The 172,594-nt window shown below is 56.7% G+C and carries 159 protein-coding genes and 5 pseudogenes; 105 read left to right on the forward strand and 59 right to left on the reverse strand.

Features of this window, described 5'->3' with window-relative positions:
* From E4662_RS21450 to E4662_RS21530, 17 genes are all read right to left on the reverse strand, one after another.
* On the reverse strand, positions 1–285 hold a 285-nt coding region (locus E4662_RS21450), incomplete at its 3' end, for a 2-oxoglutarate and iron-dependent oxygenase domain-containing protein (protein ID WP_240705281.1).
* 21 nt (positions 286–306) lie between these two features.
* Entirely contained in the window at positions 307–1,674 is a 1,368-nt protein-coding gene (locus E4662_RS21455; protein ID WP_136443692.1) for an ATP-binding protein, read from the reverse strand.
* Positions 1,675–1,913: 239 nt separating this feature from the next.
* Complete coding sequence (locus E4662_RS21460; protein WP_136443693.1) at positions 1,914–2,642, reverse strand: DUF736 family protein; 729 nt, start codon at positions 2,640–2,642, stop codon at positions 1,914–1,916.
* 124 nt (positions 2,643–2,766) lie between these two features.
* The gene (locus E4662_RS21465) at positions 2,767–3,072 is read right to left on the reverse strand and encodes a hypothetical protein (protein WP_136443694.1); all 306 of its coding nucleotides are present in this window, start codon (positions 3,070–3,072) and stop codon (positions 2,767–2,769) included.
* Positions 3,073–3,086: 14 nt separating this feature from the next.
* Positions 3,087–7,361, reverse strand: a complete 4,275-nt coding sequence (locus tag E4662_RS21470; RefSeq protein WP_136443695.1) for a strawberry notch-like NTP hydrolase domain-containing protein — start codon at positions 7,359–7,361, stop codon at positions 3,087–3,089.
* 106 nt (positions 7,362–7,467) lie between these two features.
* Positions 7,468–7,743, reverse strand: a complete 276-nt coding sequence (locus tag E4662_RS21475; RefSeq protein WP_136443696.1) for a type II toxin-antitoxin system RelE/ParE family toxin — start codon at positions 7,741–7,743, stop codon at positions 7,468–7,470.
* On the reverse strand, positions 7,730–8,029 hold the full coding sequence (locus E4662_RS21480; protein WP_044353023.1) for a type II toxin-antitoxin system RelB/DinJ family antitoxin: 300 nt from the start codon (positions 8,027–8,029) through the stop codon (positions 7,730–7,732). Before E4662_RS21480 ends, E4662_RS21475 begins: the two co-directional genes overlap by 14 nt.
* Before the next feature lie 104 nt (positions 8,030–8,133).
* On the reverse strand, positions 8,134–8,790 hold the full coding sequence (locus tag E4662_RS21485; protein WP_136443697.1) for a DUF6927 domain-containing protein: 657 nt from the start codon (positions 8,788–8,790) through the stop codon (positions 8,134–8,136).
* Positions 8,790–9,383 carry a regulator gene (locus E4662_RS21490; RefSeq protein ID WP_136443698.1) on the reverse strand — a complete coding sequence of 198 codons (594 nt, stop codon included), beginning with the start codon at positions 9,381–9,383 and terminating at the stop codon, positions 8,790–8,792. The genes E4662_RS21485 and E4662_RS21490 overlap by 1 nt, the downstream gene beginning before the upstream one ends.
* 74 nt (positions 9,384–9,457) lie before the next feature.
* Positions 9,458–11,440: a ParB/RepB/Spo0J family partition protein gene (locus tag E4662_RS21495; RefSeq protein ID WP_136443699.1), complete on the reverse strand. Its 1,983-nt coding sequence runs from the start codon at positions 11,438–11,440 to the stop codon at positions 9,458–9,460.
* Between the two features lie 157 nt (positions 11,441–11,597).
* On the reverse strand, positions 11,598–11,987 hold the full coding sequence (locus E4662_RS21500; protein ID WP_136443700.1) for a DUF3768 domain-containing protein: 390 nt from the start codon (positions 11,985–11,987) through the stop codon (positions 11,598–11,600).
* A 70-nt stretch (positions 11,988–12,057) separates the two neighbouring features.
* Complete coding sequence (locus E4662_RS21505) at positions 12,058–12,996, reverse strand: ArdC family protein (protein ID WP_136443701.1); 939 nt, start codon at positions 12,994–12,996, stop codon at positions 12,058–12,060.
* Positions 12,997–13,350: 354 nt separating this feature from the next.
* Entirely contained in the window at positions 13,351–14,445 is a 1,095-nt protein-coding gene (locus tag E4662_RS21510) for a Fic family protein (RefSeq protein ID WP_136443702.1), read from the reverse strand.
* A gap of 144 nt (positions 14,446–14,589) precedes the next feature.
* Entirely contained in the window at positions 14,590–15,885 is a 1,296-nt protein-coding gene (gene repC, locus E4662_RS21515) for a plasmid replication protein RepC (protein ID WP_136443703.1), read from the reverse strand.
* 272 nt (positions 15,886–16,157) lie between these two features.
* On the reverse strand, positions 16,158–17,099 hold the full coding sequence (repB, locus tag E4662_RS21520) for a plasmid partitioning protein RepB (protein WP_240705282.1): 942 nt from the start codon (positions 17,097–17,099) through the stop codon (positions 16,158–16,160).
* 32 nt (positions 17,100–17,131) lie between these two features.
* The gene (repA, locus tag E4662_RS21525) at positions 17,132–18,313 is read right to left on the reverse strand and encodes a plasmid partitioning protein RepA (protein WP_136443705.1); all 1,182 of its coding nucleotides are present in this window, start codon (positions 18,311–18,313) and stop codon (positions 17,132–17,134) included.
* A 1,224-nt stretch (positions 18,314–19,537) separates the two neighbouring features.
* Positions 19,538–20,431: a recombinase family protein gene (locus E4662_RS21530; RefSeq protein ID WP_136443706.1), complete on the reverse strand. Its 894-nt coding sequence runs from the start codon at positions 20,429–20,431 to the stop codon at positions 19,538–19,540.
* A 225-nt stretch (positions 20,432–20,656) separates the two neighbouring features.
* Between E4662_RS21530 and E4662_RS21535 the strand changes: the two genes are divergently transcribed.
* The 4 genes from E4662_RS21535 to E4662_RS21550 all read left to right on the forward strand — a co-directional run bounded on the left by E4662_RS21535 (position 20,657) and on the right by E4662_RS21550 (position 26,659).
* Complete coding sequence (locus E4662_RS21535; protein WP_136443707.1) at positions 20,657–21,727, forward strand: helix-turn-helix domain-containing protein; 1,071 nt, start codon at positions 20,657–20,659, stop codon at positions 21,725–21,727.
* A gap of 290 nt (positions 21,728–22,017) precedes the next feature.
* Positions 22,018–24,423: a GcvT family protein gene (locus E4662_RS21540; RefSeq protein WP_136443708.1), complete on the forward strand. Its 2,406-nt coding sequence runs from the start codon at positions 22,018–22,020 to the stop codon at positions 24,421–24,423.
* Between the two features lie 8 nt (positions 24,424–24,431).
* Complete coding sequence (locus E4662_RS21545; RefSeq protein WP_136443826.1) at positions 24,432–25,985, forward strand: trimethylamine methyltransferase family protein; 1,554 nt, start codon at positions 24,432–24,434, stop codon at positions 25,983–25,985.
* Positions 25,985–26,659: a TetR/AcrR family transcriptional regulator gene (locus tag E4662_RS21550; RefSeq protein WP_136443709.1), complete on the forward strand. Its 675-nt coding sequence runs from the start codon at positions 25,985–25,987 to the stop codon at positions 26,657–26,659. The genes E4662_RS21545 and E4662_RS21550 overlap by 1 nt, the downstream gene beginning before the upstream one ends.
* Positions 26,660–26,767: 108 nt before the next feature.
* On the opposite strand, the pseudogene E4662_RS21555 reads toward E4662_RS21550, so the two are convergent.
* A pseudogene (locus tag E4662_RS21555) lies at positions 26,768–26,989 on the reverse strand (integrase core domain-containing protein); the annotation flags it as partial.
* On the opposite strand from E4662_RS21555, the pseudogene E4662_RS21560 reads away from it, so the two are divergent.
* The 3 genes and pseudogenes from E4662_RS21560 to E4662_RS21570 all read left to right on the forward strand — a co-directional run.
* Positions 26,986–28,029 (forward strand): annotated as a pseudogene (locus tag E4662_RS21560) (IS110 family RNA-guided transposase); the annotation flags it as partial. The pseudogenes E4662_RS21555 and E4662_RS21560 sit on opposite strands and share 4 nt — an antisense overlap.
* A 258-nt stretch (positions 28,030–28,287) precedes the next feature.
* Positions 28,288–28,578 (forward strand): annotated as a pseudogene (locus E4662_RS21565) (integrase core domain-containing protein); the annotation flags it as partial.
* Positions 28,579–28,998: 420 nt separating this feature from the next.
* Positions 28,999–29,670 (forward strand): GntR family transcriptional regulator, encoded by a 672-nt coding sequence (locus E4662_RS21570; protein ID WP_136443710.1) that lies wholly within the window; start codon positions 28,999–29,001, stop codon positions 29,668–29,670.
* A gap of 27 nt (positions 29,671–29,697) precedes the next feature.
* Here E4662_RS21570 and E4662_RS21575 read toward each other — a convergent pair whose 3' ends face one another.
* Positions 29,698–31,194: an aldehyde dehydrogenase gene (locus E4662_RS21575; RefSeq protein ID WP_136443711.1), complete on the reverse strand. Its 1,497-nt coding sequence runs from the start codon at positions 31,192–31,194 to the stop codon at positions 29,698–29,700.
* A 70-nt stretch (positions 31,195–31,264) separates the two neighbouring features.
* Between E4662_RS21575 and E4662_RS21580 the strand changes: the two genes are divergently transcribed.
* The 9 genes from E4662_RS21580 to E4662_RS21620 all read left to right on the forward strand — a co-directional run bounded on the left by E4662_RS21580 (position 31,265) and on the right by E4662_RS21620 (position 41,606).
* Positions 31,265–32,881: a GMC family oxidoreductase gene (locus E4662_RS21580; protein ID WP_206080331.1), complete on the forward strand. Its 1,617-nt coding sequence runs from the start codon at positions 31,265–31,267 to the stop codon at positions 32,879–32,881.
* A gap of 48 nt (positions 32,882–32,929) precedes the next feature.
* Positions 32,930–33,814, forward strand: a complete 885-nt coding sequence (locus E4662_RS21585; protein ID WP_136443712.1) for a transketolase — start codon at positions 32,930–32,932, stop codon at positions 33,812–33,814.
* A gap of 2 nt (positions 33,815–33,816) precedes the next feature.
* On the forward strand, positions 33,817–34,812 hold the full coding sequence (locus E4662_RS21590; RefSeq protein ID WP_136443713.1) for a transketolase family protein: 996 nt from the start codon (positions 33,817–33,819) through the stop codon (positions 34,810–34,812).
* Positions 34,813–34,838: 26 nt separating this feature from the next.
* Positions 34,839–36,083, forward strand: coding sequence for a sugar ABC transporter substrate-binding protein (locus E4662_RS21595; RefSeq protein ID WP_136443714.1), 1,245 nt, complete (start codon positions 34,839–34,841; stop codon positions 36,081–36,083).
* Between the two features lie 62 nt (positions 36,084–36,145).
* Positions 36,146–37,633 carry a sugar ABC transporter ATP-binding protein gene (locus tag E4662_RS21600; RefSeq protein ID WP_136443715.1) on the forward strand — a complete coding sequence of 496 codons (1,488 nt, stop codon included), beginning with the start codon at positions 36,146–36,148 and terminating at the stop codon, positions 37,631–37,633.
* On the forward strand, positions 37,633–38,628 hold the full coding sequence (locus tag E4662_RS21605) for an ABC transporter permease (RefSeq protein ID WP_136443716.1): 996 nt from the start codon (positions 37,633–37,635) through the stop codon (positions 38,626–38,628). The genes E4662_RS21600 and E4662_RS21605 overlap by 1 nt, the downstream gene beginning before the upstream one ends.
* A 30-nt stretch (positions 38,629–38,658) precedes the next feature.
* On the forward strand, positions 38,659–39,123 hold the full coding sequence (locus E4662_RS21610) for a cupin domain-containing protein (RefSeq protein ID WP_136443717.1): 465 nt from the start codon (positions 38,659–38,661) through the stop codon (positions 39,121–39,123).
* A gap of 42 nt (positions 39,124–39,165) precedes the next feature.
* Entirely contained in the window at positions 39,166–40,620 is a 1,455-nt protein-coding gene (locus tag E4662_RS21615; RefSeq protein ID WP_136443718.1) for an NAD-dependent succinate-semialdehyde dehydrogenase, read from the forward strand.
* The gene (locus E4662_RS21620; protein WP_206080333.1) at positions 40,617–41,606 is read left to right on the forward strand and encodes a zinc-binding dehydrogenase; all 990 of its coding nucleotides are present in this window, start codon (positions 40,617–40,619) and stop codon (positions 41,604–41,606) included. Before E4662_RS21615 ends, E4662_RS21620 begins: the two co-directional genes overlap by 4 nt.
* Before the next feature lie 16 nt (positions 41,607–41,622).
* Here E4662_RS21620 and E4662_RS21625 read toward each other — a convergent pair whose 3' ends face one another.
* Positions 41,623–42,711: a glycerol dehydrogenase gene (locus E4662_RS21625; RefSeq protein WP_136443719.1), complete on the reverse strand. Its 1,089-nt coding sequence runs from the start codon at positions 42,709–42,711 to the stop codon at positions 41,623–41,625.
* Between the two features lie 71 nt (positions 42,712–42,782).
* On the opposite strand from E4662_RS21625, the gene E4662_RS21630 reads away from it, so the two are divergent.
* The 3 genes from E4662_RS21630 to E4662_RS21640 are packed head-to-tail and all read left to right on the forward strand — an operon-like array spanning position 42,783 to position 44,887.
* Entirely contained in the window at positions 42,783–43,568 is a 786-nt protein-coding gene (locus E4662_RS21630) for a shikimate dehydrogenase family protein (protein WP_206080335.1), read from the forward strand.
* A 9-nt stretch (positions 43,569–43,577) separates the two neighbouring features.
* Entirely contained in the window at positions 43,578–44,267 is a 690-nt protein-coding gene (locus E4662_RS21635) for an SDR family NAD(P)-dependent oxidoreductase (RefSeq protein ID WP_206080336.1), read from the forward strand.
* Positions 44,264–44,887, forward strand: a complete 624-nt coding sequence (locus E4662_RS21640; RefSeq protein ID WP_136443722.1) for an HAD family hydrolase — start codon at positions 44,264–44,266, stop codon at positions 44,885–44,887. Before E4662_RS21635 ends, E4662_RS21640 begins: the two co-directional genes overlap by 4 nt.
* A gap of 406 nt (positions 44,888–45,293) precedes the next feature.
* Here E4662_RS21640 and E4662_RS21645 read toward each other — a convergent pair whose 3' ends face one another.
* Positions 45,294–46,208 (reverse strand): LysR family transcriptional regulator, encoded by a 915-nt coding sequence (locus tag E4662_RS21645; protein WP_136443723.1) that lies wholly within the window; start codon positions 46,206–46,208, stop codon positions 45,294–45,296.
* 460 nt (positions 46,209–46,668) lie between these two features.
* Here E4662_RS21645 and E4662_RS21650 point away from each other — a divergent pair, with 460 nt between their 5' ends.
* From E4662_RS21650 to E4662_RS21770, 25 genes are all read left to right on the forward strand, one after another.
* On the forward strand, positions 46,669–47,736 hold the full coding sequence (locus E4662_RS21650) for an SDR family oxidoreductase (RefSeq protein ID WP_136443724.1): 1,068 nt from the start codon (positions 46,669–46,671) through the stop codon (positions 47,734–47,736).
* 26 nt (positions 47,737–47,762) lie between these two features.
* Positions 47,763–48,557, forward strand: a complete 795-nt coding sequence (locus E4662_RS21655; RefSeq protein ID WP_136443725.1) for an SDR family NAD(P)-dependent oxidoreductase — start codon at positions 47,763–47,765, stop codon at positions 48,555–48,557.
* A gap of 654 nt (positions 48,558–49,211) precedes the next feature.
* Positions 49,212–49,994 carry an SDR family NAD(P)-dependent oxidoreductase gene (locus tag E4662_RS21660; RefSeq protein ID WP_136443726.1) on the forward strand — a complete coding sequence of 261 codons (783 nt, stop codon included), beginning with the start codon at positions 49,212–49,214 and terminating at the stop codon, positions 49,992–49,994.
* A 435-nt stretch (positions 49,995–50,429) separates the two neighbouring features.
* Positions 50,430–51,575: an ABC transporter ATP-binding protein gene (locus tag E4662_RS21665; RefSeq protein WP_136443727.1), complete on the forward strand. Its 1,146-nt coding sequence runs from the start codon at positions 50,430–50,432 to the stop codon at positions 51,573–51,575.
* 50 nt (positions 51,576–51,625) lie between these two features.
* Positions 51,626–53,047: an extracellular solute-binding protein gene (locus tag E4662_RS21670; RefSeq protein WP_136443728.1), complete on the forward strand. Its 1,422-nt coding sequence runs from the start codon at positions 51,626–51,628 to the stop codon at positions 53,045–53,047.
* Between the two features lie 155 nt (positions 53,048–53,202).
* Positions 53,203–54,141, forward strand: coding sequence for a carbohydrate ABC transporter permease (locus tag E4662_RS21675; RefSeq protein WP_206080337.1), 939 nt, complete (start codon positions 53,203–53,205; stop codon positions 54,139–54,141).
* 11 nt (positions 54,142–54,152) lie between these two features.
* Positions 54,153–55,013, forward strand: a complete 861-nt coding sequence (locus tag E4662_RS21680; protein ID WP_136443730.1) for a carbohydrate ABC transporter permease — start codon at positions 54,153–54,155, stop codon at positions 55,011–55,013.
* A gap of 45 nt (positions 55,014–55,058) precedes the next feature.
* Positions 55,059–56,204 carry an ABC transporter ATP-binding protein gene (locus tag E4662_RS21685; protein WP_136443731.1) on the forward strand — a complete coding sequence of 382 codons (1,146 nt, stop codon included), beginning with the start codon at positions 55,059–55,061 and terminating at the stop codon, positions 56,202–56,204.
* Between the two features lie 3 nt (positions 56,205–56,207).
* Entirely contained in the window at positions 56,208–56,450 is a 243-nt protein-coding gene (locus tag E4662_RS21690; RefSeq protein ID WP_136443732.1) for a hypothetical protein, read from the forward strand.
* Between the two features lie 8 nt (positions 56,451–56,458).
* Positions 56,459–57,427, forward strand: coding sequence for an ABC transporter ATP-binding protein (locus tag E4662_RS21695; protein ID WP_136443829.1), 969 nt, complete (start codon positions 56,459–56,461; stop codon positions 57,425–57,427).
* Between the two features lie 6 nt (positions 57,428–57,433).
* Positions 57,434–58,222, forward strand: coding sequence for an SDR family NAD(P)-dependent oxidoreductase (locus E4662_RS21700; RefSeq protein WP_136443733.1), 789 nt, complete (start codon positions 57,434–57,436; stop codon positions 58,220–58,222).
* A gap of 13 nt (positions 58,223–58,235) precedes the next feature.
* A complete protein-coding gene (locus E4662_RS21705) occupies positions 58,236–59,096 on the forward strand; it encodes an ABC transporter permease (protein WP_168798045.1) in 861 nt (286 codons plus the stop codon).
* On the forward strand, positions 59,093–60,361 hold the full coding sequence (locus E4662_RS21710; protein ID WP_136443735.1) for a hypothetical protein: 1,269 nt from the start codon (positions 59,093–59,095) through the stop codon (positions 60,359–60,361). Before E4662_RS21705 ends, E4662_RS21710 begins: the two co-directional genes overlap by 4 nt.
* Before the next feature lie 243 nt (positions 60,362–60,604).
* Positions 60,605–61,249, forward strand: a complete 645-nt coding sequence (locus tag E4662_RS21715; RefSeq protein ID WP_136443736.1) for a bifunctional 4-hydroxy-2-oxoglutarate aldolase/2-dehydro-3-deoxy-phosphogluconate aldolase — start codon at positions 60,605–60,607, stop codon at positions 61,247–61,249.
* A gap of 40 nt (positions 61,250–61,289) precedes the next feature.
* On the forward strand, positions 61,290–62,120 hold the full coding sequence (locus E4662_RS21720) for an SDR family oxidoreductase (protein WP_136443737.1): 831 nt from the start codon (positions 61,290–61,292) through the stop codon (positions 62,118–62,120).
* Between the two features lie 4 nt (positions 62,121–62,124).
* The gene (locus E4662_RS21725) at positions 62,125–63,180 is read left to right on the forward strand and encodes a zinc-dependent dehydrogenase (protein WP_136443738.1); all 1,056 of its coding nucleotides are present in this window, start codon (positions 62,125–62,127) and stop codon (positions 63,178–63,180) included.
* The gene (locus tag E4662_RS21730) at positions 63,180–64,232 is read left to right on the forward strand and encodes a galactitol-1-phosphate 5-dehydrogenase (RefSeq protein ID WP_136443739.1); all 1,053 of its coding nucleotides are present in this window, start codon (positions 63,180–63,182) and stop codon (positions 64,230–64,232) included. The genes E4662_RS21725 and E4662_RS21730 overlap by 1 nt, the downstream gene beginning before the upstream one ends.
* 24 nt (positions 64,233–64,256) lie before the next feature.
* On the forward strand, positions 64,257–65,750 hold the full coding sequence (gene glpK, locus E4662_RS21735) for a glycerol kinase GlpK (RefSeq protein ID WP_136443740.1): 1,494 nt from the start codon (positions 64,257–64,259) through the stop codon (positions 65,748–65,750).
* A gap of 7 nt (positions 65,751–65,757) precedes the next feature.
* Positions 65,758–66,705, forward strand: coding sequence for a shikimate dehydrogenase (locus E4662_RS21740; RefSeq protein ID WP_136443741.1), 948 nt, complete (start codon positions 65,758–65,760; stop codon positions 66,703–66,705).
* A gap of 15 nt (positions 66,706–66,720) precedes the next feature.
* Positions 66,721–67,296 carry a glucose-6-phosphate isomerase family protein gene (locus tag E4662_RS21745; protein ID WP_136443742.1) on the forward strand — a complete coding sequence of 192 codons (576 nt, stop codon included), beginning with the start codon at positions 66,721–66,723 and terminating at the stop codon, positions 67,294–67,296.
* A gap of 12 nt (positions 67,297–67,308) precedes the next feature.
* Positions 67,309–68,232, forward strand: coding sequence for a phosphoglycerate dehydrogenase (locus E4662_RS21750; protein ID WP_136443743.1), 924 nt, complete (start codon positions 67,309–67,311; stop codon positions 68,230–68,232).
* On the forward strand, positions 68,229–69,530 hold the full coding sequence (locus E4662_RS21755; RefSeq protein WP_136443744.1) for an arsenate reductase/protein-tyrosine-phosphatase family protein: 1,302 nt from the start codon (positions 68,229–68,231) through the stop codon (positions 69,528–69,530). The genes E4662_RS21750 and E4662_RS21755 overlap by 4 nt, the downstream gene beginning before the upstream one ends.
* A 20-nt stretch (positions 69,531–69,550) precedes the next feature.
* A complete protein-coding gene (locus tag E4662_RS21760; protein ID WP_136443745.1) occupies positions 69,551–70,426 on the forward strand; it encodes a sugar phosphate isomerase/epimerase family protein in 876 nt (291 codons plus the stop codon).
* A 45-nt stretch (positions 70,427–70,471) separates the two neighbouring features.
* Positions 70,472–71,851, forward strand: a complete 1,380-nt coding sequence (locus E4662_RS21765; RefSeq protein WP_136443746.1) for an FGGY-family carbohydrate kinase — start codon at positions 70,472–70,474, stop codon at positions 71,849–71,851.
* 9 nt (positions 71,852–71,860) lie between these two features.
* Positions 71,861–72,775 (forward strand): sugar phosphate isomerase/epimerase family protein, encoded by a 915-nt coding sequence (locus tag E4662_RS21770; RefSeq protein WP_136443747.1) that lies wholly within the window; start codon positions 71,861–71,863, stop codon positions 72,773–72,775.
* Positions 72,776–72,796: 21 nt separating this feature from the next.
* On the opposite strand, the gene E4662_RS21775 is transcribed toward E4662_RS21770, so the two are convergent.
* Complete coding sequence (locus tag E4662_RS21775; RefSeq protein WP_136443748.1) at positions 72,797–73,429, reverse strand: HAD family hydrolase; 633 nt, start codon at positions 73,427–73,429, stop codon at positions 72,797–72,799.
* Between the two features lie 156 nt (positions 73,430–73,585).
* On the opposite strand from E4662_RS21775, the gene E4662_RS21780 reads away from it, so the two are divergent.
* The 11 genes from E4662_RS21780 (at position 73,586) to E4662_RS21825 (ending at position 84,497) form a co-directional block, all read left to right on the forward strand.
* The gene (locus E4662_RS21780; protein ID WP_136443749.1) at positions 73,586–74,488 is read left to right on the forward strand and encodes a MurR/RpiR family transcriptional regulator; all 903 of its coding nucleotides are present in this window, start codon (positions 73,586–73,588) and stop codon (positions 74,486–74,488) included.
* Between the two features lie 352 nt (positions 74,489–74,840).
* Entirely contained in the window at positions 74,841–75,011 is a 171-nt protein-coding gene (locus tag E4662_RS24165; RefSeq protein ID WP_168798046.1) for a hypothetical protein, read from the forward strand.
* 385 nt (positions 75,012–75,396) lie between these two features.
* A complete protein-coding gene (locus E4662_RS21785; RefSeq protein WP_168798047.1) occupies positions 75,397–76,392 on the forward strand; it encodes a LacI family DNA-binding transcriptional regulator in 996 nt (331 codons plus the stop codon).
* Between the two features lie 80 nt (positions 76,393–76,472).
* Positions 76,473–78,128, forward strand: a complete 1,656-nt coding sequence (locus tag E4662_RS21790; RefSeq protein ID WP_476703883.1) for a GMC family oxidoreductase — start codon at positions 76,473–76,475, stop codon at positions 78,126–78,128.
* A gap of 39 nt (positions 78,129–78,167) precedes the next feature.
* Positions 78,168–78,686, forward strand: a complete 519-nt coding sequence (locus E4662_RS21795; protein ID WP_136443752.1) for a VOC family protein — start codon at positions 78,168–78,170, stop codon at positions 78,684–78,686.
* An 89-nt stretch (positions 78,687–78,775) separates the two neighbouring features.
* A complete protein-coding gene (locus E4662_RS21800) occupies positions 78,776–80,182 on the forward strand; it encodes an ABC transporter substrate-binding protein (protein ID WP_136443753.1) in 1,407 nt (468 codons plus the stop codon).
* 79 nt (positions 80,183–80,261) lie between these two features.
* On the forward strand, positions 80,262–81,146 hold the full coding sequence (locus tag E4662_RS21805; protein WP_136443754.1) for a carbohydrate ABC transporter permease: 885 nt from the start codon (positions 80,262–80,264) through the stop codon (positions 81,144–81,146).
* A 9-nt stretch (positions 81,147–81,155) separates the two neighbouring features.
* Positions 81,156–81,977 carry a carbohydrate ABC transporter permease gene (locus tag E4662_RS21810; RefSeq protein WP_136443755.1) on the forward strand — a complete coding sequence of 274 codons (822 nt, stop codon included), beginning with the start codon at positions 81,156–81,158 and terminating at the stop codon, positions 81,975–81,977.
* Positions 81,978–81,987: 10 nt separating this feature from the next.
* The gene (locus E4662_RS21815) at positions 81,988–83,061 is read left to right on the forward strand and encodes an ABC transporter ATP-binding protein (RefSeq protein ID WP_136443756.1); all 1,074 of its coding nucleotides are present in this window, start codon (positions 81,988–81,990) and stop codon (positions 83,059–83,061) included.
* Between the two features lie 12 nt (positions 83,062–83,073).
* On the forward strand, positions 83,074–84,069 hold the full coding sequence (locus E4662_RS21820) for a zinc-binding dehydrogenase (RefSeq protein WP_136443757.1): 996 nt from the start codon (positions 83,074–83,076) through the stop codon (positions 84,067–84,069).
* Positions 84,066–84,497, forward strand: coding sequence for a GlcG/HbpS family heme-binding protein (locus E4662_RS21825; RefSeq protein ID WP_136443758.1), 432 nt, complete (start codon positions 84,066–84,068; stop codon positions 84,495–84,497). The genes E4662_RS21820 and E4662_RS21825 overlap by 4 nt, the downstream gene beginning before the upstream one ends.
* Before the next feature lie 3 nt (positions 84,498–84,500).
* Here E4662_RS21825 and E4662_RS21830 read toward each other — a convergent pair whose 3' ends face one another.
* Positions 84,501–85,412, reverse strand: coding sequence for a TetR/AcrR family transcriptional regulator (locus E4662_RS21830; protein WP_240705284.1), 912 nt, complete (start codon positions 85,410–85,412; stop codon positions 84,501–84,503).
* Here E4662_RS21830 and E4662_RS21835 point away from each other — a divergent pair.
* From E4662_RS21835 to E4662_RS21865, 7 genes are all read left to right on the forward strand, one after another.
* On the forward strand, positions 85,399–86,511 hold the full coding sequence (locus tag E4662_RS21835; protein ID WP_136443759.1) for a sugar ABC transporter substrate-binding protein: 1,113 nt from the start codon (positions 85,399–85,401) through the stop codon (positions 86,509–86,511). The two genes, E4662_RS21830 and E4662_RS21835, sit on opposite strands and share 14 nt — an antisense overlap.
* A 95-nt stretch (positions 86,512–86,606) precedes the next feature.
* The gene (locus E4662_RS21840; RefSeq protein WP_240705285.1) at positions 86,607–87,605 is read left to right on the forward strand and encodes an ABC transporter permease; all 999 of its coding nucleotides are present in this window, start codon (positions 86,607–86,609) and stop codon (positions 87,603–87,605) included.
* Positions 87,606–87,615: 10 nt separating this feature from the next.
* A complete protein-coding gene (locus tag E4662_RS21845; RefSeq protein WP_136443760.1) occupies positions 87,616–89,121 on the forward strand; it encodes a sugar ABC transporter ATP-binding protein in 1,506 nt (501 codons plus the stop codon).
* Positions 89,122–89,132: 11 nt separating this feature from the next.
* The gene (locus tag E4662_RS21850) at positions 89,133–90,074 is read left to right on the forward strand and encodes an ABC transporter permease (protein WP_136443761.1); all 942 of its coding nucleotides are present in this window, start codon (positions 89,133–89,135) and stop codon (positions 90,072–90,074) included.
* Positions 90,071–91,099 carry a zinc-dependent alcohol dehydrogenase gene (locus E4662_RS21855; protein ID WP_136443762.1) on the forward strand — a complete coding sequence of 343 codons (1,029 nt, stop codon included), beginning with the start codon at positions 90,071–90,073 and terminating at the stop codon, positions 91,097–91,099. The genes E4662_RS21850 and E4662_RS21855 overlap by 4 nt, the downstream gene beginning before the upstream one ends.
* A 98-nt stretch (positions 91,100–91,197) precedes the next feature.
* Positions 91,198–92,700 (forward strand): aldehyde dehydrogenase family protein, encoded by a 1,503-nt coding sequence (locus E4662_RS21860; RefSeq protein WP_136443763.1) that lies wholly within the window; start codon positions 91,198–91,200, stop codon positions 92,698–92,700.
* Positions 92,701–92,709: 9 nt separating this feature from the next.
* On the forward strand, positions 92,710–94,314 hold the full coding sequence (locus E4662_RS21865) for a GMC family oxidoreductase (protein ID WP_136443764.1): 1,605 nt from the start codon (positions 92,710–92,712) through the stop codon (positions 94,312–94,314).
* Between the two features lie 55 nt (positions 94,315–94,369).
* On the opposite strand, the gene E4662_RS21870 is transcribed toward E4662_RS21865, so the two are convergent.
* On the reverse strand, positions 94,370–95,188 hold the full coding sequence (locus tag E4662_RS21870; protein ID WP_136443765.1) for an aldo/keto reductase: 819 nt from the start codon (positions 95,186–95,188) through the stop codon (positions 94,370–94,372).
* 123 nt (positions 95,189–95,311) lie between these two features.
* On the opposite strand from E4662_RS21870, the gene E4662_RS21875 reads away from it, so the two are divergent.
* The 5 genes from E4662_RS21875 (at position 95,312) to E4662_RS21895 (ending at position 99,544) form a co-directional block, all read left to right on the forward strand.
* A complete protein-coding gene (locus tag E4662_RS21875) occupies positions 95,312–96,892 on the forward strand; it encodes an acyl CoA:acetate/3-ketoacid CoA transferase (RefSeq protein WP_136443766.1) in 1,581 nt (526 codons plus the stop codon).
* Complete coding sequence (locus tag E4662_RS21880; protein WP_136443767.1) at positions 96,889–97,677, forward strand: enoyl-CoA hydratase/isomerase family protein; 789 nt, start codon at positions 96,889–96,891, stop codon at positions 97,675–97,677. The genes E4662_RS21875 and E4662_RS21880 overlap by 4 nt, the downstream gene beginning before the upstream one ends.
* Positions 97,674–97,985 (forward strand): Dabb family protein, encoded by a 312-nt coding sequence (locus E4662_RS21885; RefSeq protein ID WP_136443768.1) that lies wholly within the window; start codon positions 97,674–97,676, stop codon positions 97,983–97,985. The genes E4662_RS21880 and E4662_RS21885 overlap by 4 nt, the downstream gene beginning before the upstream one ends.
* Positions 97,985–99,283 (forward strand): glycerate kinase type-2 family protein, encoded by a 1,299-nt coding sequence (locus E4662_RS21890; protein ID WP_136443769.1) that lies wholly within the window; start codon positions 97,985–97,987, stop codon positions 99,281–99,283. The genes E4662_RS21885 and E4662_RS21890 overlap by 1 nt, the downstream gene beginning before the upstream one ends.
* A 69-nt stretch (positions 99,284–99,352) precedes the next feature.
* Positions 99,353–99,544, forward strand: coding sequence for a hypothetical protein (locus E4662_RS21895; RefSeq protein ID WP_136443770.1), 192 nt, complete (start codon positions 99,353–99,355; stop codon positions 99,542–99,544).
* A gap of 38 nt (positions 99,545–99,582) precedes the next feature.
* Here the strand turns inward: E4662_RS21895 and E4662_RS21900 are convergent, their stop codons facing one another.
* Together E4662_RS21900 and E4662_RS21905 are read right to left on the reverse strand one after the other, a co-directional pair.
* Positions 99,583–100,038, reverse strand: coding sequence for a MaoC family dehydratase (locus E4662_RS21900; protein ID WP_240705286.1), 456 nt, complete (start codon positions 100,036–100,038; stop codon positions 99,583–99,585).
* The gene (locus E4662_RS21905) at positions 100,035–101,048 is read right to left on the reverse strand and encodes an aldo/keto reductase (protein ID WP_136443771.1); all 1,014 of its coding nucleotides are present in this window, start codon (positions 101,046–101,048) and stop codon (positions 100,035–100,037) included. Before E4662_RS21905 ends, E4662_RS21900 begins: the two co-directional genes overlap by 4 nt.
* Before the next feature lie 127 nt (positions 101,049–101,175).
* Between E4662_RS21905 and E4662_RS21910 the strand changes: the two genes are divergently transcribed.
* Genes E4662_RS21910 through E4662_RS21925 form a run of 4 tightly spaced genes read left to right on the forward strand, consistent with a single transcriptional unit; the run spans position 101,176 to position 105,112 of the window.
* Entirely contained in the window at positions 101,176–102,321 is a 1,146-nt protein-coding gene (locus tag E4662_RS21910; RefSeq protein ID WP_136443772.1) for an acyl-CoA dehydrogenase family protein, read from the forward strand.
* On the forward strand, positions 102,318–103,088 hold the full coding sequence (locus tag E4662_RS21915) for a 3-ketoacyl-ACP reductase (protein ID WP_240705287.1): 771 nt from the start codon (positions 102,318–102,320) through the stop codon (positions 103,086–103,088). Before E4662_RS21910 ends, E4662_RS21915 begins: the two co-directional genes overlap by 4 nt.
* A gap of 11 nt (positions 103,089–103,099) precedes the next feature.
* Positions 103,100–104,248 (forward strand): dihydrodipicolinate synthase family protein, encoded by a 1,149-nt coding sequence (locus E4662_RS21920; RefSeq protein ID WP_136443773.1) that lies wholly within the window; start codon positions 103,100–103,102, stop codon positions 104,246–104,248.
* A 3-nt stretch (positions 104,249–104,251) separates the two neighbouring features.
* A complete protein-coding gene (locus E4662_RS21925; RefSeq protein WP_136443774.1) occupies positions 104,252–105,112 on the forward strand; it encodes a sugar phosphate isomerase/epimerase family protein in 861 nt (286 codons plus the stop codon).
* A 31-nt stretch (positions 105,113–105,143) separates the two neighbouring features.
* Here E4662_RS21925 and E4662_RS21930 read toward each other — a convergent pair whose 3' ends face one another.
* From E4662_RS21930 to E4662_RS21960, 7 genes are all read right to left on the reverse strand, one after another.
* Complete coding sequence (locus E4662_RS21930; RefSeq protein WP_136443775.1) at positions 105,144–106,073, reverse strand: LysR family transcriptional regulator; 930 nt, start codon at positions 106,071–106,073, stop codon at positions 105,144–105,146.
* Between the two features lie 134 nt (positions 106,074–106,207).
* Positions 106,208–106,519, reverse strand: coding sequence for a Dabb family protein (locus tag E4662_RS21935; RefSeq protein ID WP_136443776.1), 312 nt, complete (start codon positions 106,517–106,519; stop codon positions 106,208–106,210).
* 65 nt (positions 106,520–106,584) lie between these two features.
* The gene (locus E4662_RS21940; RefSeq protein WP_136443777.1) at positions 106,585–108,093 is read right to left on the reverse strand and encodes a sulfatase; all 1,509 of its coding nucleotides are present in this window, start codon (positions 108,091–108,093) and stop codon (positions 106,585–106,587) included.
* A 16-nt stretch (positions 108,094–108,109) separates the two neighbouring features.
* Positions 108,110–109,732, reverse strand: a complete 1,623-nt coding sequence (locus tag E4662_RS21945; RefSeq protein ID WP_136443778.1) for an arylsulfatase — start codon at positions 109,730–109,732, stop codon at positions 108,110–108,112.
* A complete protein-coding gene (locus E4662_RS21950; protein ID WP_136443779.1) occupies positions 109,729–111,255 on the reverse strand; it encodes a tripartite tricarboxylate transporter permease in 1,527 nt (508 codons plus the stop codon). Before E4662_RS21950 ends, E4662_RS21945 begins: the two co-directional genes overlap by 4 nt.
* 9 nt (positions 111,256–111,264) lie before the next feature.
* On the reverse strand, positions 111,265–111,756 hold the full coding sequence (locus E4662_RS21955; protein ID WP_136443780.1) for a tripartite tricarboxylate transporter TctB family protein: 492 nt from the start codon (positions 111,754–111,756) through the stop codon (positions 111,265–111,267).
* A gap of 92 nt (positions 111,757–111,848) precedes the next feature.
* Entirely contained in the window at positions 111,849–112,856 is a 1,008-nt protein-coding gene (locus tag E4662_RS21960; RefSeq protein ID WP_136443781.1) for a Bug family tripartite tricarboxylate transporter substrate binding protein, read from the reverse strand.
* Between the two features lie 385 nt (positions 112,857–113,241).
* On the opposite strand from E4662_RS21960, the pseudogene E4662_RS21965 reads away from it, so the two are divergent.
* From E4662_RS21965 to E4662_RS21990, 6 genes and pseudogenes are all read left to right on the forward strand, one after another.
* Positions 113,242–113,771, forward strand: a pseudogene (locus E4662_RS21965) (transposase); the annotation flags it as partial.
* Positions 113,772–113,974: 203 nt separating this feature from the next.
* Positions 113,975–114,733, forward strand: coding sequence for an electron transfer flavoprotein subunit beta/FixA family protein (locus E4662_RS21970; protein WP_136443782.1), 759 nt, complete (start codon positions 113,975–113,977; stop codon positions 114,731–114,733).
* Complete coding sequence (locus E4662_RS21975; protein ID WP_136443783.1) at positions 114,733–115,656, forward strand: electron transfer flavoprotein subunit alpha/FixB family protein; 924 nt, start codon at positions 114,733–114,735, stop codon at positions 115,654–115,656. Before E4662_RS21970 ends, E4662_RS21975 begins: the two co-directional genes overlap by 1 nt.
* A gap of 12 nt (positions 115,657–115,668) precedes the next feature.
* Entirely contained in the window at positions 115,669–118,194 is a 2,526-nt protein-coding gene (locus tag E4662_RS21980) for a phosphoenolpyruvate carboxylase (protein ID WP_136443784.1), read from the forward strand.
* 166 nt (positions 118,195–118,360) lie between these two features.
* Positions 118,361–118,594: a hypothetical protein gene (locus E4662_RS21985; RefSeq protein ID WP_136443785.1), complete on the forward strand. Its 234-nt coding sequence runs from the start codon at positions 118,361–118,363 to the stop codon at positions 118,592–118,594.
* A gap of 101 nt (positions 118,595–118,695) precedes the next feature.
* Positions 118,696–119,445, forward strand: coding sequence for a hypothetical protein (locus tag E4662_RS21990; protein WP_206080338.1), 750 nt, complete (start codon positions 118,696–118,698; stop codon positions 119,443–119,445).
* Between the two features lie 21 nt (positions 119,446–119,466).
* Here the strand turns inward: E4662_RS21990 and E4662_RS21995 are convergent, their stop codons facing one another.
* A complete protein-coding gene (locus tag E4662_RS21995; protein WP_136443786.1) occupies positions 119,467–119,724 on the reverse strand; it encodes a helix-turn-helix domain-containing protein in 258 nt (85 codons plus the stop codon).
* A gap of 73 nt (positions 119,725–119,797) precedes the next feature.
* Here E4662_RS21995 and E4662_RS24485 point away from each other — a divergent pair, with 73 nt between their 5' ends.
* From E4662_RS24485 to E4662_RS22035, 9 genes and pseudogenes are all read left to right on the forward strand, one after another.
* On the forward strand, positions 119,798–120,196 hold the full coding sequence (locus E4662_RS24485) for a hypothetical protein (RefSeq protein WP_206080339.1): 399 nt from the start codon (positions 119,798–119,800) through the stop codon (positions 120,194–120,196).
* A 148-nt stretch (positions 120,197–120,344) separates the two neighbouring features.
* On the forward strand, positions 120,345–120,698 hold the full coding sequence (locus E4662_RS22005) for a hypothetical protein (RefSeq protein WP_067927679.1): 354 nt from the start codon (positions 120,345–120,347) through the stop codon (positions 120,696–120,698).
* A gap of 43 nt (positions 120,699–120,741) precedes the next feature.
* Entirely contained in the window at positions 120,742–121,356 is a 615-nt protein-coding gene (locus tag E4662_RS22010; RefSeq protein ID WP_136443788.1) for a lytic transglycosylase domain-containing protein, read from the forward strand.
* Positions 121,353–121,646, forward strand: coding sequence for a TrbC/VirB2 family protein (locus E4662_RS22015; RefSeq protein WP_136443789.1), 294 nt, complete (start codon positions 121,353–121,355; stop codon positions 121,644–121,646). Before E4662_RS22010 ends, E4662_RS22015 begins: the two co-directional genes overlap by 4 nt.
* Positions 121,639–121,917, forward strand: coding sequence for a VirB3 family type IV secretion system protein (locus tag E4662_RS22020; RefSeq protein WP_136443790.1), 279 nt, complete (start codon positions 121,639–121,641; stop codon positions 121,915–121,917). The genes E4662_RS22015 and E4662_RS22020 overlap by 8 nt, the downstream gene beginning before the upstream one ends.
* Positions 121,907–124,282 carry a VirB4 family type IV secretion/conjugal transfer ATPase gene (locus tag E4662_RS22025; protein ID WP_136443791.1) on the forward strand — a complete coding sequence of 792 codons (2,376 nt, stop codon included), beginning with the start codon at positions 121,907–121,909 and terminating at the stop codon, positions 124,280–124,282. The genes E4662_RS22020 and E4662_RS22025 overlap by 11 nt, the downstream gene beginning before the upstream one ends.
* The gene (locus E4662_RS24170) at positions 124,279–124,446 is read left to right on the forward strand and encodes a hypothetical protein (protein WP_168798048.1); all 168 of its coding nucleotides are present in this window, start codon (positions 124,279–124,281) and stop codon (positions 124,444–124,446) included. Before E4662_RS22025 ends, E4662_RS24170 begins: the two co-directional genes overlap by 4 nt.
* Before the next feature lie 55 nt (positions 124,447–124,501).
* Positions 124,502–125,440: pseudogene (locus tag E4662_RS22030) on the forward strand (lytic transglycosylase domain-containing protein); the annotation flags it as partial.
* 387 nt (positions 125,441–125,827) lie between these two features.
* On the forward strand, positions 125,828–126,907 hold the full coding sequence (locus E4662_RS22035; protein ID WP_136443792.1) for a TrbL/VirB6 family protein: 1,080 nt from the start codon (positions 125,828–125,830) through the stop codon (positions 126,905–126,907).
* A gap of 561 nt (positions 126,908–127,468) precedes the next feature.
* On the opposite strand, the gene E4662_RS22045 is transcribed toward E4662_RS22035, so the two are convergent.
* The 8 genes from E4662_RS22045 to E4662_RS22070 form a co-directional block, all read right to left on the reverse strand.
* Positions 127,469–127,690, reverse strand: coding sequence for a helix-turn-helix domain-containing protein (locus E4662_RS22045; RefSeq protein ID WP_136443793.1), 222 nt, complete (start codon positions 127,688–127,690; stop codon positions 127,469–127,471).
* Positions 127,691–127,815: 125 nt separating this feature from the next.
* Positions 127,816–128,034 carry a helix-turn-helix domain-containing protein gene (locus tag E4662_RS22050; RefSeq protein ID WP_206080340.1) on the reverse strand — a complete coding sequence of 73 codons (219 nt, stop codon included), beginning with the start codon at positions 128,032–128,034 and terminating at the stop codon, positions 127,816–127,818.
* Between the two features lie 114 nt (positions 128,035–128,148).
* Positions 128,149–128,502 carry a hypothetical protein gene (locus tag E4662_RS24370; protein ID WP_240705288.1) on the reverse strand — a complete coding sequence of 118 codons (354 nt, stop codon included), beginning with the start codon at positions 128,500–128,502 and terminating at the stop codon, positions 128,149–128,151.
* A gap of 43 nt (positions 128,503–128,545) precedes the next feature.
* Positions 128,546–129,016: a MobA/MobL family protein gene (locus E4662_RS24375; RefSeq protein WP_240705296.1), complete on the reverse strand. Its 471-nt coding sequence runs from the start codon at positions 129,014–129,016 to the stop codon at positions 128,546–128,548.
* Positions 129,017–129,176: 160 nt separating this feature from the next.
* The gene (locus E4662_RS24380) at positions 129,177–129,683 is read right to left on the reverse strand and encodes a MobA/MobL family protein (RefSeq protein WP_338113519.1); all 507 of its coding nucleotides are present in this window, start codon (positions 129,681–129,683) and stop codon (positions 129,177–129,179) included.
* A 119-nt stretch (positions 129,684–129,802) separates the two neighbouring features.
* Entirely contained in the window at positions 129,803–130,792 is a 990-nt protein-coding gene (locus E4662_RS22060) for a nuclear transport factor 2 family protein (protein WP_136443836.1), read from the reverse strand.
* A gap of 818 nt (positions 130,793–131,610) precedes the next feature.
* Entirely contained in the window at positions 131,611–133,575 is a 1,965-nt protein-coding gene (locus tag E4662_RS22065) for a PI-PLC domain-containing protein (protein WP_136443795.1), read from the reverse strand.
* Between the two features lie 780 nt (positions 133,576–134,355).
* Entirely contained in the window at positions 134,356–135,279 is a 924-nt protein-coding gene (locus E4662_RS22070) for a LysR substrate-binding domain-containing protein (protein WP_136443796.1), read from the reverse strand.
* 107 nt (positions 135,280–135,386) lie between these two features.
* Between E4662_RS22070 and E4662_RS22075 the strand changes: the two genes are divergently transcribed.
* The 11 genes from E4662_RS22075 (at position 135,387) to E4662_RS22125 (ending at position 146,207) form a co-directional block, all read left to right on the forward strand.
* Positions 135,387–135,662, forward strand: coding sequence for a hypothetical protein (locus E4662_RS22075; RefSeq protein WP_136443797.1), 276 nt, complete (start codon positions 135,387–135,389; stop codon positions 135,660–135,662).
* A 692-nt stretch (positions 135,663–136,354) separates the two neighbouring features.
* A complete protein-coding gene (locus E4662_RS22080) occupies positions 136,355–138,094 on the forward strand; it encodes an ABC transporter substrate-binding protein (RefSeq protein ID WP_136443798.1) in 1,740 nt (579 codons plus the stop codon).
* 81 nt (positions 138,095–138,175) lie between these two features.
* On the forward strand, positions 138,176–139,225 hold the full coding sequence (locus E4662_RS22085) for an ABC transporter ATP-binding protein (RefSeq protein WP_136443799.1): 1,050 nt from the start codon (positions 138,176–138,178) through the stop codon (positions 139,223–139,225).
* 1 nt (position 139,226) lies between these two features.
* Complete coding sequence (locus tag E4662_RS22090) at positions 139,227–140,303, forward strand: ABC transporter ATP-binding protein (protein WP_136443800.1); 1,077 nt, start codon at positions 139,227–139,229, stop codon at positions 140,301–140,303.
* Complete coding sequence (locus E4662_RS22095; RefSeq protein ID WP_136443801.1) at positions 140,300–141,163, forward strand: carbohydrate ABC transporter permease; 864 nt, start codon at positions 140,300–140,302, stop codon at positions 141,161–141,163. Before E4662_RS22090 ends, E4662_RS22095 begins: the two co-directional genes overlap by 4 nt.
* Complete coding sequence (locus tag E4662_RS22100) at positions 141,160–141,957, forward strand: carbohydrate ABC transporter permease (protein ID WP_136443802.1); 798 nt, start codon at positions 141,160–141,162, stop codon at positions 141,955–141,957. The genes E4662_RS22095 and E4662_RS22100 overlap by 4 nt, the downstream gene beginning before the upstream one ends.
* An 8-nt stretch (positions 141,958–141,965) precedes the next feature.
* Complete coding sequence (locus tag E4662_RS22105) at positions 141,966–142,367, forward strand: DUF2160 domain-containing protein (RefSeq protein ID WP_136443803.1); 402 nt, start codon at positions 141,966–141,968, stop codon at positions 142,365–142,367.
* A gap of 66 nt (positions 142,368–142,433) precedes the next feature.
* Entirely contained in the window at positions 142,434–142,829 is a 396-nt protein-coding gene (locus E4662_RS22110; RefSeq protein WP_136443804.1) for a BlaI/MecI/CopY family transcriptional regulator, read from the forward strand.
* On the forward strand, positions 142,816–143,913 hold the full coding sequence (locus E4662_RS22115) for a M56 family metallopeptidase (RefSeq protein WP_136443805.1): 1,098 nt from the start codon (positions 142,816–142,818) through the stop codon (positions 143,911–143,913). The genes E4662_RS22110 and E4662_RS22115 overlap by 14 nt, the downstream gene beginning before the upstream one ends.
* A 355-nt stretch (positions 143,914–144,268) precedes the next feature.
* Positions 144,269–144,901: a tyrosine-type recombinase/integrase gene (locus E4662_RS22120; RefSeq protein WP_136443806.1), complete on the forward strand. Its 633-nt coding sequence runs from the start codon at positions 144,269–144,271 to the stop codon at positions 144,899–144,901.
* Between the two features lie 283 nt (positions 144,902–145,184).
* Complete coding sequence (locus tag E4662_RS22125) at positions 145,185–146,207, forward strand: hypothetical protein (protein ID WP_136443807.1); 1,023 nt, start codon at positions 145,185–145,187, stop codon at positions 146,205–146,207.
* Positions 146,208–146,501: 294 nt separating this feature from the next.
* Here the strand turns inward: E4662_RS22125 and E4662_RS22130 are convergent, their stop codons facing one another.
* The 3 genes from E4662_RS22130 to E4662_RS22140 are packed head-to-tail and all read right to left on the reverse strand — an operon-like array spanning position 146,502 to position 151,167.
* Entirely contained in the window at positions 146,502–146,900 is a 399-nt protein-coding gene (locus E4662_RS22130; protein WP_136443808.1) for a hypothetical protein, read from the reverse strand.
* A 1-nt stretch (position 146,901) separates the two neighbouring features.
* Positions 146,902–147,948, reverse strand: coding sequence for a hypothetical protein (locus tag E4662_RS22135; RefSeq protein WP_136443809.1), 1,047 nt, complete (start codon positions 147,946–147,948; stop codon positions 146,902–146,904).
* Positions 147,949–147,951: 3 nt separating this feature from the next.
* A complete protein-coding gene (locus E4662_RS22140; RefSeq protein WP_136443810.1) occupies positions 147,952–151,167 on the reverse strand; it encodes a hypothetical protein in 3,216 nt (1,071 codons plus the stop codon).
* 456 nt (positions 151,168–151,623) lie between these two features.
* On the opposite strand from E4662_RS22140, the gene E4662_RS22145 reads away from it, so the two are divergent.
* Complete coding sequence (locus E4662_RS22145; RefSeq protein ID WP_136443811.1) at positions 151,624–152,256, forward strand: tyrosine-type recombinase/integrase; 633 nt, start codon at positions 151,624–151,626, stop codon at positions 152,254–152,256.
* A gap of 126 nt (positions 152,257–152,382) precedes the next feature.
* On the opposite strand, the gene E4662_RS22150 is transcribed toward E4662_RS22145, so the two are convergent.
* The 4 genes from E4662_RS22150 to E4662_RS22160 all read right to left on the reverse strand — a co-directional run bounded on the left by E4662_RS22150 (position 152,383) and on the right by E4662_RS22160 (position 155,978).
* A complete protein-coding gene (locus E4662_RS22150) occupies positions 152,383–153,021 on the reverse strand; it encodes a pentapeptide repeat-containing protein (RefSeq protein WP_136443812.1) in 639 nt (212 codons plus the stop codon).
* A gap of 347 nt (positions 153,022–153,368) precedes the next feature.
* Positions 153,369–154,034, reverse strand: a complete 666-nt coding sequence (locus E4662_RS24385; protein WP_240705290.1) for a hypothetical protein — start codon at positions 154,032–154,034, stop codon at positions 153,369–153,371.
* Complete coding sequence (locus tag E4662_RS22155) at positions 154,034–155,764, reverse strand: hypothetical protein (protein ID WP_240705291.1); 1,731 nt, start codon at positions 155,762–155,764, stop codon at positions 154,034–154,036. Before E4662_RS22155 ends, E4662_RS24385 begins: the two co-directional genes overlap by 1 nt.
* A complete protein-coding gene (locus E4662_RS22160) occupies positions 155,757–155,978 on the reverse strand; it encodes a hypothetical protein (RefSeq protein ID WP_136443813.1) in 222 nt (73 codons plus the stop codon). Before E4662_RS22160 ends, E4662_RS22155 begins: the two co-directional genes overlap by 8 nt.
* A gap of 28 nt (positions 155,979–156,006) precedes the next feature.
* Between E4662_RS22160 and E4662_RS22165 the strand changes: the two genes are divergently transcribed.
* The 5 genes from E4662_RS22165 to E4662_RS22185 all read left to right on the forward strand — a co-directional run bounded on the left by E4662_RS22165 (position 156,007) and on the right by E4662_RS22185 (position 159,986).
* Positions 156,007–156,450, forward strand: a complete 444-nt coding sequence (locus tag E4662_RS22165; RefSeq protein ID WP_136443814.1) for a GIY-YIG nuclease family protein — start codon at positions 156,007–156,009, stop codon at positions 156,448–156,450.
* Between the two features lie 200 nt (positions 156,451–156,650).
* Entirely contained in the window at positions 156,651–157,889 is a 1,239-nt protein-coding gene (locus tag E4662_RS22170) for a radical SAM protein (protein ID WP_240705292.1), read from the forward strand.
* Positions 157,889–158,470: a 3'-5' exonuclease gene (locus E4662_RS22175; RefSeq protein WP_136443815.1), complete on the forward strand. Its 582-nt coding sequence runs from the start codon at positions 157,889–157,891 to the stop codon at positions 158,468–158,470. The genes E4662_RS22170 and E4662_RS22175 overlap by 1 nt, the downstream gene beginning before the upstream one ends.
* Complete coding sequence (locus E4662_RS22180) at positions 158,467–159,039, forward strand: AAA family ATPase (RefSeq protein WP_240705293.1); 573 nt, start codon at positions 158,467–158,469, stop codon at positions 159,037–159,039. The genes E4662_RS22175 and E4662_RS22180 overlap by 4 nt, the downstream gene beginning before the upstream one ends.
* Positions 159,036–159,986: an aldo/keto reductase gene (locus tag E4662_RS22185; protein WP_136443816.1), complete on the forward strand. Its 951-nt coding sequence runs from the start codon at positions 159,036–159,038 to the stop codon at positions 159,984–159,986. Before E4662_RS22180 ends, E4662_RS22185 begins: the two co-directional genes overlap by 4 nt.
* Positions 159,987–159,993: 7 nt before the next feature.
* Here E4662_RS22185 and E4662_RS22190 read toward each other — a convergent pair whose 3' ends face one another.
* The 6 genes from E4662_RS22190 to E4662_RS24175 form a co-directional block, all read right to left on the reverse strand.
* Positions 159,994–161,187, reverse strand: a complete 1,194-nt coding sequence (locus tag E4662_RS22190) for a phospholipase D-like domain-containing protein (RefSeq protein WP_168798049.1) — start codon at positions 161,185–161,187, stop codon at positions 159,994–159,996.
* Positions 161,188–161,407: 220 nt separating this feature from the next.
* Complete coding sequence (locus tag E4662_RS22195; RefSeq protein WP_136443839.1) at positions 161,408–163,408, reverse strand: type IV secretory system conjugative DNA transfer family protein; 2,001 nt, start codon at positions 163,406–163,408, stop codon at positions 161,408–161,410.
* An 8-nt stretch (positions 163,409–163,416) separates the two neighbouring features.
* The gene (locus E4662_RS22200; protein WP_136443818.1) at positions 163,417–165,729 is read right to left on the reverse strand and encodes a relaxase/mobilization nuclease domain-containing protein; all 2,313 of its coding nucleotides are present in this window, start codon (positions 165,727–165,729) and stop codon (positions 163,417–163,419) included.
* Positions 165,716–166,309 carry a transposase gene (locus E4662_RS22205; protein ID WP_136443819.1) on the reverse strand — a complete coding sequence of 198 codons (594 nt, stop codon included), beginning with the start codon at positions 166,307–166,309 and terminating at the stop codon, positions 165,716–165,718. Before E4662_RS22205 ends, E4662_RS22200 begins: the two co-directional genes overlap by 14 nt.
* 563 nt (positions 166,310–166,872) lie before the next feature.
* On the reverse strand, positions 166,873–167,079 hold the full coding sequence (locus E4662_RS22210) for a hypothetical protein (RefSeq protein ID WP_007120662.1): 207 nt from the start codon (positions 167,077–167,079) through the stop codon (positions 166,873–166,875).
* A 199-nt stretch (positions 167,080–167,278) separates the two neighbouring features.
* Entirely contained in the window at positions 167,279–167,446 is a 168-nt protein-coding gene (locus tag E4662_RS24175) for a hypothetical protein (protein ID WP_168798050.1), read from the reverse strand.
* A 313-nt stretch (positions 167,447–167,759) separates the two neighbouring features.
* Between E4662_RS24175 and E4662_RS22215 the strand changes: the two genes are divergently transcribed.
* Positions 167,760–168,005 (forward strand): type II toxin-antitoxin system ParD family antitoxin, encoded by a 246-nt coding sequence (locus tag E4662_RS22215; RefSeq protein WP_136443820.1) that lies wholly within the window; start codon positions 167,760–167,762, stop codon positions 168,003–168,005.
* Positions 167,992–168,312 carry a type II toxin-antitoxin system RelE/ParE family toxin gene (locus E4662_RS22220; protein ID WP_136443821.1) on the forward strand — a complete coding sequence of 107 codons (321 nt, stop codon included), beginning with the start codon at positions 167,992–167,994 and terminating at the stop codon, positions 168,310–168,312. The genes E4662_RS22215 and E4662_RS22220 overlap by 14 nt, the downstream gene beginning before the upstream one ends.
* Before the next feature lie 42 nt (positions 168,313–168,354).
* On the opposite strand, the gene E4662_RS22225 is transcribed toward E4662_RS22220, so the two are convergent.
* The 4 genes from E4662_RS22225 to E4662_RS22240 all read right to left on the reverse strand — a co-directional run.
* Positions 168,355–169,362, reverse strand: coding sequence for a nucleotidyltransferase family protein (locus E4662_RS22225; RefSeq protein ID WP_240705294.1), 1,008 nt, complete (start codon positions 169,360–169,362; stop codon positions 168,355–168,357).
* Positions 169,363–169,494: 132 nt separating this feature from the next.
* Positions 169,495–170,424, reverse strand: coding sequence for a DUF2493 domain-containing protein (locus E4662_RS22230; protein ID WP_136443823.1), 930 nt, complete (start codon positions 170,422–170,424; stop codon positions 169,495–169,497).
* 600 nt (positions 170,425–171,024) lie between these two features.
* Complete coding sequence (locus E4662_RS22235) at positions 171,025–171,678, reverse strand: LysE family translocator (protein WP_136443824.1); 654 nt, start codon at positions 171,676–171,678, stop codon at positions 171,025–171,027.
* 3 nt (positions 171,679–171,681) lie between these two features.
* Positions 171,682–172,594 (reverse strand): 2OG-Fe(II) oxygenase family protein (locus E4662_RS22240; RefSeq protein WP_136443825.1); only part of this gene is annotated, 913 nt, incomplete at its 5' end.

The raw sequence follows: 172,594 nt of genomic DNA on the forward strand, positions 1-172,594 counted from the left end.
GCCCCGGTGATTGCTGCTGAGACCAATATAGTACTGGCGCTTGATTGACTCCGGCAGAGCAAAAAACCGCTCCGCCATCTGATAGGTCCTTTCGACGAGGCTCAGATCTATGCCATGCCCGATGATCCTGAAAAAACCCACCGTGCGCGCCGCAAGCCCTATCTCGTCAGCGATGGCTTTGAGCCTGTGCCTGCTTCCGGTGCTGATACCGCTAATGTCAATCAGCGGAAGGCCTTCGATGCCCTCAGAACACGCCCCTCTCTGTTTCGCAATCAAAGCGCCCACAAGCGACAATTCCTTCAGCTATCAACTTTCAGGTGACCGTTCGGACCCATATGGTGCCGCCGGAAAATAAAGCTCGAAACGCGATCCTTGCCCGACTTCGCTTTGCACGGCGATCGTGCCACCAGATTGGCGCATAACGCCAAGAACCATCGACAGGCCCAAACCCGTGCCCTCGCCAACGCCTTTTGTGGTGAAAAACGGATCGAATATCTGCGGCAACTGCTCCCGGCAAATTCCCATTCCCTGGTCGGAAACGGTTAGTTTCACATAGCGTCCCGGCAGAAGCTCGGAAGGGAAGTGCTGGCCTTCAGGGAGCGTGTGGAAACTGTTTTCGGTAGCGACTTTTAGCGTTCCCCCGTCTGGCATCGCCTCGATGCCGTTCAAGGCGAGGGCGAGAAGCATATTCTCAACCGCGGCCGGATCGGCTGTAACCAACCACAGATCATTCGCCAAATGCCGCTCAACCGGCCGGGACAAAGAATGCTCACAATCTTCTCCAAAGGCCGAAACGAGCCCATTCAAATCCAGGATTTCAGGCGTCAAACGAGTTCGTTGCGCAAAAGCGAGCATATCGCGGATCAGCTGCGCTCCCCGCGATGAGGCCGTTTTCGCGTCTTGCAACGTATCAAGCGATCCAGCATCTGACGTGTCGAGCGTCAACAAATCGATGTTTCCCGAGATCACCGTCAGCAGGTTGTTGAATTCATGCGCGAACCGACCTGTGAGCCGCCCAATTGCTTCTTGTTTGCGCGATTCATACAGCTTGGCTTCAAGAGCTTTCCTCGTGCTCGTTTCCTGAGTCAGCTGAGTGTGCGCAACGACAAGGTCTTTATACCGCGCCTGCGACCGTTCCGTCTCAGCAAGCAACTCGAGCTTGGCGCTGGTCATGGCTGCAACGGTGCTGAATATTTCCAGCTCTGGTTCTCCGAACGCCTCAACATCTGGGTGTTCACTGTCGATCACACCCATCACGCGCCCCCCGCAAATCAACGGTACACAGATTTCTGACCGCGCGGGCTCAGTGTCGGGGATGTAGTTTTCATCTCCTACAAGATCATCCACGATGATCGGGTGTCGGTTAAGCGCAACCTGTCCGGTGATGCCACTGCCGAAGGGGATGACCAATGGGTTTATGATGTTTCGACCATAGGGGTTTTTCTCTCCCCAAGCTGCGACCTGCTTCAGCTCACTTTGCGCCTCGTCGGCTTGGTATATCACGCAGTCCACGAAACCAAGTTTGCCAACAACGTTTTGTGCGACATACCAGAACAGATCCTCGACACACGGAATCGACATCAGATCGACTGCGAAAGTGTTGAGGGTCCGAAGCATTTGCGCTTCGCTGGCCCGGTTTCTCCGGCGAAGGCTCGATGAGACAGGCTTGAGCATGTTTCATTTCCCTGAACTTGTTACCGATTCCACCTTAGGTTGTTGAACGCGTCAGGTACAGCCTACGATCCAGAGTTTTTCCGATAGGTCTTGCACGAAAGATCGGTAAAGCCAGATGCGCTGCAAAAACGCATCCCCAAAGAACGTTGAGTGCCTTTGTTGACACCGCCGTAGCAAAAAGGGGAACCGTGCATTCACGGCTCCCCTTTCGGATCAGTTTCTCTCGCTCCGACCGCCCATCAAGCGACCAGCGACAGCCCCGATCCTGCTTCTTTCGGCTGCTCACCACTATCGATGAACGGAATGATCGAGAAGGTCTGCCCGCCGCGCTGTTCTTCGTTCTGCACGGCGTTGACACGCAGGTCCCCATCGGGCGTGTTGATCAGCAGCGACAGGTAGTCATTGCCCGTACGGCTGCTCTTCGACATCCAAGCCGAGCCGACACGGATCGGCGTGCCACGAGGCGAGCTGACCTCGATCCGGTAATCGGGATGGGTCTCCTCGGACTTGAACTCGTTCTCGATCAGCATGAAGTCGAGGTCGAACATCATGTTGGCAATGTAGCCCGCGAAGGCATTGTCGGCGTCCATCGCGGTGAGCTCACCCGAGATCGAGCCGGATTTCATGACGCCGTTGGAGACCAGCGGGATGATCTCGAATTCGCCACTCTGGGCCGCCCGCGCTTCTTTCGTCTGCACCGCGTTGACGCGGAACGGGCCGGGACCAACATCGATCTGCATCGAGATGTAGGGGTTGCCGCTGGTATAGCCGGTCCCATTCCAGGCCGTGCCAATGCGGACCTTGCGGCCCGACTTGTTGACCGCGGTCACGTCGAAATCCGGGCTGCGTTCCGACGTCTTGGGGCGAGTTTCAAGCTGGATGGCGATGTCAAAGCGCGTCGAATGAATCATGCCGCTGTACTCGGCGGCTGCGGTCTCGACATTGCGGGTGAGGGTTCCTGCGAACATAGGATAGGTCCTTTTCGATTGGCCGGTGACTGACGTCCTTGCCAGAGCATCCGGGATTGCTTTCTCGACCCCTCATGGGATCGCAAATCAGAAAGCCTGCTTTCCTTTCAGCCCCTCCCGCGGGTCAGAGCATCCGTCCGAGTGGTTGTGCCGCCTCTCCGCCGGACGCAACGCCCCTTCGCTGCTCGTCAGGTTTCGAGTTGCCTCGCCAGTCGGGACCGTTGCAATCCTCCAATTTCGCGATGAAGAACTCAGCCTCATCCCCGTTCAACCTTTGCCCGCTCCGGTCGGTCAGGCCGATGGTGCTTCCGTTCGGCAGAAACGTGATCAGGTATTGGCCGAGGGTATCCTTGTGCACGCGGTACCCAGTGTTGGCCCAATGAACCGTCTGATCTGCATCCAAAGCGGCTTTGATCTCTTCGAGTGTCATGATCACCTCTTTGCCTATTCTGCCGCCACCCGGGCCGAGTTCTGCCCGGCGTCCGTCCCCGTTCCAACAATCCGGGCGAGAATGCCCGCCGTATCGACACCCTCCCCATGCGGCAGGAACACCCGCAGCTGGAAGGCAATGATTTCGGTGAAGCGGCCGAGAGCCCTGAGGCTGTCGATCATGCCCCGATCCGCACCAGAGAACTCAAGGCGCATCTCGCCTGCGACCCGGCGACGGGTCAGCGTGAGACCCCGGCCCAGATCGACCGGCGCGGTGGTGCCGAGGGCGGCGGTCAGCATCTCCTGCGGCGTTTGCGGGTCGGAGACGAGGAAGCGGGCGCGCAAGGCCGCTGCCCCTTCCTCGCTCAGCGTGCGCCCGATCATGGCGGTCGCCCCGTCTGGCGTCACACGGTAGATACGCTCATTGGTGGTCGGAATGTCCTTCCAGATCGGCAGCAAGAGGCCGGTCAGCAGGTAGAGCTTGGTCGTGGTGGTTTTCGGCAGGGACGCAGCCTCGGCATCCCAAAGCCGTGCGAACTCCGGCTTGCCGATCTCTTCCCAGGCCGAGGACTCGAAGCGCATCTCCTCGAGGTAGCTCGACCCGTTGGGCCGCACCGACTTGCGCATCAGCGTGACGATATCCTGGTCATACATCTGCATGGGGCGCGCCGAGATGAGCCCCGCGCGACCCGAAGCGCGATTGACCATGGGCAGCTTGTCGGGATTGCGCGAGAGGGCGTCATCCGCCGACAGCACATGGACTGGGTCGGTCACCTCGAGCCCGATGATCCGCGTCACGGCACCGGATTTTGGGCAGGTCCAGAGATCCTCGGTCGAGACCTGCTCGATTTTCTCGCCCCGCAGGGTTTCGACGCCGAGATCGATCGTGCCCGCCGCGCGCGCCCGTTCCGTCTGATAGGCGATCCTCGCCATGAACTCGGCAAAGAGTGCGTTCTGCATGTGGATAGGCAGCGCCAGCACCCGGTTGAGAAACCGCTGGATCGGCGGCAGCTCCTCAAGCAGCACCCCGTCCTTGTCGATCAGCCGCAGGGCTGTCCAGTCGGTGAAACTCTCGTAGCTCATTGCTTCGGCGCGCCCGGCGGCAAGATCAGCGAAATACCCGCGCAGCGCCGCCCGCGCGATCGGGCTTTCCAGATTATCCTCCTCGCGGAACATGCCTTGGGAGCCGGTTTCGCGCTGACCCTTGGTCAAGGCCCCCAGCTGGTCGAGGCGCTTGGCGATCGTCGAGGTGAAGCGCTTCTCGCCATGCACATCGGAGGTGCAGACCCGGAAGAAGGGCGCGCTGACCTGGGCCGACCGATGCGTGCGACCAAGCCCCTGGATGGCCGCATCGGCGCGCCAGCCGGGCTCCAGAAGGTAGTGTCGGCGTCGTTTCTGGTTCTTTGCTGTCTGCGCCGTGTGATAGGACCGGCCTGTCCCGCCCGCATCAGAGAAGATCAGGATATCCTTCTCGCCGTCCATGAAGGCTTGGGTCTCGGAGGAATTGCTGCTGGGGCTGCGCTTTTCGATGAAGAGATGACCATCCTCGGCCTTTAGAGGTCGGATCGACCGGCCCGTGACTTCGGCCACGGCCTCGTCGCCAAAGGCCCAGAGGATCTGATCCAGCGCCGAGGGGATCGGCGCCAGCGTCATCAACTCGATCATGGCCGCGTCGCGCAGAGCAAAGGCCTCACGCGAGACAACCAGCGCACCGGTCTCATCGCGCAAGGGTTCCGCCACCATATTGCCGTCGATCTCCACGAGCTTTTGCGCATGGATCGGAAAGGCTTGTTCGAGATAGCCCAGAACATAGTCGCGCGGCGTCAAGGCACCCTCGACGAGCTCGTCTTCCGCTTCCATCGTTTCAAGCCGACGTTTCAGCAGGCTCTCGCCTGTCGAGACAACCTGGATGACGCACGCGTGGCCCGCTGCCAGATCGTCCTCGATGGCGCGGATGATGGTTGGGGCTTTCATGCCCATCAGGAGATGATTGAAGAAGCGCTGCTTCGTGCTCTCGAAGCGAGATTTGGCCGAAGCGCGTGCGGCCGAGGCATTGGTCTCCCCCGAGGCATCGTTGACACCGGTCGCCGTCAGCGCCGCCTCGAGATTGTGGTGAATGGTGCGGAAGGCACCCGCATAGGCGTCGTAGATCTCGATCTGGGCCGGGGTGAGCGCGTGTTCGAGCACGTCATACTCCACACCATCGAAGCTGAGGGCACGGGCCGTGTAGAGCCCGAGCGTCTTGAGATCGCGCGCGACCACCTCCATGGCGGCAACGCCGCCCGCCTCCATCGCCGACACAAAACTCTCGCGGCTCGGGAAGGGATATTCGGGTCCCTGCCCCCAGAGACCGAGACGCGCGGCATAGGCGAGGTTGTGCACGCTCGTGGCCCCCGTCGCCGAGATGTAGAAGACGCGTGCACGTGGCGCAGCCCGTTGCAACCGGAGGCCAGCAAGGCCCTGCTGGGAGGGTTTGACCCCCCTGCCCTGCTCGGACCCGGCCGCATTCTGCATGGCATGGGCCTCGTCGAAAGCCAGCACGCCTTCAAAGTCTTCGCCCATCCAGGCGAGGATCTGGCTCAGCCGCGTGGTGCCGCATTTGCCCGCCGAACGCAGCGTGGCGTAGGTGACAAAAAGGATACCGTCGCCCATCGGGATCGGCTGGTCCGGTTTCCATTTGGAGAGCGGCTGGATGTCGGCGGGAGAGCCGCCGAGATCGGTCCAGTCGCGGATGGCATCCTCGATCAGCGTGGCGGATTTGGAGACCCAGATCGCCTTCCTGCGCCCGGCCAGCCAGTTCACCAGAATGAGCCCGGCGCATTCGCGCCCCTTGCCGCAGCCGGTGCCGTCACCGAGGAAATACCCGAGGCGATAGGCACGTGCATCCGGGTCATCATCGGAGCGCGTCAGCTTGGTCTGGTCGTCATCGATCGTAAACCGCCCCGGCAGGTCGCGCCCATGAGCTTCATGCGCCATGATGACGGTCTCGAGCTGCGCCTCGGAGAGATATCCCTCCTCGATCAGCTTGGCGGGCAGGCGCAAGTCATCACAGCCCGTATTTGAGGGCATGGGCGGGGCAACCGAGGCCATGGCGATGCTTTCAACGAGCGGCGTGGGATGTTCCTGCGCACCCGCAATCTCGATCCGCTGCGGACGGTAGCGCGCATAGATGTCCGAGACGGGCCTGTTGTCGCGCGGGGTCTGAAAGCTTGTGAAGCTGAGCGGGAGGACGGCATTGGCCCGGGGATTGGAAGCGGCGGCAGGCGCGGCGCAGCGCTTGCGCGCGACAGATGCTGGAACGATCGACCGAACATGAGGCATCGCTGCTGCCCGTTGAGCGGCGCGCATCTCTGGCCGGGTTGCGGCCACGGCGTCAACATATGAAAGAGCTTCATCCAGATCGCACACACTAGCGCGGATCATCTCGCCATCCTCCGACACCTTGTCGAAGACCATCAGCTGGGTTTCCACAGAGGTGCCGAGTTTGCGATAGACCTGTCCCGGCATCGTCAACGCCAGTCGCGGCGTCAGGAGGCCGCAGGCGCGGGACCAATGCGCGGCATCGCGTTCGGGCGTGAACCCCGGCGGCAAGATCGCCACCAGCCGCCCGCCGGGTGCCAGGCGCTTGGCAGCCGCGATGAGATGCTTGGCGGCGATGTGTTTGTCCCGGGAGCGATCGACTGAGGAGGCGAAGGGCGGGTTCATCACCACGACGTCGGGCAGAACCATGGTCTGCAGTAGATCATCGATATGCTCCCCGTCATGGCCTGTGACCTCGCCGCCGAAGAGCGCCCGCAAGAGGCGCTGGCGAAAGGGGTCGATTTCATTGAGAACAAGCGTGGCACCGGCCCGGGCGGCGAAAGCGGCCAAGGCACCGGTGCCAGCCGAGGGCTCCAGCACGGTCTCGCCCTTGCGAATGGCTGCCGCCCGCACGGCCAAGGCGGAAAACGGCAGTGGCGTGGAAAACTGCTGCAGCCGGATCTGCTGCTCTGACCGGCGGGTTTCCGTCAGCAGCCGTGAGGCAAGCAGCTTTACAGCAGCGATGCCACCTGCCGCGTCTGCCCCACGCAGCAGCACCTGGACGGCCGCGGCCTGCATCAGGTCGTAGGCCATCCGCCAGTCCCATGCGCCGCTGGCATCGCTGCCAAGACACGTCTCGCGCATGATGCGCGCGAGCGCTGAGCAGCGCAGGGGTTGGTGGTCGATCTCCGCGCCGATTTGCGCCAGCGCAGAGGCGAGATCAGCGTCGGAGATTGAAAAAGTCGGGTTCGCCGTTTTGGGCTTGGTCATGGGGATCTCCTTTGGATCAGGGTCTGAGTTCCAAAGGACAAAAAGCCCGCTCTACACTTTGAAGGCGTAGAGCGGGCAATTTCTTAGTGGGGGGCCTGCACCCCGATCATGGCCACTGCTGCGCGGCATGAAGAACGCGCAAAATGGTCACCATCTCAGGGCTTTCAGCATAAACCACGATGTAGTTCGGCCGAACAACCATCTCCCTAGTCCCATCGACACGGCCCGCACGATACATCTGAGGGTGTTCTGGAAGCAGGGACGTCTTGTGTTCAATCTCGTCTTTGAGAACTTGAGCGGCATCCGGGTTGTCGTGAGAGATGTAGTCAATGATTGCCAGCAAGTCGGCGATGGCCGTCGCTTTCCATTCAAGATTTGGCAAGGCGCTTCCCGTCAATCAATGCCTGAGCGTCTTGCATCGCCTTGGCATGGGGCGTTGTGGGCCTTGGATCGTCTAGCGCTTCCTGTACCTTCGCCCGGAACCAGGCGTCATAGGCATCCGGATCAGCGGTCAATCCGGCAGGCAAGCCGCCTTCTGCGGCCACGCGGGTCAGAAGAATACGCACCGCGTCGGAGAGCGTCAGACCGACGCCCGCAAGTGCGTCCGAAGCCTGTGCTTTCAGCTGATCGTCAACACGGACATGAAGCATGGATGTTTGGGCAGGCATGGATGGTCCTCCAGTTGATGGGAGTGATGTATCTCATTTGAGATACGATTTCAAGTCGGCAGTATGTGCGCGCGTGGTCCCGTGGTGTTGTCTCAGCGGGAAACTCAGCCACCCTGCCCCGCGAGATACTCCGCCAGCACCTGGCTAGCAGCACCTTTCGCGGAGCTGAGCAGCTCCGAGCCGGAAAGCGTCACTTTCGACAGGCGTACGAGCCCGCCGGTTTCCTCGATGCGGTAGCAGCGGCGTTTTTGCCGCCCGCGTCTGTAGTGCGTCGCGGTGACGATCTGGCAGGTGCTGCCATCGGTGAGCGTCACCGGTTTTGCGAGCTTGATCTTGTCGCCTTCCTCGTAGTTCAGGATCGAAGCCCATTCCCGGCAGCGCTGGCGCCAGTCCCGGGCGTAGCTGTCCGGGTCTTTCAGGTCGGAGAGAAGTTCGATCAGCGCAAGGGGCGCGCGCGACGCGTTCGGGCCAGCGCTTTCCTCCATATCCTTGTAGCCCCAACACCCATCGTCGTAGGCGGTGAGGAAGACGGCGGCGAAAGTGATCGAGCCGTCAGGATCGGTGACATAGGTCGCGTCCTCGACAGGGGTGCCATCGCGATTGGTAACCCTAGCCGCCGCATACCAGGTGGAGCCGACCTTGCGGGCCTTGACCAGGTCCGTTTTGCGCGTGTCGCCCTCAAAGGTGCAAAGCCGGGTGATCTCTGCTTTCTCATCCGCGTAGGATTTGACGCGGCCGTCGGTGTAGAAGAGCCAACCCATTACGCCGCCCTCCGGTCATCGATTTCCATCAATGCATCGAGCGGCACGCGGTAGGGCTGCATTGCGTCGAAATCCTCGCAATTGCCGCAGTTCTGCACGATCGCGAAGGTGTCGCAGGCATCCTTGAGGATGACCCGGAAGGTGCCGCCAAGACCCGAAGGCACCTCGTAGGTTCCGCCGATGAGATAGTCCGAGGCCCGGCGCACGAAGACGCGGACGCTGTCGCCATCGGTGGCGAGCCGGATGGCCCCCTGCCCCCGGTCGATGAGCACCTGCACATCGTCGAGGATGTCGGTGTAGAACTGGCCGGTCAGATCGCGAAACGCCATGCGGCGTTGCGCCATCCAGTCGGTGTCCCGAAACGGGTTCATGCCGTCGGCAAAGGCAAAGGAGGGATCGGCCTGCTCGGTGGTGACGATGCGGGTGGTCGTGCCGTCGATCCCGTTTGACCGCAGATGCACGCCATTGCCGAAGATGAGGATCAGGGCGGGCCTGTCCACCGGTCCGTTCCAGTTGGGCAGGAAGGTTTTGCAGGCGCGCGCATGTGCGATCTGCGCCGCAACAGCGGAGGCAGAGAACTTGAGAATAGCCATAGGGATGTCTTTCCGTTGGGTGTGGGAGGGTCGACCCGCGCGGGCGAAATGCTTCGCGCGGGTCGCGTGAGGAGTCAGGCCGCTTGAGCGATCTCGCTGTCAGCCTCCGGAGATTCCGCGGCGGGCTCCGCCTCATCACAGGCAACACCGGCGGTCTGCATCATGGGCGGACACCAGGCGGCCACGGCAGCGCGCTGCGCGTCGGTGAGCGTGGCGAAGGGCTCGGCGAAGAGCTTGTCGCAGAAGGCGACGATCTCCTTCTTGCTCGACGAGGCCAGGGTCACAGCCTCCTGGGCGAGACCCAGATCCTCGCCGAGGATTTTCAATAGCCAGGCCTTCTTGAAGCGGTTGAAGAGCGCCGCGTTCGGCGTCCAGTGGGCGCGAATGTCGGGCATGATCTCGATCTCGAAATCATGCATCAGGCTGTCGCGCCGAGGATCCCGCGCGAAGCAGCACTGCGTGGTGCTGGCCGTGGCATAGGCCACGAGCCTTGCCTTCTCGCCTGCCTCCAGCGCGCGAAACGCCGCGAACTGATCGGCGGGCGGGCGGGTGTCATCGAGCCACGACAGATCAAGCGCATCATGCGCCGCCGCCACCTGCTCGAGCGAGGTCTCGTCGATCTCGTCCATCTTGGCGTGGCTGCGGTATTCCTTGCGGGCCTCGATCTTGATCGCCTGCGTGACACTCATGCCGCTGGCCAGAACATCGTTCACCAGCTTGAAGAGCGTCAGATCAAGCGTGGCCTCGGGATGCAGCGCCATCGCGGCGCCAAGAGCCATGGCCCGCTCGGTTTTGAGATCCTCGGCCAGCGAGGCTGGGTAGGTGATTTCTCCAGCGTCAGGGGCCTCCTGCCCGGTCGGGCTAGCCGAGGAGCCGCGCGCGCCCTCCGCTTTCACGCTGTCCTTCGGACGGACGAAGCCAACATGGAGCGTGATCTGCCCACCCTGCCATGACGCAATCACACCTGCGCGGGCGAGGTCCTCGGCGCTATAGGCCTCCTGCAGATCGCGGGCTTCCTCCTCCAGAGCGTCCACGCGGTCGTAGAGCGCCGTGTAGGCGTCCTCCTCGAGCCCCTCATCCTCCATTTCGAGCTGCAGTTTCTCGAGCTCGGCGGTGATCTCATCCACGCGCTTCTGGGCAGCCTCATCCGGCTCGATCGGGCCGGGATAGACGCGGCCGTAATCAGCCATCGCTGCGTAATCATAGCGCACCATCGCATCCGCCCAGGCAAAGCCAAGTTTTGCGCGGGCCTCTTCGGCGGCGGCCCCAAGCTTCTCGAGCAGGATGGTCTCGACCAGCGCGGCGTCTTCCAGCACCGAATGCTCTTCCAGCAGGTCGGCCGCGATCGCTCCGCCGCGGGCCTCATAGTCCTCGCGCACGAAGGCCCCGATATCGTCGCTGACCTGCACGCCTCGAGACTTCAGCGCCTGTCGAACGGTATAGGCCTGCAGATAGCCGCCGTCCTTGGTGAGTGCCTCATAGACCTCGCGCTGAACCTCCTGGCTCGGGTGCTCGGCGAAGGCTTTCATCGTGTCGAGCGTGATCGTCTTGGCCCGGGCCGCGGCGCGGATCTCGGGGTGGATCAGACCGTAGCGCAACCGGCCTTTCACGGCCGCCACCGTGGTGCCGAAGGTCTTGGCGATCGTCTCGGGCGTCTGGCCGTCGACTTCCATCATCCGGGCGAAAGCCTCGAACTCGTCGATGGCGTTCATCGGCGCTTGGGTGATGTTCTCGGCGAGCGACAGGGCTGTGGTCACGTCACAGTCCTCCGGCACGAGGCGGCAGTCGACCTTGGTCTTCGCCGTGAACCCCTTGGCGGCCTTGTCTGCGACCAGCTCGCTCAGCGCGGCATGACGGCGGCCACCGGCAAGTACGGCATATTTGCCGTCGAGCTTCTGGACGAGGAGCGGCTGGAGCAGCCCCAGAACGGCGATGCTGGCCTTCAGATGCGCGATGTTCTCGGAGTCATAGGTTTCCGGGGAGTTGCTGCGCACGTTGGCGGGGTGAGCTGTCAGATCGCCGATGGCGACGGAGACGGGCTTGAAACTTGCAGTCATGGGATATCCTTCTCGATGGATTTGGAGCGGCCCGCGCATTCAGATGCGCGGCCAATCCCCGGCTTCGGGGATCAAACGGACAAAAGGCCCACTCTCCCTTTGAAGGGTCAGCGGGCCTTCCGTGTCAGAGGTGTAGGACTTGAGGCTCCCCCCTGCCCTACCAGTCCCGCGCCATCATGATGGTCAGTACGCGCATCGTTGTTGCAGGGTTGTTCGGGGTCTCGGCCCCGTAGCGGAAATCGGAATCCGCTTCGTACAAATCCAGTTTCCAGAACACGGTTTCGCCGCGGACCGTGACCGCCCCGAAATCGTGCCAGCCGTCCGGGTCATTCTCGGGCTCGAACGTCTCGAACATGCCGGTGGCTTTCACCGCCTCGGCCATGAAGCCGTCACCGGCCTCCATGAGCGAATGGGTCACATGCATCCGGCCCTGGATAGGCTGCTCGGGCGGCACCCCGAGGCACGCGAACTTGCGGAAGGCGTCGTTCTGCGCGGCGATCACCGAAGAGTCCGGGCGGTCTGTCAGAGGTTGTGCTGCGTTGGTCATGGGTCTGTCCTTTGAGAAGTTTGAAACACCCTTCCCAAAGCCTGCTTTCCCTTTGCCGACACACATCCCCTCAAGCGGCCTGGTCGACCTCCCCTGCCCTGCCCGCCTCTGATCGCGCGATAAGGTAATCACAGGCGCGCTGCGCATCAGCCGCGTGCTTGAAAATCGCCTGCTTGTCCGAGCGCAGCACCCGCAGCCAGTTGTAGAGGTAAGCGGCATTCATCTCGAGTGTATGGGCTGTAAAGCCGAGCGTCTGGCCAAGGAACACCGAGGTCAGCTCGGCGACGATTTCTTCGCGGGCATAGGCCGTGTTGCCGTAGCGTGACAAACCGTAGTCCCGGTTCAGCCGATGGCGCGCCTTGGTGGCATGGGCGAGCTCATGCGCCCAGACCCCGTAAAAGTTCCGCGGGTTCTCGAACCGCGCGATCGACGGCATGAATACCTTGTCCACGGGCGGCAAATAATAAGCTTCCGTCCCCGTGAAGACGGTCGTGATGTCGATGGTCTCGAAAAACGCCTGCATATGCGGGATGGGCTCGGACGGCGGATGCTCGGGCGCGGGCTCCGGGTCGGGGTAGAAACTGTCGGGCAGGCCATCGATCTGGCAGGCATTGAACACGCGGTAGGATTTCTGGAAGCGGAAGATGCGGGCTTCCTCGGAGCGATCATCGTCTTCGCTTCGGTCGTCCTCGCCGCCCGCGTCTTTCCGGCTTTGACCGTAATAAACGACGACAGAGGACTTCTCGCCCTTGCGGACCTTTGCGTCCAAGGCATTGGCCTGCGGCAGCGTCATCCAGAAGGGTGAGCTGTGGCCCGCCATCACGGTGCGCATCGTCAGCAGGAAGTTGTTGACCCCCTGATAGGGTTCACCGCCCACGCGCAGAGGGCGGGAGCTGCCACCTGCCGTCCAGGGCTTGCGCCAAGGCAGCACGCCGCGCTCGATGATGCGGATGATTTCGTTGGTGATGAACTCGGAGGCATCGAATTTGGGCGTGCGGGAGCGGGCCATGGCTGGCGTCCTTTCGTGTGTTGGTGAGAAAGACGGACCGGAACCCGGCCCGGACCCATCTGAGGGACCCCAAGGCCCTCATCCGTCAGTCACAAAACCCGAAGGACACTTTCCCTTTCCAACAGCCCGTAGGCACAGGCCGAGGACTTCCGAGGCCGTCGGAACCGCGGTTCATCTTCATTGCACTCAGCACCTCAAGATCGGCAACGCACATCGGCAAAGAAGTGTTCAAGTCTGCTAATTATCACGCTTTATCAATGCTTTAGATTTATTCACAGACCGGCAAGCCTCACCGTTGCTTGGCTGATACTTGCTTGGAGTCGGCGTCTGGGGCTTCGCCTGTGATAAGCCTCTTTACGTCGCTGTCAGGGAATAGCTGGTGCTACGTCCACCAGCGTCGTCTTTCTCAAGAGCTCCCAAGTCGATTAGATCGAGGATGTCGCGATATGCCGTGTCTTGCGAACACTTCTCGATCTTCGCATATTTCGATGTCGTAAGCTTTCCTTCGAACCCATCCAAGAGGCGATTGAGCATGTCCCGTTGGCGGTCGTTTATGTTGGCCGCTCCGTATTGCTCCCAGAACCGCGCCTTCTGGAACACGGTCTCTAGGATGATCTCTGCACCATCGAATGCGCGATCCAGGCAATCCAGGAACCAAACGAGCCAAGCCGTGATATCGAGTCCCCCTTTCTGGGTCGTCTCGAGAATGTCGTAGTAAGCGTTCCGCACCTGCCGGATCTGGGTCGACATGCTGTAGAACCGCTGCGCACTGAGCTCAGAACGCGCCAAGGCCATATCCGCGATCGCGCGCGCAATGCGGCCGTTGCCATCATCGAAGGGGTGGATCGTAACGAACCACAGATGCGCGATGGCGGCATGGATTACTGGGTCCGTGTCGGGGGACTGATTGAACCAGGACAGAAACCGAGTCATTTCAGCGTAGAGCCGCGCGGCTTCCGGCGCTTCGAAATGCACGCGTTCGCGGCCATGGGGCCCTGACACAACCTCCATGGGCCCGTTACGCCAATTGCCCACTGTGATCCGGGTCATTCCGCTTCGCCCGGTTGGAAAGAGGGCCGCATGCCAACCGAACAGACGCTCAGCATCCAGTGGCTGGTCATACGCTTGGGTCGCGTCCAGCATCATCTCGACGACACCATCAACATGGCGATCAGACGGGATCAATCCGCCAATTTCGAGACCCAACCGTTTTGCGATTGACGAACGAACCTGATCCTTGTCGAGTGTCTCCCCTTCGATCTCGCTGCTCTTGACAACATCACTGGTGAGAGTTCGCAGCATTGCCTCATTGCGAAGATCAAAGCCAAGACCTTCCATGCGACCCAAGAGCTTGCCTTGACGGTGACGGACCGCGGCAAGTTGTGAAGACAGCTTGGCCTTATCCCAAGTAAACTGCGGCCAATCAGGGATTTCGTGGATGTAGGTCATATTTTACGCATTCCTTGCGGAGATTATACTGCACAATCTCCGCAAGACAATAGCAACCACCGCAGAAGATGCGGAGAATACTGGCGGCAATCTCCGCATACCCCACCTAGAACTCTGAACGTAAGACAACTGGTTCCCTTCCCATCACGCCGCCTGTCCGCTCAACCGGCCATAGAAACTACGCTCGAGATGCAGCTCCCCTGCCCCAGCCTTCTCGACCATACCCCGCAGATACCCGCCCGGAGACGCCACTTCGCCGGCGCAATGCTTGTCGAACGTGAGAACCAGCGCCGCAGTTGCGACTTGGGCCCCGAGACGGTCCTGAGCGAGGTTCCAGGCGTGCTCAGAGACGCCGATCATCGGCCTGAGCTGCCCGACAACGCGGTGAAGATCGCCCCAATCCTTCAGATACCCGCCCATGTTGCGTGCCCAGGACGCGAATTCAGGACAAGCTTGCATCACAGTCGGCAAATCAAGCGCTGCACCACGTTTCTTACGTGTTTCAGCTACCCAATCTTCTAGTTCCCTATCCACCCTCTCTTCCGGCGGCGCATTTGGCACCACGCCCGCCGCGTTCTCTGTTTCTGAGGACTTACAGATTACAGGATTAAGTTGATTTGTAATTAGTATATGAGGATCAGAATTGACCTCCCTGGGGTCCATTTCTTGAGTCTTTTGAAGACTTTGTTCAGTGGTTGCGAGCGTGTTTTCCACAACTTCATCCGCTCGAACTGCCTTGAGATAGGTCGTCTCGACACGCTCCTGAAGTTCCCTGAACCATTCTAGGAGCCGCGCAAGCGCCTCAGAGGCCGTGTTCCGGCGTGGCAAGCGGTCCAGAAGATCCTCAAAGAGGCTTGAGAGCTGTGTCCAGGGGCCACTCAGAGCGCCCCCTTGGGCCGCTTCGATCCTCGCGCGGATCATTCGGCGCGCAACTGTGATCTGGCGCTTCAGACGCTGGCAGAGTTCACGTTCAGCCTGCAGTTCAGCATGTAGCCGCTCAAACTCTTCGGCGCGAGCCGACAGCGGCGACAAATCAAAGCCGTAGGCCTCGATGATACGACCGTCAGCGTCCCTGTGGCCCCAACGTTTGCCGTTGGGACTGTCCTTGAAGGCAATCACGCCGATCTCGCCCAGACGCCGCGCATGGCGCTTCAGTGCAGAGAGCGAGAAGCCTGTGTGCTCCATCAGATAGGCGTTGGACGCCCAGACGATCGGACGCTGTCCCTCCTCCCAGTCCTGGGCCTGTGTGAAGGCTCCAAGTGTGTCGAGAAGCAGCATGTCGCCGGCCTTGAGGCCGATATGAGCGCCAACACGCTTCACGGCTACGAATGCTTGGGTTTTGGGCACGGCTGCTCTTTCACCAACTTGTGCGTGCTGTTCAGCGACCGCGAGTCCTGCCGTCGCTTTGCGCCACCCCGAGGATTGGTTGATATTGGACATACCTCTACCGTTCTGAGGCATGCCTGTCCCAGTCGCTCCATGCGGAGCATCATTGAATTTTGTCATTTTTTAGCTAGGCACAGAAAACCTATTCGCCCGAAGACGTTTTTCGTTGTTTTGCGATTCGCGGGCTGCTAGGATTGTAGTGTCAAAACAAATCGCGCCTTGTGCGCAGCAGCCCTCGGGACTTCGGTTTCGAGGGTTTTTCTTTTGTGCCGTCCTCCTTTCTGCTCAGTGCCTCCGTCTTGACGGTTAACAGTTGTTAACCGCCGCTATCCTTCGTGGCTCTCTGATTGGAACCGATCGAAGGAGTCTTGAATGAGCTGGTCCAGATTCTGATCCAGCCAATTCGCGAAACTTGTGTTCTCTCCTACCCGCTTTACGGTCACTGAGAGTCCCGATTTTCCACTCTTGATCTGCACACCGGGAACCGGCGAGCGCTCTTCGACAGATCGCTCTTGCTTACCTCGCTTGCCAATCTCCTTGAGGACTACGTCCAGGCGCCCGTCGGAATCAAGGACACCAGATTGACCAAGCACATCCAATACACGCTCCTCCGAAAGTTGGTCCTTCTCGAACGCTGTAGCGAGGGTCGTCCATTTGGGGCGCCCTGCGCCCGAGGCCGCGCCGATGGCTTCACCGACCGCCACGGGCACAAGCCGATTGATACGTTCAAGCTGCGAAAGAGTGTTCTTACTGATCGCCAAAGCTTGGCATGCCTCCGCCCGGGAGTATCCTTGCTCCAAGATCGCCTGTGCGAACCGAACACGTTCATAGTAGCTCAGCTCTGTACGGCTGGCATTCTCGAGCCCCTTCGCCATTAAAGCATCGGTATCATCGAGCGTGCGGATCAGAGCCCGCACCGGCATCCCTAGATGGCGGCACGCAAGTATGCGTCGCTGGCCATAGATGACTTCAAAATGACCGTCACGATCCTTTGATGGACGCAGAAGCACTGGAACTTGCTGTCCAGACTCAGCGATGCTTGTGGCGAGATCCTGAATGGATTCATCTGGCGCGTCACTGTTAACAGCTGTTAACTCGATATCCAGCCGATCCTTCGGACCCCAGGCGAGGATCAAGTTGGTGTCGATTTCCTGAATGCCCCCGAGGCCCGCGCGGACCGAACCGATAGTTCCCTTCGGCAAGGTCCGATGGGCCCTGTCGGACGCACCCTCCTTTGACGCCTCGCTTGCCGCAGTGATCGCAGCCATGATACCGGTCTTATTCTTCCCCATTGCCATGACTAACGCCCCCATGCCTGTTGAAGCATACCTGCGATCTCCGCACCTACTGCATCCATGCTGTTCTTTGCCCGATCGTAGGTCGACCGCGTCATCTCGGATCGTGCAACCTCATAGATCGACATCTTGAGCATCGACGCGTCGCCAATTGCCGTACTGCGCAGTCCGGTCGCTCCAACGACACGATCTTGGAAAAGGGCGCGCATCAAGCTCACAATCTGCTGACTGGGAATGTCGCTCGGATCGTCCCGCGTAATGAGAAAAGAGAAGAAATCATGATCGAGCTTGACGCCCGTGTCCTCGATCACCCCGAGATAAGCAGATGTCATCTCAACAAACTGCTGTGTAGAGGCAAGGTCGAGCATGCTTGGCGTCATCGGCACGATGACAGAGGTCGCGGCATAAAGGCCGGTCAGAGTCAAAAACCCCAGAGCTGGCGGGCTGTCGATCACCACTACATCGTAGTCGCTCTCAACGGACTGGATCGCTAGACTGAGCTTCTCAAAGAACGCGACACCGCGCCCCGCATTGACCGCTGTTTCAGTCTCAAATTCGCTCAGCACAAGGCGGGCAGGGGCCAAATGCAAGCCAGGGAAATAGGTTTCCACGACAGCTTCTGACATCGGCACTGGATCGTCATAACGCAGTGCGTCGTAGATTGACGCGCCTTCGAACTCCAGTTCCGTTTGAATCCCGCAAAAGCCCGTGAGGCTCCCTTGTGGGTCCAAGTCAATCGCCAACACCCGGTAGCCACTCAAAGCAAGGTAGTGACACAGATGGATCGCAGAGGTGGACTTAGCAGATCCACCTTTGAAGTTCATCAGCTGAATGACCTGAAGCTTGTCACCCTCGCGACGCCCGGGAAGATACTTACCCGGCTTTCGAGAGCTTGCCTCCAAGAAATGGCGCGCTTGCAGGATCTCTTCCCCGGAATAAAAGCGCCGTCCGTTCTTGATGACTTTAGGCTCAGGCAACGACCCATCGCTATGGCACTTGCGCAAGAATTGACCGGTCACACCGAGTAGGTCAGCAGTCTCTGTTGCGCTGAATAGTCTCAATTTTTTGCGCTGATCGGGCGCATAGGCTTGTTGAAGATGCGTCGTGAGCGCCGTGTGTAGACGCGCGGCCATCTGGCTTGTAAGCTCGGATTGGGACGCCGCTTCGATGGGTGCCGTCTGAAACATAGTTGCAATTTCTCTGCTCGAACGCGCTTATTTGCGCAACTTGACTCTAATGGCCGTGATTCACCCTGTTAAGTCAAGGATTTTATCCACAAATTGTGCTGTTGAACCAAAGCGCTACTAGGGAAGCCACATACCTTCCCGAGTTAACAGCTGTTAACAGCACGCACAAACTTGCGGTTCACGAGCCAATCTGGCGCTGACTGGATGTTGCTAGCGCCTAGTTTCTCAACGGTGTCTTGACCGAAAATCCGGCTGGCAAGAGATACAGCGAACTCAGGCCGGATCGGACAACGCACCGACAAACCTACGGCAAATCCAAGGCCCAATTGGGACGACATTCAAAGTTACATTGATACTTGGGTTCCGGGCCCAAACGATCAGGTCAAACGCACTGCATGAGCATAGAAGGTCAAGACCCTGTCGCATGAGGCCTCAATGATCTCCAGCAGGGTAGGGGGCATCGCGGCTGTTCGCGTCGAGGGAATAGTATCCAGCACAAAGCACAGCGTAGACAGGACCAATTCAACCACGCCTCACCGAACCGCGAGACCTATCCGATGAGACCAAATTATAGAAGGAGGAGGTGCGATCCGTGACATTCTAGGTTCCAGAGATTGTTCAGTGACCATAAGTTCAACACTCAAAAAAGCCGATGCTCTCACTCGACGGCTTCGAGGAACACTGGAAAGCAACCGCTAACCACGTTCTTGCTTCAGCACAACCTATGGCTCCCGTCACCGATTCTCTGAGGGCAGATTGCGCCCAGTTTTGTTGTTCAAATAGTCTGCATAGAATGATCGATAGCAGATACTTTTCGTAGATTCAGGTTCAGGAACAGTCGTCGAAAAATTCTAGGGCAGTGACCTCGATCATGTTCCCGGTCTTGGCTAAATCGATTGTCAGGTACTGGAGACAGGTGGAAACCGTTGGGAGCGCACCGTAGCTTTACTCGACGCCAACCCGGGTTCGTGCCCGGTCGAGGATTTGCCGGTTTAAACGCAATGGGTAGGTTGCGCCCCAGCAGAGACATGTCATCTTTCAGCCAATAGTACTACGTTTGTGTCTAGCTCACTGATCGCCGGGTGCCAGCATTGACGAGCGGGAAAATGCACGACGGAATGCGTGTAGAACGTCGGTTGCGCATCGTGAACCCATTCTCCTGCCCACAAAGTGCGCTGCAACAGTGCAATCGTTCCGCGGCGTGGAAGATTTACAAGGTTGTTATTAATGCGCGGACCTCAGCAACCCCAGCTTTTCAGCACGCTCCAGCAGCATTTTGACCGAAGACGGCTGCCAGCTGGTGCGGCCTCGAGGGGTGCGCTCGCGCATCGACTCAAGCTGGTCGCAGATTGCCTGAAGAGTGATGTCTGGGTCCGCGCCCTTGATGCCGGCCACTATAGCGGGCAGGCGATCGTCGGTTTCGCGGCGGCCAGCGCGGGCTAGGACCTCAGAAGGCAGAAACCCGTCCCGGACGTAGGCTTTCACAGCACGGAGCAAACGGCTTTGTGTCCAGTGACGGTCGTGGGGCAGGGGGCCATTGATGATCCGTAGCACATCTTCCCAGGCCATGTCGGGGCGCAGGCGTCGCACGTGTGGCACCCATTCCTGCGCGGTTTCGTTCAGGCGCTCCATGTAGCCGTCCTGTCGTGCCAGCCGCACCTTGCGCAGCGCGGCGGGGTCTTTGGTGCGAAGCCCAGGATTGCCACCAACGCGCCCTTTGGCGCGCGCAGAGGCAAGTCCGGCCTTTGTGCGCTCACGTATCAGCGCGCGCTCGAACTCGGCAGCGGCGCCCAGAACCTGCAATGTGAATTTTCCTTGAGGGGAGGCGGTGTCGATTGGATCCTGCAGCGAGCGGAAGAAAGCTCCCTTGGCCTCCAGGCGCTCGATCACCTCCAGCAAGTGCGACAGAGACCGCGCAAGCCGGTCGATCCGCACAACGACCAGCGTGTCGCCGGTCTGGACACGCTCGAGAACACGCGCAAGCACCGGCCGCGCGCGATTGCCGCCAGAGGCGTGCTCTTCAAAAATCTCGACGCATCCCGCGGTTTGCAGGGCTTCAGACTGGGGCAGGGGGGTCTGATCCTCGGTTGAGACGCGCGCATAGCCTATCAGGGGCATGAAATCGGGCCGTTTGCAATTTTAGGTATCGCTATTAAATGATCGTTTGTAAACGGATGCAACTTAGTGTTCTCTCGTCGTGCTGGTGCACAATCACTTGGTTTACTAGCGCTGAGCGTGATCTGAGAGATTCCACCTGCAGTAGCGCGTGCGTGCTACGTAAAGAGCGCAGGCAGCGACGACAAAACGCTTGGGTAATGTGCAAAAGTCTAATATTTTGCACATATGAAGTCGCAAGCCTCTACTTTGACTGATGATTACGACGACCCCCTCATCACCATTGAGGAGGATGAAGCGGCGCACGAAGACGATCTCTGGTTTCTGCCGGGATCATTCGAAGAAGAACCGGATGGTTTACCTCCCGGGCCGCGTGCGGAACCGCTCGAAACTGCTGTCATCGATGACTGGGCAATGGCAGAAGCCGTCCACGCTGCGCAACTGGCAAGAGTGGCTGGACGCCTGGGAGCTCTGGACGACAGACTGCTGCGCGGCCCGGAAGGCTGGCGGCACAGGCTGGCTCTGATCGAGGCGGCGGATCTTAGCTGGCTCAACGGGGATCGGATGAGTTCTGATCGTCTGGCGCTCTGGATATCGATGCGGCTGTCAGGTGCACAAGATGACTCAAATGCACTGGCGAGAATTGGATGGGCTGTTCGACGCCTGACAAGCGGTCCTGGACCGATGGGCGATCTAGCCGCTTTCCTGGATCGCCGCGATCCTGAGTACGTCGACGGCAGTTCCGAGCGCTTCGAGGATCGCGCAGGTGGATGGCTGGACGTGATGGCAGCCGCAGCCGATCTCCACCCGGTCACACGGGCGTGCATGGGCTTTCATCTCTGGAGGCTGGCGGGCCTCGGACAGAACGGCGACCAGATGGAAGCCGCAGTCACCGCGTCCAGGATCGGGGCAAGTGACGGAAGCGGCGCAGTCTTCGCACCGCTTGCGATGGGTGGGGCAGGGGGGCTGCGTGTTTCGGGCGTGCCAGCAGACCGCTTGGGCCGCTGGCTGGATGGCATGAGCAGCGCGATTTTTAAGGCGATGCGCACACTTGACGACATTGAAGCCTGGACCAAACAGGCAGAGACCGCCATGGCGCATTTGTCTGGCCGCACGCCAACCGCCTTGTGCAAGGTGTTCACCGAGTGGCCTTTGGTCTCTGCCCCAATGGCCGCGGCCATGACAGACGCCAGCCGCGCCGCCGTTCAGCGCAATCTGGCCTGGATGGAGGCACAAGGTTTGATCCGCGAAGTGACAGGGCAGGGCCGGTTCAGGATGTGGACGATCCGAGAAAGATGATCTGTCGCGAGGCGTGAGAAGATGGCCTATTGCATGTTTGTCTGGCACTGAGCCTTTGTGGATCATCGCAAACCCGTCTTGGCACATTGATGCCGTCGGGGGCGGTCACACCCTCAAAGCCATTGTGATCCGCAGACTTTCCCGGCCAGGCTGTCGAGCGCCGAGGTGAACAAGCTGGCAATGCTTCGCTCTAGACACTCATGTCCATTGCGCCTAACCTGCAATAGACATCGGTGTCCAGAGGCGAGACCTGTGACAGTCTTTGATTTACCTGATTGGGAGAGGCCGAGATGAAATCTCATTACCGTGCAGTGGTGATTGGTGGCGGCGTCGTCGGCGCCTCGGTTCTTTATCACTTGGCAAAATTTGGCTGGAAAGACGTTTGCTTGATCGAACGTAGCGTGCTGACAGCCGGGTCCAGTTGGCACGCGGCAGGTGGGTTTCATGCGCTGAACGCCGACCCTAACATTGCCGGTTTGCAGGCCTACACGATCGACCTTTTGTCAGAGATTGAACAGGAATCGGGCCAGTCCGTTGGCATGCATATGACCGGCGGCATGACCCTTGCCGGTACACCTGATCGCTTGGAATGGTTGCAATCCGCTTACCGCACCTTCCAATCCATCGGCATCAACGACGTGCATCTGATCACCCCAGAAGAGGCGAAAGAGCACTGCCCGATTATGTCCACACACGGTATCCTTGGCGGTATGTATGCCGAGCGTGAGGGTTACATCGACACAACCGGCACCGTTCACGCCTATGCAGGTGCGGCCAAGAAACACGGTGCAGAGGTGATCGAGCACAACCGCGTGCTTGAGCTGAACCAAACCGCTGATGGTTGGGAAGTTGTAACCGAAAAGGGCACCATCCATACCGAACACGTGGTCAACGCCGCTGGCCTGTGGGCCAAGCAGGTCGGCCGTATGGCAGGGATCGAGCTGCCGGTCTCGCCACTCAACCACCACTACCTGATCTCTGACACCATCCCAGCCGTGGCCGAACTGGATAAAGAGCTTCCCCTGACTGTGGACCTGGAAGGGTTCACTTACATGCGGCAGGATCAGAAAGGTATCTTGCTGGGGATCTACGAAGTAGACCATCAGCACTGGATGATGGACGGCGCGCCATGGGACTATGGGTTCGAGCTGCAGAACGAAGACCCTGACCGGATCGAGAAAGAGCTAATTCTTGGCTTTGAACGTTTCCCCGATCTGCAAAACGTCGGCGTGAAAACATGGGTCAATGGCGCCTTCACATTCGCCCCTGATGGGAACCCCTTGGTTGGTCCTGTGCGCGGCAAGCCCGGCTATTGGTGTGCCTGTGCCGTCATGGCTGGCTTCCTGCAGGGTGGCGGTGTCGGCAAATCGCTGGCTGAATGGATGATCCATGGTGAGCCCGAGGCCGATGTGTTTGGCATGGATGTGGCTCGCTTTGGAGAATTTGCCGAAAACAAAGAATACATCAAACAGACAACCGGCCAGTTCTACACCCGTCGCTTTGTCATGACCTATCCGAATGAGCAGCTGCCAGCGGGTCGTCCGCTGAAAATGGCGCCCGCCTATTCTGATATGAGCGAAGCAGGTGCTGTTTGGGGGGCAAGCTGGGATTTGGAGGTGCCGCTCTATTTCGCACCGAAAGGCTTTGAAGAGACCCCAACACTGAAACGTTCGAACGCCTTTGATCTGGTCGGGGAGGAATGCAAAGCCGTGCGTGAAAACGTGGGCCTTCTGGATATCTCGGCCTTTTCGCGATACGAGGTCTCAGGTCCAAATGCAGAAAGCTGGCTGAACAAAATCATGGCCAGCGCCCTGCCTAAACCGGGCCGTGCGAAACTTGCGCCAATGCTGGGCGAAGATGGCCGAATGAAAGGTGACCTGACCGTCTTTAATTGGGGCGATGGCACCTGTTGGATCATGGGCAGCTACTATTTGCGTGAATGGCACATGCGTTGGTTCGAAGATCACATGGACGACGGTGTGACAGTCCGCGATCTGGGTGAAGAAATGGTCGGCTTCTCACTTGCCGGTCCAAATTCACGCAAGGTCATCGAAAAGCTGACAGATGGCCCAGTCGGTGATCTGACATTCATGGGTTGCGGCAAGTTTGACATTGGCTTGGTCCGCGCACGCGTTGCCCGCATATCTGTTGCGGGTGAATTGGGATATGAGATCAACTGCCGCTACGGCGATCACATCACTTTGCGCAAGCTGCTGCTTGAGGCTGGTGCAGAATTTGGCATCCGTGAATATGGCTTTAACGCGCTGCTTTCGCTGCGGCTTGAGAAAAGCTTTGGTATCTGGTCGGCGGAATTCACCCAAGGCTACACCGCTGCGCAAACCGGCATGGACCGTTGGATCGACTGGGACAAAGGTGACTATGTCGGGCGCGAGGCCGCATTGGCCGAACGCGATGGCAATGGTCCAAAGCAAATGGTCGTCACACTTGAAGTTGACAGCGACGATGCCGACGCCAGCGGATACGAGCCTGTTTGGAAAGATGGCAAGCTTGTCGGCTTTGTGACGTCTGGCGGCTACGGCTACACCGTGGGCAAATCCCTCGCGATGGCGATGGTTGATGTTGACCAGATCGCCGAAGGCAACGAATTGCAGGTGCATATTGTTGGCGCCGAGAAAAGCGCGCGCGTCATTGCGGCCTCTCCTTACGATCCAACCGCCCAAGCGATGAGAGGGTAATCATGGTTATGGCACCCGAAGGCAGGACGCGCGGTGGACGTCGCGGGCGCAGGTCAGCGGTCGACACCAGTGCCGCTCCCAAGCGTGACGTGAATTATCGCCAGCTGCGCAATCCATTCCCTGTGATGGATGTGTTTTCCACCGATGAAATCGCGAACATGCACGAAACTGCGCTCCGCACGTTGGAAGAGCTGGGGATGAAGGTGCTAAACGCTGAGGCGCGGGGTTATTTCGCCAAGGGCGGTGCCCGCGTCGATGAAAGCACCGAAATGGTCTACATCGGCCGTGACATGGTGGTAGAAGCGCTGAGAACAGCACCGAAGTCCATCAACTGCCGCGCCGGCGCGCGCCATCGCGGTTTGGTGCTGGAGCTTGGGACGATTGCCTTCCAGCCAGGGGCCGGGGCGCCACATGCCACCGATCTGGAACGAGGCCGTCGCCCCGGATCTGCACGCGATTACCGCGAATACACGCAGCTTGCGCATCACTTTGACGTCTTTCAAATGATGTCCCCTTCGGTCGAACCTCAGGACGTAGAAACGCATGTCCGCCACTACTTTACCACCGAAGCGCAGCTGACCCTGACGGATAAATTCCCGTTCCTTTTTTCGCGCGGCACGCCGCAGGCAATGGATAATTTCGAAATGCTGCGGGATTTCCGGGGCCTGTCGGATGAAGAGTTTATGGCCAACCCCCATGCCTATACGATCATCAACACCAACAGCCCCCGCACGCTTGATCTGCCGATGGCACAGGGCCTGATCGACTTTGCAAAGAACGGCCAGATGAGCATCGTGACCCCGTTCACGCTGATGGGCGCTATGGCACCAATCACTGTGGCAGGCGCCATCACGCTTAGCCATGCCGAGGCTTTGGCCGCGATTGCATTGGTGCAATTGGTCAAGCCCGGCGCACCGATCTGCTATGGCACCTTCACGTCGAACGTCGACATGAAGTCAGGCGCGCCTGCCTTTGGCACACCAACGCATTTCCAGGCTTCATTGGCTGCAGGCCAGCTGGCGCGTCTTATCGGCCTGCCGTGGCGCTCGGCCGCTGGGTCGGCGTCCAACATCAACGATGTGCAGGCCGCCAACGAAAACCAGTTTGGCCTTTGGGGCTGTCTGATGGCGGGCGCGTCGGTGATCATCCACTCTGCCGGGTGGCTGGAAGGGGGGCTTAGCGTCTCTTACGAAAAATTGGTCACTGATGCCGAAGTCCTGAACATGGTAGCCGAGCTTTGCGCAGGCCGCGCTGCAAGCGCTGATGAGATTGGCTTTGACAACGCGCTACTGCATGTCGAACCCTCTGGTCATTTCTTTGCCTCACCGCAAACGATGGAGCGTTACAATACCGAGTTCTATGAACCCATTGTGCATGACTATGCCAACTTCGGAACATGGACAGAACGTGGTGCTAAAGACGCCAACACCCGTGCCACCGCCGTCTGGAAAGGCATTCTTGAGGCCGACCAACGCCCCAAAGTTTCTGGTGATCGGGTCGAGGCATTGCAAGCATTCATCGCCAAACGCACAGCCGAGGGTGGTGCCCCGCCAGAAAGCTGATGGCAGAGCGCACCGCACCCAAGCTTGTCCGCGAAGACCCTGACCGGGAACCTCTTGTCGGGAACATCAAGGTCACACGCGAGGATTGGTTGAACCTTGCCCGCGATGTTTTGGTTCATGACGGCGTGGCAGAGCTGAAAATTCTGTCACTGGCCGAACGTCTGGATGTGTCGCGGTCCAGTTTCTATTGGTATTTCAAAAGCAAAAGCGACCTGCAGGAATCGCTTTTGGATGAATGGGAAAACCGAAACACCGGCCAAATCCTTGCACAGTGCAGGCTGCCTTCGCGCACAATCGCGGAAGCGGTTTCAAACTTCTTCCGGTGCTTTGTGGATTCTGACGGGTTTGATTCAGGTCTGGATTTTGCGATGCGTGAATGGTCGCGGCGCAACGCCAATGTCCGCGCCCGCATCGACAAAGCGGATGCTACGCGCCTTGAGGCGGTGACTCAGCTTTTCCTGCGCCATGGCTATCCAGAGGAAGAGGCTGACATCCGCGCCCGTGTGATTTATTTCCAGCAGATCGGTTACCACGCGCTGGAGCTGCGCGAGAGTCTTGAAACGCGCCTCAGCCGGGTCGCGGGGTTCCTACGTGCCTTTACTGGGCAGGAACCCGATGATCAGACGATGGATGAATTTTTGACCTACGCCCGCCTGAAAGGGCCCAAATCATGAGCCGCGATTCCGCATATACATTGTTCCGCGAAGGGCTGTGAGGCGGCAAAGGGTGGTGCTGTGCTACCGGAAGTGTCCCCGCTCGGGGCTAGATCTTTCGTCCTTTGATCACACAGACGGGCTGGATGCGCCTGGCAATTTCATGAGCGCTGCTGGAACCTTGTTCCCAATGGCGCTGTGCGGTCTTTCTTCGTTGTAGTCTCGGAGCCAAGCCTCCAACTTTTCGGCGGTATCTTCAAGGCCCATGAACCAATGAGCGTTCAGGCATTCAGATCGGAGTTCGCTGTTGAACGCCTCAATGTAGGCATTGTCGGTCGGCTTTCCCGGCCTTTGAGGCCACGGGCAATTATCACCGCGCGCTCGCCTACCGGCTTGGGGACGCCGGTTTCGATGTGAAGTTGGTGTCTTCGGTCGCATTGGCCCGTACCCGTGAGGCCTTGAACAACAGTTGGGACAAGAACGACCCAAAGGATGCGCAGGTCATCCTGCACATGCTGCAGATCGGGAACGAACAGTTCAATCACGATCCACTGTTGTGCGGCACAAACGATCTTCAGGAATTGTCCAAAACGCACGACATCGTCTCCTGCTCGAAAACCGAGTTTAGGTATCGCACCCTGACTCACTATCTGCCGCTATACTGGCCCGAGGCAGAACGCTTCCATTGCAGCTCGCGCAGTGACTGGTTCTTTGCCTTTCTCGAACGCGATCTTTCAGCGCATTTTATCTCTGTCATGGACCACAAGGTATTCATTGCTGATGCCTGGGTAATAGTCGGCCGCAAAGCCTCGAAAGAACGTTTGCTTACAGATATTTATCAGACCGCCAAATACTCAGTGGGCCCGACAATTGCGAAGGACTCTGACGCTGCCAGGATGTTCCGCCTGGTCTTGAGTGAAGGGCGTAGTCTGATTGCTCAGCGTAACGAGATCGAGGACCGCGCCGTTGAACTGCTCAAGACTAACGACGACTATCAGCTGCTGACATCTATCCCGGGGATCGGGCCGATCAATGCGCTGACCATCCTGGCGGAGGCTGGCGATTTGCGCCGCTTTCAGCATCACCGCCAATTCCTGAAGTTCTGTGACATGGACCTGGCAACCGCCCAGTCCGGGAAATTCCGCGGCCAGACCAAGTTGTCCAAATATGGAAACGCCCGACTGCGCCGCACACTCTGGATGGCGGGTCAGGTACCCATCATGCAAAAGACTAACAGCTTCCGCGACAAATTCGAACGTTAAATCGCAAAAGATCGCCAAAACACCCATTTGCGCCGGAAGGCGTATACCGCAATCGCAGCCAAAATGGCCCGCACTGTGCACGGGATCATCAAACGTGGCGAACCTTATCGTCCCTTCTTTGAGGGATGATCGACAGCAGAAGGACCTTTGTCTGTAAGGGCCGTATAGGCGAGCACTCGACCTCGTAGATAATGTTCAGGCCTTCTGCTCAACGACCTGAAGATCTCGTCTTAAGGACGGTGAGAGCCGCAAAAGAGTACTCTGTGTTTGTTATGGGAGAGACCTGTTGTTGACCAAAACGCCAAACTGACACAAGTTCAAACGTGCTGGAACGCTTCAGCATGACAATGATCTGATGCTAACTCAACGTCATTGCGAAGGTGTTACGGAACCGAGTTCACCAGCATGGCCATACTGCGATGGGTGCAGGAAACCAGGATCGGCTGGCATTACATCGCGCCGGGAAAGCCAACCCAGAACGCGCTCATCGAAAGCTTCAACGGCAAGCTGCGCGACGAATGCTTGAATGAAACGCTCTTCCGCTCACTGGTCGAGGCCCGTGAAACGCTGGAAGCATGGCAAGAGGACTACAACAAACAAAGACCGCATTCGGCGTTGGGAAACCTGACGCCAACTGAATTTGCACAAAGAACGATGATGGACAAATTGGCCGCGTAGGGCCATCAAACCAACCCTAAGGACTCTCCGTGAGGTGGAGGAAACTTAGGGCTCGGGTCAAGCCGCACAGGCAAGTGAAGTGTTTCCAGTCGGCTGTCGGCATTTATGGTGTTTTCGGCTTAGAGCGCTGTCGGGAAGTCGCACGAAGTGTCAACCAGCCGAAACCAAAAGACTGATCCAGTCACGCGAAGGGGCAGGGCGACGGCCTCCGGGTTCGAGCCCGATATCTCGCCGCGCTTCAATTGCCTCGTCAGCGAGTAATGAACTCGCTCTTGGCAGCTAAGGGATGATTTTCTTTCTCTCCGTTCAAGTCACTCAGCATACCAGAAAAATGTCGAACAAGTTTGCGCCGCCGGACGTAGGCCCCAGTTGAAGATTTCTTCTAATTCATATATCATATAGTAAATAGAGGTAGATGAAATGTCCATTTTGAAACAGATACCAAAACAAAGTCTGTCCGACCGCGTCTACATGGACCTTCGAACGGCGTTAATGGATGGCCAATTTGAACCTGGCGACAGGCTCAAGATCTCGGCACTGTCCGAAGAGTTAGGTGTGTCCTTGACGCCAGTTCGCGAGGCTCTGTTTCGGCTGGTCAGCGAACAGGCCCTGACCATGAAAACGGCAACCGCGATTCACGTACCGGTTCTGGACGCGGAGGATCTGCTGCAAGTCAAATTAATTCGGCTTTCGCTGGAAGGGGACGCAGCGGCGGCGGCGGCGGCCAAAGCTCCGCCAAAACTTTTGCGTGACCTGAGGGCATTGCAAGATGACTTTCTGGACGTAGTGGCCACCGACGCCAAACGGGCGTCCCAGTTGAACCGGCAGTTCCATTTCCAACTGGCAGAGGCGTCAGGTTGGGACATCGTGATGCACACCATTGCTAGCATGTGGGCAATGATCGGCCCAGTCCTGAACGAGTTCCACCGAACCGTGCCGACACGCGAATTGTCTGGAGAACACCGGCACGAGGCTGTTCTTGCCGCTTTGGAAGCCAAAGATCCGGAGGCAGCTCGGCAGGCTATCCGCCATGACATTGAATGGGGAGATAGAATTATCGACTGGTTGTCCAAACGCCAGGTGGCGGAATAGGGCCGCGCTGCCGCGGCCCAGTCCTTTTTACAGCTCCATCCAAGTGGATTTGAGTTCGGTGTATTTGTCCAGCGCATGAGCTGAACGATCCCGACCATTGCCCGATTGCTTATACCCACCAAACGGCATGGTGATGTCGCCGCCGTCAAAGCAGTTGACCCAAACGCTGCCGGATCTCAGTTTGCGTGACACTTGATGCGCTTTTGAAAGGTCTTTCGTCCATACTGACGCAGCAAGGCCAAACTGGCTGTCATTCGCCGTTCGCACCGCTTCATCAACGTCTGTGACGTCAATGACAGACAGGACAGGTCCGAAAATTTCTTCTTGCGCGATGCGCATGTCGTTGCGGACACCTTCGAAAATGGTGGGTTCGATATAATAGCCACCGATATTCAGGTTTGCCCGATTGCCGCCAGTAGTAATTTCGGCGCCTTCGTTCTCTCCGATTTTGATGTAGTCGAGGACGCGGTTCATCTGATTTTCATCAACCATGGCACCCATTTTGGTATCTGGGTTCAAGGGATCGCCGGCAGAGATCTTGGACGCAGCTGCACGCACCTCGGACATGAATTCGTTTCGAATACCATTCTCTACAATAAGTCGAGACGGCGCGACGCAGACTTCGCCCTGATTGAAGAACATGCTGTTTGTTACAGTCTCTGCGGCCTCACCGATGTCCTTGCAATCATTGAATACAATAAAAGGAGTCTTGCCACCGCATTCCAGCCAGACCCGCTTCATGTTGGACTGGCCAGAGTATTGAAGAAACTTTTTGCCAATCTCGCCGGATCCGGTGAAGACCAGCGCATCGATGTCCATGTGCATTCCGATGGATTGGCCCGCGGTTGGGCCAAACCCCGGCAACACGTTGAAAACACCGTCGGGCACGCCGGCTTCGGCGGCCAACTCTGCAATCCGCAGCGCAGTAAGCGGGGACTGTTCGGCCGGCTTCAGAATGACCGAATTGCCAGCCGCAAGGGCCGGGGCGACCTTCCACATCGACATCAACATGGGGAAATTCCACGGTGTCACGGCTCCAACCACACCGATAGCTTCTCGGGTAATCATGCCAAGTGAGTTCGGTCCCGAAGGCGCAATTTCATCATAAACCTTGTCGCACCATTCTGCATACCATTGCAGGCACTCATACACCGCGCCGACATCAAAACCGGTGCTTTCGGCAATCGGTTTGCCCATATCTATAGTCTCAAGGACGGCGAGCTCGGCTGCGTTGTCTGCAAAGGCTTGAGCAAACCGCAACATGACTTTCTTGCGTTCCTTTGGCTCCATATCTGACCAGGTTCCGGCTTCGAAGACTTTTCGCGCCGCCCCAACGGCGAGATCAACATCCGGCGAATCGCACGAGGCAACTTGATTGAGAACTTTACCGTCACGCGGAGAAACGTTGTCAAAGGTTTCTCCGCTCACGGCGTCGACAAAGTTCCCATTAATGAACGCCTTTCCAATGAGATGCGTTGTATCGAGCACCGCATCAACCTCTTTTCTCGTTTTGAAATCAAGCATGTTTGCCTCCGTTTCAGAATGTTGTTGTCAGCCTGTAATAAATATCATATATGATGTTTAAGCAAGCAAATTGATTGCCGCTGGGAGGACGAGAATGCCTGATTATATCGTTGTAGGTGGAGGATCAGCCGGATGTACGGTCGCGGGTCGACTGGCCAGCGAAGGCGCCGGTTCTGTTCTACTGTTGGAGGCAGGCCCCAAAGACACACATCCGTTGATCCATATCCCGGCAGGATTTGTGAAACTGCTTGGTGGCAAATACCTTACTGATTACAAAACCGAACCGCAGTCGCATTTGAATGGCGCAACCCCGTCTCTTCCTCAGGGGAACGTGCTCGGTGGCGGCGGTTCGGTGAATGCGGCGATCTATATTCGGGGGCAGAAGGCCGACTACGATGGCTGGGCGGAGGCCGGAGCGGACGGCTGGGCTTACAAGGATGTGTTGCCCTATTTTAAACGAGCGGAAGACAACAACCGACTGGCCGATGAGTTTCATGGGGTCGGCGGCCCGCTTGGGGTGTCTGACACTGGGAACGTGGACGAACTTACGCGCGCTTTCATCAAGTCCTGTCAGCAGATGGGGGAACCCTTCACAGCCGATTTCAATGGCGTGCGGCAGCGAGGCGTAGGGATCAATCAGACGACGACTCGCAACAGACGGCGCTGTTCCGCCGCCGTAGCTTACCTGCCGCAGGGCAGGGCGTCTGGAGCGTTGGCCGTGCAAACAGGCGTGTTTGTGTCACGGATTATTATTGAGAACGATCGTGCTGTCGGGGTCGAGGTTCTAAACGGCAATGACCGCAAGATCATCCGAGCCGACAAGGAGGTCATTATCGCTTCGGGCGCGTTGCAAACGCCCAAGCTTTTGATGCTGTCCGGCATTGGCCCCGAAGCGGAGTTGGCGCGACACGGGATCACGATGACGCACAAGCTGGAGGGCGTGGGCCAAAATCTGCAGGATCACTTTGAAGCTGGAGCGATCCGCTATTGCACAGGGCGGTACGGCTATTACGGGCAGGATACAGGGTTCAATGCGATTAAGAACGGGTTGCAGTACTTGCTGTTCAGATCAGGGCCGGTGGCATCAAACGTGTCAGAGGCATGCTGCTTTCTGAACGTGGACAACCCGGATGATGAGCCAAACGTGCAACTACACTTTCTGCCGATCGTCTTTATGGAGAACGCGGATGCCAAGGATCTGAAAGCCGCAGGTGCCACGGTGAACCCCTGTGTCTTGCGACCCAAAAGCCGGGGTGAAGTTACATTGCGGTCGGGAAACCCTCGTGATCTGCCAAGGGTTGACCCAAACTTTTTCTCTGATCCCGATGACATCCGGCTTTCGGTGGCCGGGTTGCGCAAGGCGCAGGAAATTCTGGCTCAGGACGCTTTCAAGCCTTACGTCCAAGCCCGTGAAGCCTTCCCGGCTAAGACCGATGAAGCGGAACTGGTCGCCTATTGGAAGAAGCACGGCAAGACTGTCTATCACCCTGTAGGCACCTGCCGGATGGGGCGCGACGAAATGGCCGTCGTTGACCCGGAATTGCGTGTCCATGGAATCGCGGGTCTGCGAGTTGTCGACAATTCCGTCATGCCCAACCTTGTATCAGGGAACACCAATGCGGCGGCGATCATGATTGGCGAGAAAGCCTCTGACCTGATTATGCGCCGGAACTCATTTGCTGCGTAACATACGCATGTCTCTCGAAATCATATATGATATAATACGGACGAAACGATGCTAGATAATCCGAAAACGAACCAAGCGCCGTGGGAGAGTTTTCGCCCCACTGACGATGAAATTGACCACCTGCGCGACCGCGCGAAATTCATTCGATTGGAAACCATTCGGTTGATCGAAATTGCAAAGGTGGGGCACTACACGTCCGTGTTTTCGGCCGCTGAAGCCTTCGCCGCTTTGCATTACGACGTAATGTCGATCAACAAGGCGGACCCTAAAGACCCTAAGCGGGACCGGTTTCTGATGGGCAAAGGTCACGCGGCGGTGGGTCTGTTCCCGATCTATGAAGAATTGGGCTGGATCACTAAGGATGTGTTGGACGGATATACCCGTCTGGGCAATCCGCTTGGTGATCACCCCGATATGCGCAAGGTGCCGGGCGTCGATTTTTCTTCAGGCTCAATTGGGCACGCCTTGTCCGCTGGTGTTGGCATGGCCATGGGCGGACGGCTTGATGATCTGGATTTCACCACTTTCGTGATGACCGGTGACGGCGAAATGCAAGAAGGCCAGGTATGGGAAGCCGCTTTGTCGGCGGCGCATCACCGCTTGCGAAATCTGGTATGTATCGTGGATAGGAACGGGTTCCAGTTGGACGGTTCTGTCGACGATGTCATTGGAATCGAGCCTCTGGATGAGAAGTGGCGTGCATTTGGCTGGGATGTTCAGGTTGTGGACGGCCACAACGTGTCCGACCTGACGGCAGCGCTCCGCTGGGCCAAGGCGGACACAGAGCGGACAAAACCACTCTGCATTATTGCCAGGACCCTCAAGGGCAAGGGCGTTTCATACATGGAAACCGAGCCGGGCTGGCATCTGGGCTATCTCACGCCCGCTGATGCGGCGCGCGCGGTTCAAGAGATCGAAGAGCGGGTGATCTGATCATGACTTATGTGGCTGAAATCAAAGAAGAGGGTTCCTGGCAATATCGCGCATTGAATGCGGTGACACCGGGTCTGTCATACCTGTCAAATGCGCTGATAGAGTTGCGCGAAGCCGGACATCCGGTAGTCGCCGGATCGGCGGACCTGCAATACTCGAACGGGCTGAATCTCTTCGCTGAGAAATACCCCGAACGCTACATCCAGTTTGGCATTTCTGAGCAAAACATGGTCACGGCGGCTGCCGGGCTTGCGACCACTGGGCAGATGCCCTTTGTTGCGACGTTCGCCAGCTTCGTCGGTTTGCTTGCTTGTGAACAAATCCGTATGGACGTGGCCTATTGCGCGCAGCCTGTGCGCCTGATCGGGCACCACACGGGCATTTCGCTGGGGTTCTATGGCACGTCGCATCACGCGACCGAAGACATCTCGACCATGCGGGCGATTGCTGATCTGACGGTCGTCTCGCCTGCGGATGGCCCACAACTCGCTGCTGCCATCAGGGCGAGCGTGGATTGGCCGGAGCCGATCTATTTCCGAATTGGTCGAGGCCGCGAGCCGAATGTCTACGAGGACGGCTCTCCTTTCGAATTTGGCAAGGCGATCGTCCACGGTATTGGTGATGACCTGACCATTATTGCATGTGGTTTGCCGGTGCACCCTTCACTCGAAGCTGCCAAGGCTTTGGCTGCTGATGGTTTAGATGTGGGTGTCATCGATATGGCAACCGTCAAGCCGATTGACCGTGACGCCATTCTTAAAGCTGCGGCCAAATCCAAGCGCCTGATGACGGCGGAAGAGCACAACGTGATCGGTGGTCTGGGTGCTGCAGTGGCCGAGGTACTCGCAGATGAAGGCGCGGGTGTGAAGCTTTATCGCCATGGCATCCGCGATGAGTACGCACTGATCGCTCCGCCGACCCATCTCTACCGTCACTACAAACTCGATACTGACGGGATCTCCGAAATCGCCAAAGCACTGATTGCCGGCGATCTCTAACTTAGCTGCATAAAGGGAGGACTGAAATGCAGGTTTTGAAAACAATCCAAGCCGTTTTGTTGGGAGCGACGCTTCTGGCCGGAACGGCGATGGCCGAGGAAGGCCACGAAATATACTCCTTGATGCCGAATACGGCGCTGTCGGGTGTCATCGACCCGAACATGTCGTCACGATCCGACATTGAAAAAGCGCTGCCGATCTCTGCTGGAGACGATGGCAAACTGACCATCGGCTGGTCCGAGATGACGCTTGGCAACCCTTGGTTTGTTGCGGTCATTGAGGGTGCTCAGGCGACTGCAGAAAAATACGGATACGACCTGCAGGTACAAGTGAACGACTTTGATGTGGCCAAGCAAAGCGCTCAAGTCGACAACTTCATCACGCTGGGTGTTGACGTGATCGTCATTGATCCAGTCGACGTGTTGGGCGCTGTTGCGGATGTGGAACGCGCCGTAGAGGCTGGCATTCCGGTCATTGCTATCGGGACCGCACCTGATGCCGCAGCCCCAATCGTTTCGACTGTCACCGCAAATCCTTATGGAAACGGCTTTGAGGCAGGCAAATATATCGTTGCAAATTGGGAAGCTGAGACCCCAATCAACGCGGCGATGATTGTCGGCCTGATGGGCAACTCCACATCCGAGAGCCGCTTGAACGGTATGGTCTCTGGTATCGTAGCGGGTCGTTCTGAGCAATTGGGCCTTGGCATGAGCAAAGAAGATGCAATGCTCAAAGGGTTCAACCTGTTCCAGGAAGTGAAATCGAACGGCTCGATGACCTGGGAGGAAGGAAACTTCAACGTCTTGGCATGGGGCGCTGGAGGTTGGACCGAAGAAGGCGGCTTGACTGCAGCGGAAGATATCCTGACGGCACAGGGCGACAACCTGAACCTGATCCTCGCCGAAAACGACTTTATGGGCATCGGCGCATTGAATGCGTTGGACAATGTTGGCCGCAACGGGACTATCCCCGTGGCTTGCGCGGCTGACGGGTTTGCTGTGTCTCTGGGTCTGATCGCGGACGGAGAAATGATGACCACCGGGCCAAACTCCGGGACCGCAACAGGTATTGGTGCGATTGAGCTGATTCACCAACTGGTCGAAGGCAAGCTCGATGGGACCAATTTGCCGCTGGCATCCTACTATCCATCGGGCGTGATTTCGATCGAAAACGTGGCGGATTACATTGATGAAGACAAATCCAACCCGTTTTTCCGCTTTGAAATTCCCGCATTCCTGAGCGTGGACGAGCTGAAAGCGACGCTGAACTAAGCTCTGAGGGCTCGCGCGAAGACGAACGCGCGGCCCCTTTCATCCAAAGAGGGGAGGACGCGATGGCACAGGTCGAGATGGTCGGCATCGCAAAGCATTTCGGAGGTGTGAAAGCGCTGCGAAATGTTTCGTTTGCAGCTGAGGCCGGTGAAATCCATGCGCTGATGGGGGAAAATGGCGCCGGGAAATCCACCCTGATGAAGACGCTATCAGGCGCCTATTTGCGCGACGCAGGCGAAATCAAACTGAAGGGCCAGGTAACGGACATCCAGTCCCCGCGTCAGGCGCTCGATATGGGTGTAACCGTGATCTACCAGGAGCTGGTGATCGCTCCGCATTTGAGCGTTGCCGAGAATATTTTCATTGATCATCTGTCGACCGGCGGGTTCTTCGTCAAGCGCAGCCATATCGAGGCTGAGGCGCGCAAAGTTTTGGCAGAGATCGGATTTACCGACATTGACGTTAGCCGCCCCGCCGGAGAGTTGTCGATCGCCTACCAACAGGTGGTTGAAATCTGCAAAGCGCTGACCCGGAATTCTTCGGTTTTGGTTTTGGATGAACCGACGGCGGTTTTGACCAGCCATGAAACCGAGAAGCTCTTCGAGCTTTTGTTCCAGCTGCGCGACAAGGGGGTGTGCATTATCTATGTCTCCCACCGGCTGGAAGAGATTTTCCACATTTGTACCCGTGCGACGATCCTAAAGGATGGCGAGACGGTGGGTACTGTCAATATCGCGGACATCACTCAACACGACTTGATCAATATGATGGTTGGCCGAGAATTGAGCGATCTTTTTCCGGATCGCAGCGTCGAAATCGGTGCACCGGTGCTCGAGGTCGAGGGGCTGAATGCGGGTGTGATGGTTCAGGATGTCGGGTTCACACTGTACGCGGGCGAGGTGTTGGGTTTTGCTGGCTTGGTCGGTGCAGGCCGGACGGAGACAATGCGGGCGATCTTTGGGGCAGATGCGCGTGAGAGCGGCCGCATAGTTTTGAAAGGGCGCGAAATCTCGCCGAGTTCTCCAAAGGAGGCGATCCGAGACGGCATCGGCTTGCTGCCCGAAGATCGCAAAGCACAAGGCGTCTTGCTGGAAATGTCTGTCCGGGTGAACGGTGCGTTGCGGCCTGACAGCCCATATGAGAGCAAGGTCGGCCTAATCGACAGGGCAGCCGAGGGCCGGGGCATTCAGGCGCTAGTTGAGCAGCTTGCGGTCAAAACGGCCTCGATCGAGAGCAACGTTGGCGATTTGTCGGGTGGCAACCAGCAGAAGGTTGCACTGATGAAATGGGTCGACATGGGGTCAGACGTTTTGATCGTGGATGAACCCACCCGCGGCGTCGATGTGGGCGCCAAAATTGAAATCTACAATGTCATCAATGATCTGGCGGCTAAGGGCGTCGGTGTAATCGTGGTCTCTTCCGAAATGACAGAGCTGATCGGTGTTTGTGACCGAGTTCTGGTGATGCGCGAAGGCCACATCGCCGGAGAGCTCACAGGCGATGACATACGTGAAGACAAAATGATCGCACTCGCGATGGGGTTGAACTGATGGAAAACAAAACACTTGGGCAAAAAGCCTCTTACATCTTCTTTGAATACAACGCTTTGGTGATGCTGGTTGTGTTGGTCGTTGCGTCCAGCTTTCTGTCGGAAGCTTTCCTGAGCACGCAGAACATCACCAACCTGCTGCGGCAACTGATCCCGCTGCTGTTGGTGAGCATTGGCATGCTATTGGTGATCCTGACGGGCGGGATCGATTTGGCCGTCGGGTCTGTCGCTGCGGTGGGCGGTGTTGTGCTGGTTATGGTGATGAATGGGAATGCCGATGGCGGTGCTTTCTGGTTGATCCTTTCGGTTCTGGCTGCTGCCGGGGGCGGGGCTTTGCTGGGAGCGGTCACCGGTGCCTTTGTGGCCTTCTTTCGCATGGCGCCCTTTGTTGCGTCGCTGGCATTGATGACGATTGCACGCGGGATAGCCTATATCATCTCGAACGGTCAGCCGCAGCGGTTTGACCGCGAGCAGGAGGCGGCGCTGATCCTGCGCACCTTCGGCAGCAAATCCGCACCGATCATCGACCTGGCCTGGCCCATCGTTTTTGGCGCGTTGGTCATCGCGTTTTTCTATGTGTTGATGCGCTACACCGCTTACGGGCGGCTGACAGTGGCAACTGGTTCAAACGAAACCGCGATCCGGCTCGCCGGGATCCCCGTGGCGCGCTACAAGCTTCTGGCCTATGCCGCCTGCGGTGCGCTGAGTGCCATTGCCGGCGTTGTCGTGGCATCGCGTTCGGGTGTCGCCACACCTGCATCCGGCGTGGCGCTGGAGCTCGATGCGATCGCGGCTTGCGTCATCGGTGGTGCGCTTTTGTCAGGGGGCAAGGGTACGGTGGTGAACACCGTCATCGGTGTTCTTGTGCTGGGCTTGATTGGCAACATCATGAACTTGCTCTCCGTGCCTGCCTACCCGCAACAGGTAATCAAGGGCGCGATCATCATCCTGGCCGTGCTGCTGCAAGGTGTCGGACGCAAGGATGCACGGGTTTGATTTCCTAGAATAACCAACTGAGAGGAAAATATGAAAAAGCTTATCAAAACTGCGGCCATCGCGGCCTGCGGTCTCTGGCTGGCTGCGTCGGCGCAAGCGCGCAACGTGATCATCGAGAACGGTCCTGACGGCCACCCCGTCGTGATCTCGGAGGCGAACATCTCCATGACTGAGATCCCTGATATCGGGGGTCTGCCGAACGACCGCTTCTTTTACGGTACCATCGGTGAAATCCCCACTGGCGTGAACGTGCGCTTTGGCCGGGTGGAAGCCTACGGACGCATCGCCGAGCATGAGGGCAACAGCAACTACGTGCTTTATGTGCTCAAAGGCACAGGATCTCTGGTCAACACCGATGGCGAAGGCAACGAGGTTTCTCGGTTTGAGTTCAAACCCGGTGATGTGATCACCTTCCGGCCCTACACCATGCACTACTGGGAAGTCGGGCCCGAGGCCTGGGAATTCTTGGGCGTCGAGCAAGCCGCAGCACAATAAAAACAACTTGGGGGGCAAGCGCCCCCCATCCTCATTCTGGACATGATCATGCACCTCTCAGATTCTTCCTTATTTGTATCCACCTGCAAAATCGGTGAGACCGCAGTTTCAGGGTTCGGCCTGCCGGTTAGCAATCCTGCGACAGGTGAAATACTCGCGGAGGTTCCGAAGTTCGGGGCGGTCGAAGCACAAAAGGCTGTGGGAGCCGCCGCTTTTGCGATGCCGGATTGGGCGGCGAAAACGGCCGCCGAACGTGGAATGCTGCTGCATCGGCTCGCCAATGTCATTGACGCAAACTCTGAAGACTTGGCGCAGCTTTTGACGGCGGAACAAGGCAAGCCACTCGCCGAAGCGCGCGGCGAGGTTGGAATGTCGGCCGGTTATGTGCGCTGGTTCGCAGAAGAGGCACGGCGGGTCTACGGCGATGTCATTCCGTCCCCCTGGCCTGGCCGCAAATTGCTGGTAACCAAGGAACCAATCGGTGTGGTCGGCGCGATTACGCCGTGGAATTTCCCGTCATCTATGATCGCACGCAAGCTGGGTCCGGCCCTCGCGGCTGGTTGCACAATCGTCATCAAACCCGCCTCACAAACCCCGCTTTCGGGGTTGGTTTGGGCTCGGCTGGCCGAGATGGCCGGCATCCCCGATGGTGTTGTTAACGTGATCACAGGTCGGGCGGGAGAAATCGCAGATGTCTTCTGTGAACACCCCGCCATCAAGAAAATCACCTTTACTGGTTCCACCGAGATTGGGCGGCAGTTGAACGAAGCGGCCGCGCGCAATCTTAAGAAAGTCACCATGGAACTTGGCGGGAATGCGCCGTTCGTCGTGTTTGACGATGCGGATCTGGAAGCAGCCGTACAAGGCGCGTTGGCCTCAAAGTTCCGGAATTCCGGCCAAACATGCGTCTGCACGAACCGGGTGCTGGTTCAGACGGGAATCTATGATGATTTCGTTGACGCTTTTGCTCGGGCCGTGTCCGCCATGAAGGTAGGGGCCGGCACCGAGGTTGGAGTAGAGCAGGGGCCGCTTATTGACCTCGGCGCCGTAGAGAAGGTCGAGGCGCATATTTCAAATGCAACGTCTCTGGGCGGCAAAGTTGTTTCCGGGGGTTCGCGTTCCGAACTGGGTGGGTCGTTCTTTGAACCGACTGTTATTGCGCATGCGACACCTGAAATGGACGTCGCGCGTGAGGAGACGTTTGGCCCGTTGGCTCCCGTTTTCAAATTCGAGACCGAAGTCGAAGCGCTCAACATGGCGAACGACACCGAATACGGGTTGGCCGCTTATGTCTATACCCGCGACATCGGCCGGGCGATGCGTATGTCTGAGCAGCTTGAATACGGGATTGTCGGTGTGAACGAGGGTATTGTTACAACCGAGGTCGCGCCCTTCGGTGGCGTGAAAGACAGCGGTATGGGCCGCGAAGGGTCGTTCCATGGGATCGAGGATTACCTGAGTATAAAATACACCTGTCTTGGAGGGCTGGGAACATGAGCGAGACAATGAAAGCTTGGGTGCATGATTTTACTGGCGGTCCAGACGTTCTGGCGTTCAGGGATGTGGCGAAGCCGTTGCCAGGTGCACGGGACGTGCTGGTTCAGAACCGGGCAATTGGTCTGAACCCGGTCGATTGGAAATTCGTCGAGTGGGGCCACCCGGATTGGGACTGGCCGCATGTTCCGGGTGTTGACGGCGCAGGGATTGTGACGGCGGTGGGATCCGATGTTACGCATATCTCGGTGGGCGCGCGTGTCGCTTACCACAACGATCTCGTGCGCCCGGGCAGTTTTGCCGAATTCACCGCGATCCCGGCACGCGCGGCCTTGCCCTTGCCAGATGGGTTGACCTTTTCCGCTGCCGCCGCGCTGCCCTGCCCCTGGCTAACCGCTTGGCAAGCGATCGAAAAACTGCCGTGTAGTCAGGGCATGGTCGCCTTGATGACCGGCGCAAGCGGCGCCGTGGGGGGAGCATTGCTGCAACTGGCTGTGGAGCGTGGGTTTGTCGTGCATGCGATTGCGTCGGAGAGGGAGCACAAACGCGTGCTTGGTCTTGGCGCTGCCAGTGTGACTGAGTACAGATCGGTGGACTGGATTGCGCCCTTGAAGGAGCGGTTCGCAGCCCAGCCATTGGATGTTGTATTTGACATGGTCAGCGGTGATCACGCTGCGTCTCTGACCCCTTTGCTGGGGGCCAATGGGCATCTGGTCTGTATCCAGGACCGTCAGGAAACCGCGCCGTTGCCCGCGTTCACGACGACAATTTCTTGCCACGAAGTGGGCCTGAATGCGTTGCATGGACACGGGCATGACCGGCATTGGGGTGCAATGATGACCGCAGGGGCCCAGATCGCACAGGGGTTCCAGACGGGAAGGTATGATCCGCAGATCCTTGAGGTCTCCGATTTCGGGGATCTTCCCGGCGCTTTGCAGCGCTTGAAGGATGGCCCCAATCCGGGGAACCGGGTTGTGATGTTGAGCTAACGCTGGATTGGCGCCCTTACAAAAGGGCGCCTTCCAGATCGGGTGCGCTATTCATCATTGCGGCAATCAACTCTTCCTGCGACACCACGCGTTCGAAGTTCGCCATATGCGGCGCGTCCAAAATCGCCTGCGCCGCCTGCGCCCATTCTGCACCTGACGGCATATCCTGCGTCAGGTCGGTCAGGTGGCGGGGCAGGCCAATCTTGGCGAGCCATTCAAAGAGATCCGCGTGCTCATTGCTGGATGTGGCCTCCAGTTTCAACTGTACCATGAGTCCGTAGGAAATTAGAAAGCCGTGCGGTGCCGATCCGAGTCCGGAGAGTTGCGGTAGGCCGCGTGTCAAGGCATGGGCCACGGACAGACCGCCGTTTTCGAAACCCAGGCCTGCCATGAGAACGGTCGCTTCGACGACACGCTCGAAGGCCGGTGTCGGAATGCCGGTGCCAGCCGCGGCGATTGCGGCCTCGGCGTCGTTTCGCAAAGTTTGATAACACCGCTCGGCCAGGGCAAGCGCGGATTGTGTCGGCTGGTGGCCAAACATGTTCCGTCCGCCTGCGCGGGCGCACTGTCTAGCTTCAAAATGCTTGGCGATCGCATCGCCAATCCCGAACAGAAGCAAATGTCCCGGCGCTTGTGCAAGGATATTCGTATCGACGATGACACTGTCAGGGTTACGGTCGATGTGAAACACGCCTGCCATCCGGTGGTTGTCGTCATAAAGCACGTAGTTTTTTGAGGTCGGCGAGTCGGTGGACGCGGCGGTTGGCGCGGTGACGAAGGGAAGGCCAAGTCTGTGCGCAACGGCCTTGCCCGCATCAACCCCTTTGCCGCCCCCGGCAGCAATCACAAAATCCGGTAGCGCACCGCCAGCCTGTTGGCTCAGGCTGGCCACATTTTCAGCAGTCAATTCGCCCTCAAACCCGAAGGCGGCCAATTCAGCGGATCGCGTGGCAAGCGAGGCCCGCACACGATCCTGCAGCAGACCCAAAACATGCACATCCGAGATCAGAACCGCGCGGTCGCCTAGAATGCGGGTCAACTCCCCAATCTCATCCAAGAGACCAGGACCCTGGTAATATCTTTGCGGGCTGCCAAAAATGTTCATTTGGTCTCTCCATTTCTGAGGTTGAACTATATGATATATGATATTATAGTTTTTGCAACGGAGGATCAGTGGTGATTTCAGGAAAAACAAAAACTGTCGTTCATCTGGCGCATCCGGCTGATCATTTGCGCACGCCCGGCTTCTTCAATGCACGCGCAAAGGAGCTGGGGCATGACATTGTGCTGGTACCTTGGGATGTGGCGCCTGAAGATCTGGGCAAAACTTGGCAGATGCTGCGCAAAACCAACAATCTTGCCGGGGTGGTCGTGACGATTCCGCACAAGGAGACGGTGGCCGGCCTGTGTGACACGTTGGAAGACGAGGCCATCGCGTTGGATGTGTGCAATGTGGCGCGCAGGATGCCGGACGGCCGCTTTCACGGGGCGATGTTTGACGGTGTCGGGCTGACCGAAGGGCTGATCAGTCAGGGGCATGACATATCCGGCAAACATGCGCTTCTTGTCGGGGCAGGGGGTGCGGCGACCGCCATTGCCCACGCGCTGGCGGGTCGAGGGGTGGCGAGTTTACGTCTGGCGAATCGCACCCATGCCAAGGCCGAGGCGCTGGCCGCCAGCGTTGCAGCGCGCTTTCCGGATCTGGATGTGCAGGCGGCCGCGGCGGATGCTACGGGCAGTGATCTGATTGTAAATGGCACTTCCTTGGGAATGCACGCGGGGGAACCGCTTCCAGTGCCCATGAACACCATTCAGGAAAATGCGGTTGTGGCAGAGGTTGTCATGCAGCCGGACGAAACGGAACTGCTGCGTCAGGCGCGGGATCGGGGCGCGATGATTCACAAAGGTGTGCATATGATCCGAAGCCAGATCGATCTCTTGATTGAGCATTTAACGGGATAGGAGATGACAATGGCAACTTGCGTAATCACAGGTGGCGGAACCGGCATTGGCGCGGCTACGGCCAATGCGATGCACGCAGCGGGGCAGGACGTAATTGCTCTTGGTCTGGACCAATCCGACGAACTGACAGAGGCGGTGCCATTTGTCAGGATGGACCTGTCCGACACAGCGGCGGTGCAGACCTTTTTCGCGGACCTCGACGGGGTTTCCGCCTTGGTCAACTGTGCGGGTATTCTGCGGCAGCAGAGGGAATGGGAAACTGAACATTTCTCGACTGTTCTGGATATCAACCTGACGGCTGTTCTGGCCTGTTGCACCGCCGCGCGACCGGCTCTGACGCGGTCGGGAGGGGCGATTGTCAACATTGCGTCGATGTGGAGCTTTTTTGGTTCGCCAGGTTCGCCCGGTTATGCCGCCAGCAAAGCAGGGATTGTCGCCCTGACCCGCTCGCTGGCAACGGCCTGGGCGCAAGATGGAATTCGCGCCAATGCGGTTGCGCCCGGCTGGATTGCAACCCGTATGGCAGAAAATGCTCGTATGGATCTGGAAAGATCCGCTAAGATCAATGCTAGGATTCCCATGGGCCGCTGGGGTGAGCCGTCGGATGTGGCTAAGGTGATCTGCTTTCTGGCCAGCTCGGAAGCGCGCTATGTCACAGGCGCTGTCTTGCCGATTGATGGCGGATACTCCATCGCATGACCGTTTTGTTCGACCTTGATGGCACCTTGCTGGATACAAAACCTGCTGTGATCGGCGCGTATTGCCGGGCCATTGAGGCCATCGAAGGACATGTGATCAATCCGGATGGCGAACACCAACAGGAATTGATGCGCAGGCGTCCGGCGGAGTATTTCGCCCAGCATTATCCAACTCGCGCAGATATGCTGACCAATGCTTATCAAGCAGGCTATCGATCAGATCTTGCTCAGCCCTATTCGCATGTTGAAGCCTTGTTGACTGAGCTGTCCCAATTCTGTGCGATCGGGATCGTGTCCAACAAAGGGCGTTCGCGGATTCTGGGTGACCTGGCACACTGCGGAATCGACTCAACTCTCTTTTCCGTCATTATTGGGGCTGACGACACGCCCGAGCGGAAGCCCCATCCCGCGCCGCTTTTGAAGGGGTTGTTGGAGTGTGGTGCTGCGGCTGGTCAAGCGGCCTACGTGGGCGACGGTCCGCACGATGTGGTGGCCGCAAAGGCGGCAGGTATGCGGGCTGTGGCAGTGAGCTGGGGGTACTATTCTGTTGCGCAATTGCGGGCCGAAGGGCCTGACCACATCACGCAGACGGTTCCAGATCTGCGTGCCCTTTTCTTCTGACCAGTAGGCGGCTGAGCCGCTTTTCCAAGTTCATTCAGAAACCTGGTAGATTGACCGGATGAAATCCGGCGACCAGCGACTGAGTTTGTGGCCGGCATCGACCCGATTGAGGCCGAGCAGGGTTACGGTTCCAATTCTCGCAGCGGGTAAGGGTTCTTCAGCATCCATATCGCCACTGACGTCACCGGTCACGCTGGCATCGATGAGCTTGACTTAGCGATCCTGTTCATCGAACAGCACGCCTTAGAGATACTGGCGATGGCGGACTATCGCTATGTGCTCAAGAATGGCGAGATTACAGTGCGGGGCACGAGCAAAGTGCTGCTCGGGAGCGACTACCTGAAACGCTCCATCTCGATTTGTGAACCCAAGCAGGTCAGCGTCTTAGAAAAAGGGGGGCGGGGGATCACCGTGTCAACTCAGCACTTGCCGGCAGGTTTTTGGTGAGAAAATCAATGAACGCGCGAATTCTGAGCGGTACGTGACTCTGGGAGGAATAAATTGCGCTCATGGGTTCAGTGTCGCCCGGGTTGAACTCTTCAAGGATCGGTACCAATCGTCCTTGCGCCACGTCATCTGCGATGTGAAATGCGGAGTTTCGTGTGATCCCTGCGCCTCTGAGGGCAAAATCACGCAAGGCCTCTCCATTGTTGAAATAGAGATTGCCTGAAAGCTCCAGCGCATAGGTCGACACGCCGTCGGACTTCAGAAACGGCCAGGTGCTAAACCGTTTGCGCCCGGCAAGGCCAAGACAATTGTGGTTCAGCAAGTCTTCGGGCGTTTGGGGGCTACCATAACGCGCCAGATAGTCGGGGGAGGCGACGATGTGCCGGGTGGAAGACATCAACCGCCGCGCCATCATGGAACTGTCGGTCAGATCGCCGCTGCGTATAGCCACATCAGTGCGCTCAAAAATCAGATCCACCTGATCGTCCTGATAGTCGAATTCGAGCTTGAGGTCAGGGAACGTTTCCAAAAACTCGGGGATCAAGGGTGCGATTTTGTGGATGGCAAAAGGCACGTTGCTGCTGACTCTCAATACGCCGCTGACATGCCCTTTGCCTTCGACGATCTCTGCCTCGGATCGTTTTACTTGCGCCAGAATTTCTTGTGCTCTGAGGTAGTACGCCTCACCTTCGGCTGTTAGCCGCAGTCTCCGTGTTGAGCGGATCGCCAGCGGCAGACCCAGGCGATGCTCCAGCCGCGCGATAATCTTGCTAACGGCCGACGGGGACAGACCTAAGGCTTTGCCAGCATTTGTGAAATTCTGCATGTCAACCACACAGACGAACACTTCCATCTCGGAGAATCGGCCCAGCATGGCGTCCCTATTAATGAAAATTTGTCATTAAACTTATGAATGATAGCCTGTTTTTTGTCGAGAACCTGAGCCGTAAGATCTTTGGAAACACACCGAATACGAGCGTGAGTATGCAAAATGGATCTTGGGATTGACGGAAAATCGCCGTTATCACCGGTGGGGTCAGTGGTATCGAGCGCGCCTTGCACCGATTGCTTTGACGGAGTCGGTTCCAAGGTATTTCGAAGGGCTTGCCAAAGATCCGGGGCGTCCAACGTACGGAATTATTCAATGACTCTCACGTCGGTAATGCGACCCGTAAGATCATAGATCCGGCCGGCACGGGCGTGGCGTTGTCCAATTGGTGACCATCACCGCAATGAATGATGCGTCGCGCGGAATGGAAGGCTGGGCGACCCGGTCGAACCTCTGATCCGCCGCGTCAGGGTGCATCATCAAAAAACACATTAGGAGATACGAGATGTATCAGAAGCGAGCGCTTGTCGTTGGCGCAACGGGCATTGTTGGGCTGAACGTTGCCGAACACCTCAGAGATCAAGGCGGATGGGAGATCCACGGCCTTTCTCGCCGTCCGGTATTGGGGGCCTCCTGGATGCGGTCGCATCAAGTTGATCTGCTGGATCGCAAAGCCGCTCTGGCGGCGCTGCAAGATCTTTCACCAACGCACATCTACTACTGCACCTGGACGCTGGGTCAGAACGAGGACGAAAATATCAGGTTGAACGGCGATATGCTGCGCACCGTTCTGGACGCCTTCAAGGACAAAGACTGCGTTGAGCATGTCTCAGTAGTCACCGGCGCAAAGCATTACCTTGGACCGTTTGAGGATTACGGCAAGATCGAGCCCGTGACGCCTTTCGTGGAAAGCACCCCGCGGCTGAAAAAGAAGAATTTTTATTACGAGTTGGAAGACATGGTCATGGGTTACGCCGCTCGCCATGGGTTTGACTGGTCTGTGCATCGGGCGCACACGATCATCGGATATGCTGTGGGCAATCTGATGAATATAGGCGCCACTCTTGCCACTTACGCCTCCGTTTGCAAGGCAACCGGGCAGCCGATCATCTTCCCCGGGTCAGCAACCGCCTGGAACGGACTGAACGACATCACCGATGCGCGCATTCTGGCGAAACAAATCGTTTGGGCCTCGACCGAACCAAATGCACGCAATGAGGCGTTTAATTCGGTGAATGGGGATGTGTTCCGCTGGAAACAACTCTGGGCAAAGATCGCTGACTACTTTGAAGTCGAAGTGGGCGAGTATCCGGGAGATTTCAACTCGCTTGAAGCGCGTATGGCGGACCTTGGCCCTGCCTGGGACAGGGTGGTCGAGGCGAACAACCTCCAGCGCAATACGCTGGATCGGTTGGCTTCTGCGTGGCACACGGATCTGGACCTAGGACGTCCGATGGAATGCGTGCATTCAACATCGAAGGCCCGCGCGCTTGGTTTTGATGCTTATCAGGACAGCGCGCAGAGCTTCATCGACGTTTTCGACCGCATGCGGGCCGAGCGGATTATTCCATGAACGCGATTGACGAAGGAGAGCACCAGATGACTCAGGACCTGAAAGGTAAGGTTGCCATTGTCACCGGCGCCAGTTCTGGCATCGGGCTGGAAGCGGCCAAGCATTTTCTGGCCGTCGGAACGCGGGTTGTAGGCGCGGCGCTGGATATGGGTCGTTTCGAAGAGATCGGCGGCGCGGATACCTGCGCCATCGAGGTCGATTTGACCACGCCGGAAGCGGCCACGCAGGTTGTAAGAAGCGCGATCAGTGCCTTTGGGCACGTGGACATTCTTTTTAACTGTGCGGGGGCCGCCCCAGGGCGTGAAAGCTTTGCCGATGTTACGGACAAGATGTGGCAGGACACCTTTGATCTGAATGTAATGGGATATGTGCGCATGGCCCGCGCAGTGCTGCCCGCCATGCTGGATCAGGGCAAAGGCGCGATGATCCATTGCGGGTCCGAGGCCGGGTTCATGCCGCATCCGCTCTTGCCCGATTACAACGTTTCCAAGGCGGCGGTGCACATGCTGTCCAAAGTGTTGTCCCGAGAGTTCACATCGCGCGGGATCCGGTCGAATGTGGTCGCGCCGGCGCACGTGCGGACTGAGCTTTGGGACGTGCCTGGTGGGTTCCTGGAGTCGCTGGCCGATCAATACAATGTGCCGCGCGGTGATCACGACGCGACTGTCGCTGCATTTTTGGCGGACCGTAAGATCCCGGCAGGCCGTTTGGGCTGTCCCTCTGACGTAGCCAAAGCGGTGTTGTTTCTGGCGTCGGATCAATCGGAGTTCATCTCGGGCGACATCGTGAACATCGACGGCGGCGTTGTGCCAACTGTTTGACCGAGTTGAGGGAGAACACCAAGATAATTTCAGACCATGACACACTAGTTGTCGGGCTGGACTAGAGCGATGCGCATTGGAAAGAACTGTTCGACAATGCGATGACTGCACCGGTCGGACAGGATATGCGTTCGGGTTTCGATGCGGTACCGGTCAGACGTAAAGCCCTCAAACCGGGCGAGAATGCCGCGTTTTTTTGCGGCATGTGTTGAACTCGTTTTTGGTTCGCGATCAATGCTGGATGGCTACTCTCACGGTAGCGCCAACAGGCTTACCGTCCACTGGACGTTTTCTCGATCTTCCTCTGCAATCCGATTGAAGGCTATGTTGTCTGGGCCAAACCGAAGGCGTCCGCATGGAGCCTGTTCGGCGCCGTGGCAACCTCGTCCGAACTATGGTGGGCGCGCTGATGAGCGTGCCCATCAACAGAGGCATAAGCCCCAAGAAAAACAGTCCGCATTTGTTGCAATTCGGGCAGGGGGGCTCTGTTTTTCCCTGCGGTAGTTATGGATTTCCGTGGAAACAAGCGCGACAAAAAGGTTCATGCCGTGTCCGTTCTTCAGCAAGGATATTCTACAAGGAAATAAATTTCCTTTCAAATACGAACGCATCAAAGTAAATACTATTTAGGTATCAGCTGAGATGGGAAAAAACATGGATTTTGGAGTTGCAGGCAAGACTGCCGTCATTACTGGTGGTGCGACCGGCATCGGTCGTGCCATTGCAGAGACCTTTCACGAAGAGGGGGCCACCGTCATCATCAATGGCCGCAACCGGGACAAGCTGAATAAGGCCTGCGCTGAAATCGGGCCCAACGCGCACGGGGTGGTCGCCGATTTGCTGACATCGGAAGGTGCCACCGCACTTGCCGACTATGCGGCCAACCTGGGGTCGGTTTCTTTTCTGGTCAACAATATCGGCATCTTCGATGTGAACGATTTTTTTGAGGTCAGCGATGAGCGTTGGATGGATTACTTCCAGCACAATCTGATGACAGCCATCCGCATTACGCGACCGATCCTGCAAGGCATGCTTGAACGCAATGACGGCAGCGTCGTATTCATTTCAAGCGAGGCGGCGGTTCGCTCGATTGGCAACATGGTGCCTTATTCGACCACGAAGACGGCGATGCTTGGCTTGTCGCGTAGCCTCGCCGAACTGACACGCGGCACCAATGTGCGTGTCAATTCCTATATGCCGGGTACAACCGCGACAGAATCGGTCATGGGTTATTTCGAAGGGCTGGCCAAGGATCAGGGCAGCAGCGTCGACGAGGCGCTGACCGGATTTTACAACGAGGTCCAACCCGGCAACCTCGTGCGGCGCCTGATTGATCCGTCGATGCATGGGCGCGGCGTGATCCAGCTTGCAACAAATGAAGCCATGAACGGCGTGACGCACCGTGCGGATGGCGGAACGATTCGCTCGATTTTCTGAGCCAAAAAAAATTATTTTTTGCGCGCGCTGCTGGAAGTTCTGGTTGCGCGCATTCTTTTTTGGGGGGCTGAAGAAGTAAATAATCTCATAATTTCAGTTGCTTGTATTTGGTTCGGGCGTGGTTTCAGGCACACGAAATTTGGCCACAATGACAATCAAAAGAAATTCCTTTCATAAATATTGATTGATAGCGAATTATTTTTTATTGTGCTTCAAGAGAGTTCCGCGCTTCTGCGGCCGGCGCACTTCAGACCGGGACGGGCCATGGGCCGGCCGCCATAAACTGAAGCGTCGCGCACCCAGGCTTTGCGTAGGAACAGAGGGAGTGAGGCGAAGCCGTAGTGCAAGACGGGCATGTCGGCCAAGTGGAAGCACAGCGGGTCTTCGCGGGCAATGGCCGTTCAAGGCGACGCCAAAAGGAAAGGGAATTGCCGGATGGCGCATCTCAAGCTCAATGAGATCACAAAGACCTTCAAGAACGGAACCGAAGCTGTTCGCGGCATTTCATTCGATGTGGCGGATCGTGAGGCCGTGTTTCTTCTTGGCCCATCCGGGGCGGGCAAGACCACGACGCTGCGGCTTGTGGCCGGGCTTGAGGATCTCGACCATGGTCAGATCAGCATCGGCTCGGTGGATCGCTCGCGGGCAGTGCCGCGTGACCGCAATGTCGCCATGGTCTATGACAAGCACTCGCTGTTCCCGCATCTTTCGGTGCGCGAAAACATGGCCTATCCTCTCCGCATCCGCAAAATGGACGACGCTGAGATGATGCGCCGCATCCATTCAGTGTCCGAAGTACTGCAGATTGAGGCGCAGCTCGACAAGATGCCGGGGCAACTCTCCGGTGGCCAGCAGCAGCGGGTGGCGATTGGTCGGGCGCTTGTGCGTGACGCCGATGTGTTCCTGCTGGACGAGCCGATTTCGCATCTCGATGCCCAGCTGCGCGCCCGGATGCGGGTCGAATTCAAGCGTCTTCAGCGCGATTTCAACGCCACCATGTTGTATGTGTCGCACGACCAGCTGGAAGCCATGACCATGGCCGACCGCATCGTGCTGATCAACAAGGGCCGGATCGAGCAAATCGACGAGCCTCAGGCGATGTTCGACCGACCGCAGACGCTTTTTGCCGCCACTTTCATAGGCGAGCCGGTGATGAATTCCCTGCCGGTGCGGCTGGTGGAGCGTGACGGCGACCATTGGTTCGAAATCGGCACCTCGCTCGTGCCGGTGGAAAGCGGCTGGATCAATTCGGCGGCGGAGAAGCTAAACGGAACTGGTGAATTCACCCTCGGCGTACGTCCGCAGCACCTCGAGTTGGCCGATGCAACCCAACATGGTGAAAGCATTGTGCATGGCGTGATCTATGCGGTCGAAACGCTGGGTTCTCGTGTGGTTTTTGATATCGAGATCGGCGCTGAAACGGTGCGGGTCATGACTAGCGTCGACGAAGCGCGCAGTTTTCCCAGTCGAATCGGATCTCCCATCGCGATCCGCATGAGCTCTGAATTTTTCTACCTGTTCGACAACCGTGATGGCCGGACGCTTTTGCAGGCGCCGTTCACCGCAAAAAGCACGCACTGACGCCCGGCCTGCGCCGGCCCGTCACAGATTCCAAAACGGAGGAGGACTTCATGTCAATCATCACGAAATACGGATTTGCCGCGACAATCGCCGCAAGTTTCGTATCGGTCACGCCGGTTATGGCGCAGACCGAATATCAAAAGAAATTCGAGGGCGTTGAACTCAACGTCATGAACCCGGCGTTCCCGCAGTTCGCGGCGCTGTGGAAATTCCTGCCGGAGTTCGAAGAGCAATACGGCATCAAGATCAATGTCGACGAGATCCCGTTTGACCAGCTGCGACAGAAATCTCTGGTGGAGATGCAGCAGGGCACAGGCCGTGTTGACGTGTTCGCTGTCGACGTGATGTGGCTGGCTGAATATGCCGCTGCCGGGTTCTTGGCGCCGGTGAAGCAATATGTCGACAACCCTGAACTGACCGCTGAGGGTTATGACATCGACGACTTTCTGCCGCGGGTACTGTCCGGCACGGGCGTCTACAATGACACGCTCTACACCATTCCGATCGGTGCGGGGCCTGTTGGAACCACCTTCCGCGGGGACGTGGCCGAAGCGGCGGGTTTCACCCTGCCAGAGAAATTCGACGACAGCTTTACCACCGAGTACATGTATGAAGCTGCGTCGAAGGTGCATAACCCCGAAAACGGCATGATCGGCTTTGCCAATGTTCCGGGCCGCTGGTTCTGGGGTGTGACCTATCTTCCGTATCTCTATGCCTTCCAGACCCCGGAAACCAAGGGTGATGAATACGTTGGCGAAGACTGGAAGATCACCATCAACAACCAGCACACCATCGACTCGATCGATTACTACGTCAGCCTGAAAGACTTCATGCCCGCCGACAGCGCCAATTGGGGTATCGGTGAAGCGACACAGCTCTATCAATCCGGCGGTGCCTTTGGTGTCTGGAATTACCAGGACTTCATCACCGGCTTCTTTGAAGATGGCGGCAATGCCACCATCAACGGCAAGAACAAGCACCTTCACACACCGGCCGGTCCGCATGGCGTCATCGACCCCTGGTTCGGCTCTTGGGGCATGGGTATCTCGGTCGATACTGAGAAGAAAGAAGCAGCATGGACCTTCATCCAATGGCTGACTTCCAAGGCGATCCAGGAACGTGCCATCGAGTTCGGCGCTGGTCCGTCGCGTCACTCGACCTACAAATCTGAAACCGTGGCCGAAATCGCGCCCTGGTGGACCGATACCTATGAATTCATGCTGACCGAAACCAACCCGGACGAGCGTATCCGTACGCCTGAATGGGCCGAGATTTCGGACATCATGGGTGAAGAAGGCAACCGTGTATGGATTGGCGAAATCGACGCAGCCGAAGCTGCCGCCAACATGGAAAAGAAGATGACCAACGTCATGCGCCGTGGTGGTTACTTCATCCCGGGCCGCACCGACCTGCCCAAGCAGCTCTGGCGTGATCTGACCTACTACGATCGTCTGCCGTCCGAGTGGAACTGATCTGAGAACTACGGTCCGGGTGACGTTTTCGCCCGGACCATCCCTCCACGCATCTTCTTCGACTTGGGCTGCCGGGGCAGCGCAACTCCGAGATGACGCGGCACGCTGTCGGTCAATTGAACTCAGAAAGGGAGGCGGAAATGGTGGAGGTTTCAATGGCCAGCGCTCCAGCGGAACGCAAATCATTCTGGTCCAAGTTAGGACCTTCGAACAAAAAAGTCTTTCCCTGGGTGCTGATGGCCCCCACGCTGATCATTCTGGTCGGCATCGGGATCTACCCGTTTCTGTACGCGCTGAATATCGCCAGTCAGAACATCATCCTGTCGAAGCCCTATATTCCGCGCTTCGACGTCGGTCTCTATCAGTATCAACTGCTGATGCATGACCCTGAGTTCTGGAAAGCGCTGCGCGTCACGCTGCTTTTCACCATCGAGGCGGTGTTCATCGAATTCTGGCTGGGACTTGGTCTGGCCCTGCTCTTCCAGCGCTCGATCCGCGGTGCCAGCGTGATGCGGATTTTCATCCTAATTCCGATGATCCTACCGCCTTTGGTGGCTGCCCTGATCTGGCGCTACATGTTCTTCCCCGGTGCCGGTCTGGTGACTCATTACGTGGGGGGATTGTCGGAATGGCTGGGCTTCGGCCAGATCCCGTTCCTGTCGGACCCGACGCTGGCCCTGCAGACGCTGATCTTTGTCGATGTCTGGGAATGGACACCGTTCATGTTCCTGATGCTGTCGGCAGGCCTCGCTTCGATCCCGCGCCAGCCCTATGAGGCGGCAGAGATCGACGGTGCCTCGGCCTGGCGTGTGTTCTGGACCATCACCATGCCGCTTTTGCGTCCGGCGATCCTGATTGCGGTGGTGATCCGTACCATGGATGCGTTCCGGACTTTCGAGCTGATCGTAGTGATGACCCGCGGCGGCCCCGGCAATGCCACCACTACACTGAACGTGCTTTTGACCAAAACCGGACTGGAATTCTTTGACGCCTCGAAAGCAGCTGCGCTGTCGCTGCTGATGATGATGGTGATTATCGTGATGAGCTTTGTCTTCATCCGGGTGTTCCGTTCGAAAACCGAAGTCGCTGAATAAGGGAGGCAACGATGAGTTTTCAGGACCTTTACAAGATCGAGTCCCCCGCGGCTCCGCACAAACCCAAGAACTGGTGGGTTTATGTGATCATCCTTCTGGTGTGTTTCGTGAACTTCATGCCCTATCTCTGGATCGTCATGACCGGGCTGATGGATCGGGAGGCGGCCACCGCCTCGACGCCGACCTGGTTTTTCAAACCGACCTTTGAGGCCTTCCATTTCCTGATCGTGGAAAAGGGGATCATGTACAATTTCATGAACTCCACCATTGTGGCTGTGGCTTCGACCTTCTTCTCAGTGGTGATCGGCATGTTCTGCGCCTATGCGCTGGCGCGTTATGATTTCACCGGCCGCGATGACGTGTCGTTCTGGGTGCTGACCAATAGGATGATGCCGCCGGTAGCGATCCTGCTGCCGATTTTCATCACCTTCCAAACGCTGAAGCTTTTGGACACTCGGCTGGGATTGATTATCCTGTATACCGCCATGCAGCTGCCTTTTGTGGTCTGGATGCTGACCGGGTATTTCCGTGACATCCCAAAGCGGTACGAGGAAAGCGCCATGGTGGACGGCGATACCTGGTTTCAGGCGTTCCGCAAAGTGACCCTTCCGCTTATGATGCCCTCGATCACCGCCACATCGATCTTTGTCATGATCCTGAGCTGGAACGAGTTCGCCTTTGCGACCTTTCTGACCTCGATCGAGGCCAAGACCATGCCGCCGTCGATCATGGCTTATTCCATCGGTGCCAGCATCCAGTGGAACATCCTTGGCGCTGCCGTGATCCTGATTACCGCTCCGCTTGTTCTCTTCGTGCTTATCATGCAGCGCCAGTTGATCAGCGGTCTCAGCCAGGGGGTCGTGAAGGAATGACCCCGGCGCTTCCCCAACACACGACTACAAAACTGGAGAGGGCCCATGGCTGAGATCCGCATTGACAATCTGCTCAAGAAATTTGGCGAGTTCGTGGCTGTCGAGGACGTCAACATCACGGTCGAAGATGGCGAGTTCGTCTTCCTCCTGGGCCCCTCGGGCTGCGGCAAGACCACAACGCTGCGCATGCTGGCCGGGCTGGAAATGCCCACCGACGGGCGCATCTCGATCGGCAGCCGCAACGTGACCTTCCTGCGCCCGCGCTATCGCAATGTGGGCATGGTGTTCCAAGATTACGGGCTTTACCGCCACATGACGGTGTTTGGAAACATTGCCTATCCATTGAAGGTGCGCGGCATGCCCAAGGCTGATATCGAGGCCAAGGTTACCGATGTCGCCAAGACCATGCAGATCACGGAGGTGCTGCAGCGCAAGCCTGACCAGTTGTCAGGCGGTCAACTGCAGCGGGTGGCGATTGCCCGGATGCTGGTGCGCGATGCCGATGTCTTCCTGATGGACGAGCCGATGTCGCACCTCGATGCGCAGCTGCGCGGCCATATGCGGGCCGAACTGCGGCACCTGCAAAAAGAGATCGGCGTGACCACGCTGTTTGTGACCCACGACCAGCTCGAAGCCATGACCATGGCCGACCGCATCATCGTGATGAAAGACGGCCAGATGCTGCAATTCGCCACCCCGCGCGAGATCTTTGAACGCCCGGCCACCGAATTTGTCGCCACCTTTGTGGGTGAGCCACAGATGAATGTCTTCGACTGCAGGATTAGGCGGTCCGACTCCGGGTATTTTGCGTCTTGCGACGGCTTCGACGTGCCACTTGATACGGCCTGGGTCGACACGAGTGGCGGTGCTGCGCTTTTGGACAGGACCTTGCGTCTGGGCGTGCGCCCTGAGCATATTTCGGTGAGCGAAACTCAAGACGCAAAGCACCCGATCAAAGCCAAGCTTTTTGCCTTTGAGCCCACCGGCGCGGAAAACCTCTATGTCATGGATTGCGGAGGCGTTCAGCTGACCACCCGCACTTCAACCAATGAGACCGCGCATTTCGACAAGACCGAAGGGACAGATTACGCCATCGGGTTCGATCCCGGCTGGCTCTATCTCTTTGACAGCAATACCGGGAAAACGCTGGCCTTCGGGTCGCAAAGCGACACCGGCAATACGGAGGCCTAAACCATGCGCTCTTGGGTTGTACTTCTCGTCATTCTTGGCTTCCTCTTGGGCGGCTGCACGGTTTTGACCGGGGACATGTCGCATTGGCCGTCGTCGCTGGCTGCGGTGCTGTTCCTGATCCCGGCGAAATGGGCCAATGACCGATTGCAGATTCTCGCCTGGCCGATGGAATTCCTGCTGGCCTCTGGCGTGACCATGATCGTCTTCAGCCTGATCCGGCTGTATTTCACCCCGCTGCCGTACTGATCATGAACATGGTCAGCGATATCGCGCCGGTTCTGCGAACCTTTGGCCTGAAAAAGAGCTTTTCGGGCCAAGTAGCCGTGGACGGTGTGGATATCGAGGTGGGGCGCGGCGATATCGTCGGTTTTCTCGGGTCAAATGGCGCGGGCAAGACCACGGTGCTCAGCATGATTGCCGGGCTTCAGTTTTCCGATGCTGGCACGATCGAGCTCTTTGGCGACAAAGATGGCGCCGCCAAGCGGGAGATCCGCGCCCGCGTCGGGTTCTTGCAGGAGAAGCCCCGCATCTACCCCGAGATGTCGGCGCGTGCCTACCTAAGCTTTTTTGCCGAGCTTTATGGGGTAGCGCGGCGCCGGGATCGGGTCGAGGCATTGTTGTCAATGGTCAAGCTGACCGAGGCTGCCGATCGCCCGCTTGGCACCTATTCCCGCGGAATGCAGCAACGGGCCTGTCTGGCGCGGACCCTGTTGCATGATCCGGAGTTCCTCGTTCTTGATGAGCCGACGCTGGGGCTTGATCCAGTCGGGCTCGCCGAAATGCGAGCGATTTTTCAAGACTTGAACACCCGCGGCGTAACGCTTCTGTTTTCTTCGCACCAACTAGCCGAAATGGAGAAAATCTGTGACCGCGTGATCCTGATGCAAAGCGGCCGCATTGTTGCGGCGGGCCGCCCGCGGGCGTTGTTGCCGGGGGGCGACGGCGCGGCGTCAGTTTCTGTGGAGCTGTTTGAAGACGCCAGCGAGTGTCGCTCTCGGATCGCAGCTCTTCCTGGCGTGACCCGAGCCGATCTTGACTCGCAAGGGCGGCTGGCCCTGTCGATGACACCGCCGGTCCAAGGCGAACTGCGTGATTTGCGTGCACGGGTGTCGCGGCTGCTCACCAGCACCGGGTTCACCGTTTTGAACATCACTTCAGGCGATGCTTCGCTCGAAGAGCTGTTCCTGCAACTGACAACAAAGAAAAACGATATCAAAGGGTAGGATAAAATGGATCTGCATCTGAAGGGAAGAACATGCCTTGTGACCGCCTCAACCGGCGGGCTGGGCTATGCCATTGCCAAATCGCTTGCCGGGGAAGGCGCGCATGTGGTGATCAATGGCCGCAGTCAGGACAAGGTCGACGCCACCATTGCGCGGCTTCAAGGCGCGCAGGCTGATGCAGAAGTGAGCGGCGTTGTCGGCAATTCCGCCGATGCCGAAGGCTGTGAGGCGCTGATCGCAGCACTGCCTGAAGTCGATGCGCTGATCCTTAACCTCGGCATCTACGAGGCGGTTGACATCTATGAGGCGGGTGATGATCGCTGGCAGGAACTCATCGAAGTGAATGTCATGAGCGGCGTGCGTCTGGCGCGGCATTACCTGCCAAAGATGCTGAAGCGCAACGAAGGCCGGGTGATCTTCATGGCCAGCGAAAGCGGCATCAACCCGGCGCCGGAAATGCCAGCCTATAGCGCCACCAAGACCATGCAACTCTCGGTGGCAAGAAACTTTGCCGAGACCACCAAAAGCACCAACGTCACGGTCAATTCTGTACTTCCAGGACCCTGCAGCACAGAAGGCGTCGCCGATCTGATTGCAGGGCTCTATCCGGGCGTCGAGACCGAAGAGGCGCAGAAACGCTTTGTGGCGGATGTTCGTCCGACATCGCTGATCCAGCGCCTGACCCGCCCCGAAGAAATCGCGGACTTCGTTACCTACCTGACCAGTGATCGCGCCGCGATGATCAATGGTGCCGCGCTCAAGATCGACGGCGGGCTCATAAGGACTGTGGTGTAGACAGGTCATGAAGATGGACAGCAGAATCGACGTGGCACATTCCGTGCGCTCCAAGGGGCTTCCCGGCCCGGTCTCTGTCTGTCTGATCCTTTGTCGACAACAGGTCCTCAGCCGTCTCGGCTCAATCTGGATCTATGTTTTGGCAACTGTGATTTGCTTGATTGCGGCCGTTTTTGGCGGTGGGTTCCTGCGTGCGTTCGAAACCGAGACCGTGCTGGTGACGTCTGACCCGCTGATCGGGCTGAACACGGTGGTGTTGGCGTTTCTAGCACTGGTCTTTGGCTTGCGCCTGTCCACGGCAATGGCCTGGGAGCGTGAGCATCGCACTCTGGAGGTACTATTGGTCGGGCCCGCCGGCCATGGCGCGATCCTGACAGCCAAGTTCGTGTCGGAGCTGGTGGTTCTGATCGGGATGCTTCTGGCCTACAGCGCCTATCTGGTGTTAGCCGCCCCGTTGGGCGCGGGCACGATCGGGGTGGCCGATCTCTCCGGCGTTTGGTTGGGCGCGGTATTCGTTCTTCCGATGCTGGGATTTGGGCTTTTGGTGTCCAACTTTTTTGCCTCGGTCCGCGCGGCAGTGGTCTGTTACCTGATCGTTGCGGTGGCCCTGATAGGGGTGAGCGCTGTTACGCAAGGGCTGCGCGTGCTGCCTCCGCAAGAGCTGAGCCTGTCCCTACTTTATCTCCGCTCTGGTCTCGTGACCGCGCATGAGGTGCTGCAGCATGTCTCACCAGTTGCCTATCTAAGCGATCTTTTCACAAACGCTATCAGCGTCTCGGTTCTTTCGCTGGCGCGTGGACTGGCGGCCATTGCCCTCGGGCTGGCCCTGCTGGGACTTTCGATTTTCATCAGCAAACGGCGGGGGTCACAATGAAGCGGATGCTGGCACGCCTTGTCCTGATTGGCGCAACGCTGGCCGCGAGCCCCGGCCACGCGCTGGAACCCGAACGGCGCGAGGTCATCGTGACTCATAACCGCGTCTGGGACGGCGACAAGTATCACGAAAATTTCGTGCCCTCCGATCAAGGCGAGATGCTGCTCTTGGCGGGGCAGGACAATGCGGTCTCTTTTGTGCGGACGCAGGAGTATTACTGGCCTCTGTCGCGGCAGAAGTACGTGGCCTTTGAACGCCAGCGTGTGGAAATCGATGGTGTTCTGCGCGTCACCCGCGATGGCGCCCTCGTGGTAGAGGTCGCACTCGCGCCGTTTGTGATCGTCTACCCTGAAGGCGCGGTGAATGGAAATGCACATCTGGTTTGGGGTGAGGCTGCGCTCGAGGAGTTTGAACAGTATAGACAGGCTGAGCGGGATTTTGTCATTGCCTTTACTGCCTCGCAACGAGAACAGACCCGATACAATCAGGCGCTGCTCAAGGCCGGGGCAGCACGTGTTGCCGGAGGCGATATACAAAAAGTCGAGGCCCCGCCGCCGCCGCCTGAGCCGAGCTTGAAGCTGGTGACGGAGCCTAGGCGCGCTTATCGAATTGCACTACAGCCGGGACGGTACGAGGCCGTTGTTTTGCAAGGTGGCGAAGAGATCCCCGGCACGGAACGCACCTTGCGCATTCTCGCTGATGGCGGTCGCAATGGCGTGGTGGCCGGGATCGTGCCGGAAGAGCGCTGGACCCGGCCGCTGCCAGCGAACTCGGCAACCGATCGGATCTATACGGTTCCCGGCACTGTGTTCTATGCGACTCTGGCCGAGGCAAGCCGCTTTGATGAGGCCGACTATGTGGCGCTGACCCGACCCCAGGCCGAAGGTGTGGCAGGTCGGGATATGTGGGTCAAACGGCGGCAGGTCGAAAGTGCGGAAATGGCGCTTGAGTGGACGGGGCAGAGCGCGGTTGTCGAGTCCACAATGGATGCGCTCAAGGTCGAGCAGACCCAAGGATCAGAGTTCGGGTATGTGGTACGCACCGCTTCTGAGAGCGAAACACCCGACCTGCGCGCCTTTGAAGTCCGCGTTCCCGAGAACACGGAAGTGACCCGTGCAACAGTTGTGTTGACGGCAGAGGGTGCGGGAGCGATTCGGCGTCATGTGGTTGTGGTGCATCCACGCAATGGGGTGCAAAGCTGGGGGTTGGCGCTTGCGCCGTTTGTCTTTGGGTTGATGCTGATTTGGCGTCGCCGACGCACGTGAAACCGCGATGAATCTGTGAAGATGAAATTCAATTTCATTCCCAGGGGCCTCTTCTATACGGCGATCCAGCGGGAAAAAGCCTCTCAAGATCAATGAAATAAATGCTTATTCGGGATTTCTCCCAACAGGGACCCTAAAATTTCTTTCGGCCCCCTTCGTTTAGTACAAAATTCATTTCTTTTTACTGTTGCCTAAAATCAAATTTATTTTTATCCTCACTTTAACACGAAGAAAGGGATTCTCATGACTGCCCAGCACCAAGACGTGGTGAAGCGGAAAATCGCGCAGGCGCGCCTTCTGCCGGTTGTTGTGCTCGACAGCGCAGCTCAGGCTTTGCCACTGGCCGATGCGCTAGCCGAAGGCGGATTGCCCGTGGCGGAAGTGACCTTCCGCACTGACGCGGCAGCTGAGTCGATCAAGGCGATCGCCCAAGCGCGCCCCGATATGGTTGTTGGCGCAGGCACGGTACTGAGCGCCGATCACGTGGCGCGGGCGGTTGAGGCCGGAGCGCAATTCCTGGTTTCGCCCGGGTTCAACCCGGCGGTGGTAGCTGCCGCACAAGAGGCCGGCATCCCGATCGTGCCGGGCGTGAACAGCCCGACCAATGTTGAGGCGGCCATGGCCATGGGGCTCAAGCTTTTGAAATTCTTCCCGGCTGAGGTCAGCGGCGGCATCCCTATGCTGAAATCGTTGAGTGGCCCCTACGGCAATGTGTCCTTCATCCCTACCGGCGGCATCGGGCCGAAGAACCTCAATGACTATCTCGCCCTGTCCAATGTTCTGGCCTGTGGCGGATCCTGGATGGTCGACCGCAAAACGGTGGCCGCTGGACAATTTGACGAAATCACACGGCTGACCCGGGCGGCTGTTGCCCTGGCGGCCAAATAATCCCGATCGCCCGTCCGGGTGACAAACGAAGGAGTAGGAAATGCCTGCAAACGGTTCGAAATATAACATGTCGCTGGACGGTCAGGTTGCCATCGTCACAGGAGCGGCCTCGGGGATCGGTGAAGAAGTCTGCCGCGTCTATGCCGCCAATGGTTGCAAGGTCGCGATGGTCGATTTCGATAAGGAGCGCCTCGATCGGATCGCCGGAGAAATCGCGGCTGACGGAGGGGAAATCCTGTCGATCTTTGCCGACGTGACCGAAGAAGAAACCGTGCGCGCATTCTTCAAGCAAGTGCACGACAAATGGGGCCGCATCGATGTGGTGGTAAACTCTGCCGGCCGTGACAGCCTTGCGCCTCCGCTGGACAAGGTGACACTGGAAGAGTGGACCAAGACAATCGAACCCAACCTGACAGCTGTGTTCCTGTGCTGCCGCGAAGCGTTCATCTACATGGAACCGCAAGGCGGTGGCCGGATTATCAATATGGGGTCGTCCTCGACCCGCGTTGCGTCGGGCCCGGGGCACAGCCCCTACCGCGCTTCCAAGCACGGAATGATTGGCTTTTCCAAAAACATCCTACTGGACGGCCTGCCAAAGAATATCGGCGTCACCGTGTTGAACCCCAGCCACGTGAAAACACCGATGACCGAGATTATCGACAAGGGTATCTATGACGGAGATCTGGAAGCCTACGTGGATGGCTGGCTCGACGAGAAAGAGCTGAAAGAGGGTATTCATGCCTCTTGTATCGATGTGGAAAACGTCGGCTGGCTGGCGCTCTACGTGGCCACCCGGACCCCGGATGTGACCATCCCGACCATCTCGCTGTATCCGACTCACAAGGCTCACCGCTACGGTATGGAGGTCTGAGCCCGTGAAAGCCGCTGTCTTCAAAGGCCCGGGTAATCTTACGCTGGATGAGCGGGACATTCCCGCCATCCGGGATGAGGAAGTGCTGGTCAAGGTGCATGCCGCCGCGATCTGTGGCACGGACCTGAAAATTCACCGGGGCGGACACTTCCGCGTCGGTGAGGGCGATACGGTCGTGCTGGGCCATGAACTGGCCGGCGAGATCGTCAAGGTCGGCAGCCATGTCTCCGGCTGGTCGGTGGGGCAGCGGGTCTCCGTTGTGCCCAATATCGGCTGTGGCAAATGTGACATGTGCCGTCGGGGGCTTAATAACATGTGCCCCGACTACGATGCCTTTGGCATCAATGTCGACGGCGGCTTTCAGCAATATATGGTGGTGACGGCAGCGGCGCTATACGGCGGCAACCTGTTCGAGATCCCCAAAACGATGGATTACGAGGCCGCCACTCTGGTCGAGCCGCTGTCCTGCTGTTTCAACGGCTGGAAAGACCTGCATGTGACACCCGAAGACCGGGTGCTGGTGCTGGGCACCGGGCCGATTGCCGGGTTCTTCCTGCAACTTGCCAAGGCCTATGGTGCCAAGCAGGTGATCGTTGTCGGCCGCCGCGACAGCCGGCTCGAAGAGATTGCCGGTCTGGGTGCCACCGACACGGTGAATTCGTGCAAGGTTGACGTGGTCGATGAGATCATGCGCCTGACCGGTGGGGCCGGTGTCGATGTGGCACTGACCTGTGCGCCCGCGCCCGAATTGCAGGTTCAGGCCATGGCCTTGCTCGCCCGCTATGGACGAATGAACTTTTTCTCGGGACTTAACAAAGGCACGATAGTCGAGATCGACACCAATAAGGTCCATTACTGGGGTCTCAAGCTCCTCGGGTCTACCGGATCGAGCATCGAAGATTACGCCCGCTCGCTGCGGCTGGTCGAAAGCGGTCAGATCGATGTGACCCAGGTGGTGACCCATCGTTTTGCCATGAACAGGGCGGTTGACGCCTTTGATCACGCGCTGGCCGGCAAGGGGATGAAGACCCTTGTGCTACCACAAGAGGAGGCTGCTTGATGAAAGCCGCTGTATTGCACGCCCCCGCCGACCTCCGGGTCGAGGAAATTCCGGTGCCTGAGGCGCTGGAGGACAACGAAGTTCTGGTCAAGGTTGTGGCCTGCGGCATCTGCGGGTCTGATATTGGCCGGATCATGGTCAATGGCACCTATTCTTTTCCCACCGTGCCCGGGCATGAATTTGCCGGTGTCGTGGAAAAGGTCGGCGCCAATGTGTCCCATGTTGCCCCAGGCGATCGCGCCGCGATTGCGCCCCTGGTGCCCTGTTTCGACTGCCCCGAATGTGAAGCGGGCCGTTATTCGCTGTGTGACGATTACAGCTTTCTGGGCTCGCGCACCGACGGCGCATTTGCCGAGTTCGTGCGCGCGCCCGCGGCCAATGTAATGAAAGTGCCCGATGAGGTCTCGCTTGAGGTCGCGGCCACCATCGAACCGGCGGCAATCATCCTGCACGGCATCCACAAGGTTGATCTGAGTTTGGGCGACGCGGTCGCCGTAGTCGGCTGTGGGGCGCTGGGATATTTCGCGCTGCAATTTGCCAAGCTTTCCGGCGCACAGCCGCTCATTGCCATCGACGTGGATGAAGACAAGCTGGAATTGGCGCGTCAGGTCGGCGCCGATGTCTGCATCAACCCAATGAAGGAAGACGTGCTGGAGGCGGTCAAGGCGGCCACCGGCGGACGCGGCGTGGCGCTGTCGATCGAATGCGCGGGCAACGAGCCCGGCCGCAACAGCTCGATCGAAGTAGCGGCCAAGCAGGGCAAGGTTCTGCTGTATGGCACCGCCTATGGCGACGTGACCTTCCCGCACGCGCTGTTCGAAAAGATTGTGCGGCAGGAATTGGAAGTAATTGGGTCGTGGAACTCTTATTCGACGCCGTTCCCCGGCAAGGAGTGGTTCGATATCATCGAATTGCTGCGCGCGGGCCGTCTTCAGGTCGAACCGCTTATCACCCATCGCGCCAGCCTCGAGGAGCTTCCGGACATCATGCCGAAGCTGAAGGACCGCAGCTTTGGTCCCTATGCCAAGATCCTCGTCAAGCCTAACGGCTGAACCAAAGAGAAACGGGAGGGAAACATGAGCGATACATATGTTCTTGCGCTGGATGAAGGCACGTCGAGTGCTCGCGCCATCGTCTTTGACACACGCGGCCAGGATGTCGCCATTGGGCAGCAGGAATTTGCGCAGATTTATCCCAAACCCGGGCTGGTCGAACATGATGCCGAAGAGATTTGGGATACGCAGCTGAAAGTGGCGCGCGAGGCGATTGCAAAGGCGGGTATCGAAGCCAGCCAGATCGCGGCCATTGGCATCACCAATCAGCGCGAAACCGCGGTGATCTGGGACCGAGCCACCGGCAAACCGATCCACAATGCGCTGGTCTGGCAGGACCGACGCACCACAGGCGCCTGTGACGATCTGCGGGCGCGGGGGTTGGAGCCTTATGTGTCGGAAAACACCGGTCTGGTGATCGACGCCTATTTCTCGGGTACCAAAATCGCCTGGATGCTGGACAATGTGCCGGGTGCGCGTGCTCGGGCCGAAAAGGGCGAACTGGCCTTTGGCACCATCGACAGCTGGCTGATCTGGAATCTGACGGGGGGCGAGGTGCACGTTACCGATGTGACCAATGCTTCGCGGACGCTTCTCTTTAACATCCGCAAGGTGGACTGGGACGACAAGCTGCTGGAGGAGATCGGCGTTCCGCGCGCAATCCTTCCCGAGGTCCGCAATTCTTCGGAAGTCTACGGCACCTCCGATCCTGCGCTCTTTGGCGCCGAGATCCCTGTGGCCGCCGCCGTGGGCGACCAGCATGGCGCGCTGTTCGGGCAAGCCTGTTTTGAAAAAGGCCAGGCGAAATGCACCTATGGCACCGGCGGCGCGCTGATGGTCAATACCGGCAAAGAGTTCGTTTCGCCGGGGCAGGGGCTGATCTCCACCATCGCCATCGGCATCGACGGCAAGGTGCAATATGCCACCGAAGGCACGCTGTTCAATTGCGGTACCGTTATACAATGGCTGCGCGATGAGTTGCAGATCATTCAGAAAAGCTCAGATGCGCAATGCACCACCGAGGACACCAACGGTGTCTATCTGGTGCCCGCCTTTACCGGCATGTCCGCACCGCTCTGGAACCAGCATGCGCGCGGCACAATTGTAGGCCTGACCCGGGGTGCCAACCGCGAACATCTGATCCGCGCCGCGCTGGAAAGCATGGCTTATCAGGTCAATGACATCATTGTCGCGATCAAGGAACTGTCGGGTCTGGACCTCTCTGGTCTCAAGGTCGATGGGGGAGCCTGTCTAAATGGTTTTGTCATGCAATTTCAGGCCGATATTTCGGATCTGCCTCTGATGCGCCCGACGGTGATCGAATCCAGCGCCCGAGGCGCAGCCTTCCTCGCCGGACTTGCCACCGGTGTCTGGGAAAACCGCGAAGCGCTGGCCAATTCATTTGAACTGGAAACCGAATTCAAACCCCAGATGGACCGCGCCCGCGCCGACAAACTTTACGCTGGCTGGACCAAAGCCGTCACACGCGCCCTCGATTGGGCCGAAGAAGAGGACTAACCATACCATGGCCTATACGCCAGCCGCCCAACGCACGATGTATTTTGTCGGTGTCACCACCGGCAAATCCTCGATCATGAAAGTGTTCCCGGCCTGGGCCGATCACCTCGGTCTGGATGCGGTCATGCGCGGGATCGATTTCCCTCCCAATTCCGATCCCGCGCAGTACCGCGCAGCGGTATCGTTCCTGAAGAACGATCCGCTGTCGCTGGGTGGTCTGGTAACAACCCATAAGGTCAATCTTCTGAAAGCCTCCAAGGATCTTTTCGAAGACCTCGACCCCTATGCTCAGACGCTGCATGAGATAAGTTCGATCTCCAAACGCGGTGACCGTCTGGTGGGACACGCCAAAGACCCGATTTCCGCCGGTGCCGCGTTCGAGGCGATTGTGCCCGAAGACCATTGGGACGCAACAGGCGGTGAGCTGTTGCTCCTGGGTTCGGGCGGCTCATCGCTGGCGTTGACGCTTTACCTGCACAACAAGAAACGTGACGGCGGCGATGTGCCGGGACGCATTGTCGTTACCGCACGCCGTGACGCCAGCCTGGACGAAATGCGCCAAGTCCATGCCGACATAGGCTTTGGCATTGAGATTGACTATCGTCTTGCGCCGACCCCGGAAGAGGCCGACAGAGTTGTCTCTGCACTTCCCGCCCATTCCATGGTGGTCAATGCCACCGGTCTAGGCAAAGACGGCCCCGGATCGCCGACCTCGGATGCAGTGGTCTTTCCCAACAACGCCCTGGTCTGGGAATTCAACTATCGCGGCGATTTGGTTTTTCTCGATCAGGCCAATGCCCAGTCCAAATCCCGCAACCTGACCGTCGTGGACGGCTGGGTCTATTTCATTCACGGCTGGACGCGTGTCATCGCCGAGGTCTTCGACATCGACATCCCGATGTCGGGCCCAGCCTTCGACAAACTCAGCCAAATCGCAAAAGACGCAACCTCCTGAACAGGACTTGAAAAGATGAACGACATGACCCCGACACTGGTTGATTTCAACACCGTTACTGGTGCTTCGAACACAGCCGAGCCGATTGCCCGCCCGCTGTCCACGCTCCAGGGCTATTTCGCGGATGATGCCGCTTTTGAAGCCGCTGTCACCGAAGACGATGCCATGGTTTACGAATATTTCGACATGGGTGTGCCGGAAACCAGCGGCAACGTCGCCTATGGTACCACCCGTATTCGTCCCGGCAAGATCGGTGACGAATACTTCATGACCAAAGGCCATTTCCACACTGTTCTGGATACTGCCGAGGTCTACTACTGCCTCTCCGGTCACGGCGGCATGATGATGGAAACCCCTGAAGGCAAGGTCGAATGGCGTGAGATGAAACAGGGCGATGCGGTCTATGTGCCAGGTCGTTGGGCGCACCGCTCGATCAACGTCTCGAACAGCGAAGACTTTGTGATGTTCTTTGCCTTCCCGGGCCACGCCGGTCACGACTATGGCACCATTGAAACCAAGGGCTTCCGCAAGCTTTTGGTGGATCGCGACGGCACGCCGACTCTGGTCGACAACCCGCGCTGGGGTGGCTGAGGAGACAAAGCCATGCAGGGTAAAATCGCGATCACGCCGCGCTCGCTGTCACAGGCGGGCCACCCGGCGCTGTCAAATCTGACCGATGCGGGTTTTGAACTCGTCTACCCCAATCCGGGAAAAACTCCGTCCGAGACCGACCTGCTTGACGTGATCCCCGATTGCGTCGGCTGGCTGGCCGGGGTCGAACCGATCAGCCGCAAGGTTCTGGATGCAGCAGGCGGCCTGCGTGTTATCAGCCGCAACGGCTCGGGCGTGGACAACATCAATTTAGCCGATGCCGAGGCACGCGGGATCAAGGTGGAGCGCATCATTGGTGCCAATGCGCGCAGCGTAGCGGAACTGGCTGTGGCGCTCTTGATGGCCGCGACGCGGCACATTCCATGGTCCGACGCGCATCTGCGCTCAGGCGACTGGCAACGCCGTGTGGGATTTGAGCTCAAGGGACGCACTCTGGGCGTGGTGGGCTGTGGCGCCATTGGCCGTCAGGTCAGTGAAATGGCGCTGGGGCTTGGGATGAATGTCATCGGCTATGATCCCTTTCCCAACAACGATTTCGCACCTGCGGGTTTTCGTTTTGGAGCTCTTGATGACATCTGGCGGAGCGCAGATGCGGTGACCTTTCACTGCCCTCCGTCCGACACTCCGATCCTGGATTCAGGCGTTATCGAGGCTTTGCAGCCGGGCACGATTATTGTGAATACCGCGCGTGCCGGTCTAATCGACGACATTGCCATGCTCGACGGGCTGAAATCCGGTCAGGTTGGCTGTCTGGCAACGGACGTCTTTCACTCCGAGCCGCCGGAAATGACGCCGCTTTTGGCCCATGACCGGGTGATACTGATGCCTCATGCTGGCGGTCTCACCGCGGAAAGTGTGGAGCGTGCGACTCGCGGAGCGGTCGACAACATCCTGAAAGTCCTGGAGCAGAAATGACACTCTTGCATCACAGCGCAACGGGTTTCGACAAGATTGCTCCGGCGGGCGGCAGCGCCTCAATCCGTTGGTTGGGTCAAGCCGGGTTTATAATCGATATCAACGGAACCCGAATCGTTATCGATCCTTATCTGTCAGATTCACTGGCTGAGAAATATCGTGGCAAGCCGTTTCCCCACATCCGCATGATGCCGGTACCAATTGCGCCGTCTGAATTGCGCGATGTGGATTGGGTGCTCTGCACTCATGGCCATAGCGACCATATGGATCCAGGCACCTTGCCCGCGCTTCTGGCGGCCAATCCGGGGGCGCGGGTGCTGGCGCCGGTGGCGGAACGCGACAAGGCGATCAGCCGGGGTGTCCCGGTCGATCGTCTAACTCTGATCGACGCCGGACAACGCCGAACCCTAGGCGGTTTCGAGGTCATCGCAACGGCGTCTGCCCATGAGGAACTGGCCCGCGATCATCTGGGTCGGCACTACTTCCTGGGCTATGTGATTGCAGCTGGTGGTCTCAACATCTGGCATTCCGGCGATACCATTCCCTATTCGGGACTGGCCGAGACGCTGGCCGCGCTGGATATCGACTTGGCGCTTCTGCCGATCAATGGCCGGGACGAGATACGGGCCGACAACGGCGTGCCTGGCAATCTGACCGTGACCGAGGCCGTAAAGCTGACTGAACACATGGGTGCGCAGGCCATGCTGGGCCATCACTTTGGCATGTTCAACTTCAACACGGCCGATACCGAGACCGCCACCCGCGAAATTGCTCGGCTTGCGTCCCGCGCCAATGTCGCACTGGCGGACATAACGCGCGAATATCGGCTACAGCCTCGCGCCGAAGCCTCCCAGCGAGTGCTGGCGGTCTGCCGCGGCAATATCTGTCGGTCTCCCACTGCCGAGGGGCTGCTGCGCAAATACCTAGATACCAGCACTTTTAGCATCGACAGCGCCGCCATCAAAGATTGGAACATCGGACGCCACCCCGACCCACGCAGCATCAAGGCTGCTGCCGACAGGGGGCTCGACATTTCTGGCATTACCGCACGCCAAGTTTCGCGTAAGGATTTCGACCAGTTCGACATTATCCTCGGAATGGACGGCTACAACATCGAAGCCCTGCACGAGTTGCGCCCGGCCGGTAGTCGAGCGCGGGTTAGCCATCTGGGCGCGTTTTTGACCACGGGTGAGGTGATCGACATCCCCGATCCTTATGACGATGGCCCCGAGGCCTTTGCCACGGTCTACGACATGATCGACCGCGCTGCACAAAATCTGGCGCATTTGATTGCCTGACACCAAAACAGGAGGATGAAATGAACAAACTTGGGGTGCACGCATTGGTCTTTTCGGACACCTGGAATGCCGAGAGCGCCAAGATCGCCTGTGACAACGCTGCGCGGATCGGGTTCGACCTCATCGAGGTTCTGGTCTTCGATCCCGCGGCTTTGGATGTGGAAATGACCCGCCGGGCAGCCAAGGATGCCGGGGTGGAACTGCGGCTCGGCATGGCTCTGGGTCCGGGCAGTGATCTATCCAGTCTTGAGCAGGAAGTGCATGCCGCCGGAAAACGCGACGTGATCCGCTGTCTTGAGATCGCCAGCGAGCTGGAAACCCCCGGCGTCAGTGGCATCACCTATGCGGCTTTCAACGCCTATGACGCCCCTCACAATGACGCGCAATATGAACAAGTGGTCGAGGCCTTCTCGGGGTTGGATGAAAAGGCCGGGGAGTTGGGTGTGCGCTTGGGGATTGAGCCGGTCAATCGCTATGAAAGCTACATGATCCAGACACTGGACCAGGGTGCCAAGTTGATCGCCGACAGCGGCACCAAAAACACCTTCCTTCATATGGACACCTTCCACATGAATATCGAAGAGGGTGACTTGGCCGATACCATCGCGCGCAACGGCACTCTCTTGGGTTATGCTCATCTCGCCGAAAACGACCGCGGCATTCTTGGCGCTGGCAGTTTTGATTTCACCGCTTATTTCCGGGCATTGGCGCAAGCGGGTTATGAAGGAGACTTCACGGTAGAGAGCTTCTCTCCTGCGGTTCTGGGCAAGGACATCGTTGGGGCGATCGGGCTTTGGCGCACGCCGTGGACTTCTTCCAACGCGGCGGCGAAATCGGCACTGAATTTCATGCGCAATCAGGTCGAAAAGGCCCGGGAATCCGTCATCGTCTGGTAGGGATTTCTCGCGCACAAAGTTGAATGAAAACGTGAGGGGGCCACCATGTCTAAGACCGGAATCGCTGTCATTGATGTTGGCGCAACCAACAGCAAGGTAATCCTGTTCGACGACGCGTTGAATGAGATTGACAGCCGCAAAGTGCCAACGGTTCACATGGGCGGCCCGCCCTATACGCATCTTGATGATGCTTCGTTGATGGCATTTGCCACCGATGCGCTGGTTGAGTTGGACCGGAAACTGCCGATCGACACGATCTCGATCAGCGCCTTTGGAGCTACAGTTGCCTGTCTGGACGGGCAGGGGCAGTTGACCACGCCGGTCATGGATTATCTGGCCGAAGCGCCAGCAGAGCTGGACGCGGAATTCGCCAAGATCACGCCCCCGTTCTCGGAAGTGTTTTCCAACACCTCTCCCTGTGCTTTGACAATCGGCAAACAGCTGTTCTGGCTGGAAACACTGTACCCCGACGCCTTTGCCCGGACCGAGACGATCCTGCCGTGGAGCGCATATATCGGCTATCGGCTTGGCGGGCGTCCGGCGATGGAAATCTCGAACCTTGGAGTGTTCACCCATCTCTTGGACGTAAAATCCTCGGCATATTCAAGCCTCGTGACCTCCCGCGGTTGGGACAAGAAGTTCCCTGAGATCCTGCCCGCGTGGCAGGTGATAGGTCAGTACAAACCAGAGGGGTTCCGGGGCAGGGGGGATATCCTCTGCGGGATCCATGACAGCAACGCCAATTGGCTGCGCTATCTGTCCGGGCATGAAGGCTCGTTTACGCTTTTGTCGACCGGAACTTTCGTGATCGGGTTCGACAGCGATACCGAGCTGGACGATCTGAACCCTGACACGGACGTGTTCTCCTTCACGGACATCTTTGCCAAGCCAGTGGCATGTTCCCGGTTCTATGGCGGCTATGAGTTTGAAAAGGTGCTCGACGGCGTTGCGCCCACCAAGGCCAGTGCCGAAGGGATCGCCGCGATCATCGCGGGCGGCGTCTTCGCACTGCCAGCGTTTTCGGATACCGGCGGGCCGATTGCCGATCGTGGTAACAGGGGCCAGATCATCGGGGATTTCACCGAAGGCGAAGTGGCGCGCGCCTCGCTCGCTACGCTGTATGCCGCGCTTATGATCAATGAGCTTCTCGACACGCTGGGTTCGACCTCTGACATCATCATCGACGGGCCTTTTGCGCAGAACACGCTGGTTGCCGGGATCATCGGGCAATTGCGCCCCGGTCAGAAGATACTCGCCTCGGAACTGCGCGACGGTACTGCCATGGGGGCCGCAATCCTTGGGCAGATGAAAGGCGGCGGCACTGTGCCCAGCCTGCCGATCCCGATGAAACCTTGTGCCGCATCCGCTTTTGACGGGCTGTCCCAATACCGGGACTCCTGGCACGCCCATATCGCTTCGGAGTAGCCCAACCTCATGACCCTTTTTCTCTCTCTCAGCTGCAATCCTCTCTTGAACCGCATCGCCAATCCGGCCGATCTGGTAGAAACCTGTGCGCGCGATATCGGCATCAAGCGGATCCAGATGACCAATGAAGTTATCAACCCGTCTTGGCCTGCGAACACTATCAAGCGGCTGACCGATGAGTTCACCAAATCCGCGGCAGCCAATGATCTGCGCGCGACGTCTGTGATGACCAGCGGGTACACCCGGATCAACAACATGGGCCACCCGGATCCTGACGTTCGGCAATGGACCTTTGATTGGATGGCTCGACTGGGAGAGATCGCGGCGGACGTCGGTGCTGACAGCGTGGGCTCGCAATTCGCGATCTTGACCTGGCAGGATTACGATGACCCAGCGCGGCGCGAGGTGCTGATCGAGGCGGCGCTGGATGGCTGGGAGCAGGTTTGGGAACGCTGCGACAGGGCTGGGCTGAAATACATCTATTGGGAAACCATGTCGGTTGGGCGTGAGTTCGGTCACACCATCGCCTCGGCCCATGAACTGAACCAAAAGATCAAGGCGCGAGGCCTGCCATTCAAGCTGTTGCTCGATGTCGATCATGGTGATCTGCAAAGCGAAAATCCTGACGACACAGATCCTTACAAATGGATTGAAGCGCTGGCTGTGGACAGCCCGATCATCCACATCAAGCAGAGCCACGCGGTCAACAAAAGCGGTCACAACCCCTTTATCGAACCGTTCAATTCCGAAGGCCGGATCCATGCCGCTGAGCTGGTGCCCGCATTGGAAGCGCACGGGCCTTGCGATATGGAAGTGTGCTTGGAGTTGTCGTTCCGCGAGCGGGAGCCGACTGATTCTCGCGCGCATGTTGTCGATGCACTGCGCCGCTCGGTTGACTACTGGCGGCCGCACATCCAGATCTGAGACCGCAAGAGAACGCTAGGCTTAAAGCCCACAAATCACCGCTATTTCCCTGAAGGATTTAAGACGCGACGCACCTTCGGGTAGTTGAGCAGGGGTGTTTGGGACCAGAAACGTCGTCATGCCGGCCGCGAGGCCTGCTTTGGCACCGGCTTCGCTGTCTTCGAGTACAATGCAGTCGCCCGGTGCCACCTCCAGAAGCCAGGCCGCCCGCAAATAGGGCTCTGGATCGGGTTTGCCATTGCGCACGTCGTTGCGACTCACGCTGATCTGGCGGGCGTTGTTAAGCCCCAAATGGCCCAGATTAGCTTCCACAGTTAGTCGGTCGGAATTTGACACCACCGCCTGTTTCACTCCGGTCGACTGCAAGTCCTGCCAAAGGTCATATGCCTGAGAAAAAACAGCAATTTCGCCGATCCGTCGCATATAAGTGTTATGTTTCCGCTTGATCCAATCGTCAAATTGCAGGTCGAGGCCATAGTCCTGCTGCAACCATTTGTGCACATCCCCGGCCGCCATGCCGTTGATCCGCAGGAACAGATCGTTCGGCGCGGTGAGGCCAAGGCCTTCCATAGCCTGGGCGGTGGCCGAGATGTGCAGGTGTTCGCTGTCGATAAGCGTTCCATCCATGTCCCAAAGTACAGCTTTAATGGGCATTTTTGCCGAGGCTCCATTTCGCAAGAAGGGATTGAAAAAAGTTTCGATTTTGTGGCAGTATAGAGGAAATGAATTTCTTTCAAGGGCCAGCTCTGGCCTTACCCGGAAATTCTTGCGAACACTGTGGGTAGGGTCTTCTTAGGAACAGGTACATCAATGAACGATGTCGACATGCTGAAAAACTCGGTCTTGGATCGTATTCGGCGGATGATGCCCTACTTCAATCCGGCCTTGAAACGTATTGGCGAGCAAGTACTGAAGTCGCCCGAGACCGCGAAGTCTATTTCGATTAAGGATTTGGCCGAGAAATGCAAAGTGTCGGAATCCACGGTCACCCGGTTTGTACGCGAAATCGATGCGCAAAACTTTCAGCAGTTCAAGATACGGATCGCCGAGGAGTTGTCGCATGCCAATGCCGGTTCAGTCCAAATCCTACCCAGCAAGAACGTCTATGAAGACATCACCCGCGACGACGACATACGCTCGATCGTTGCAAAAATCTCGGCCCGCTATGCGATAACCGTGGACGACACGCAAAAGGGCGCCAATCCCGGAGAACTGCAACGCGCCGTAGAAGCGATTGAAGAGGCCCAGTCGCTGGCTTTCTTTGCTATGGGATCGTCACTGATTGCGGTTGAAAACGCTCTGGTGCGTTTCATGCGGGTAGGGGTGCCGTGCCAATTCTTCCGTGACCAGGGGGTGCGTCAGATCTCGACCGCAACGTTGAACGCATCCAATTTAGCCATAGGCATCAGCAATTCAGGCCGTACCATTCCCACTGTTGACGCACTCAAGGCGGCGCGCGCACAGGGTGCCAAAACGCTCTGCATCACATCCTTCCCGGACTCGCCCATTGCTGAGGTTTCGGACATCCGCCTTTTCACCAGCACGATCACTGGCGCCACTGGATCGGGCGAGTACAAAGAAAGTATGGTCTCTAAGATCGCTCAGTTGCAAATGATCGACGTGCTCTATTCGATTTTCGCGGTGCGCAATTTCGGAGACGCGATCGAGGCGCTGGAAGAGACCGATGCAGTAACCCGCTCAACGCGGTACTAACCTACTCGAAATAGCCGATCTATATGCTCTCTTCTTTATGCCGCCTGATTGATGTCGGTCCTGTAGTCTTTTCGCGCGCGTGGGGTCTTGGCCGCTGAAACTGCCTCGTACTGAGTGCGAAATTTTGGCTAAAATAGTCTATCAGAGGGGTGTACCGAGGCCGAAGAAGCGATTCTCAGTAGAATAGATTGCGTCCGCCTTCAGATAGGTAGAGACAGGACAGGTGGTTGGCGAGAATTGTCACAAGAAGGGGATCGCGGAAGCGACTTTCTTGTTTTGGTAGAAAGGTTACGCGGGGATGGGTGAGTCCTAGATCCGTCGTCTGAAACAGCGTGAAGACGAGAACGGCAAGTTGGAGCGTCTGGTTGCCAAGCACGCCGTTGAGGTCGACCCATCAGAATTCCATCGAATCGACATCATTTTTGCGGTAATCGCGTTGACCAAGACAGAAGGCGGAACGGACATGAACAATACCAAGCGAACCGCTCTGGCAGACCAATTGCTTCTTTCCAAAAACGCTTGATTGATGCGACCCCGTTACCGAAGCCATGATCCTAAGCAGTTGGATCGTTGCGCCATTACGATCCATTGAAATTACTGAAAATACAGCCGCTCAAGTATGTTGATTATCAACTCATGGCTTGCCGAAGTACTCGGGTAGCAGGGCTGTCGACGCACCATCAGTGTATCCGCCAGTTAGAAAAGACCAGGCAAGATGACTTTTGGCTTTCGAAGCGAAAATCATTCCGTTGCTCGGATTCCAATCGGTCTTGACCTTAAAGATAGCTTCCAAATCGGTGCCCGACGGTGGGTGCGCTTAGTGAGTCATTGAACTGTATCGGTAGCCCCGCTATGACCCAAGGCGCTTAAACGTTTAACAAGGCGGGTAAGATATGAGGCGGGTTGGCTTGAAAGATGTTGCCGCGCGGGCACGCGTGTCCGTCGCAACGGCCTCTTATGTGATGGCTGGCCGCGGCCGTGTTTCCGACAAGACCAGAGACATAGTCTTGAAAGCGGCAGATGAGCTGGGTTTCGTGCGAAATGCCGCCGCTGCGAACTTGCGTTCGGGCCAATCCAGAATGATCGGCGTCATACTGAACAATATTGCCAATCCCTTCTTCAGCCACCTCGTGTCTGAACTAGAAAGTGCGGCATACAACGAAGGCTTCTTGACCATTTTGGCGACGGCCAAGAACGATATCGAACGGCAGCGAAAGATGTTAGAGTCGATGGTCTCTCAGGGCGTGGGCGCGATCATTCTTTCGCCAGTTCACAACACATGTCTCGAAGATCTTGAAGTGGCAATCACTCGCGGCATCCCCATTATCTCGTGTGTTCGTGACCTTCCCGAGTGTCCTGTCAGTTTTGTAGGGGTCGACGACGAACTGTCAGGGTATCTTGCAATGCGGAGCGCACTGCGCACTGGGAAAAAGACGGCGGTGTTCTTAGGGGGCTACGCAAACACAACGACGCTTGAGGGTCGGCGAGCCGGAGTTCAGCGCGCACTCAAGGAAGCCGGATTGCCGGAAGCCAATTGCCAGTTTAGGCTGGGTCCATTGTCGATGGAGTTTGGCGCGTCGGAACTGAGCGAGATCTCCACAGGCCGTTGTCCTCCGCCGGTGGTGATCTGTTTCAACGATTATGTCGCAACTGGCGTCTACGAAGCCGCGCGCGAACTGGGGCTGAGTGTCGGAATGGACTTCTCAATTATAAGCTTCGACAATACTCCGATTTCTTCTGCCCTGACGCCTAGCTTGACCTCAGTCGATATTTTCCCTGGTAAAGTCGGTGCCATCGCGGCGCAGAGGGCCGCCGAAATGATCCACACCGGGACGGCTACAAGAACAATTGATCGTTTGGACCCAGTCCTGATCGAACGCGACTCAAGCTCTTTGACTGGGTGACCCGGAGTAGATCATCTCTAGCTGTTGACAAATTCTCAATTTGGTGAAACGTTTCACGTAACTGTTTAGTTACTGGCGGGATGGCAATGCGAGAGTACGACTATATCGTGACGGGCGGAGGCTCAGCCGGCTGCGTTCTCGCTGCACGGTTGAGTGAAGATCCGGACGTATCGGTTCTGCTCTTGGAGGCAGGTGGGCGTGACAGGAACATCCTGTTCCATTGGCCAGCAGGTTTTGCAAAAATGACAAAGGGCATAGCGAGCTGGGGCTGGTCGACAGTCCCTCAGAAGCACATGCAAGGTCGTGAGGTCTGGTTCACGCAGGCCAAAGTGATCGGTGGCGGCTCTTCGATCAATGCGCAGATTTACACCCGTGGAAACGCCAAGGATTATGATTCATGGGCTGAAGAACACGGTTGTGATGGCTGGGCCTATCGGGACATCCTGCCCTACTTCAAACGCGCCGAGGGCAACGAACGATTTCACGATGACTACCACGGTATCGACGGACCATTGGGCGTCTCAATGCCGCGAGCGACCTTGCCGGTATGCGATGCGTTTATTCGAGCGGCGCAAGAATACGGCATCCCTTACAATCCTGACTTCAACGGGCGGTATCAACGTGGGGCTGGGTTCTATCAGCTAACTCAGCGAGACGCGCGCAGGTCTTCCTCGGCTGTTGCGTTTCTGAAACCAGCGGAATCGCGGCCGAATTTGACCGTGATGACTGGCGCTCACGCGACCCGGATTCTGGTTGAGAACCAGCGCGCAACCGGTGTGGAAATTGTAAGAGGTTCCAAGCGAGAATCCTTTCGCGCTGCGCGCGAGGTCATTGTGTCGTCGGGCGCGATCGGATCGCCTCGTCTCTTGATGCTGTCTGGAATTGGTCCTGCGGACCACTTGCGGGGAGTCGGTATTGACGTCGTCCATGATCTGCCGGGCGTTGGTTCTAACCTTCAAGATCACATCGACATCTGTGCGATCTCCGAACTGACTGGCCGTCACAGCTACGATGGCTGGGACCGACTACACAAAACGATCTGGGCGGGCATTCAGTACCTCGCCTTCAAGTCAGGGCCGGCCGCAGCATCCCTCTTTGAAACCGGAGCATTTTGGTATGCGGACGAGACAGCACGCTCTCCAGATATCCAACTTCATCTCGGGCAGGGATCGGGAATTGAAAAGGGCATCGCAAAGATAAATGGCGCCGGAATTACACTCAACAGTGCATACATGCGGCCAAGATCTCGGGGAACCGTCCGTCTCTCTAGTGCCGATCCTGTGGCTGCACCATTGATTGACCCAAACTACTGGTCCGATCCACATGACCTGGACATGGCTTTGAAGGGGTTGGAGATGGCGCGGGAGATTCTAGCGCAGCACGCTCTCAGCGGGTTTGTAAGAAAAGAAGTCTTGCCCGGGCCGCAAGTCAAAAGCCGCAAGGAGCTTTTTGACTATGCGTGCAAGATGGCAAAAACCGACCATCATCCGGTCGGCACCTGCAAGATGGGCAAAGACGCGATGGCCGTCGTTGATCCAGAGCTGAAGCTACATGGAATTGATGGCCTGAGGGTTTGCGACTCATCGGTCATGCCAACAATAAACTCGTCCAACACCAACGCGCCAACGATCATGATCGGCGAAAAGGGAGCCGATCTTATCCGGGGTATGGAGCCACTTGAAGCAGTAACCTTCGCGTGGGAACGCAATACTTCAAAGCGGTACGCACTAGCGTGATCTTTCGGACAAAAATTAACTAACTAGATAGGGTGAAAGATGAAATCTGTACTTGGACTTCACCACATAGGCTTCACAGTCCCCGACATCGAAGAGGCCATCAACTTTTTCCGCGACGTCTTTGGGACTGTGACGGTCATGGAATGCGGTTCAGTCGATGTCGATGATGAATTCATGGCACGTCATCTGGGTGTTCCAAGCGGGATTAAGATAGCTGACCAGCGGGTCATCCAGGTGGGGCGAGGGGGCTCTCTGGAGCTGTTTGAATACAGTGGTGTCGGATCGGGCCAGAAACTCAAACACAATGGTGAAGTTGGCGCGATGCATATCGCTTTCGAGGTCGACGACGCCAATGCCGTTGCCGAGCGGATGCGTGGCGCTGGTGTGGATTTGCTGGAGGGCCCTACGTTGATTGAAGGGGGCCCAATGGACAATCTTGTCTGGCTCTACCTGCGCGCACCTTGGGGGCAATACCTCGAAATCGTCAGTCAAAAAGGGCCGCTCGGCTACGAAGCCGATGGCGGCCCTAAGCTTTGGACGCCGTCTTCAGGAGAGTGACTGCGCCAACTAGCGGCCGTGACGCTGACAGGCGCCGCGACCAAACGGACCGCCCAGCGAAGGGCGAATGAATAACAGAGGAGGATACTATGAAACACCTAAGGACAACGGCCCTTTGCGGCGCCGTTCTGCTCGGATTGGCCGGGACTGCGTCTGCGGAAGGACACTTCGAGGGCGTCGAGCTCAAAATGCTTGCCATTGGTGATACATCCGTCACCCGGCTTGCCCCAATTGTGAGTGAGTTCGAGGAACTGACCGGTGCGAGCGTTCAAATCGACATGTTTCCTTATCCCGGGCTGATCGACAAGATCGTGATCGAAGCAAGTTCGGACTCACCAAGCTATCAGCTCATGTGGGTCGACAGTCCATGGGTCGGCGTTTTGGGCGAAAGTGGAGCGCTGCTGGACTTGACGGAACTTGTTCAGCGCGATGCTGAGGAAATTCATCTCGACGACATTGTGCCGATCCAACTGCAAGAAAACACTTGGCAAGGTCGTCTCTTGGCGTTTCCGGCATCAGGCATGATCTGGCACCAGAACTACCGCAAGGATCTCTACGAGAACGCAGAAGAATCCGCGGCTTTTGAAGCAGAATATGGATATCCACTTGCACCGGCCCAGACCTGGGATCAATACATCGACATCGCACAGTTCTTCACCCGCTCCGCCGGCGAAACCCTCGCAGGCGAAGTGCTCGAACAAGACTTCTACGGCAATGCCCAGGCTTACAGTCGGGTTGCCGGGGCCATCACGCATGACTTCTTCCCGATCATGCGCAGCTATGGCGGTCAATACTGGGACGCTGAGACTGGCCTTTGCGCGATGGACGGACCCGAAGCCGTTGCCGCTGCCGAGGTTATGAAGGCGCTCATTCCATCCAACCCGCCAGATTACCTCGGGCTGATGTGGGACATCCGCACGGGCTACATGGAACGCGGCGAAACGGCACAATCTTCTTATTGGTCTGTTCGCACCGTGCGCCTTACCAATCCCGAAGAAGCCGTTTTGCCAACTATTGGCGAGGCAGGCTATGCGCAAAGCCCAACTGGTGACGGCAATCCACAGCCTACAATGACCGGTGCTCTCAGCTTTGCGATTAACTCCAAAGCCAGCGACGTCGAGCAGCAGGCAGCCTGGGAGTTCATCAAATGGGGCACCAGCCGCGACATGATGCGCCGCTTTGCCGAGGAAGGTTCCGGCGTCAGCCAGTTCCACATGTCGATCCTGTCGGATCCTGAGCTTCAGGCTCGCTATCCGTATTATCAGGTTCTCCTCGATGCACAGGAGAACGCTCAACGGCGTATCTTCCACCCATTCTATGCTGACGTGGAAGAAGTATTTGGTGTCGAACTGAACAAGTACATGGCGGGCGAAACCGACAGTGCCCAAGACGCGCTGACCAATGCCTGCACGAAGATCGACACCCGACTCAGGGTCTTCCCAGAAGAACTGCGTCTTCGTTGGATCAACGACGAGCCTGCCGCGATCTTCCAATAGACACCGGCAGACTAATGCCTGCCCCCACGTCTCCCGGTGCGGGGCGGGCTATCTAAATCTCTGATAATTGGAGCCACACATGGCTTACATTCGCAAGCGCAACAAGCGGATCTTCTTGATCTTTCTCTTGCCCGCCATGCTGGTGTTGTTTCTGACGACGATCTACCCGATGCTCTATGCTGGGTATCTCAGTTTCCGGTCTTACGATCTCGCGAAACTCTTTGTTCCACGGGTGTTCGTAGGATGGTCGAACTACGGAGAAATCCTGGGATCGAGCGAGTTCCTGCATGCCTTGGTCACCACATTCAAACTGATGGCAATGACCTTATCGGTGCAGCTTGTCTTAGGTGTCGGTATCGCGTTGATCGTCACCCAAAAATTACCTGGCATGCCGCTGGCACGGACGCTGTTGATGATCCCGATGATGATCTCGCCCGTGATCGTCGGACTGGTTTGGTTGTTCCTCTATTTTCCAGAACTGGGCTATCTGAACTATTTTCTTAGCTTCCTCGGGTTTGATTCAATACCGTGGATTACGTCGACCGACTGGGCCCTTTGGGCGATCGCGATTGCAGATATCTGGCAGTGGACACCTTTCGTAATGATGGGGACCGCAGCCGCGCTTCAAAGCCTGTCGCCAGAACCCTATGAGGCTGCCATGATAGACGGGAACTCCCGTTGGGACGTCTTCACGCGGGTGACTTTGCCACAGCTTAAACCGGTGCTGGTCAGCTTGATGTTCCTGCGCGCAATCGACGCTTTCAAGATTTATGACATCATCTTTGTTCTGACCAAGGGCGGACCCGGCGACAGCACCGAGGTACTGTCGATGTTCATCTATCGTCAGTCCTTTACATTTTGGCGCATGGGCGTTGGTGCCGCGGCAAGCTTCGTGTCGCTGGTGATCATTGTCGTACTGATCACCCTCTTCTTTAAATCGCTTAACCGCGATCAGGTCAGCTAGGAGGCCGCCATGACGAGAAACCTTCGCCAGAACATCTTGGTCTATGCGCTGCTTGCCGTTGTCCTGATTGTCTTCATGACACCGATCTACCTGATCGTGTCTTCCTCGGTGAAACCATCACCAATCATGTTCCAGAAGCCACCCGCCTTCCTCTTCACGCCAACCTTTGAGCATTACCACGACCTTTTCGCGATGCGGCCTTTCACGAAGTTCATCTGGAACTCGCTGATCGTGGCGCTCGGATCAACGGCGTTTTCGCTGACCATCGGATCGCTTGCAGCCTATGCGATCAGTCGTATTCGTCACAAGCGTATGAACGATGTGGCGTTTTGGATTCTCTCGATGCGGATGTTTCCGCCGATCGCGGTTGTCGTTCCCTATTACATCATCTTCAAATCAGCTGGCTTGCTGGATACGCCGCTGGCTCTGATCATCGTCTATTCGACCGCGAACATCCCGCTCACCGTCTGGCTGATGAAAGGCTTTTTTGACGAGGTTCCGCTGGCACTGGAAGAGGCGGCAGCCGTGGATGGCTACGGACTGCTAGCGACGTTCTGGTATGTCACACTGCCGCTCGCGGCTCCTGGGCTGGCGGTCTCTGCGGTCTTTTGCTTCATTTTCTCGTGGAACGAGTTTCTTTTTGCTCTGATGCTCACGGGTTCGGAAGCGCAGACAGCAACGGTTGCGGTCATGTCTTTCTGGTCATCCGACGCAGTCCAGTGGGGCCGGATCATGGCCGGCTCATTTATCATTCTCATTCCCGGTGTCATCTTCGTACTCACCTGCCAACGCTGGCTGGTGCGCGGGCTGACCATGGGTTCTGTCAAATAGGGGCGGTCAGATGTCTGCAATTACACTCAAAAATGTCATCAAGAAATACGGTGCTGTTCAGGTCGTTCATGGGGTCGATTTGGATATCGACGAAGGAGAGTTCGTCGTTCTGTTAGGTCCGTCAGGCTGTGGGAAAACGACAACACTGCGCATGGTTGCAGGGCTAGAGGATGTCTCGGGCGGAGAACTCTCCATCGGTGGTCAGGTCGTAAACAATGTTGCTCCAAAGGATCGAGGCGTCGCCATGGTGTTTCAGAACTATGCGCTCTATCCGCATATGACGGTAAAGAAGAACATGGAATTCGCCCTGCGACCCTTGAAGTTAGATAAGGCTGAGGTCGACAAGCGGATCAACGACACAGCCGCGATCCTGGGCCTCGGAGAATTGCTCGAAAGACGTCCAGTACAATTGTCAGGCGGCCAGCGGCAGCGAGTCGCAATGGGTCGGGCGATGGTGCGCACGCCGGATGTCTTTCTGTTCGACGAACCCCTCTCCAATCTCGATGCTAAACTGAGGACACAGGTGCGTTGGGAAATCGGCAAATTGCATCAACGGTTAGGCACCACGGTTCTTTATGTGACCCACGACCAAGTCGAGGCAATGACCTTGGCCGACAAGGTTGTGATCATGCGCGACGGGTATGTCGAGCAAGTAGGGACGCCCGAGGAGGTTTATACAGCCCCTCAAAGCACTTTTGTCGCAACCTTTATCGGCAGCCCCTCAATGAACATGATCGAGGCAAAGGTTGTAGCTGAGCGGCTCGAAGCAAATGGCTTTTCAATGCCGCTTCCCGACCGTTTCCAAGGGAAGGTGACCGAAGGGCAAGCCGTTACGATTGGCGTGCGCCCAATAGAAATCAAACGTGTTGCGGCAAGTTCAACCGGAGCCATGCAGGCAAATGTCGAAGTGACAGAATACTTGGGCAATGAAGCTCTACTGGATTTGCGCGTTGGACCTCATGAGCTCGTTGCAGAAGTTCCGGCCGACCAGCGCGTTGAACCTGGCAAGGTAATCCACATCGCACTGAACGAAGGTGCGATCCACTTATTTGACACTGTGTCCGGGCGAACGTTGTCGGAATAGAGGAGATCCATCATGGCGAAAGAAGTTGTCATTTCTGCCAAGTCCACATTTGTCCTCACGGACTACCAAGATCAGCCCTTGGGGAGGGACGAAATTCGCGGCAAAACCATCTCAACCCTCATTAGTCAGGGAACGGAGATGGGGTGGGCCGAAGGCGAAGAGTTCCCGATCCGCCCAGGTTATGCTGCCGTGTTTAGGGTAGAAGAAGTTGGCGACGCTGTTGAGGATATCGAAATCGGTGAGCTGCGGTTTTGCATGGGGTATCACCGTCAGACCCAACAGCATCCTGCGCGCTACACGCTGAAAGTGCCGGATGGCGTGGCACCTGACGTGGCTTTGTTGGCCCGCCTCATGGGCGTCTCTATGACAACACTCATGACAACCAAGGCACGTCCCGGGGACAAGGTAGTCATCTGTGGTGCCGGCCCGGTGGGTATACTCGCGGCGCACAACTTCGCTATTGGCGGCTACGAGGTCAGCGTAGTGGAGCCCGACGAAATGCGGCGTGCTCAGGTCCAGAAAAGTGGTATCGCCTCAGTCTTTCCAACAATGCCTTTCGAAGATCCGGACTATGATAAGAAAGTCGCATTGGTGGTTGATTGTTCCGGTCATGAGGCCGCCGTGCTTGATGGGTGCCAAATTGTTCGTCCGATGGGCGAGGTTGTTCTTATCGGTGTTCCTTGGAGAAAATATACAGATCATTCGGCCCACGAGATCATGAAGGCCGTCTTTTTTGGATTCGTTCAGTTGAGAGGCGGATGGGAGTGGGAAGTGCCCATTCAATCCCGGGACTTCATCTGGGAGGAGTTGTTGGAAGGATACAACAATGCCCCGTTCAGCATCTTTGGAGGCTTCGAACGCGCGTTGCGATGGCTCTCCGAAGAGCGCTTTAACGTATCGGAATTGATGACGACTGTTTCGCCCGAAGAACCAGCAACTGTCTATTCGGACATCGCAGCCCGAAAAATCACGGAACCCTTCATTGCGTATGATTGGTACAAAATATGACCAAGAGCATTGCAAGGCTTCAAATCACTTACGAAACGGCGAATGAGATAGTGACCTCCGCATTGGATTATGCCCAGAAGAATGGGTGGCAGATTGCAGCCGCCGTCGTCGATCCCGATGGACTTCTGGTCTCTTTCGGCCGGACTGACGGGGTCGCACCTCCCATTGGACAGTTTGCGCAAGACAAAGCCTATACGTCTGGGACACTTCGCAAATCAACCAAAGCTTTTGGCGACCGTATGGCGAGCAGCCCTAGCCTGTCGCTTGGTCTCTCAACAAGAGACAGGTTTCTTCCCTGGGGCGGCGGCGTCGCCATTCTGGAAAAAGACGTCTGTATTGGTGGGTTAGGGGTCTCGGGTGCTCAGGAGGAAGAGGATATTGATTGTGCCAATGCGGCCGTTCTTTCAGCAGGCCTGAAGCCAGGCTGAATCTCAGGGTTCCACGCAAACCAATCGCATTATGGTTTCGACGTTGAAGGCAAGTCTTTCCTCCAAAGCTTCTTCCGCCATAAGGTCTCGTTCGTAGATTATAGATCCCGTGAATCTATTGGTGAGATAATAGTAGCCGAGTGCAGCGATCGTGATATTCAGTTGTACCGGGTCGATCCCAGAACGAAAAACACCCTCTTCAACACCACGCTTCAGCAGACCGTCGACCATATCAACAAAGCGCCTAAACAGAATTTCGATCTTGCCCGACTCTTTCAGATGCCGGGCTTTGTGTAGGTTCTCGCTGTTTACAAGCGTCAAGAATTCCGGATTCTTGAGATAGTAATCCCAAGTGAAACAAATGAGCTTCTCGAGCGCTTCGCGAGCTGGCAGATGCTCGAGTTCCAGTTCCTGCTCTGCCATGCGAATATCGACGTAGGCCTCTTCGAGGACGGTACGGAACAAGTCCTCCTTGTTGCCAAAATAGTGATAGATCATTCGCTTGTTGGCTTTTGCCCGATCAGCGATTTCATCAACTCTAGCACCGCCCAGCCCATTCTTTGCGAACTCCTTCTTTGCCGCAGCCAGAATCCTCGCCTGGGTTGCGTCCGCGTCCCGAATCTTCTTGGTCGTCTTTGTTGCCATCGATCTTTCCAACCCCATCGTTTTGTCTCGTATCTGCCGACTGCTCCACGTCACGTCGTCAAAACCTTTGATACGCGGCATTTTATGCGAAGACATCGTTTCATCATAGGGCTTGACGCAGACACTGGTAAAGAAGTAACTAGTTAGTGCGTTATTGCCTTCAGCCAGCGTAAAGTATGTCGTGAAGTTGAAGACGCAAAAGCGACGCAGCTTGATCGTCACAGTTCCGGCGCCACGCCGGAAAGGGAGGAAATGAATGTCAACGTTCATCAAGGACTTCATCGAAAAAGAGAAAATGAACCGGCGGAACTTTCTGTTCGCGTCGGCTTACGGTTTGGGTGGCGCCGCCGCCTTGGGCGCACTTGGCCCAAGCATGGCGCGTGCAGCGCTAACTGACCCAACGATTGCATGGTCGTATCGCAACCGGACGAACCCTTACTGGAACGAAATCGTTTCCGGGGGAGAAGCTTTCGTCGAAAGCTTAGGCATGTCCAAGGACGCTCTGACCCACCTCATCAATGAAGGCTCGTCCGAAAAATCGCTTGCTGATGTAAAGGCAATTCTTGCGAAGACTGACGGAAATGTTGCGCTGGCCATCGACACCAACGATGCACCGAACGCGCGCCCGGTAGTCGAGTCCGTTGCCGAAGCCGGCGGCTATGTTTCTACTCTGTGGAACAAGACAGACGACCTGCACCCTTGGGACTTTGGCGATAACTATGTCAGCCACATGAGTTGGTCCGATGAAGGTCCTGCAGAACAGACCGCTCGCATCCTCTTGGAAGCGATGGGGGGCAAAGGCGGCGTTGTTCACCTCGGCGGCATCGCCTCCAACAACCCCGCGATCGAGCGCTTGAACGGCCTGAAAAACGCACTGAAAGATTACCCGGATGTCGAACTGCTGGCAGCAGAGCCCGCCGATTGGGACACGCAGAAGGCCAATCAGGTTATGTCGGCCTTCCTAACCCGCTACGGCGATGAGATCACTGGCGTGCATTGCGCCAACGACACCATTGCCTATGGTGTTCTTGAGGCACTGCGCGCCGAAGGCATCGAAGACATGCCAATCGTGTCCTACGATGGTAACCCACAAGCCGTGCAGTTGGTCGCTGAGCGCAAGATCCTTGCGACGGTCTTTACCAACCCGCATTGGGGCGGCGGCATCACGGCCGCGCTCGCCTATCACGCCGCGATTGGCACCTTCAAACCCTCTGAAGAGCCAAATGAACACCGCGAGTTCTATGGCCCAACGATCATGGTTCAGCCTGAAGACGCTCTGGAGTTCAAAGCGAACTACCTTGACAGCGTCCCGACCTACGACTGGACTGATTTCTGGGGACCGTCAAACGGTCCGATCATCTACAAGTAAGCAAACAGATGTCGGCCGGGCTACTCGCTCGGCCGGCAAACCAACCAAGTCGTCACCATCTGGGTGCCGGTTGAGCGCTTTTGGGAGGAAGCACGTTGGCCACCACTGAAACCACCAAAACGATAGGCTCGGGGTTTCCCATTGGGCGCGAAACGCTGGTCAAATGGGCGCCCTTGCTAGTGCTCATCGTCCTTTGCGCATTCTTTGCCCTGATGGAGCCGAGGTTCCTTTCAACGCGCAATTTTGCACGCATTCTTATCGCCGCCTCGCCAACTCTAATGGTCGCGATTGGTGTGACATTTGTCATCATAATGGGGTCTATCGACCTCTCTATGGAAGGGGCAGTTTCGGTCTGTGCTGTAGCTTTTGCATTTTGCTTTCTCTGGCTCGGCGGAACGCTGGCAAGTTGGGCATGGTTGGCTTTGCCCATCGCAATGCTCGTCGGTGCCGCGGTCGGTTTTGTGAACGGACTGATTCACGTAAAGCTGAAGATCCCCTCATTCATGGCATCACTCGCAATGGGCTTCGTCGGCACAGGGTTGGCCTTGATGATGACAGGTGGAGACCGCATCAGAATCGAGGATGAACTATTCCGTTCGCTTCTGACCGAGCGCATTCTGAACTTCCCCCTGATGGTCTATGTGGCCGGGATTTTCCTGTTGATTGCGTGGTTCATCCAAACCCGAACCACCTTGGGAAGGAACTTCTATGCGGTCGGAGGGGGCGAAGACCTGGCTGTGGCGTCGGGGTTGAATGTAAACCGCGTCCGGATCATGGGCTTCACGCTTGCCGGTGTCTTCTTCTCTGTCGGGGCACTCCTTGCGGTAGGTCGACTGGGCATTGCAGAAACCGCAACCGGTAACAACTTCATGTTCTTGTCGATCACGGCAGTTGTCGTCGGCGGTACGGCTCTGTGGGGCGGAATCGGAGGCGTCTGGAATACACTTGTCGGTGTGCTGATCGTCTTTGTCATCGGCAATGGGATGGTCGTCATCGGACTACCTGGATACGTGCAGGACGGTGTGCTGGGCATCCTTGTCATCTTGGCGGTGATCCTGTCGACAGACCGCAAATCCATCAGTTTCGTGAAATAGGGGTGGATCAATGTACCAGCTGAACCAAGTCGACAAAAAATTTCCCGGGGTCCACGCTCTCAAAGCCGTCGACTTCGAGATCGGTCGTGGCGAAATCGTCGGCCTCGTGGGAGAAAATGGCGCGGGCAAATCCACTCTGATGAAAGTGATTTACGGTGCCTATCAGGCGGACGGCGGCTCTATCACGATCGATGGCAAGACTGTTCGGTTTCAAAACCCGCGTCAGGCAATGGATCACGGAATCGGAATGGTGTTCCAGGAACAATCCCTGATCACCAACCTTACCGTCATGGAGAACATCTTTCTGGGGTTCGAGCAGCAGTTTGTTCGCTGGGGTGTGATTGACTGGAAAGCCATGGCCGAGGCGGCCCGACACCAGCTGCGCAAAGTCAAACTGGATATTGACCCCGCAACTATCACGTCAAAGCTCTCGTTTGCTCAACGCCAGCTCGTCGAACTGGCCAAGGTACTGACGTTAGAAGAACGTATCGATGGTGACTTGGTGATCCTGCTGGACGAGCCAACTTCCGTTTTGGCGAAAGAGGAAGTGGAACTGTTGTTCTCACTTGTCCGAGAGTTGACCAGCCGGGCGTCATTCATTTTCGTCTCACACCGTATGGATGAAGTGCTGGAGCTTTCAGACCGGATTTACGTGATGAAAGACGGCGCTGTCGTCGACGTTGTGGCACATGATGACGCCAAGGTTGACGCGATCCAACACAAGATGGTGGGGCGGGACGTCGACAAGGAATACTACCGCGAGCAGAAACAACAGCCCTACGACAGCGACAAAACGCTTGTGCGGTTCGACAGCGTCAGTGTCGCTGGCAAGTACAAAGACATCTCATTTGATCTGCATCCAGGCGAAGTCCTGTGCCTTGTTGGCACTGAGGGGTCCGGACGCGAAGCAATCCTACGGACGGTCTTTGGATTGGAAAAGCCGACATCAGGAACGGTTGAAGTCAAAGGCAGTTCTTTCAGTCGAGCAAACGCCCAAGAGGGTGTCGCTCGGGGCGTTGGGTATGTGCCGAGGGAACGTAAGGTTGAAGGCATCGTTAATGGCATGAATGTCTACGAAAACATGACACTTAGCCAAATGGGCAATTATGCATCGAAGGGCATTTTGCGCATTGGCGAGGAAAAAGCCCTGGCCAAGAAGTGGATCGAACGCCTCGCCATCAAGACGCCAGACGTCTACAAAGATTGCGGAGGATTGTCAGGGGGCAACCAGCAGAAGGTGGTCTTGGCCAAGTGGCGCTCTGGTGGCTCTGACATCATCCTGCTCGATCACCCAACCCGGGGCCTCGATATCGGCGCCAAGGAAGATGTCTACGACATGATCCGCGAGATGTGCGACGACGGAGCAGGTATTGTTTTGGTCGCCGATACATTGGAAGAGGCAATCGGCCTCAGCCACACGATCCTTGTTCTTAAAGACGGGGAATTCCAAAAAAGATTTGACGGGTCACCGGGCGATAAGCCGTCGCTCTACGATCTTGTCCACCATATGATCTGAGGGCTGCGGATATGACAATCGAGAAACTGAAACCGTATCTTCCATGGATCACATTGGTCGTTCTTGTGCTCCTTGTGGGTGCAATCAACCCATCGTTTTTTAATCCGACAGCGCTTTTGCAGCTCGTCGCCGATATCGTGCCGCTGTTCATCATGGCGCTCGGAATGACGTTTGCCATCTACATCGGCGGAATCGATCTATCGATGCAGCAAGTCGCTAACCTCGTCACAGTTGTTGCCACTGTCTATCTGGCACAATTTGGTGTCTTCGTTGCCCTGATCTGCATTGGAGCGGGCTTCGTCATTGGCGCTGTTTCAGGCTGGATCACAACCCGGCAATTTGTGCCCTCCTTTGTCGCGACGCTGGCGATGGGCTTCATCGCACTATCAGGAGCGCGCTTCCTTTCGGGGGAACGTGCGCTTTCCATGAATGCGGAGGCGCGGGATGCAAGTTTTGGCTGGATGTTCGGCAATACTGCTGGCGTTCCACATGAACTTGTCATCGCTGGTGTTCTTCTGGCCATTGCCTGGTTTCTGCAAAGCCGGACAACTTTTGGCCGTGCACTGAAGGCCGTCGGTGCCGGTGAGCTGGCAGCGGTTGCTTCAGGTTTGAATGTTGATCGTATCAAGATCATGGCTTTCGCCTTGTCCGGAACGTTTGCTGCGATTGCAGGCCTCATGTTCTCTGTCAAATTGTCTGGTGGAGACGCCAATCTAGCAAACGGTTTCCTGATTCTGGCAATCGTCGCAGTGCTCGTTGGCGGGACACCCCTCACAGGTGGTGTTGGCGGTGTGATCAACACCCTTGTTGGCACTTTGATCGTCGTCGTGATCCGTTCAGCGATGGTATATCTCGAAGTCGATGCGACAATGCAGCAGATGATCTTCGGCATTATTCTGATCATCGCAATCGCCATGACAATCGACCGCTCCAAAATGCGGATCGTGAAATGATGCGCGCTGCCGTTCTCGTCGAACCCGGTCGCTTCGAAATCGAAGACCGTCCAATCCCAAAGCCTGGCCGGGGCGAGGCTCTGATCAAGATCGCACGTGTAGGGATTTGCGGTACCGATCTGCATATCTTCAATGGACACTACGCATCAGACAAATTGCCCCTGATTCCAGGACATGAATTCACCGGTACTATTGCTGCTGTCGGTTCCGATGTTGTCGGACTGAATGTTGGCAGCAACGCAGTGGTCGATATGAATATCGGTTGCGGCCACTGCTACTGGTGTCGGCGCAATGAAATTCTGAATTGCCCCGACATGCAGCAGATGGGCATCACTATGGATGGTGCTTTTGCAGAATACATGGTTGTACCCGCGCGCCTGGTGATCCCTGCACCTGACGATGTCCCGTTTGATGTTCTGGCTCTAACAGAGCCGCTGGCCTGCGTCGTACGCGCCGCCCGCAAGGCGCAGATCACTTTCGGACAATCCGTCCTGGTCATTGGAGCCGGCCCGATCGGCAACCTTCATGTTCAGTTGTTACGCACCATTGGTGCCGCGCCTATTATCGTAGCAGACATTTCGTCTGATCGTGTCGATATGGCCGTCGAATGCGGCGCTGACATCGGCGTAAGTGACCCAGCTCAGCTCAAACAAGCTGTTTTGGACGCAACTGATGGCCGAGGCGTTGACGTGGTGATCGAAAGCGTCGGGCATCCCGGGCTTTATCGCACGGCGCTATCGTTGATCCGTAAAGGTGGTCACCTGGCGGCTTTCGGGCTGACAGGGCCGGAAGAAGTGTTAGATCTGCCGATCCTGAACACAATCCTTCAGGAAAACTCCTTGAAAGGGTCCGTCGCAGGTATGGGCCAAGACATGCATGATGCACTCACGATGTTGGTCCACGGCCGCATTCAAACCGAGCCGTTTACCAGCGCAAACTACATCTTGGATGATATCCAGCTTGCCTTCGACACATATCCTGATCGGCCAGCGGACATCAAAACACAAATCGTACTGGCAGGCTAGGAAGGCGGAGAGGTCCGCCGCAAAAGGCTTCGTGGAGCGAAACAACATCAGCGTCAGACACTCGAATTCAACCGGGTGTGACCAAAGGAGAGAAAACCATGGACAAATGCAGCTCGGAGCTTTCGATACCCTCAGCACCACGTGATTTTGGGTTCTACAATAACGGAAGCTATGTCGCCGCAGGTACGCGAGAGATTTTCACCCGGAGCTCGCCAGGCCACGGTGTCCCCGTAACCCGCATCCCGAAGTGCACCGTTGAGGATTTGGATTTGGCTGTTGATTCAGCACGAACAGCGTTTGATGACCGACGCTGGTCCGGTCTGAATGGCCAGGCGCGGGCGGCAGTCTTGCTGAAGGCAGCTGCCCTCATTCGCGAACGCTCCGAAGAAATCGCATTTTTCGAAACGCTTGAGAACGGTAAGCCGATATCTCAGGCACGCGCAGAGGTTGGCGGCTGCGCAGATATGTTTGAGTATGCGTCTGGCCTGGCACGCTCGCTGCATGGCGATAGTTTTAACAACCTTGGCGATGGGATGTTTGGCATCGTCACGCGCGAACCGGTTGGCGTTGTAGGGCTCATCACACCGTGGAATTTCCCATTCTTGATCCTTTGCGAAAGAGTGCCTTACATTCTGGCCTCTGGCTGCACCATTGTGGCAAAGCCATCTGAAGTTACCAGCGCCACCACTTTGATATTGGCGGAAATCCTGACCGACGCCGGATTGCCAGATGGTTGCATGAATGTTGTGACCGGGTCCGGTTCGTCTATCGGGCAAGCACTAATCGAACATCCGCGCGTTGATATGCTATCGTTTACCGGTTCAACAGCCGTTGGTCGTAGAGTGGTCGAGGCCGCGGGGCGGACCAACTTCAAGAAACTGGGCTTGGAACTTGGCGGCAAGAACCCACAGATTGTTTTTGCTGATGCGGACTTGGAAGACGCCGCTGATGGCGTTGCGTTTGGCATCGGGTTCAACACCGGCCAGTGTTGTGTGTCCGGATCACGGCTGATCGTTGAACGATCCGTAGCCGATGAGTTTGCGCAGATGCTTCGGGAAAAGTTCTCTAAGGTTGTCGTCGGCGATCCTCTGGACGAAAAAACCCAGATCGGAGCGATCACCACGGACGCGCAAAACACGACCATCATGTCCTACATTGAAAAAGGTAGCGCAGAGGGTGCCGAACTGATTTGCGGTGGTGAGCAGTTGGATTTCGGGCGCGGTCAGTACATTGCGCCAACCCTGTTTGGAAACGTCACGGGGGACATGGCGATTGCGCGCGAGGAAATCTTTGGCCCGGTCCTCACGATTATGCCTTTTGACACAATTGAGGAAGCGATTGAGATCGCAAATGACACGGAGTACGGCCTGGCAGCATCCGTATGGAGCAAGAACATCGATAAAGCTCTGACGGTCATGCGTCAGGTCCAGGCCGGTCGTTTCTGGGTCAACACGACACTTGCCGGTGGGCCCGAGCTGCCACTGGGTGGCTTCAAACAGTCGGGGTGGGGACGCGAAGCTGGCATGTATGGCGTTGAAGAATACACGCAGGTCAAATCGGTTCACATCGAAATCGGCAAACGCACGCCTTGGATTGAATGAGAGGGCATCATGGCCGAAGGATACGACTACATTATCGTTGGAGGAGGCTCATCAGGTTGTGTCTTGGCGAACCGCCTGACAGAGGATGCGTCTTGCCGGGTGCTATTGCTCGAAGCGGGCGGCAAAGACAGCCATCCTTTGATACACATGCCGGTTGGTTTCGCCAAAATGACAACCGGGCCACACACTTGGGGGCTGGTCACTGCGCCACAAAAGCATGCCAATGATAGGGAAATTCCTTATGCACAAGCGCGCGTCATTGGCGGCGGGTCATCCATCAATGCTGAGGTCTTCACGCGAGGCAACCCAGCTGACTATGATCGTTGGGCGCAAGATGAGGGCTGCGACGGATGGTCATTCGAGGAGATTAAGAAGTACTTTCTAAAGTCGGAAGGGAACACTTTTCTCGCAGGAGACTGGCACGGCACTGACGGTGAACTGGGCGTCTCGAATGTGCCCCAACCACAGCAGATGACACGAGCCTTCGTTCAGGCATGTCAACAGCGAGGCATACCCTACAATCCTGATTTCAATGGTGCGCTGCAGGAAGGGTCAGGCGTTTACCAAACCAACACAAAGAACGGCAAACGCTGTTCGGCAGCAGTCGGATATCTACGTCCTGCAATGAAGCGATCCAACCTAACCGTCAAGACAGGGTGCCAGGTCAACCGCATTGTCATTGAAAAGGGACGCGCCACCGGCGTGGACTATGAAGACAAGTCCGGCCGGCACAGGGTTCAGGCCACCACCGAGGTGCTCCTGACTTCGGGTGCTATCGGTAGTCCGAAAGCCATGATGCTCTCCGGGCTCGGACCTGCTGCACATTTACGGGAGCACGGAATTGATGTCGTACAAGACCTACCAGGTGTCGGTGAAAATCTGAACGATCACTTTGGTGTGGACATCGTTGCAGAACTAACCGGACACCAAAGCCTCGACAAATATGGAAAACCCCACTGGATGGTTTGGGCAGGGGCTCAATACTATTTGTTCGGAACTGGGCCGGTGACGTCCAACGTCGTTGAAGGTGGTGCGTTCTGGTACGCGGATCAGTCCCACCCTGTGCCCGATCTGCAATTTCACTTCCTGGCCGGAGCCGGGGCCGAGGCCGGTGTCCCTAGCGTGCCAAGAGGGTCCTCGGGGATCACACTGAACAGCTATACTTTGCGTCCCAAGGCGCGCGGTACGGTCAAGTTGAGCTCGGCAGATCCTGCGGCGCTGCCGATTGTCGATCCAAACTTCCTAGGACACCCTGATGATCTCAAGACATCTGTGGAAGGGGTCAAGATCAGTCGCGAGATCTTCGAGCAGGCAGCACTCCAAAAGCACATTCGCAAGATCCGCTTTCCGGATGAAAGTGTCCGGACACAGTCCGATTACGAAGCCTACACCCGGCAATACGGGCGCACGTCATACCACCCAACCTGCACATGTAAGATGGGCGCAGACACAGACTCTATGGCAGTCGTTGATCCGCAACTGCGCGTACGTGGCGTTGACGGGCTTCGAATTTGCGACAGTAGCACCATGCCAAGCCTTGTTGGCTCCAACACAAATGCCCCAACGATTATGATCGGCGAAAAAGCGGCCGACATGATCCGGGGAAATCGCTGACGTCCTCTTCCTCCCTGTCAGCACTTGGGCGGCGCTTGCGCCGCCCATTTTTTTATCAGTCGAAGTCTGGGGCGTAGGGTACCAGGTCTTTCCCAACGATACGATATCCTGTCGCAGTCATCTCTTCGATGCGGTCCATATCGATCGATGACAAAGTGAAATCCATCACCTCGAAATTTGCTTTGATATTCGCTGGGTTGGTGGACATCGTATTGATGCTGACTCCTTTCTGAAGGATCCAACGAAGCACGACTTGTGCAGCGCTCTTTCCATATCCAACGCCGATCTCGCCAAAGATCGCATGTTTGAACACCTCTCCACGAGCCACAGAGCAGTAGGACGCCAAAGAGATACCCGTCTCTGTTGCCGCCGCAAGCAGTACGTCCTGATTGAGTAAAGGATGGAATTCGACCTGGTTCGTCACGATCGGCGCGTCCACCATGGTTTTGGCATCGCGCATCATTTGCGCGGTGTAGTTGGATACACCAATGTTCTTTGTTAGCCCTTGATCAAGAGCCTTCTGCAGCAGGTTCAGCGACAACTCGATGTCGCCGCCAGGTGTCGGCCAGTGCAGCAAAAGAACGTCTGCTTGGTCGATTTGCAGCTTGCGCAAGCTTTCTTCGACCGAAGGAACAAACCTTTCTTCGCTGAAGTTGGCGATGTCTACCTTTGTCGTGATGCAAAGCTCGTCACGCGGCAATCCGGTTGCCTTGATGGCTGCCCCGGTATCGGCTTCGTTTTCATACATCTGTGCCGTGTCAAAGGACCGGTAGCCAACCTCCGCTGCCACTTGAACCGCAGCATGCAGTTCTTGGCCCTTCAGTGGAAAGGTTCCAAAGCTACGTTGGTAGGTCTTCTCAAAATAGATTGTCACCGTGCATTCTCCCTGATCTGCACCGACGCCTTGCAGTTGTTGGGTGCAAACATCGGCCTTGATTGAATCCTAACTTCGCTGCATATTACAAATAACCAGTTAGTTACAACGAGGCAACACAAGATGTCCAAAGTCGCAACCGCCGAGGAGGCCGTCAGCCGCATCAATGACGATTCCATTATTGCTGTGAATTCGTCTAGCGGTTTGTGTTGCCCAGATGCGGTCTTGGCAGCCTTGGGTGAGCGATTTGATCGAGAGGGTGCCCCGCGAAATCTAACATCGATACATCCTATTGCTGCCGGCGATATGTTTGGCACACCTGGCGTCGATCATATTGCGAAACCGGGTATGCTGACCAAGATCATCGGCGGATCTTACCCGTCAGGACCGACCAAGGCCGAACCACCGAAGATCTGGCAGATGATCACCGCGGAGCAAATCAAGGCCTACAACGTCCCTGCCGGAATAATCTTTGATATTCTGCGGGAAGGTGCCGCCAAGCGACCCGGTGTCTTGACGAAGGTGGGACTCAAAACCTTCGTTGATCCGGATTGGGAAGCTTGCGCGATGAACGAAGCCGCGAAGAAGGAGCCAATCGTATCCCATCGCGATTTCGATGGTGAAGAATGGTTGTTTTTTCCGTCGATCTGTCCTGACGTCGCTATCATCCGCGCGACAACAGCAGACGAACGCGGAAATCTGAGCTTTGAACATGAAGGCGCTTACCTGGGTGCCATGGAGATGGCACTGGCCGCGCGCAACGCCGGCGGCCTGGTAATTGCTCAGGTCAAGAGAGTCGCTCAGAATGGCTCAATCCGACCGCATGATGTCCGAGTTCCCGGCATTCTTGTCGATTTTGTCGTGGAGGCCCCCGAGCAGCTTCAGACGACAGCGACCCAGTACGATCCGGCAATTTCCGGCGAATTGATCCGGCCTCTACAGACATTCCGGAATGCTGAATTCAATGTCGGAAAAGTCATTGCACGCCGTGTCGCCCAAGAGCTGCGGGATGGCTGGGCTGTGAACATCGGTTTCGGCATTTCTGCCAATGTCCCGCGCATTCTTGTTGAAGAGGACCTGCATGGTTCGGTCACTTGGATGATCGAACAAGGGGCGGTCGGCGGTGTGCCATTGCTCGATTTCAAATTTGGCTGCTCAGCCAATGCCGAAGCCTTTGTCGCCTCGCCGCATCAATTTACCTACTTTCAAGCCGGTGGCTTTGACGCCTCATTGTTGTCATTCCTTGAAGTTGGCAAAGACGGCTCAGTCAATGTCTCACGGTTGCGAGGAGTCCCGCATCGTACGGCCGGAGCAGGGGGCTTCGTCGACATCACAGCGCGAGCTCGCAAAATCGTTTTTTCGGGCAATTTCAATGCTGGAGCCAAGATGGAAATCCAGGATGGTCGCTTGATCATCCACAAAGAAGGAAAGGTCGCGAAGTTTGTGGAAGAAGTCGACCAGGTGTCATTTTCTGGAGCGCGTGCACAAGAGCTAGGCCAGGACGTGACATATGTGACCGAGCGCTGTGTCATCCAATTGCTTGAAGGTGAACTTGTCGTCACTGAAATCGCTCCTGGGTTGGATCTTCAGCGCGACGTACTGGATCAAGCGGCCACAGAGCTAAGAGTTTCGGACAACCTCAAAACTATGGATTCGGGCTTGTTCTCCCCCGAAGTAATGCAGCTCGCGTTGAAAAAAGCATGACTAACGACGGCGCGCTCTCGCTGGAGGTTTCAGACAGCATTGGCATCCTGAGGTTAGAGCGCGAAGCCAAACGGAATGCGCTCGATACCACGATGATGAACGAGCTCGCAGCACGTTGCAGAGAGATTGAGCATCGAGATGACATCTCAGTGCTTATTGTCACTGGAACCGGGAGCTCTTTTTGTGCGGGCGGCGACATCGACGCGTGGAGTGGCAACACTCCCCTTGAGTTTGCGCGCCACTGGGTTCGCGATGGTCACGAAAGTTTTGATCGTCTGGCACGCCTTCGCCAACCTGTGATCGCGGCAATCAATGGGCACGTGCTCGGCGGAGGTCTAGAACTTGCTGCTTGTGCTGACTACCGCATTGCCGAAGAACAGGTAAAGGTCGGACAGCCTGAAGCTGGTCTTGGCATCATTGCTGGTTGGTCCGGAACACAGCGTACAGTAAGACGATTTGGTGCACAGCTCGTGCGTCGCATGGCACTTTTTGGCGAAGTGCTATCTGCCGAGCATGCGCTTGACAAAGGCATCGTCGACCAAGTGGTGGGACAAGGCGAAGCACTTGAGGGTGCGAAGTCACTGGCCGCATCAGTTCTAAAACGCGGTCCGCTGGCATCTGAACTGACCAAAATGCTAATCAATGCTGCTGAAGGAGAAGAGCGCGAGCGTGTACTCGAGGCTTTGGCAGGACATATCGCGGCGGCAAGCGAAGAGCTGACAGAGGGCATAAGTGCCTTCCGAGAAAAACGCCCGCCAGTATTCAAAAACGAGGAAGACTCATGATCCGCCATCTTGTTCATTTGCGATTCCGCAACGATATCAACACGAACCAGAAACAAGCTCTCTATGAGCGGCTTAATGGGCTTGTGGCCCGCATCGACGGCGTTCTGGACTTCCAGCATAGGGAGAATGTTTCCGTGGAAACCCCCTTGGTGCGCGGTTTTTTAGACATGTTCTGGTTCGATTTTCGGGATGCTGATACGCGAGATTCCTATCTTGTTGACGCAGAGCACCAGGCGATTGGCGCCGATATCGTTGCATGCCTTGAAGGTGAAGCGGAGGGTGTCTTTGTTTGTGACATCGAGCTGTGATGACGCCTGAAGATAGGTCCTTTTTGGTTTCCCTGTTCGATGCGGCCGTAGCCGCCGCTGATCCAAAGGAGGCGCTCCGCGCCCACCTTCCCGATCGGCCGAAGGGACGTACAGTTGTAATCGGGGCAGGGAAGGGTGCTGCTCAATTGGCTTCTGCCTTCGAGGACCTTTGGAATGACACTCTGGAAGGCGTTGTGGTCACCCGATACGGTTATGCTATGCCCTGCCGCCACATCCGAGTTTTGGAAGCCGCGCACCCGGTTCCTGATGAGGCGGGGTTGCGGGCGAGCGACGCATTGTTGCAGGCCGTGTCCGGTCTGACCGAGGACGATCTCGTCGTTGCCTTGATATGCGGCGGAGGCTCTTCACTGCTGCCCGCGCCGCCCGCTGGTTTAAGCTTGCAGGATGAGCAATTGCTGAATTCCGCACTCTTGAAGTCCGGCGCGCCCATCGGGGTTATGAATGCGATCCGCAAACATGTAAGCCGCATCAAAGGGGGGAGACTTGCAGCCGCTGCCTTTCCGGCGCGTGTTGTAAGCTTGGTGGTTTCCGATGTCCCAGGAGACAACCCGGCTGAAGTGGCGTCAGGGCCGACTGCCCCGTCAGCGATAGCCCTCGAAGAAGCAAGGGCATTGATTGTAAACCATCGCATCGAACTACCTGAGCGCATCCTATCCCATCTGGAAAGTGATTTGGCCCGGGCGCCTTCGCCGGATGACGCAATCTTCGCGCGCACGGAAACAAAGGTGATCGCTTCCGGGTGCCTTTCTCTTGAAGCCGCGAAGCACGAAGCGGAGCGTCGGGGCATTCCGGCGGTAATCCTCTCGGCCGCGATCGAGGGTGAGGCGCGCGATATCGGCCTAATGCACGCTGCGATTGCCCGTGAAGTTGCGGGCCGAAACCGCCCCGTCGCAGCGCCCGTAGTGTTGTTATCTGGTGGTGAAACCACCGTTACAATCCGCGATTCTGGAGGGCGAGGTGGGCGCAACAGTGAATTCCTGCTCTCCTTTGCCTCGGCCATTGCAGAGGTGGCTGGCGTAACGGCGCTTGCGGCCGACACCGACGGCATTGATGGATCCGAAGATAACGCCGGTGCCTTTGCGGATAGCAATAGTGCGACACGAATGAGGGCCGCTGGAGTGGACCCACTAGAGGCACTTGCAAGTCACGATTCCTGGGGCGCTTTCGATGCGATTGGTGAACTCTTTGTACCCGGCCCAACCGGCACCAACGTGAATGATTTTAGGGCAATCTTGATCCAAAAAGTCCTGAAGACAGAGGCACAGGCCGGCGACTGATATGATCGACACTACAGGAAGACCATTGCATTTGCGAACAGCCGTTTGGTTCAAAAGGGATTGGAATCCATGAAGACAAAGACCGATAAAGAACTGAGTGAAGCCAATCAGGTTTCAACGGCTTCACTCGGATGCTTGTACTTTGCAGGTCTTCTTGCGCTGACCATTCTTTTTGTATTTCGCGATCAAATTGCGATTGCAAATGGGGAAAGCGCGACCGCGCCATCAGCAGATTTCACCAGACTCTTGATGTTTCATTAGGGTGTCTGGCTCTCCTGACACATGAATTTTGAACGGACTCAGACGTAGATCATCAACTCATTGGTTCCACGCTGAACGGTCGCCCCTGACTGGTTTCGCACCTCGAAATCTAATGTTGCAATGCCACGGTCACCGTCTGATGTCCGCCGTAAAGCGGCAACTCTTATGGTGGCGAAAATGGTGTCATCGGCAAGCACAGGTGCCGAGAAGGTCCAATTCCAACCAAGGGATGCGATCGCGGAAAACTGAGCAGGCGCCTGGTTCTTGAGACCATCAACTAAAGACAGCACGAGCAATCCATGGGCAACCCGGTTGGAAAAGCCATGCCTTTGCGCAGCAAGAGCATTCATATGAATCTCAAACCGATCACCGGTCAGTTCAGCGAATGCGTCGATTTCCCGTGTGGTTACCTGGCGGGAGCCGATTTCTATGATGTCGCCGACACACAGATTGGCCAGGCCATACCGGCCTGGCTTTAGTATGCGACCGCTCAAGGTGTTGGAGCGTCTTCGCGCAACAGACCTTGCGATTTCAGTTTCGCCCAGAATTCACTTGGGATTGGATGACTGAACCAACGCAAGTTTTGCTGCAGCTGTTCTACAGTTCGGGTTCCCGCCATAAAGGTGGGAACCGCCGGGTGCGCTACTACAAATTGCAGCGCGGCTGCTGGAAGTGGTACATCGTAGTCGGCACAAACTGCCTCGATCTTGCGGACCCTGTCCATTATGTCGGCAGGGGCAGGGGCATAGTTGTATTTAGCACCTTCTTTCGCACCGGTTGCCAATATGCCCGAATTGAACCCGCCTCCCACGACCACCGCGGCTCCACGCTCTTCACAAAGCGGCAGAAATTCATTCAAGGCATCCTGCTCGAGGAGCGTGTAGCGACCTGCCAACAGGAAGCAGTCAAAATCGCGCTGTTGCAGAGCAGCGTGACAGACTTCCCACTCATTCACGCCGACGCCGATAGCTTTGACGACACCCTGATCCCGCAAGTCAGAAAGGGCCTTCCAGGCACCATCCATGGCTTGCTTAAAGACCTCAGGCTGCTCGTCGCCGCGGGTAAAGACGTCAATGTCATGAATGAAACAGATATCCATCCGCTCAAGATTCATTCGCTGCAAGCTGTCTTCGAAACTACGCATGGTTCCATCATAGCTGTAGTCAAAGTGCATGGTAAAACGACCGGCATTCGTCCAGGGTGCGTAGTCGATGTCGGCCTTGCGCGCTGGCTTCAAAATGCGACCGACTTTGGACGAGAGAATGAAGTCGTCACGGTCTTTCCAACGCAGAGAATGACCAGTTCGTAGCTCGGACAGACCATGGCCGTACATTGGCGCGGTGTCAAAATACCGAACACCCTGCGACCAGGCTTCCTGGATCATCGCATCCGATGTTTCCTCATCGATCTCACGAAAAATATTGCCGATGGGCGCCGTTCCGAAGCCGAAGGGGCTCACCTCCAGATCAACGCGTCCGAATTTCACCTTGCTGTCCGGCTGCATGCCATCCTCCCTAAAGTAACCACTTAGTTATTTAGGCATAGCGAGGGTCACAAATCAACCCTTATGAACCCTTGACCAAGCCTTAGACTGCACTTACAAGTAACTAACCGGTTACGTAGGAGGCGATATGTTCATTACCGAAACGCATCAGCAGGTTCGCGAGATGACGCGTCAATTTGCAGAGGATGTCATCCGCCCTGTCGCAGAAGATCTTGATCGTGAAGAGCGCTTTCCAGGTGAGATCTATGACCAAATGGGCGAATTGGGACTATTTGGAATTGGGGTTCCGGAAAACATGGGAGGTCCAGGCTTCGATACCGTAACCTATGCGTTGGTTATGGAGGAACTGTCGCGGGGCTATGCAAGCGTTGCTGACCAGTGCGGGTTGGTTGAACTCTTATCAACACTCCTCGTCAAACATGGCACTGATGGCCAACGCAAAAACTGGCTGTCGGGCCTGCTTACAGCGAAGCTGAGGGGAGCGTATTGCATCACCGAACCCGAAGCCGGCACAGATGTCTCAGGAATCCGCACTATCGCCAAAAAGGATGGTGATGATTGGATTCTCAACGGGGGAAAAATCTGGATTCACAATGCACCCGTTGCCGACGTTGGTTTCGTTCTCGCGCGAACGGATCCGGAAGCAGGGCATCGGGGCATGTCGATTTTCATCGTCGATTTGCATGCGGAAGGTGTCTCGCGCGGACCCAAAGAGCACAAAATGGGGCAGCGCGCCAGTCAGGTTGGCGCATTGAACTTTGACGATGTTCGTCTTCCGGCGGACGCCCTGCTGGGGAAAGAAGGCCGTGGGTTTCATATGATGATGAGCGTGCTCGACAAGGGGCGCGTTGGTATTGGAGCGCTGGCTGTGGGCATTGGCCAAGCAGGTCTTGAATCCGCTGTGGAATACGCTCAACAACGCAAGCAATTCAAGAAGCCAATCGCGGAATTCCAAGGTGTTCAGTGGCTACTCGCCGACATTGCCAAGGATGTTGAGGCAGCTCGCTTGCTGGTCCATAGCGCCGCCCAGAAGATCGACAGCGGTGCCGATTCTACAAAATACTGCTCGATGGCAAAGTGCTTTGCAGGCGACATGGCCGTCGCAAGAACGGCAGATGCGGTGCAGGTGTTTGGTGGTTCTGGGTACATTCGGGGGTTTGAGGTCGAACGCCTATATCGTGACGCGAAAATCACCCAAATCTACGAAGGCACCAACCAAATTCAGCGCATGATCATTGCGCGCGAATTGTTGGCCAAAGGTGCCGCGGCATGATTGGGCGTGTTGCTCTTGTTACCGGATCAAGCCGCGGGATAGGGTTGGCCGCTGCTGTTGCCTTGGCCCGTGAAGGGTTCAGTATCGCGGTAAACGGCCCGACAGATGATGATGAATTGAAAGCCGCTGTGGATACCGTAGGTGCCGAAGGCGGCCGCGTCGTTTCAGCACCTTTTGATGTGACTGATCTTTCGTCCCATGACACGGCGCTTGGCAAAATCGAAGACGCGCTCGGCCCGCTGACCACATTGGTCAATAATGCAGGTGTCGGCGTTATGCAGAGGGGCGACCCGCTTGAAGTTTCAGAAGACAGTTACGACCGTTGTCTTGCGGTTAACACGAAGGCAGTCTTCTTTTTGATGCAAGCATTCGCGCGCCGAATCCTGTCGCGAGATCGCGACGCGTCCCTGCCTTACTCCATCGTAAACGTGACCTCTTCCAATGCGGTGGCGGTGGCTGAGCCTCGCTCCGAATATTGCGTTTCGAAAGCCGCAGCCGCGATGGCCTCCAAAGCCTGGGCGGTTCGGCTTGGTCGCGAAAACATATCTGTCTACGACGTGCAGCCTGGGCTGATAGCGACTGAGATGACCAAGCCGGTCATTGAAAGCTATCAGAAACGCGCCGAAGAAGGTCTTTGTCTTACGCCCCGTGTTGGCCAGCCAGAAGATCTTGGAACCGTGATAGCTTCGCTCGCCACCAATCGCATTCCCTACACGACCGGCCAAACGATCTCGGTCGATGGCGGCATGCTTGTCCCCCGCTTCTAAGGATCAAGACCATGAAACTCCAATTGCCCGACACAAACGGTGTGCTGTCTAACTACACGCTTATCGGCACTCCCGTTCGCCCCGCGAAATTGACTGCGAACTCAGCTCGCGTACTCTACTCAGCCGCCCATGTTGTCTCGGATCCTTTCGGAGATCATGACCCAACCGGACCTGCTCATGTCGATTGGGAAAAGACCATGGAGTTTCGCCGATACCTCGCCGGAATGGGTTTGGGTATCGCCGAAGCGATGGACACAGCTCAACGCGGAATGGGTCTGGATTGGAACGGAGCGCTTGAGCTAATCCGCCGAACCAAAGAAGAGCTGCCCGATGCGCTTGTCGCGAACGGTTGCGGCACGGACCACTTGATCCCAACCGAAACCACGACTTTGGACGATGTGCGTCGCGCATATCTCGAACAGGTCGAGGCGATTCAAAAGGTCGGTGGGCGGCTCATTCTAATGGCATCCAGAGCCTTGGCAAAAGTCGCAAAGGGCCCAGAAGACTACATATCCGTCTATCGCGATGTACTTGCTGCCTGTGATGCACCGGTTATTCTTCACTGGCTGGGTGAAATGTTCGATCCGAATTTGGCCGGTTATTGGGGCTCCGGTAATTTCGAACCCGCTTTGGAAACCTGTCTTCAAATCATCGAAGAGAACGCCGCCAAGGTTGACGGAATCAAGGTCTCTCTGCTCGAAGCAGAAAAAGAGATCGTCATGCGGCGGCGCTTGCCAGCAGGTGTGAAAATGTACACTGGGGACGACTTCAACTACCCCGAGTTGATCGAAGGAGATGAGCAGGGATACTCCCACGCGCTCCTGGGTATCTTTGACCCGCTTGCCCCAGCGGCTGCCTACGCTGTCAGCAAACTGAGCGAAGGGGACGCAGAATCTTTCCGCGACACTCTGGATCCGACCGTTCCTCTTGCGCGTCACATCTTCCGAGCACCGACGCAGCACTACAAGACCGGCGTTGTGTTCCTTGCGTGGCTCAACAGTTTTCAAGACCACTTTATCATGCTGAATGGTGCGCAATCGACCAGGTCACTGCCTTACTTCGTTGACTGCTTCAAAATGGCAGACGAATGTGGGCTACTGCGCGACCCTGATACTGCGGCAGATCGCATGGGAAATTTGCTCAAGCTCTATGGAGTTTGAGCCGTGCGAGACTTTTCATCGAACCATTCTGCTCTGGCGCTAAATACTGCTACTCTGGGGCACAACGTTGAAGGTGCCGGCGCAGGCTGGTCGCCTGAACAGGTCATCGATGGGTGTGCCAAACGGGGCTATGGTGGGATTGTTTTCTGGCGCAGGGAACTGGGCAACAACGCCGCAAAGTTGGGCCGACTATCCCGCGAAGCTGGCCTAGAAGTGGTGGGTCTATGCCGATCTCCTTTTCTGACCGGTCCGCTGACGTTGGCGGATGATCAAGCCATCATGGACGATTTCCATCAATCAATTGATGAAGCCGCCGAATTGCAGACGTCCGTTTTGACAATTGTGACTGGTGGTCCAGAGCCTGGAACCAAGGGCATGTCGGAGAGTCAGAAAGTTCTGATTGATCGTGTCGCCCGTGCGGTGCCCTATGCCGCTGAGAGAGGTGTGCGCTTAGCTCTTGAACCTTTAAATCCAGCGATGGCTGGAAATCGGACCTGCCTGATGACCGCGGCTGACGCACTGAACGTCGCAGATGAAATCGGATCAGAAAATGTCGGCATAGCAATCGATGTTTGCCACGTCTGGTGGGATACCACCTTGACCGACACGCTCCTGGGGCGTGCTCAAGGGCGTATTCTAGGATACCACTTGTGCGACTGGCTAGCCGACACCTCTGATATCATGCTGGATCGAGGCATGATGGGCGACGGCGTTGCGGACCTCAAAGCAATTCGATCTGCCGTCGAGGGAACTGGCTATCAAGGGCTTTGTGAGGTCGAAATCTTCTCGGCAAACAACTGGTGGAAGAGGGATCCAGACGAGGTTTTGGACACCATCGTTGAACGGTTCCGAGACTGCTGCTGACAATTCAGGATTAATGGGTCTTGTTTCTAGACTATGCCGCAGTTTCCCCGAATTGCGTGCGACTGGACTCCAGAAGAAACCTTATTGGCTCGAGAAGCATTGCGCTTTCGCGGCAAATCATTCCGGTCCTGACGATGCCCTCAATGCCCTTGATCGGGATTGGTTTTATCCCAAACGCCGCCAGTTCTTGCTCAAATACATCCGGAGCAAAGACCAAATACGGCCCATCCTGACCAATTGCTGCGAGGGTCTCAAAACTCTCGTGTTGGACAGAAAGTCCCTTGTAAGTAAACCGAGGGTGGTTTGTGTATTCCTGGATAATGGCTGCTATGTCGTCCTGCCTTGAAAAACCGATCCAGTCATAATCTTCCAACTGCTTGAAGTCATCAGGTTTCGCTTGATGAATTGGATGTGCCTCATGTGCGTAGAAATTCAGTGCCAAATCGCAAATTGGTGAGAACATAAGCGAAGTGTTGGACGCGCCGGTCGCATCGCCCCCAAAATATAGATCAACCTCGCCAGCTTCGATCAATTTGACAAATTTCACCGCAGACCCGATTTCCAGCGACAGTGAAATCTTGGGATATCGCTTGCAAAAGGCATGCAAGACCCGCGGCATCAGTCTTTGACTCCACACTGGGCCCACACCAATTTTCAGCGCGCCTTGCTCCAGCCTGGAAAGCGCAGTGATTTCCCAAGCAGTGTATTCAAGCTCTCGGTCAAGGATGTTGGTACGCCTGCGCAGGACGTCGCCGAAGGCCGTAGGAACAACACCGCCTTGACGACGTTCGAACAGGATAACACCAAGATGTTCCTCTAGTTGCTTCAAACTTTTGGATAGTGCCGGTTGAGATAGGCCCAGTACCTCTCCGGCCGCACGAATGCTCTTACAGTCATATATTTGTGCGAAGTGCACGAGCTGCCGCGCAAGCAAACCCCTCATTTTGCTACCAATCGTCATTCACCTTGCTTAAGGCTCTTCGATGGGGCCTTCGCAGTCAAGTTAATGGCGGCATCTCACGCTGGACTAACTGTTCGGATAGTCTTCCAAAACGTCAGCCCAGCCATTCTGATCAGCTAGTCTTCTCAGTTGTTTCAGACTTCGATATCAAACACAAAGATGCCATCTATACCGCCCTGGGCGTTATCGACGATACGTTTCCCGATGCTTTGGTGGACACTGTCGACCAAATAAGCGTCCCGGACAGACTCGTCTTTGAAATCAAACCAAAATAGGTCACGGAAACCGCGCACCAATTCGTCTTCAACGCTTACGTTCGCTCTGCTTTGAAAGTCAGATATACCGTCGATGTGGCCTGAGAGTTTCGCCAGATCCGCGTAAATCCCTTGCTTGATGTCTGAACTGGTTCCGTCGTTGAATTTGACGGCGACAATGTGTCGGATCATGGGAATTCTCCTGATGTTTTTGAATTGGTAGGTTGGTTTCTGGCCCGAAGGTTAGAGGCCGGTGTCTAAAGTCCGATACGGCGATAAGCCTCTTCCGGCGCGTGATGACGTGTCATGAGATCACGCAGCGCGTTCTCAAGCCGTTCGACAACTTCTGGTGCCTCAATCGGGGTGTATTGCCCAGGGTCGCTCTGTAGATCATACAAAACTGTTTCGGTTTCTCGTGGCGTTCCCATACATGGCACGGATATCGCTCCATCCTCCTCCGCCCGGGCGGGGATTTTCATCAGCTTGAGGCCCTGAGCGAATTCTAGCGGTTCGGACAGTTGCAACTCAGCAAGGTTTTCGACCGAAAACGCTTCTTCGAGATGCGTTGGCATCAATGTATATTCATAGAGTTCCTGGTTCGAAATCTCTTCAGGATACTTGAAATAGGTATAGCGCCCGTCAGTGACATTAACGGCTCCGCCGAACACCCCATAGGCTACGGCCGAGTGGCCTTGAGCATCCTCAGCTAGCAACGGGGTCAGGTCCTGTCCTTCGACATTGTCCGGGATCGGCGCGTCGAACAACGATAAGATGGTTGGCATCAGGTCCATCGTCTGGGTCAGTGCCTTGCGGGAGGTGCCGCCCTGATCCGCGTGATCCGGGTGGTAGATCATCAGAGGAATGTTGGCGATTTCATTGTAGTAAGGCGTGATATTCTTGGCCCACCACTCATGTTCACCCAGCAGGAACCCGTGGTCAGTCGCAAGTATGACCACCGTATCTTCCCAAGCATCAATGCGATCCAGGTGGTCAAGCAACTTGCCAAAGTACTCGTCGCACATTTCGACGAGGCCTGCATAATTGTTGCGCAGCTCTTCAATCTCTTCGGCGCTTTCGCTGACCTTGTCATAGCGGGGCCAGTCGAGAATGGGCCCCTCATAGCCGCTGTCCCTGCGTCCCTGAAACCTCTCGGGTGACCAGAAAGGTTCATGTGGGTCAAAGCACTCCAAATGGCAAAGCCATCCGTCCTTGTCGCCGTTCATGTCAAGAAACTCGTGGGCCGACGCCATGCATTTGGCCAAAGGCATATCAGCCTCTTCGGGCTGGTGTTCACGGCTGATCATATAGGGCAGGTATTTTTCGTCCAAGCCGTTGGTCTGCGTGCTGTGATACATCTCCCGGAAACGCTCCAGCGGTGGTTGCACCATCGCTTTCCAGCGGTCCTTTTCCTGTCCGCGGATGAAGTCAAAGCTGGAATATTGCGTGTGGTAGGTCGCACCGCCTTCCATCCAATAGTGCGAATGGTCGGTGATCATGTGGCTCCAGATACCTTGATCTTTCAGAGTTCGGATCATCGAATTGTCGAAAGGTTCGAGAGGGCCCCAGGAACGATGCATGAAATTCAACCGGCCTGTGTGCAGATCCCGCCGCGCCGGCATGCAGGGCATAGAACCGACATAGTGGTTGTCAAACCGGACGGATTTTTGTGCAAACCTGTCAAAATTGGGCGTCTCGATCCAATTGCCGCCATAGGCCCCAATTGCATTTCGATTGAGCGAGTCAAACAGGACAAAGAGAACCTTCATGCATCCGATCCTATAGTTATTTGGTATTGCCGTTCAGATCTGTGTCCCGGCCGTACCGTGCCTCGGCCATTTGAACGACGTCTTCCCAGGGGCGGACCCCCAGATTATGGGCCCAACCGCCGTAGTCCTTGATCATCTGTTCCCGCATGGTGGCGTGGCGTGTGCTCAGGTCATTCAGCTCGGTCCGGTCTTCGATCATGTTGTGGAGTTCCCAGTCCTCGCCGTGCTTTCGGACCAGTTTCCAATCGCCAATTCGCAGGGCTGAATTGCCTTCATGTTCCCAGAAGATCGGACGCTCGCGCTGCGCGTGTTCCTTTTTGAAAACGCCCGCAAAACTCTCCCCATCCAGATCCTGAATCGGGTGACCGCCGTATTCCGACGGGTATGGCGTGCCTGTTATTTCGAGGATTGTCGGCAGAATATCCACCACATGCCAGGCCGTATGAGCAAAGCCACGTGTCTCGATACCATCCGGCCAGTGAGCGACCATCGGGGTCGAAATACCGCCCTCGTGCACCCAGTGTTTATAGAGACGGAATGGCGCGTTGGAGACATTGGCCCAGGGCAGATCATAACTCATGAAGGTATCGGCACTGCCCGGCCGCAAAGACGGGCGGTTGCCGGAGTTGATCTCGCGTCCATCGGGCAGAACATCCGGGAAAGACTTGCACCAACCGTCTTCGGCCAAGAGTTCCGCGCATCCGCCATTGTCGGACAGGAACAGAATGAGCGTGTTGTCTTTGACGCCCTGTTTTTCCAGGCAGTCCACAACGCGTCCGACCCCGGCATCCATCCGGTCAACCATGGCCGCATAGACGGCCATCCGGTCCGCTTCCCAATCCTGGTTTTCGGTATGCTCCCAGGGGCGCGCGTTGGCGTCGCGCGGCGAAATCTCCCATGGGTTTTGCAGCGCGCCGAGAGCAATCATGCTCTCGTGCCGGGCGGTCCGTATCTTGTCCCAGCCGTTGCGATAAACCATGTCATATCGCGCTATGTCTTCTGCCGGCGCATGCAGTGGCCAATGTGGGGCGTTGTAGGCCAGATACATGAAGAATGGCTTCTCATCCTCGACGGAATCCTCGATCATGTCGCAGGCTTTGTCGCTGATCGCATCCGTCAGGTAGAAATCATCGGAGGTGATCTCTATCCGGCTGTCGTCTTCCATCAAATGATGCGGATGAAAGAAGCTCATCGCTCCGTCAACCATGCCAAAGAACCGGTCAAATCCACGCTGACGCGGGGATGGGTGGTCGACGTCTCCCACCCGCCAGTTGTCAGCATCACGCGGTTCGAAGTCACCACCGACATGCCACTTGCCCGACATCAGCGTGCGATAGCCGTTTTCGCGCATGGCCTCCGCAATTGTCACGGCATCATTGCGCAACTTGCCCTGATATTCCGGCAGTCCGAAGTCCACCGCCATAAACCCGATCCCGGCCTTGTGTGGATATAGCCCAGTCAACAAAGACGCACGCGTGGGACAACAGCGCGCACAATTGTACATGGAACTGAATGTGACCCCGTTTTTTGCAAGTTTGTCGATGTTGGGCGTCTGGATTTCGGATCCCATCAGGCCCATGTCGGCAAAGCCCATGTCATCAACAAGTATGACAATAACATTTGGACGGTTGCCGCTCATTGGTTGGACCCTTTCACGACTTCAGCAGACTTCCAGAACATCAGCTTTGCTTTCAAAGCAGGCGGCACGAATATCCAGGTAAACACGGCAACGTTGATGGCCATGATCGTTGCGCTAATGGGGCGTTCGAAGAAGATGCCGTAGTCTCCGTTAGAAAACAGCAGCGAACGGCGCAGGTTTTCTTCGCATATTGGCCCAAGGACGAGGCCGATCACGACAGGCGCAAGCGGGTAGTTTGCCCGACGCAGCAGATAGCCAATGATGCCGAAGCCCAGCATCGTCCAAAGATCGAAAACAGACCAACGGATGGAGAAGGTGCCAACAATGGCCAGCACTGTGATGATCGGAATAAGCTGGCGCTTCTTGATCCTCAGTGTGAATGCAAACAGCGGTGCCAGCCAAATACCCAGAAAAGCCAGCGCGACATTGGCGAACAGATACGCAAGGAAGATGCCGCCGACGATATCGATGTGATTTTCAAAGAGCGTCGGGCCAGGGAAATACCCGATCAGAATAAGCGAACCCATCAGCACGGCCGCTGCCGCGTCACCGGGCACACCGAGCGCGAAGGATGGGATCAGCGCACCGCCACAACAGGCGTTATTGGCACTTTCAGTAGCAATGACGCCGTTGGGCTCCCCTTCGCCAAACTTCTCGTCCGGTCCTGCGTTTGACTTGGCAATCGCATAAGACGTGAAGGAGGAAATAACCCCGCCAGCTCCCGGCAAGATGCCGAACAACGTGCCGACGGTCGAAGACCGCAGAAGGTTCTTCCATCTCGGCACAAGTGCACCAAGCGATTTGAAGAAAGGAACACGACCGGCTTGACCGTCTTTCTTTTCGTCCAGCCCTCCGCGTTCGATTTCCAGGAACATCTCGGAGAAAGCAAAAAGACCAACGATGACGGCCACAATATGGAAGCCACCCAGCAACGCATCGGTCCCGAAAGTGAAGCGATTGTATTGCGAGAATTTGTCGGCGCCAAAGGTTGCGATAAAGAGACCAAGCGCTGCGACCGTGAGGCCTTTGACTGCGGAACCCTGCGAGACAATCGAAACACTCAGGAGCCCCATCAGAGTGATTGCGAAATACTCAAAAGGGCCAAACTTCAGGGCAACATTCGCCAGCAACGGCGACAGGAAGACCAAGAAGATCCCGCCGATTATGCCGCCAACGGCCGAAGCCGCGACTGCCAGGCCGATGGCTTCGCCGCTTTTGCCTTTGGCGGCCATGGGGTAGCCGTCCAGCAGAGTGGCAGCGGCTAGCGGCGTGCCGGGTATCCGCAACAGGATGGCGGAAACTGCGCCTCCACAGCTCCCGCCCACATAGACTGCCACCAAAAGCGACATGGCTGCCACCTGGTCAAGATAGACGGCAATCGGGGTAAGCAGCACGATCCCCATAAGCGGCCCCAGACCGGGCAGCACGCCGATTATCAGGCCGGCAAATGTGCCGACAGTCACCATCATGAGCGCTTGCGGTGTCAGAAAGCCTGGTAGGCCTTGGCTCAGAATCTCAAGCATCGGGCAACCTCAGAAAATTTGGCCCAGTCGGCCGACCGGGAAAATGACGTTCAATCCACTCTCAAAGACGAAGGCCAGCAAAAGCGAGATAATGATGCCGAGTAGAGCTGCTTCGACCCATCGGGCGCCGAGCAGCCGGAAAAGTAAGAAAAGGAAGATCGGCGTGGAGATGTCGTAGCCGACAAACCGCAAAACGCTCAGGTAGATGGCCACCAGAACCAGATGGAGGATGGCCTTGATGCGCAATGCCCGGTCATAGTCCGGCATGGCACCTTCTTCGGATGCATCACTGACCATTCCCGCGATCTGGGAAACCAATGTCATTGATGAGAGAGCGATCAATCCCCAGGCGACGATACGCGGGAACAGGCCTGCGTTCTGCAATGCGTCACCGTCGCCATAACCGGCGTCGACGAAAACGGTCCCGGTGTAGATCAGGATGGCAATGCCTATCCCCAACAACGTTATGGCAACTGCAAATTCAAAACTTCTTGAAGTCATGGTCTCGCCCCCACTTGCAAACCCGTCAATGCAACACTGTGCCCCCCCCTAAAGGGAAGGAAAAGGGGGAGGCACAGCATCTCTAGAACAACTTAATTGTTTTCTAGAGCTTCCTTTTCCCAAGTCAGGGCGTCCGTCGCCGCTTGGAGCATTTCTTCAACCGGACCAACTACTTCTTCGTATTGATCAGCGGTGTAGCCATTCATTACGAAGCCGAGGTCCGCCACCTTCTGGCGCACATCCTCGCGTTGCATTGCGGCAAACTGGGCGTCGCGCATCTGTTCGACGATGGCATCGGGAGTTCCAGCCTTAACCACCCACCAGGTCCAGCCCACAGATCCAAGTCCACGCAATGGGAACTCCGGCATAAATTCGTGGATCAAGGGCGCACCGCCGTACCAGTTCTGGGCATCATTCGCATCTGTAAGGACAGCTTCGACCCGAACGTGAGACTCGTTGGCCCTGTAGGCACCTGGCGTCGTTACGACCCAATCGATGATTCCTGCGCGCAGATCCTTTACGCCGTCAGCCGTTGCTGAATACGGAATATGTCGGCTGAGCGTGTCATTGTGGCGCATAACCATCGCACCGACCATGTGCGGCAATGCAACTTCAGGTCCGCCCGAATATCTGGTCGTGCCGGGGTTATCCTTTAGGTATTGGATCAGCGAAGGGAAGTCCGTCCACCGATCTTCATCAGCACGCGAAATGATTGCAAAAGCATTGGACACACCGAAGTGGAGTGGAATGAAGTCTGTATAGGAATGATCAGCATTTCCGTTCATTGGCGCGATCACTAGAGGTGCCAGATAGCCATCGATCAAAGTGTAGCCGTCTGCAGGTTCAGCAAGCGCGGTCTTGAAGGCATTCATACCACTGGCGCCAGTCATTGATACCGTGTTGATTGCTACTCCAAGTTCCTCACCCATCGCTGTAGCGATGATCTGACTAGCGGCAAAAGTCGGACTGCTCGTACCCCACGGAAAAACGTGCGTGATTGGACGTGAGGGGTAGTCCTCATCTGCAAATGCAGCCATTGGCATTAACGCCAGCGTCCCTATCGTTACAAGCTTTTTTAAATAACCGGTTAGTTCATTCATTTTGTAGCTCCTCCTCCAGGGCCATGAATCTCGTGCTAGAAGTTCTCAGAAAGCGAGATGATTCAGCTCAAAAGTGTCAGCAATACAAAATTCTTACAAGTTCTATTAATTCATAAATCTATAACTTTTTGTTATATTTCCGGCGATCCAAAAATCACTCGTTGAGCTTCTAAGTGGAACTTCATTGATTGAATATTCTCCTTGTTATCATGAAATCCCATATCGACCTCAGATTTCGTCCGAGCCATGTTTCTCCGTAAAAATTTGCTCTTTGCTACCTAGATGGTTGGCGAGGTGGCGGGTGCAGTGCCTCCTGAAAACGTCCGCGTTTTTGGGTTGGAAACTTTCGATAGGTTTCCCACGGCCGGGAGAGGAGCGGATAGCGATGAAAGAATCCAAATTTAGAGACGCGCAGAAGGCATTCATCACCAAGCAGGGCGAAGAAGGAACACCAGTTGCTGAGATCTGTCGGAAGGCTGGCATCAGCCAAGAGACGTGCTTCAATTGGAAGAAGGATTACGCTGGGATGGTACCGACGGACATGAAGAAGCTTCGTGAACTGGAGGACGAGAACAGGCGGCTGAAGAAAATCGCCGCTGACTTGTCGTTGGACAAGGAAATGCTTCAGGACGTTATCAAACGAAAGCTTTGAGGCCTGGTCGCAAAAGAGCGCTGCTTGATGAGATCGGAACCGACTGGCGGGTGTCGATCCGGAGGGCGTGTGGTCTTATCCGGTTGGATCCTCGGACATTACGGTACAAGTTTCGTCGGCGCGACCATGCCGCGTTAGAACAGGGGGTCAAAGATATTTGTGTGACACGCGTGCGGTTTAGCTATCGTCGCGTACATGTGCTTCTGCGCCGGGAGGGTTGGGAGATCAACGCGAAGAAGAAGACGTATCGTGTTTACAAGGAGTAGGGAATGCAGTTGCGTAATAAGACAGGGACCCGCATCTCTTCAATTCAGTTGAATTGTTTGGAAAGAACCTCGCTTAGAAAGTCGAAAAACCAACGGTGATGTTTGCAGCTTCCTAGTTCAGAAAAAAATTTTGACTCGGCCGCGAGGACCTTCTAGTAACCATTTAGTTACTAACATTCGTCCAACAGGAGAAGCGGCTGATGAAGGTATTGGTGCCTGTCAAACGTGTGATTGACTACAACGTTAAGGTTCGTGTGAAGGCGGACGGGAGCGGGGTTGATCTTGCCAATGTGAAAATGTCGATGAACCCCTTTGACGAGATTGCGGTCGAAGAGGCGATCCGTCTGAAGGAGGCCGGCAAGGCCGAGGAAGTGATCGCGGTGTCGATCGGCGTCAAGCAAAGCCAGGAGACCCTGCGCACAGCGCTGGCCATGGGCGCGGATCGTGCGATCCTGGTGATCGCAACGGATGATGTGCATCAGGACATCGAACCGCTGGCCGTTGCCAAGATCCTTAAGGGGATCATCGACGAAGAGCAGCCCGGCCTTGTACTGGCAGGCAAGCAGGCGATCGACAACGACATGAACGCCACCGGCCAGATGCTGGCAGCCCTTACGGGCTGGGCCCAGGGCACATTCGCCTCTGAGCTGGACGTGGACGGCGACACCGCCACGGTGACACGCGAAGTCGACGGCGGTTTGCAGACAATCAAGGTCAAGATGCCTGCCATCGTGACGGTTGATCTGCGCCTGAACGAACCGCGTTACGCATCGCTACCCAACATCATGAAGGCCAAGAAAAAGCCTTTGGACGAAAAGACACCCGCCGACTACGGCGTGGATGTTGCCAACCGTCTTGAAATCGTCGGCACCAAAGAGCCAGAAGCCCGCGCCGCTGGTATCATCGTTGGTTCGGTTGACGAGCTGGTCGAGAAACTCAAAGAAGCGGGGGCTGTGTAATGGCTGTTCTACTTTTTGCAGAAGTCACCGACGGTGCACTGAACATGGATGCCACGGCCAAGGCAATGACCGCGGCCAAGATGCTGGGTGATGTTACGATCCTGTGCGCAGGCGCAACTGCCAAGGCAGCCGCGGACGAAGCGGCCACACTTGGCGCCGCCAAGGTCTTGCTGGCTGAAGATGATGTGCTGGGCCACCGTTTGGCCGAAACCACCGCTGATCTGATCCTGTCACTGGCTGGCGACTATGACCACATCGTCGCCCCCGCCACCACCGACGCTAAAAACGTGATGCCCCGCGTCGCAGCCCTGCTGGACGTGATGGCAATCTCGGACGCTGCGGCAGTTGTTGATGCGGACACGTTTGAACGCCCGATCTACGCGGGCAACGCGATCCAAACGGTGAAATCGTCCGACGCCAAGAAAGTCATCACCTTCCGTACATCCACATTCGATCCCGCTGAAGCTGGTGGCTCTGCCGCGGTTGAGGCTGTCGCCGTTCCCGGTGGGTCCGGCCTGTCCGAGTGGGTCGAGGACAAGGTTGCCGAAAGCGATCGCCCCGAATTGACATCCGCTGGCGCTATTGTGTCCGGCGGCCGAGGTGTCGGTTCTGAGAACGACTTCAAACTGATCGAGGCCCTGGCCGACAAACTGGGCGCGGCTGTTGGTGCGTCCCGCGCGGCGGTCGATTCCGGGTATGCACCCAATGACTGGCAGGTTGGTCAGACCGGTAAGGTCGTCGCGCCTGATCTTTATGTTGCGGTCGGCATCTCCGGCGCGATCCAGCACCTTGCTGGTATGAAGGACTCCAGAATCATCGTGGCCATCAACAAGGACGAAGAAGCGCCGATCTTCCAGGTCGCCGACTTCGGCCTGGTCGCTGACCTCTTTGATGCCGTGCCTGAGCTGACCGAGAAACTGTGAAGGCGCACTAATATGAATGAAGTAATCGGCCGCTCGGTTTTCAACAACTCTTCATCTGAGACATTCAAGCGATTGGAGGCATGCCTTCTAGAGGTGATTTCCCAGCATGAGTCTGAGAATTCAGCGGCTGATTGCTGTTCTGCAGCATCGGAGGACGGCACGAATCCCACTGGAAACCCTGCCACCCTCCGAATGCTTGGTCTGTTAATGCTGTTTCACAACCTTTCGATGGCATTGGCATCCGTGAGATCTGACAGTCTTCCAAATCTTGAAGCATTCCTGGCCGACATCGAGAGTGAGGGACAGGAGCAGAACTGTGGAGCTATTCAAGACTTCAAAGTTGAATTCGTTCTGACCGCCCATCCCACCGAAATGCAGCGCCAAAGCATCCTGCGCCTTTTGCGTGCTTTGCTCGAAACGCTGATGCGCTCCGAAGATGCTGCGGATAGCGGTGAGGTTCGCGATCTGGTCGAGCTCCTGTGGTTAACTGCGCCGTCTAGAAGTGGGGCATTGACGGTAAAAGACGAGATCGAAAACGGGATTGCGGCATTCAAAAATTCGATTATATCGGCGTTGCCCGGAGTGTTGGCCACACTGGGCAGATATCGTAGCAATCCTCAACGCAGCTTCAATTTTTCTACCTGGATTGGCGGTGATCGGGATGGCAACCCGTTTGTAACAGCAAATATCCTACGCTTTGCGGCAAAGCAGCAAAGCGACGCGATAGCGTCCTTTTATACTTCCGAACTTTTGAAGCTTGAAGAATTGCTGTCCATCTCCGACAGCCTCGTGAATATTCCCGAGGATCTACTTGAGCTGGCCGCCTCGCATCCAGACGCACCCCGGCACTATGCCGATGAGGCGGTGAGATGTGCTTTGTCGGAGATTAGGAGAAAGGTGCAAGAGCGCCTGTTTGCAACGCCACAAGAACTGCACCAAGATCTTCAAATCGTCCACGGCGCACTGTCAAAAATCAAACTCAAAGGGGGACTGGCGGACCGTCTCGAACACTTGATGTTGTCCGTCTTGGCGTTCGGTTTCCATTTGGCGAGCATTGACCTTCGTCAAAACGCTACAATCCACTCTCAAACCGTAGCCGAAATTCTCGCTGATACAGGTGTGACGCCGGACTATTCTTCACTCACTTCCGCGGAACAGACCGAGCTCTTATCAGACCTCTTGGCAAACCCGATTACCTATACACCCAGCCCATCTTCGGAACTTTCGGAAATCGCGCAATCGGAGATCCAAATCCTATGTGCTGCCGATGAAATTCGCACAGTTACAGGCCCGGACACTATTCGATATGCGATCATCTCGAACAACCGGACAAGTCAGAACGTTCTGGAGCTGTGCTTCCTGCTGGATACGTTCGGGCTAGGAGGGGCGTCCGGTGTGCAAGCTGTGCCGCTGTTTGAAACCATTGCAGATTTGCGACGTGCACCTGCCATCATGTCCGAGCTAATTGAGTGCTCCCAGTACATGAAGCGGCTCGGCGAAACTGGCGGCGAACAATTGATCATGCTTGGGTATTCCGACAGCAACAAGGACGGCGGTATCGTTACCTCTCGCTGGGAGACGGGTCGTGCCGAGCAGGCACTTGTCGATCTTTTTCAGAAGCACGGAATTCCGGTTCGTTTCTTCCATGGACGCGGTGGTTCAATTGGACGCGGCAGCGGCACAACAAGACAGGCAATCGAGGCACAACCCGCTTCGAAATCGTCGTTGCGCTTTCGAGTAACCGAGCAAGGCGAGGTCATATCAAAACGTTTCGGCACAAAGGAACAAACCAGCCAACATCTTAATGAAGTCGCGGTCGAACTTCTACAGTTTGCCAACAGGCCTAATATTGTGGAAAGCACCAACAATAGCAGAACTGAGATTTTAGACCGGTTCTCACAGCACGCAAATGACAGCTACCGGAAACTCGTCTCTGACACGCCCGGCTTCTTCAACTATTTCAATCAGGCAACGATCTTTCGATTTCTGCCACACCTTAACATAGGCTCGCGCCCGGTTAGTCGTGGCGCAATGAATGAGCTTGGGCAAATCCGGGCAATCCCATGGGTCCTTAGCTGGGCACAGAGCCGACACATGCTTCCCGGCTGGTTTGGTTCTGGCTCGGCGTTCGCTCAACTAGACCCTACCGAGTCAGATATTCTGGCGCGGCATTACAGCGATGACCTGCGATTCAAGAGTGTAGTGGACGGAATTGGGTTGGCATTATGCAAGTCTGACATGAGGGTTGCCAAGGATTACAGCTCATTAGTTACTGACAAAAGAACACGCCGCAGCGTCTTCAACGCGATCTTTGCTGAATGGGAATTATCGGCTGCGTGGTTTACGAAAATCACTGGAACCGACCCGTTAGATATGGATGAGCAATTCGCAGGACGTCGTCGGTTGCTTGAGCATTTGAACAGCGAGCAGCTCTTGGCTCTACAGGAGCTTTCCAACAAACCCGATGACGCAACCCAACTGAGAAATCTCAAACTAACGATTTCTGGAATTGCTGCGGGGCTCGAGCATACCGGATAAAATATTTAACATAAATTTCATTATGCGATTTCTCATAAGCAACTGAAAACATGATATTATTACCCTTCTCTGGCAGAAAACGATCAACACCATCGCATCTATTCGAGGAGCTCCGGTAGCACCGTGCAGTTGGCTATAAGATCGCTGGATCGGAGTATCGTAAAGAGTGACAGAAGATCTGAAAGAAGCAACGCCTATCGGACGGCTGCTGGGTGCTTTCGGCGAAACGCTTGCGTGGGTCTATCGTTGGAACAGCATGGAAATCTCGCTCCTCTGGCTGTCCGACATGCCTGTTCCAGAATCCATGGTATTTGCGCCCCAACCTGGTTGTGATCGTGCGACGCGCGATGACGTCGTGGGGCTACCAAGAGCTCTTCGTGCCGACGATGACAAAGATTGAACTGGGTTGGCAGCGATCGCTCTCAGAGTTGGATACACTTCGCGTGACAATGATATACTTTCGTGATATTGGGAGCTGACTGTCACGCTCAGAGAGACGCCATGACCAACATATTTGCTCGCGTATTCTTGGCCTTGGGAATGAGTGCGTTGTCTCTCATTTCTTTGCCGAGCAGAGCTAGCGCTCAGACTTACCCGATCGATTGTGCAATCTTACTCTGCCTTTCTGGCGGTTGGCCCGCTTCAGTTCCATGTTCGCGAGCTCGGGCCGAATTCATTTGCCGCATCACCCCTTGGCCTGTTGAGCCACCGCTGCAGATTTGGCGTTGCCCGATGGGCGCGTCTTTCGGCGTTGACAGCACAACACTACCCAAAGCTCAGCTTTACGACATCTTTGCAAGCGAGCGATCCCCCCAGCCACAGAGTTTCCCAACAGCGTTAGAACACATCAATCCCCGGCCCATTCCTGCTGTCATTCGCCTGAACGGTACGCAAAGCACCACACGCCCAGAAGGTTTAGCTCTGCACCTCGTGCAAAACCGCGCCGATATCGACATCAGCGGGCCAGAATTCAACTTCGTGCGCTCCATTCGGGTCTTTGATGTCCGCTATGCGAGGCAGCATGAATCTGGCCGAGACGGTGATTGCAACCGAAGTGCAACCGTTGTTTTAGGAACTTACGGTACCCAAGGCGACTTTTCCTGGGCTCGATCCACACTGACCGCCCTGCCCGACGCGCATGTCGGACTCGAACGCTGGGGTCAGAATTGTCCCAGCATTTATCATCGGTCGGTCTTTGTGGATTGGCGTGACTACGACGGAAACTACGGTTTCGAGCAAGTAAATTACTGATTTGACGGCCACTTGGATTCGTCAGATCCGATGGTCTGGCTCCGTCGCTGATTCTGTTGCCGCCAACAGGCCTGCCGTATCTGTTCCAAGGGCCCGCGCTAGCACGATCAACTCCACCACATCGATCCGACGCTCACCACTTTCGACACGCGCCACGAACGATTGATGCTGCTTCAGCCGTTTGGCCAGTTGATCCTGAGTCAATCCAGCCGTTTTCCGCGCCGCAATCAGTGCTTCGCGGAGTGCTTCATGTCCTGAACTCCTGATCGTCTTTGCCACGCGTCACAAACCTCTTGTGACCGGGCTAATCTACTTTATAGATTATCTAAAAAGTGGATATTCATAGGATTCCATGGAGTTACTTTCTGGATGCAGTGCGATTGGTAGAAGACCAAGTTACTTTGATCACGGTCTGTCTAGCTGCGCGCCTTGGAACTCAGTCACCGGCGATCTGAAGGAAGCGACCGTAGTCCTGGCTTACCTCCTGAGCCTCCTTGAACGCTCGTTCACGTTCCTCATCCAGGCACCGAAAGTAAGCTTGGATATCTCGGATGTAGAATTCGAAGTCTTGACGAATGAGTTCTCGAAACTGATGCGCATCATTCGGATCGTCAGGAACAAAAGGTCGTTTTGGAGCAAGGCAAGTTTCGGCTTGCGCCTGGTCAACAAAAACCATCAACGCCGCAAATGCCCATGGAAGGCTGGAAGTGCACAACCGGAGGTTTCTGAAACCCCATATTTCCTTGAATGAATCCACCGCGCATGCCTAATGGGTGCGCAACCAAACTACAGCCGCAGCACAAAATTACATCTTGCGGTTGTTAATATACTATCGTAACACTGGGCTTCAAGTGGGAATGCCCGGGCGTTGCGTCTTTTGAGAAAGCGTGAGCCGGGCCATGAACTGGGACATCGAAGCACCAAATGTGGTTACGGAAGCACGTTTCCGCGAACTCGTGGAAAGTGGCTATAGCGCTGAAATCCTGTGCCAGGAGTCGGCACATAAGAAAGGCCCGAGCTATTACGGGGTCTGGATCATGCGTGTCGTCTCTGACGATGGCGTGGAGAAGCTGCTGGTCACGGCCCGTACCCGGACGACCTACAACGACATCAAGATCCGCGAGTTCAAGACCATCACGGGCGTGGTGTCCTTCCTCATCGGCATCGGCTTTTCCCATGCCGATGTCCCGCTCGAAGAAGGCCAGCGGACAACGCACAAGTTGGCTGCGACCGACAAGGGCGGCAGCAAGTAGCCTTCTCCTTTTCTGGTATCTCGCGTGTCCCGCCAATGCGCAAATGGTGCTGGTCATGGAGAGCGATGGCTCTCTGACCCCGACGCGTTCCCAGGACAGCTTTGCGCGCAATTACAATGACGGCATCGCTCAGGGGTCTGCTGCTGATGAGTTGGCGATCTTTGGTGAACGGGACGCTGAACCTGAAGACATCCAATTGGTCGCCCTTGCTCGACCTGCGCCCCTACCCCGCGCCGATCTACTCACGGCCATCGAGGCTACTGCCTTGCGCTATGCTGGCCATCCCGGGCTGCGCCGCGCGGAGCTCTCGGTCCGAGACTGGCTGACCCTCTACCGCGCCAATATCGAGATCGAGAGCGCCTACCGGCAGGATGCGGTCTCGAGTGCAGGCGCCATTGGCCTTGGTCAATTGATGCCAGCAACGGCGCGCGACCTCGGTGTCGACCCGCGTGATCCGCTTCAAAACCTCGACGGCTCCGCCCGCTATCTTGCCATGATGCTGGAGACGTTCGGCGATCCGCGTCTTGCGCTAGCAGCCTACAACGCCGGGCCAGATGCGGTCCGCCAGTATGGCGGCATTCCCCCCTACAGAGAAACCCAGAACCACGTGGCCCGTGTCATGGCCGTCGTGGCCCGATTGGAAGGATCAAATTCATGAGACAGATTTCAAACCTCTTTGTCGCCTCACTAGCGCTCTTCTTGATCGTCGCAGAACCGGCCATCGCACAAAGTATCGATCTCTCCCCGATCCAAAGCCTGCTACAGGGTATCGTCGATGCGCTGACCGGCCCGCTTGGTGTTGTCATCGCGACGCTCGCTGTTCTCGGCGTCTTCTTGAGCTGGTTCTTCAATATCATCGACCTGCGTCAGGCGCTCTGGGTGCTCGTCGGCATTGCAGGCGTCGCTGCCGCCCCCACCATTGTTGCCGCGGTTTTTGCCGGTGGCTGAGCGCTCGCCTCTCTTCCTCGGCCTCGTGCGGCCGCCAAAACTTCTGGGCCTGCCCATCATGTACGCGATGGTCTGGCTCTTTGGCTCGGTGCTGCTCTTCGTCTGGGTGCAGCACATCGCGGTGCTGGGCGTGGCCGCCCTTCTCTATCCTGTGCTTTGGAAGGCTGCGGACTGGGACCCGCGCTTCATCGACGTGATGATGACCGCACTGCAGGAGACGCCACCGACGCGGAACCGTTTCATCCATGGCGGGGACAGCTATGCGCCCTAGTACAGCCTTGGACGAAACGGTCGATCTCCGCACATTGACTCCCGACTGGTATGCCCGCGAAACCCGCCTCGCGCATATGCTGCCCTATGTCAGCCTGGTCGATGACCGCACCGTGCGGACGCGGGTGAACGAGCTTTTTCAGTGCATCCGGCTCGATGGGGTGAACAGCTATACGACGGATGATACCTATCTCGACAAGCTGACCGCGCTCTTTGCCCGGATCATCGCGCAGCTGGGGCCGGAGTTCAGCTATTACGTCCATAAGGTCTCGAAGGCGATCACGCCGGACCTCGAACCCGTGCGTGAGGACAGTTTTGCGGGAGAAGTCGACCGGCTCTGGCGCGCAAAACTCGAGAGCAGTGGCCTGCGCGACAAAACCTTGACGCTTACGGTCATTCACCGCCCGCCTCCTAAGAGCGTCCTGCCATTCCTGAATCGCAGCGCCCCCGATCGCCTCAAGGAAGCAACCGAGAAGCGTCTGCGTCGCTTGGGCGAGGCCGTGAGCGTGTTCCTGTCAGGCCTGACGGAGCTAAACCCGCGCGTGCTGACTTCCGAGAGCGGCGAGTTGATCGGCTTTCTGGGCGCGCTCAACACAGGACAGGAATTGCCGCTATATCCCGCCAATACCTACGGCTTTCTGGCATTCAACGTTGCCAATACACGTGTGACGTTTCAAGGCGATCACTTCGAACTCTCCGAAGGCGTCGTGGGCCAACGCTACGGCAAGAGCTTTACCATCGGGGAATATTCCGAGGCCACATCCTGCACCATGTTCGACATGCTGAACCTGCCGGTCGACATGATCGTCACGCACTCTTTCACGCCGATCAATTCGAACCTCATGGCGGGCCGCATCAAGCGGCAAAAGCGCCAGATGCAGGCCAGTCAGGACGCGGCTCTCTCGCTTATGGAAGCGCTCGACATCGCCGCTGATGATCTCGAAGCCAAACGCCAGAGCTTCGGTGAACACCACATGGTCGTGACGATCTTCTGCGACACGCTCGACGAACTACAAACCCTCAGCGCCGAGATCGCGAACGCGGCCGCCGCCGAAGGCGTGAAGATGATCGGCGAGCGGGTCGCGGCGAAGGCGCATTACCTCAGCCAGCATCCCGGCAACCAGCCCAAGCGCGTGCGCGCCAGTGCGATCACCAACCGCAACTTTGCGGATTTCGCGGCGTTTCATCGGACGCAGCTTGGCAAGCCTGCTGAGAAGACCCCCTGGGGCAAGGTCATGACATTTCTGCCCACGCCCGAACAAAGCGCCTACCGGTTTTCCTATCACGAGCAAGGCAGCCCCGAGAAAGAACCGACCAGCGGGCATACCCTGATCATGGGACGGCCCGGCTCGGGCAAATCGGTCCTCTCGGCCTTTCTCATGACGCAGGCCCGTCGAGCAGGGGCGCGGATCTTCGTCTTCGATTACCGCCTCGGTATGGAGATGGCGGTCCGCGCCAATGGCGGGCGCTACGCCTCCCTGAAAGCCGGGCAGCCCACGGGCCTCAACCCGCTCTGGACAGAGACCGATGCGCGCGGCACCGCCTGGCTCTCGGACTGGCTCGCCACCCTACTCTATCGTGCCGACAAGTCGCTGACGCCCGCGCAAACAAACCGCATACAGGAAGTCGTGCGCCAGAACGCTCAGGCCTCCAACCCGGCCCTTCGGAACTGGCGAGATTTCGCATCGCTTTTCGTCTCCACCGATGATCGCGGCGATCTGCACCAGCGATTGCTCGAATGGACAGACGAGGGCCGCTACGGCTGGATTTTCGGACAGACTCTGGAAGACACGTTTTCACTCGAGGGGGATGTGGTCGGCTTCGATCTCACCGGCATTCTCGACAGCGAGGCCGAGAAGGAGCGCATGGCCGTGCTCTCCTATCTCTTCCGCCGGGTCGAGCGCGAGATCGAGGACCGTCGCCCCACGATCATCGTGATCGACGAGGCCTGGAAGGCGCTCGACAACGCGTATTTCGCGGAGCGGCTGCCGAATTGGCTGGTGACCGCACGCAAGCAGAACACCGTCGCGGTGATGATGACGCAATACGCCAGCCAGCTCGAGCGCACCCGGACTGGCAAGACCATTGTCGAGGCGGTGCCGACGCAAATCCTGCTCCCGAACATCCGCGCCCATGCCGCCGATTACACGATGCTGAACCTCTACGAGAAGGAGCTCGACGTGCTTCTCAACACCGGCAGCGACAGCCGCCTTGCGCTCATCCGCGACGACCAGGGCTCGATCGTGGTCGATGCCGATCTGAGCGCGCTTGGGCCCAATCTCACGATCCTCGGTGGCATGGAAAAGGGCGAGGCCTTGGTCGGCCCCGACTACCGCGACCGCCCTGACTTCTGGAGGCTTTTATGACACGCATTTTGTTGCTTTTCGCCGCGCTCGGCGCGCTGACCTCCTGCGCCCAGTACCAGGAACCGCAGACCAATTGCTTCACCTTCCTCGCCTCGACAGCCCCTGTCGCGCCGGATTGCACCTTCACGCCCCTTGGAGCGCCGGAGGGTGACATTGAAGTGTAGCCTGCCCCATATCCTGACCCTTTGCCTTCTGCCCGGTCTCGCCTTTTCTCAAGGCGTGCCGACCAATGACAGCGGGTTGACCGCGCGCGATATCGTCGAAACAGGCGATCGCGAGGCCGACCTCGCCATTCAAGCGGACAAGCTCTCGGTGCGTGAACTCATCGCCGAGATCGAACGCGAGCAATTGGCCACCCTGCAGCGCATCCTCGATGCCCAGACAAGCTTCGGCGGTCAGGGACTGCCGGCGATGGTCTCGGGGCTGGAGGGCGGCAGCGGCGATCCGGACCGCTCCGTCGAGGCGGTCTATGGCAATGCGGAAATCGATCCCAATCCCGGCGGCGCACAGATGTTCGGGGATGCGGCAGAAAACATAGAGCAGCTTATCATCCGCGTCGCGCAGGAGACCAGCGGCTTTGCGGGCGTGGGTCGTGCGGGTCTCTCGCCGGTCCAATGGCGGGCCCTTCTGCAGGCGCTCATCTGGCAGGAAAGTCGGTTTACGATTGGGGCGCGGTCTCCCGTCGGCGCCTTTGGCCTCACCCAGATCATGCCCGGCACGGCCAGCGATCTCGGCATCAACCCGGAATACTATGACAGCCCCTACCTGCAGGTGCATGGCGGCGCGCGCTATCTCGCGGCGCAACTGAACACCTTCGATGGCAATATCATCAACGCGCTCGCGGCCTACAACGCTGGCCCCGGACGGGTGTTTGAATATGGCGGTGTCCCGCCCTTTGCCGAGACCCAGCACTACGTCCAGGTCATTCCCGAACGCTACAATCTCTATCTGAGCCGCATCGGCGGGATCGAAGCTCTCGGCACGATCGACCCCGCGCTTCTGGCCAATGCCAACCTCTCGATCACCGGGCATGGCGCGGCATTCTATGGCAACAACGCGCCCGCGGCGATCCGGCAAGCCGCCCTACGCATCCAAGACATCGTCGAGCGGATTTCCGAGACGGAAGACGTGCAGGAAAGCATCGCGCTCAACACCTATGGCCTGATCGTCGTTCTCTGCGCAACCGCTGGCGTTGCTGAACGGAACCTGATCCCAACTCTCGATAACCAGCCAGATGTCTGTCCCGACCAGCCTCCAGAGCCGCAGTGGATGCAAGACATCGCTGTACGCGAGTCCCACAAGCGGCTCCTGATCCAACAGATCTATCGGGCGCAGAGCAAGCAACGCATCGTTGAAGCCCAAAGCTGTGAATGTCCAACGCGGTATCCGACTTGGGAGGCAGCTGAAGGCGTCTACTTCGAGCATTTCGCCGCATCTGAATACTGGGACATCGTGGAAGCGACATCAGAATACCGACGCCAGGCCAATGAACTTCGGCGTGAAGCCATGCCAATCTGCGAAGCCGCTGGAAACTGGTAGAATTCCATGAGCGTCGTCACCTACTTCGTAGAAACGGCCGAAGGCTATCTCAATTCCGCTGCCGAGACGCAATTTGGAGCGGTCGCCGCAACAATCGGAACGATACTCGTCCTTGGCACTACACTCGTTGTCATTCTGGTTTTCATCAACACGATCTACCAGTATCGCGTCATGGACGGGCCTACGGCCTTTTGGCTCGCCGTGAAGATTGGACTGATCGGCGCATTTGCAACCAACTGGGTGCAGTTCAACATCATTGCTGCCGCGATCCTGAATGGGATCGACAGCATTGCCGGGTCGCTCGTGGCCTCTGTCGGCGGCGGATCACCCGGCCCATCCGGCACCTTCGCAGAAGAGTTCGACAACCTGATCGCGGCGCTTGGGGAGTATCTGAATGCCGCGGGGTCTGAACTGAACTGGATGGCCGGTGCCCTGCTGGACACACTTGGGGTTCTCTTGCTCTCGATACTTGGTGGCTTGGCGGCGTTTATCGTCGTTGCGTCCAGGCTCATGATCGCTCTGCTGATCGGGATTGCACCGATCATGATCTTCCTGACCCTTTTTGAAGTGACCAAGGATTATTTCACGCGTTGGCTTTCAGCGCTGATTTCCTTCGCAATGTACCCGATCGTTGTTGCCGGCGTGTTCGCGACCATCACGGGTGTCTCGCGTGCGCTACTTGCTGAACTGGGCGACCCGGAAGGCGCCTCCAACATCGGCGCGCTCATTCCCTTCTTCATGATGGTACTGATGGCAAAGGGGTTCATCATAGCAACGCCCTTCCTGGTTCGGGCGATTTCCGGAAACATCATGATGCCAGCGCTCTCTGCTGGATTCGGTGGCAGCTATGCCTTTGCTCGAGGGCTTGCAGGAAGCCAGCAAGTCTACAACCGATACGCCATCGGAGGTGCAACGGGGGCGGAGTATGCAGCTCTGCGTGCGCGACAATTCCTTGGTGTCCAAGCGTTGCCCAGCCGACCCAATTCTGCGGGCGGACCAACTGCGGCTCCGTCCGGAGACGGGACCGGGACTGGCGCTCGGATGCTGGCACAGCTTTTAAGGTTGGATCGCCTCGGCAGGCGGTAAGGCGACAACGATAAAAAACCTGCGAAAACTGCAAAGGTTTTGCCGGGAATTTTTGCCCAAGCTAAGTGGCGGATCCTAGGAGGGGCAGGGTGTAGTGTCACAAACCACCAATTCAGTCGAAAAACCCTGCCTACCACACATCTTGTTTTTGCGCTGGCCACACCCTCCCAACCCGCTGTCATTGTGGGCTTAAACAGTGTTTTTATTTGTCGGTGTTTGGAACCGCTTCAACCCTCAGAGCGGAACCATTTAGGCCATACGTATTAGGTTCTGAGCGGTGGCTTCGGGCGGGGGACTCTTCATTAGTTTCCTTATCTGGATCATTGACCAAGACAAAGGACACACTTTCCCCTCCTTCTCATAAACACCGCGATATTTCATCTGGCCATCGAGCGGATCGCGCACTTGATCGTAGCTAAAACTGTGCTGGGTACCGGTCTCGATCCAACGTCTGACACCTGCCTGGCTGACCAGGATCAATGGCTCACCTTGGAGTGGGATAGTTTCACCCACATAAAAACTTCGTCCATTTTCTAGTCTCAATTCCCTGTCATTCTGCCATCATTTCCTTGGCTCAGCGACAAGAGTCAGCGACGCCTGACTAACAATGTCCAGAGCATCAGAAAACTTCATTTCAAGCGGATTAAGGTCCACGATCTTTCCGCCGCCCATGGCGCGCCGAAGATCGACCAGAACCGCTATGATTTCTGACGCGTCGCCCGTTTCCAGTGCATCCGACAAAAAAAGCGCTCTGACTTTCGCATTGCCCAGGTGGTCGCTCATACATCCCGAAGCAGAACTTGTTACACGCGACTTCATTTCGTACCAACTCCACCCCCAAAATGGGGTTGACCCTGTTTAGCGGGGAAATGGTCAGTTTGCAACTTTCCACACGAATTTAAATCGCTTCAGCGCAACGCCGCGGGAAGCACAGGTGTAAGCTGATCGAGAAACAGATCGCACGACACGTCCAATGCCTTGAGAATAACCAAGAGCTCCACGACATCGAGCCGTCGCTCTCCCAGTTCGTATTTCCCTACAAACGATGGCGGCTTACCAAGCTTCAATGCCAATTGCGCTTGAGAATGGCCGCTGGCTTCGCGTGCGCTTCTGAGCGCAGCGAGCATGACCGTGTAGGCTTCTGTGTGGACACTTCCTGACAATTCTGATCATCGCTGTTTGAGTGGTCCAAGCATCTACCCCTGATTTGGGGGCAACCCCAAAAGAGGGGTGCCACAGGCCTAAAGCGCCTTCGTCGGGCCCCGATCCTTCTTGACCTCGCGATCCGTCTTCTGGTCGCGCTCGTCCTCGATCTCCAGCTTTTCACACGGCTTGTTCAGCACGCCTTTCCGCCGCTGGTTCAAAGACAGCTTGCGCGCTTTGCGCCGTGTGTCCTCGCCCATGTCATTCTCGCCATGACTAAACAGCTTGTGAACCACCACTTGACTGTCGCGGCCCGCGTCCTTTTCCATGATCGCCTTCAGCCGGTTACGCGCGTAATTGAGTTTTGCTGGCTTAGGCACATCGTCCAAGTTCCGCGACCGATCCACGAAACGCGCCAAACGCGCTTTGAAATCATCCTGGCCTCGCGGCATGTCCCGATCCGCCTCTAACACGGCCCTGCCCCGCATCCCGCTCTCACCCGGAGGTCTCCCGTGCGATGTCCAGCCGCTCGCGCATTTCATGGAAGGCCTCGCGGGCAGCGTGAACCGCCCTGCCCCGATCTGTAACCGGGACATACTCCCGGCCATCGCGCTCAACAGCGCGCCTTTCACGCCGCTCCATCACATTGGTCGCCGGTCCCAGCTTCACTTCCGGATCACGGTCAGGTTCCTCGGCCTTCTGCGCATCACCTTGGCTCTGTGCCTCCACCCGCTGCGCTTCAAGGGACCGGTGATCGACCTTAGCGACCTCCCCTGCCATTTTCAGCGCCTGGTTCAGCAGTTCGGCCCAGAGGCCGCGCATTTGCTCGATCTCGGCTCCACCGGTTTTCGCGGAATCGCGAACACGACTCTTGGCCGCAAACCCCTCCAATTCCAGCTTCCAGGTAGACGTCAGAACATAGGCATGGTGGTTGCGCTGGTCGCCCTCACAGTGGGACGTATGAATCGCAACATCGACGGCTACACCTTAGTGATCCATGAGCTGCTCGGCAAACTGGCAGGTGATCTGTGACCGGGCTTCGGCGCTGATTTCAGATGGCAGTGCCAGCTCCAATTCGCGGGCGGCGACGGGTCTCGCTTTCCTCGGCTGCATACCTGTCTTGCGCCTAGGACGGAGCGTCTTTGGGGGTCAAGACAAAGATTTCATCGACGCCGCGTTTGGCGAAGTAATCGTGGACCCGCCCCTCCCGCTGGTACTCGATGCGCTCGACGACACGATAGGCCGCTGCTGACTCCCGCCCATCCCCCGATATGGACCACCGGGCCAGCAGGCTTTCTTCCGAAGGCCAGCGCCCCAGAACACTGGGGCTGGAGGGAAAAAACAGCCCGGCTGAAGTGTGCAACGCACCTCTGAGGCAGGGGCTGGCCAGTGACCTGCCCCCACCGCGAGGCGCTGGCGTGACATAGCGAGACGCAATCCAACCGCCGAGGTTGGCCCCGGTGAGGTTGCGTAAGTGGGCCCTCAGAGGCGCCACGAATCCTGCTGATGAAGAAAGTGCGGGGGTCGGGAACGGCCCATAGCGGCCGTCCACCCTAAGTCCGCGATGCTGCGGTTGCAGCCCACTTTCCCGACATTCGCTGCGCGTGCAAATTCTGGAGCTCGATGAACTCACAGATCGCGGACGTAGTTGCCATAGCTCGGTTCAATTTGAATGTCCGCAATGGCTGCAGACATTCTGAAGTCCGTGGCGAGATTTACCGACGAATTTTTTAACTGATCAAGTTAAGGGCATTAGTTTTGACCACTCTGCCAGTTTGGTAATGGATCAAATCCCAATTGCAGCAAGACGTGCGGAACATCCACGAATACCCAGTTTTCAACAAGAAGGCTATCTTCCCGACGCCACCAGTCGCAGACCCGCATAAAGACCCTTTCGTTTGTGGGACTCTGACCCAAGAATGGTTTCACGTTGACACCAGTCAGGGACGGCCAACCACCTGAGCACGTGTAATTTCCGTCTCCATACCTTGTGAAATGCTTGGTCATCCCATTGTTTTTCGTTCCACCCGACCATCCTTCAAACTGCGATTCAAAAGGGACTTGGAACGATGCAAATTCCTCAATACCCACAAAGCTTCCAAAGGCGCCCGGGCCATACCACATCATGTTGTCGTGCCAGTAAGGTCGCCACGCCTCATCTTCGGTCGCCAGTTTGTTGAGCATATCCGTCACGATCTGATAACTGCGTTGGCCCTCGGCCAGATCGGTGACATCCTTAAGGAAGCCGTCTCTGCTCGCCGGTCCTTGGATTAGCCCTGTGTAGCCGCGCGATAATCCCGGCCCCATGGGCAAGGGCCATTGATTGCACGCGATCATCAATTCCGGAATGTCGAGGTAGATATAGCTTTCGACCACCTTGCCTTTCTCGATGCGGTGAAACTCGCCATAGCGCAGATAGCTTAGCGTGCCGGTTGCCTTGATGCCGATCCAGTCTTGGGCAAACTGTCCCACATAGTAGCCTGTGGAACTGATCCAGTCCTGTCCTTCAAATTGACCCGCCATGAAAATGTCGTCCCTTCTATAAAGTCCGTCAAAAGACTGCTGTAAAGGACGCAGGAACGTGTCGAGGTATTTGTCTGCCCCGTGCAGTTCGTTGAAAGGGTGGACAACATTGATGTTGGCGTCCGCAGCGAAGAACGCGGCAATTGCGCCAGAAAAATCGTTTGGATGCCTTAGGGCCTCTGCATAGCGCAGATAGAGTGAACGGTCATGTGATGACATGATATTTCCTTTTGAATGCTTTGATGTGGTGAATCTGGTTACTTGTAACCCGGCCCCGCACGCATTCTGGCAAAAGGAATTCGACCCGGACGCCTTGAGCGCACTGCAAGCAAACGCAGGGCTGCGTTTTCCGCAGATGATCGCACGGAAAGAAGGCTTTTTTGTCCCATAGGCCGACAGTAGCGCTTTTGTCGTGTTGAGCAAGAACAGATTAGGGGTACGCGATGCCGCTGCCATGATTATTGGGCTACGGTCATGTCTAGGCCCCCTGATCGTGCAGAAATGATCAAAGCCGACCTTCACGCAACCTGCAGCATTTGGGAAGTTTGGGCTCAGTGCAGACCACGGAGGCAACTCAGCGTCCAACCGGCAAATCCTTTCCGCCTCGGTAAGGACGGCCCAATGCAGGCCTTCACTATGATCAGCTGATGCTGCAGTGCGGCCCGTCAAAGCTGCCGTTCATGCACCGTGCAGCTTTTCTATTTTGGCAATGACCGGGTCGCGGACTCTTCAGACATTGGGCTGTAGTCCGTTTTCAATCTGCATTTCATCTTCCGGCTGATCGGTGGTCGCAGTCCATACTCATCATCTTGGGTGATCAGAAAACAGAGATTGGCACCAAAGACCTGAACGGACCCGATCATTGGCTGTATGGTGCGTGAACCAGCATGTCGGGGACGAGGCGGGCACTCCTCCGAAATCGCGTCGCCAAAAGTTGACGCAAAGTGATCATGCCGAGCCGAGACTATCCGCCAGGAGTCAAATCGTGGCCGAGTTCGATGCACTTCTGGGCCACCAGTATATTTCAAACCTGATCCTTAGTTCTTCAGCTCGACCTTTTTGAAGTACCATTGCTGCGCATCCGATCCGCTGTGTGAATGAGTAATCAGTGTGTCGCCTGGTTTACCGTCTTCGCCCTTATCGTGCACATACCAATCGTTGTCGTCACGCAAACAGGCAAGATAAACTCCGTCGTCGTTGTCACGCAGGCAATAGCTTGTGTTTTCCGTATGGTCATCGTTGCTTGACCCAAGTTGTGAACCTTCGCCGCCGCTCCAGTGCAGGTACGTACCAGTGGCCATGTTTTGCAGGCAAATGCTGCCCAAATACAAGTTCCGTACCCGCCAGTGTTGGCGCGCAGATCTCGCATTTCCTTCTTCCAACACGGCGCGCAGGTCGCCATATTCACCCACAAAAGAGATCGCGGAGGTTTCGTCGCCCTCTCCATTGAAGATCATATAAATTCCGCCGTCGTAGATCGGGTACTTGTCTGACGACCCGAACATGCGCCTCGGCTTGGAGATCGGGTGAAAAAACCAACGTTCATTCGATCCGGCGTCGCCGGTTTCCTCAACATTGCAATAGGCGTTCCATGCGCCGTTGTCCGTGTTCTCAAATCCACCGCATTTCAAGTTTCCATCATAGGATTTCATGTAAGCCAAGCCCTCGGACGCATCATGCATGCTGATCGTAAACCGCGTGATATCCTCATTGGCTTTTGTCGCTTCCACAAGTTTGAACGGCGGTTTTTCCCCTTTCTTGCGCGCAATGACATGACCGGTGCCTAGATGAAGGAACTGATAGTCCGAGCCCGTGGGATGCGGGATCAGCATGAAATGTGTGTGGCTGCTGGAGTTGTCGGTATGAACGCTTAAATTCGGCTCTTGAGTTTTAAAGCCGCAAAGTGACAAACGCTGCATGTAATCTATGGTTCGATGAGCCAACAATTCATACGTCTGACCGATGACGATGCTGCCCCTGCTTTCGGACACAAAGCCCCCGATGAGCAGATCAGCATTGCCATTCGCCTCGAACACGGCCTGCATCACGTTGTGGTACATCTTGTCGTAGAAATCGACGAGGATGACATTCACCCTGCGACCCTGATTTGTTACCGCATGTTCGAAGAACTTTGGAAATCGGTCGGGCAGAGAAGATTCCATGTCTTCCAAAGTGAAATCGAACCGGACTGTCGCGTCGAAACCCCAAGCGAGGATGTATTGCAGTTTGCGAAGCTTGCCTTCGTCGCTATCGCTCAAGCGCTCGATCAGGTACTTTTCCATCTCTTCGGGGTCGGTCGTCCCTTTGTACATGTCATCGACGTAGGACGAGAAGGGCCAGAATTCCTTGAAATCATCGAAACGCTCGTTCATGACCGGCTCAAATTCATCTGAATTGTAAAGGACGATCACGCGCGGCCTGTCGCCGATGATCTCGCCCAGCGTCAAATCTTGAACCTTGGTGTCCGGATCTGGGCGCGGGTACAGATAGTCGCCCAGAACGGACTTTATCATGTCCAAGAGACCTTCATCGCCCGGATCCGTGGCGCCTGGAGCGGCCTGCGTACCTTTTGTAACCTCAATGATGATCAGCTCACGTTCGACGGTCTCGAGAAAGGCCCTCACTTCTTGAAGACTTTGATCTGAGTATTGGCCATAGACCTGATGATACGTCCGCCAGTGCCCGGTGGCCTGATCCCAGCAATTCCGGCTGTCCAGATACCGTGCACCCATGTTCAGCAGCTGCGTTACTGACGAATGCTGAGTGATTGCGTTCCCCTGAATGTATTTGCGCAAAATGAGATCGGGGAGCTTTGTCAACGGCCCGTCATGCATCCCTTTGTCGATCAAGAACAATGCTTTCGCAGCGCACGCGGACATCTCCGTACCGAGAGTTGCTGCATCGTAGTGATGCACACCTGGCATCATGATGTCTTTCAGCTGCTTGCCCATCAGGCCATCAGAGGCCTGCATCCAGTTGCGATAACCATTCAATTTGAACATCTTAAGTCTCCAATTTGTTTGCCAAAAAAGACGGAAAATAAGGTTTGTCGCTCCGACGGTGGACGATTGGGTATCACTTTTCAAGTTAATCTTCGGAACGGCATCTCGGCGAAGAGGAAGACGTCAACAGTAAATCGCGTGCCTGGTAAGGTAATCCGATCACCTAAAAGCATGCATTGCAATCCTGCTGATCTGCGATGCGCACTGTTAGGGAAATTTGTCCGAATTCTGAGGGTCTAAAGGGCTATCGCTCTCCGTCCGAGCCGTCGCGCGTTGCCCGAAAGTGAATTGTCGCGTCGGGCATTCTGCCCGATTTCGCCGGATCGATCTTGAGCTTTGGCACATTTCGGATCCCGCCGTTTGATCGCTAAATCCGCGCATCCGAAATACCTTGAAACCGGGCCGTCGTGCCACTTTCCTTGTTTGAAAGCCATGCCCATCGCGTGGCATCTGAGCATCCGTTCGGCCACACGGTTTCCTTGTGCCGAATTGTACCGCCGGATTGGGACGCAGCGTTCGCTGCGCCGCATTCAGGGTACAAGTTGGACTCTTCGCGGCCAATAGATCAATCGCAGCAAGCTCACCTAATGGATCGAGCCGCCCAACCAAAGACGGCCCAAACCTGCCGTTCGCCAATCTTCTCGAATGCTGCGATGCGGCCAACCAAAGCGGCCATTCGCTGCCGCCGCGAACACTGAAGGTGCTCAGACGACAGCTCTGCGGGACAGAGCTGACATTCCGGGCCAGCGGTTGAATGGCTGCTTTCAGTGTACGCCGAAGCTAGCCATGCACAAATTCTTCCACGGCAGAACGGTCCGCCTCCGCAATCTCGTAGGCCCATGACCGAAAAGCCTCGACCTTGGGGGAGTACCATTTGTGACGTCCGGCGAGGACGCAGATGCCACCGTCAGGCGACTTGCACACCATGTCCGGAAACGGAGCAACCAACGTTCCCGATTGCAATTCTTCGCGACACAGAACCAAGTCGGCCATCGCAACTCCAACGCCCATGACCGCCGCCTTGGTTGCAATGTCAATGTTGGGAAACTCCTGACCGACATTCGGATCGACGCCAACGGGCTGGAAAGCATCTACCCATGTCCTCCAGTCAGAGTGACTTCTTGTTTCGTGCAGCAAATTACAGCCAGCAAGCGCCTCAGGAGAAGTCAGCGACTTTCTAAGACGATAGTCTGGTGTACAGGCTGGCGTGAGTAAAATCGGAAAAAGTGTCTGCACCTCAAGATCCTGCGAGCGGTTCGGCAAGTTGGATATCGAGAAGCCAACGTCCGCATTGATCGGGTCGAAGCCGCTATCTGGATAAAAGTCCGTTGTCAGGCGCACAGAGAACTCTGGATAAGCATCCCTGAAGTCTTCCAGCTTGGGCAGCAGCCACCTGATTGACGTCCCCGGCGGGCATACGACACGCAACTCGTTGGCATCGGCGGAAATTTCTTCCGCTGCACGCCTGATCATGCCGAAGGCCTCTGAAACAAAGGGCAGAAACGCAGTACCTGCTGGCGTCAATCGCACGCCCTGAGCCAGCCGCTCGAACAGCTGAACGCCCAAATGATCTTCCAGCAGTTTGACGTGCCGACTTATCGCGCCACGCGTCACATTTAGCTCTTCGCTTGCACCCACAAAACCATGGTGACGTGCCGCGGCCTCAAAGGCCCTCAGGGCGTTAAGGGGCGGTAGTCTTGCCATATGCGAGGCTCATTTTTTCTAACCCTTTGGGTGCAAAAGCTTGGTTTGCTCGAAAGTCTCCGCTCGCGGTATCCCTCTGTCAAGCCAGAAAACATTATGAAATTTCTATGTTGATCAGTGTGCTTGAGAACGGCTTGTCGATCAGGAAAGTTGCGGATCTGTTGACTTGGTATAAGAAAATAATCCCTACGTTAGGAGTAGAAACGCCTGATGCGCAACTACAAAGGGATCTGGAGCGCCTTGCTTTGAGCGCCCCGCACGTGCTGGCGGATTTAGGGTTTGAGCAAGACCTTAAGGCCAGTACAAGCGAAAAGGCGGTATGGCGCCGGGGCACCCACAGCGTGATAATCTACAGTCCCAAACATGCCGCTGCCTTCGTTTGAAGTCTTTTTCAAGCATCTGAACAGAAAGTGCTGCTCTGGAGCCATCTCTTGGCTGGCATCAAGGACCAGACATTCGGACCTAGTGCAGCATTTGGCAAGCTTAGGCTCTGAGCCGACGTCGGATGCGGCGCGGCATCGGCATGATCGAGGGTGCCCGGCGATGCAGGGAACGGCCCTTAGCTGCCGTTGGTCAGCCTCTGCGGTTTCTGCAGTTGCAGCCTGCATTCCAGACGTTCGCTGGGGCCGCTCGGATTGAGGGGAACCGGACGACTGGGTAGCGGACAAAGGGTGAGTTCGCTGCGGTTGCTCGAACGGCGGCTGCTGGAGGATCTCGGGTGCGGTCCCCCTGCAGGTCGGCGGGAAAGTAAACTTTCACTGCAAATTTCGAACAGGCTAGTTGAACCTTTAAGTTGGCAGACGTCAGCCTTGTATTTCACCCTATTCGCATTTGGGCAGAGGATGTTATACCAGCTCAAGAGTTTTTTGCGGTGCTTTCGGCACCTACGGATACAAGGTAATTGAACCAAGTTTCGATATTTCGCACTTTGATAGTAAAAATTATGTTTATTATCAATTCATTACAAGCGTATTGCACTATTACTAAAAATTTAGTTTGACAGCGGCGCCGATTATCATTGATGCTGCCTGCCATCCGGCCTGCACCGGATCAAATAATCTTTGGGAGGAGACAGATGCGCAGACATCTACTATCCGCAGTGGCGGCGGCAGCCGTTATTGCTGGACACGGTTCTGCTTGGGCCGACGAAGCCGCAGCACAACGTTGGATTGACGACGAATTCCAGCCATCGACCTTGTCGAAAGACGAGCAGATGGGTGAAATGAAGTGGTTCATCGAAGCTGCACAACCCTACGCTGGCATGGAAATCAACGTCCTGTCCGAGGGCATCCCCACGCACTCGTATGAATCCGAGGTTCTTACCAAGGCGTTCGAGGAAATCACCGGAATCAAGGTTAACCACCAGATCCTTGGCGAGGGCGAAGTGGTTCAGGCCGTGCAGACCCAGATGCAAACCGGTCGGAACCTGTATGATGGTTACGTCAACGACAGTGACCTGATTGGCACGCACTCGCGCCTGCAACTGGCCTATAACCTGACCGAACAGATGGCGGGTGGCTGGGCGGGCACGACCTCGCCGACACTGGATCTGGATGACTTCATGGGCATTCAGTTCACCACCGGTCCGGACGGCAACCTGTACCAGCTGCCTGACCAGCAGTTCGCGAACCTCTACTGGTTCCGCAAGGACTGGTTCGATGACGAGAACAACAAGGCCGCATTCAAGGAAAAATACGGCTATGATCTGGGCGTTCCGGTCAACTGGTCGGCCTATGAGGACATCGCGGAGTTCTTCACCAATGACGTGAAGGAAGTTGACGGCGTCGCAATCTACGGCCACATGGATTACGGAAAGCGCGCGCCTGACCTTGGCTGGCGCATGACCGATGCGTGGCTGTCGATGGCTGGCGCTGGTGACGTGGGTGAGCCGAATGGCGTTCCCGTCGACGAGTGGGGCATTCGCATGGAAGCGGGCACCTGCAACCCGGTTGGTGCGTCCGTCTCGCGCGGTGGTGCGGCAAACGGTCCGGCTGCGGTCTATGCGATCCGCAAATGGGACGAATGGCTGCGCAACTATGCGCCTCCGGGTGCGGCGTCTTATGACTTCTACCAGTCGCTGCCGGCACTCAGTCAAGGCAACGTGGCCCAGCAGATCTTCTGGTACACCGCCTTTACTGCCGACATGGTGAAGCCGAAATCCGAAGGCAACAACACCGTGGATGACGAAGGCACGCCGCTGTGGCGGATGGCGCCCAGCCCGCACGGCCCCTATTGGGAAGATGGCCAGAAGGTTGGGTATCAGGACGTGGGATCCTGGACATTCCTGAAGTCGACCCCCGAGGATCGTGCTCAAGCGGCTTGGCTGTATGCTCAGTTCGTGACGTCCAAGACGGTTGATGTGAAGAAGTCCCATGTGGGCCTGACCTTCATCCGCGACAGCTCGGTCAACCATGAGTCGTTCACCGAACGCGCACCCAAGCTGGGTGGTTTGGTCGAGTTCTACCGCTCGCCCGATCGTGTGGCATGGTCGCCGACCGGCATCAACGTGCCGGACTATCCGAAGTTGGCCCAGATCTGGTGGCAGCAGATCGGTGACGTGAACTCAGGCGCCTTCACCCCGCAAGAGGCGATGGACCGTCTGGCCGAGGAAATGGACATCACCATGGCCCGAATGCAGGCCGCGGATGAGGCCGCCAACGTCTATGGCGGATGTGGTCCACGTCTGAACGAACCGCAGGATCCTGCCTTCTGGCTGGAAAAAGCGGGTTCGCCCAAGGCCAAGCTGGAGAACGAAAAGCCGCAAGGCCAGACCGTCAACTATGACGAGCTGGTGGCGCGCTGGCAGGCCAACTAAGCCAATGCAACCGGGGGTGCCGTGCGCGGCATCCCCACCCTACGACCAGTGCGCGGCACTGAAGGACCGGAATCCACGGACATGATCGAACTTAAAGACGCCACCAAATGGGTCGGCAATGTAATCCATATCAAACCTACGAACTTGTCGCTGCAGACCGGCCATTTCAATGTGCTGCTGGGGGCAACAGGATCGGGCAAGACCTCTCTGATCAAGATGATGGCCGGGCTGGACCCGATCGCCTCGGGCAAGGTCTTTATGGATGGGCAGGATGTGACAAGGCTGAACACTCAGAAGAGGCAGATCAGCTTGGTACACCAGTTCTTCGTGAACTATCCGCATATGACAGTATTCGACAATATCGCCTCGCCATTGCGCGTGGCAGGCATGGCAAAATCCGAAGTCGAGGGCCGTGTAGAAGAAGCAGCCGATCTGCTCCAACTGCGCCCGATGCTGCATCGCCGCCCGCATGAGCTGTCTGGCGGGCAGCAACAACGCACCGCGCTGGCCCGCGCAATTGCGAAGGAAAGTCGTGCGGTGTTTCTGGACGAACCGCTGGCGAACCTCGACTATAAGCTGCGCGAGGAATTGCGCGAGCAATTGCCCGATCTGTTCGCCGGACGTGGTGCCGTCGTGGTCTATGCCACGTCGGAACCCGAAGAGGCTCTGCTGCTGGGCGGCTACACCGCCTTGATGGAGGACGGCCGGGTGACGCAGTTCGGTCCCACCGCAGACATCTATCGCAACCCCGAAAACATTGCCGCAGCTCGCGTTTTCTCGGACCCGCCCATCAACGTGGCGCGCATCACCGTTTTCGGCGCGCAGGCGGCACTGGAAGGCGGCGGCGGCTGGGCGGTCTCAGACATGGCAGATGGCGACTATATGGTCGCCGTCCGACCGCACCGCGTCACACCATTTAGAACGTCAGACGCGGATGTGGAATTAACTGGACGCGTGATCGTGACCGAGCTGTCGGGCTCGGATTCCAGCGCGCATTTCCGGCATGGCTCGGATGATTGGGTGTCGCTGGCCGCTGGGGTGCATCCCTATCAGGTCGGCGAGGATCACAGTTTCTACATGAACCCGGCGCATTGCCGGTATTTCGGCCAAGACGGCAAAAGGGTGGCCTGACATGGCACAGATCAAACTTTCGAACCTGCGGCATAGCTATATGCCTAACCCGCAAGGTCCGCAGGACTATGCGCTGAAGGAAATCGACGTCACATGGCGCGATGGCGGGGCCTATGCGCTGCTCGGGCCCTCCGGCTGTGGTAAATCCACTTTGTTGAATATCATCTCGGGCCTGCTGACGCCGTCCGAAGGGCAAATCCTGTTCGATGACCAGGACGTTACCATCCTGCCCCCCGATCAGCGCAACATTGCGCAGGTATTCCAGTTTCCGGTGATCTACGACACGATGACCGTGGGCGAAAACCTGGCCTTTCCGCTGAAGAACCGAGGCGTTGACCCGGCAACAATCAAGCGTCGCGTCGATGAGATTGCCGAGATGCTGGACGTCACCGACATGCTGGATACCCGTGCCAGTGGCCTGAGCCCGGACAACAAGCAGAAAATCTCGATGGGGCGCGGTCTGGTCCGTGATGACGTGAACGCGGTGATGTTTGACGAGCCGCTAACCGTGATCGACCCGCATCTGAAATGGAAGCTGCGGTCTAAGTTGAAGGAACTACACCAGCGCGTCAAAGCCACGATGATCTACGTAACCCACGATCAGACCGAGGCCCTGACCTTCGCCGACGAAGTGGTCGTAATGCAGGAAGGCGAAGTGGTGCAGATCGGTACGCCAGTTGAACTGTTCGAGCGGCCTCAGCACACGTTTGTCGGCCATTTCATCGGCTCGCCCGGCATGAATGTTCTACCCTGCGAAGCCAAAGGCGATCGCGCGGTCTTCGAAGGCCATGAGGTGATGTTGGAAGGCCCCACCCACGGCGACGGAGGTCGCACCGATCTGGGTATTCGCCCGGAATATGTGGGCTTTGGCGACACCGGCATTCCTGCACATGTGACCAAAGTTTCGGACATCGGTCGCCACTATGTGGTCAGCGCCATGGTCGGCAACACCGCCTTAAAGGCCGTCACCGAACATCAGGTGCCAGAACCCGGATCCGAGGTATTCCTGCAATTCAACCCAGAACAATCGCGCGTCTATCGCGACGGCTGGATCGCAACCGAGGAGCGGGCGCAATGAGAACGGAAAACCAAAAGGCATGGTTCTTTGTCCTGCCGGTGCTGGCGCTGGTCGCGTTCAACGCGCTGGTGCCGATGATGACGGTGGTCAACTACTCGGTGCAGGAAACCTTTGGCAACAATCAGTTCTTTTGGGAAGGTCTGGGCTGGTTCGAACAAATCCTGCGTTCTGACCGGTTCCAAGCAGCCCTCGGTCGGCAGTTCCTGTTCACCTTCCTGATACTGCTGATCGAGGTGCCTTTGGGCATCATTGTTGCCCTGTCGATGCCGCGAAAAGGGGTTTGGGTGCCGGTTTGTCTGGTGCTTATGGCGTTGCCGATGCTGATCCCCTGGAACGTGGTCGGTTCAATGTGGAATATCTTTACGCTGCCGAAAATCGGCCTGATGGGATATTTCCTGAATGATGTTCTGGGCATCAACTATGACATGACGCAACAGCCGCTGTCGGCCTGGATCACGGTCATTGTCATGGATGTCTGGCACTGGACGTCGCTGGTGGTTCTGCTGTGCTATGCGGGCCTCGTGTCGATCCCGGATGCCTATTACCAGGCCGCCAAAATCGACGGGGCCAGCCCGTGGTCGGTGTTCCGCTACATCCAGCTGCCCAAGATGAAAACCGTTCTGACCATCGCCGTTTTGCTGCGGTTCATGGACAGTTTCAACATCTATACCGAGCCCTTCGTTCTAACTGGCGGCGGCCCCGGTAATTCGACCACCTTACTGTCGATCGACCTTGTGAAGATCGCGCTGGGACAGTTCGATCTTGGCCCTGCTGCCGCGATGAGCCTGATCTACTTCGCCATTACATTGTTGGTCAGTTGGGTCTTTTACACTCTGATGACAAAGGATGACGCGCAATGAAGAAGCGGTCTCTTATCCCGATCCTCTACATCGCGTTCCTGATGCTGCCGATCTACTGGCTGGTGGCGATGTCCTTCAAGACCACGAACGAGATCCTGTCGGGCTTTTCCCTGTTCCCGCAGACCTTCACGCTGGAGAACTACATCACCATCTTCACAGACCCGACGTGGTACTGGGGCTATATCAACTCGATCATCTACGTTACGATCAACACGGTTCTGTCGGTCTGTGTGGCGCTGCCTGCGGCCTACGCGTTCTCGCGCTATCGGTTCTTGGGCGACAGGCAGCTGTTCTTTTGGCTGCTTACCAACCGGATGGCCCCGGCAGCCGTGTTCGCTCTGCCGTTCTTCCAGCTTTATTCGTCGATCCACCTGTTTGACACCTACCTAGCCGTGGCGCTGGCACACACGCTGTTCAATGTGCCTCTGGCGGTGTGGATTCTTGAGGGCTTCATGCGCGGCATTCCGAAAGAGTTGGACGAAACCGCCTATGTTGACGGCTATTCCTTCCCGCGGTTCTTCGTCACAATCTTCTTGCCCAACATCAAAGCCGGTGTCGGCGTCGCAGCCTTCTTCTGCTTTATGTTCTCGTGGGTCGAGATGCTGCTGGCCAAAACACTGACTGCAGTCGAGGCCAAACCCATCGCCGCCGTGATGACCCGCACCGCCTCTAGCGCGGGGTATGAGTTGGGCTTGCTGGCTGCCGCCGGAACGCTGACCATCATCCCAGGGGCAATCGTCATCTGGTTTGTCCGCAACTACATCGCGCGTGGGTTCGCGATGGGCCGAGTGTGAGGTTCGATATGCGTAAACTTCTTCTCTCCCTTCCATTTCTGCCTTCCATGGCAGCGGCTCAGCAGGCCGGCTGGGGCAGCGTCGGCCAGCAAGAGGAAAAGGGCTTTTCGTGGACTGATCCACTATGGCCCGATTTCTGGATGGCCTGGACGCCGGCCACACTGGCGCTGTTTGTCGGCATCTTCTCGGCCATTGCTTTGATCGGTGTACTGGAAGGGTTCAAATTTCGCGACGGGATCGAACGACGTGGCGTACTCGGGCTGACAACGACGCTGGGTGACCGTCTGTTCATTACGCTTCTCGGATCGGCCTACATCTTCCTCGCCTGGCTTGGGTTGGTGGGTCAACCGGTCTGGACACCTCTTTTCCTGTCCATCGGTTGGGGTGTCTTCGTCTTCTGGAAAGTTTAGGCTTTGCGAAACAGCGAAAGGATGCTTGTCTGTCAGGCATACTAAAAAATTGCGACCCCGAGATCGATGCGTAAGAAAAAAACAACAAATCTGCTGACCGAAGTGGAACTTGAGTTCATGAACGAACTCTGGGCGCTTGGTCAGGGTTCGGTCCGTGAAGTCCTTGATCGCCTGCCACCTGATCGCAATCTGGCCTACACATCAGGCGCCACGATTCTGCGGATCCTTGATGAAAAAGGGTTCGTCGAAAGCGAAAAGAACGGCAAGTCGCTGATCTACAGACCGCTTCTCGAAAAGGACAGGTATCAGTCGCGGTCGCTGCAGAATCTGTCCCGGACCCTATTTGACGACACACCTGCGACGCTGGTTGCAAGGCTGGTCGACGATGAGGGGCTTACAGAAGATGACCTAGAGGAGATTCGAGCACTGGTAGAGAGGAGACTGCAAAATGACAGCGGTTAAACCGGTTCTTGACGCATTTCTCGAGTTCAACGTTGTGCTTGGATTATCGGCGCTGATCTGGCTGGTCGTGCGCGGGGTCCTTGCGATGACTCCCATGCGGTACGGCTTCGTTGCTCAGCTTCGGTCGCTCAAGATACTTTGCATTGGCGTTATACTCAGCCCTATTCTGGCGATAGGCGTTTCGGGTTTTGTCGCTCAGGTGTGGCCCGGACGCTTTGTGGCGCTGGGGGATATCGCAGTGGCGGCCTATCTGCGCGGTGAAATCGCCATGCCGGCCGCACAGTTCGAAACCCTTCTGAACACGCGCGAACGCTGGGTTGATCATGTCCTTTCTGGCGACTCGGTCTTTGTGACGTGCGCGTTGATTGCGATGTTTCTGATGGCGGCTGTTCTGGCAGTTCGGGTTGCTCTGAACGCGCTTGCTATTCGCAACGCCGTAAGGTCCAGCTTTCTGTGGCGGCAATCCTCCAAGGTAGATATCCGTATCTCGGATCGCGTTACCGTGCCGTTTGCAGTGCGCGGCCTTCGTCGCCGGCACGTCGTTTTGCCCAGCCATCTGCTGAACTCGCCGCGCGATCTGCGCTTTGCTCTGGCGCATGAATTTCAGCATATCCGCGCATTGGACGTGGAATGGGAATTGGGATTCGAGCTTCTGCGCCCGCTGCTGTTCTGGAACCCGGCCTACCTGGCAATGAAGCATCAGTTCGACCGGCTTCGCGAGTTAGCCTGCGATCAGTCCGTTGTCTCGCGCAAAGGCATTGACGCGACAGACTATACCGCCTGTTTGCTTGAATATTGCACACGTTCGGTAAAGCTGAAGAGCCCTCGTATTCTTCATGTGGCTTTGGTGAACGGGCAGAAAGCAAAGCATGTATTGCGTCAGCGTGTGATTGCTCTGACCGATGCGCCTGTGACGACCACACAATTGTCAGCGCTTTTCTTTGGTTTGACGCTTTCTCTGGTTGTTGTGCTCGCCATTGGTTCAGCCTCGGTGCGTCAAACTCAGGACTGGAGCCACGACCGTCTGATGCTTTCGACGGTTGTAAATCTGGAACGGCTGGAGGCTCGGAATCAGGGTAACTGATAGGCTGAATAGTAAGTCCGGTATGGGTTGGAGAATCGGCCTCACGAGTATTGCTAGCAAGTTAGTCGCAGGTTCGGCACGACTATGCTGCTGGTTCTCAATGAGTCCAGGTCCAAGTTACCGCTGTCAACGGCTTTAATACGGGTGCCCGTTTTGCTCGAAATCGATTGACTGAGAACGATTTGATGGCAGCCAATGACCGCAATCAAAGCTTCGCAGTCACTCCTTCCAGATGCAGCATCTGGAACTATGGGCTCTGACCGGACCTCAGATGCGACGCAGCATCCTGTGATATGATGGCAACGTCAACGTCGGGTTGTCGTTGTGGAGGGCATGGCGGATCGGAGGATCAGTCATGGAAATACCAAACTTGCCTTCCGTTCGTGCGCTTCGCCCGGCTTGGAACAAGGGACGCATCGTCGGTCAGAAACGGCCACTGAAACCAAAACACGTCTGGGCAATCCGCGTTCGACTTGAATTGGCAGAAAATCACCGGGAACTCGCGCTATTCAACATGGCGATCGACAGCAAACTACGCGGATGTGACCTTGTGAAAATGAAGGTCGTCGATGTTTTAGCATCCGGTCAGATCAAAGAACGGGCATCTGTGCTACAAAGCAAGACACAGAAACCCGTGCGATTTGAGATATCCAAAGGCACACGCGCGTCGGTCGAAAAGTGGATGGAAGATGAGCTCATGGTCGGCTCAGAATACCTTTGGCCAGGTCGATTCCATGAACGCTTGCACATCTCGACACGCCAGTACGCCCGGATCGTCCGCGATTGGGTGGCGTCGATCGGCCTGGAGGCCAGCGCATACGGAACGCATTCGACGCGAAGGACAAAAGTCACACAGATCTATAAGAAGACCGGCAACTTGCGGGCGGTCCAGCTCCCACTTGGGCACACTAAGATGAATAGCACTGTCCGTTATCTCGGCGTTGAACTGGAAGATGCTCTTGCGATTGCAGCGGCCATTGAAATTTAGCAATTTGGGCCGTCTTAGCGGACGGCCCGGACCGGACATTGATCATGGCGATTGGCGCTTCTGTGCGGATTCCCCAAAGCCGACGTTCAAGAATGCAGACAAAACTAGCACTCGGAAAGCAGGGCAAGCTGATCTTTGAGCCCTACGGTCCCTGTATTCCCACCGAGCCAGAGGTTAACAACGGGGGAAAGTGGGACAGGCATCTCGTTCCGAGTGTATTGGGCTGCCCACGACGATTATTCGATCCGCCCGAGATCGACTCCTTAATTCTTGAGTAGACGAAATGATTCTTTACAAGACGATTGCACTAAAGTTTGGACACCATCTCGAAAACGAGATGCCTGTGGACATGATTGGCCCAGACGGTCAGCGGGTTTCGCCTGAAGAAGTCCGTCAGCACTGGCGAGGAGTTCTTGGCGACCTCTCCTCAGCGAGAATCTTTTTGCTCGACCACAACGCTGCGAATTATCTCGACTCTTTGAGAATGGATGTCCAAGGAATGCCATGGGAGGATAGACCTGAGGCCGACATTCAAGACTATGTGCGCGATATCGAACTACCGCGTGACCTCCTTTGGATCGAGTACGACGACCGCAAACTCTGGGAAGACCGTTGCGTTCGAGGATTGACGGCCCTGGATGATGAAGAACTGAGCAGACGTCATCAGCGAGGGTTCCTCTTTGATAACCGTTCTTCCGAAATACTAAGCGTGCGCCTTTTCTCAGCTATGACGGACACCACCTTCTTTGATGCGCCCTTTGTGCTTGAGATATCGAAATCGCAGGACGGCCGTCCCGACTTTAGTGACACCAGTTGGAAAGCTCAGCGGACCGTACTTGCGGGGCTTATGAGGGCAGGACTTTTGCCCGATGGAGCTTCAATGAGAGAACACTTCGAGGAACATTCGGGTCACCTAACATATGAGATGGTGATCGGGTTTATGTTATTTGCTGCTCTTGCTGCACGCGAGGATGATTTGACGTCGCAAGAGGCTGCAAGCCTATCTACAAAGCAGGCAAAGACAGCGCGGCGTTTTGGCAAGACTTGGATGACCGAGGTGCTCAAGTCTCACGTAACCATTCGTATCGGACCGGCGGGTGAGCGACATTTGTCTGAGCAAAAGGCAAGGTTTGGCTTTGAGAAAACACAATCTGCAAGTCGAACTGCGCCGACCGAGCATTGGGTGGCCGAGCACGAAAGACGTTACGCCGACGGGAAAGTGGTACGGGTCCGGGCGCATAAGCGTGGACAACCAGTTTGTAGGGAACTACCCGCGCGCGTCGTGGGACCTAGAATGAAGGAGTGAGTTTCTGACAATCATTCCTGTCGGACACTAAGCTGCTTGGTCTAGTTCGGCCCTAAGCAGACATTCAACGCGCGCCTCCGATGCTGCGGTCGCAGCCCACATAGCTGCCCTTCGCTGCAGATGTATGATACACGACCCTCGAACTCACAGATCGCGGACAAACCGGACCTATCACCTGTGGCCGCTTTCGTCTCTCCGACCAGCGGAAAGCTGCACCGAGAGCATTTGTTGAAGGGACCAACGATCGGGAAACGACGAAAAGAAACGCGACCCAGGTTATGACCTCGCAGGTTCTTAGAAATCAGAAAAGTTATCTACTATAGTATCAATTACCGACTGCAGTGTTTCATCTGTCGCGTGTTCGCATAAATATAAAATGTGGCGAACTTTGGTTCTCCGATCCGAAAGATCATTTATCCTTTGAAGCACGGCAAACAAAGCTAATCCATCTCCACCGATCAGAGCCGCCAACAACTCATGCGAGTTACGTAGAAACCACGCTAGCGCTACCGCGACGCACATCAGCAGGATGAACAAGGCTTGGAAGAGACGGATCCGCGTCGCCCATTCCCTTTCCATCTTTCGCAGCGACTGCAGCAGTTTGTCCCGATCAAAGGTCCAGTCCTCTTTGCTGCTTAACGAGGCGACCCCCTTGCTTCTGTGCCGCGCGAGGACGTCATAAAGCGATGACATATTACCAACTCCCCTTACTTGCCCGGACGGCCTTTTGGCCCCGTTGGCTTAGGTCACGAATGCCGTGCACAAGGTCCATCAAAAACGGCGTCCGCCCGTCCCGAGCGCTCTCAAAGACATGGGCAACAAAAGCCGCCCAGACGGTCGGTGTAAGCTCCATGGTGGTTCCCACAACGCGCAGGTTGGGGCGCTCCGTGGCCAGGACTTGCTGTAGGACGTTCGAGTGGCAGGCCATCAGCGACACGCTCTGCGTCGCGTCCCCAATCGCGGCGGCGATGTGATCTGGTCGTGCGAGCCCGTCCGACAGCTCCAGGCGGTTCCCCGGGCGCAGGATATCGGACCCAAAGGCATCGTCGAGGAACTCGCGGTTCATCGCGGCCATGAAGTCCGCGTCATAGCTGATACCAAGGTTTTGGTCCTCTAACGCGCGCTCCTCTTCAGAGCTAGGGAACATGGCGCACCCAGCCTCGACCAGTGAGTTCAGGGTCTTGCGCAGGTCTTGCAGGCTCTGTGGGTCAGGGTAGCCTGGCAAACCGGGCGCAAAGCCTGCCCAAGCGTGCCGCGCAGCACACGCCAGAGCTGCCCACGCGCCCCTTTTGAAGTCCGCCTGGGTAATCCAATGCCCTTTCCAATGCGTAAAGAGGCACACGTGGTTGAATTGTCCGGCACGGGCGAGATCCGAAAGATCGGCGTCGCGGAATACGGTGACCTTCGCGGCAGTGGCGGTGTCGACCAGCCGCGAAAGCTCGGAGAACAGCGTGCCGACGTTTGGCGCGCTCGCGACCTGCGCGGCAAGTGTCACGGCCTCACTGGCACTCAGGGGGCGCGTCCCATCGCCGGGGATGCTGTTCGGGCAGACCGTCTCTGCAAGGCGCCACGCGTAGTCTTGGTCGGCCGGGTCCTTGGTGAACCGGCCGGCCAACTCTGCCGGGCTCGCGGGGATGCCGATAACCAGGGCGATGTCCGCGAGCGGCACCTGCGCCGTCGCTGCCATGGCGCGACTGCCGAAGGCATCCCGCGGCCGTTTCGTCTGCCCGTCCGTCGGCACCGCTCAGCCCTCTCTGGGCAGCAGGCCGCGCGGGAGATCGATGCGCGACAAAAGCAGGAAGCCATCCCCTTCGGTCAGCATCGCGTAGACCGAGATGTCTTGCCCACCCTCCAGGAGCCGGCTGCGGAAAGCATCGACGAACGCGTCGGCCTTGGTTTGCTCCGTGGCGGCGTCCAGCGTCTCGCGGTAGGTCCGTGGAACGTCGGGCGCCTGGGCGTCCTGCGAACGGCGGGTCACGACAATGTCCAGCCGCAGGTTCAGCCGAGACAGGAGCGACGGCGGGCGCACCGCGAACACGCTGATCACGTGGTAGCTCATCGGAGATTCCACGGCCGGGATGCGCGTTTGGATTGCAGTGGGGATCTCGGCCACGTCGCGCTGCGCAATGCCGCCTTTGCCCTGCCGCTTGAGCGCCCCGAGACGGATGGCCAGCCCGCGCCAGCCTTTGGCGTCGCCGCTCTCCACCTCGATCGTGGGGCGGCGGGGGCCTTCGGCCCCTGAGACGGTCGCGCTGCGGCCGACCGGCGGGAGCGGAGGCTTGCCCGCGCCCATGGCCAGCACCTGCGGGGCGCTCATCGCCACCTCGGTCGGCTGGCCCGCCACGACCGATTGCGACAGCGCCTGGACCCGTTCGATCGGCATCTTCGGCCCGAAGACCAGGTTGGCCGCCGGCGGTGGAGAGCCGATTGCCTTCTTTAGGACCGTCACCGCATCGTAGATCGTGCCGTGCAGCGTCTCGCTGGGCGGCTGCCCAGAGCGAACGACGAACATACCGCGCGGCAAAGCCTCCACGTAGATCGCCCCTGCGCCGTGCACCTCTGTGAGCTGATCGAAGCTGTCGCGCGCGGACCGCAGCGCCGTCGCGGTGTCCTGGCCCGGGCGGCCAAGGAAGCGAATGGCCGAGGACGTGTCCTGGGCGGCGTTGAAAGGCTTGCGAAAGCCGATCGCGGCGTCGACCGGCCGCGCGTCCCGCGGTTTGAGCGCTGCGGTGAGCCGGTCGCGCAGCTCCGAGGGATCCTCGTTGCGGTAGCGCTGCGCAATCCGGCCCAGCTCGCGGGCTCCGGGCTGGTCGCTGGGGTGGACGCGGATCTCCATGCGGCCGTCGCGGGTGACGTCCACCTCCGGCCGTCCGCGCGGCACCGAGGCATCGGGCACCAGCCGCGGCAGGTCTGCTGACAAGTTGTGGCCGCCGGTACTCTGCCGTCCATCTTCGCCCAGATTGCGCGACAAGACCAGAGTTGGGGTCCGGATCGAGCTGCCGTCCGCTGGATCCACGTTGGCAGCCTCGACAACGCTGTTGATGAACCTGGTCCCGTCGAGGAACGGATAAAGACACTCCGAGATGTCCTCGGATGCGTCGAGGGCGAGAAACTTCCTTACGTTCTCGGACAGGGCGGCATTCTCGATCTTGCGCTCAGTTGGAACGTCAAAGCCAGTAATCCTGGCAAGCAAGAACGGAGCAAGCCACATGTCTGTTTGGTCGATCTCAAGGCGCTCGGGCGCCGAGAGCGCATCGACCAAGTTGTCCCTTATCCGAACGTCGAGCGCTTCGAGTTCAGCCAACCTGCTGAGCAAGCACCTCTGGGCACCAAGTATCTCCGCTTGCAGTTCCATTCGGTCCTGCCAACTCAAGTCAGCGATCTTCTCGTAATAGAACTCTGGCAGCGTTCCAGTTTCTGCGCGCTGTAACGCTTCGGAGATGTGGTCTTCGATTTTTCTCTCGAACAACCGTACACGTAAGCCGTCAGGATCCGTCTGATCCTTTGCAGTAATCTCCCAGTTCCGAAAAATCTGGAATAGGAATGCGTATTGGACTACGCGTGTGAGATGGGGGTCTTTGCGTTCAGCGAAATATGTCCAAGCGACATCTTCAAGCGAGTCGATAAACGCATTGGAACTTAGTTCGTCCCCATCCAAATCTGCCTGATACGTTATTGGAAGGGCCCCCGTGCGCAAGGGCGTTGCAAAATCATAACGTCCACTTTGCATCTCCAATCCGGCACCAACGGTATTCCAGTTGAATAGCGTCTCGGAGGTGCCCTCAGCCTCAGAGATCAGCGTACTCAGTTGGGATTCGAACGGGAATATGTCTGGTTTTGGGTAAGGGAAGTTGTAGTACTCGACGCTACCGGCTTGCGACCACGACTTAAGAAGCTGGTCAGCAATGTTGAGTAGGCTTCCTGCCTCGGAGTCTAGCAATTGATCGGACAAAAAGATCGGAGCAACATCAAACCCGAAGTATTTGCCATGCGAGACTTTGCCTGCAAAGGCATGCCCACGTTCGTAGCTTTGTCCAAGCTCACTTGTGATAGCCGCAGCGGCCGCAAGCCGGCGTACCTCTTCAAACCGCAACGGCGGCAGCGCATCGACTGAGACCTGGCGTGCGCGGGCCAGGATGGCGACGCTTCCTGTTGTGCGATCCCGAAGTGCACCCAGGATCAGATCTCCGGAAACGGTCAACTGACGAAACGCACGCCGCATCTCAGCATCTGCGCCGGCATCAACGGGCGTTGCGCGCAACGCGCCAAAGCCCCGCTCGGCGGAGTCGGTGTCAAGTACCCAGGCGACGAGGCTGCCGTCGATTGAGGTGTAGAGCCCACTCTCCCCCGATGACAGCACGGCTGCGATAGGTCTCGCGCCTAGAACACGATCTTTGAACTGCAGCGCGGCCTCTCCAAATAGCCAAGCTTCAAGCTCATACGGCGAGAGCTCGACGTTCTCCGGTGCACTGGCATAGTTCACCGGCTCGATGGCATCGAGATTCCTATAATAGGCAAAACGCGACGAGCCGAACCCAAATTCACTCAGCCATGCTACGGCAAGATCAATATGAGATTGCGTGAACTCAGTCTCGGGATGCCGCAGTTTCACGACGAAATCGCGAGTCCAACCATCAAGCAGAATGTTGTGTTGTCGTGTTGTGATCTCGGCTACGCTTCCTCGCCCGAACGCCTGCTCGAAGAGGGCGGCAACTTCTGCGTTGTCTCGCGGAAAAATATCAGAAGGTTCCGCCACGATGACCGTAAGCGTGCGAGGATCATCGCCGCGGAAAATCGCAAACTCTTGAACATGAAAAGGGAGGATCTGCCGATATTCATCCCAGATGTCAGCAGCGACATGATGCGGAAAAAACTGAACGAGTACAGAGAAAAGCAAAACCTGGAAATTTGTTCTTAGCATGGAAAAAACCTCAAAAAAGGCGAATCGAATTATCGACAAATAACCTCTAGATTGTACCAAGAATTTTGCTTCGGTATAGTCTCGAGCCGTGTGTCCCTGAAACGATCTTGGGGCAGTTTGACAAATCTGCCAGAAGCAAGCCTAGCAAATTGATCGACAACACATCGCTTTGCTCGGGTCGCAATAATCGAAATGACGCAGGCAAAAGGCAACGTCGGGCGACGCCCGGCGTGGCGCAACTACGGGAGCTTAAGGGCTAGCCTTCCGCTTCTGCTAACGCACAACAGGACGACGGGGTTTGTGAAACGGTTCGATCACGCGCTTCGGTTGTGCATTGTTTCTCCTTAGCCCCTAAACTACCCATCGCTGTACCGCATACGACGACTGTTTTGGGCTCACTGCCGACTTCCGAGGCAGTGCAGCAACCGTGTGATATGGTGCCCTGTCAACGTCGGGTTGTCGTTGTGGAGGGTATGGCGGATCGGAGGATCAGTCATGGAAACACCAAACTTACCAGCCATTCGCGCGCTACGACCCGCATGGAACAAGGGTCGGATCGTCGGCCAGAAACGACCGTTGAAACCAAAGCATGTCTGGGCGATCCGGGTTCGACTTGAACTGGCTGAAAACCATCGCGACCTCGCGCTGTTCAATATGGCGATCGACAGCAAGCTGCGCGGTTGCGATCTGGCCAAGTTGAAAGTCGTTGACGTCATGGCGTCCGGCCAGATCAAAGAGCGTGCTTCCGTTCTGCAAAGCAAGACGCAGAAACCTGTTCGCTTTGAGATTTCCGAAGGCACACGCGCCTCTGTCGAAAAGTGGATGGAAGACGAACTCATGGTCGGTTCTGAGTATCTATGGCCAGGCCGTTTCCATGAACGTCTGCACATCTCAACCCGCCAATATGCTCGCATTGTCAGGGACTGGGTGACATCAATTGGGCTGGAAGCCAGCGCTTACGGCACGCATTCGATGCGGCGCACCAAGGTTACACAAATTTATAAGAAGACAGGAAACCTTCGCGCTGTTCAGCTCCTGCTCGGCCACACAAAGATGGATAGTACAGTCAGGTATCTTGGGGTCGAACTAGAGGATGCTCTCGCCATCGCTGAAGCCATTGAAATCTAGGGCAGATGGGTCGCCTTCAGGGGCGGCCCAAAGCGGACATTAAGCCTAGTTTCTCGATGCTGCGATTGCAGCCTGCATAGCAGTCATTGGTTGCGCACGCGCAAATAAAAGTTGGGTATTGGAAGGCTACTTAACGTGTTCGAGTCCGTCCGGAAGGGTCACGCTCGGGTCCAACCGCATTGAGGCAATGTCTTCCTGGCTCAAACCACTTACTCCCTCCAGAGACGAGTAATAGCATTCTTCGGACTGCCAGCCGGTTCGGTAACAAACAGTGGAAACGCGCATTCCGGCAACACGGCAGTCTTCGAAGCTGCTGTATCGAAAGGAGGTTGCATTGAAGCCCGCTTTGCTCATGTCACATCTTGTGAACCAGGACTGTTCAAAAGAAGCGAATGAGACGGGCTGAGCTGGGAACTCGCAGTCTGTGAAACTGGCTTCCGATCCGCTTGCATCATTCAGTTTCATCCCTTCAAGCCGGCATTGAGAAAAGCTTGATCGATCAAGTCGGGTTCCTTGCAGCTTGGCTTCACGAAAGTCACATTCTGAGAACCAAACGTACGTTAGGTCTGTGTCCGAGAAGCTTGCGGTTTTGAAATCAAATCTTTCAAACTTCATTGCACCTTGATCAGGTTGGAAGCCCCGACGTTCCAACTCTTCAAATAGATTTATGTTGCTAAGGTCTGGACCTGACTGAAGGCCCCCGACCGCAGCATTCCATGCGTCAACACCTTCCAAAAGGAGTTCGATATACTGGAGATCTGCCATGAAACGCTTTCCTAGTTAAGTTAGATGGATAATGGGAGCATACGAATTTCCCATAAACAGAACCACCTGTTTTACCAATCGATGTTCGGCCCAAAGCGGTCACTCGATGAGATCAACGATTGCTGCAGCCGCAGCCCGCATTGCGGACATTCGAATTGGCTGAGCCACGGTTCAAATGAAGGCTGACGGGCTATCCGCACATCTAGCAGATCAAGATGTTGCATTCACCATATGCGATCGACGTTCAAACTGGTCTATCTGTACTTCTGCTCCGGCTTTGCGGTCGCTACCGGCTTGTCTGCCAATCGCGTGATGTGCAAATTCAGATTAAGCATGTCTTGCAGCACTTAAGTTTTCCAAGGCAATCGAGACTTACCACACTTACACGAAATCGCTTTCTCACCGGGCACATCAATATCTGCGCGAATATGGCGGCCACAATGCTCGCAGACAAAGAGGGCGACCAGTTTCTCGATATCTTCCAGCAACACATCAATGTCCTCGCCGACAATTTTGCCGGCGTTATCGTGAGAGACCAGATTGGCGATGAGGGCCGAGCCTGCCAGATCGGAGAAGATTTGCGTCGCCAGCAGATCGGGCGACTTGTCCTTCAAAGTTGATCTCAGCGCGCTGATCAGCTCATCGGACAATCGCTTTTCGTTTATGTCGTTGAAGCGGAAGGCCACTTTGACCTCAAGAGCCTGGCAGATGTTCTTGAGGACAAGCTCCAGTAGCTTGCGTAGGTCATTGGAAACGTCTTCCTTGCCCTTTTTCTGTTCGATGATTTCTTTCAGCGTCGCGGGGCTGTTTTCGAGAAGGATGCCATTTGCACCGTCTGACCGGACCTCATGAAAAACCCAGCCATGCTGCCCCATTTCCCTTTTGATAATGTCGAACCAGATATTCTCGTGCGTGAGGATGATAATTTGCCAATCGGAGAACTCGTCGCGCAAAAGACGTAAGAGCCTGCGCCGGTGCGATATATCGAAGCTTGTGACGATATCGTCGAGCACTAAAACTTGGCGTGCTTGTTGAAAATGCGTGCGTTGGCGAGGAACAGCACCACACCAAGGCTATTCAGGTGACTTTCGCTCAAATATTTACGTGGCGGCTGGGTCGCCTTGCCATGGAAAGTGTACTGGAACTCGACACCTTCATCGCCGACCATAGTCAGGCGCACTTTGTCCACGCTCTCTTTGGGATGAAGTGCGGTGTAGAACTTCCCGACATCATCGCTGATGGTATCCAGCACTGCTTGCAGTGCCCCATTCTGAACCTTGATGAAGGCATCCAGCATCGAGGAAAGGGTTATGACTTGGGCTTCATAAGCACCCTTTATGTTTTGATAGCTCTCAAAGTCGTTCACCTGATCGCTGACGGTTTTGAGCCTGGTCAGCGCAGCGGCGACCTTCTTTTCCAGCTCCGTGAGCTGCAGTTTCTTCGCGGCTTCTTTGGCTTGCTCCGCAGCCGTTTCCGATTCTGCACGCAACGCCTTCAGTTCGGTATCGAAACCAGCCGGTGCCTCGAATACCTTTTTGTCGTCAAAGGCGGATTTCAGCTCTTTCAGATAATCGCGCAACTTGGCGCGCGCAGACTTAACAGCCGCGATCAGCGAAGAAAAATCCTTCAGATCGGAATACGTCTCCATGATGGTTTTCGTATTAAGGCCCGCGTTGATGACGGTCTCGGCAAGCGCATCCTTGAGCGTGCCTGCTTCATCGAGCTGCTTCTGCAACGCCTCTAACGCTTCAAGGCGCTTGCCGACCTCTTCTTGAAGTTGGGCAAGCTCATAGGGCAACAAACAAAACGGGCACTGCGGATCGGTAAAGACTTCGTCGTCCAGGACGGCCTTGCCGCGCGTCAGAAAGTCACTGAGCCGAAGCTTGTTGACGTTTTCGTTCTCTTTAGCGAGGGCGTTGTATTTGTCCGTAAATGCTGTGGCATCATCGGAGAGTTGATCAATGTCGGCGACCAGATCACTGCAAGCCTTTTTAAGCTGCGCAAGTCGTTCTGCCAGTCGTATCTTTTCTTCACTGCTGCCCTGTCCCCTTAGCTCTTCTAAGGCCTCAATGTAAGAATCTTCGTCAGTAACTTCAGTATTAAGATCAAATGGCTTAATGACCTTGGCGGCCACGTCGTAAAATTCTTTTCTGTTAGGAACAACCTGCTCTACTTCCGCGATCATCCCGGACTGAAGACGCTGAATCTGCTGTTTTGCGGTCGTGTAATCAGTTTCTTTTTCGAGCTGGTTCTTTGTTTGCAAAAGGACGTTTCTAAATTTCGTGATCTCGCTATAGCCGATAATATCGGCAATGGCCTCACGCTTTCCGCCTTTTGTTTTGTCGAGAAAGTTAACAATATCGGCATGCCTGAGAATAATATTGTCACCTTTCAGATCAGCAACAAGCTGCTCCGCATTGTCATTGGCAAAGGTGGCCGAGGTCTTCAGCGCGTCCGACAGCGCTTTGGTTCCGTTGCGGTCAGTGCCGTCAAATACCAGCTCCACAGAGCTGGGGTTGTCGTCTGCTAGCACATTGCGCAGCGAGTCCTGCTTGCAGTCCTCCCGCCACAGGTGGTCCACGCGGTCATGAATGAACCACTCCAGGGCATCTGTAATAGTGCTCTTGCCCGACGCGTTCTCACCGAAGATCGCAACGCTCTTCGTTTTCTTCGAAAAATCGAGGGGCAGCTCGAAACGTGCGCCGCGAAAGCGCGAGACGGTGATCTTGCGAACTTTAGTCATCACCTTCCTCCGCTGCGCCCGCCACATCAGCCTTGAGTGCGGCCTTGCGCGCCTCTTCCAGCTTGCGTAGCAGCTTTACCTTGCTTAAATCATCTTCCTTTCGAAGCTTGCTGACAGCGGCCACGGTGTCAGCATCGAGGGATTCGTCGTTAACCTGGGTGTCGAGGAACTCGGTAATGACCTCGGTTGCTGTCTTGACGTTTTCGGTGGTCAAGGCTTATCCCCTTGTTTAGCGTTGAAAAATGAGAATATTATTCACGCAAACGTACAATCTTAGCGAGCAAGAAATCAAGTTTGTTCGCGGTGTTGCGGGCATCTACTTTATCTATTTGACCGAAAGTGAAATCGCGTATCCCTTTGCGAATTCAAAGCTGATTTACATTGGGATGAGCGAGTCAAAACAATACGGCCTTTTCAAGAGGCTTGGCGGCCATTTGTCCGGCCAATCCGGCAACATGGGAATTAGCAACTACGCAAAAACGCAGGGAGTGAAGTTTACGTACTACTCTGCAGAAGTTCTCAGGAACTACGGAAATGAGAACCTTTTTGACATTGAAAGCTTCTTCTTGAGCGATTTTCTCAAACACTATGGTTGCTTTCCCATTTGCAATGGCTTGTCTGGTCACAAGCCGTCTGAACATTCGAATCCTATTACGGCGGACGTTGATTGGTCGTTCTTCAACTGAAATGTGCCACTGTCTTGCCTCAAATCGAGCGGCGTCAAGATTTTCACTGTCTTTGGCCGGGGTAAGCTAGGCCCACGGGATGACCGCCTGAGGGGCTTCCATAATCCGCATTCGACCAAGCGAAAACAACTTGGCGATACCATGAGTATTCATATGTAGCGTCAGAAATCAGCGACACCAATGAAATTTGATATTCAACTATGAGTGAGCAAACTGTAGGTTTTCAACTTACAAGAGTGATCTATGAAAAGTTGCGGCTCTTGCCGCTATTGCTGAAACAGCCCCTGCGAGAATTCGAAATGACATTTGAGCCAGACACCCGCTATGCGAGATCCAAGCTTCGAGATGCTCCCACAGATCTACCACATGATCTCGCGAGCGTCATTGAGTACCGCAAATCGGGCCTCAGTCTCAATCACATAGTAGGGTGCCCACTCGAATGTGCGTACTGCGTTCGCCATCTTTTCGACAACTATGAAATGAAAAGACCTCATCTGGTTTTGTCTGATGATGAGGCGGTAGCACAGCTAGTTGATCATCCCGCATTTCGCGCCCACCAGACACCATTACAAATCTTTAACAGAGCGACAGATCCGTTCCTTCCTAGAGTGAAGGAACATCTACACCGATGTCTGGAGCTACTCGATGATCTGGGTTTGACGAACCATATGCTGGTTATCACCAGATGGCATGTCTTAGAGGAAGATGTTGCTCGGTTGGAACGGCTCAAGAACCTCAAAGTCACAATATTGATCACGTGGTCTGGTATTTCTGACCCTCGCATTGAGCCTATCGACAGTTCAATTGCTCACAAGTCTCTGCAGACTCTCGCATCCTGCGCTTCCCGCACACGCCGAATTCTCTATTGGCGCCCAATTGTCCTCGGGCTGAACGATTCAGACGAACTGATTGCGGAGGCCCATTCCATGAGCCGGTTTGCAAATGCGACGGTTTTCACTGGCCTCTTCCATAGAGAGCAGATCAGAGACTATCTTCGATCGGTGAATGTACCGGATCTATATGAGATGGTGCCTCGCCGGAAGATTTTTCCGCGGGAAGTTGAAGACCGGATTCTAAAAGCTTTCGGAAACACACCAATATTTCGCAAGACGTCTTGCGGGGTAGCGTATGCGCACAAAGTTCACGATTATAACGGCCACATCGGGATAGATCGCATTTGTGATATTTGTCCAGGTGATCAGGTCAGAATTTGCACTGCTGCCCACAAGGTTCCTACCCGAAGTCAGTTGCTTGGATTTGCAAAAGAAGTTGGTCTTGAGACAGATAGTATAGAAGCGTTTGAAGGCCATATCGTCGTTGAAAATAGCACGGAGCAACAGCGATACTTCGTTCAACACGCAACAGGGTTTCAAGTGCATGACCGAGCTCACCCGCATTTGCCGGGTCGTCATGGTCGCGCGGAAGAAGGATGGACATAATGAAACGCATGTGGGCTGTCGATGTTGAGGGCAACGGAGCTACGCCACCAGAGATTATTGAGTTAGGAATCGTTGAGATGGACGACCTCCGACTGACAGGGAAGGTGATGCATTGGCAATTCAAGCCGCAACACGAGATCACGCCCATCGTTAGCAGGATTCATGGGATTACGAATGATGATGTCGCCGATGCTCCCCCACTCGAAGACGTTGTGGACGACATCTTACTCTGGCTTGAGGACTCTCCAATCGTTGGCCACAATGTTCGGGTCGAATTGGAGGCGCTCACTAGAGTTCTACCAGATTGGAAACCGGCGGCGGCCTACGATAGTTTGAAGGTCGCACGTAGGATGCTACCGAACGAAGAAAAATTTGGCTTGGAGCGGCTCGGAGATGTGCTCAGGCTCAAGGACGCGGCGTCTCAAGCGGTCGGCGGTGGGGTGTCACATTCGGCCCCATATGATGCCGCTATGTCTGCTATCCTACTGGAGCATTTACTTGCACCGTTATCGCAGGCCGAACGAGACAGTATATTGATGGATGCTGACGTCACCAACTCTAGGCAGGGGACGCTTTTGTGACTCGCGTCGTGAAAATTGCAGTTGCCGGGACCCATTCCACTGGAAAAACGACCTTTATGAAGGATTTGGAGAAAAGGTTGATCGAGGCTGGTCATGTCGTCGCTTATGTACACGACAGTGCGGCTGAGGCGCGTGACGTCGGCTTTCCAATCTTGAGCAACCATACGTTTGAGAGTACCGCTTGGTTGATCGCGCAGGCAATTCGTCTTGAGACAGCAGCAACGCTAAAAGCAAATGTTATCCTCATTGACCGTCCAGTTCCCGACGCTCTTGGGTATTTGATTGCTGCTCTGCGTACGACAAATCGTTCTATCGACCAACAGCGATTGGAACGCCTTGAAGCCATCTGTGAAGCTTGGGTGAAAGAGTATGATCTAATTTTTGCGACACGACTTGACGAGAATATACCCATTGGGCCGGGTCGCGATGATAACCACGTTTTCAGGTCCGCTGCCGGCAAGGCGGTCGCCGAGGTAATGGCAAAGCTTGCCCCCGAACACTGTATTCTCACACCAGAGAATTTCGAAGAATCTATCGCCTTATCCATACGTTTGGCCTCTGGAAGATGAGCGTGCCCTCGCACGCTATTGCCCATCTACTTTCTACCGTTGCTGGCTCCCATCGGATTGGTATCGGGTGCATGGCGCTTACTGGACTATATGGGAGGATCGCCGAATCCGATGCACGTGATGTGTTGGACCGTGCAATGGATCTTGATTTCCGTCTTTTTGATACGGCACCTTTGTACACAGACGGTCAGAACGAAGAGTTGATAGGTGATGTCATTGGATCAAAGGCTGGCATAACGGTATCCACCAAATTCGGCCTTTCGGAAGACAATTGCGGTAAACTTGTTCGAGATAGTCGGCCCAGCTCGATCCGCGCATCAGTAGAGGCATCACTTAGACGATTGCGTCGAGAGCGGATTGATATCCTGATCCAACATCGTCCCGATCCGGACGTAAATGACCAAGAGGTTGCTGGTACTGTGCAGGACCTTATCGATGCAGGTAAAGTTGCATCCTTTGGTCTCTCAGGAACGTCAGTTAACCGCATTAAGCCGATGTCGGAACGTTGCAGTGTTACTGTGGTTCAAAATGAACTTTCAGTCTTAAGCGACCCAAACTCTTGGTGTACGCCTCAAAAGGTCGGAGATATGGGCGTCTTCTTTATGGCTTATGCGCCGTTCGCGCGGGGCCTATTGAGCCAGAAAAAAGCGGGCACCAACCGCGCAGCCGACGATTACCGTGCGCAGATGAAAGCGTTCCAAAATCCCGAACAGTCGGCCCACAAAAGACTTCGGGAGTGTATCGAAGACGTTGCATCGGCCTATGGTGTTTCAGCGACCGCAGTCATGTTAGCCTGGGCTAAATCTCGTGGTGAGAATGTTGTACCTATTCCTGGGCCACGCCATAAATCACATCTTGCCAATCTGATAGAAACCACCAACCTTGAAATCCAAGATGCTCAAATTTTGACGATTGATGAGATTGCGAGTAACTTACAGGTGGGCTAGGCCCGCGTCAGCTCAACTCAGGTGCAGGGCCGTCTTGTAGACTACCGATCCAACCAACACCCGTTAAACGGATCATCAGATGATGATTTGCTCGTTCAGGCGCGGCAGGAAGTGAGAGCTTTAGAGGATCGACATATTTCTTGATGACCTTGTTGTACGGAGAGACTGCAAAGGATGCATTTTCCATAGATGGACCATCCACCAAGTTAGCAGAGCCACTGAAAACCTCGCATTGGTCACCAATGCCGATGTATACTTTGGCGTGAAAATCTTGCTTTTTATTGCCGGTGGCCACGATCTGATTTTCGAGGCCGTAACTTGCCAAGACGTCGTGATCCAAACCAGTTTCTTGGAGAGCCGATTTATAACCTGACCACGTTGCAGAGCGTGTTAAAAAAACGGTTCGTTTAGCATCCAATTGTTTCAAGAGACGTTCCCAAATCTCTAGTTTTTCGCTCTTGGATTTCCATTGATGACCCACGAACGGTGCAGCAATGAGGACTTGATCCTTGTATAAACGCCATCTCACAATGAGTTTGTCTAACGCGTCCATCAAATAGGACTTGGTATGTATCCCACTTAATACGTCGGCCAGGTTAACTCCTGAGACGTCGGCCAGTAAAAATCCGTCCAACTCGAGACTGGCATTCGGATCAATTTGGAAAGGGCGATAAAAAGTAGCCACGTGAGTTTGGGAGCAGGAGCACGGCACCTTGATCGAGACGAGCAGATGTTCAACCTCTGGCATCCGACGCGCGAGATAGTTGTTTAGGATAATCCCCCATTGCTGTCTAATATCGCCAATGGCTGCGACAAGCTCAGCTAGAGCGGCCTTTTCCAAGCCTTCATCGGTTTCGGCACAGCAGTAAATCGGGTGAACATTGAAGTCGAATACCGGATCTTCATCATTGATAGCGAGCCGATACACGGCCCTGTCCGTGGCGTATTCTACGGATCCAGCATAGGGATCTTCTTCGTCGTCATAGCGCTCAATAACCCGACAATTACCTGCTGGCGATTCAATAGGATTTTTCAAATCGACGGCAAATGTTTCACTGCACGCATTGCACTTGATGACCCAGGTTCCTCGGTCGTTGACCATAGGAAACTTCAGCTCAGTGTAATGGTGCGGGTCACCGCAATGGGGACACTTCGCGGCGTAATTCTTGCGTTTGGTTTCAAAAGCTTTTGGAAGGCTCAATATCTGACATCCACAAATAGGAAGTTTCATACATCGGAGACACACGCTGTCGCCATTCGAAGTCTAAAATCATCGTACACCATCGGTTCCTTGGGGACACGCACATAGCCGCATCTGAGACTTTGAGTGTCTGCTTTGCGGAAATCGCACCTGAGTGTTCGCAGCTGCAGCGAAAGACTGCTTTCCGCCCGAACTCGACCGACGTCCGATCCTCGCTACCCTATCGGGCAACCAGCTTCTGACCACCAACCTCTCGCAACATCGCTTCCATGTCGTCCAAGCCATCGACAGCGGAGCGCATTTGCGCCTCACCCCCGGCGCTCGCTGCCTCGGCATCCGTGACTTGGCTCCCAAAATTCATCTCCATCTGTCGTTGTTCCTCGGCGACAACGGCTTGAACGACGGGCGTGGTCTTCTTTGAGGCGACATTGGCTTTCTCTGACGATTGGCCATCAGCAGCCTGGCGTACGGCCTCAACGTCGACCTCGGGTCCGCTTGACCCGTCCGGAGAGGGTGTCATCGGCATCGCGCGCATACTCAGCGGCAGATCACCTTCCGGCCCACCTCCACCTGGCTCCGGAAACGGCAGCTCACCCGTCTGCGCCGCGTGGATCGCTTTGAACAGCCGATCGTCGAAATATTGGATCCGCTTCGCGCGGACCGGCATCTGGGCATCGATCACCATGACGATCTCGTCGAGCGGCAGGCGGCGCGCCTCATCTTCTGGCAACAACGAGCTTTCTTCAGTCCGTGTCGATTGGCTGCGCCCCTCGAAGGGGTTCTTGCCGATGGACTGCGAACGCGTGACCACGGTCTTCGTGGTCTTGCCGACCGCCTTGCTCAACTCCTCGACGGTTTTTTCATCGGAAGGCGTCAGGTAGAGCTTTACGCCAGCGTTGCCCTGCAGGGCACGGCGGGTGTTTTCGCCATAGATTTCATCGAGGGCGGGGATAGTTTGGGTAACGACCGCCAAGTGCCCGCGATAAGCGCGCAAAGTCTCAATGCTCTCGACCACGATCGGCATTTTGCCTAAGCGATTGAACTCGTCGAGCATGATCATTACGGGCCAAGGTTCATCCGGCCCGGGATCCTTCTCCTGCATGGCTGAGAGGAGATCCGAGAAGAACAGCCTGATCAGCGGCGCGAGCGGTTTCACCATCAGCGGCTGGACCACGAGATAAACAGAAAAGGGCTTCTTGCGGATCGTCCGGAAATCAAAGTCCGACACCGCCGTCGCCTCATCGATCGCCGGGTTCTGCCATTGGTCGAGCCCCGAGGTCATCAGGAGCGAAACGTATGAGGTCAGCGTGTCGTTGTTGGTCGAGGCGAGCCGCGTGAAAATCAGCTTTGCTGCCCTGTTCTCCACCTCGTGGCCGCGTGCGAAGTATTCCTTCTGCTTGTTCCCACCCGATGCGGCGATGCGGTAGATCTCGCCCAAGGTCGGGCGCTTGCGCTGGAACGCCAACAGGCCTGCCGCCACGAAGAGATCGATCCCGCCTTTCAGAAGCCCTTGCACCCTGTCGTTGTCACTTTGCAGGAAGAGCGTCGCGAGGAGCTGCAATTCCATCTGCTGGCGCGCAGGATCTTTCAATTGATAGATGCGCAGGAGTGGGTTGTAGCGATGCGTGCGCTTGCCCTCCCAATCGGTGGGGGCAAAACGATAGACCTTGTCGCCCTGGGCGGCGCGGTGCCGGGCCGTGGCCTCAAAACACTCCCCCTTCACATCGAGCGTGACGGCGGAGCCCCGCCAGGTCAGCAGGTTCGGAATGACAAAACCCGTGGTCTTGCCGCGACCCGTGGGGGCGACAATCAGCGCGTGTGGGAAGACCTTCGAACAGATGTATTTTGCGCGGGAGCCGGGCGTCCCAAGTTTGCCGAGAATGAACCCGGTGCCGGGTGCGCCAAAGAACCCGTTGGCCTTCATCTCGCGCGCGCTCTGCCAATGGGTCTGGCCAAACCGTGTCAGGGCGGCTCCCGACAGCGCGAGGCTCAGCATCATGCCGGCGACGGCAAAGCTGCCGATGATCAGGTGGATGAGTTGGGCATCCTCCGGGCGGCGATCGAGGATCGCCATGTAGTTCTGCGCAATATAGGCAAAGTCGATCTCGGCCCCGAAGCCGAGATCCTGGTAGGTCAGCACCGCCGAGGCGATGGTGTAGCCCATGGCCCCGGTCACCAGCGTCACGAGCAAGACACCCGTGGCGATCCGGGCTTTGCCCATGGCGCCGCTCAATGGACCTGTCCCCGCTCGGTTTCGCCATCCACGTCTGTCGCGCGGTGTTTTTCGTATTCGGCGTCGGCGAGTTCGTCGACCACCTGGCGCAAGGCCTCGGTGTTGGCCGTCACGGCATCGGATTGCAGATAGACCTTGGCGACATAGAGCCGATCGAGGCGGTCCTCGAGAACCTTGTCCAGCGCGTCGGCACCGCCGGATGTGAGCCGCTCGACTTGACGGTCATCCAGTACCCGCGCGATCTCGCCGCGGAAGGCCTCCCGCTCCGCCTCGGTTTCGAAGGGCGCGGACAACTCCCCCGCCCGCTCATGGTCAAGGACACGCGCAATCTCGACTGCAACACGGTCGGTATGGTCAGATTGCGGCGCGGTTTCGTCGCGCGCCGCGAGAACTTCGTCGCGTGTGCCAGCCCCAATCCCGCCGCGTAACTCGGTTTCGCGGCGGACCTGATTGATGGCTTCCGTATCCCGTATCTCCACGACGGCGGCATAGGTCGCGCCAAGCCCGCGGGCGAGGTGGGACGGCATGTCCGGATAGCGCGCTCGCAAGTCATCCGTGACAGCATCTGCAACGGGCGTGCGGACGTCGCGTCCCTCCATGATCCCGTCGACTTCACGGGTTATCTCACTGGCGCGGGCCGCAACGGTGATGGTCTCCCGGTATGGCTCAGGGCGTGCGAGCAGGTCTGGGTGTGCCTCGAGATACGCGCGCTGTTCGGTCTCGATCCGGCGCTCTGCCTTTGAGACCAACTCCCACTCCCGGTCCTCGATCTGTTGCGCGGTCAGGCCGTCTGCGCGCATCTCCTGACGGATTGTCCCTTCCATCGCCTGCACCGCGTCAAGGTGATAATGGAACCGCTCGCTGACCGGTTCCGCTTCCACGACGCCATCCAGGCGCAGTACGTTCTCCCGTTCCAGAAGCGTGCCAAGTTTCACATGCACGTCATTGAGAATGTCGCGCGCCTGTTCCAGATCGGCGCGGCGTTCGAGGTTCAGATCCAGCGCCTCGGACACCTTGGAGAGATCATCGGCGATCCATTGGTGCTCCAGCGCTGCATTGGAGGCTCCGGTCTCAATCCGGGCCACCACTTCCGATGTGCTGATCCCGGTGCCGCGCAGCGCGGCGTCAATGCGCGCTCTCAGATCGGGCTCGGCCAGACGCTCAAGCTGGTTGGTGTCGATGTTCGCCTCGGAATAGATCCCGCCCTCCGAGGGGGTCTCTGAAAGTGCGGATGATCGCAAACCGAGTGGCTGCATGTGCTGGACCTGCGTCTGGATTTCGATGAGGCGTTTTTCCAGCACGGGACGTTCGGCGTCAGACTTCTCGGCGATCATGCCCTGCACCCGTGCGAGCTTCTCCGCATAGAGGCTTCTCAGGTCCTCGAAACTTTGATCCTCGGCCATGTACACATCTCCTGTTCGGTCCACCTGCCCGCCCCGCGCCAGCACCTCGCCCGCGCGAAAGAGGGCTGCGGCGATATCCTCGCGGGCCTCGCGCGAAGCCTCCGCAGCGAGTGAATGGTAAACGGTTCTGGTGTTGGCGATCTCCGCCAGCGTCCGCGTCAGGTCCTGCCCCACTCGTTCGCGCTCGCTGGGCGCGCGACCCTCTTCTTTCGCCGCATAAACTTCGCTGGTGCGGGCCGGGTAATGCACAACCCCGCGATCCACCCGGCGCGTGGCCTCCAGGCGCACGCCGTACTTCTCCGCCTCCTCGACCATGGCGAGGCGGAAATCGTCATAGTTGAAGCGATGGTTGCGCCCCAGAAAGAAGAACTCGCCTTCCTGCGAGCGGCGGTTCAGCACCAGATGCGCATGCGGGTGATCGCGGTCCTCATGCACCGCGATGATGTAGTCGAAATGCCCCGCATCGGTCTGGAAAAACCGCTCGGCCACATCCGTCGCGATATCGCGCACATCCTCGCCCCGCGTGCCGATGGGGAAGGACATGAGCATGTGCGTGGTCTGGCCAAGCTTGGGTTTGAAGCCTGCATCCCACCGCTTGGCAAAGCGCTCGGTCAGATCCTTGATGTCACGCGCCTCGAGCTTCGCCTTGCCATCCAAAAACCCACTCGAGTCCACGATATGGGTGGACTTTGTGGTAAGGTAATCGAGCTGGTTTGCGAGCTGCGATTTGGTATGCGTGCCCCCGCCCCGGATTGCCTTGAAGACGGCTGGCCGATGCCCTGCCGCCGCGCGCACAAGCTGGCTCTGCTTGGCGACATGCAGCCCCTGCATCGAGCCCCGGATCCGGCTCCAGCCATCCCGGAAGACCTCGCCGGTGACAGCGTCAACCGCATCATTCAGCCGCATGGGCAAACTCCCTCAAGGCGGCTGAGGCCTGCAGCTGCATCGCGTCACGACGGCGGCGCAGGAGCAGATCGATCTCGTCGGCGGAATCCAGGATGAACCGCGCCAGCCCGCGCATCTGCGCGAGGCGCAGTTCCGAGAACTCGGCACGCGTGCCTCCCCCGGCCCCCTGACCCATCCGGTTGGCCCGCGTCATCTGCTTGGCGATCTGCGCGACCCCATTGCCGACCTCGTGCAAGGAGGCCCTGTAGCGCGCCATCTCGGCCGCCATCTGCGCGTCCGGAACGAACACCCCGCCCGCCGCCTGGATGAGCCGCCGCAGCCCCTCGGCCCGGCTCTCGATCCCCGCCTTCGCCAACACCGCGTCGAGCGCCTCAAGCTCCGCAGCCGTGACCTTCACACTGACTGCTGAGACCGGGATCGCGGCATCCGTCTGGCGCTCTGCATCGGCTTTCAGGACGTAGCGCACGGCCCGTGATGTGACCTCGAAACGCTCGGCCAGCTCAGACGTCGACACACCCTCCGCGGCCTCGCGGACGATCTGCATCTTCTCCATCTCTGTCAGGCGTTTCGTTCGGGACATGCGGAAGAAAGACCCCCTATTTCCTGCCACCTTCCACCAAGGCTGCCCCTACCTTACGATAATATATCCAACTGTCAATTGTATACTTACGTCGCATTCAGGCTCAGGCAGCCTTGGTGTCCGCTTCTCCCGCGACCCGCAGGGACGCGGCTCTGCCGCCCTCACCACCGAGCGACCCACGTGTCCAATGGGTCTCCTTCCCCAACACCGCCCGAGGGTCTGACCGAACACGCATGTGTTCGGACGGAACCGCGGGCGGGCGCAAACCCCACCGACAGGGCGGACAGGCAGGGTCAAGGAGGGCCAGATTTGGCTTGCCAAATCTCTGCCGCAAAAACCGGGAGGCCCTGGCCGATAGGTTTTTGTGGATGGCCCCCTTGAGGCTGACTGGCCGCCCTGTCGCGGCATGATCACTCCGAGCAGCTATCGTCCTTTGAGCGCGCAGCGACTGGCACCAAGTGGAGGTCGCTGTCGGCGATCACCTGCGCCGGTGACGGCATCCCTGGAACAGGGATCGGGCCGCCCCAAGATCGTCCTGGGGCGGCCCATCCTCGTCAGAGGATTCAGTCCTGAGGGTCCTTTGCGCTCGGCGGGAACATCACCAGCTCCGAGACCGCGACCGGGAAGTCGAGCTTGAGGCTGAAGAACTCCGAGCCGTCCCCATTGCGGGTGTTGCGGAACATCGCACCCACGCGCTGGAAGCGGGTGCGCTCCTGGCCATCGGTATCGGTAAACTTGACGGGGACGGTGGCGACGTAGTGGTTGGTCATCTGGGTTACTCCTTGTTGCGATGGGGATCTGCCAGCACGGGGGCACGAGGCCCGGTCGCAAGTGCAAATGCGGAGGGTCCACGGCTCCGCCGTGGAAGCCGTATTTGTGCTTGCCGGAGCGAAGCGGAGGGCACGAGCGCGCCGCCCCGTGCGATCCACATCTATGAGCAAAAAGGAGTGATCCGGATGACCCTCGCCATCACGCAGCCGCCATCCTCCGCGTCCTCGTCCCGCCGATCCTGGCCGGGGTGCTGACGGAGCCCGCCCGCGTGGATGCGATGTTCCGAAACACCACCCACGGATCGCTCTGGTCTTCAGCTTCGAGCCGAGCGTCACCATAGCCCGCGTCTTGAACTGCCTTCGACACTCATGTCTTCCCGCCAGACCCGAAGCGGATGGACCGAATTCAGACGGACTGGGTAGAGGGATGACGGTATTGCTCTACGCGAACTGTCGATCCTGCGTAATCGTTCGCACGCGCCATGAGACATGACGAAAACGCTACCCCAAATGCACCTTCCCGTTAACGGCTACCAAACCCATCTGGTCCAACACTCGAAAGGTCAACGATGAGACCTTCGCACAACGCTCCGGGCAGGCAAGAAGATGGCAAAGTTTGTCATCTTTTATGACAATTTCCGGTCTTCGATGATATGCTTGTTTTGAGAAGGAGAATAGTTATGGCCACCATGAACGTTTCACTCCCTGATCCAATGAAGACTTGGGTTGAAGAACGCCTGAAAGATGGCAGCTTCAGCAATACAAGCGATTATGTGCGCCACCTAATCCGCCGTGACCAGGAGCGCGCTCAAGCGATCGAGGCCTTGCAGCAAGCGATTGATGAAGGTCTCAAGAGCGGCGATCCGGAGCCTTTCGACTTCAAGACGTTCAAAGCGCAAATGCGGGAGAAACATGCCCGCAAGTAATCTCGCCGCCTACCGGCTGACGCCAGCAGCCCAACATGATCTGGAAGATATCTGGCTTTACACGGCGCAGACATGGACGATGGCGCAAGCAGATCGATACACCGATATCATAGAAGATGCCTTCGATCGATTGCTCTTCATGCCGGAGATGGCCCGTGAGCGCCCGGACTTCGATCCACCTGTCCGCATCCATCCCAGTGCGGAACATCTGATCATCTATCGAGTCGAGCGAGATGAGTTGATTATCTTGCGAATACTGGGAGCAAGGCAGGATTGGCACGCGATACTGAGAGCGGCCGATCAGTAGATCGGCGCATGGTCTGTGTTGTCGCCTTGACCGTCACGCGCCCTAGCTCCCAAGGATTGCCTTGGTCCCCGGCATCCGTTTCAATGAGTTCCCAATATGCTCCCGCCAGCGCGGGCCGACCTCCAGCGCGGTGGCATAGGCGCGGGCCAGATCATCGGGCCGGTCCTCAGCCATCGCCTCAATCAGGAAAGCCGCCTGCTCCCGATCCTTCGCCGATTTGAGGCTCCCCGCTCCGTCCCGCCGCCGATCTGCAATGATCAGCTTGTGGATTGCATAGCGCTCCGGGCGCGGAACCTGGAGCAGTACGCCGGATCGATAGATTGCCGCCGCATGGATCGGCTCGGCAATCAGGAAGTTGAGATAATTCAACGCTTGGGCGTTCACGCCCAAGGCGGGCAGCTCTCGAATGGTCTCATCTCCGAACGCCGGGGTCAGGAATTCGACCAGCTGGCCACTGCCGCCTTGGGCCCATCGCCAGGTCCGACCTTGGTCGAGTGCCGGCAGGGGATCAAACTTGAGCGCCGAGAACGTCTCGGCGAGACCAGGGTCAACCTGATCCTGCAGCGCCACGCTGAGCTTTTCGAACTGGGCGATGTCGATGTCGCCGGTATTGGCCATACCCCCCAGGGGCAAACGAACACCAAGCTCGCCTTCATAAAGCCGGAACGCGTTCGTCCCGACGATGGTACCACCCAGCCGGAAGGTTCCGGCTGCAGCCATGGCCGACAGGATGGAACCGGTCGCCCGGTCGGTCGGTGTCATGCCTTCGGCCCGCAGAAGTCGAACGAGTCGCGACCGCTCTGCCTGCCGCGCCTTGGCGGTCGCGCGCAGCTCTTCGATCCGGTCGATGCGCGCGCGCGTCTCTTCGCTGTCCTCGCCGATATAGATGAACTGCATCTCGGTTCCGACACGGCGCGCGGCGTACCAATAGCCCTTGTCACCGCGCTCCTTGAGCGTGGGCTTGCCTGCGACACCGGACAAGACGTCATCCTTCAGGAGACGCACCAGATCGGTATAGGCGCTCATCGCGATGCTGCTGAGAGGTGTCATGCCAATCATTTCCAAGTTTTGCTTGGCACGCATATACCTATCAAAACACAAAATTGCTAGGCAAAGAAGTTTGGAGAACCGCCACGCCTATGAGAAACAACGAAAAGGCCGCCCGAAGGCGACCCTCTCAATTCACTTCTCAACAGACTTCTTCGCCGGGTCGGCAACCCTCATGACCGTCAGGCCTTTCGATTCCGCCTTCTGCCCGAGGTTCAGCGCGACCCCGTTGCCGCCGAAGAGAACAACCCCCGTCGCCGCGAACTTGTCGTCCAGCATTTCGTCGTTGCACTTGAACGGTGCCGCCCGCCCATGCGCGGACCAGCGCGGATCGAAACGCGCCTGTGCTATCCCGCGTGCCCGTGCCCATCGTGCTGCAATCATCTCCGCCCCATGCTTGCCACCCTTGTGACAGAGGAAGATCTCCTGATTGCGGTTCTGCCTGATCCGTTCGCGAACCTTGTCGAGCGTGTTGAAGATCACATCGACATCGGTCCAGTCGGTGGCGCCTGAGACGATCAGGGGCACCCCCTCGACTTTCGACTTCTCGGCAGTCTCGCGGTCGTGCTGCTCCAGAAGCTGCCGCGCCTCGAAGACCGCCCCGGTCTCTTGCGCCCGGACGCTCGCACGCGACCCGGAAGCCGGGATGAAGGCGTGGCCCGTCTCGATCTCGTAGCATTCCGCCGCCGCCTCGCTCATCACCTCGATGGCGCCGACAATCTCGCGCAGCTGCAGAAAGCGCGCCTGCGCTTCTTCTAGCGCGGTCTCGGCGATCTCCGATCCGTCGTGGGATTTTGCCAGCGCGCCGATCTTGTCGGCGGTGCGGTCGACCTCCTTGCCAAGCGACACCTTGCGGCGCTGCAGGATCGTCGCGAGCCCGTGGGCCAGCGGTTCGATTTCCGCTTCAAGCCCGGTCCCGCGCAGCGGACCGAGCAAAGTCTCGAAGCTTTCGCGGATGATGCGATCGGTCAGGATATGATCCTCCGGGATCGGCAGCTGCGCGTCCTTCTCGGTCAGCCCGAAAAGCTCGATCGTCTCGTAAGTGTTCGCGTTGTCGTAAGCCATGTCTGGTCTCCAGTATTCGGTTGTGGAGCCACCACGTGAGTGTGGGGGCATGGCCGAATGCCTGGTTTCCGAATCTGCCCGGGTCAGGGACGGCGCAGCCGCCGGCTTGCCGGGCGCAAAAGTTTTCCGAGCGCAGCACCCGACACAGGCCCGCGCTCACGCACGGGACCGCCCCGCGCCACGGGCTCTGCCCTCGCCGAAAAGTTTTGCGATCCTTGACGCGGGCTGATTTGGGGGCCATCCGGAGGATATGCTTCCACACTCATGTGTGTGTGTTTTGACGGTAGGTTTGCCCGACCCGAGAAGGCAAACGGCCCGACCGGACGCGGGAGACGGATGAAGCGGCGGGATCGTTTTGCCCCGCAAAACAGACCAGAGCGCAATCCGGCGGAGCGGCCAGGGAGAAACGTGCTCGCGAGGCGGGCAAACCGGGACGCCAAGCGCAACGCCGCGGTGAGGCCGCATGGCCGAATGCGCGACGGGCCGAAGGGCCGTTCAATCAATACGGCACGCGTAGCCTAGGAAGCGATGCCGGATGTTTCAAAACGGTTTTTACGCGCAATACCGCAGACCGGCATCGGCTCCTTACAATGAAGCAAGTTACAGAATGTGTAGATGAAGATTGAGCGCGATACCGATCAGTATCAGTCCGCCAGCCCAGGCCAAATGCTCGCGCATCTCCCTTTCGCGGTTCATCGCCTTCGTTATGGTGCCGCCCATGTAGGCGACAACGAGGTCGGACGGGATGGCCGTCAGCGGAACAAGCGCCCCAAGCACCAAAAGCTGCATCGTAACACTGGTTTCGACAGCTTGTGTGTCGCCCACGTTTATGAAGGGCGGCAGGAACAGTGCGAAGAACAGGACTGTTTTCGGGTTAAGCAACTCAACAAAGGCACCCTGCCAGACAATCGAGGAAAGCGATTTGTGCTGCACCTTCTCGACATCGAGCGTCACTTGTGCACCTGCTTTGGCCCCACGGATCATATCGGCCCCGAGCCAAATAAGATAGGCTGAACCGATATAGCGTAAGGCCACTTCCAACCAATCGGATTTTTCGAACACCGCAGCCAAGCCCAGGGCCGTGGCGATAGCCAATACGATCCCACCGAGGCAAAGGCCAAGCGCCGAGGCGAGGCCCGCCGCGCGACTTTGCCCGACCGTTCTCGACAATACGTAGAGCATCGATGGACCGGGTGTCGCGCTCAATGCCAGGCCCGCAAGAGCCACGGCAATCATCGCATCCAAACTCGGCATTCTCTAACTCCCACTCCGGTTCATACGTTTCTCAAAAGGGTTTTCGACACAGCCGTCACCTTGCGCGAATCCGGCTCGTTGCCGGGACCTCAGATATGGGAAATCTCTGGCAAGCATCCGCTCCAGATGATCTCCCGCCTTGAACGGTTCATACTTCACATGACCACCCTGCCCCACCAATTCGAAAAATGGCCGGATCATCGTGTCGTGGTTTGCAGCGACGAAATACGGCATCGAGAACCGCTCCGGGAGGAGGTTCAACACTCGATGCGGCGTCGATCGAAGCTGACCGTTTGTCCAGGCCTCCAGCATGTCTCCGATGTTCACGACATAGACACGGTGATCGACAGGAACATCGATCCAGTTGTCCTCTACGGTCATGACCTGCAAGCCAGCATTGCGCGTGTGCAAAAGCGTCAGGCATTCATAATCGGTGTGTGCACCCATGTTGACCGACTTGGCATCGATTCCGTCATTCTGGCGCACGTAATGCAAAAGGCGCAGCTGTGAGATAGGTTTGGTCATCTGCTCGGTTATGGCCCCAGGGCGCAGGCCCAGGTGCAACTCAAGCGTCGCACTGATCATCCGCCCAAGAGCAGCAATCTGCTCATAATAGGCTGATATGGTCCGTTGAAACCCGGCGATATCGGGCCAGACATTTGGTCCCAGCAGACGATTGCCAGCCAAGTAGTCCGGATCGTCATGTGGCAAATCTAAACCGAGATCAAAGGCTTCGTAGTTTCGGCTCACTTCGTCGGGGTAGTCGCCCTTTTCGGTAAACGGCACATAGCCCCGGTGATTGCTGCTGAGACCAATATAGTACTGGCGCTTGATTGACTCCGGCAGAGCAAAAAACCGCTCCGCCATCTGATAGGTCCTTTCGACGAGGCTCAGATCTATGCCATGCCCGATGATC

Source organism: Pacificoceanicola onchidii (assembly GCF_004804335.1).
Taxonomy (GTDB): Bacteria; Pseudomonadota; Alphaproteobacteria; order Rhodobacterales; family Rhodobacteraceae; genus Pacificoceanicola; species Pacificoceanicola onchidii.

Bases quoted from the DNA above. Each gene is read 5' to 3' on its own strand.
- E4662_RS21465 (WP_136443694.1), bottom strand. From the start codon at position 3,072: ATGACACTCGAAGAGATCAAAGCCGCTTTGGATGCAGATCAGACGGTT.
- E4662_RS22175 (WP_136443815.1), top strand. From the start codon at position 157,889: ATGAAACGCATGTGGGCTGTCGATGTTGAGGGCAACGGAGCTACGCCA.
- E4662_RS22060 (WP_136443836.1), bottom strand. From the start codon at position 130,792: ATGTCATCACATGACCGTTCACTCTATCTGCGCTATGCAGAGGCCCTA.
- E4662_RS21865 (WP_136443764.1), top strand. From the start codon at position 92,710: ATGGCCGAAGGATACGACTACATTATCGTTGGAGGAGGCTCATCAGGT.
- repC (WP_136443703.1), bottom strand. From the start codon at position 15,885: ATGTCCAATATCAACCAATCCTCGGGGTGGCGCAAAGCGACGGCAGGA.
- E4662_RS22225 (WP_240705294.1), bottom strand. From the start codon at position 169,362: ATGACACCTCTCAGCAGCATCGCGATGAGCGCCTATACCGATCTGGTG.
- glpK (WP_136443740.1), top strand. From the start codon at position 64,257: ATGAGCGATACATATGTTCTTGCGCTGGATGAAGGCACGTCGAGTGCT.
- E4662_RS21605 (WP_136443716.1), top strand. From the start codon at position 37,633: ATGGAAAACAAAACACTTGGGCAAAAAGCCTCTTACATCTTCTTTGAA.
- E4662_RS22150 (WP_136443812.1), bottom strand. From the start codon at position 153,021: ATGGCAGATCTCCAGTATATCGAACTCCTTTTGGAAGGTGTTGACGCA.
- E4662_RS21665 (WP_136443727.1), top strand. From the start codon at position 50,430: ATGGCGCATCTCAAGCTCAATGAGATCACAAAGACCTTCAAGAACGGA.
- E4662_RS21800 (WP_136443753.1), top strand. From the start codon at position 78,776: ATGAAACACCTAAGGACAACGGCCCTTTGCGGCGCCGTTCTGCTCGGA.
- E4662_RS21600 (WP_136443715.1), top strand. From the start codon at position 36,146: ATGGCACAGGTCGAGATGGTCGGCATCGCAAAGCATTTCGGAGGTGTG.
- E4662_RS21635 (WP_206080336.1), top strand. From the start codon at position 43,578: ATGGCAACTTGCGTAATCACAGGTGGCGGAACCGGCATTGGCGCGGCT.
- E4662_RS22185 (WP_136443816.1), top strand. From the start codon at position 159,036: ATGAGCGTGCCCTCGCACGCTATTGCCCATCTACTTTCTACCGTTGCT.
- E4662_RS21745 (WP_136443742.1), top strand. From the start codon at position 66,721: ATGAACGACATGACCCCGACACTGGTTGATTTCAACACCGTTACTGGT.
- E4662_RS22010 (WP_136443788.1), top strand. From the start codon at position 120,742: ATGGTGCTGGTCATGGAGAGCGATGGCTCTCTGACCCCGACGCGTTCC.
- E4662_RS21550 (WP_136443709.1), top strand. From the start codon at position 25,985: ATGGCAGAGCGCACCGCACCCAAGCTTGTCCGCGAAGACCCTGACCGG.
- E4662_RS21890 (WP_136443769.1), top strand. From the start codon at position 97,985: ATGACGCCTGAAGATAGGTCCTTTTTGGTTTCCCTGTTCGATGCGGCC.
- E4662_RS21815 (WP_136443756.1), top strand. From the start codon at position 81,988: ATGTCTGCAATTACACTCAAAAATGTCATCAAGAAATACGGTGCTGTT.
- E4662_RS21885 (WP_136443768.1), top strand. From the start codon at position 97,674: ATGATCCGCCATCTTGTTCATTTGCGATTCCGCAACGATATCAACACG.
- E4662_RS21970 (WP_136443782.1), top strand. From the start codon at position 113,975: ATGAAGGTATTGGTGCCTGTCAAACGTGTGATTGACTACAACGTTAAG.
- E4662_RS21700 (WP_136443733.1), top strand. From the start codon at position 57,434: ATGGATCTGCATCTGAAGGGAAGAACATGCCTTGTGACCGCCTCAACC.
- E4662_RS21990 (WP_206080338.1), top strand. From the start codon at position 118,696: ATGACCAACATATTTGCTCGCGTATTCTTGGCCTTGGGAATGAGTGCG.
- E4662_RS21795 (WP_136443752.1), top strand. From the start codon at position 78,168: ATGAAATCTGTACTTGGACTTCACCACATAGGCTTCACAGTCCCCGAC.
- E4662_RS22105 (WP_136443803.1), top strand. From the start codon at position 141,966: ATGCGTAAACTTCTTCTCTCCCTTCCATTTCTGCCTTCCATGGCAGCG.
- E4662_RS22120 (WP_136443806.1), top strand. From the start codon at position 144,269: ATGGAAATACCAAACTTGCCTTCCGTTCGTGCGCTTCGCCCGGCTTGG.
- E4662_RS22170 (WP_240705292.1), top strand. From the start codon at position 156,651: ATGAGTGAGCAAACTGTAGGTTTTCAACTTACAAGAGTGATCTATGAA.
- E4662_RS22215 (WP_136443820.1), top strand. From the start codon at position 167,760: ATGGCCACCATGAACGTTTCACTCCCTGATCCAATGAAGACTTGGGTT.
- E4662_RS22125 (WP_136443807.1), top strand. From the start codon at position 145,185: ATGATTCTTTACAAGACGATTGCACTAAAGTTTGGACACCATCTCGAA.
- E4662_RS21960 (WP_136443781.1), bottom strand. From the start codon at position 112,856: ATGAATGAACTAACCGGTTATTTAAAAAAGCTTGTAACGATAGGGACG.
- E4662_RS21545 (WP_136443826.1), top strand. From the start codon at position 24,432: ATGGCACCCGAAGGCAGGACGCGCGGTGGACGTCGCGGGCGCAGGTCA.
- E4662_RS22065 (WP_136443795.1), bottom strand. From the start codon at position 133,575: ATGTTCAAATTGAATGGTTATCGCAACTGGATGCAGGCCTCTGATGGC.
- E4662_RS22045 (WP_136443793.1), bottom strand. From the start codon at position 127,690: ATGAGCGACCACCTGGGCAATGCGAAAGTCAGAGCGCTTTTTTTGTCG.
- E4662_RS22005 (WP_067927679.1), top strand. From the start codon at position 120,345: ATGAACTGGGACATCGAAGCACCAAATGTGGTTACGGAAGCACGTTTC.
- E4662_RS21540 (WP_136443708.1), top strand. From the start codon at position 22,018: ATGAAATCTCATTACCGTGCAGTGGTGATTGGTGGCGGCGTCGTCGGC.
- E4662_RS21830 (WP_240705284.1), bottom strand. From the start codon at position 85,412: ATGAACGTTGACATTCATTTCCTCCCTTTCCGGCGTGGCGCCGGAACT.
- E4662_RS21750 (WP_136443743.1), top strand. From the start codon at position 67,309: ATGCAGGGTAAAATCGCGATCACGCCGCGCTCGCTGTCACAGGCGGGC.
- E4662_RS21680 (WP_136443730.1), top strand. From the start codon at position 54,153: ATGAGTTTTCAGGACCTTTACAAGATCGAGTCCCCCGCGGCTCCGCAC.
- E4662_RS22205 (WP_136443819.1), bottom strand. From the start codon at position 166,309: ATGTCCCGAACGAAACGCCTGACAGAGATGGAGAAGATGCAGATCGTC.
- E4662_RS21690 (WP_136443732.1), top strand. From the start codon at position 56,208: ATGCGCTCTTGGGTTGTACTTCTCGTCATTCTTGGCTTCCTCTTGGGC.
- E4662_RS22230 (WP_136443823.1), bottom strand. From the start codon at position 170,424: ATGGCTTACGACAACGCGAACACTTACGAGACGATCGAGCTTTTCGGG.
- E4662_RS21695 (WP_136443829.1), top strand. From the start codon at position 56,459: ATGGTCAGCGATATCGCGCCGGTTCTGCGAACCTTTGGCCTGAAAAAG.
- E4662_RS24485 (WP_206080339.1), top strand. From the start codon at position 119,798: ATGGAGTTACTTTCTGGATGCAGTGCGATTGGTAGAAGACCAAGTTAC.
- E4662_RS21770 (WP_136443747.1), top strand. From the start codon at position 71,861: ATGACCCTTTTTCTCTCTCTCAGCTGCAATCCTCTCTTGAACCGCATC.
- E4662_RS22070 (WP_136443796.1), bottom strand. From the start codon at position 135,279: ATGGCAAGACTACCGCCCCTTAACGCCCTGAGGGCCTTTGAGGCCGCG.
- E4662_RS21670 (WP_136443728.1), top strand. From the start codon at position 51,626: ATGTCAATCATCACGAAATACGGATTTGCCGCGACAATCGCCGCAAGT.
- E4662_RS21860 (WP_136443763.1), top strand. From the start codon at position 91,198: ATGGACAAATGCAGCTCGGAGCTTTCGATACCCTCAGCACCACGTGAT.
- E4662_RS21805 (WP_136443754.1), top strand. From the start codon at position 80,262: ATGGCTTACATTCGCAAGCGCAACAAGCGGATCTTCTTGATCTTTCTC.
- E4662_RS21825 (WP_136443758.1), top strand. From the start codon at position 84,066: ATGACCAAGAGCATTGCAAGGCTTCAAATCACTTACGAAACGGCGAAT.
- E4662_RS21915 (WP_240705287.1), top strand. From the start codon at position 102,318: ATGATTGGGCGTGTTGCTCTTGTTACCGGATCAAGCCGCGGGATAGGG.
- E4662_RS21940 (WP_136443777.1), bottom strand. From the start codon at position 108,093: ATGAAGGTTCTCTTTGTCCTGTTTGACTCGCTCAATCGAAATGCAATT.
- E4662_RS22235 (WP_136443824.1), bottom strand. From the start codon at position 171,678: ATGCCGAGTTTGGATGCGATGATTGCCGTGGCTCTTGCGGGCCTGGCA.
- E4662_RS21510 (WP_136443702.1), bottom strand. From the start codon at position 14,445: ATGACCTACATCCACGAAATCCCTGATTGGCCGCAGTTTACTTGGGAT.
- E4662_RS21895 (WP_136443770.1), top strand. From the start codon at position 99,353: ATGAAGACAAAGACCGATAAAGAACTGAGTGAAGCCAATCAGGTTTCA.
- E4662_RS22080 (WP_136443798.1), top strand. From the start codon at position 136,355: ATGCGCAGACATCTACTATCCGCAGTGGCGGCGGCAGCCGTTATTGCT.
- E4662_RS22025 (WP_136443791.1), top strand. From the start codon at position 121,907: ATGCGCCCTAGTACAGCCTTGGACGAAACGGTCGATCTCCGCACATTG.
- E4662_RS21610 (WP_136443717.1), top strand. From the start codon at position 38,659: ATGAAAAAGCTTATCAAAACTGCGGCCATCGCGGCCTGCGGTCTCTGG.
- E4662_RS21625 (WP_136443719.1), bottom strand. From the start codon at position 42,711: ATGAACATTTTTGGCAGCCCGCAAAGATATTACCAGGGTCCTGGTCTC.
- E4662_RS21820 (WP_136443757.1), top strand. From the start codon at position 83,074: ATGGCGAAAGAAGTTGTCATTTCTGCCAAGTCCACATTTGTCCTCACG.
- E4662_RS21760 (WP_136443745.1), top strand. From the start codon at position 69,551: ATGAACAAACTTGGGGTGCACGCATTGGTCTTTTCGGACACCTGGAAT.
- E4662_RS21495 (WP_136443699.1), bottom strand. From the start codon at position 11,440: ATGACTGCAAGTTTCAAGCCCGTCTCCGTCGCCATCGGCGATCTGACA.
- E4662_RS22210 (WP_007120662.1), bottom strand. From the start codon at position 167,079: ATGACCAACCACTACGTCGCCACCGTCCCCGTCAAGTTTACCGATACC.
- E4662_RS21910 (WP_136443772.1), top strand. From the start codon at position 101,176: ATGTTCATTACCGAAACGCATCAGCAGGTTCGCGAGATGACGCGTCAA.
- E4662_RS21975 (WP_136443783.1), top strand. From the start codon at position 114,733: ATGGCTGTTCTACTTTTTGCAGAAGTCACCGACGGTGCACTGAACATG.
- E4662_RS22110 (WP_136443804.1), top strand. From the start codon at position 142,434: ATGCGTAAGAAAAAAACAACAAATCTGCTGACCGAAGTGGAACTTGAG.
- E4662_RS21905 (WP_136443771.1), bottom strand. From the start codon at position 101,048: ATGCAGCCGGACAGCAAGGTGAAATTCGGACGCGTTGATCTGGAGGTG.
- E4662_RS21980 (WP_136443784.1), top strand. From the start codon at position 115,669: ATGAATGAAGTAATCGGCCGCTCGGTTTTCAACAACTCTTCATCTGAG.
- E4662_RS21740 (WP_136443741.1), top strand. From the start codon at position 65,758: ATGGCCTATACGCCAGCCGCCCAACGCACGATGTATTTTGTCGGTGTC.
- E4662_RS22085 (WP_136443799.1), top strand. From the start codon at position 138,176: ATGATCGAACTTAAAGACGCCACCAAATGGGTCGGCAATGTAATCCAT.
- E4662_RS22220 (WP_136443821.1), top strand. From the start codon at position 167,992: ATGCCCGCAAGTAATCTCGCCGCCTACCGGCTGACGCCAGCAGCCCAA.
- E4662_RS21595 (WP_136443714.1), top strand. From the start codon at position 34,839: ATGCAGGTTTTGAAAACAATCCAAGCCGTTTTGTTGGGAGCGACGCTT.
- E4662_RS21845 (WP_136443760.1), top strand. From the start codon at position 87,616: ATGTACCAGCTGAACCAAGTCGACAAAAAATTTCCCGGGGTCCACGCT.
- E4662_RS21585 (WP_136443712.1), top strand. From the start codon at position 32,930: ATGCTAGATAATCCGAAAACGAACCAAGCGCCGTGGGAGAGTTTTCGC.
- E4662_RS22145 (WP_136443811.1), top strand. From the start codon at position 151,624: ATGGAAACACCAAACTTACCAGCCATTCGCGCGCTACGACCCGCATGG.
- E4662_RS22155 (WP_240705291.1), bottom strand. From the start codon at position 155,764: ATGACTAAAGTTCGCAAGATCACCGTCTCGCGCTTTCGCGGCGCACGT.
- E4662_RS21765 (WP_136443746.1), top strand. From the start codon at position 70,472: ATGTCTAAGACCGGAATCGCTGTCATTGATGTTGGCGCAACCAACAGC.
- E4662_RS21720 (WP_136443737.1), top strand. From the start codon at position 61,290: ATGCCTGCAAACGGTTCGAAATATAACATGTCGCTGGACGGTCAGGTT.
- repA (WP_136443705.1), bottom strand. From the start codon at position 18,313: ATGTTTCAGACGGCACCCATCGAAGCGGCGTCCCAATCCGAGCTTACA.
- E4662_RS21755 (WP_136443744.1), top strand. From the start codon at position 68,229: ATGACACTCTTGCATCACAGCGCAACGGGTTTCGACAAGATTGCTCCG.
- E4662_RS21810 (WP_136443755.1), top strand. From the start codon at position 81,156: ATGACGAGAAACCTTCGCCAGAACATCTTGGTCTATGCGCTGCTTGCC.
- E4662_RS21620 (WP_206080333.1), top strand. From the start codon at position 40,617: ATGAGCGAGACAATGAAAGCTTGGGTGCATGATTTTACTGGCGGTCCA.
- E4662_RS22035 (WP_136443792.1), top strand. From the start codon at position 125,828: ATGAGCGTCGTCACCTACTTCGTAGAAACGGCCGAAGGCTATCTCAAT.
- E4662_RS21855 (WP_136443762.1), top strand. From the start codon at position 90,071: ATGATGCGCGCTGCCGTTCTCGTCGAACCCGGTCGCTTCGAAATCGAA.
- E4662_RS21675 (WP_206080337.1), top strand. From the start codon at position 53,203: ATGGCCAGCGCTCCAGCGGAACGCAAATCATTCTGGTCCAAGTTAGGA.
- E4662_RS21930 (WP_136443775.1), bottom strand. From the start codon at position 106,073: ATGACGATTGGTAGCAAAATGAGGGGTTTGCTTGCGCGGCAGCTCGTG.
- E4662_RS21480 (WP_044353023.1), bottom strand. From the start codon at position 8,029: ATGCCTGCCCAAACATCCATGCTTCATGTCCGTGTTGACGATCAGCTG.
- E4662_RS21655 (WP_136443725.1), top strand. From the start codon at position 47,763: ATGACTCAGGACCTGAAAGGTAAGGTTGCCATTGTCACCGGCGCCAGT.
- E4662_RS21570 (WP_136443710.1), top strand. From the start codon at position 28,999: ATGTCCATTTTGAAACAGATACCAAAACAAAGTCTGTCCGACCGCGTC.
- E4662_RS21780 (WP_136443749.1), top strand. From the start codon at position 73,586: ATGAACGATGTCGACATGCTGAAAAACTCGGTCTTGGATCGTATTCGG.
- E4662_RS21790 (WP_476703883.1), top strand. From the start codon at position 76,473: ATGGCAATGCGAGAGTACGACTATATCGTGACGGGCGGAGGCTCAGCC.
- E4662_RS21950 (WP_136443779.1), bottom strand. From the start codon at position 111,255: ATGCTTGAGATTCTGAGCCAAGGCCTACCAGGCTTTCTGACACCGCAA.
- E4662_RS22200 (WP_136443818.1), bottom strand. From the start codon at position 165,729: ATGCGGCTGAATGATGCGGTTGACGCTGTCACCGGCGAGGTCTTCCGG.
- E4662_RS21775 (WP_136443748.1), bottom strand. From the start codon at position 73,429: ATGCCCATTAAAGCTGTACTTTGGGACATGGATGGAACGCTTATCGAC.
- E4662_RS21505 (WP_136443701.1), bottom strand. From the start codon at position 12,996: ATGGCCCGCTCCCGCACGCCCAAATTCGATGCCTCCGAGTTCATCACC.
- E4662_RS21730 (WP_136443739.1), top strand. From the start codon at position 63,180: ATGAAAGCCGCTGTATTGCACGCCCCCGCCGACCTCCGGGTCGAGGAA.
- E4662_RS21835 (WP_136443759.1), top strand. From the start codon at position 85,399: ATGTCAACGTTCATCAAGGACTTCATCGAAAAAGAGAAAATGAACCGG.
- E4662_RS21875 (WP_136443766.1), top strand. From the start codon at position 95,312: ATGTCCAAAGTCGCAACCGCCGAGGAGGCCGTCAGCCGCATCAATGAC.
- E4662_RS21945 (WP_136443778.1), bottom strand. From the start codon at position 109,732: ATGAGCGGCAACCGTCCAAATGTTATTGTCATACTTGTTGATGACATG.
- E4662_RS21490 (WP_136443698.1), bottom strand. From the start codon at position 9,383: ATGGCTATTCTCAAGTTCTCTGCCTCCGCTGTTGCGGCGCAGATCGCA.
- E4662_RS21685 (WP_136443731.1), top strand. From the start codon at position 55,059: ATGGCTGAGATCCGCATTGACAATCTGCTCAAGAAATTTGGCGAGTTC.
- E4662_RS21850 (WP_136443761.1), top strand. From the start codon at position 89,133: ATGACAATCGAGAAACTGAAACCGTATCTTCCATGGATCACATTGGTC.
- E4662_RS21935 (WP_136443776.1), bottom strand. From the start codon at position 106,519: ATGATCCGACACATTGTCGCCGTCAAATTCAACGACGGAACCAGTTCA.
- E4662_RS22015 (WP_136443789.1), top strand. From the start codon at position 121,353: ATGAGACAGATTTCAAACCTCTTTGTCGCCTCACTAGCGCTCTTCTTG.
- E4662_RS22130 (WP_136443808.1), bottom strand. From the start codon at position 146,900: ATGTCATCGCTTTATGACGTCCTCGCGCGGCACAGAAGCAAGGGGGTC.
- E4662_RS21650 (WP_136443724.1), top strand. From the start codon at position 46,669: ATGTATCAGAAGCGAGCGCTTGTCGTTGGCGCAACGGGCATTGTTGGG.
- E4662_RS21530 (WP_136443706.1), bottom strand. From the start codon at position 20,431: ATGCCCCTGATAGGCTATGCGCGCGTCTCAACCGAGGATCAGACCCCC.
- E4662_RS22090 (WP_136443800.1), top strand. From the start codon at position 139,227: ATGGCACAGATCAAACTTTCGAACCTGCGGCATAGCTATATGCCTAAC.
- E4662_RS21710 (WP_136443735.1), top strand. From the start codon at position 59,093: ATGAAGCGGATGCTGGCACGCCTTGTCCTGATTGGCGCAACGCTGGCC.
- E4662_RS24370 (WP_240705288.1), bottom strand. From the start codon at position 128,502: ATGCCGCGAGGCCAGGATGATTTCAAAGCGCGTTTGGCGCGTTTCGTG.
- E4662_RS22050 (WP_206080340.1), bottom strand. From the start codon at position 128,034: ATGCTCGCTGCGCTCAGAAGCGCACGCGAAGCCAGCGGCCATTCTCAA.
- E4662_RS21460 (WP_136443693.1), bottom strand. From the start codon at position 2,642: ATGTTCGCAGGAACCCTCACCCGCAATGTCGAGACCGCAGCCGCCGAG.
- E4662_RS24170 (WP_168798048.1), top strand. From the start codon at position 124,279: ATGACACGCATTTTGTTGCTTTTCGCCGCGCTCGGCGCGCTGACCTCC.
- E4662_RS21880 (WP_136443767.1), top strand. From the start codon at position 96,889: ATGACTAACGACGGCGCGCTCTCGCTGGAGGTTTCAGACAGCATTGGC.
- E4662_RS21615 (WP_136443718.1), top strand. From the start codon at position 39,166: ATGATCATGCACCTCTCAGATTCTTCCTTATTTGTATCCACCTGCAAA.
- E4662_RS21660 (WP_136443726.1), top strand. From the start codon at position 49,212: ATGGATTTTGGAGTTGCAGGCAAGACTGCCGTCATTACTGGTGGTGCG.
- E4662_RS21500 (WP_136443700.1), bottom strand. From the start codon at position 11,987: ATGACCAACGCAGCACAACCTCTGACAGACCGCCCGGACTCTTCGGTG.
- E4662_RS21455 (WP_136443692.1), bottom strand. From the start codon at position 1,674: ATGCTCAAGCCTGTCTCATCGAGCCTTCGCCGGAGAAACCGGGCCAGC.
- E4662_RS22165 (WP_136443814.1), top strand. From the start codon at position 156,007: ATGAGAATATTATTCACGCAAACGTACAATCTTAGCGAGCAAGAAATC.
- E4662_RS21920 (WP_136443773.1), top strand. From the start codon at position 103,100: ATGAAACTCCAATTGCCCGACACAAACGGTGTGCTGTCTAACTACACG.
- E4662_RS21640 (WP_136443722.1), top strand. From the start codon at position 44,264: ATGACCGTTTTGTTCGACCTTGATGGCACCTTGCTGGATACAAAACCT.
- E4662_RS21485 (WP_136443697.1), bottom strand. From the start codon at position 8,790: ATGGGTTGGCTCTTCTACACCGACGGCCGCGTCAAATCCTACGCGGAT.
- E4662_RS21715 (WP_136443736.1), top strand. From the start codon at position 60,605: ATGACTGCCCAGCACCAAGACGTGGTGAAGCGGAAAATCGCGCAGGCG.
- E4662_RS22075 (WP_136443797.1), top strand. From the start codon at position 135,387: ATGTTGATCAGTGTGCTTGAGAACGGCTTGTCGATCAGGAAAGTTGCG.
- E4662_RS21705 (WP_168798045.1), top strand. From the start codon at position 58,236: ATGGACAGCAGAATCGACGTGGCACATTCCGTGCGCTCCAAGGGGCTT.
- E4662_RS21535 (WP_136443707.1), top strand. From the start codon at position 20,657: ATGAAGTCGCAAGCCTCTACTTTGACTGATGATTACGACGACCCCCTC.
- E4662_RS21590 (WP_136443713.1), top strand. From the start codon at position 33,817: ATGACTTATGTGGCTGAAATCAAAGAAGAGGGTTCCTGGCAATATCGC.
- E4662_RS21955 (WP_136443780.1), bottom strand. From the start codon at position 111,756: ATGACTTCAAGAAGTTTTGAATTTGCAGTTGCCATAACGTTGTTGGGG.
- E4662_RS22095 (WP_136443801.1), top strand. From the start codon at position 140,300: ATGAGAACGGAAAACCAAAAGGCATGGTTCTTTGTCCTGCCGGTGCTG.
- E4662_RS21470 (WP_136443695.1), bottom strand. From the start codon at position 7,361: ATGACCAAGCCCAAAACGGCGAACCCGACTTTTTCAATCTCCGACGCT.
- E4662_RS21575 (WP_136443711.1), bottom strand. From the start codon at position 31,194: ATGCTTGATTTCAAAACGAGAAAAGAGGTTGATGCGGTGCTCGATACA.
- E4662_RS22115 (WP_136443805.1), top strand. From the start codon at position 142,816: ATGACAGCGGTTAAACCGGTTCTTGACGCATTTCTCGAGTTCAACGTT.
- E4662_RS21645 (WP_136443723.1), bottom strand. From the start codon at position 46,208: ATGCTGGGCCGATTCTCCGAGATGGAAGTGTTCGTCTGTGTGGTTGAC.
- E4662_RS22100 (WP_136443802.1), top strand. From the start codon at position 141,160: ATGAAGAAGCGGTCTCTTATCCCGATCCTCTACATCGCGTTCCTGATG.
- E4662_RS22195 (WP_136443839.1), bottom strand. From the start codon at position 163,408: ATGGGCAAAGCCCGGATCGCCACGGGTGTCTTGCTCGTGACGCTGGTG.
- repB (WP_240705282.1), bottom strand. From the start codon at position 17,099: ATGGCTGCGATCACTGCGGCAAGCGAGGCGTCAAAGGAGGGTGCGTCC.